The organism is Herbaspirillum lusitanum, assembly GCF_026127345.1.
Lineage (GTDB): Bacteria > Pseudomonadota > Gammaproteobacteria > Burkholderiales > Burkholderiaceae_D > Herbaspirillum > Herbaspirillum lusitanum.
In genome coordinates this window covers 282,607-513,292 of the sequence record NZ_QXFG01000010.1, presented here as the reverse complement: position 1 = coordinate 513,292, position 230,686 = coordinate 282,607, and the positions used below count along the sequence as shown (strand labels likewise).

The window sequence follows — 230,686 nt, the reverse complement described above, 5'->3', positions numbered from 1 at the left end:
AGCACCTTGTCCTGGAAAATCAGTTTCTTGAAGACGTTGATGGCTTCTTCTTTCTTGCCTTGTTCGTCTTCTGCGATCAGAACCAGTTTGTTGCCGTTGACACCGCCCTTGGCGTTGACTTCGTCAGCGGCCAGCGTGAAGCCGTTCTTGATGGCGACGCCGTATTTGGCGGCAGGGCCGGTCAGCGCAGCGGCGAGGCCGAGCTTGACGTCGGCGGCCAATGCGGCATTTGCCATGGTCACGCCGATCATCAGCGCAGGCAAGGTCTTTAAAGCGGTTTTAAGCATGTTGAATCGCATCGAGTTCTCTCCTTAGATTTAGATATTCTTATAGAGGATGACGCGAAATATGAACCGGAGGTAACCGGTGCAGGAAATCTTGGGTGGGATTTCCCTATTTTGCTCCATCCTCTTTAGACCGTCGTGCGGTCTTTGGGATACAACCGGTCAAGAATACCGTAAACCGGTTAAAACACACTGCTGCACTGCAACCTGGTAAGCCGCCGTGCAACCGTCTGCTGACTCCGCCGAAAGCGGAGGTGACACAGATGACAGATTTGATGCGGCTCCATCCGAAGACGGAGCGGTCCTGCTGATTACCTCGCACTGCTACTTTTGGTACAGACTCAGTACAGCGGCATCCGGGTCGCGTTGGCAGTTCGGATGCCGCTGGTATTTCTTTGTTTCTTTGTTTCTTTGTTCTTTATTTCCTGCCTTGCAGCTGCATTGCTACAGCGACTTGCGCACTTCCGCGATCGCCAGGCGCACCTGGTTCGGCGCCGTGCCGCCGATGTGGTCGCGGGCGGCGACGGATCCTTCCAGCGTCAGCACGCCGAAGATGTCGTTGTCGATCAATGGCGAATACACGCGCAGTTCATCCAGCGTCAGGTCGGACAGGTCGCAGTTGCGGTCGACGCAGGTGCGCACGGCGTGGGCGACGGCTTCGTGGGCGTCGCGGAACGGCAGGCCCTTCTTGACCAGATAATCGGCCAGGTCGGTGGCGGTGGCATAGCCCTGCAGCGCAGCGGCGCGCATGGCGTCCGGCTTGACGGTGATGCCGCTCGCCATGTCGGCGAAAATGCGCAGCGTGTCGGTCAGCGTGTCGACGGTATCGAACAGCGGTTCCTTGTCTTCCTGGTTGTCCTTGTTGTAGGCCAGCGGCTGGCCTTTCATCAGGGTCAGCAGGGCGATCAGGTGGCCGTTGACGCGGCCGGTCTTGCCACGCGCCAGTTCAGGCACGTCCGGGTTTTTCTTTTGCGGCATGATCGACGAACCGGTGCAGAAGCGGTCGGCGATGTCGATGAAGCCGACGCGCGGACTCATCCAGATCACCAGTTCTTCGGACATGCGCGAGATGTGGGTCATGACCAGCGCAGCGGCGGCGCAGAATTCGATGGCGAAGTCGCGATCGGAAACGGCGTCCAGCGAGTTGCGGCAGACATCGTCGAAGCCCAGCGTTTTGGCCACGCGCAGGCGGTCGATCGGGAAGGTCGTGCCGGCCAGCGCGGCGGCGCCCAGCGGCAGACGATTGACGCGCTTGCGGGCGTCGGCCATGCGTTCGGCGTCGCGGCCGAACATTTCAACGTAAGCCAGCACGTGGTGGCCGAAGGTGATCGGCTGCGCCACTTGCATGTGGGTGAAGCCGGGCAGGATGGTGTCGGCGTGCTGTTCGGCCAGATCCACCAGGGCGGAGCGCAGGTCGCGCAGCAGGCCGCTGATGTCGTCGATGGCGGCACGCATGTACAGGCGGATGTCGGTAGCGACCTGGTCATTGCGCGAGCGGCCGGTATGCAGGCGCTTGCCGGCGTCGCCGACCAGTTCGGTCAGGCGCTTTTCGATGTTCAGGTGGACGTCTTCGAGGTCGAGCAGCCATTCGAACTTGCCGCCATCGATTTCACCCTTGATCTGCGTCATGCCGCGCTGGATGTCGGCGTAGTCTTGCGCGCTGATGATCTGCTGGTGCGCCAGCATTTCGGCGTGGGCAAGCGAGCCCTGGATGTCGAATTGCGCCAGGCGATTGTCGAAAAACACAGAGGCGGTGTAACGTTTCACCAGATCGGAAACGGGTTCGGAAAAGCGAGCCGACCAGGCTTCGCCTTTTTTCGATAATTGTGCAGTCATAGTGGGGTTCCCGGAGAATACGCGATTATAGCAAGTCGATGACATTTGAGCCACGCCGCACCTGTTTGCGGACGGAGTCAATAGGGAATTTTCTGCGTGGTATGGATGTCGTTTGCGGCGATTCATGGCACAAAAACCATTGCACTATTGGCAAATCTTTAAGATACTCAAAACGCTGTTTTGTAAATCCAAACTATTCGAATTTGTTGTATCTGGACTCATCCGGGGAGAGCTCTCATGAATTTTGAAGCACTGTTTCAGCAGCAAGCGGCATTACCCAGTATTCCCAAAGTGGTGCAGGAAGTCATCGAGAGCTTCAATAACGACAATGTCTCGATCGAAGACATCGCCAAGAAGTTGAGCGCCGACCAGGTGTTGAGCGCCAAGCTGCTGCGCCTCGCGAATTCGTCCTACTATCACGTCTCGCGCAGCATCGGCACCGTCGATGATGCCGTGCTGATGCTGGGTTTCATGACCGTGCGCACGCTGGTCGTCAGCACCGGCCTCACGGGCAGCTTCAAATCCATGTCCGGAGTGGATCTCAAGTTGTTCTGGCGCTATAGCCTGCATACCGCCATCGTCGCCAAGTGGCTGGCGAAGAAGCAGGGACTCAATTCCGATCTGGCGTTCACGGTGGGCCTGATGCACGCCATCGGCCAACTCGTCATGCACGCTGCCATGCCCGAGCAGACCCGCCAGATCGACAAGATCGCCAGCACCATCGACGCGCGTCGCCTGGACGTCGAGCATACTTCGTTCGGTTACGACTTCTCCGACGTTGGCGCGGAGCTGGCCAAGCGCTGGCGCTTCCCGGAGGAGTTCTCGGAAGCCATCGCCGCGTTCTCAAGCCCGCTGGAAGCCGATCCGTTCAACAAGATCGCCGCCGTGATTCATATCGCGGCCTGGCGTGCACGTGCGGAAGAAAATAACTATTCCCGCGAGGAAATGGAATCGACCTTCCCGGACGACGTTGCCGCCAAGCTGGGTGTCAAGCAGGCAGTGCTGTTCGACGATCTGCCGCCGCTGGCTGAACTGGGCGCGGGGATGGAAGAGCTGATTTCCTGAAATTTCCTGAGGAAATGCATGCGAATTACGGCCGACATTGTCGGCCGTAATTTTTTGTACCCGGCATGCCGCGCCTAAAGCGTCCGCACCATCGTGATTTCGCCGGGAATGAAGGCGGCATCGCGATACAACGCCTGCGCCTTGTCCGCTTCGTCACGAGCCGGCCGTATTCAGTCCAGCTTGTCCTTCAGGAACTTCAGCATTTCGCGATAGGCCTCGGCGCGCGCATCGGCGTTGCCGCCGCTGGTGACGCCGGCGCCGGGTTTTCCCACGCCCGGAATGTCCATGCGCACGTGCATCGGCATGCCCGGCGCATCGAAGTCATGATAGGTGTCGGGATAGAGGCGCAAGGTGATCGGCGTGTCGCTGTCCTGCATTTTCTTTTCCAGCGATTCGCAGGCTTCAGGCGGCGTCCAGTCGTCGTTTTCACCCATCAGGATCAGCATCGGCGCGGCCGGCTTGTAAGGCGTGCGGTTTTTTGAAAAAGCCGTGCAGGTCGGATAAAACGCCACAGCCGCTTTCGGCTGCACCTTGCGTACGGCGACATCGGTCTGCGCCAGGTTCAACGCCGACAGGATGGTGGTGGCGCCATGCGACCAGCCGACCATGCCGATGCGGGCGTAGTCGACGTCGTCCTGCGTAGCCAGCCAGCGCAAGGCAACCTGCACGTCGAGGCGGCGGTTGGCGCTGCTGGCTTCGCGCTGCTGCAGGCTTTCCTGGCAGATCGAGCGGCGGCCGCGCGGTGTGAAGCTATCGGGGAACAGGACGTTGTAACCGGCGTCGGTCAACGCGCGCGCCATGGCGATATGGCGCGGCGTGAATTCGATCTTTTCCTTGTTGACGCTGCTGTAGAGACCGCCGCAACCGTGCATGGCGATGATGGTCGGCCGCTTGTCGGATTTGCTTTTGCCCTTGAACCAGTAACCGAACAAGGCAGTGGCCTTGCCGCCCGGAGAATCCACGCTGGTCAGCGCGACGCGCTCGGTGCGCAACGGCGGCAATGCCTTGACCTTCTCCGTCGGCGCGGCAGCGGCAACATGTCCGCACACGCCTGCGAAACAGAGCGATGCGATGGTTTTACCCCAGGTACCCATGAACTTCCCCTTGTTGTGTTGGCAACCCTGGCGCCGACCTGCATGAGGTCAGCTTGCCGAGGGTTTGCCGTCAATCTTTTGTTTATTCCCGCCTGCACCGGCTCGCGCGGGCATCAACACCAGCAGCAGCGCCATTCCGATCAGGGCGCCGCCGGCGGCATACGCCCACGACAATTGTTCCTGCAAGAACAGCCATCCCCACAAGACCCCGAACAATGGAATCAGGAAGGTGACGGTCAATGACTTAACAGGACCTATATCGGCAATTAATCGGAAAAATAAAATGTAAGCCAGCGCCGAACATACAAATCCCAACGCCAATAAAGCAAACCACGTACCAATGCCGGCATGTAGCGGGGCGGCGGGGCCGTCCTCCAGCACTGCCATGACGGCAAAGAACGGCAACAACAGCGCGACCGCGCCCAGTTGACTGCCGCATGCCACCAGCTTGCTGTCCAGGCCGCCACGATCAGTGATCCAGCGCTTGGTCAGGAAACTGGCGAGGCCGTAGCAACTGGTCGCCAGCAGGCAGGCCAGCGCACCCAAAACGGTCGCCGTATCGAAATCCACCGGTCCGGTTCTTGTCAGAACTGCAACGCCGGCCAGGCCCAGGATGACGCCGCCCACCTTGCGCGACGTCAGGGTATCGCCAAAAAATAACGCCCCGATGACCACGCCCATCAAAGGAGCAGTCCCATTGAGGATGGCGGAGTAACCGGCCGGCAATACTTTGGCGGCGAGGCTGAACAGCACGAACGGCAAGCCTGAATTGATGGCGCCCAGCAACATTGTGGCGTGCAGCTTGCCCTGAAAACGCCATTTTACGCGCAAGATCGCCAGCAACAGCAGCAAACCGGCTGCGCCGAACAGCACGCGGAAGAACGCGGTATTGAGCGCGCCCATTTCCGGCACGGCGAGGCGCATGAACAGAAAGCTGGCGCCCCAGATGGCTGACAGTGCGAGCAGGCGCAACAGATCGGCTGGTTTCATGATGCTTCCGACAATAGTGAGAGGCGCTTATCTTGACCAGCCGATGATGCCGCCGCACTCCAAAACTTGCTATCGTGATTTTCCTGATGCTGCTCGGAGCGGGATGGCGCAGGATCGCTCCCTGAAGCCGGCGATGGCGTCAGGGAGCGGGCAGCGCTGAGCCTGGCTTTAGCCCGTATTGCGCAGGCCTGCGGCGATGCCGTTGATGGTCAGGTGGATGCCGCGTTGCACGCGTTCCTCGACCTTCTTGCCGGCCGCCGCGGTGGAGCGGTGGCGCTTGATGAGCTCGACCTGCAAGTGATTCAGCGGATCGAGGTAGGCGAAGCGGTTCTTGATCGAACGCGCCAGCAGGGGATTGCCCGCCAGGCGGTCCTTGTTGCCGGTGATCGAACCGAGCAGCTGGCTGGTGCGTTCATGCTCGCCCACGATGCGACCGAAGATCGCGTTGCGCAGCTTGCGGTCGGCGACCAGTCCGGCGTAGCGCGACGCCACTGCCATATCTGTCTTGGATAGCACCATGTCCATGTTCGACAGCAGCGCAGCGAAGAACGGCCACTCCTTGTACATCGCACGCAGCGTGGCGAGACGCTTGGATTGCTCCTTGCTGCCGCCTTCCTGCAGCCATTCCGACACCGCGCTGCCGAAGCCGTACCAGCCCGGGAACAGCAAGCGGCATTGGCCCCACGAGAAACCCCAAGGTATCGCGCGCAGGTCTTCGATGCGGCGCGTCGATTTGCGTGATGCAGGACGCGAGCCGATGTTGAGCTCGGCGATTTCGGCGATCGGCGTGGCGGCGAAGAAGTAGTCGGTGAAACCCGGGGTCTCGTAGACCAGGTTGCGATACGCCTGATAGGCGCGATCCGACAGGTCGCCCATGACGCGTTCGAACTCGGCCAGCTTGCGAGTCTCTTTGGCGTCGGTGGTTTCCGGCATCAGGCTGGCTTCCAGCGTCGCCGCCACCAGCAGCTCCAGATTGCGGCGGCCGATCTCCGGATTGGAGAACTTGGAGGCGATGATTTCGCCTTGCTCGGTCAGGCGGATCTGGCCGTTGACCGTGCCCGGCGGCTGCGCCAGGATGGCCTGGTAGCTCGGGCCGCCACCGCGACCGACGGTGCCGCCGCGGCCGTGGAACAGGCGCAGCTTGACGCCGGCGCGGTTGAACAATTCCACCAGGCGGTTTTCCGACTTGTACAACTCCCAGTTCGACGTCAGGAAACCGCCGTCCTTGTTGGAGTCGGAATAGCCCAGCATCACTTCCTGCAGCTTGCCCTGTTTGACGATCAGCGGCGCCACCAGCGGGAATGACAACCATTGCTCCATGATGTCGGCGGCGCAGCGCAAGTCGGGAATGGTTTCGAACAGCGGAATCACCATCAGCTCGAGTTCGGAGAGCTTCGACGGGTCCTTGGCATCGGCGTGCAGCAGGCCGGTTTCCTTTTGCAGCAACAGCACTTCCAGCAAATCGGACGCGGTTTCGGTGTGCGAGATGATGTAGTTGCGGATCGCGCGCGCGCCGTAGCGCTGGCGGATTTCGCGGGCGGTGCGCAGGATGGTCAGCTCGGAATTGGTTTCGTCCGAATACGTCAGGTAGGGCGAATACAGCAGGCGCGGCTTGGCCAGTTCGGCCAGCAGCAGGGCGATTTTCTTTTCTTCGCTGAGACCGGCGTAGGACGGCTCGACCTGCGCGCTGGCGAACAGTTCGCCGAGCACGCGCTCGTGCACGTCGGAGCTTTGGCGCATGTCCAGCGTGGCGAGGTGGAAGCCGAAGATTTCAATCGAACGCTTCAGCACCGCCAGGCGCGGCTTGACCAGCGCGCTGCCGTGGTTGGCGTTGAGCGAGTCGGCCAGCACCTGCAGTTCGGCGATGCATTCTTCCGGGCCGGCGTAATGTGCGGCGGCGCCGACTTCCTGGCGCAGGATGTTGACCACGCCGAGATGACGCGCGGTTGCGGCCAGACGCGCGTACACGCCGATCAGCGCGCGGCGGTAAGGCTCGTCGGCGCGATGGTTGGAGTTGTCCGGCGAGGCGTCGGCCAGCGCCAGCAGTTCGGCGCTGGCGTCGACCATCAGGGTCGAGATCGACAGTTCGGCGCCGAGTGCATGGACTTCATCGAGGTAGAAATCGAAAATCGTGGTCGACTGGCGTTGCAGCGCGCGCTGCATGGTGCCGGCGTTGACGTTGGGGTTGCCGTCGCGGTCGCCGCCGATCCAGCTGCCCATCTGCACGAAGGGCGGCAGTTCCGCCGGCGCGGTGCGCGAACTGGTTTTGGCACGTAAGCGCGACGGGAACTGGGCGTTGATTTCCTCTTCGATGTCGTCGTACAGCGCCGGCAGCTCACGCAGGAAGGTGATGCGGTAATAGGACAGCGCGTTTTCGATTTCGTCGGCGACCGTCAGCTTGGTGTAGCGCAGCATGCGGGTCTGCCACAGCGTGGCGATGCGCGCGCGCAGCAGTTCGGTGTTGTCGCGCAATTCCTTCGGCGTCAGCGGCTGGTCGCGCAGCGCCAGCAGGCGGGCGATTTCGCGCTCGGCGTCGAGGATGCTCTTGCGCTGCACTTCGGTCGGGTGCGCGGTCAGCACCGGCGAGATCAGCGACTCGGACAGGAAGTTGCGCACGGTGTTGCCCGACACGCCGGCATTGTCCAGGCGCGACAACGCGTAGGCCACGCTGCTCGGTTGCGGCGCCGAGCCGGCCAGCAAGTGGGCGCGGCGGCGGCGGTTGTGGTGCTGGTCTTCGGCAATGTTGGCCAGGTGCGAGAAATACGAGAACGCGCGCACCACCGAGTTGGTCTGGTCGCGCGTCAGCTTCTTGAGCAGCTTGTCGAGTTCGGCGCCGGCCTTGGCGTCTGATTCGCGGCGAAAGCGCACGGCGGTCTGGCGGATGGTTTCGACCACTTCGAAGACGGCGTCGCCTTCCTGGTGACGCAGCACTTCGCCGAGCAGACGGCCGAGCAGGCGGATGTCTTCCTTGAGCGGCGCGTCTTTGTCGGCGCTGGGCTTTTCGGTGCGTTTCGCGGCGCGTTTTTCAGCAGGCTTGACGGCAGGTTTATCGGAACGGACAGGGGCAGAACGAGCAGGGGTTTGGGTTTTTGGTTTAGTTGCCATGATCAACAATTGCTACGGTTTTCAGAGGAGAAAGTCGGGCGTGCTGGTCGAACTGTCAGTGATGCTGCGTGCTAGAATCTGCTCACTTGATTGCCTCACTTTTTTATATTTTTTATGCGCCGGGCATCTTCACAGATGACTCGGCGACTACCGGAAGAACCGTCTTGAAAGAATTTCCTCCCTCCAGTCTGGTCATTGCTTCGCGCGAAAGCCGTCTCGCCATGTGGCAAGCCGAACATGTGCGCGACCGGTTGGCTGCATTATATCCGCAGTGCAGCATAACCATCCTCGGAATGACCACGCGCGGCGACCAGATCCTCGACCGCACTCTGTCCAAGGTCGGCGGCAAAGGGCTGTTCGTGAAGGAGTTGGAGGTCGCCATGGCCGAGGGGCGCGCCGACTTTGCGGTGCATTCGCTCAAGGACGTGCCTATGGAACTGCCGGGAGGTTTCGTGCTGGGCGCCATTCTGGAGCGCGAAGATCCGCGCGATGCCTTCGTCTCCAACGACTACGCCGGCCTGGATGAATTGCCCGCCGGCGCCGTGGTCGGCACCAGCAGCCTGCGTCGCCAGGCGCTGATCGCCGCCCGCTATCCGCATCTGGTCATCAAGCCGTTGCGCGGCAATCTCGATACGCGCCTGGGCAAACTGGACCGCGGCGACTATGCCGCCATCATTCTTGCCGTCGCCGGCCTGAAACGCCTTGGCCTGGAGTCGCGCATCCGCTCCGCCATCGCGCCCGAGCAAAGCCTGCCGGCGCCGGGACAGGGCGCAATGGCGATCGAAATACTGGCCGAGCGCACCGACTTGCAGCGCGTGCTGGCGCCGATCAACCATCTCGCGACGGACCGCGCAGTGACGGCGGAGCGTACGCTGTCGCGCACGTTCGGCGGCAGTTGCCAGATCCCGCTGGCGGCTTTTGCCACCATAGCCGGCGATCGCATGCACATGCGCGCCCTGGTGGCGACGCCGGACGGCAAGCAGGTCGCGGCTGCCGAAGCCGAAGGTCCGGCCGATGCGCCGGCAGCGCTGGGCAAGCAGATTGCCGACTTGCTCCAGACGCAGGGCGCCGCAGCAATCCTGGCGGCATGCAGGGCAGAGGCCGACGCGGCTGAATGATCCACAGCCGCGTATCAGCCTTCCTCTCATCCATCTTTACTCTCTGAACCGAAGGGAACGCCGTGAAGGAGCTCGCTTCCAGGCCGGTAGTCATCACGCGTCCCTTGGCGCAGGCTGGCGCGTTCGCCACGCAAGTGACGGCAATCGGCCGCATGCCGGTGATTTTCCCCTTGCTGGAAATCGCACCGGTGGCCGACAGCACCGAGCTGCGGCGCGTGCTGTCTGTATTGGAACGATATGCGCTGGTGGTGTTCGTCAGCCCCAACGCCATCGACGCTGCGTTCCAGTTCATTGCGTCATGGCCGCAGGCCGTCGCCATCGGCATTGTCGGCGAAGGCAGCCGGCTGGCCCTGCGGCGTCACGGCGTTGACGACGCCCACGCCACCATTCACGCGCCGCGCAACAGCGCGCGCATGGATTCCGAAGAATTGTTCAAGGCGCTCGATCCCGAAGCGCTGCATGGAAAGCGTGTGCTGATCGTGCGCGGCCAGGCCGGGAGGGATTTCCTGACCGACATGCTGCGCGACAGGCAAGTCGAGGTCGAACACGTGACCGCGTATCAACGCCTGTTGCCGCAAATCGACGCCGAAAAGGCGGCGCACCTGCGCAGCCTGATCGAGGCCGGCAGCGAGTGGGTAGTCACCAGTTCCGAGGCCTTGCGCAACTTGCGGCAAATCACGGCCGATGCGCTGGGACAGGACTGTGTGGTAAAACTACAACGCAATGAAATCATCGTTTCGCACCAGCGGATCGCTGAAACAGCGCACTCGCTGGGTTTCTCCCATGTGACCGTGACCGGATCAGGGGACGAACGCCTGATTGCCGCGTTACAATCCCCTGCATGAACGAACTGCAATCCTCCCCCGACCAGAACCAGCCGGACGCGAAAGCGGATCCCGGACTGCAGGCGAGCATGGTGCTCCCTTCCTTTACACCTTCGGACAATGGCGTGCTGAAAAAGCGCCTGCGGCTGCTGACCTTGCTGGTGGTGATCCTCGCCATCGTGCTCGTGGCGCAGTGGTGGGTGTCGCATAGCGAAATCCGCAGCCTGCGCGAAGAAGTCGCGCGCCGCCTGCAGACCGGCGACGTCGCCAACACCGAGGTCAAGGGCGTACTCAAGACCGTCCAGGAAAGCACCAAGGAATTGCAAGCCAAGGTCAGCGTGCTCGACAGCAAGCAGGCCGAGTCGCAAAGCCAGCAACTGGCGCTCGAGCAGCTCTATCAGGATCTCTCCAAGAACCGTGACGACTGGGCCCTGTCGGAAATCGAAGAAGTCCTGTCGACCGCCAGCCAGCAGCTGGAACTGGCCGGCAACGTGCAGGGCGCGCTGATCGCTTTGCAGAACGCCGACAAGAGCCTGTCGCGCTCCGACAAGCCGCAGTTCATCGCCATCCGTCGCGCCATCGCGCGTGACCTGGACCGCCTGAAAGCCTTGCCGACCGTCGACGTGCCCGGTATCGCCGTGCGCCTCGACAGCATCATCGGCCAGATCGACAGCATGCCTTTGCTGTCCGACGAAAAACCGGTGGTGTCGGTGACCGAACCCAAGAAACAACCGATGCGCGCCGCGCCGAAGGCCGCCGCCAAGCCGAACGGCAAGGGGCAACCGGCTGACGCATCGTCGAGCGACTGGCTGGCCGATACGCAGGAAAAGTGGCAAAGCTTCAGCGCCGAGATGTGGACCGAGTTGAAGCAACTGGTGCGCATCCGCAGCGTCGATACGCCGGACGCCTTGCTGCTGTCGCCCACCCAGGCTTACTACGCCCGTGAAAACCTCAAGCTGCGCCTGCTCAATGCACGCCTGGCGCTGCTTTCGCGTAACGAATTCGCGTTCCGCAACGACCTGGCCGCGGCGCAAGACACCATCGCCAAGTACTTCGACACCCGCGCCAAGCAAGTGCAGACCACGCAGGCAATGTTGAAGCAAGTCCAGGGCAGCAACCTGTCGATCCAGATGCCGACGCTCAGCGAAAGCATCAACGCGGTGCGCAATTACAAAGGCCGGCGTTAATTAAGACGACAGAAATATGCGAATTCTCCTCTGGCTCCTGACCCTGTTTGCTTCCGCCATCGGCCTGGCGGTACTGGCGCGTTTCAATCCCGGCAACGTCGTGCTGTTCTATCCGCCGTACCGCGTCGATTTGTCGCTCAACTTCTTCCTGGCCGCGGTGGTGGTGCTGTTCATCGCGCTATATGTGCTGATCCGCGCCGTGCGCCTGACGCAAAAGCTGCCTGGCCGCGTGATCGCCTATCGCCGCCAGAAGCGCGAAAACGACGGCAACAAGGCCTTGCGCGATTCGTTGAAAGCTTTCTTCGAAGGCCGCTTCGGCCATGCTGAAAAAGCCGCCACGCGCGCCGCCGAACTGCCCGACAATGCCGGCATCGCCGCGCTGATCGGTGCCCGTGCGGCGCACCGCATGCGCCAGACCGAGCGCCGCGACATCTGGCTGGCCAGCACCGACGGCGACAACGGCCTGAAGGCTGCGCGCCTGATGACGACGCTGGAATTGCTGGTCGACGATCACCAGTTCAAGGCCGCGCTCGACACCGTCGATGAGCTCAACGCCAACGGCACGCGCCACATCCAGGCGCTGCAATGGGCGCTCAAGGCCAACCAGCAAGCCAAGAACTGGCCCGAAGTGCTGCGTCTGGTGCAAACGCTGGACAAGCGCAATGCGCTGCATCCGGCCTTGTCCAATCGCCTGCGCGAAATGGCTTACGATGCCTTGCTGTCGGATCGGTCTCACGATGCGGAATCGATCCGTCGCCTGTGGGCAGAAATACCCAACGCCGATCGCCTGAAGCCTTACATCGCCACCCGGGCCGCCCAAGCCTTCAGCAGCCGCGGCCTGCACGATGAAGCGCGCACGCTGCTGGAACGCGCATTGGCCGCCGAGTGGGATGATCGCCTGATCCGCGCCTACCGTGATTCGACCGCGGAAGCCGGTTCGCCCGCGCTGCTGGCGCAGATCGAGCGCTGTGAAACCTGGCTGGCGAAGCGTCCGACCGACGCCGAACTGGCGCTGACGCTGGGCATGTTCTGCCTGCGCCAGAAGCTGTGGGGCAAGGCCCAGCGGCATTTGGAGCAAGCCTTGTCCGATGCTCTCGAGCCGCGCACCGTGCGCGAATCGCACCTGAGCCTGGGGCAACTGCATGATGCGCTCGACCAGCACGAACAGGCTGCGGCGCATTACAAGCAATGCGCGCTGGCGACGGCGATCCGCTAGTTTTTGCACGATCAAAAGAGCCGCCGGGTCGCCGCAAGGCCCCGGCGGCTTTTTATTGCCTGCTTTCAAGAGCGCCCGGATTCGGCGCAGATTGAGGTTGGCGGCCTGAATGCCGTTATAATCTTGGGTTTTTCCATCCCTTCATTTCTTTACGAGAAAGCACCATGAGCCTGAATAACGTCCCGTCCGGCCGCGACCTGCCCAACGACTTCAATGTGATCATCGAGATCCCGATGAACGCCGATCCGATCAAGTATGAAGTGGACAAGGATACCGGCGCCATTTTCGTCGACCGTTTCATGGGTACCGCGATGCACTATCCGTGCAACTACGGCTACATTCCGCAAACCCTGTCCGAAGACGGCGACCCGGTCGACGTGCTGGTGATCACGCCGTTCCCGCTGTTCCCGGGCGTGGTGGTGCGTTGCCGTCCTATCGGCGTGCTCAAGATGACCGACGAAGCCGGTGTTGACGCCAAGTTGCTGGCCGTGCCGGTCGACAAGGTGCTGTCGATTTACACGCACTGGCAAAAGCCGGAAGACATGAACGAACTGCGCCTGAAGCAGATCCAGCATTTCTTCGAGCACTACAAGGACCTGGAAAAGGGCAAATGGGTCAAGATCGACGGCTGGGAAGGCCCGGAATCGGCCAAGGCGGAAATCCTGTCGGGCGTCGAAGCCTACAAGAAGCAGCAAGCCAAGTAATCTGCAGTCCAGGCATTGCCGATAAAAAAGCGCACTCAAGGGTGCGCTTTTTTGTGCCGATCGAAGTCGCGTTGGATCGCAAGGCGGATATCAAGCCGTATCTCGAAACGGGTTGCGTTCGTTCAGTTCGCTCAGGTAATCGTCGATGCCGCCGCCTTCGCGTTCGAGGAAGCGTTCCACCGCGTCGGCAAACGAGGGATGCGCCAGCCAGTGCGCCGACCAGGTTTTCTGCGGCAGGAAACCGCGCGCCATCTTGTGCTCGCCCTGGGCGCCGCCTTCGAACCACGCGATCTTGTTGTCGATGCAGAATTCCAGCGGCTGGTAGTAGGCGGTTTCGAAATGCAGGCAGGGGATTTCTTCCAGCGCACCCCAGTAGCGGCCGTACAAGGCGTCGTCATCATAGACTACCAGCGACGAGGCGACAGGCTTGCCGTCGCGATAGGCCACGGTCAGCAGCAGGTGCTGCGGCATCTGGGCGGCGATGCGCAGGAAAAAATCGAGGTTCAGGTAAGGCGTCGAATGGTGTGCCGCGTAAGTGTGGCGATAGCAGCGGTGGAAAAAGCGCCAGTCGCCTTCGCCGGCTTCGTCGCCGCGCAGATGGCGGAACGTGACGCCGGCTTCGCCCACCTTGCGCCGTTCGGCCAGGATGTTCTTGCGTTTCTTGCGTTCCAGCGTCGCCAGGAACTCGGCGAAGTCGCGGTAGCCTTCGTTATGCCAGTGGAATTGCACGCCGCTGCGCAGCATGAAACCGGCTTCGGCCAGCGTCTGCGCCTCTGCTGCCGGAGGGTAGAGCACGTGGGTGGAGGACGTCTGCGCCGCTTCCTGAAGTTGCTGCAGCGCCTGCACCAGCGCCTGGCGCGCGATGTCGTCAACCGCGAGAAGCCGGCCGCCGCTGACCGGCGTGAACGGAATCGCCGACAGCAACTTTGGGTAGTAGGGCAGGCCATGACGCTCATAGGCTTCGGCCCAGGCCCAGTCGAACACGTACTCGCCGTAGGAGTGGTATTTCAGGTAAAGCGGCAAGGCAGCCTGCAAGGCATCACCTTGCCATAGCGTCAGGTATTGCGGCTCCCAGCCGGTGTCCTTGGCGGCAGAGCCGCTTTCATGCAGCGCATGCAGGAAAGCGTAGGACAAAAACGGGGTGGCGTCGACCTGGGCGGCAAGCAGCGCATCCCATGCCGGCTGGCCAACTTCTGCCAGAGAAGAAATGATTCGCGTGCGATAATGAGACTCTGCGTTCACTGCGTGCAGCTCCCCGGCACAGGTGTGGCGTCCTTACTCTTCGTCATTTTCTTACCGTCATTTTTACTCGTTGCCATCATGTCAGTCAAAGTCGCCATCGCCCAGATCAACAGCACCGTTGGAGATATCTCGGGTAATCGCAACAAAATCGTCGAATTCGCACGGCGCGCTGCAGCGCAGGGAGCGGACATCGTCCTCACGCCGGAATTGTCGCTGGTCGGTTACCCGCCGGAAGACTTGCTGCTGCGTCAGGCATTCTACGCAAAAACCGAAGAAGCGTTGCAAGCGCTGACGGCCGAGCTGGCCGGGTTGAAAGACGTGCACGTCGTCGTCGGCCACCCGGCGCTCAAAGATGGTGCGCGCTTCAATGCGGCGTCGGTCCTGCTCAACGGCAAAATCACCGGCAGCTATCACAAGCTGGAACTGCCCAACGACAGCGTGTTCGACGAAAAGCGCTATTTCACCCCGGACGGAACGCCGCTGGTGTTCGACGTCAAGGGCACCAAATTCGGCATCAACATCTGCGAGGACACCTGGTTCCCGCGCGCGCCTGCCCGCGCCAAGGAAGCCGGCGCACAAGTCCTGCTGATCCTGAACGGTTCGCCGTACCACATGAACAAGCAGTTGCTGCGCCTCGATGTGATGCGCGACAACGTCACCAAACAAGGCATGCCGCTGGTGTTCGCCAACCTGGTCGGTGGCCAGGATGAATTGATTTTCGACGGTAATTCCTTCGCCATGGATATCGCCGGCGAGCTGGTCGCCAGCCTGGCGCATGCGGAGGAAGATTTGCAGGTCATCGAATTCGACGGTGTGCAGATCCGCAATCCGCAGATGGCGCCGGCGCTGTCGATCGAGGCGCAGGTGTACCAGGCGCTGGTGCTGGGTGTGCGTGACTATGTCGGCAAGAATGGATTCCCGAGCGTGCTGATCGGCCTGTCCGGCGGCGTCGATTCGGCGCTGACGCTGGCCGTCGCGGTCGATGCGCTGGGCGCCGACAAGGTGCGCGCGATCATGATGCCGTCGCCTTACACCGCCGATATTTCCTGGATCGACTCGCGCGACATGGTCGAACGGATCAAGGTCCGCTACGACGAGATTTCGATCAACGATTGTTTTTCGGCCTTCCGCAGCACCTTGTCCGAAGAGTTCAAGGGACTCAAGGAAGACACCACCGAAGAAAACATCCAGGCGCGCATTCGCGGCACGCTGCTCATGGCGCTGTCCAACAAATACGGTTCCATCGTCCTCACCACCGGCAACAAGAGCGAGATGGCGGTCGGCTACTGCACGCTGTACGGCGACATGGCCGGCGGCTTCGCGGTGATCAAGGATATCGCCAAGACACTGGTCTATCGTTTGTGCGCTTACCGCAACAGCATTTCCGAAGTCATTCCGGAACGCATCCTCACGCGTGCGCCGTCGGCCGAGCTGCGGCCCGACCAAAAGGACCAGGATTCGCTGCCGCCGTATGAAGTGCTCGACGCCATCATGCAGATGTACATGGAAGAGAATCTCAGCATCGGCGAGATCGAGCGAGCCGGCTACCAGAAGGGCGATATCGAGCGCATCACGCGCCTGATCAAGATCAACGAATACAAGCGGCGCCAGGCGCCGGTCGGTATCCGGGTCACCCACAGAGCGTTCGGCCGCGACTGGCGATATCCGATTACGTCAAGATTCCACGAATAACATTACGTTGCTCTTTGCGCATAAATAAGAGTGTTTAGTAAAAACTTTCATTGATTTAATTCGATTTTCTGCGACATTTTATAAGGAGGGAATAGCCATGAAGCAAGTCACTGCTATCATCAAACCGTTCAAGTTGGACGAAGTTCGCGAGTCGCTGGCCGAAGTCGGCGTCACCGGACTGACGGTCACCGAAGTCAAGGGTTTCGGCCGTCAGAAGGGCCATACCGAACTGTATCGCGGCGCCGAATACGTCGTCGATTTTCTGCCCAAGGTGAAGATCGAAGTGGTGGTCGACAACAGCGTGGTGGAACCGGTGGTCGACGCCATCATCAAGGCGGCGCGCACGGGCAAGATCGGCGACGGCAAGATTTTCGTACAGGAAGTCGAACAGGTCATTCGCATCCGCACCGGCGAGACAGGAGCGGAAGCGGTATAACACCGTGAAGGGGAGATCGCATGTCGGGGCAGCTTCGATGGTTGTTTCGAATTCTTCCGATCTTGTTGTCAACGTGTTTGTTCTCCCCCGCACATGCCGACGCCGGCGTTTCCGCTACCAGGATTCTCCTTGGGCAATCCGCCGGCATGTCCGGCACCATGGCGCACTACGCGCGCCAGGCGCTGATCGGCGCCAAAGTCTATTTCGACCAGATCAATCAGCAAGGCGGCGTCCACGGCAGGCGTATTGAGCTGCTCACGCGCGACGACCAGTACACGGCATCCCTCGCCGCCTACAACACACGGCAACTGATAGAGCAGGACCGGGTATTCGCCCTGTTCGGGTTTGTCGGCTGGCCGACCAGCCAGGCGGGATTGCAAATCGCCTCACGGGCACGTGTTCCTTTCTTTGCCCCCTTCACCGGCGGCGCGCTCCATACCTCTTTTGACCGTTATCTGTTCTCGATCCGCGCCAGTTATGTGGATGAGCATGCCTACTTCCTGCGCAACATGAACGGGCTCGGCATACGCAAGCTGGCGCTGGTGTATCAGCAGGATCAATACGGCGTGTCGATCAAGCAGGACATCGAGAATCGCGCGCGGCGCGAGGCGATCGAGCTGACCAGCATCAGCATCAATCATGCCGGCGTCAATCTGACTCCGTTGATCGACAAGACGCTGGCCGCACAAGTCGACGTCGTGATGCTGGTCAACGCCGACTACCAGATCAACGCGCGCATCGTACACGGCTTGCGCAGTCGGGGATTCCTCGGGCAGTTCTTTGCCGTGTCTTTCGTCGGCACCAAGCAATTGGCCAGCGAACTGGGCGATCTGGCGCACGGTATCCTGGTCACGCAGGTGGTGCCGCTGCCATGGCGCATTTCGATGCCGCTGGTCGCCGAATATCGCAAGAGCATGGCCGAAGCGGGTTACGAGGAATTCACCGTTACCAGCCTGGAGGGCTACATCGCCGCCCGCGTGCTGGTCGAAGGCTTCAGGCGAGCGGGCCGCAATCTGACCCGGGAGCGCCTGATTCGCGCACTGGAAGGCATCAATGCACGCAACTATGACGGCGGCGGCTACGTCGTCAATTTTTCCCCGACCAATCATCTGGGGTCGATGTACGTGGACATTGCCACTATGACCAAAGATGCGCGCTTCATGAACTGAAGCAATGCTTCCGTGATGAGTGACGGCAATCGCGGTATTGGTTAAAATACTGTATATAAACACAGTATTAAATGCCAAGGCAATGATCCCATGAGCAAGTCCGGTTACCGCAAAGTGCCGTTGCAGATTACGCAAGTCCGCGAGAGCGAAGGCGAGACGTTCACGCGCGTGTTCGACGCGCGCAAGGGACGTGGCGCGGTCAGCAACATACAGGGACGCTATGAGGTGGAGCAGCGCGTCGGCTTCGACGACGGATGGGGCGTGCCCGACTCCGAAAATGGCGAAGAAGAACCGGCAACCGTGCGCACCATCGTCACGGAAGAGACCGCCAAAACCATCATCAGCCGCAACAAGTCGCCCGATCTGCCGTTCAATGCCTCGCTCAACCCATATCGCGGTTGCGAGCACGGCTGCGTGTATTGCTTCGCACGGCCCACGCATGCTTATCTCGGTCTGTCGCCGGGACTGGATTTCGAGAGCAGGATTTTTGCCAAGACCAACGCCCCCGAATTGCTGCTGCGCGAACTGGCGAAGCCGTCCTATATACCCGAGACGATTACCGTCGGCATCAACACTGACGCCTACCAGCCATGTGAGCGCGAGCTGCAGATCACGCGACGCGTGTTGCAGATACTGAGCGACTGCCGTCATCCGGCCGCGCTGATCACCAAGTCCTCGCTGATCGAACGCGACATCGATATCCTGGCGCCGATGGCCGGGCGGCGCCAGATGATCGCCGCCGTCACCATCGCCACGCTCGACCCGGCGCTGGCGCGCAAGCTGGAGCCGCGCGCGGCCACGCCGACGCGTCGCCTGCGCGTGATCCGCACGCTGGCCGAGGCGGGCATTCCGGTCAGCGTCAGCGTCGCGCCGGTGATCCCTTTCATCAACGAACCGGAACTGGAGGCGATCGTCGCGGCTGCCGCGGAGGCCGGCGCACGCCGTGCCGGCTACACCGTGCTGCGCTTGCCGTGGGAAGTCAATCCGCTGTTCCAGCAGTGGCTGCAGACCTACTTTCCGGAGCGCGCCAACCGCGTCATGAACCGCATCCGCGAGATGCGCGGCGGCAAGGACAACGACGCCGATTTCGCCACGCGCATGCGCGGCGAAGGAGTGTGGGCCGAGCTGATACGCCAGCGTTTTGAAAAAGCCGTGCAGCGCAGCGGCATGCATGAGCGCGGCTGGTTCGACATGCTCGATGCCTCCCAGTTCTTGGCGCCCGCACGGCCCGCACGGGCGTCGCCGTCCGGCCAGTTCAATTTGTTTTAAGCGGCCGGGTGAGGCGTAGAGCGATGGCCTACTTCTCGCTGTCCAGATGCGCCATCGCATGCGCGGCATAACGATCGCCCGCCGCAGCATCGGCCGGAATGGCTTCTTCGATGCGCGCCAGGTCCTGAGCGGTCAAGGTGAGCTTGAGGGCGCCCAGCGACTCGGCCAGGCGTTCCGGGCGACGCGCGCCGACCAGCGGCACGATGTCGCTGCCTTGCGCCAGCACCCACGCAATTGCGACCTGCGCGGGTGTCGCTTGCTTGTCGGCGGCGACGCTGCGCAGCACGTCGATCAGCGACAGGTTATGCGCCAGGTTGTCGCCCGAGAAGCGCGGACTGTGGCTGCGGAAGTCGTTCGCCGCCAGCTGGCGCGACGGATCCCAGTGGCCGCTGATCAGGCCGCGCGACAGCACGCCGTAGGCCGTGATGCCGATGCCCAGTTCGCGGCAGGTCGGCAGGATGTCCTTTTCGATGCCGCGCGAGATCAGCGAATATTCGATCTGCAAATCGGTGATCGGATGCACGGCATGAGCACGGCGCAAGGTGTCTGCGCCGACTTCCGACAAGCCGATATGACGCACGCGGCCGGCCTTGATTTCTTCGGCAATAGCGCCGACGGTGTCTTCGATCGGTACGGACGGATCGAGGCGCGCCGGACGATAGATGTCGATATGGTCGGTGCCGAGACGACGCAGCGTATAGGCCAGGAAGTTCTTGACTGCCGCCGGGCGGTTGTCCATGCCGACCCAGTTGCCGCCGGCGTCGCGCATGGCGCCGAATTTCACGCTCAGTTGGACCTTGTCGCGACTGTTTCCGCCCTTGCTGCCTGCTCCGCGCAATGCCTCGCGGATCAGCATTTCGTTGTGTCCCATGCCGTAGAAGTCGCCGGTGTCGAGCAGTGTGACGCCGGCGTCCAGCGCGGCGTGGATGGTGGCGATGCCGGCTTGTTCATCTGCCGGGCCGTACAGATCGGACATGCCCATGCAGCCGAGGCCGAGAGCCGACGAAGACAGGCCGTTGCGGCCGAGTATGCGGTGTTCCATGATGATTCCTTCCAATCGAAAATGAGGGGGCGTATCGGTGCCTCTCGGAGTTAGGCGACAGCAGCCGTTCTTTGGCGCATGGACGGTATTATTGGACTTATTGAATTTCGAATAAACGGCGTTAAAATGATTTCTTTATTCGAATATTAATAATTATTATGGATCGCTTGCAGGCAATGGAAGTATTCGTGCGCGTCGCCGAGCTGGGCAGCTTCAGCAAGACTGCCGAGCAGATGGGTTTGCCGGCGGCGACGGTGACCAACGCCATCCAGGCGGTGGAAAAACGCGTCGGCGTGCGCCTGCTGCAACGGACTACGCGCAAGGTCACGCTGACCGACGACGGCGCGGCTTACCTTGAGCGCTGCCAGCGTTTGCTGGCGGAATTCCAGGATGTCGAAAATCTGTTCGACAACGAGCAGCCGCAAGGCGTGGTGCGCGTCGATTTGCCCGAGCGGCTGGCGCACAGGAACGTGATTCCGCGCCTGCCGGAATTTTTCGCGCGCTACCCCGACATTCGCGTCAAGCTCAACGCCAGCGACCGCTTCGTCGACCTGATCGGCGAAGGCGTCGACTGTGTGGTGCGCGTCGGCATCCTCAGCGATTCGACGCTGATTGCGCGCGGCATCGGCGCGATGGAACAGATCACTTGCGCCTCGAAGGCCTATCTCGATCGCCATGGCCGCCCGCGTACGCTGGCCGAGCTGGAGCAGCACACAATGATCAATTATTTTTCCAGCCGCACCGGCCGCGAGCTGCCTTGGGAATACATGCAGAACGGCGAGCTGAAGACACTGAAGCTGCGCGGCCAGGTATCGGTCGCGAGCTCGGAAGCTTACATGGCGTGTTGCCTGGCGGGGCTGGGATTGGTGCAGGCGCCTTTGCTGGGCGCCGAGGACTTGCTGGCGCAGGGCGTGATCGAAGAAGTGTTGCCGGAGTTCAAGCCGCCGCCGTTGCCGGTGGCGATCGTGTACTCGCACAACCGCCATCTGTCGCCGCGCGTGCGCGTGTTTGTCGACTGGCTGGCTGAGATACTGAAAATTCGCTAGCGGCTCTGGCGAATCTAGCGGCCGGCCGGCGCGCTCGATTGCAACAGCACGATCAGCGCACCCGAGCCGCCGTCGGCCGGCTGCGCCTGGCAAAAGGCGACGACTTCTTCCTTCTGCGCCAGCCAGTTGCGCACTTTCTGTTTCAGCACCGGCTCCTTGTTGACCGAGCCCAGTCCTTTGCCGTGGATGATGCGCACGCAGCGCTGGCCGCGCCGGCGCGCCTGGCGCAGGAATTCGCCGAGCGCTTCGCGGGCTTCGTCGCGGCGCAAGCCGTGCAGGTCGAGCTGGTTCTGGATTGTCCAATGGCCGCGCCGCAATTTGCTGAGCACGTCGCTGCCCACGCCGGGACGCGCGAAGCTGAGGTTTTCGTCGGTGTCGAGCAGGGTGTCGAAGGTGAATTCGTCGGACAGCGATTCCATCAGCGCGGCTTGTTCGTCGGCGATGTGGTGGCGCGCGATCGGCAAGGGTTGCGGCGGGAACAGGGCGGCTTTTTCGTTGCTGCGCAGCGGCGCTATCTTGCCGACGCTGCTGCGGAAGATATCGGCTTCGGTGCGCAGGCGCTTTTCATCTTCCAGGCGCTGGCGTTCGGCGGCGAGGCGTGCTTCTTCCTGCGCCTTGAGATCCTTGCGCAGTGACTTGAGCGCCGAAAAATCCTTGATAGTCGCCATGATCGCGCACCGGTGAAAATTGAAAAAGCCCTCCCGCGATGAAGAGGGAGGGCTGAGGATGACAATCTGAGCTAATTACTCCAGGCCTTCCAGATAGCGCTGGGAATCCAGCGCAGCCATGCAGCCGGTGCCGGCGCTGGTGATGGCCTGGCGATAGACGTGATCCTGCACGTCGCCGGCGGCGAACACGCCGTCGATGCTGGTGGCGGTGGCGAAGCCTTCCAGGCCGGTGCGGGTCTTGATGTAGCCGTTGTGCATGTCCAGCTGGCCCTCGAAGATGCCGGTGTTCGGCTTGTGGCCGATGGCGATGAACAGGCCGTGCAGGGTGATCGGCGTGACGCTGCCGTCCTGGGTCGACTTGATTCTGATACCGGTGACACCGCTTTCGTCGCCGACAACTTCGTCGAGTGTGTGGTGCCACTTGATCTCGATCTTGCCTTCGGTAACCTTGTGCAGCAGGCGATCGATCAGGATAGGTTCGGCGCGGAACTTGTCGCGGCGATGGATGATGGTGACCTTGCTGGCGATGTTGGACAGGTACAGCGCTTCTTCGACCGCGGTGTTGCCGCCGCCGACCACGGCGACTTCCTTGCCGCGATAGAAAAAGCCGTCGCAGGTGGCGCAGGCCGACACGCCCTTGCCCATGAAGGCTTCTTCCGAAGGCAGGCCGAGGTATTGCGCCGAAGCGCCGGTGGCGATGATCAGCGCGTCGCAGGTGTATTCGCCGGAGTCGCCGATCAGGCGGAATGGCCGTTCCGACAACCTGGTCGTGTGGATATGATCAAAAATGATTTCCGTGTTGAAACGCTCGGCATGCTGCAGCAGGCGCTGCATCAGTTCCGGGCCTTGCACGCCCATCGGATCGCCGGGCCAGTTTTCGACGTCGGTGGTGGTCATCAGCTGGCCGCCTTGCTCGACGCCGGTGATCAGCACCGGATTGAGGTTGGCGCGGGCCGCGTAGACGGCAGCGCTGTAGCCGGCGGGGCCGGAACCGAGAATCAAAACCTTGGCGTGTTTGGGCGTGGTCATAAAATACTCTTAATGAACTGAACAGAAGCGGGGCGCAGCGGCATAGAAGGAAAATGATGCCGGACTGCCGGATTTCAATGCAGGCGAAAGGATTGTCGACGGCGTTGCCTGCGACGGCGGCTTATGTTGCCGTTTATCCTATATTGCGCTGCAAAACGGTTAAGATTATAGACGAAGCGCCACACCGGCCGATGGAATTACGCTATCCGATCAATAGGGCCGTCTGCGCTGCGATCTGCCTTGCGATCGGCCTGGATTCACCGCCGATTTCCGCGTGTCGGTTTTTCTGCCCGGCAATCGCCGTTACAATGTCGCCTGAGTTAAATGCGCCCCCACAGGCGCGCCAGATAAAGAGTTATGACCAAGACCAGCCAAGCCTATACCCGCAATACCAAAGCCGCCGAAACTCCTCAGCTGCCGAGCCGGCTGGTGCGCCTCCTGTACGAAGCGCGCTGGCTGGCCATGGCGACCTTGCTGGTGTATCTGACGTTGATCCTGCTGACCTATTCGCGCAGCGATCCGGGCTGGTCGGTGGCCAATTCCGTGCCGCACCTGCATAACTGGGGCGGCCGCGTGGGCGCCTGGATGGCTGACCTGATGCTGTACATCTTCGGCATGTCGACCTGGTGGTGGTGCGTGCTGCTGGGGCATTCGATCTGGCGCAGCTATCGCCGCCTCGCCAATCGTTTCCTGATGCAGAAAGAGACCGAACCCGAACATCACCAGGAAGGCCTGATCCGCGCCATCGGTTTCGTGTTCCTGCTGGCCGGCAGCCTCGGCATCGAATACATGCGCATGTACACCATGAAAGCGCCGATGCCGCGGGCGCCGGGCGGCGTGCTGGGTGAAATGATCGGCAGCGCGGCACAGACCTCGCTGGGTTTCACCGGTGCTACGTTATTGCTGTTGCTGTTGTTCGGGCTGGGCTTCAGCCTGTTCTTTCACGTCTCGTGGCTGGCTGCGGTTGAACGCATCGGCGGTGCGATTGAAGACGGCATTTTCTGGATCCGCAATTTCTACTCGGCGCGCGAAGACCGCAAGGTCGGCCATGTTGCCGCCGTCAAGCGTGAAGAAGTCGTGGTGCAGGAGCGCGCCAAGATCGACGAAGCGCCGCCAATCCGCATCGAACCGCAAGTGGTTGCTGTGCCCAGGTCGGAACGCATCGAGAAGGAGCGCCAGACCAGCCTGTTCCAGGATATCGACTCGAGCCTGCCGCCGCTGTCCTTGCTCGACGAAGCGCCGCCGGCGCAGCAGACGGTGTCCGTGGAAACGCTGGAATTCACCAGTCGCCTGATCGAGAAGAAACTGTCCGACTTCGGCGTCGAAGTCAAAGTGGTGGCTGCTTATCCCGGCCCGGTGATTACGCGTTACGAAATCGAACCGGCCACCGGCGTCAAGGGCAGCCAGATCGTCGGCCTCGCGCGCGACCTCGCGCGTTCGCTGTCGCTGACCTCGATTCGCGTGGTGGAAGTCATCCAGGGCAAGAATTACATGGGCCTGGAGCTGCCCAATCCCAAGCGCCAGATCGTGCGCCTGACCGAGATCCTCAGCTCCAAGGTTTACAACGACAGCCATTCCAGCCTGACCATCGCGCTCGGCAAGGACATTGCCGGCAACCCGGTGGTGGCCGATCTCGCCAAGATGCCGCACTTGCTGGTCGCGGGTACGACGGGCTCGGGTAAATCGGTCGGCATCAACGCCACCATCCTGTCGCTGCTGTACAAGTCGACGCCGAAACAGGTGCGCCTGATCCTGATCGATCCGAAGATGCTGGAATTATCTATTTATGAAGGCATCCCGCACCTGCTGGCGCCGGTCGTGACCGACATGCGCCAGGCAGGCCATGCGCTGAACTGGGCCGTGGCCGAGATGGAACGCCGCTACAAGCGCATGTCCAAACTGGGCGTGCGCAACCTGGCCGGCTACAACCAGAAGATCATCGATGCCGACAAGCGCGGCGAGAAAATCCCGAATCCGTTCAGCCTGACCCCGGACGCGCCGGAGCCGCTGGAACAGCTCGAAACCATCGTCATCATCATCGACGAGCTGGCCGACCTGATGATGGTGGTCGGCAAGAAGGTGGAAGAATTGATCGCGCGTATCGCACAAAAGGCGCGCGCCGCGGGCATCCATCTGATCCTGGCGACGCAGCGGCCTTCGGTCGATGTCATCACCGGCCTGATCAAGGCCAACGTGCCGACGCGGATTGCCTTCCAGGTCAGCAGCAAGATCGACTCGCGCACGATTCTCGACCAGATGGGGGCGGAAGCGCTGCTCGGCATGGGCGACATGCTGTACATGCCGCCGGGCACCGGCCTGCCGATCCGTGTGCACGGCGCCTTCGTCTCCGATGAAGAAGTCCATCGCGTGGTGGATCACCTGAAAGAGCAGGGGGAACCGAATTACATTGAGGGCATCCTAGAAGGAGGCGTTGCCGAAGATGCCGATGGTGCAGTCGGCGGCGCTGCGGGCGGCGGCGAAGGCGATGAACTCTATGATCAGGCCGTCGCGGTCGTGCTGAAAAACCGCCGGGCCTCGATTTCCCTGGTGCAGCGTCACTTGCGCATAGGCTACAACCGCGCTGCGCGTCTGCTGGAGCAGATGGAACAAAGCGGTCTGGTGTCGACCATGCAATCGAACGGCAACCGGGAAATCCTCGTGCCGGCAGGAAATACTACGGAGTAAAGATGCACACCATGCAAATAAAAATACAGGCATCACCTCTTCTGAAGAAATGGCATGTTGCTGGAGTTACAGTGGCAATCGGCCTGAGCGCGGCGCTGTTCTCGGCGCAGGCCGCGGCGAGCGCGCTGGAGCAGTTCAAGCAGTTCGTGGCGTCCACGCAATCGGCCAAGGGCGAGTTCGTGCAGCGCCTGGTCAAGACCGACAGCGGCACTGTCAAGGTGTCGAATACGTCGAGCGGCAGCTTCGTGTTTTCACGTCCGGGCAAGTTCATCTGGACTTACCAGAAGCCGTATGAGCAAGTCTTGCAGGCCGATGGCGACAAGCTGTTCATTTACGACAAGGACCTGAACCAGGTCACCACCAAGAAACTGGGCAATGCGCTCGGTTCATCGCCGGCCGCCATCCTGTTCGGCAGCAACGACCTGGAAAAGAATTTCACGCTGAAAGAAGGCGGCACCAAGGATGGCATGGAATGGCTGGAAGCCACGCCCAAGACCAAGGACACGACCTTTGACCGGATCGGCATCGCCTTGAAGGACGGCGTGCCGCATGCGATGGAGTTGCGCGATTCGTTCGGGCAGACTTCGCTGCTGTCGTTCACCAACTTCGAGAAGAATCCGCCCTTGAAGGCGACCAGCTTCACCTTCGTCGTGCCCAAGGGCGCCGACGTTTTCAATCAATAAACAAGCGACGTAACGACGAGTAACGAATAACGACGAGGGTCAGATCGAGGTCTTGAGCATGTCGATCTTGCCTTCGACCTCGCGCCATTGGGCGTGGTCGGGCATTGGCGCCTGGGCCTGGGTGATCGGCTTCCAGCCCGGGTGCTTGGCCAGTTTTGCGTTCAGTTCGGTGAAATGGCGCAGGCCTTCGGGCAGGTCGGTTTCGTTGTAGATGGCGCCGACCGGGCATTCCGGTACGCACATCGAGCAATCGATGCAGCCATCCGGATCGATGGCCAGGAAGTTCGGGCCTTCGACAAAACAATCCATCGGGCAGACGCTGACGCAGTCGGTGTATTTGCAGGCGATGCAGGAATCGGTGACGACAAAGGGCATGAGCAGAACGCGCCGGTCGCGCGCCGAATGATGAGTAACGTAAGCAAAATGGCAAGCTGCGGATAGACAGCTTGCCCGGCAACCAGTCCTGTTTCCATCCTGTTTCCGTTCTATCTCCGCAAGCCCGGCAGGATTCTAGCATTCGGACCGATAGCCCGCTGCCGGATCGGTTAGACTGGCAATCCATTTTAATTCCCCAATTTGACCGCTCCATGAATTCCGCGCCGTTAGCCGAACGCCTCCGACCGCACTCCTTTGACGATGTCATCGGCCAGCAGCACCTGCTCGGCGCGGGCAAGCCGCTGCGCGTGGCGTTCGAATCGGGCGAGCCGCATTCGATGATCCTGTGGGGACCGCCGGGTGTCGGCAAGACCACGCTGGCGCGCATCATGGCGGACAGTTTCAATGCCGAATTCATCGCGCTGTCGGCGGTGCTGTCGGGCGTCAAGGACATCCGCGAAGCGGTCGAGCGCGCGGAAGTGATCCGCGCCAATTCCGGCCGCCGCACCATCCTGTTCGTCGATGAAGTGCATCGCTTCAACAAGAGCCAGCAGGACGCTTTCCTGCCGCACGTGGAAAGCGGCCTGTTCACCTTCATCGGCGCGACGACTGAGAATCCCTCGTTTGAAGTCAACGGCGCGCTGCTGTCGCGCGCGGCCGTGTATGTGCTCAAGTCGCTGACGGAAGAAGATCTCGGCGCGCTGATCGATCGTGCTTGCCGCGACGAACTCGACGGCCTCCAATTCGCACCCGAAGCCAGGGAAATGCTGATCGCCAGTGCCGACGGCGACGGCCGCAAGCTGCTCAACAATCTGGAAATCGTGGCGCGCGCCGCTCAGGCGAAGAGCGTCGCCATCGTCGGCACGGAACTGCTGGCGGAATGCCTGGGCGATGCGCTGCGTCGTTTCGACAAGGGAGGCGACGCCTTCTACGACCAGATTTCAGCGCTGCATAAATCGGTGCGCGGCTCCAGTCCCGACGGCGCCTTGTACTGGCTCACGCGCATGCTCGACGGCGGCACCGATCCGCGTTACCTGGCGCGCCGCATCGTGCGCATGGCGTGGGAAGACATCGGCCTGGCCGATCCGCGCGCCATGACGATCGCCAACGACGCCGCCGCGACGTATGAGCGCCTCGGTTCGCCGGAAGGCGAACTGGCGTTAGCGCAGGCGGTGATTTATCTGGCGATTGCGGCCAAGAGCAACGCCGGCTACATGGCCTACAACCAGGCCCGCGCCTTCGTCGCCAAGGACAAGTCGCGCGGCGTGCCGGAGCACTTGCGCAATGCGCCGACCAAGCTCATGAAGCAACTGGGTTACGGCAAGCTGTATCGTTACGCCCATGACGAGCCGGAAGGCTATGCCGCCGGCGAGACCTATCTGCCGGACGGCATCCCCGATCCGCACTGGTACCAGCCGGTGCCGCGCGGGCTCGAGGCCAAGATCGGCGACAAGATGGCGCATCTGCGCGAGCTTGATCGCGAGTACAAGAAGAACAACAAGGATTGACCCGGGCGGCAATGCATAGACCGCATTGCGCCGGCAGATTCAAACGGTTTTTTTCCACACCTCGAACACGCCCTCCATTGCCCCCATCGCCGCAATCACTGCAGCATAGGTGGCGTCGTTGTCGTAGCCCGGCAATTTCACCTTGAACTCTTCCATCAGGCTTTCCAGCCCCGGCGTGTCGTTGGGCAGGCGGATGCCGCCTTTGGCGGTGGCGAGCATCCAGTAGGGCATCGGCAGGAAATCGTCGCCGATAGTGATGACGATACGCTCGACGTCTTGCCAGGCGATGTTTTCCAGTTCGGCGCCGGCGCGGGCGGTCTTGATGAATTCATCGTCGAACGCCACCGTCACCGGTTTGGCGCGCGCTGCGGCGCGCTTGGCCGGACGCAGGTCGGCGGCGCTGGGACCTGCGTTGATCTTCCATTTGGTTGATTCAGGCGTCGGGAACAGGCGGTTCTTGACGCGTTGCCCGAAGGCGAACATGGCGCCGAAGGCGAGCCCGGTCAGCACGCCGTAGCCGATGCTCGAACCGGTCAGGGCGAATTGCGAACCGGCCCAGATGGCGCAGCAGGCGGACAGGGCGAAGCCGATCAGGTAGGCGATCAAGGGCGGCTGGGAGGGTTTGTCGGACATGGCGGGTTCCTGTGGTGGTCCTGAACATTGGCGGCAATGGTAACGCAAGCACGTGTGCCGTTGGCCGCAGGCCACGCTATTTTTCGCGCATTTTTTGTTCGTTGAGCCGGCAGCCGGCGAGGATGGTCAATGTCCTTGGTACAATCTCGTTGTTACTACATTCATCGCATTTACTTCGTATTTACTTATCTGGCACTCCATGATCGACATCCAACTTCTTCGTAAAGACATCGACAATGTCGCCGCCCGTCTGGCCGCGCGCAAATTCCAGCTCGATGTCGCCGCTTTCAATGCACTCGAAGGCGAGCGCAAGCAGATCCAGACCCGCACTGAAGAATTGCAGGGCAAGCGCAACAGCCTGTCCAAGCAGGTCGGCATGCTCAAGGGCAAGGGCGAAGACGCCTCGGCGGTGATGGCGGAAGTGTCCGGCATCGGCGATGAACTCAAGGCATCCGCCGCACGCCTGGAAGAAGTGCAGGTGCAACTGAGCGACTTCCTGCTGACCCTGCCGAACTTGCCGCACGAATCCGTGCCGGCCGGCGCCGATGAAAGCGGCAACGTCGAACTGCGCAAGGTCGGCACGCCGCGCACCTTCGATTTTGAGGTCAAGGACCACGTCGACGTCGGCGCCGCGCTCGGCCTCGACTTCGATGTCGCCACCAAGCTCACCGGTTCGCGCTTCGCCGTCATGAAGGGCGGCATCGCCCGCCTGCATCGTGCGCTCGCGCAATTCATGCTCGACACGCACACGCTGGAGCACGGCTACACCGAGTGCTACACGCCTTACATCGTCAACGCCGATTCGCTGCGCGGCACCGGCCAGTTGCCGAAGTTCGAAGCCGATCTGTTTGCGGCCAAGAAGGGCGGACAAGAGGGCGACTCCAGCGACAACGCTGCGCTCTACCTGATCCCGACCGCCGAGGTGCCGTTGACCAACCTGGTGCGCGACGAGATCGTGGCCGGCGACACGCTGCCGCTGAAGATGACTGCGCATTCGCCGTGCTTCCGTTCGGAAGCCGGCAGCTACGGCCGCGACACGCGCGGCATGATTCGTCAGCATCAGTTCGACAAGGTAGAAATGGTCCAGATCGTGCATCCGGAAAAATCCTACGAAGCGCTGGACGAGATGCTCGGCCACGCCGAAAACATCCTCAAGAAGCTCGGCCTGCCATACCGCGTGATCACGCTGTGCACCGGCGACATGGGCTTCGGCGCAGCCAAGACCTTCGACATCGAAGTCTGGCTGCCGGCGCAGAACACTTACCGTGAAATCTCGTCGGTGTCGAACTGTGAAGCCTTCCAGGCGCGTCGCATGCAGGCGCGTTTCCGCAATCCCCAGGGCAAGCCGGAACTGGTGCACACGCTCAACGGCTCCGGCCTGGCGGTCGGCCGCACCTTGGTGGCGGTGCTGGAAAACGGCCAGCAGGCCGACGGCAGCGTGACGATTCCGGAGGTATTGCGTCCTTACATGGGCGGACTGGAAAAGCTGGCGCCGTAAGCCGCGCAATCCAGGAAATCCACGCCGCACCATGAAAAATGGCTGATGTCCGCAGGGGCATCAGCCATTTTTTATGTGCCGTCGTGGCTATTTGAGATCGTTTACATTGCCCATGAGAAAGTCGCCGGCACGCGCCGCTCGATGAAGAGGCTGTTGCCCGGCGTCTTCTTGGCCTGCTTCTTGGCCTTGGTCGCCGCCGAGGCGATCTGGTGTGGCGATGAGTATTGCGAGGGTTCGATTTTTACCGCGCCCAGCGAGAGGCTCACCAGCGGATGCAGCACGCGGTTGCCCTGGCGATCTTCGCTGTAGTAGCCGCCGCGTTCCTTGTCTTCGACATAGTAAAAGCTTTGCGAGGCGACCGCGAACGCCTCCAGCATCGCCTTGCAGCGATGTTCCCAGTCTTCGCTCTGGAACATGATCAGGAAATCGTCGCCGCCGATGTGGCCGATGAAGTCCAGCTGCGTGTCGCAGAACTGGCTCAGGGTGCGGCCGGTCAGCTGGATCATGTCGTCGCCCTTGCGATAACCGTAGACGTCGTTGAAGGGCTTGAAGTTGTCGAGGTCGCAGTAGCAGATGCAAAACTCGACGCCGCTTTGCAGCAGGAATTCGATGTGTTCGTTGATCGGCACGTTGCCCGGCAATTGCGTCAGCGGATTGGCATAGCGCGCCGCTTCGATCTGCATTTGCGTGATTTCGCGCAGCAGGTCGTGGCCGGTGCCCATGCCGACGTACTGGCCCTGGTCGACGATGATGAAGCCGTTCGACAAGTGATGCGATTCGGCCTGGACCAGGATATGGCTGAGGTCTTGCAGGCTGGTGTCCTGTTCGGTCAGCAGCGGATTGGGATCCATGAAGAAGGTGCAGGACTTCTTGCCGTACAGCTCGCGGCCGTACAGGCGGGCGAAGCGCTCGACCATGCTGTAGCGGTTGATCAGGCCGACCGGGATACCGTTGCTCACCACCGGCAGCGCCTGCAATTGCGGATCGTTGACGAACAGGTTGTAGACCTCGTCGTTGGATACATCGGGCGCGACGTACAGGCTTTCGCGCAGCAGCTTGAAAACGGTGGTGCTCTTCTTGCCGGGACCATATTTTTGCGTCGCCAGCGGCACCTTGTCGCGGCGCAGGACCTTGCTGATGTCGTCGCCGACCACGGTCTTCGGATTGGCGTGCGGGCGGGCGATGTGATAACCCTGGCCGCAGGCGATGCCGAGGTCGCGGATGGTCAGCAGTTCGGCCTGGGTTTCGATGCCTTCGGCGATGACGATGGAGCCGGACTTTTCGGCGATCTCCTGGATCGAGCGCACGAACTGCAATTTCATCGGGTCGTTGTTGATGCCTTGGATGAAGTGCATGTCGACCTTGACGTATTCCGGCTGCAGCTCGGACCACAGGCGCAGGCTGGAGAAGCCTTCGCCGAGATCGTCGATGGCGATCTGGAAACCCATGTTGCGGTAATGCATGGCGGCGTTGCGCAGCAGCGTGTAATCGTAGGTCGGTTCGTTCTCGGTCAGTTCGATGATGATGCGCTGAGGATTGATGCCAAGTTTTTCGAGATGGCGCAGGGTCTCGCCCTGGATCGCTTCGGGCTGCACCAGCGCACCCGGGCTGACATTGAGGAACAGGTTGCCCGGCAGGCCGGATTGGGCGAACTGCGCCATGACGATATGGCGGCACAGGTGTTCCACCTGCACCGACAGCTTGTTGGCGCGCGCCACCTTGAACAGGTTCAGCGGCGAATGCAGCGGGCTGTTGGAGGGGCCGCGAATCAGGCCTTCGTAGCCGACGATCTCGCCGCTACGCATGCGGATGATGGGCTGGAACAGCGCCGTCAGGCTGCGCTGGGCAATGATTTCGTGCAAATGCGACAGCAGTTGTGACTCTTGCTGTTCGGACGCCAGCTGGGCATTGTCCGGCTCGCCCAAGATGACAGGCAAGGGCGGAACATGGTGGTCGAAGTCATGTGAGGCGAATGGGGCCATGTCAGGTCCAGTGGGTCCAGCAGTAGAGATGAGAAAGAGTGCCGATGGCATGTCGGAAGCTTGCCAAACTGCTTGCCCAATGCGCACGAGCGCCGGGCAACACCTGATCGTAGAGAAGATTTATGACAAGATGATGATGCGTAAATTATTTTCGATGGCGCGCGAGGAAAATATTTGAAGATTTATAAGGAAGGCTCTTTCCATCTTCAAATTGGTTCTGCTATAATCTTTTGCTTTGCTGCCCCAGGGTAAGCAATTCGACTAAGTTAACCGGAGAGGTGGCAGAGTGGTCGAATGTACCTGACTCGAAATCAGGCGTACGTTAAATCGTACCGTGGGTTCGAATCCCACCCTCTCCGCCAGAATCAAGCACAAACGCCCGCTCCATGCGGGCGTTTTGCTATCCGCCTGCATTATCGTTTCCTGTCATCAATCTGCCTGATTATCACGGTATCACGGCGGGTTTCATTGCATTCTTGATAATAATTAATGTGCCCGGCTGAATCGTCATGGGCATCCGGGGTTCTCAATGTCGCTGAATCGCCTGTTCTGGCTTGTCTCCGTCGCGCTGATGCTGCTGTTTTCCGTGCTCGCCGCGCGCATCGTGCTGATCGAGTGGGAAGCCTACCGGCGCGGTGCGCGCAGTGTCGACGCCGTGCGCGTGGTGCAACTGACGATGCTGGCGATGGAAAAGGTCTCGATCGAACGCGGACCATCGAATGCCCTCATGGGCGGTGAGGGCGATGCCTTGCCGGCGTTGCGCAAGCGGCTCGACGAGGCGCGGCGGAATAGCGATGAGGCGCTGTTCCGCGTGCTCGACAGCCTGCGCCAGGAGGCGGACGTCCGCTATGCGCCGGCGATCCGCAAGATCGAGGCGGTGCGCCAGGCGCTGGGGCCGGCGCGCGATCGCGTCGATCAGCAGGTCGGACTGGTCAAGTGGCAGCGCTCGTCGCGCGAAATCACCGAGGCGGTCGACGGCATGGTCGCGCTGATTCCCATGCTGGTGTCGTCGGTAGCCGATTTGTCGAGCATCGCCATCCAGGCCGATCCGGAGGTGCTGGACGGCCTGACCGGCATGCGGGTGGCGGCCAGCTTGCGCGAATACGCCGGCCAGGTCGGTTCCAAATTCACCGCGCCGGTCATCATGCGGCGTCCGCTGACCAAAAACGAAGTGATCGAAATCGGCAAGCTCTACGGTCGCATCGAGCAGTTGCGCACCTTGCTCGACATCCAGATGCGCGCCTACAAGGACAACCCGGCGTTCCGCACGGCGCTGTCCGATCTCGACACCCAGTATTTCGGACAGGGTTTTCCCTTCCTCGACGGCTTGCTGCAGACCGGCCTGCTGTCCGGTTCATACGAAGTCAACACGGCCGAACTGGCAGCGCGCTATGTTCCGCCCATGGGATCGATTCTGCGGCTGCGCGATGCGATCCTGGTTGACCTGATCCGCGAGGCGGAAATCCGCCACCGCCAGGCGTTCAATCTGTTGATCGGTGCGATCACGATGACATTGTTCGCCTTCATTTTCTTTTTCCTGTTGCTGTACCTGGTGCGTCAGCGCGTGCTGCGGCCGGTCTTGAAGGCGACGCAACTGGTGGTCGGTCTGGCCGAAGGAAATCACGACGCGCCGATCCCGCAAGCGCGCCACAAAGATGAAATCGGCGACATGCTGCGCGCATTGCATGTGCTCAAGGCGCGCAGCCTGGAGCGCATCAGCCTGGCCGGTGAGCGGGAAACGCTGATCGAGCAGTTGCAACTGTCGTCCAATACCGATTTCCTGACTGGCGTGCTGAACCGCCGCGCCTTCTTTGCGCACAGCGAGCAGCAACTCGCGATTGCGCAGCGCTACGGGCGCAACCTGGCGCTGGTGCTGCTCGACATCGACCACTTCAAGCGCTTCAACGACAATTACGGCCACCTTGTCGGCGACGATATCCTGCGCAATGCCGTGCAGAAGATCGCCCAGTTGTTGCGCAAGATGGATGTGTTCGCACGCTACGGCGGCGAGGAGTTCATCATCTTGCTGCCCGAGGCGGATCTGGAACAGGGCATTGCAGTCGCGGAGAAATTGCGCGTGATGCTGGCGACGCAGGCATTTGCGCTCGATGACGGTCGCGAGATTGGCATCACTGCCAGTTTTGGCGTCACCGCGCTGGGTGCAGGGGAAAGTCTCGATCAGTTGATCCGGCAGGCCGACGAAGCGCTCTACGCCGCCAAGCACAAGGGGCGCAACCGCGTCGAACGGGCCGGCTGATTTTGTTGCAGGGACTTCAATCGCGGTCGTTGAAGGCCGAGATGTGCGAAACCTGAAATACGCTCGATAGCGAATGCAATTCGTTGCGATGCAATTGCGCCAGGCGATGCAGGTATTGTTCGCCGGTTTCCGTCAGCCGCACCTGGACCAGGCGCTTGTCTTTATCGTCCTGGGTACGCGTCACCAATCCCGCTTTTTCGCAGCGCGTCACCAGCGCCACCGCGCCATGATGCTGAGACTGCAAGCGCTCGGCGAGTTCGCTGATGCTGGCCCAGTCGCGTCCGGGAAACCCCTTGATATGCAGCATCAACAGGTATTGCAGCGGCGTCAGCCCTTCGCTTTGCGCGGCGTCCTCGCTGAAGCGGATGAAGCGGCGCAACTGATAGCGGAATTCCGAAAGCGCTTCGAAGTCGTCTTTTTGCAGGCGTGCGGGTGTTTTCATTGGCGAAGGTCAGGTGCTGCGAATAAACGAATAAATAAATCGGAAAATGGCAAGATATATCATCTTGTGATGTAATTGCGGATTGACGTTATTCTGAAATAGGTTGGCATGCGCGATTCTATCCTGCAATGGTTGAGAAGTTTCATTCCGCAAAAAACCGCGGTGGATCGCTTCGAGCGCATGCGCGCCAGCGCCGGAGCGCTGTTCGGGATCCTGCTGACGGGTTTGCTGAGCTATCTGATTCTGCCGCACAACGCGGCCGCGATTTGGTTGATCGCCCCCATGGGTGCCTCCGCCGTGTTGCTGTTCGCGGTCCCGTCCAGCCCCCTGGCGCAGCCGTGGTCGATCATCGGCGGCAATCTGGTGGCGGCGCTGGTCGGCGTGACGTGCGCCAAACTGATCGGCGAGCCGGCGCTGGCGGCGGCGCTGGCCATTGCGCTGGCGATAGCCTGCATGTTTGCGTTGCGCTGCATTCATCCGCCCAGCGGTGCGGTGGCGTTGACGGCGGTGCTGGGCGGGCCGGCGGTACATGGGATGGGTTATGGCTTCGTGTTGTCGCCGGTGCTGCTCAATTCCTTTTTGTTGCTGGTGATGGCGCTGTTTTTCAACAATGCGACGCGCCGCCGCTATCCGCACGCGCAGCAGAGCGAGCATCGCAACAACGTGCACCAGACTCATGACGTCGCGCCGAGCGCGCGACTGGGTTTCACGCATGAAGACCTGGATGCGGTACTGCGCCGCTACAACCAGGTGCTCGACATCAGCCGCGACGACCTTGAGGAAATCCTTCAGCAAACCGAGATGGAAGCCTACCGGCGTCGTTTCGGCGAGACCGTGTGCGCTGACATCATGTCCAGCGATGTTGTCTCGGTTGAGTTTTCGACCGAGCTGGCCGAGGCTTGGCGGCAGATGCGCGCGCATCGCCTGCAGGCCTTGCCGGTGGTGGATCGTGCGCGTCGCGTGATCGGCATCGTGACCAAGACGGATTTCCTCCAGCATGCCGGCACCCACGATTATGAAAAACTGGGCGACAAGTTGCGTTCCTTCCTGCAACGCACCCCGCATACGCATTCGGCCAAGGCGGAAGTGGTCGGGCAGATCATGAGCAAGTCGGTGAAGACGGCCTCGGTGCATCTGCCCATCGTCCAGCTGGTGCCGCTGATGGCGGACGAGGGTGTGCACCAGATCCCGGTGATTGACGACGAGCGTCGGCTGGCAGGCATGGTGACGCAATCGGACATGGTGGCGGCGTTGTACGTGAACAATCTGGCGCGTGCGCGCGGCGGTTTGCGTGTGGTGGCTTCGTAGCGAGGTTTTAAGCTCCCGAACCATTTGGACGAGAGGCGTCTAAAATCTAGGAATGGAGAGGGTTCGCACCAACACCCAAACAGGAGATCGCCATGCGCCATGCCGTTCTGATTGCCGTCGTCGCCATTGCCGTGCTGGCCGCCGCCTGCCAGCGCAAGGACAAGCCGCCTACGCCCACGGTGTCGCTGGCGCCGGTGGTGCAAGTGCCGGCTTGAGGGGGTGAGTTATTTCATTTGTGAATATCTGCTATTGGAACAATAAAGCAGACGAGGAGAGGGCGTGTCGCTATAGTTGCACCTGTCTCCTCCAATTCTCCTCCTTAAGAAGATTGGATTCAGCCCGCAACCTCAGGTTCGCGGGCTTTTTTTTGTCCTGAAATTTGTACGCCGGGAATGCTTTCGTGCTTCTTGGTAAGATGTCGGCAAGCCCCACGCAGTCCTTGTAAAGATATCCATGTCCCACAGTCCTCCCGAACGTCCCGATACCCCTTGTGTCGCCGTCTGCTCCACCACTTTTGACGATGTATGCCGCGGTTGCGGCCGCACCGTGTCGGAAGTCGCGCATTGGGTGTTCATGACCGAGGAGGAAAAAGATGCGGTCTGGATACGCATCACCGCCGAGGGATATCCGCGCCGCAAGTCTTGAGCGGCTTGGGCGCGCTTGCGGCTCGTACTAATCTGGAAGAGCTGTTGAAGCAGAAGAAGGCGGAAACCCTGGTGATCGTCGGCAAATAACGCCGGAGGCGGCAACGCCAAAAAACGGCATGCCCGCCTTGCGCAGCATGCCTGTCAACGCAATCATCGGCAATCCGGTGAGGGCGGTCGGGTCGGTGCTGTCGATCCTTTCCAGGATGGCGATTCCCAGGCCTTCGTTCTTGGCGCTGCCGGCACAGTCATAGGGTTGTTCGATGCGCAGGTAGGCGTCCAGCTCGGCGTCCGGCAGATCGCGGAAGGTGACGAAGGTCTGGATATTTTCGATCTGAATGACCGGAGCCTCGGGATTGCGGTGATCCGACAGGCATAGCGCCGTATGGAAAATTACGCGGCGGCCGCGCATTTTGATAAGTTGCTTCATGGCATTGGCGTGATTGCCGGGTTTGCCGATTTGTTCGCCGTCGAGCGTGGCGACCTGGTCCGAGCTGATGATCAGCGCGTCTGGATGGCGCTGCGCGACGGCATCGCCTTTCCAGCGCGCCAGGCGTAATGCGGTGGCCTCCGGGCTTTCGCCTGCCGCCGGGGTTTCATCGATGTCGGGCGCAATCACCTCGAAGGGAAGTTGCAGCCGGGACAGGAGTTCGCGCCGGTAGATCGAGCTGGAGGCCAGGATGAGGCGGGGCAGGGCGGGAGTTTTGGGCATTATGCGACAGCAAGGTGGCAGTGTTCGCGAAAAATACGCTAACACTTTGACGAATAAGGGAAAACGCTGTTATTATCGCAGGTTTTCCGGATTCAGCTTTCGCCATGAGTGCTTTTGTGATCGACGCATTTGAATTTAGTCGGCTCAAGGAGCAGGCCGAGGGCGAGCTCGCGGTGGCCGATATGGCGCGCCTGGCGGGCGAAACGGCCGATCGCGCCGGCGTTCTCAAATGGTCGCTGAGCGGCGGCGCCGACAAGGTCGGTCATCCGCAATTGAAGCTTTCCGTCTCCGGCCAGGTCAATCTGGTGTGCCAGCGGTGCCTGACTGCGATGCCTTTCACGGTGTCGTCCGAGTCGGTGCTGGTATTGGCCAAGGATGAAGAATCTGCCGACGCCATTGAAGAATTGCTCAACGATGAGTCGATTGACGTGATCGTCGGCGAGGCCGAATTCAATGTCGGTTATCTCGTAGAGGACGAGGCATTGCTTGCCTTGCCGGTGGCGCCCAAGCATGACGTCTGCCCTGCGCAGGCGGAGTCGGGGGCTGCAGCTGCAGCGGTTGAGAAGGTGTCGCCGTTTTCGGTATTGAAGAATTTGAAGCAGTAAAAGCAGGCGGCGGGTTTTTTCTGCCGGATGGATGTAAGGATTCTCGGTTGGGCAGTGAGTTTGCTGGCCGGATATGTTAAAATTTTAGAACTTAAGATTCAGGAGTTATCATGGCTGTTCAGCAAAACAAAAAGACCCCATCGAAGCGCGGTATGCATCGTGCACACGATTTCCTGACAGCGCCACCGCTGGCAGTCGAGCCGACAACTGGTGAAACGCACCTGCGTCACCACATCAGCCCGAACGGTTTCTACCGTGGTCGCAAGGTCCTGAAGACCAAGAACGACGAGTAATCGGAAATTGCTGTTAAGGCGGAATGCGGCGCAATGAATTTTTCAATTGGCGCCGCTTTTTATATGCTGCTTCAGCTTAGCGCGTCATTTTGAATCGCGCCAAATCTGCCCCATAATGCGGGTTGGCAAGGCTCTGAATCAAAACAATGACCATCAAAATTTCCATTGACTGCATGGGCGGCGATCACGGCCCTTCAGTCACTATCCCAGCCGCCATTTCGTTTTTGCAGCGCGAGCCTGACGCCGAGTTGATACTGGTCGGTCAGGAGGAAGCGCTGCGTGCCGCCTTGCGCAAGCACAAGCAAGGCAACATTTCACGTCTGCACGTTCAGCACGCCGCCGAAGTCGTCACCATGGACGATTCGATCGAGGTCGCCCTGCGCCGCAAAAAGGATTCGTCCATGCGCGTCGCGATCAACCTGGTCAAGGAAGGGCGGGCCAGCGCTGCCGTCTCCGCCGGCAATACCGGCGCACTGATGGCGGTCTCGCGCTATGTGCTGAAAACCATCCCGGGCGTCGATCGTCCCGCGATATGCACGATTCTTCCCAATCAAAAAGACGGTCCGACCTACATGCTCGACCTCGGCGCCAACGTCGATTGCGAGCCGCAGCATTTGCATCAGTTCGCGCTGATGGGTTCTGCGCTGGTGTCGGCCATGGAAGGCAAGCCACGTCCTACGGTCGGTCTGCTCAACGTCGGTGAAGAAGAAATCAAGGGCAATGAGGTGGTCAAGCAGACCGCCGAACTGCTCCACGCGGATCACGAAAAAGGCCTGATCAATTTCTACGGCAACGTCGAAGGCAACGACATCTTCGAAGGCACCACCGACATCGTGGTGTGCGACGGTTTTGTCGGCAACGTCACGCTGAAGGCCTCCGAGGGCCTGGGTCGTTTCGTCAAGATCGTGCTCACGACCGAATTCAAAAAAGGCTTCTTCAACAAGCTCGGCGCCCTGATCGCCTATGGCGCCATCAAGGCCCTGTCGCGCCGCCTCAATCCATCCCGCTACAATGGCGCCAGCCTGCTCGGTTTGCGCGGCCTGGTGTTCAAGAGTCATGGCGGCGCCGATGCGTATGCTTTCGAGTGGGCCATTCAGCGCGCTTACGATGCGGCCAAATATGACGTGCTGTCGCGCATCACGACCACTATCGCCGAACTGATTCCACAGGCGGAAGGCGCAGTCGAGCGCGTGAATGCAATCACATCATCAACCGATCTAACAGAACAGAAAACGGTATGACTCTTTATAGCAAAATTGTCGGCACCGGCAGTTACCTGCCACCCAAGCGTGTGACCAACGACGAGTTGGCGCAGCAGCTTGCAAAGAAGGGCATCGAGACTTCCGACGAATGGATTTTTTCGCGCAGCGGCATTTCCGCGCGCCATTACGCCGAAGCCGACGTGCTGTCGAGCGACCTCGCCGTGGCAGCCTCGCAGCGCGCGCTGGAAGCAGCCGGTTTGCAGGCCAATGACATCGATCTGATCATCCTGGCGACATCGACGCCGGATCATCTGGGCGGCTTCCCGAGCACGGCCTGTGTCGTGCAGCGCAAGCTCGGCATCAACAACGGCGGCGCCGCGATGGACGTGCAGGCGGTGTGCAGCGGCTTCGTCTATGCGATGTCGGTGGCGGACAGTTTCATCAAGACCGGCATGCACAAGAACGTGCTGGTGATCGGCGCGGAAGTGTTTTCGCGCATCCTGAATTTCGAAGACCGCACCACCTGCGTCCTGTTCGGCGACGGCGCCGGCGCGATCGTCATGACGGCGTCAAAAGAGCCCGGTATCCTTGCCGCAAAATTGCATGCCGACGGCAGCCACGGCCATATCCTGTGCGTGCCCGGCAACGTCAATGATGGCGCAGTCGCGGGCAATGCCTATTTGTACATGGATGGCCCGGCAGTATTCAAACTGGCGGTGTCGGTGCTCGACAAGGTGGCGCGCGAAGTGCTGGAAATCGCCAAGGTGGATGCGAAAGAAGTCGACTGGCTGATTCCGCATCAGGCCAACATTCGCATCATGCAGGGCACTGCCAGGAAGCTCGGCCTGCCGCTGGAAAAAATGGTGGTGACCGTCGACGAGCACGGCAATACATCGGCCGCTTCGATTCCGCTGGCGTTGGACCAGGCGGTGCGCGACGGTCGCGTCAAGCCGGGCCAGAACGTCATGATGGAAGGCGTCGGCGGCGGCTTCACCTGGGGCGCCGTGCTGGCGCGCATGTAAGCCGGCGCGGCCGGCTTTGAACTGATTTTTCAACGACAAAATAGAGCATGACAACATTTGCTTTTGTTTTTCCGGGCCAGGGTTCGCAGGCCATCGGGATGCTGAATGGCTTTGCCGACAATGAAGTGGTCAAGGCCACTGTTGCGGAAGCCTCCGACGCGCTGCAGTTCGATCTCGGCAAGCTGATCGCCGAAGGTCCGAAAGAGGACCTCGACCTGACCACCAATACCCAGCCGGTCATGCTGACTGCGGCCGTGGCGTTTTACCGCGCCTGGATCGCTGCCGGGGGCAAGGCGCCGGCGCTGGTCGCCGGTCACAGCCTCGGTGAATATTCCGCACTCGTGGCGGCCGGCGTGATCGCGTTCAAGGATGCCGTACCGCTGGTGCGTTTCCGGGCGCAAGCCATGCAGGAAGCCGTGCCGGTCGGGCAGGGCGGCATGGCGGCGATTCTCGGCTTGTCGGATGACGACGTGCGCGCTGCCTGCGCCGAAGCTGCGCAGGGCGACGTGGTCGAAGCCGTCAATTACAATTCTCCCGCGCAAGTGGTGATCGCCGGCAGCAAGGCCGCTGTCGAGCGCGCTTGCGAAATCGCCAAGGCCAAGGGCGCCAAGCGCGCACTGGTGCTGCCGGTTTCGGCGCCGTTCCATTCGTCGCTGCTCAAGCCGGCTTCGGACCGTTTGCAGCAATATCTGGCCGGCGTGCCGTTTTCCGCGCCGCAGATTCCGCTGATCAATAATGTCGACGTCGCCATCGTCAACGATCCCGCCGCCATCAAGGACGCGCTGGTGCGTCAGGCGGCCAGCGCCGTGCGTTGGGTCGAGACCGTACAGAAGATGTCGACGGAAGGCATCACCCACGTGGTTGAATGCGGTCCCGGCAAAGTGCTGGCCGGTTTGACCAAGCGTATCAACGGCGAACTGGTCGGCGAGGCAATCGTTGACCAGGCATCCCTGGACAAAGTATTGGAGCTGCTGAAGTGAGTGATCAAAATCCGCAATACCTGCAAAATCTGCAGAATCAGACTGCATTGGTGACCGGCGCTTCCCGCGGCATCGGACGCGCCATCGCGCTGGAGCTGGTGCGCCAGGGCGCGAAAGTCGTCGGTACGGCAACGTCGGCAGCCGGCGCTGCGGCCATCAGCGAATACCTTGAGCAGGCGCAGCCCGGTTGCGGCAAGGGAGTCGTCCTCAACGTCAATGACGCCGCCGCCTGCAGCGCCGTCATCGACGACGTGCAAAAAGAATTCGGCGGCCTGTCCATCCTCGTCAACAATGCCGGCATCACGCAAGACCAGTTGGCCATGCGCATGAAAGACGAAGAGTGGGATAATGTCATCGCGACCAACCTGACTGCGGTCGGGCGTCTGTCGCGTGCAGTCTTGCGCGGCATGATGAAGGCGCGCAACGGCCGTATCATCAACATCACGTCGGTGGTCGGTTCGGCCGGCAACTCGGGGCAAATGAACTACGCCGCCGCCAAGGCCGGCGTGGCAGGCATGAGTCGTGCGCTGGCGCGTGAAATCGGCAGCCGCAACATTACCGTCAATTGCATCGCGCCGGGTTTCATCGATACCGACATGACCAAGGTGCTGGGCGAGCAGCAGACCGCCGCCTTGCTGCAGCAGATTCCGCTGGGTCGTCTGGGCGCTCCGGAGGACATCGCAGCGGCTGTGGCTTTCCTGGCGTCGCCGCAAGCAGCTTACATCACCGGCACGACCTTGCACGTCAATGGCGGCATGTACATGAATTAAGCGTCTTTGGACGCAGATCGCAGCAACTTACTTATTCTTGTCGAGAATACTTAAAAGTAAATTTTTGGCGTGCAAACCTGATAAAATGCGCGCACTTTTGTAACCTATCCACTGGAGGCACTTATGTCCGATATCGAACAACGCGTTAAAAAGATCGTCGCTGAACAACTGGGCGTCGCTGAAGCAGACATCAAGACAGAATCGTCGTTCGTGGACGATCTGGGCGCAGACTCGCTCGACACCGTCGAACTGGTCATGGCACTGGAAGATGAGTTCGAAATGGAAATCCCTGACGAACAAGCTGAAAAGATTACAACCGTGCAACAGGCGATCGATTACGCCAAGGCACACGTCAAGGCCTAAGCTGGTTTTGAACGACTCTAGGAGAATTGCTTGAGCCGCTCACGTGAACGTCGTGTAGTCATTACCGGTCTTGGATGCATTTCACCCGTCGGCAACAATATTGCCGATGCGTGGGGCGCAGTCAAGGAAGGTAAGTCGGGCATTGCCACCATCACCAAGTTTGACGCCACTCCTTTTTCTACGCATTTTGCGGGAGAAGTGAAGGGCTTCAACATCGAAGATTACATCCCCGCCAAAGAAGCGCGCCACATGGATACCTTTATCCATTTCGGCATGGCGGCGGGCATGCAGGCCTTTCAGGACAGCGGCCTGGTAGTCACCGATGAAAACGCCGAGCGTATCGGCGTCATCATCGGTTCCGGTATCGGTGGCTTGCCGCTGATCGAGCAGACCCATGAAGAGCTGACCAATCGCGGCCCCCGCCGCATCAGCCCGTTCTTCATCCCGGCTTCGATCATCAATATGATTTCCGGCAACTTGTCCATCAAGTACGGTCTGAAGGGGCCTAATCTGGCCATCGTGACCGCTTGTACGACAGGTTTGCATTGCATCGGCTCCGCCAGTCGCATGATTCAGTACGGCGATGCCGACGTGATGATTGCCGGCGGTGCCGAATCCAGCGTTTCCCCGCTGGGCATCGGAGGTTTCGCCTCAGCGCGTGCGCTGTCCACCCGCAATGACGATCCGGCGACCGCCTCCCGTCCATGGGACAAGGACCGCGACGGTTTTGTGCTGGGCGAAGGCGCCGGCGTGATGGTGCTGGAAGAGTACGAGCACGCCAAGGCGCGCGGCGCCAAGATCTATGCAGAAGTGCTGGGTTTCGGCATGAGCGGCGACGCATACCACATGACCGCTCCGAGCCTGGACGGCCCGCGCCGTTGCGTGGTGTCGGCCTTGCGCGATGCAGGCGTGAATGCGGACGAAGTCCATTATCTGAACGCACACGGTACCTCGACGCCTCTGGGCGACAAGAATGAAACCGATGCAATCAAGGCCGCCTTCGGCGATCATGCTTACAAGATGGTCGTTAATTCCACCAAGTCCATGACCGGCCATCTGCTGGGCGGCGCGGGCGGACTGGAATCGGTGTTCACCGTGCTGGCGCTGCACAATCAGATCTCTCCTCCGACGATCAACATCTTCAATCAGGATCCGGAGTGCGATCTTGACTACTGCGCCAACCAGGCGCGCGACATGAAGATCGACATCGCCGTCAAGAATTCATTCGGATTCGGCGGCACCAACGGCACTTTGGTGTTCGGCAAGGTATAAACCTGGCCCGGCTTTCGACAGAAAGCCGGGTTTTGCTTTTCCACTCTCCCATTCCTATGTCGATAGCAGTCTCCGCGGATATCAAGCCTTCCCGTCTGCTTTTGATCATGATGGCGGCAGCAGCTGTCGCCGTTGCCTTCATCGGTGTCATTTTTGCCTTCGCTCTGGTCGGGCAATTGTCTTTTGTATTCAGGATGTCGCTGGCGGGGGCTTGTATCATCGCGGCCGCTCTGGCGTTCTGGCTGATGCTGAGAAACCGTACCACGGTCTGGCTGCATATTTCCGGGACCGGGCAGATCCGGCTGGTCGAGCATCACGCGGTGGTGCGCGCCAAGCCGGGGTCGCAAGTGATGAGCGGCGGTCTGGCGCAATTGCTGGCCGGGTCGACCGTCTGGCCGAATCTGCTGTTGTTGCGCCTGAGGCTGGAAAATGGTCGGATACGGACTATTCCGGTATTGCCCGACTCTGTCCCCAAGGAAACTTTTCGAGCGCTGCAAGTGGCTTGTCGATGGGTTGCGAGTCATAATAACGATGCCTGATGGCATGCACTCCACAAAAAAATCGAAAAGATAGTACGCTTATTGAATTAATTGCTTCGAAATGGATCAATGATTCGGTTTGCGCAGAAATGATAAAAAAACAAGGAAACTGGATTTGACGACGGAACGCGAAATTGATCAACTGCTTGTCGAGCGTGTGCAGCGTGGCGATAAGAAGGCGTTCGAGCTATTAGTTGCCAAATATCAACGGAAACTGATGCGGCTCGTTTCGCGCCTGGTGCGCGATCAGGCGGAAGCGGAAGATGTCGTGCAAGAAGCCTTCATCAAGGCTTACCGCGCGCTGCCGCAGTTTCGTGGCGATTCGGCGTTCTATACCTGGTTGTACCGCATCGGTATCAACACGGCCAAGAACTACCTTGTGACCATGGGCCGAAGGGCACCGACGTCGACGGAAGCAGATGCAGAAGAGGCTGAAACTTTTGACGACGGAGAGCACCTAAGAGACATCAATACTCCCGAGTCGATGTTGGCGACCAAGCAGATTGCCCAGACGGTCAACGTTGCGATGGAAGCCTTGCCGGAAGAATTGCGGACCGCGATTACCCTGCGCGAAATCGAGGGGTTGAGCTATGACGAGATCGCCGACGCCATGGGTTGTCCCATCGGTACGGTGCGCAGCCGGATCTTCCGGGCGCGCGAGGCGATTGCGGAAAAGCTGCGACCGCTGCTTGGAACGGCGCTCGACAAGCGCTGGTAAGCCGGCAGGCTGATTTTAAGTTGTACTTGAAGCACGGGAATTATGCGTTATATGACGTCGTAGGCGTCAATAAAAGACATAAAAATAAGAGCGGGTGATGGAACTGAAATTTTGTGGCCGGGTGACTACTTATGGATACCAAAGAAATTAGCAGAGAACAGATTTCGGCATTGGCCGACGGCGAGCTGGTTGACGCACATGTCAGCGTGGCTCTTGCCGTTTTACGCCAGCCGGACGAGCAGGCGACGTGGGATCTGTACCATCAGATCGGTGATGTCATGCGTTCGGAAGAAATGGCGTTTTCGCTCAGCGACGGCTTTGCCGCCAAGATGAGCGCGCGCCTTGACGCCGAGCCGACGATCATCGCCCCACAGTTGACGACGACCGCTGCCGAACAGATTATCGTTCCGGTGGCGGTGCATGATGCGACGGCTTCCAATGTCGTGTCGCTGGCGTCGACACGCAAGCGTTTTGTGCGCCGCTTCGTGATGCCGGGCGCTGCTGCAGCGGCAGCGATTGTCGCGGTTGTCCTGGTAACGGGGCAGCAGCAGTCGACTACAGTGGCCAGCGCTCCGGCGCCGGTTGTGTCGACGACAGCGACGGCAGTTGTGCCGTCGGCGATTACTACCGTGGCGTCCTCGTCCGCACCGCAAGGCACGGCAACGATCAGCAGTCTGGCGCAACAGGGCGAAGTCGCGCGCGATCCGCGTATCGACGACTACCTGCTGGCGCATCAGCGTTTCTCGCCTTCGATGTACAGCTCGACCCAGTACGCCCGTTCAGCGGCTTTCGCAATTGACTCAGACAAATAATATGCGGCAGACACAAGGTTTGCTCCGGGTCGTTCTTTTTCTTTCGGCAGTGGTAGCATTCTCCGCCAAGGCGGAGAATGCATTGCCGACAAAAGTAAACAACAATCAGGATGCGCAGGTCTTACTAAAAAAAATTCAATCCGCAGCGCAGCGGCTCAATTATTCAGGCACTTTCGTCTACCAGCAGTCCAACCAGATGCGCACTTCGCGCATCACGCACATTCTGTCCGGCAAAAACGAAATCGAGAAGCTGGAAGTTCTCGATGGCAAGCCGCGTGAATATATCCGCAACAACGACGACGTCGCCTGTTACGTTCCCGAGGCGAAAACCGTCCTGATCGAAAAGCGCGTCACGCGCGACGTGTTCCCGGCCATTCTTGCAGCCAATCCCACCGACCTGGTGGATTACTACAGCGTCAAGATGGGCGAGACCGGCCGTGTGGCGGGGCACGATTGCCAGGCGGTGATCCTCGAGCCCAAGGATAAATTGCGCTACGGCTACAAGCTATGGGCCGACAAGGCGACCGGCTTGCTGTTGCGTGCACAGACCTTCGATGCCAAGAACGAAGTGGTGGAGCAGATTTCCTTCACTCAGATCGAGATCGGCAACATCGACCACAATCGCGTCAAGCCGAGCATCACCAACACCAACGGCTGGCATATCGAAAATTCGGTCATGAGCCAGGTCAACCTGGCCGGCTGGTCGGTAACTCCGCCGCCGGGCTTCAAAAAAATCCAGGAAGTCAAACGCCTGATTTCCGACACGCAGAACACCGGCGCGTCCGCGACGCAGCATGGCGTGACGACACAGCGGGAAGTGTCGCAAATCGTGTTTTCCGATGGACTGGCGGCGATTTCCGTATTCATCGAGCCGGGTTCGCAGAGCCGTACCGAAGGCTCCATGCAGCAGGGCGCAATGAATATCGTGGGCCGTCGTCAAGGCGATTACTGGCTCACCGTAGTCGGTGAGGTGCCGGGCTCGGCCATTCGGCAAGTGTCGAATTCCATAGAATTCAAATCCAAATAATACGAAAAATACCAATGATGATTCCCGCCAAGAAAATCTTGTTGTCGTCGTTACTGAGCGCTTCCATTTTTGCCTTGTCTCCTGCGTTGACCGGCTTGAGTGCGGCGGTTGCAGCGCCTGCCGTCGCCGGCCTGCCTGACTTCGCGGATATCGTCGACCGCACCGGTCCGGGCGTGGTCAATATCCGCACCACTGAACGCGTCAAGACCGGCCAGCCGCAAGCCGGTGCGGACGATGAGGAAATGCAGGAATTTTTCCGCCGCTTCTTCGGCGTGCCGATGCCGCGCCAGCAGCAACCCAATACGCCGAACACACCGCGTCCTAATCCCAATCGCAAGGGCGGCAGCGCCCAGCAGGAAGAAGTGCCGCGCGGCGTCGGCTCCGGTTTCATCATTTCGGCAGACGGTTACATCATGACCAACGCCCACGTGGTTGAGGGCGCCAGCGACGTCTACGTGACGCTGACCGACAAGCGCGAGTTCAAGGCCAAGATCATCGGTTCCGACACCCGCACTGACGTGGCGTTGCTCAAGATTGACGGCAGCAGCCTGCCGCGTTTGGTGATCGGCGACTCGGACAAGATCCGCGCCGGCGAATGGGTGCTGGCGATCGGTTCGCCGTTCGGCTTGGAAAACACCGTGACCGCCGGCATCATTTCCGCCAAGGCGCGCGACACCGGCGATTACCTGCCGCTGATTCAGACTGACGTCGCGGTCAATCCCGGTAACTCCGGCGGCCCGCTGATCAATCTGAAGGGCGAAGTGATCGGCATCAATTCGCAGATTTACAGTCGTTCAGGCGGCTTCATGGGCATCTCTTTTGCGGTGCCCATCGATGAAGCGCTGCGCGTATCCGATCAACTGAAGGCTTCCGGTCGCGTCACGCGCGGCCGTATCGGTGTCCAAATCGGCGAAGTGACCAAGGACGTGGCCGAATCGCTGGGTCTGGCCAAGGCGCAGGGGGCGCTGGTGCAGCGCATTGAGCCGGGTGGCCCTGCAGAAAAGGGCGGGCTGGAAGCCGGCGACATCATTCTGAAATTCAATGGTGTCGCCATCGAGAAGCCGAGCGATCTGCCGCGCATGGTCGGCGGCACCAAGCCGGGTTCACGCGCGACTGTCAATATCTGGCGCAAGGGCAGTGCCCGCGATATCGCCGTGACCGTCGTGGAGATCGAAGCCGACAAGCCGGCCAAGGTGGAAGAGAAGAAGCCGAAGCAGGAAGCGGCGCCGAATTCCCTGGGTCTGGTGGTCAGCGATCTCACCGACGCGCAGAAGAAAGAACTCAAGGTCGACAGCGGCGTGCTGGTGGAGTCTGCAGTCGGCGTGGCGGCGGCAGCCGGTTTGCGTGCAGGCGATGTGGTCCAGCGACTCAACGACATCGATATCAAGGGCTCCAGGCAATTCAATGGCCTGGTGGCCAAGCTGGATCCGAAGAAGCGCGCGGCAGTGCTGGTGCGTCGCGGCGACTCGTCGCAGTTCGTGCCTCTGCGTCCAAGCGCCAGCGGCAACTGAGAATGCGGGGCGCAAGCCCGCGTCCACGTCATTCTTTCAGCATGAAGGCTGCACCCCACGGGTTGCAGCCTTTATTTTGTGAACTTCGCGCCTGAACCGGAACGTCCGATGTCCTCTGTCCATTTCATCCTGTATTCCCGTTCCTACTGTCACTTATGCGAGGACATGCTGCACGCGCTGGAAAAATTCCGCCCGGCGTACGACTTCACTGTGGAGATTATCGACGTTGATGCCGACGAAGCGCTGGTGCGGCGCTATGACGAACTGGTGCCGGTACTCGTCGGACAACGGCAAGGGCAGCCTGCAGTACAGCTATGCCATTATTTTCTGGATGTCGCGGCTGTTGAAAAATTCTTGCTTTAAAGCAATTGATTCGATATTTCGGTTGCCGGGCAATCCCAAGGCCACAGAATCACTCCGGACCGCAAGCCGTCAATGGCTTATTCGGGTTTTACCCTCTGAAATCCGGTAGAATGACGGGTTGAACAAAAGCTGTTGTAAAGGCGCTCAATTGGGAGACGCTCCCATTCTGGAGCGCCTTTTTTCATCGTTTTCTGCAATTTAATGAACAATATCCGTAATTTCTCGATCATTGCCCATATTGACCACGGCAAATCCACGCTCGCCGATCGCATTATCCAGTTGTGCGGCGGCCTCTCCAACCGCGAGATGGAAGCTCAAGTGCTCGACTCGATGGACATCGAGCGCGAGCGCGGCATCACCATCAAGGCGCAAACCGCAGCCTTGCATTACAAGGCGCTGGACGGCCAGATCTACAACCTCAACCTGATCGATACGCCGGGCCACGTCGACTTCAGTTATGAAGTCAGCCGCTCGCTGTCGGCATGCGAAGGTGCGCTGCTGGTCGTCGACGCATCGCAAGGCGTGGAAGCGCAGACTGTGGCCAACTGCTACACGGCGCTGGAGCTGGGTGTTGAAGTGGTCCCCGTGCTCAACAAGATCGACTTGCCGTCGGCCGACCCCGACAACGCCAAGAGCGAGATCGAAGAAGTCATCGGTATCGATGCCTCCGACGCCACGTCATGCTCGGCCAAAACCGGCCTGGGCGTACAAGACGTCATCGAAGCGATGATCGCCAAAGTGCCGGCGCCGAAGGGCGATCCGGACGCGCCGTTGCAGGCGCTGATCATCGATTCCTGGTTCGACAATTACGTCGGCGTGGTCATGCTGGTGCGCATCGTCAACGGTACCTTGCGTCCGAAGGAAAAAATCTTCCTGATGGCGACCGAGTCGACGCACCTGACCGAAAGCATCGGCGTCTTCACGCCCAAGTCGCAATCGCGCGAAACGCTGTCGGCAGGGCAGGTCGGCTTCATCATCGCCGGCATCAAGGAATTGAAGGCGGCCAAGGTCGGCGACACCGTCACGCTGGCTGCGAACAAGGCCAGCGAGCCGCTGCCGGGCTTCAAGGAAGTGCAGCCGCAAGTGTTCGCCGGCCTGTTCCCGGTCGAAGCGAATCAATACGACGCGCTGCGCGACTCGCTCGAAAAACTCAAGCTCAACGACGCCGCCCTGCAATACGAACCGGAAGTCTCGCAAGCGCTGGGCTTCGGCTTCCGCTGCGGCTTCCTCGGGTTGCTGCACATGGAAATCGTGCAGGAACGTCTCGAGCGCGAGTTCGACATGGACCTCATTACGACCGCACCGACAGTGGTGTACGAAGTCGTGATGCGCGATGGCGCAGGCACCATCCTGATGGTCGACAATCCGTCGAAGATGCCGGAGCCGTCCAGGATCGAAGAGGTGCGCGAGCCTATCGTCACGGTCAATCTGTACATGCCGCAGGAATATGTCGGCTCGGTCATCACGCTGTGTACGCAAAAGCGCGGCGTGCAGATCAACATGAGCTACCACGGCAAGCAGGTGCAACTGACCTACGAAATGCCGATGGCCGAAATCGTGCTCGACTTCTTCGATCGCCTGAAGTCGACCTCGCGCGGCTATGCGTCCATGGACTACGAGTTCAAGGAATACCGTTCGGCCGACGTGGTCAAGGTCGACATGCTGATCAACAGTGAAAAGGTCGATGCCCTGGCCATCATCGTGCACCGAGCCAACAGCCAGTTCCGCGGCCGCGCCGTGGCTGCCAAGATGCGTGAGCTGATTCCGCGCCAGATGTTCGACGTGGCGATCCAGGCCGCCATCGGCGCCACCATCATTTCGCGTGAAAACGTCAAGGCGTTGCGCAAGAACGTGCTGGCCAAATGCTACGGCGGCGACATCAGCCGCAAACGCAAGCTGCTCGAAAAGCAGAAGGCCGGCAAGAAGCGCATGAAACAGGTCGGCTCGGTGGAAATTCCGCAGGAAGCATTCCTGGCAATCTTACAAGTGGACGACAAATGAACCTGCAGGCTCTCTTAGGCAATTTCGCACTGATTCTGTTCGTGTTGATGGTGCTGACCGGCGTCATCTGGTTCATGGATACTTATTTCTGGTCCAGGCAACGACGCGCGAAGGCCGATGCCGCACTGGCCGAGTTCGATGCCCGCATCGCCAAAAACGCCAGCGACGGCGTCAAGAGCGACACCTCCAGCCGCGCCAGGATCGAAGCCGATCTGTTGCGTCAGCCGACCTGGATCGAATATTCGGGCAGCTTCTTCCCGGTCATCGCGCTGGTGTTTTTCCTGCGCTCGTTCCTGTATGAGCCGTTCAAGATTCCATCGAGCTCAATGGTGCCGACCCTCCTGGTGGGCGACCTGATCCTGGTGAACAAATACACCTACGGCATTCGCTTGCCGATCGTGAACAAGAAGATCATCAGCATCAACGATCCGCAGCGCGGCGACGTGATGGTGTTCAAATACCCGAAGGATACGACGGTTGACTACATCAAGCGCGTTGTCGGCGTGCCAGGTGATAAAATTGTCTATAAAAACAAGCACCTAACAGTAAATGGTAAAGAAGTTTCTTACAAGCCATTGCCAGATTATCTGGATGATGAGAATCTGACGTACTATAAGCAATGGCAGGAAAACCTGACCGGCGTCGATCACAAGATACTGACGGATGAGCGCGCTCCCAATTTTGTACCGAATCCGGACGCTTTCCCTCAGCATGAACTATGCAGCTACAACACGGAAGGCTTTGCCTGCACCGTGCCTGCCGGGCAGTACTTCATGATGGGCGACAACCGCGACAACAGCCTGGACAGCCGCTATTGGGGCTTCGTGCCGGATCAGAACATTGTCGGAAAAGCATTTTTTGTCTGGATGAATCTGGGTAATCTGAAGCGTATCGGCAGTTTCCATTAAGTTTCTGTCAGGCATTGATTCTTCGGAAGCGGAACACGGCATTTTCCCGGTGTTTTTCTCTGCTCCAGGAAAATCCAACAGCCAGCCGTCCGGCGTATTCTGTAACGACGACGGCGGGCTGCAGGTAACGGCCGGATGGCCTGGGAGGTCGGCGAAAGGCGGCAAGACAGCGCAGCCGGGTTCGCATCTCTAAGCGACGGATGAATAAATGGATCCATTAGTATTGCAAAATCGGCTGGGGCACAACTTCAAGGACGCTACGTTACTGCAGCAGGCCTTGACGCATCGTAGCCATAGCAGCTTGCATAACGAACGCCTCGAATTTCTCGGCGACTCTATCCTCAACTGTGTCGTCGCTTCGCTCCTGTTCGACCGTTACAACAAGATCGACGAGGGCGACTTGTCGCGCCTGCGCGCCAACCTCGTCAAGCAGCAATCGCTGTACGAAATCGCCCAACGCCTCGATCTGTCGCAGTTTTTGCGGCTCGGCGAAGGCGAGCTGAAGTCGGGTGGCTTCCGCCGTCCGTCGATTCTGGCCGACACGCTGGAAGCGCTGTTCGGCGCGATTTTCCTCGACGCCGGTTTCAACGCCGCGCGCGACGTGATTCGCTCCCTGTACATCCCGATTCTCGACACCGTCGACCCGAAGACGCTCGGCAAGGACGCCAAGACGCTGCTGCAGGAATATCTGCAGGGCAAGAAAATCCCGCTGCCGCAATACAACGTGGTCGCCACGCACGGCGCGGCGCACAACCAGGAATTTGAAATCGAATGCCTGGTGCCCAAGCTGGAAATCCAGGTCTTCGGCACCGGCGGCAGCCGCCGCGCAGGCGAACAGGCTGCCGCCAAACTGGCGCTGGAAGCGGTCCAGGCCGCGTTGGTCAAGACGCCTGCAGCGACACGCAAACCGCGCGCGCGCACCACGCAGCTCAAGCTGGCGGGCATCGCCACGATCCAGCCTGACGCACCGAACGAGGAGTTGCCGCCGGCTGCCGAGGCGTCCTCCGCCAAGCCTGAAAAACTGGAGAAGCCGGTTGCAGTCAAAGCTTCCAAAAGCGAAGCCAAACCTGAATTGAAAGCGGAAGCCAAGGCCGAAACAAAAGCTGAGGCAAAAGTCGACAGCAAAGCCGAACCAAAAACGACCGACGGAAAAAGCGACGCCAAGGCCCCGGCTGCCGCCGATCTGAACGATTCCCGCACCGAGGCGCCGGCCCCGACGCTCTCAGCAACACAAAGCAAAACCGCATGACAGACCTTAACGCCCCTTCCGACGCATCAACCGACGCATTGTCTGATTATCGATGCGGTTACATCGCCATTGTCGGTCGCCCGAACGTCGGCAAATCGACATTGATGAATGCACTGATCGGCGCCAAAGTCAGCATCACGTCGCGCAAGGCGCAAACTACGCGTCACCGCATCACCGGTATCCAGACAATCAACAACACGCAATTCGTCTACGTCGATACGCCGGGCTTCCAGACGCGTCACAGCAACGCCCTGAACAAGACGCTGAACCGCACCGTCACCTCCACGCTGACTGCTGCCGACGTGATTTTGTACGTGATCGAAGCGGGCACGTTCGGACCGGCCGACAAGCAGGTCATGGCGCTGTTGCCGGCCAACGTACCGTGCATCCTGGTGATGAACAAGTCCGACCGCAGCAAGGACAAATCGGTGCTGATGCCGTTCGCACAGGAAGTCGCGTCGCAGCACAATTTCGCCTCCGTGGTGCCGGTTTCCGCCAAGCAGCGCTTCCAGCTGGATTCCCTGCAGGAAGAGATTCGCAAGCTGCTGCCGGTCAATCCGCCGATGTTCGACGAAGACGACATCACCGATCGCAGCGAGAAATTCCTGGCGTCGGAAATCGTGCGCGAAAAGGTATTCCGTTTCGTCGGTGAAGAGCTGCCATACACCAGCACCGTCCTGATCGAGAAATTTGAACAGGAAGGCGACCTGCGCCGCGTGTTCGCCGCCATCCTGGTCGAACGCGACGGCCACAAGTCCATGGTGATTGGCAACAAGGGCGCGCGCCTGAAAGAAATATCGACACAGGCGCGCCTGGACATGGAGCGCCTGTTCGGCGGCCCGGTCTATCTGGAAATCTGGGTCAAGGTCAAATCCGGCTGGGCTGATAACGAAGCCGGATTGCGCGCCTACGGCTACGAATAGCAAACACATACTCTATGGCTGCGATCACCGCTGATTCCGCTGTTGGTCAACCTCAAGCACTGGACGCCGAAGCCCTGAGCGCTGCGGCCGCCGAGTCTGCGTTGGCCAACGCCAAAAATTCCGCTGCACCCAAGCGCTCGCCGCGCGCAACTGGCGCGACCGGCGCCACCGGAACCGCGCGCCGTCCCAAAGTCCCTGAAAAAGACACCCGCGTCCAGGCCCAGCCCGGTTTCGTGCTGCACAGCTATCCCTACAAGGAAACCAGCCTGATCGTCGACGTCTTCTCGCGCGATCACGGTCGCGTGGCCCTGGTCGCGAAGGGCGCAAAACGTCCTCACTCCAAACTGCGCGGCGTGCTGCAGACTTTCCAGCCGTTGTCGGTAAGCTGGAGCGGCAAATCCGAAGTGCGCACGCTGACCGCGGCCGAATGGGTCGGCGGGCTGCTGCCGCTGGAAAAATCGGCCTTGCTGTGCGGCTTTTATCTCAATGAATTGCTGGTCAAACTGCTGGCGCGCGAGGATGCGCATCCGGCCCTGTTCGACCACTACGTCTCGACGCTGAACCAGTTGGCGCATGGTGAATCGACGCCCATCGTGCTGCGCAAGTTCGAGCGCGCCCTGCTAAAGGAAACCGGCGTGGCCGGCGACTGGACCGTCTGCGTCACCAATGGCAAGCCGGTTGCGCCGGACGACACCTACGTCGTGGATCCGGAGCAGGGTGTGCGTTTCCCGCGGCTGTCCGATGCCGGGCCCAAAGTGTCCGGCAAGACCTTGCTCGACATGGAAAAGGAAGACTACAGCGACGCCACCACGCAGAGTCAGAGCAAATTGCTGATGCGCTCGCTGCTGTCGCACCATCTCGGCGGCGCCCAACTGAACACGCGTCAGATTCTGATCGATCTGTCGCAACTCTGAGTTCGGGAATCCACGTGTTCAAAGACTTTTCCTGGTCTGGCGCGGCGGCGGGTTTTGTCGCCGTGCTGATCGGTTTCACCAGTTCCGCCGCCATCATCTTCCAGGCCGCCGCCGCCGCCGGCGCCACACCCGGCCAGATCAGTTCGTGGATCTTCGCGCTCGGCGTGGGCATGGGCGTGACCTGCATCGGCCTGTCGCTGTATTACCGCACCCCGGTCGTCACCGCCTGGTCGACGCCCGGCGCCGCGTTGCTGATCACCGGGCTGGCCGGCCTGAGCATGCCGCAGGCCATCGGAGTGTTCATGTTTTCCGCTGCGCTGGTGACGATCTGCGGCGTGACCGGATTGTTTGCGCGGGCGATGAACCGCATTCCCATTTCCATCGCCGCCGCCATGCTGGCCGGCATCCTCGCGCGTTTCGGCATGGACGTGTTCGTGGCCATGAAACTCGAGTTCGGCCTGGTGCTGCTGATGTTCGCCGCCTACCTGTTCGGCAAGCGTTGGTTGCCGCGCTATGCCATCATCCTGGTGCTGGCGCTCGGCACCGCCTTCGCCGGTGCGCAAGGCTTGTTGAAATTCGACAGCTTCCACCTGGCGCTCGCCACACCCGAATTCGTCATGCCGGAGTTCACGCTGACCAGCCTGCTGGGTGTCGGCATTCCCTTGTTCGTGGTGACCATGGCATCGCAAAATGCGCCCGGCGTGGCCATCATGCGCGCCTCCGGCTACAACACGCCGGTGTCGCCGCTGATGACGTGGACCGGCCTGACCACGTTGGTGTTGGCGCCGTTCGGCTGTTTCTCGATCTGCCTGGCTGCGATTACCGCCGCCATTTGCATGGGCAAGGAAGCGCATGAGGACCCTTCCCGGCGTTACATGGCAAGCGTTGCCGCCGGCGTGTTCTACCTGATTGCCGGTGTGTCCGGCGCCACGGTGGTGGCCTTGTTTGCCGCCTTTCCCAAGGCGCTGATCATGGCGATCGCCGGGCTGGCCCTGTTCGGCACCATCGCCAACGGCCTGACCGTGGCCATGGCCAATGAAAAGCAGCGCGAAGCGGCGCTCATCACATTCCTCGTGACCGCCTCCGGCGTGTCGCTGTTCGGCATCGGCACCGCCTTCTGGGGCCTGATCGCCGGCGGCCTGGCGCTGCTGGTGTTCAACGGGCGCTGGCAGCGGGGCGCCGCCATCGATACCCGCGTCAGCAACGACGCCAAAGCGACGCACGCGCCATCTACCACCCCATCCACCCCCAGCACATCGCGATAATTCCATGAGCTTCCTGAATCCCGTCGGCCCCGCCATCGAGCTGGGCATCAATATCGACCACGTCGCCACCTTGCGCAATGCGCGCGGCACCACTTATCCGGATCCGATCCAGGCTGCTTTGCAGGCCGAAGAAGCCGGCGCCGACGCGATCACGCTGCATCTGCGCGAAGACCGCCGCCACATCCGTGACGCCGATGTCGAGGCGATCCGTCCGCTGCTGCGCACGCGCATGAATCTGGAGGCGGCGGTGACCAGCGAGATGATCGATTTTTCCTGCCGCATCAAGCCGCAGGATTCCTGCCTGGTGCCGGAGAAGCGCACCGAAATCACCACCGAAGGCGGGCTCGACGTGGTCACCCATTTCGCCCAGGTGCAAGCCGCAGTGAAACAGCTGCAGGCCGAAGGCATCCGCGTCAGCCTGTTCATCGATCCCGACGACGAGCAGATCAAGGCCGCCGCCGAAACCGGCGCCCCGGTGATCGAATTGCATACCGGCCGCTACGCCGAGGCGCATGACCAGGCTGAAATGGCGAAGGAGCTGGAACGCGTACGCGCCGGCGTGCTTGAAGGCATCCGTCGCGGCCTCAAGGTCAACGCCGGTCACGGGCTGCATTACACCAACGTGCAAGCCATCGCCGCAATTCCCGATATCGCCGAACTCAATATCGGCCACGCCATCGTCGCGCAAGCCGTGTTCGTCGGCTGGCACAAGGCGGTCAGCGACATGAAGGCGATCATGCTCAGAGCACGTCTTGATGCAACCGGAAAAGCCTGATCATGATCTACGGCATCGGTACCGACATCCTGCAGATTTCGCGCCTCAAGGCGACGCTTGCGCGGCGCGGCGACCGCTTCGCTGAAAAGATCCTCGGCCCGGAAGAAATGATCAAGTACCTGAGCCGCAAGGCCAAGGTCGAAGCGCGCGGCATCAGTTTCCTCGCCACGCGCTTCGCCGCCAAGGAGGCGTTTTCCAAGGCCATCGGCCTGGGCATGCGCATGCCGATGACCTGGCGATCGATGCAGACGCTCAACGCACCGAGCGGCAAGCCGGTCGTGGTGTGCAGCGGCCAGCTCAAGGCCTGGATGGAAGAAAAGGGACTGACCGCGCAAGTCTCGATCACCGACGAGGTGGACTATGCGGTCGCATTCGTCATCGCGGAGAAAACATGAAGGCAGCAGGTCAAGTGCAACAATCACTTCAATCACCTCAATCACGCCAACCGCCCGGTCCCGTCATGCTCGACGTGGTCGGCACCACGCTCACGGCGGAAGACATACGCCGCATTCAACATCCGCTGACGGGCGGTGTGATCCTGTTCGCGCGCAACTATGAAAACCGCCAACAACTGGTGACGCTGACGCAAGGCATCCATGCCGCGCGTCCCGGCGTGCTGATTGCCGTCGACCACGAAGGCGGCCGCGTGCAGCGGTTCAGGACCGATGGCTTCACCCATCTGCCGGCCATGCGCACGCTGGGCGAACTGTGGGACCGCGACGTGCTGCAGGCGACCAAGGTAACGACCGCGGCCGGCTACGTGCTGGCGTCGGAATTGCGCGCCTGCGGCGTCGACCTGTCGTTCACGCCGGTGCTCGATCTCGACTTCGGCGGCTCGTCCGTGATCGGCACGCGCTCCTTCCATCGCGATCCGCGCGTGGTGACGTTGTTGGCCAAGAGCCTCAACCACGGCCTGGCGCTGGCCGGCATGGCCAATTGCGGCAAGCATTTCCCCGGCCACGGTTATGTCACGGCCGATTCGCATGTCGACTTGCCGGTTGACGAGCGCCCGCTCAAGGACATCCTCGGCGACGACGCCGCGCCTTACGACTGGCTCGGCATGAGCCTGACCGCCGTGATGCCGGCGCACGTGATCTATCCGAAGGTGGACAAGCACCCGGCCGGTTTTTCGAAGAAGTGGCTGGGCATCCTGCGCAAGGATCTCGGTTTCCAGGGAGTGATCTTCAGCGACGACCTCAGCATGCACGGCGCCAGCGTCGCCGGCGGTGCGCTCGACGGTGCAAATGCCGCGCTGCGGGCGGGCTGCGACATGGTGCTGATGTGCAATTCGCCGGACAAGGCGGATCAGCTGCTGAGCGGCTTGCGGACCAAGGTATCGCCGGCTTCGGCTGCGCGTATCGCTGCGCTGGTGCCGCAAGGCGCGGCGCCGGAATGGGATGAGCTGCAACAGGATGGGCGCTTCCTCGCGGCGAAAAAGCTGCTGCAGTCGCTCGCGTGATTTTTTCCTGATTTCGCCAGCATGTCTGACATCCCGTCTCCTTCGCCAGTTGATCCGCGCGAGATCGTCCTCGAGACGGTCGCCAAACTGCCGCACCTGCCCGGCGTATATCGCTATTTCGATGCGGAAGACAACGTGCTGTACGTCGGCAAGGCGCGCGACCTCAAGAAGCGCGTGTCGAGCTATTTCCAGAAGACGCTGAGCAGCCCGCGCATCGCCATGATGGTGGAGCGCATCGCGCGGCTCGAGACCACGGTCACCCGCAGCGAAGCCGAAGCGCTGCTGCTGGAAAACAACCTGATCAAGACGTTGCGGCCGCGCTTCAACATCCTGTTCCGCGACGACAAGTCTTATCCGTACCTGAAGATCACCGGCCACGCCTATCCGCGCATGGCCTATTACCGCGGCGCGGTGGACAAGAAGAATCAGTACTTCGGTCCGTTCCCGAATGCCTGGGCGGTCAAGGAATCTATCCAGATCCTGCAGAAGGTGTTCCTGCTGCGCACCTGTGAAGACACGGTCTACGCCAACCGCACGCGTCCTTGCCTGCTGCACCAGATCCATCGCTGCAGCGGCCCGTGCGTGAAGCTGATCAGCACCGAAGATTACGCGCTCGACGTCGAGAACGCCTCCAAATTCTTGCGCGGACGCCAGAGCGAAGTACTCGACGCGCTGGAGAAAAAAATGCACGCCTACGCCGGCGAACTCAAGTTCGAGCAGGCCGCGGCGGTGCGCAACCAGATCACCTCGCTCTCCAGCGTCCTGCATCAGCAGACCATGGAAACCGGCGGCGACGCCGACATCGACATCATCGCCGTGATCGTGCAGGGCGGTCGCGCCTGCGTGAACCTGGCCATGGTGCGCGGCGGCCGCCATCTGGGCGACCGGGCCTATTTCCCGACGCATGTCGACGGCGCGATTCCCGACGGCGAAGAGTCGATCGAAGCCGAAGTGCTGAAGGCCTTCATCGCCCAGCATTACATCGAGAAATTCATCCCCGGCAACCTGATCGTCAATACCGAGTTCGACGATCCGGCCCTGATGCTGGCGCTGATGGAGCAATGCGGCCATCGCATCACGCTCACGCTGCAGCCGCAGGGCCAGCGTCGCCAGTGGCTGGAGATGGCGCACAAGGGCGGCGAAATCGCGCTGGCGCGCTTGTTGTCCGAACAGGGTTCGCAACAGGCGCGCACGCGCGCGCTGGTCGAGGCGCTCGGCACCGAGGTGGAAGACATTGAAGCCCTGCGCGTGGAGTGTTTCGACATCAGCCACACGCAAGGCGAAGCGACCCAGGCCTCGTGCGTGGTGTTCCATCATCACGCGATGCAGAACGGCGAATATCGCCGCTACAACATCAACGACATCACCCCCGGCGACGACTACGCCGCGATGCGCCAGGTGCTCACGCGCCGCTATGAAAAAGTCGCCAACGGCGACGGCGCCATGCCCGACATCGTGCTGATCGACGGCGGCAAGGGCCAGGTCGAAATCGCGCGCCAGGTCTTCACCGAACTTGGTCTCGACATCAGCCTCATCGTCGGCGTGGCCAAAGGGGAAGGGCGCAAGGTCGGCCTCGAGACGCTGGTCTTTGTCGACGGCCGCGCGCCGCAAGAGCTCGGCAAGGAATCAGCGGCGCTGATGCTGATCGCCCAGATCCGCGACGAAGCACACCGCTTCGCCATCACCGGCATGCGCGCCAAACGCGCCAAGGCGCGGCAGACTTCACGGCTCGAAGAGATCGAAGGGATCGGCGCCAAGCGCCGGCAAAAGCTGCTGGCGCGCTTCGGCGGCTTGCGCGGCGTTGCCGACGCCAGCATCGATGAACTGGCCTCGGTGGAGGGGATTTCACACACGCTGGCCGAAGAAATCTATCGCCAGCTGCATTGAGCTATTGATTTCTTTTGCTTCGCCTGCAAGTGCGAGGCGGGAGCAGCTTTTCCACCCATAACAAGTTTTAAGAGGCGGCTCTGATACTATCTCGGTAAATTTCAATCCGCGTACCCGTCGACGACAACAAATAAACGTATGCCATTCAACTTCCCCATTTTGCTCACCTGGTTGCGTGTCGCCCTGATTCCGCTGGTGGTCGGCGTGTTTTATGTGCCGGAGCTCGGCCTCTCGCGCTTCGAACAGGGCGTGGCGTCGACGGCGATATTCGTCGTGGCCGCCGCCACCGATTGGTTCGACGGTTTCCTGGCCCGGCGCTGGAACCAGACCTCGGCGTTCGGCGCCTTCCTCGATCCGGTTGCCGACAAGCTCATGGTCACCGGCGCGCTGCTGGTGCTGGTGCATCTGGACCGTGTACATCCGATCACGGCCTTCATCATCATCGGCCGCGAGATCGCCATCTCGGCGTTGCGTGAATGGATGGCGCAGCTCGGGGCCTCCAAATCGGTGGCCGTCAGTTCGCTCGGAAAAATCAAGACCACGGCGCAGATGATCGCCATTCCGATGCTGCTGTTCTACTCCGATCTGTTCGGCATAATCGACACGCGCGCTTGGGGCCATTGGCTATTGCTGATCGCCGCAGTGTTGACGGTATGGTCGATGCTGTACTACCTGCGCAAGGCCTGGCCGCTCATTAAAAAAGTGCAGGAAAGTAAAAGTGGCGCTTGACTTCTCCTATGGAAGCTCTATAATAGCGTTCTGTTGTTGATGCGGGAGTAGCTCAGTTGGTAGAGCGATACCTTGCCAAGGTATAGGTCGAGAGTTCGAGCCTCTTCTCCCGCTCCAGAATTACTAAAGGAAGCGCAAAACGCTTCCTTTTTTCATTGTGAGAGTTTGTCGTCAGCTGGAAAACTTCTTCGGAAGCCGGTTGAAAATACATCGCAATTGACAGCAGTTTCAGTGTCCCCTGGCGGGGTAGCAAAGTGGTTATGCAGCGGCCTGCAAAGCCGTTTACGCCGGTTCGATCCCGACCCCCGCCTCCAAACACTCCATGCGGGAGTAGCTCAGTTGGTAGAGCGATACCTTGCCAAGGTATAGGTCGAGAGTTCGAGCCTCTTCTCCCGCTCCACATTATGTCTGCAGGCGTCCCCTGGGCGCCTGCCAGTCCCTGAAAAAAGGAGCTTCGGCTCCTTTTTTCATTTCCCCAAGCTACCGGAATCCTTTCGTGGCCAGCGTTTTCGAGGTCCCATCAAGACCCGGGGGACGGAGGCGGCTCCCACCCCATTCCGGGGTGTTGCCCGGCTGCTGATCCGCCAGGAAAAACATGTATTTCCGGCAATTTTCCTTGTTGTCCTGCCCAGGCAGTGTCCCCGCACGATGAAGCTCATGCGCTTGCGAAGGGCATCGCCTGCCGAGCGCCAGCTAGCCACGGTGGATGACATCCTCGTCCATCCATTGCGCTCGCACCTCCAATATCTGAGGCAGGCACTCCATAAAAATCTCCACTAGTTCAGGGTCGAAATGCTTGCCGCTTTCGCTACGGATATGGGCAGCGGCGTCCTCAGGAGACCAGGCATTCTTGTAGGGGCGCACGCTGGTCAGGGCGTCGAATACATCGGCGATCGCGACGATGCGCGCTGCATGGGGTATGTCGTCTCTTGCCAGTCTGTTGGGGTAGCCGCTGCCATCCCATTTTTCGTGATGACTCAACGCGATGGATGCAGCCATCCGCAGCATTCTGGAGGTGTGATTGCCGATAATCTTTGCGCCGATCTCGGAATGCTGTTGCATCACTCGCCATTCGTCGGCCGTCAGCGCTCCCGGTTTGCACAGGATGGCGTCGGGGATGCCAATTTTCCCTACGTCGTGCATGGGCGCTGCATGCAAGAGATCATTCGCTTCGCGGCTGCTGTAACCGGCGGCAATCGCGATAATCTTTGCGTAGTTGCTCATGCGAATCACGTGCAGCCCGGTTTCGTTGTCCTTGTATTCGGCGGCCGCGCCAAGACACTGGACGATTTTCAGGCGCGTCTCCTGCAACTCCTGAGCGCGGACCAGGGACAAATGCGTGCGCACGCGGGCCTGGACGATGTGCGGGCTAAAAGGTTTGGTGATGTAGTCAACCGCTCCCAGTTCCAATCCTTGCTGCTCATTTTCTGCGTCGGCCAGGGCCGTCACGAAGATGACGGGAATTTCCGCCATCGACGACTCTTGTTTCAGTGTCGCGCAGACTTCATAGCCCGACATGGCGGGCATCATGACGTCGAGCAAAATCAGGTCGGGAGGATCCGAACGGGCCAGATCGAGCGCCGCCTGCCCGCTTTTTGCAAAGAGGAGGCGGTAGTCGCTTTGCAGCGTATGGCGCAGCACGTGCAGGTTGGTGGGTTCATCGTCGACCAGCAGGAGGGTCTGACGAGAATCGTTCAAGTCGTCTTTGTTTCTTTGCATTTTTCTGCTCACTTTTTTTCATTCGGATTGCCGTGCTCGGCGATGAGTTTTTCCACCAGCGCGTGGGCCTGCCGGAACTCAAAAGATTCCGTAGCGGAGCGCAAGGATTGCGCCTGTGCGCGCTGTTGTCTGTTTTCCAGTCCGCTGCATGCGCGGTCCAGCATGTCGTCAGCCAATTCATTGCGGGCAAGCGCCTTGCGCAGAGCATGCAGCGACACGAGCAGGTCCTCGGGCGAAGATGCCGGCGTCGGGACCTCGGCAGCGTAGCGCTTGGACACCTCGTGTCGTACCGCCTCGATACTGTCGCGCAATTGCGGCAGCAGCGCCCGGGCCTCCGCATGCTGCGCGGATTTCATTTTTGCTTCCATGTCGCCGGCGAGCTTGCTGACGACGGGCAATGCCAGGTTGCCGGCTACGCCCCGCAAGCTGTGAAGGCTGAGCAGGGACGCTTCCCAGTCGATATCCTCGGCCTCGGCCGCCAGCAAGGGATATCTTTCGGCTGCCGTCTCCAGCAGCTGCTGCAGCGAGAGCATCAGGCGTCCTTCATTTCCCCACAGGGTTGCCCCGCGATTCCAGTCGACGACAGGCGAGGCAAGAGGAGTGGCGGGGAACTCTCTCGCCGGCGCTTCGGCCTGCTCCGGTATGTCTAGCACGATGGCGATTTCCTCGAACAAGCGCGGCACGTCCAGGGGCTTGATGGCAAAGCCGTCCATCCCGGCCTGCAGGGCGGCACGGCGGTCTTCCGTCATGACGCTGGCGGTCAAGGCAATCACCGGCATGCGGCGAAGTCCCAGCGTGCGTTCATGCTGGCGTATTAGTTGCGTGGCTTGGAGTCCGTCGATAACGGGCATGTGGACGTCCATCAGGGCGACGTCGAAAGACCCTTCCTTGAATTTTTGCACCGCTTCGGCGCCGTCCCGGGCCAATGTGACGGAGTGCCCTTGGCTTTCCAGCACCAATGACAGCAGTTCCAGGTTCTGGGCAACGTCGTCGGCGGCCAGGATACGAAGTGCCGGCAGAGCGCGGCAGTTGGCCTTTGCCGGATGGGTGTTTTCGGGTGCATTGGCCTGCGGTAGCGAAAGCCATACATGAAAGGTGCTGCCGCGTCCGGGTTCGCTGACGACCTCAATGCGGCCGCCCATGAGTTCAGCGAGCTGTCGCGCGATCGTCGTACCCAGGCCCGTACCTCCGAACCGGCGGCTGATGGAGGCATCGGCTTGCGTAAAAGGAGAAAAGATGGACTCGGCCTGTTGTTGCGTCATCCCGATGCCAGTGTCCCGAACCTGCACGTGAATCATCTCGTTCTCGAGCCCGAATAAGACATCGACGCCTCCCTGTTCGGTGAATTTGATCGCGTTACCGATAAGGTTGGTCAGGATCTGCAGCAGCCGCAATGGATCGCCCCGGAAATAGTCGGGCGTATCGGCGCCGTAGTGCGTGGTCAGGGTCAGGTTCTTGGCATGTGCGCTCAATCGCAAGGAGGACTCGACTTGCATGGACATGGCCCGGAGGGAAAACACGGTCTCCTCCAGGTCCAGATGCCCTTTCTCCATTTTGGTCGTATCCAGGATGTCGTTGATCAAGCGGAGCAACGAGCGCGACGATTGCCGGACCGTGTTCAGATGATCGCGTTGTGCAGGCGTCAGGTCGGACTGCAGCAGCAGTTCGGTGAAGCCGATGATGGAATTCATCGGCGTGCGGATTTCATGGCTCATGTTCGCCAGGAAACTGCTCTTCGCCGCAGCCGCATGGTTGGCGCGCTCGGCCGTCTCGCGCAGCGACGCTTCCAGCGCATGGCGCTCGCTGATATCGGTGACGAAGCCGACAAACAGCATTTCGTCCGAGAGCAGCACCTGTCCGACTGCCAGGCGCAGCGGTATGTGCTCGCCGCTTCGGCGCAGTCCCATGACTTCGCGGCTGGTGCCGGCAATATCAGGCTGGCCCGATGTGACGTGTTTCTTCAGGTAGCCGTCATGGCCGGATCGGTCAGGCTCCGGCATCAGCACAGTGATGTTGCGTCCTATGACTTCGTCGGCGCGCCAGCCGAAGAGTCGCTCGGCCGCTGGGTTGAAGGCCTGGATCAGCCCCTTGCTGTCGATGGTGATGATGCCGTCGACCGTCGTCTCGAGGGTGGCCTTCAAGCGCGACCGGTGTTCGTCGACCTCCTGGTACAGTTCGCGCGAACGGATCAGTCCATTGAGCGCCGCGACCATCACCGTCACGGTAATGGTGAAGGAAGACAGTCCCAGCGATGCGAACGCGGTGCTGAGCAGCAGGCCATTGCCGGCGATGCCGGGTTCGCCGATGAAGCGCACGGCCGCCATGCCCGTGTAGTGCATGCCCGCGATCGCCAGGCCCATCACGATGCCGCTCACGTAAAACCGTTGTATGCGGTTCAGGCTGGTTTGCTGCACGCCGTAGCGTATCCACAGGGCCAGCGTCGCCAACGTCACGGCGACGACGATGGATACGGCAAACGTCACGGGCTCGTAGCGCATTTGCAGCGGTGTTTGCATGGCGGCCATGCCGGTGTAGTGCATGGCGCCTATGCCGGCGCCAACGATGGTGCCGCTGGTGACGAGCTGCAGCTTGCTGATGTTGTGCTGGACCAGCCGATGCAGCGCGAACCACGAGGCGGCACAGGCCGGTATCAGCGAGAACAGCGTCACGCGTGTTTCATAATGGACGTGCGTGGGCAATTCGAACGCCAGCATGCCGATGAAATGCATGGTCCAGATACCGCCGCCCAGAGCGACCGCGCCGGTGGCGATCGCCGTGTGCCGATACAGGCGATTCTTGGTTCGGCGCGCGATCTGTGCGGACTGCAGCGCCATCGTCGACGAGAAAATCGACACGAACAACGACAGCAGGACCAGGGCGCCGTCATAGGATCCGTGCACCAGCGATCCATGATGAGAAGACGCCATGAAAAAGGAACTCATATCGTGCATTGTTCGTCCGTTCTTGCCTTGTCAGCGTTGTGATTGATCGTTATCTGTCTCAATTCGTCTATGCTCCCGGCAGTGGTGTGGGCATGGCCCCAGCCGCTGGCAGGGAAGGGGGCAGGCACGGGCTCGGGGCTTCGGCGAGGTGCGTGAGGTGCCTGAAAACGCCAATGGATTGCGGCGGGCCCAACAGGTAGCCCTGGGCCTCCTGGCAGGATTCCGCGCGCAGGAATGCAAGCTCTTCTTCGGTTTCGACGCCTTCCGCGATGACCGGCAGTTCCAGGCCGCGCCCCAGGCCGAGTACCGCGCGCACGATGGCGGCGGCTTGCTTGTTGACGTTGACGGACTTGATGAACGATTGATCGATCTTGATCTTGTCAAACGGGAAGGCGCGCAAATTGGACAGCGAGGAATAACCGGTTCCGAAATCATCCATGGCGATGCGGACGCCCAGCTCCTTGAGCTGGCGTAACATGGTCAGAGCCCTGCCGGGGTCGCGGATCAAGGCCGTTTCCGTGATTTCCAGCTCAAGGCGGTTTGCATGCAAGCCGGTCTGGGCCAGGATATCCCCAACGGATTGCACAAATCCCGGGCTATGCAGTTGCGCCGCGGAGACGTTGACCGACAGGCTCAACGGGTTGTTCCAGGTCGCTGCTTGCTGGCATGCTTCGCGCAAAACCCATTCGCCGATGTGCAAAATGAGATTGCATTCCTCGGCGATGGGGATAAAAACGCCGGGCGGGACGTTGCCCCGCTCGGGATGCTGCCAGCGCAGCAGCGCCTCGAAACCGAGCACTTCACGACCGATGATTTGCGCCAGTGGCTGATAGACAAGGGAGAGTTCATTCCGGGTGATGGCAAACCGCAAGTCGTGCTCAATCTTGCGGCGATCCCGGACCTGTTCGCCCATCGCCTCTTCAAAGAATCGATAGACGCCGCGTCCGTCCGATTTAGCGCGATAAAGCGCCGTGTCGGCGCAGCTCATCAACGACGTGTCGTCTCCCGCATCATTTGGAAACACGGCAATACCGATGCTGGCCGATATCATCGCGCTCGACGTCGAAACGCGTTGATTCTCGGCCTTGAATGCATTGATGAGCTCCTGCGCGATCCGACCCGCTTGCTTCGGGTCGCCAAGGCCCGGCGCGATGATGGCGAATTCATCGCCGCCGAGGCGGGCCATCATTTGCCCCTGGCGCAGCACCAGCTTGGCCGTATATGCCACGGTCTGGAGCAGTTTGTCGCCGGCGGCGTGGCCAAACAGGTCATTGACCTCCTTGAACCTGTCCAGGTCCAGGCACAACACCGCCATGCACTTATCCTCGTGCTGCCCGCCGGGAGCATGCTCTTCGAGCAATTGCTGCAATCTCTGGTTGAAAGCATTGCGGTTGGAAAGACCCGTCAATGTGTCATGGTGAGCCAGGAAATAAATATCCTTTTCCGCCTTTTTGCGATCCCTCAGATCGCGAATAGCCACGACTATTTTCTGCCTGTTTCCATAGATGACAGGCCGGGAGAACGCCTCCACTGCGAAGGGCGCGCCGACAACAGGCTGCAGCATGGTTTCGAAAGCAATGCTGGAATTACTGCCCAGGCAGTTCCGCGCCGCCCCGGGGTCGGGAAGAATCGACATCAGATTGGCGCCAACCAGTTGATCCACGCTGCAGCCGGCCAAATTGGCAAGGCTGATATTGGCCGTCGTGATCACGTTGTCTTCGCATACCAGCAGACCTTCGAAAGCGGCGTTTGCGAGACTGTTGAGACGATCGATTGCCAATTGGGCCTGGCGCCGCTCCCGGATGTCGAGTGCGAAGCCGGCGAAGGTCAGCAAAAAAATGGTGAAGCTGGCGATCGTCACCATGATCGCCAGCCAAGAGGTCGGAATGGCGTTGGGCGATACCGAGACGCCGGGATCGAGCACCAGCACCGCGGCAGCCATGGCCGTGAAGTGATGACTGCAGATGGCGAGCGTCAACAACAGCGCTCCCATCGAGATCGACGTATAGGTTTTCGCGCGTAGTCCGACGGGCAGCGATATTGCGCCGAAGCTTGCGCCCAGGATGACGGAGGCCGCCACCAGCGGCATATTCCAGAGAATCCGGCCGGCGATTTCAAATGCCGCCATGCCCGTGTAATGCATCACGGCAATGCCCCCGCCTGCCAGAGCGCCGCCAAGCCAGCGTCCGTACTTCAGGTTGGGGGAGGAGGCCGCTGCAAAACTCGCTATCGTCAACACGATGGCTGCGATCAACGAGAGCAGAGTCAGGGCGATGTTGTAGCCGCTTTGGATGCCAGGCGAGTAGGCCAGCATGGCGATGAAATGCGTCGCCCAGATGCCAAAGCCGGTGGCGATGCCCGCCACACAGAGCCAGACTCTGCGCACGAATCCGCTTGATCGGCTGACATGGTGCAGGAGATTGATTGCCGTGAAGGAAGCGATGGTGCAAATGACGGCGGCAAGGACGACGAGCCGCAGATCGTGCTTGAACACGATGCAGTCATAAATCGTAAACATGGGCTAGAAACCTTTCGCATTTTTGATATTTTTTATTAACACTCGCAGCCCATATGCGAATCCGTCCCTTATCCTCAATGGCTATTCCTCTCATTACTGGTCGTAAAAATTGACACGGATTCTGCATTGCAATTCACCTCGCTTCCAGTTGCGTCAGGGGTGAAAGGCAGATCTGAAGCAGATTAACGACGTGCTTACGGTAAGTTTGCTATTGGATTGTTGAGCTTCCGGGGTTTTCGATCGCCTGTAGGGAAACGGAAAATCCATCCTTGGCTTGAGTCTGGATGGACATCACGGCGAGATGGCCTTCGCGAGGAAGCTATGATGCCGAACGATGAAAATTTTTAGTATTCGCGAAGCAGAAAAACGAACAAGACATTCATTCCCTTCCTCTAACTAGCGTTTGATTATTTTCTGCCGCCAATAGAGTTCCCAACCTGTATGCAATTGTGTTCGTTGTCGTTATTATGAAAGATTGTCTCTAACTGTATGAAAATAGAAAAGTCTGGTTGATGCCAAAATTCGCCAAGTTCGTGCCGGAGCAGTTGAGTCTCCCCAAGCTCGCCAATCCCCTGGTGGTCGTTGTTGCCTACAATGGTTTATGTACATTCGAGTTTGCCATCGCGGTAGAGGTCTTTGGCCTTGATCGCCCGGAGATGGGCGCCAACTGGTATCGGTTTGCAGTCGCGGCAGTAGACGAGGGGCCGCTGCGGGGGACGGCAGGCATCCGCTTTCTGGCTGATGGGGACTGCGAACTCATCAAGCAGGCAGGAACCATCGTCATACCTGGCTGGAGAGGTCTGGATGCGCCTGTGCCACAACATCTTAGCGAGGCGTTGCAAGTCGCGCACAAAAAGGGCGCCCGCATCATGTCGATCTGCTCCGGCGTGGCGGTGATGGCGGCGGCAGGCTTGCTCCACGGGCGTAAAGTGACTTTGCATTGGAAGCAGGCACTTCACCTGGCACAACACTATCCCGATGTCATCGTTCAACCGGATGTACTGTATGTCGACGACGGCGACATATTGAGTTCCACAGGTGGGGCGGGAGGCATCGATCTTTGCCTGCACCTTATCCGCAGAGACTTTGGAACAAAGGCTGCCAACGTCGTCGCGCGGCGAATGATCGTGACCCCTCATCGCGACGGCGGGCAAGCGCAGTTCATTGAGCACGCCGTGCCGGAGTTGCACGAGGCAGGCAAGCTGGGGAGCTTGCTCGATGAAATGCGGGCGCATCTTGCCAAGACCTACTCGATCGAAGAGATGGCAAGGTTCGTGAACATGAGCAGGCGCACATTCCTGCGACGGTTCACGTCGGCGATGGGAACGACGCCTGTCAGATGGCTGGTGCTTGAGCGCTTGGCCAAAGCCGTCGACTACCTGGAAAACACGGTGATTTCCATTGAAGAGATCGCGCGCTTGATCGGTTTTTCCTCAACATCGACCTTTCGCCAGCAGTTCCAGAAGCGCTATTCGTTGTCCCCGATGGCCTACAGGAAGATGTTCAGTGATCGGTAAACGAATTCACAATTTTCCGAACGATGTTCCAGCTGTACTGCATGCCCGGCGTCAATAAATCGGGCAGCTTGCCCGCGACTGGCCTTTGGTTCGCTTTTGTCCCGGTTGCACATGTCATCCGCTTGCGGCCCCGCGCACGCGGCGTTGCACCTCCGTTGCGCAGGTAGTCTCCCCCCGTATTGTCAGATTTATGTCGTATTTCTTTGGATGTAATTGTCTTTTATGCAATTACACTCTACATTGACGTATCGATCGGCGAGGGCGGTTCATAACAAACGGGGGGACAGGCAATGGATGCATTTCAAAAAGAGATCGACGAGAGGACTAACCTCACCAGCTCCAACAAATTCGAACTGCTGCTGTTCCGTCTGGGCACGGACCCATACGGCGTGCGTTCCGAGCTGTTCGGCATCAATGTATTCAAGATTCGCGAAATCGTCCCGATGCAGGAGATCACCAAGGCCGCCGGCACGCGTTCGCCGCTGCTCGGCATGGTCAACATCCGCGGCCAGATCATCTCCGTGATCGATTTGCCGGCCGTGATCGGCTGTGTGCCCAATAGTGGCCTTAACATCCTGCTGGTCACCGAATACGCGCGCAGTACGCAAGCGTTTGCGGTGGAATCGGTCGATGAAATTGTGCGGCTGGAATGGAGCCAGGTCCTGTCGGCCGAATCCAAGGCCGGCGGCAACTTCGTCACCAGCATCGCCCGTCTCGACGACGACCTCAGCAGCAGCCGTCTGGCGCAGGTGCTCGACGTTGAACAGATCCTGCACGAAATCATGCCGACCGAGCGCGACATGGAAATGACGGGCCTGGAACATATCCAGCTCAAGCCCGGTTCGATCATCCTCGCGGCAGACGATTCCAAAGTCGCCCGTTCGTTGGTCGAAAGCGGTCTGAAGGCGCTCGGCCTGCCGTTCGTGATGTGCAAGACCGGCAAGGAAGCCTGGGAAAAGCTGCAGGACATCTACAAGGAAACCAAGTCTCAGGGCGTGCCCATTACCGATCGCGTGGCAATGGTGTTGACCGATCTCGAGATGCCGGAGATGGATGGCTTCACACTCACCCGCAACATCAAGCGCGACGACGGTCTGAAAGCAATTCCTGTAGTGATTCACTCATCGCTGTCGGGCTCGGCCAATGAAGAACACGTCAAGAACATCGGCGCTGACGGCTATGTGGCGAAGTTCGTCATCGAAGACCTGACTGCCGCCCTCATCAAAGCACTGGGTAAATAACTTGTTGATAGCGGCGCCTTGAACGAGGCAGCCGCAAGCGGAAAGCAAAAAGCGAAATGCCGTTTTTCCCGCATGCCGGCGAGAAACGGCATTTTTTCCGTTCCTCCCGCAATCCGTTTGCAATGAATGTTGACACATTGATATCTTCCGTCGTTCCACGGTGATATCGGATACGCGCATCGAATGTAAAGATCGGGAGTTCATGGCGGCACATTTGTTCGCAAGACGCCGCTATCTCTTATACTGACGTCCTTTCAAACCAGTTCCCATTTTCCGGTCACGGCATCGTGATCCTGCTATGCGCATTCCACAATTAGCTTCCACGCACGACGCTGCGCTGGCTTCGGCCTTGCAAGCCGCGATCGACAACAAGACCAAACCGCGGGGCAGCCTTGGCGTGCTGGAATTTGTTGCGCACCGGATTGGCCTGATCCAGCAATCGCCCATGCCGCGCATCGACCGCACCGCGGTCATGGTGTTCGCGGCCGACCACGGCGTGGTGGCGGAAAACATCTCGGCCTATCCGCAAAGCGTGACCTGGCAGATGGTGGAGAATTTCCTGCAGCAGGGGGCGGCGATCAATGTATTCGCGCGCCAGAACGATTGCGCGCTGCATATCGTCGACGCCGGCGTGAATCATGAGTTTGGCGAGCGCGAAGGACTGGTTTCGCGCAAGCTCGGACCTGGCACGCGCAACTTCGCGCAAGAGCCTGCCATGAGCGCGGCGCAATGCGAGCAAGCGTTGCAGCACGGCATGGACTTGGTGGCGGCAATGCCGGTCGACGTCATCGGCTTCGGTGAAATGGGTATCGGCAACACTACTGCGGCCGCAGCCATCATGCACAAGATCACCGGCATAGCCGCTGCGGAATGTGTCGGCGCCGGCACCGGCCTGGGCAACGACGGCATCCTTCACAAGCAGCAGGTCATCGAGCAAGCGGTTGCGCTGCACGCCGATGCGGACGCGCCGTTGGAAATACTGCGCACCTTCGGCGGCTTTGAAATCGCCATGATCGCCGGCGCCATGCTCAAGGCCGCAGAGCGCCGCATGGTGCTGTTGATCGATGGCTTCATCGTGACCTCGGCCTTGCTGGTAGCGGCAAAATTGCAGCCGAATATCCTCGACTATTGCCTGTTCTCGCATTGCTCGGATGAGCACGGCCACCGCCGCATGCTGCAGCATCTCGACGCGCGCCCCTTGATGCAGCTTGATCTGCGTCTGGGCGAAGGCACCGGCAGCGCGCTGGCCTTGCCATTGCTGCATGCAGCGGTCAATTTCCTGGCGCAGATGGCGACGTTTTCATCGGCGCAAGTCAGTGAGAAGAGCGCCTGACATGGCCGTCGCGCCCACGCCTACGCCATCAGGCGGCCTGCGCTATCAGCTGCAGCTGTTCTTCACCGCGCTGCAATTTTTCACGCGCCTGCCGGCGCCGGGCTGGATCGGTTTCGACGCCGCCTGGCTACAACACGCGGCACGTTATTTTCCCGCGGTCGGGATCATTGTTTCACTGGCATGCGCCGTCGTGTACTGGCTGGCGGCGCTGTGGTTGCCGCAAGTGGTGGCAGTGTTGCTGTCGACCGCCGCCGGGATCTATCTGACCGGCGCTTTCCATGAAGACGGCTTTGCCGACGTCTGCGATGGTTTCGGCGGCGGCATGCAGCCTTCGCGCGTGCTTGAGATCATGCGCGACTCGCGCGTCGGCGCGTACGGCGTGATCGGCATCGTGCTGCTGTTGGCGACCAAGCTCGCCGGCCTCACGTCGTTGCCGGCGCTGCAGGTGATACCGGCCTTGCTGATTGCCCATCCCTTGTCGCGTTGTTTTGCCGCGGCGCTGATCTGGCGCATGCCGTATGTACGTGAAGAGGGTAAGGTCAAGCCGCTGGCGCAAAGCATGAGCAATGGCGAATTTGCCGTCGCCGTCGTTACCGCAGCATTGCCGCTCGTCGTGTGCGTCGCGGCGGGATGGTTGGCGCTGCAGGCGCTCCTGTTGGCCATGTTGCTCGGCGGCGCCGCAACCTGGTTCCTTGCGCGAAAATTTCAGCGCCGCATCGGCGGCTATACCGGCGACTGTCTCGGCGCCGTCCAACAATTCAGCGAAGTCGCGATCTACCTGGGCCTGCTGGCCGCAGCGTCAGTGTCAATGTCAGTGTCGCCGGCTTCCCATTCATAAACAGAAAGGTCGACCATGTTGCTGCATCTCATTCGCCACCCCCAGCCGGTTATCGACAAAGGCCTTTGCTACGGCAGCAGCGATCTGGCCGTGACCGAAGAAGAATGCGCCAAGGTGCTCGGGCAGGTCAAACCTGCGCTGCCGCCGCATGTGCCGGTGTACTCAAGTCCATTGCAACGCTGCGTATTCCTGGCCGAGCCGCTGGCGCTCGCACTCAATGCCGGTCCGGTGCGCTACGATCCGCGCCTGATGGAAATGCATTTCGGCATTTGGGAACAGCGCGCCTGGGATGATTTGCCGCGTGCGGAAATCGATGCCTGGGCCAGCGACGTGGTCGGCTATCGACCCGGCGGCGGCGAGAATGTCCTCAACGTGGCGCAGCGCGTTGACGCCTTCTGCAGCGACTTGCAACAGCGCGGCCAGAGCCAGGCCATCGTGGTCTGCCATGCCGGCACGATCCGTCTGTTGCAGGCGCGTGCACTTGGTCTGGCGGTCACCAAGATGGCCGAGCATGCCGCAGTCAATGCACATGCGATTGCGTTCGGCGAAGTGCTGACGCTGAAACTGTAAAAAAACAAAGCACGCGTTTCAGACGCGCGTTTTTGTTTTACGCTACCGTTATCGGGCCAGGAACAGAGCCCAAACTGCGCCCGCAGGGCTTCCTGAGCAAGTTTCACTCAATCGTCGAAAGCTTGAACCCATGCGGCTTGCGCGTGGTCATAAACAAGTTATTAACAGGGTTGGCCACATTTTCTGTGGGTAACTTGGCCGGCAGCTTTTGCGTATAATGCGGCCCTTGTCCTCCCGATTTTTTCAGCGGTTTTAACGTTATCCCTGCGGTCCCTATTGCCTTGCTCATGCGCCGATTCTGCTTTTTGTTGCTGGCATTCCTGTTTCCCCTGCAATTGTTTGCGGGGACGCTTGAGCCTTTGACGACCGCAGACGAAGCAATCGTGAGCGTCTTTGATGCGGCAAGCCATGGTTCGGATTCCGCGGTGGAACGCGCCGACGCTGATGCTGATGCCGACGCGGATTCGTTGGCGACCGTGCAGACAACCGGAGACCAGGCCGATGCCAGCCTTGATCCCTGGAAGGTGCAAGCCGACCTGGAAGACCAGACCCTGCCGGTCCCCCTCGCCACCTTGCCGCTGGACTGGCAACCCTTTCCCCATCTGTATCCCTGTGTGAGTGGCGGCACGTCCGCATTCATCGACTTACTGCGGCCGCCCCCGGCCGCCTGATCTCCTGTCCGCGTCCACTGCTTGACGCCTTGACGCGGCGACATCCGTTATCCGAATCCTTTTTTCCGCGACGATCGTCCAGAGACGGTCGCGCTCTCTTTGCATAGGAAGCATCATGAAACGCGTCATTCTTTTCCTCGTCACCAACCTGGCTGTGATGCTGGTGCTGAGCGTTACCGCCAGCATCCTCGGCATCAATCGCTACATGACCGCCAACGGCCTCAACTTCGGCATGCTGCTGATGTTCTGCGCGCTGATGGGTTTCGGCGGCTCGTTCATTTCGCTGCTGCTGTCCAAGACCATCGCCAAATGGTCGACCGGCGCGCGCGTCATTGAACATCCCCAGAACTCCACCGAAGTGTGGCTGGTCGACACCGTCAATCGTCTCGCCACGCGCGCCGGCCTGACGATGCCCGAAGTCGCCGTCTACGACGGTCCGCCCAATGCATTCGCCACCGGCGCCAGCAAAAGCAATTCGTTGGTGGCAGTGTCGACCGGCCTGCTGCAAGGCATGACCAGGGAAGAAGTGGAAGCCGTGCTGGCCCATGAAGTCGCGCACATCGCCAACGGCGACATGGTTACGCTGACGCTGATCCAGGGCGTGGTGAACACCTTCGTCATGTTCTTCGCCCGCATCGTCGGCTACTTCGTCGATTCGGCCCTGCGGCGCAACAACGAACAGTCATCGGGTCCCGGCATCGGCTACATGGTCACGGTGGTGGTGTGTGAAATCGTGTTCGGCATCCTCGCCAGCATTATCGTCATGTACTTCTCGCGCCAGCGCGAATACCGCGCCGACGCCGGCGCCGCAAAACTGATGGGCTCGCCGACGCCGATGATCGGCGCCTTGCGTCGCCTCGGCGGCATGGAAGCGGACGGCTTGCCGCAAAACCTGCAGGCTTCCGGCATCGCCGGTCGTGGTTCGTGGATGGGTTTGTTCTCCAGCCATCCGACTATCGAATCGCGCATCGCTTCGTTGCAACGCAATCCTCGCGCATAAGCGATATGGAACAGGTATGAAGAGCGCCCTGTCGGCTGTTGCGGACAGGGCGTTTTGCCGGGAACGTCTATTTTTCGCGCGGACGTGTGGCTTCTTCCAGCGTCAGAATGGACTGCGCAATTGTTTCTGTCGTGGCCAGGGTATTGATGACGCCTGTGCGCAGCGCCCCGAGGACTGCCGTGGTTTTTGAGTTTTCACTGGCAACTGCGATGACGTTGGGGATGCGCCGCAAGTCGTCCAGAGTCAGACCGATTACGCGTGCTTGCAGGGATGTCTGGGCCGGCTCTCCATTCATGTTGATGAAATCGTAACCCATCATGTCGCCAACGGCGCCCATGTGTTTGACCTCAAGAATCTCCTGCGGTGAAAACCAGCCCATACGCACCATGTTGCTGTCTTCGTTGATATCGCCGATGCCGATCAGTGCAATGTGCGCCCGCTGCGCTTTATCCAAGGTTTGCTTGACGGTGTCATTGGCGAGCAGACTGCCGCGCACCTGGGGATCGCTGACCAGGGCAGGTGCATAAAGGGTTTCGCTTTCGCCACCAAACCGTGCGGCAAGGCGACGGCAAATATGATCGGAATTCATCGTTTCGCCGCCGCGATAGGAGCCTCCGATGGCGCAGACAAAGGTCAAATTGCGTTGCATCGACGAAACCGCATGCTTGGAGACCGCGCTGATGTTGCGACCCATGCCGACCGCCACGATCATGTCGTTGGCGAGAATACGGTCCAGATGGCTGGCGACCAGGCCAGCCAGGAGTTCACGCTGGCTTTCCTGATCCTTGTGATTGATCGAGATGATGGCGCGCTCAATTCCGAAGCGTGCCATCAGCGCATGCTCGAGCTGGCTGGTGTCGCCGGGGTGATGGCGCACGCGAATTTCTACGATGCCTTCCCTCTGCGCACGTTTGAGCATGCGGCCGATAGTCGGGCGTGAAATCGAAAATCGTTTGGACAATTCGTCCTGCGTCAGTCCGTCTACGTAGTAGAGCGTCGCGAGCCGCGTCAGCTCATCGGTCGACATCTGCTGGTCCTTTCATTTCTTCTCTCCCTGAAATCCGGATCTTCGTGTCCGGATTGTCGTTCATTTTTGTTTTTGCAGGCTGCTTTCGTATTCGCGGATGCGATTGAGCTTCGACTCGGAACGCCCGCCGGAAAATTCGGATGACAGCCACGTATCCACAATCGACTTTGCCAGTTCGGGGCCCACCACGCGCGCGCCCAGCGTAATGATTTGGGCGTTGTTGCTTTTGCTGGCTCGTTCAGCCGAATAAGTGTCGTGACATTGGGCGGCGCGCATCCCGGGCACTTTGTTGGCTGAGATCGCCATACCGATGCCGGTGCCGCAGAGCAATATGGCGCGGGAAAAACGGTGCTCCATGACGGCCTCGGCCACCGCGAATGCGATATCCGGATAAATGACCGGCTGTGTGTCATAGGTGCCGAAGTCGATGACCGCCAGACCTTTGCCGGTCAGATGCTGCTTAATGATTTCCTTCAGTTCGAACGCTGCTTCGTCACAGCCGATGGCGATTTCCACGATATTTTCCTTTCTCGTCGCGTCGGTGGATGTGGTGAAAAAATGATCGCGACAAGTCAAATTTTCATTTTTGATCGTGACGAAGTCAAGCAATATAAACAGCTATTTTCTTCTTATTGTCCTCATATTGTTTTTATTTGTCGTTATGTTCGTTTTTATTCGAAATTCTTCAGAGTTTTTAAAACGCAATTGACAGCTAAAAATCGCGCTTGCTACCATGGATTTCAATGAAAAAAAGATCTGTAAAGATCAAATGTTAATTGCTGGAGACAAATCATGGCACCACTGCTTCTTGAGGCGAACGGGGTAAAAAAATCCTTTCAGGGGATTCCTGCATTGACGGACGGTCGTCTGGCGTTGCGGCCGGGAAGCGTGCATGCCCTATGTGGCGGCAACGGTGCCGGCAAGTCTACATTCCTGAATATCCTGATGGGCGTGCTCCGTCGCGATGACGGCGAGATTTTTCTTCATGGTCGCCAAGTGGATTTTGCGACGCCGGCAGAGGCCTTGGAAAGCAGGATCGCCATGATTACGCAAGAGCTGTCGCCGATCCCGGGTATGACGGTTGCGGAAAATATCTATCTCGGACGGGAGCCGCGCACTGCCGGAATCTGCGTCGATTTCAAGACCATGCTGCGGCAAGCGCAGGCTTTGCTCGAACGTTTGCAATTTCCCGTCAATCCACGTCTGCGCATGTCCTCATTAAGTCTGGCGCAAGTGCAACTGGTCGAAATCGCCAAGGCATTCAGCCGCGATTGCGACGTCATGATCATGGACGAGCCGACGTCGGCGATCGGCGAGCGCGAGACGGAAGTGTTGTTTAACGCGATCCGCAGTCTCACGGCCCAGGGTACGGGGATCGTCTATGTCTCCCATCGCTTGTCCGAGATATTCCAGATCGCCGATGACTATACGGTGTTTCGCGACGGCCGCTTTGTTGAAAATGGACGCATCGCAGACATCGACCGCGCGGCACTGGTTACCGCGATCGTTGGCCGCAAGTTGCAAACCGCAACACGATCTCGCCGGGACGCAGGCAAGGCGGTACTGGAGACCGAAGGCCTGAGCCGAAACGGTGAGTTCAACGAAATTTCATTGCGTGTACACGCCGGAGAGGTGTTGGGTATCTACGGTCTGATGGGGGCCGGGCGCAGCGAATATCTCAATTGCATCTACGGGCTTACCAGGCCGGACAACGGGGGTATTTTCTTGCGGGGCGTGCCGCTGCCCGTTGGCAATCCCGGCAGGAGCATCGCCTCGGGCATTTCACTTGTCACCGAAGATCGTAAGGAAACCGGCCTGGTGCTCACGGCCTCGATCCGCGACAACATCGCATTGTCGGCCTACCGGCGCCTGTCTCGTCTGGCCATGATCGACCGGCAGCGCGTGAACCGCCTGGCCGGCGACATGGTGAAGCGCATTCGCATGAAGACCAGTTCCGTGAATCTGCCCGTGTCTTCAATGAGCGGCGGCAATCAGCAGAAAGTCGTACTGGCGCGCTGCCTGTCGACCGAGCCCGTGTGTCTGATGTGCGATGAACCGACGCGCGGCATAGACGAGGGTGCCAAACGGGAGGTCTATCAGCTCATCAATGAGTTTGCGGAGAACGGCGGCGCGGTGCTTCTGGTTTCTTCGGAGGCGCAGGAAGTGCTGGACGTCAGCGACAGGATCGCCGTTTTCAAGGCCGGCAGCGTGGTCGCGATGTTGGACGGACATACCTCAACCCAAGAAGAACTCTTACATTTGGCCTCGTGATGAATATCAAGATCACTCCTATCGCTCTGCCTTCCCCCACACCTGGCTTCAGTTTGCAGCAGTTCTATGCGCGCTACGGCATTTTGGCGGCGTTGATTGCACTATGCATTTTTTTATCGTTCAGTAATCAGTACTTCATGAGCTGGGGCAACTGGGCCGACATTCTTCGGCAGACCTCCATCAACGGTATCCTCGCCATCGGCATGACCTTTGTGGTCCTTACCGCCGGCATCGATTTATCGGTAGGCGCCATACTCGCCTTCGCGGGGATGGTAAGCGCCTGGCTGGTTGCCGGCGACAGCACCTACGGCCTGACGATGAGCTTGTTGGTGGGGCTCGGCGTCGGTGCGTTGCTCGGTGCTGTCAATGGATTGTTGGTGGCGCGCTTGTCAGTGCCGCCATTTGTCGCCAGCCTGGGCATGCTTAGCGCCGCGCGTGGTTTGACCTACATCTACAACGATGGCATGCCGGTATCGGATTTGCCCGACGATTTTCTGGCAATCGGCGCCGGCCACGTATGGCAAGTTCCGGTACCCATCCTGATTTTTGTTGCAGTGATCGCGATCAGTTGGTTTGTCCTGCGCTATACCATCTACGGACGCTATATCTACGCCGTCGGCGGCAACTCCAAGAGCGCCAAGACCAGCGGGATTAGCACGCGCAAAGTACTTTTCGCAGTGTATGTGGTCAGCGGTTTTCTGGCAGCCCTTGCCGGAATCTTACTGGCGGCCCGCACCACGGCCGCCTTGCCCCAGGCAGGGGTGTCCTATGAATTGGACGCCATTGCCGCAGTGGTGATTGGCGGCACCAGCCTGTCGGGCGGTACTGGGTCGTTAGGCGGCACGGTGGTGGGCGCTTTGCTCATTGGTGTGATCAACAACGGCCTTAATTTACTTGGCGTTTCTTCCTACTACCAGCAAGTTATCAAGGGCGTGATTATTGTGGGCGCCGTATTGCTGGACGTCTCTCGCAAAAAGCAGTAATCCGCCCAACATCCTTGGAGACCATCATGATTTCGTTGAAAAAACTTGCCGTCCTGTGTGGATTGGGCCTGACTCTTTCCTTGTCCGTTCATGCGCAGGACAGGCCCTTGCGCATTGGCGCTGCCGTGTACGGCCTGAAAGGCGAGTTCATGCAAATGTGGAGCAATCACCTCAAGGCGCATCCCGCAGTCAAGGACGGTTCGGTGCAGATCACCATCTTCGACGGTAATTACGATGCGCTCACGCAAAGCAATCAGTTCGATACCATGATCACGCAGAAGTACGACGCCATCATTTTTGTGCCGATCGACCTCAAAGCCGGTGCCGCGCCTGTGCAAAAGGCGATCAAGGCCGGCATTCCGGTGATCGGATCCAATGCCAGAGTGCTGGGAGACGTATTGACGTCGTACGTCGGCAATGACGACGTGGTCGCCGGTCGCATGGAAGCCGAGGCCCTGATGAAGGCGATCGGCGGCAAGGGAAATATCGTGATGATCGAAGGGCCTATCGGCCAGTCCGCACAGATTGAGCGGGGCAAGGGCAATGACGAGATTCTCTCTAAATACAAAGATGTCAAAGTACTCGCCCGAAAGACCGGAAACTGGTCACGCGCCGAGTCCATGAGCTTGATGGAAAATTGGTTGACGGCCTATCCGGGCAAGATCAACGGCGTCATTGCCCAAAATGACGATGAAGCGCTGGGCGCGGTCCAGGCGATTAAATCCAAGGGTATCGATATCAAGACCATTCCCGTCGTTGGGGTTGACGGCATTGCCGCCGCGATTCAGGCTGTCAAACGCGGCGAGATGACGACTAATTTTCAGGATGCGCAAGCACAGGCGCAGGGCGCGCTGGATGTCGCGTTGCGGACGCTCAAGGGAGCGTCCTACCAACCGCGCTCGCCGATCTGGCGCGAATACATCGGCACCATGCCTTGGGGCGACGGCACGGCTAAGTCGTACAGCGTGCCTTGGACTGCAATCGTGCCGGCGAACGCCGACGCGTTCCTGAAAAAAGTAAAGAAGTGACTACCGGGAGATGTCGGCAATGAATGCATCACCCAAACAGGGATACGATTTTTCCGGTCGCGTCGCCATTGTGACCGGCGCTGCCAGCGGTATTGGATTGGCGGTGAGCGAGTTGTTCGCGTCTTGCGGCGCGCAAGTGGTATTGCTGGATCGTCAGACGGAGGTGATACAGGTCGCCACACGCCTGACGGGCGGTATCGACCGCCATCTTGGCTGTGTGCTTGACGTGACGGACCCCGAAGGCATCGCCCAGGTCATGAAACAAGTCATGGCGCGCTACGGCCGTATCGACGTACTGGTCAATAACGCCGGCGTCGCCTTGCTGGAGGCGGCTGACAGTTTGTCGGAGGCAGCCTGGGATGCCACCATGGCAATCAATCTCAAGGCGCCATTCCTGCTGGCGCAAGCGGTGGCTCCCGCGATGCGGCGGCAGGCGTATGGCCGTATCGTCAATCTTGCTTCCCAGGCCAGCGTGATCGGCCTCGAACGTCACGCGGCTTATTGCGCCAGCAAGGCCGGCTTGGTCGGTATGAGCAAGGTGCTGGCGCTGGAATGGGCGAGGGACGGTGTCACTGTCAACGCCGTCTCGCCGACAGTGGTCGAAACGGAACTCGGGAAACAAGCCTGGGCAGGTGCCGCGGGGCAAGAAATGCGCAGAAGAATACCTGCGGGCCGTTTCGCGCAGCCGCAGGAAGTCGCCTGCCTGATTGCCTATCTGGCCAGCGAACAGGCAGCCATGATCACTGGCGAAAATATCCTCATTGACGGCGGTTATTCGGTGCAATAGCCGAACCCCTTGGTCGGAGCAATTGCCCAGCGCCGTCGCCATAACAATCACGATCGTCGCCAGCCTCGCTGGATGACGGCAAGTATAAGGAATCCCAATGAATCGAGTCATCAATCATCCCGACATGGTGGTCGAAGATATGTTGCGCGGCATCGTCGCCGCGCGTCCGGAATTATCGCTCTGGCCGCAAAACCCGCGTGTGGTGCGCCACGCGGCGGCGGCGCTCAAGGGACGCGTAGCAATCGTTACCGGCGGCGGCTCCGGCCATGAGCCAGCCTTCATCGGCTATGTCGGTCGCAATCTCGTGGATGCAGTGGCTGTGGGGGAAGTATTTTCCTCGCCTACGGCAAAGTCGTTCTTCGATGCGTTTCAGGCAGCTGATGGCGGTGCCGGTATCGCTTGCCTGTACGGGAACTACGCTGGCGACAATATGAACGTGAAAATGGCGATGAAGATGGCGGAACGAGCCGGCATCGAAGTCCGGACGGTTGTTGCGAATGACGATGCCGCATCGGCGCACGCTGATGAGATGAGCAAACGGCGCGGCGTCGCGGGCGAGATCTTGATGTGGAAGGTAGGCGCTGCCAGAGCGGCGCAGACGGCCAGTCTCGAGCAGGTCGTCGCGGCTGCGCAAAAGGCCATTGATAACACGCGCTCCATCGGCATCGGTTTGTCTGCTTGCACGATTCCGGCCGTGGGCAAAGCCAATTTTGTCATCAAGCAAGGCGAAATGGAGGTCGGCATCGGGCATCACGGCGAACCCGGTGTGCTGGTGCAAAGCGTGGTGCCGGCAAAGGACATGGCCAGGCTCATGCTGGACAAGCTCCTGCAGGACTTGCCTTTCGTTCGCGGCGACAAGGTCGCGGTGCTGATTTCCGGTCTGGGGGCAACGCCATTGATGGAGCAATACATTCTCTACGCAGATGTCGTCGATTATTTGCATGAGGCCGGCATTGAAGTGCGCCATTCGCTGGTCGGAAATCTGTTTACCTCGTTGGAAATGATGGGCGTCACTTTGACACTGATGCGCCTGGATGATGAGCTCGATCAATGCATGTCCTATCCCTGTGAGTCCATGGGGTTGACAATCGGAGAACGGGAATGAAGGACGATTTCGATATGACGCAGGCGGATTGGGTGGTCGAAGATCTGATCGTCGCGATCAACCGCAACCGCGAATATCTGAGCGAAATCGATGGTGCTATTGGCGATGGCGACCATGGCATCAACATGAGCAAAGGTTTTACGCAGTGCGGGGAAAGGCTGGCCTTGCAGCGCGGCAGATCGCTGGCGGGCGCTTTCAACGAGTTGTATCTGGTCTTGATGGAGGGCATCGGCGGCTCCATGGGGCCCTTGTACGGTAGTTTCTTCATGGTCTTCGGCGAGGTGCTGGCAACGCGAAACATCCTGGACAAGGAACTCTTCTTCAATGCCTTATCGGCCGCAATCGACGCCGTGCAAACCATCGGTGACGCCAAGGTCGGCGACAAGACTCTGGTTGACACCTTAATTCCTGCGCGCGATGCCTATCATCAGGCGTTGTCGCAAGGTCGCTCGTTTTCATTGTGCTTAACGGCGATGACGACAGCGGCGGAGGCCGGCATGCAATCCACCAAAGCCTTGCAGGCGCGCATCGGTCGTGCCAGCCGATTGGGTGAGCGTTCGATCGGCGCGCTCGATGCCGGATCCTGCTCTTGCTTTCTGATCCTGCAAAGCATCGCCGGATCATTGCAAACGAGACTGCTTGAAGAACACAAGCACTGAAAGACTTTGCTCATCAGGCCGGGACTGTCAAAGCGGGCCCGACGGCGCCGATCTTCACTGGCAAACCTGAAGCACAATTGTCAAAGGAAAAATCATGAACTCCCATGAACCAGACATGTTGGCGGTGGTATGCCACGCGCCAAAAGATTACCGACTGCAACGCGTCAAGCGGCCGGCTGCCGGCATTAACGAAGTGATCATCAAAATCGCTTCTTGTGGTATTTGCGCCGGCGACTGCAAATGCTACGCCGGAGCGGCGCGGTTCTGGGGCGACAAGGAAAAAAACAAGCCGTCCTATGTCAAGCCGCCGGTAATCCCCGGACATGAGTTCTGGGGGCATGTCGTGGAGCTTGGCCCCGGCGCTGAAACGTATCATGGCGTCACGCTGGGCGACCGGGTGATCGCCGAGCAAATCGTGCCTTGCCAGAAATGCCGCTATTGCAAAACCGGCTATCGATGGATGTGCGAAGTGCATGACGTCTATGGCTTCCAGCGCCAGGTCGCGGAAGGCGGCATGGCTGACTATATGCGATTGTCGGCACGTGCCGTGATCCATAAGATACCCACGCATATCGCATTTGAAGATGCTGCTGTCACCGAGCCATTGTCCTGCGCTATTCATGCCGTCAATCGGGGCGATATCCAGCTTGATGACGTGGTGGTCATTGCCGGCGCGGGCACGCTCGGTTTATTGATGGTGCAAGTGGCGCGGTTGAAAACGCCGAAGAAACTCGTTGTTATCGACATGATCGATGAGCGTCTCGAACTGGCCAAGACATTCGGCGCCGATATCGTGATTAATCCGACGCGGGAAAATACGGAGAAAGTTGTGCGAAGTCTGACGGACAACTACGGCTGCGACGTCTACATCGAAACCACGGGAGCACCGATCGGTGTCACACAGGGTTTGGATATGATTCGCAAGCTCGGACGTTTCGTCGAATTCAGTGTATTCGGCCGGGAAACCACGGTGGATTGGTCCATCATCGGCGAAGAAAAAGAGCTGGACGTGCGGGGCGCTCACCTGAGTGCCGATTGCTACCCGATTGCCCTTGATTTGCTGGCACGCGGGCTGGTCACATCCAAAGGAATTGTGACGCATAGTTTTGCCTTGTCGGAGTGGGATAAGGCCGTCAAGGTGGCCGATTCGATGGCATCGATCAAGGTATTGTTGAGACCGGAGGCATGACGTTTCCATGGTTCGATTAACAGGTTGACGACGCGCTGCTCCTGGTAAGAGGAATGAGGAAAAATCCTTGTGTGCTCTGCAGCATTTTTGCAGTTGTGATAAATTTCCGTGTGGCGAAAATTTCGACAAATTCAAAATTTTCTGCACACGATGTTCTCGGGGCGGGGTGGAAATCCCCACCGGCGGTAATGCTGTAGCGGCGTTGTTTCCGACGTCATTGCAGCGAGCCCGCGAGCGCTTGGCGGACGCCTGTCCGTTGAGGTCAGCAGAGCCGGTGCGATCCCGGGGCCGACGGTCATAGTCCGGATGAAAGAGAACGAAAACTTGCCGCGCGCATGCTGTCTGCATGCGCTCGCCGGTTTTCATGCGCCCTGTTTTTTATTCGACAAACAGGAGTCCTGAACAAATGCAACACCCATCCAGCAATACCTCGTCCGCCAGGAATCGCATCGCCTTCATCCAGGCCAGCTGGCATAAAGAGATTGTCGACCAATGCCGTATCTCCTTCACCGCGGAAATTGTCAAACTCGGCTTCGCAGAATCCAGCATCGACTTCTTTGAATTGCCGGGCGCGTTTGAAATCCCGCTGCACGCCAAGCTGTTGGCCAAGACCGGTAAATACGCCGGCATCGTCGCCGCCGGTCTGGTGGTTGACGGCGGCATCTATCGTCACGATTTCGTCGCGCAAGCGGTGATCACTTCACTGATGAACGTGCAGCTCGAGACCGAAGTACCGGTCTTCTCGGCCGTGCTGACGCCGCATCATTTCCATTCGCACGGCGAGCATCAGCAGTTCTTCCAGGAGCATTTCGTGGTCAAGGGCCAGGAAGTGGCGCGCGCCTGCGCCGATACCGTGCTCAAGGTCGCGCGTATCGAAGCGGGGCAGGGCAATGTGGCCGTGCTCAATGCGGCCTGAAGCAAGCGGCAGGAGTTGAAAGGGCTCGCGTCCAAATGCGAGCCCTTTTTTATCAGGAAGTGGTTGAGCACATCTCGAACTGTCAAACGGCGTCAGCAACTTGTAGCATCTTGTTACAAGGCTTACCGTGAACTGACTGGTCTTGGACCTCGAATTGGATTTAAATACAGCTAAGGATTCAGCGTTCTGTTCAACGTCTTATTTTCAGCAAAGTATTGAGTACTTTCAAGTACACCCAAGGAGCCATCGTGAAAAAATCTCTTCTCTCCGTGACAATCGTTTCTATCGGCGTGCTTGCCGCGAGCCTGTTCGCGACGCCGGCGATGGCCGCTCACGTAGGCGTGGGCATCAATATCGGCGTGCCGTTGTATGCACCGCCGCCACCGCCGGTCTACTACGCGCCGGCACCCGTCTACGCGCCGCCGCCACCGGTGTATGTGCGTCCCGCCCCGGTCTACTATGCTCCTGCGCCGGTTTATGTCGAGCGTGGCTATTATCATCGCGGTCCGGGTTATTACCGCCATGGTCCGCGTTATCACGGTTACGGCCACTATGATCGCCACGACCATCGCCGCTAAGCCGGTTCGCCATCGCCGGGTTGTCCACAGTTACCCACAGAAACTGTGGGTAACCATGTGAGCAAGTCTGTGTAAAGTCGACAAGTCGTTGATTTTATTGAAATACCTTGGCGCGCCTTAAAATCAGGCAGATGCTCAAAACAATGCAGGGAGTCCTATTTGGACTCCCTTTTTTGTGGCTGAGGCAAAGGGCCGTCAAGTTCGGTCTTGCCGGCTTTGGCGGCGTCATCCTCTCCCGGCGCCAGGTAACGCTCCACCGCGCCAAAGAAGCGGTCGTAGAAATGCGCCGAGCGGATGGTCTCGCTGGCCACCCGCACCAGTGAATCGTCGCTCGAGCCGAACGGCATCGAGACCGAACCCAGCACGCCGACGCCCAGGCTGGCCGAGTTGTTGGTTTTCTTGAGCGCATAGCGATCCTGGGTGGCGCTGACGAAGAGCGAGGCATTCTGGTCGGCCTTGCCGTTGCCGGCGCAGACGATATGGAAGGCAATTTCGACGTGCTGGTCGGCTTCCGGCTGGAAGCTCTTGGTGCCGTCAACGATATTGGCCTGTGCTTTGCTGATGATGTAACCCTGGCCCAGCAAGGCGCGACGCGCGGCTTCGCAGACCGCGGCGTCGCTGCTGCCGAAGCTGCGCGAATAGGTGTCGGTTTCGCTGAAATCTTCCTGATGATAGAACGACTGCTTGGACGTGGAGCAGCCGGCCAGCAAAACCAGCGCCACGAGCGGCAGCACAGCAAAAGCGGACGGCAAAGGAAGCGAGCGGCGCATGCCTGGAATCTCCTGATGATTTGATACCCTCGATTGTAAATTATCGGCAAGCCCGCAAGTCGAAGCAGAAGGTAAGGAGTAGTAACAGCGGCGATAACAGTTGTGACAACCGCGGACCCCATCGCCGACGCGAAATGACGTGGCCCGTTATACTGGAGTGGAACCCGCATATTTCTGTTTCACTGCGAGTTTTCGTTGATTTTTTGTTGAATATTTCTCGCCATTCATGACGTAAAAATTTCATTCGCTGCATGATCAGCCCCGCAGCGATTTAACGGCATCATGAAGCGCGGAAAAGAAGCGGGGACAGGAACACTCATGGAAACACTGCAAACATTGCTCGGCATCGAGTTGCCGTTGATTCAGGCGCCGCTGGCCGGGATTCAGGGCCACGCCATGGCCATCGCGGTCTCGAACGCCGGCGGGCTGGGCTCGCTGCCCTGTGCGATGCTGACACCCGAAACCCTGCGCAAGGAGCTTGAACTGATTCGCGCCGGCACCTCGAAACCCTATAACGTCAATTTCTTCGCCCACACGCCGCCGACGCCGGACGCCGCGCGCGAAGCCGCCTGGCGCGCCGCGCTGGCGCCGTACTATCGCGAGTTCGGGATCGATCCCGACACCATCCCGCAAGGCGCCGGCCGCGCACCATTTTCCACCGAGGCAGCCGAGTTGCTCAGCGAGTTCAAGCCGGCCGTCGTCAGCTTCCATTTCGGATTGCCGGATCAGGCTTTGCTGGATCGGGTGCGCAGCTGGGGCGCCAAAGTGCTGTGCTCTGCGACCACCGTCCCTGAAGCGCGCTGGCTGGAAGAGCAGGGTGTCGACGCCATCATCGCGCAAGGCATCGAAGCCGGCGGCCATCGCGGCTTTTTCCTCACGCACGACTTGTCGACGCAAATCGGCACTTTTGCCTTGCTGCCGCAAATCGTCCGCGCCGTAAACGTGCCGGTGATTGCCGCAGGCGGCATTGCCGACGCGGCCGGTGTCGCTGCCGCCAAGTCGCTGGGCGCGGCCGGCGTGCAGATCGGCACGTCCTACATGCTGACCCCGGAAGCCTCCACCAGTGCGCCGCATCGCGCTGCGCTCAAAGGCCCCGCCGCCGAACACACCGCGTTGACCACCTTGTTCACCGGCGGCCCGGCGCGCGGCATCGTCAACCGCGTAATGCGCGAGCTGGGACCGTTGAGCAGCGCAGCACAAGTGTTTCCGCTCGCCACCGCCGCGATTGCACCGTTGCGCAGCAAGGCTGAGGCCCAGGGCAGCGGTGATTTTTCACCGCTGTGGTCGGGGCAGAATGCGCGGGGCTGCAAGGAAATTCCTTCGGCCGACCTCACCCGCGAGCTGGCCGCCGGTTGGAAGTAAAAGCGTGTTTTGCGAGCTCGCATGGATCATTTGACCGGGATCATGTTTACGTAAAAATTGCATAAAAAGTCAGAAGATTTATTGTTTCTACATAGAAATCCGGTGTAATGTCTATTGCGCAATGCCAAGTTGCAATCAAGATACCGAAGTGAATGCGAGTCACGGGCTTGAAAGAATTGATGCATAGTATGGTGATGGACTTGATAAATTATTTCTGTTTGGAAATGGTTTGATCGCTGCATCAACCGTCAGATTCGACTAACCGACGAGCTAAAAACATCGATGGATAAAACAAAGAAAACGGAACTGGAGCGGATCCGTAGAGAATTGATCAACGCGCATAATCGCGCCGCATGGCATATGGCGGCGACGATCGTCAAGGCGTCGCTGGTCAAGGGCGGGATGGACGAACCGCCTACGGCAAGGGAGCTTGCCGATCTCAATGCGACGATCACCAATTTGCGCAGCGTCGCCGAAGACGCCATTGAACTGCTCAAAAAATAGGATTGCAAGGCGGCATCACCACCGGCGGCATCAATCCTGGCCTGTTTCCTGCTCTGGAAAGAGGCGGCGTATTTCCTGCAAGTTTGCTTTATCAATCTTCTGATCGGCGCACGGATAAATCACGTTTTTGCCGATATTGAACATGGCTTCGCCGGGAATGTCTTTACAATACAGTCCCGTAAAAATATTGTTTATTTATAAATATATAACTTAATTTTTTGGTGATTATTGCAATATCGATACCGCAGAGTATTGAAGTTTCCGGAAATGTTTTAAACTGGCAACAGATAAAAAATCTAGATAAAAATCTAGCTAAATCAAGATAGTCCCCTCGCTCTCACTAACTCGCAAGAATCAATTATCCAAAATGGCAGATGATCAATATTTCCTGGTGGTAGACGACTTTTCCACCATGAGGCGCATCGTAACCGGTTTGCTCAAAGAGCTTGAATTCACCAAGATGGCCGAGGCCGAAGACGGCGCCGCCGCGATGAAAGTGCTGGAAGGCGGCGCGGCCCCTATCACTTTCGTGCTGACCGACTGGAACATGCCCGTGATGGATGGCTTGGCCTTGCTGAAAAAAATTCGCGCGACACCGTCCCTGGCGCATTTGCCTGTGTTGATGATTACCGCTGAAGCGAAGAAGGAAAATATCGTCGAAGCAGCGCAAGCCGGTGCTGACGGTTATATCGTCAAGCCGTTCAATGCCGCTACGCTGAAAGATAAAATCGAAAAGATCATTCATCGTCGTGCCAATATGGCGACGTAACGACCGGTAAGACAGGCGGACCGGGCGGTCCGCATTGGACAGCGGGGCCGGGCTGCTTCGCCGTCAGCCGATGGCGAAGTAAGCGAGGATGTCGCCTTCAGTCCACGATTTGATCTCTGCACCTTTCAACAGCACCCGATATTCGGGTCGCTGTGTTCCATCCGCAGCCGCGATCGTGCGGCTTTGCAAAACATACTCAACATTGTTGATGATGGTCGGCAGTTCGACACATTCGTGACCGTCAGGCATTCTTCGTTCTCCTTGAATGACAAAATCGTAGCATGAACCCCTCACTTTTCGCGGGGCGTTTTATGCAAAACAGGTGAAATGTTTTTTCATTCTTGTCGATTTTTCAAAGAGCTGCGCAGAAAATATGCAATTCTGTAAATGAAACTGCATATTTATTGTCACCCCGACCATTGCCGTTTTCTTCATCTTCCTCCAGCGAGCAATACGATGCTTGCTTCCGTCTTTGCACAACTTTGCGACGTTTTACCGCGCGCCAACGAATTTCGCATGCACCGTTTTCTATACTTGGCGCATGCCTTGCGATAGCGCCGGGAAAAATTGAACGCGAGAGGAAACGGAATGACCTTCGACTGGCTCTTGCACGTATTGGCGGTGGTGGCGATCAGCGTATGCGCAGGTGCGATCTGGGTGGTGGCAAGGCAGGAATTGAGCGCTTGAAATGAGCGCTTGAGAAAATCCGGCTTGCGGCTACGACAGAGCGTCGCAGGGCAAGCCGGATGAGGGGGCGAGTGGGTTAGCCGCCGCTGCCGGCTCCGCCTGTACCCGCGCCACCGGAACCGCCGCCACTATTACCGCTGCCGCTGTTACCGCCGCCTGGCGGCTTGGGGGCGGCGCTGCTGTCCTTCGGTTGACGGCTCTTCTTGGTCGATTTGGTTTTCGACTTGGACATGTCCTTGTCGTTGGCGACGGTCTGAGCTGAATCATTGGTAGTACTGGTGCCGGCAGCACCGGTGCCCGCTTGGGCAAATGCGCCGCCGCTGAAAGTCGCGGCGACGAGAACTGCGATGAGCTTGGAATTCATAACGGTCTCCTTGATTGTGGACGCCAGGCAGACACCAAGCGTACCTGACCATCGTAAAGAAGAACCCTTGCCGCGACAGTCGGCTATCGCCGCAATTGCATGTCAGAAGAACGCTACCTGTGTCTGCAACATGATTTGCACCGGCGACCCCGGTTGTATGGTCCAGGTCGTGGATATCGAAAGCATCGTGCGCAACGTGTGCGGCGGCAACCTCGGGGGATGTCTCTTGCGAAGCCGCAAGCAGCGCACCTGCGCGCGTTACCGGTCTGCCGCAGGCGTAGGCGGGGTCGCGGTCATCCTGGAATCGCCGCCGTTACCGCCAATGTGCAGGCCGTGCTGCAGCAAGTAGCTCGTGAAAACTTGCTCGCCGCCTGCTGGATCCGCACACGCGACATAGGCATCGGGCCGCAGCAGATAGGCAGCGTCGCGTGCCAGTCCGGCGTGGTCGTGCTGCGCCGCCCAGTCAAACACATGCAAGGGGATACCGCGTGTGGCGGCCCATTCGGATAGTTCACCACGCGCCTGGCCATACACATGGACTTGCCATGCCGGCGTCGCCAGGCTGGCGAAATTGTCGCCGCCATGCGTCGGCGCCCACGGCAGTCGATCGCCGCCGTGCACACTGCCGGCCCGGCCTGCGCCGAGCGGGCCATGGCGATAGCTGATGGTCGTCTGCGACACCGTGCGGAACAGGAACTCGCGCGCCATCGGCAGGCGCACCGCGCGCGGCAGCAACGCCGGCGCAATGCGCGTACGCAGGACCTTTGCCAGATTCCCCGGCGACGTCGCCAGCGTGAAGGCGCGGTCGGTGGTCTGCACCAGGCGCCGCGCGAAAGTCAGGCGTTCCGCTTCATAACTATCCAGCAGACTGTCGCCGGCTTCACCGCGCAGGACCGCCGCCAGCTTCCACGCCAGGTTGATGGCGTCGCCGATGCCGGTGTTCATGCCCTGGCCGCCGACCGGACTATGCACATGGCCGGCATCGCCGGCGATGAAAGCGCGGCCGGCGCGGAAACGATCGGCCACGCGGTGATGCACGTGATAGCTGGAGAACCAGTTGACCTTGTCGACCTTGATTTTCATCTCGCGCAGGGCGCGTTCGGAGACGTCTTCAAAATTCAGCGCATCTGCTTGTCCATTGCGGTTCACTCTGTCTTCGCGGATGGTGCCGACCAGGCGCGCACTGCCGCCGTCATTCATGCCGAATACTGCGACGAAGTCTGCTTCGCTCAGGTCGACATGTACTTCGCCGTTCAGCGCCGGGCCGCTGCCTTCGATATCGGCAACGTAAAACAACTGGCGATACGTGCCGCCGGAAAAATCCGCTCCCAGGCTTTTGCGCACCATGGAATGCGCGCCGTCGCAGCCGACGATGTAGAGCGCATCACAAGTTTGTGCGCGACCGCCCGCATCGAGGTAGCGCGCGCTGACATGCGAACCGGCGTCGCTGTAATCGATGAAGTCGATGCCGCGTTCGATCACGATGCCGGCCACCTGCAGCCGCTCGGCCAGCAATTTTTCATGACGGTCTTGCGGCAAGATCTGCAGGAAAGGATAGGGCGTCAGGTCCTCGCCGATTGCGCCAAGTTGCACGTGCGCCTTGTGTTCACCTTCTGCCCACAGATTGAACGCCTGCGCCCGATGTCCTTCCGCCAATACGGCGTCGGCCAGGTCGAGCTGGCGGTACAACTCCAAGGTACGCGCCTGCATCACCAGCGCGCGCGAAGCAGTTCCGGGCGCAGCAGCCTTGTCGAGGATGCGCACACGCACGCCGAACTTGTTGAGCCACAACGCCAGCACCATGCCGGTGGGACCGGCGCCGACGATCAAGACTTCATGCTGTGCCATGGCAAACTCCTTCAATCTCAATGACGGCCGGGCTGCTAGGCATCGATATGCGCCACCAGCGGTAAATGGTCGGACGCGACACGCGCCAACGGGCTGGCGTGCACCTGCACTTTCAGCAAGCGGCGGCGCGGACTGATCCAGATGCGGTCGAGCGAAAACAGCGGCCAGCGCGCCGGAAAAGTGCGCGGCGCCGGCGCCGCCTCAAAGTGCGACACCAGCCAGCGCAGCGGCCGCCCCCAGACAAACCATTCGTTGACGTCGCCCATCAGGATCACCGGCATGCGATCGGTATCGAAGGCTTGCAGCAGGCGCTTGATCTGGTCGCGCCGTTCGGCAGGGCGCAGACCCAGATGCGTGGCCACCACGCGCAACGGCTGACCGTGGCAGGCGAGGTCGGCGTCGAGCGCACCGCGCGCTTCGCGGCTGCCGAACGACAAGTCGATGGCGCGCGTCGCCTGTACCGGATAGCGGCTCAGCACCGCATTGCCGTAGCGGCGCTGCGGCGTATCTTCGGTCGGGCCTTCGACGGCATGGAAGCCTGTAGCTTCCTGCAATACCTTCAGCACGTCGGCGCTTTCCGATCCGCCCAGCGGCACTTCCTGCAACGCGATGACGTCGGCGCCGATGTCGAGCAGAACCCGTGCGATGCGTTCAGGATCGAAGCGGCCGTCGGTGCCGATCGCGCTGTGGATATTGTAGGTGGCGACAGTGAGCGGCCAGGGGCTGGCCGGCGTCGTCTGTGCAGGTGGCGCCAGCACCGCGGCGACCTGATTCATCGGATGCTCCGCGGTTGTTGAGAAAATAACTTTTGCAAGCCCAACGCCATGCCGATCAGCAGCGCTGCCATGCCCGCCAGCAAGGCCACCGTCGTCAGGCTGGGATGGCGGATCGCCTCCGCCAGATTGTGCGCGAATGCGACCGTGACAATGATGCCGGGCGCCATGCCTAGGAACGTGCCGATCAGATAATCGCGCAAGCGCAGGTGCGACACGCCTGCCACCACATTGGCGATGGTGAACGGCGCCACCGGCAGCAGGCGGATCACCACCATGGCAGGAATGCCGCGTTGCGCGAAGCGCCGGCTCAGGCTGTTGACACGGCGGCCGAGCAATTGCTGCAGTGTCTCGCGGCCCAGCCAGACACCCAGGCCGAAGCCCGCCAGCGCGCTCAACAAGGATCCCGCCAGCGCATACAGCGCACCGTAGAACGGCCCGAACACGATGCCTGTGACTGCAATCAGCAAGGTCACCGGGAACATCAGCATGCCCGCCACCACATATACCGCCATCACCGCCAACGGCGTGAACGGCAGCGTTTCCAGACTGCGCGCCATGACGATCAGCGCGTTCAGGTTGAGCCACTCGCGCAGCGGCGTGAAGCGCCACGCCAGAGCCAGGGCCAGCAGCAGGATGCCGAATACGCCGAGGCCGATGAGCCGGCGCGGCACCGGCTTGCGGGCATGACCCGGCACGAACTGCGCAATCAGTTCATCGGGATTGATCGGCGTTTCCGGATCGAACATCACCTTGTCCGGCATGAGCGCTTCGATCTGCGGCAGCACGACAGGATCAAGCGCGATCAGGGTGCGACCGTTGCTCTGCAGCGCAGCGATGGTCGCGTGAAGGCTGGAGGTCTTGTCAATTTCTTGCCGGACCGTTTCCACGCCGACATCGAGATGCTCTGCCAGCAAGCGGTTGCGCATGCCGGCAATCGCGGTGCCGATACGCGCCTGCTGCGCTGCGTCGCCATGGGCTTCGATCACGAGATTGCATTCAGTGTCGTACGTCATTGAACGGTTGCTCATGTTGGCCGAGCCGACGCAGAACAAATGATCGTCGACCGCGAATACCTTGCTGTGGACATTGAGGCAGCCGTCCTGCTCGCCTGCCAGTTGCGGGCAATACATGCGATAGCGGCCGTGTTGATCTGCAGCTTTCAGGCGCTGATGAATGCGTGCGCGCAGATGGCCCATGGTGGCCTGCTCCAGCCAGCCGCTCTGGTTTTGCGGCGATACCACCACAACTTCCGGGGCATCGTCTTCAGCCAGGCGTGCCGCCAGCGCATCGTGCAGCACGTTGGAGGTGAAGTACTGGTTTTCGAAGAACAGCGAATGCCTGGCGGCGGCGATGGCATCCAGGTAAAGCTGGCGGATTTCATGGATGCCGCCGCCACCGTCGCGTTCAGGTTCGGTGCGGGCGATACCGATTTCAACGTCGCCCAAGTCAGGCTCCACACCGGTCGGCCACAGATCGTCGCCATCCTTCGCCTTGTTCGGCGGTAGCGCAGGTTTACAGCCGGCGCGGGTCCAGCGCTCACGCGCCAGTTCGCCGAGCGCGGCGGCGGCTTCGGCATCGACCATTGCCTGCACGTCGTGGAAGGGACCATATGGTTTATCGTCAATGTCGCGGCGCAAGGGTTGGTCAGGCGCATGCTCCGAAGTGTCCCAGCGGTTGCGTGTCAGGTCGATGCCGCCCGCAAATGCCAGTTTGTCGTCGATCACCACCACCTTCTGATGATGCGAAGCACCGACCGGGTGGCTGGCATCCATGTGGAAATAGAATCGGCGCCGCTTGCGCCAGCCGTGCTTGTAAGCCGGCGGCCATTCGCGTTCCAGCGCATACAGCATCGCAAAATCCCAGTTGAGGATATAGACGTGCAGCTGTGGACGTTCTTCAACCAGCGCGTTGAGGAAATCGCCCAGCGCCTCCGGATAGCCGTCGCCGGCGCCGCCCGGCGCCAGCCGCATGCGACTGTCGATGTCCCAACCCAGGATGAATACGCTGTGCCGCGCCTGCCGGACGGCTGCGCGCACCGCGCTGAAATAGGCGTCGGCGTCGATCAGCAGCTTGAAGCGGCGTGCCGGGGCGATGCGCCAGCAATTCTTGCCGGGCTCCAGCAGGCGAGGTCGGGATGGCGCTGGCCCGGTGTGCTCGGTGTGCTCGGTATACATCGATCCGCTGACCTTTCGGTAATGCCTGCGGCGCAGGCGCAATAAGGGATCTCAGCGTAGACCGGGCAGTCCGGCACGGGTATCGGCAAATGTCTTTTTCCAAAGTCAGACAAAAAGGAAACGGGCCGCTGCTTAAACGCCAACGAACGCAAACGAACGCAAACGCAAATATGAAATGTTGTGCGTTTGAAATCATCCCGCCCGGCTCAGGCATTCCGCACGTGTGCACCAAAGCCGGTCACACCAGGCGCAATCTCATCGCGCAGCGTCAGCGCCGGGATGGCGTAGTCGCCGGCGTTCTGCGGACGGAATGCAATTGGCGTAGCGCTTTCGAGCGTGTCGAGACGCTCGCCCAGGGCCTCGCAAATGCCCGCATAGCGCGCTGCATCGGTCTTGCCGGTGCGATACACGACGAAAGGAGGCAGCACGTCGAAGCCCGGGTAATACAGGATGCCGTGATGGATCGGAAACAGCAGGTCGTCGATCGGACCGTTGATGCCGCGCGCCGCATAGTGCGACTCCCAGCCGCCGGTAGTGACGATCACCATCGCGCGTTTTCCCGATAGCGTACCTTCGCCGAAACGATCGCCCCAGTGCGTGTCGGAATGTTCGCCGACGCCATAGGCGAAGCCATAAGCGTAGACGCGTTCCACCCAGCCTTTCATGATGGCCGGCATCGCATACCACCACAGCGGAAACTGCAGGATGACAGTGTCCGCCCAGCGCAGCTTGTCCTGCTCGCGCGCGATGTCCGCACTTTGCAAGCCGTTTTCAAAGGCGTGCTTCGACGCCAGCGAAGCATCGAAGCGTTCGCCGTTACGCGGCGCCAGGCTGTCGTCGACATCGAGCGGAGTTTTCCAGTTCATGGCATACAGGTCTGATACCTGGACGGCATGGCCGGACGCTTCCAGGCGGGCGACGGCGAAGTTCTTGAGGGAACCGTTGAGCGATCGGGGTTCGGGATGGGCGTAGACGATCAAGACATTCATGGCTGGCTTTCAAAAAGAGGAGCACCCAGCTTAGGTTTGCGTGAGGTATATTGGAAATGAATTTCTCATATTGCAGGTATTAAGAAGGCTGATCATGAACAAACTTCGCCAACTCGATCTGAATCTGCTGGTGACGCTGGATGTGCTGCTATCCGAGCACAACGTCACGCGCGCTGCGCAGCGGCTGAATTTTTCCCAACCATCGGTCAGCGTGCATCTGGCCAAGCTGCGCGAGATCTTCAGCGATCCTTTGTTGCTGCCGGGGCCGCGCGGCATGCAGCCGACCGCACGCGCCGAAGAATTGCGCGAACCCTTGCGTCTAGCCCTGCAGGCGCTCGAACGCGCGGTGGCGCCGGGAGGAGGATTCGATCCCGCCAGTGCAGACAATACCTGGCGCATCGCCGCCACCGATGCCAGCGAGACGGCAGTGTTGCTGCCGGCCTTGCCCGGATTGCGCGCTGCCGCGCCCGGTACGCGCCTGGCGGTGGTCGAGCTGGCGCCGGCGCGCATCGCGCGGCAGGCGGAGCAGGGCGAGATCGACCTGGCGTTCCATACCAGCGACGACGCGCCGCCGGGCATGCGCCAGCGCGTGTTGTTCCGCGAGCGCTATGTCCTGGTGGGACGCAGCGGCCATCCCAAACTCCGCCGCAAGCCGACGCCGGCGCAGTTTTGCGCGCTGGAACATGTGATCGTGTCGCCGGACGGCGGCGGTTTTCGCGGCGTCACCGACGATGCACTGGCGGCGGCAGGACTGACGCGCCGCGTGGTGTTGTCGGTGCCGCATTTCCTGTTCATGATGTCGGTGCTGGCCAATACCGACATGGTGGCGATGGTGCCGTCGCGCCTGATGCGCGGATCGGCGGCGCTGCAGGTGGTCGAGCCTCCCTTCGATGTCGCCGGTTACGACATGGCGATGCTGTGGCATGAACGTTCGCATCGCGATCCGGCGCATCAGTGGTTGCGCGATCATCTGGCGGCTTCCGTGTAGGCCTGCGGCGCAATTTGCCAGGACCTGCTGCCGCTCGTTTTCGGCATCAAATTCCGGCACTGCAACATGGATAGTTCTTGCATCGCAAATTAATTGGAACTATAAAAGTAATCGATTACATTTGTAGTTAAAGAACATTTCCATGCTCAGTCCCCATCTATCGACCGTAACCGGTCCGGTTTCGATCAGCGCCGTCGCCGACCATGCAGGCGTTTCGGTGGCGACTGTGTCGCGCGTCATGAACGATCAGCAAGGTGTGCGACCGAAAACACGCGACAAAGTACTGCTCTCCGTGGCCGCGCTGGGTTACCGCATGAACCATCTGGCGCGTAATTTACGCACGGCCGAAAGCCGCATGCTGTTGACGATGGTGCCGGACGTCGGCAACCCGTTTTATGCGCAGATCCTGCGTGGGATCGATACCGTGGCGCGTGAACACGGTTATTTTGTGCTGCTGTGCGACACGGGTGCGGATGAAGGGCGCGAGCGTTCTTATTTCGATCTGTTGCGCATGCACCGCGCTGATGGCGCCATCTGCCTCGACCCCGACACGATCCAGCACGCGCTGGCCAACGAAGCCGCGACCTTGCCATGGGTGGCCTGCTGCGAATTCGACCCGGCGATGCCGGTGCCGTATGTCGGCATCGACAACCGTCGCGCCGCAGCCGACGCGGTTGGTCACTTGTTGTCGCGCGGCCATCGGCGCATCGGCCTGATCAATTCGGATGAGCGTTATTCCTATGCCCGCCAGCGCCAGCTCGGGTATATGGACGCGCTCGCCGGCGCAGACCTGGACGCGCGCCCGCAATGGCGGCGCACGGTACAAAGCCTGGACTACGAAGCCGGCGCCGCGGCCGCGCTGGAAATGATGGCGCAGCCGGATGCACCGACGGCGATCTTCGCCGTCTCCGACACGCTCGCCATCGGCGTGCTGAGCGGCTTGCGCCAGCTCGGCAAGCGCGTGCCCGAGGACGTCGCGGTGATCGGCTTCGACGATATCGCCGTGGCGGCGCAAATTGATCCAGGCCTGAGCACCGTGGCACAGCCGATGCGCGCGCTCGGCGAAACCGCCGCGCGCTTGCTGTTGCAACGCCTGGCCGATCCGCAGATCGCGGTGCCGGGCGTCCTGCTCGACCATCAGCTGGTTTTGCGAGGGAGCACCTGAGCCATGAGCGTTGCCGTCAGTTTTCAACATGTTTGCAAGGACTTCGGCCCGGTGCGGGTGTTGCACGACATCAGCTTCGATCTCGTGCCGGGACGGGTGGTCGGCCTGCTGGGCGAGAACGGCGCCGGTAAATCGACACTGATGAAAATCCTTGCAGGCTATGAAGCCATCAGCGACGGACTTCTGCTGATCGATGGTCAGCCGCATCAGTTCAGCGACTCACGCGCGGCGGAGGCCTGCGGCATCGTGCTGATCCATCAGGAATTCAACCTGGCGGAGCACCTGACGATCGCCCAGAACATGTTCCTCGGCCACGAGAAGCGGTGTGACTGGCCGCGCGGCTGGCTGCTCGATGACGATGCCATGCGACGCGACGCCGCTCACTATTTGCAGCAGGTCGGCCTTGATCTTGATCCAGACACCAAAGTCAGCCAACTCATCGTGGCCGAAAAACAGCTGGTCGAAATCGCCCGTGCGCTGTCGCGCCAGGCTCGGCTGCTGATCATGGACGAGCCGACCGCGCCGCTGACGTCCAGCGAAACCGAGCGCCTGTTCGCCGTCATGGCGCAACTGAAGGCAGCAGGCACGACCATCCTGTACATCTCGCACAAGCTCGATGAAGTCGAACACAATACCGATGAAGTCATCGTCATGCGCGATGGCCGTTTCATCACGCGCGAACCGACCGAAGGCCTCACGCGCCAGCAGATGGCCAACCTCATGGTGGGACGCGATCTGTCCGACATGTTCCCCGCCAGGCAAGCGCCTGCAGCGGAGGCGCCGGTGCTGCTCAAGGTCGACAATCTGTGCGTGCCGGGCTGGGCGGACGGACTCAGTTTTGAAGTGCGCGCCGGCGAGATTCTCGGTTTTGCCGGCCTGGTCGGCGCAGGCCGCACCGAATCTTTCGAAGCGCTGTTCGGCCTGCGGGCGCGTAGCGCGGGCGCCATCTTCGTGCACGGCAAACCGGTAGCGCTGCGCAATCCGCGCGACGCCATGCGCCACGGCATGGCCTACCTGAGCGAAGATCGCAAGGGCAAGGGCCTGCATGTCAATCTCGGGTTACGCGAAAATCTCACCATGTCGACCATCGACCGCTATGCGCGGCCGTGGCTTGACGTCAATGCGGAGAAGCAGGCCCTGGTCGATGCGGCAAGCGCCTTCAATATCCGCACGCGCGATCTCGACAGCAAGGCGCGCATGCTGTCCGGCGGCAATCAGCAAAAGCTGGCGCTGGCCAAGTATCTGCATTCCGATCCGCAAGTCGTGGTGCTGGACGAGCCGACGCGCGGCGTCGACGTCGGCGCCAAACGCGACATCTATTTCCTGATTCATCGCCTGGCGGCGGAAGGCCGCGCCGTGATCGTGATCTCGTCCGAACTGATGGAACTGATCGGCCTGTGCCACCGCGTTGCGGTGATGCGCAACGGTCGCCTGCAAACCACGCTCGGCATCGAGCATCTGACCGAAGAGGAGCTGATCGCTCATGCAACCGGCACGCACTGAAGGTACTGACCGCACTGAAACTGAAACTGAAATTGAAACTGCAGCGGAACCCGCCAAGCCATCCCTCACTCGGACCGGCATGGCATCTGGCGCACGCGCATGGCGCGAACGCATCAAGGGCTTCGGTCCGGTGTTCGGCCTGGCGGCGCTCTGCATTGCCGGCACATTGCTCAACGGCGATTTCGCCACCGTCGACAACATGATGAACGTGCTTACGCGCACCGCCTTCATCGGCATCATCGCGGTCGGCATGAGCTTTGTGATCATCTCCGGCGGCATCGATCTGTCGGTGGGTTCGATGGCGGCGCTGATCGCCGGCTGCATGATTTTCCTGATGAACCGGCTGATGACGGGAGTGGAGGGCGTGACGCTGGCGCCGATCACGATCGTGGTGCTGGGTATCGCGATGGCGCTGGTGCTGGGTGCAGTCTTTGGGCTGATCCACGGTTTGCTGATCACCAAGGGCAACATCGAACCCTTTATCGTCACGCTCGGTACGCTGGGCATCTTCCGCGCCTTCCTGACCTATCTCGCCGACGGCGGCGCGCTGACGCTGGACGGCACCTTGTCTGATCTCTACGGGCCGGTGTATTACACCAGCCTGCTGGGCGTGCCGGTGCCGATCTGGGTCTTCCTGCTGGTGGCGGCGGCCGGTGCACTGATCCTCAACCGCACCGCGTTCGGTCGCCACGTCCAGGCGATCGGCTCCAACGAACAGGTTGCGCGTTATGCAGCGATTCAGGTCGTGCGGGTCAAGATCATTACCTACATGCTGGTGGGCATCTGCGTCGGGATTGCCACCGTGCTGTACGTGCCGCGCCTCGGCTCGGCGACCCCGTCCACCGGTTTGCTGTGGGAGCTCGAAGCGATCGCAGCAGTGGTGGTCGGCGGTACGGCGCTCAAGGGCGGCGAGGGACGCATCATCGGCACCGTGATCGGCGCCATCCTGCTCTCGGTCATCAGCAATATTCTGAACCTGACCAGCATCATCAGCGTGTACCTGAATGCAGCAGTACAGGGCATGGTGATCATCGCGGTGGCTTTCCTGCAGCGCGGCCGTAAGTAATTCAAGAACCCGCCGGCAGCAGGATGAGAGATAAGAATGAGAGATAAGCACGAGAGATAAGAGATCGACGGCTTTTTTGCCGTTTCAAAGGGCAACCGTACGGTGCCCCATCACCTGGAGGAGAGCAACATGAAAAGCATCATCCTTGCAATCGGCGCCGGTGTTCTGGCGCTCGGCGCAACTGCGACAACGGCGGTGCAAGCCGCCGAAAAAGTGGTCCTCGGCGTCGCCATCCCAACCGCCACGCACAGCTTCACGGCAGGTATTGTCTGGTGGGCCAACCAAGCCAAGGCAGAACTGGAAAAGGCGCATCCCGACATGAAAGTCATCGTCAAAACTGCCGCCACCGCGCCGGAGCAGGCGAATCAGCTGCAAGACATGCTAACCGTCAACAAGATCAATGCGCTGGTGATCTTCCCTATCGAATCCGCATCGCTGACGCAACCGGTCGCCCAGGTCAAGAATAAAGGCGTGTACGTCACCGTGGTCGATCGCGGGCTCACCACCACCGAAGCGCAAAACGCCTACATCGCAGGCGACAACACCGCCTTCGGCAAACTGCCGGCGGAATACCTCGTCAAATACCTCAACGGAAAAGGCGATATCGTCGTCCTGCGCGGCATGCCGACCACGCTCGACAATGAGCGCTTCGACGCCTTCAGCGCCGTCATCAAGAGTAACCCGGGCGTCAAGGTGCTCGATGCCAAATACGGCAACTGGAACCGCGACGATGCGTTCAAGGTGATGCAGGATTATCTGACCCGCTTCAAGCACATCGACGCCGTCTGGGCGGCGGACGACGACATGGCGATTGGCGTGCAGAAGGCCATCGAACAAGCCAAACGCACCGACATCAAACAAGTCTTCGGCGGCGCCGGCGCCAAAGGCGCAGTCAAGAAAATCATGGACGGCAGCGACAAGCTGATCACGGCCGACGTATCGTATTCGCCGAAGTTCATGTACGACGCCATCAAGCTGACCGCCGAAGCGCGTCTGAAGGGCGCCGCCTTGCCGCCCAAGACCATCATCCCGTCGGTACTCATCACCAAAGAGAACGCCAAGCAGTTTTACTTCCCTGATTCGCCGTTCTGAATTGTCGTCATGAACCATGGCGCGAAGCGGCCGACCGGCGAGCCGGTTAGTCCTTCGCGTTTTTAGTCCTAAAGGAAACGCCATGCAGACCATCCGCGGCCCGGCCATTTTTCTGGCGCAGTTCATGGGCGAAGAGCAACCGTTTGACTCGCTGGAGCACCTTGCCGTCTGGGCGTCGGGATTGGGATACAAGGCAGTGCAGCTGCCGACCGATCCGCGTTTGTTCGACCTGGCGCTGGCCGCCGGCAGCCAGCAATATTGCGACGATATTGCCGGCATGCTGGCCGGACACGGCTTGCAGATCAGTGAGCTGTCGACCCATTTGCAAGGCCAGCTGATCGCGGTCCATCCGGCCTATGATGCTTTGTTCGACGGCTTCGCGCCGGTACACGTGCGCGGCAATCCGGCGGCGCGCAGGGTGTGGGCGACCGAGCAGCTGATGTTCGCCGCCGAGGCTTCGCGGCGGCTTGACCTGCGCGCGCATGTCACGTTTTCCGGCGCGCTGGCCTGGCCTTATCTGTATCCGTGGCCGCAGCGTCCGGCCGGCCTGGTGGAAACCGCTTTCGCCGAACTCGGTCGACGCTGGCGTCCCATCCTGGACGCCTTCGACGCCGCCGGCGTTGACGTGTGCTACGAGCTGCATCCCGGCGAAGACTTGCACGACGGCGTCACCTTCGACCGTTTTCTGCAGGAGGTCGACGGTCATGCGCGCGCCAATATTCTGTACGACCCCAGTCACTTCGTCTTGCAGCAACTCGACTACCTGGCATTCATCGACATCTATCACGCGCGCATCAAGGCCTTCCACGTCAAGGATGCAGAATTTCGTCCCACTGGGCGGCAAGGCGTGTATGGCGGTTTTTCCGACTGGCGGGATCGCGCCGGCCGTTTCCGTTCGCTCGGCGATGGCCAGATCGATTTCAAGGCGATTTTTTCCAAACTGACGCAATACGATTATCCCGGTTGGGCGGTGCTGGAATGGGAATGCTGTCTCAAGCATCCGCAAGACGGTGCGGCCGAGGGCGCGGAATTTATCCGCAAGCACATCATCCGGGTGGCGCAACACGCCTTCGACGATTTTGCCGGCAGCACGGTGCGGCAGGAACAGATCAATCAATTGCTGGGCCTGGCGCGCTGAGCGCCGCCGGGCAACCCATGCAAGCCATCACGGAGCAGGAAATGCACAGACGTTTGAGATTAGGCATGGTCGGCGGCGGCAACGGCGCCTTTATCGGCGCGGTGCATCGCATCGCCGCCCGTCTCGATGATGGCTACGAACTGGTGGCCGGCGCCTTGTCGTCCGATCCGCAGCGCGCCAGCGAGAGCGCCGCGCTGGCGCGTATCGCGCCCGAACGCAGCTACGACGACTACCGTGTTATGGCGCAGGCCGAGGCAGCGCGCGCCGATGGCATCGACGTGGTCGCCATCGTCACGCCCAACCATTTGCATGCACCGGTCGCCACCGCGTTTCTGGAAGCTGGTATCCATGTCATCTGCGACAAGCCGCTCGGCATTTCATTGGCCGAGGGCCGCGTCCTGGCCGAGCTGGCGCGCAGTCGCAACAAGTTGTTCGCCCTGACGCATACCTACACCGGCTATCCCATGGCGAGGCATGCCAAGGCGATGGTGGAAGCCGGCGCCATCGGCGAACTGCGCCTGGTGCAGGTCGAGTATTCACAAGACTGGCTGGCGGCTCGCATCGGCAGCGCGGATGGCGCCGGCAATGGTCCGCAGGACAACTGGCATAACGATCCGCTACGCGCCGGCCCGGGCGGCACCTTGTCCGACGTCGGCACCCATGCCTATCATCTCGCCCACTTCATCAGCGGTCAGAAACCCGACCGCCTGCTCGCGGAACTCAGCACATTCGTGCCGGGCCGTCCGCTGGACGATCATGTGCAGGTGATGTTGCGCTACCCCGGCGGCGCGCGCGGCACGCTATGGGCCAGCCAGGTCGCAACCGGCTGTGAAAACACGGTGCGTCTGCGCCTGTTCGGCAGCAAGGCGCAGCTGGATTTCAATCAGGAAAAGCCCGCCGAACTCTGGTACACCCCACAGGGCGGCAATCCGCAAAAGCTTACGCCCGGCCGTGTAGACAGTGCAGCTGCAGCCCATGCCACGCGGGTACCGGCCGGTCATCCCGAAGGCTACCTGGAGGCCTTTGCCCAACTCTATACCGATGCCGCCCTGCAGATCGCCGCGCTCGACGCCGGCCTGCCGTTGCCGCAGGAAGCCCGCTGGCTACCCACCGTGGCAGACGGCGTCGACGGCATGGCTTTTGTGGAAGCAGTGTTGCGCAGTCATCGCAATGATGCGGAATGGACCAGCATCGGCTAAGAGAGCCAAATCACACTTGCGGTGAACTGTTTCTTGGTGCCTGAGACCGGAATCGAACCGGTACGCCCCTTTCCAGGTAAGCGGCGGATTTTAAGTCCGCTGTGTCTACCAATTTCACCACTCAGGCTTTGAGTGTTTCCGGCGCAGGCGGCCGGAAAAGGAACGCATTATAGCAGCGACTTTGGCCGGATTTGCGCGAATGTTTCCGCTGCATCATGCATTTCGCCATTTCTATCGATGCAGGGCACATCCGCGCGCATCGGCTTGCACCGGCGCGGATTGCCGCTGTCCGCCATTTCCAGTCTGTAACATCCACGCAGGTAGTAAAATGTGGACTATTCCAATTCAAATCGGTTGAGACCATGACGCAAGCTGTATTGAAGACAGTTCAATGTATTTCGCCTGCCGGTTTGCATTCCATGGCTTACAAAGAGTGGGGCGATCCGCATAATCCGAATGTGCTGGTCTGCGTCCACGGCGTCACGCGCGTGAGCGACGATTTTGACGTGATGGCGCGCGACTTGTGCGACACCTATCGGGTGGTGTGTCCCGACGTGGTCGGGCGCGGTCGTTCCGGACGCCTGGGCAATCCGCAGCATTACGCGATTCCGCAGTACGTCAGCGACATGGTCACGCTGCTGGCGCGGCTCGACGCCGACAGCGTCGACTGGTTCGGCACCTCGATGGGCGGCCTGATCGGCATGGGGCTGGCTTCCTTGCCGGACAATCCGGTGCGGCGCCTGGTGCTCAACGATATCGGCCCGTCCATCAACGGCTCGGCGCTGGCGCGCATCGGTGAATACATCGGCCAGGATGTGCGCTTCGCCACGTTCGAGGAAGCCGCGTTATATATCCGCACGATTTCAGCGAGCTTCGGTCCGCATACGGATGAAGAGTGGCACAAGCTGGCAAGCGACGTCCTGCGCCAGGACGAAGAGGGTAAATGGAAGCGTCATTACGACTTGCGCCTGGCCGAACCGTTCAAGAGCATGACGCCGGAAGCGGCCAGCATCGGCGAAGCCATGCTGTGGGCCGCCTACGATGCGATTCGCTGTCCGACGCTGCTGGTGCGCGGCGCGCAATCCGACCTGTTGCTGCCCGAGGTGGCGCAGGCCATGACACAACGCGGTCCCAAGGCCAAACTGGTGGAGCTGGAGGGCGTCGGCCATGCGCCGACGTTCATGCACGCCCAGCAAATCCAGGTCGCCAAGGACTTTTTGCTCGGTTGATTGCATCCCCGACCGGGCTCTTATTGATTGAAAGGAAACATCATGACAGTTCAACGTCTGCACGTCGGCAAGCGTCTTTCCGAAGCCGCCATTCATAACGGCACCGTCTACCTGGCGGGCCAGATCGCCGAAGACACCACCCAGAACATCGAAGGCCAGACGCGCGAAGTGCTGGGCCACATCGATCGCCTGCTGGCCGAAGCCGGCAGCAGCAAGGAACATATCCTGTCGTGCCAGATCTATATCGCCGACGTCAAGGATTTCGAAGGCATGAACGCCGTGTGGGACGCCTGGGTGGCAAGCGGCAACACGCCGCCGCGCGCGACCGTCGAAGCCAAGCTGGCGCGTCCGGAATTGCTGGTCGAGATCATCATCGTCGCCGCACAGAAGTAATCTTTCAACGCAACCTCAACGCAACCCCGCGTTCTCGAATCAGGCAAAGGTTTCATGGTTTCTGTCGTCGCAGTTCAGCAGGAGGGAAACGCCTCCATCGTCGCCGGCCTGAGTCCGGAAGACAGCGCACGCGTGCTGGAGGCGCTGGCTTTCGTCGAGCCGATCTATCGCGGCAAGCCGATCACCTCGGGGCAGGATGCGCTGGCCTTCGTGCAGGGCGTGGCCGGCGTGCTGACGGCGCTCAATGTCGATGCCGAGACGCGCATCGCCGGCCTGCTGTTCGAGTTGCATCTGCTCGACCTCGATGTTGCGGCGACGATTGAAGAGCGTTACGGCAAGGATATCGGCGACCTCGTCGCCGGCGTGCGCCAGCTGATGCGTTTCCATGGCCTGACCTTCCAGCAGCCGCAGGAAGTCTTGCGCGGCAAGAACGCGGCGCAACAGGCTGCGGCGCAGATCGAAACGCTGCGCAAGATGCTGCTGGCAATGGCCTCCGACATGCGCGTGGTGCTGGTGCGCCTGGCCTCGCGCGTGACGACCTTGCGCTACTTCGCCGAGAACAAGATGGAGAACGAGACCACCGCGCAATATGCGCGCGAGACGTTCGATCTCTATGCGCCGCTGGCCAATCGCCTCGGCATCTGGCAGCTCAAATGGGAGCTGGAGGATTTGTCCTTCCGCTTCATCGAGCCGGTCACCTACAAGCGCATCGCCAAGATGCTGGAAGAGAAGCGCATCGAGCGCGCCGAGTTCGTCGCCACCGCCATCGAGCGCCTGCGCACCGAGCTGACCGCCGCCGAGATCAAGGCGGAAGTCTCGGGTCGCCCCAAGCACATCTACAGCATCTGGAACAAGATGCGCGGCAAGTCCATCGATTTTTCCGAGCTGTACGACGTGCGCGCCTTCCGCGTCATCGTCGACGACATCAAGGATTGCTACACCGTGCTCGGCATCATCCACAATATCTGGGTGCCGATTCCCAAGGAGTTCGACGATTACATTTCGCGGCCCAAGCAAAACGGCTATCAGTCCCTGCACACGGTGGTGGTGGCTGAAGACGGCCGTCCGCTGGAAGTGCAGATCCGCACGCGCGAGATGCACCACTTCGCCGAATACGGCGTGGCGGCGCACTGGCGCTACAAGGAAAGCGGCGGCTCCAATTTTGCTGCGCAGAAGTATGACGAAAAGATCGCCTGGCTGCGCCAGCTGCTGGCATGGAAGAGCGAAGTATCAGACGCCGTCGTGGAGCAGGAAGAAGTGCGCCGCGACTGGGTCGAAAAGCTCAAGTCCACCACGCTCGACGAGCGCATCTACGTATTGACGCCGCAAGCGCGCGTGATCGAATTGCCGAGCGGCGCCACGCCGATCGATTTCGCCTACCACCTGCACAGCGACGTCGGCCATCGCTGCCGCGGCGCGCGCGTCGACGGCGTCATGGTGCCGCTGAATACGCCGCTGAAGAACGGTCAGACCGTCGAGATCATCACCGTCAAGAGCGGCCCCGGCGTCGGTCCGTCGCGCGACTGGCTGAGCACCGGTTATGCCGCCAGTTCGCGCACGCGCTCCAAGGTGCGCGCCTGGTTCAATGCCATCGAACAGGAAGAGACGCTGGCGCACGGCCGCACCGTGCTGGAAAAAACACTGCAGCGCGAAGGCAAGACTGCCGTCAACCTGGAAGAACTGGCGCACAAGCTCGGCTTCGGCAAGGTCGACGATCTGTGCCTGTCGCTGGGCAAGGACGAGTTCAGCCCGCGCCAGATCGAGCAGATGCTGCATGAAGGCGAAGAGGGTAAGGAGAATCGGCAGACCGAACCCGACGAAGCCTCCATCACGCGCAAGAGCCGCGCCTCCAGCGTGGTGCAGGGCGCCAAGTCCGGCGTGCTGGTGGTCGGCACCGAAGGCCTGATGACGCAGCTGGCGCGTTGCTGCAAACCGGCGCCGCCGGATACCATCGTCGGCTTCGTCACGCGCGGCAAGGGCGTGTCGATTCATCGGCTGACCTGCAAGAATTTCACCGAGATGAGCAGCAAGGCGCCCGAACGCGTCATCCAGACCGAATGGGGCGCCTCCGGCAAGGATACGGTCTATCCGGTGGACATCTTTGTGCTGGCCGGCGACCGCCAGGGTTTGCTGCGCGATATTTCGGAAATCTTCCTGCGCGAAAAAATCAACGTCATCGGCGTCAGCACGCAAAGCATGAAGGGGCAGGCGCGCATGGGCTTCACCGCCGAGATCGGTTCAACCGCGCAATTGCAGAAGGCGCTGACCGTGATTCGCGAAGTGAAGGGCGTGCTGGAAGCCAGGCGGCAGTAGGGATTGCGGGCGGTTGCGTGATTTTCGGAAAGCTGCCGAAGAAGGTTTTCTAAAAAACTTTTCGCCAGGGCTAGCCAAAAATAAAAAATGCCCCTATAATCTCGCTTCTTCACTAGGCGCGTAGCTCAGCTGGTTAGAGCACTACCTTGACATGGTAGGGGTCGTTGGTTCGAGTCCAATCGTGCCTACCAATATTCTTGATGTTGTCGAATATTGGTATCGAAGCAGGCAGTTATCGTAACTGAGGCTTCGTAAAAACAGCATCAAAAGCAAAATCATCAATGGAAGCGCAGTCCCGGCTTCCATTTTTGCTTTTTGTCTTCCGGATTTCTCCTCTTTTTCCGCGTTCGTTTTTTCTCCGCCAAAAAAAAGCCACCGCAAGCGATGGCCCTCAGCGACAACTTTCCAACTGTTTTTATTGATTATTCGTATTCCCCGCAGGCGCTTCGTTCGCGACCGGCGGCGCCGGCACGTTCAGCACCGCGTCGCGCTTGTCCAGCAGATGCTGGCGCAGGATCGCGGCCAGGCGTTTGCCGTCGCGCGCTTCCAGCGCCTTGACCATTTCGTCGTGATCGTGGGCGGCGCTGTCCCATTTCTCCGGGCGGAAGTTCGACTTGAAGCGTAGCGCTTGCAGGCGGCGGTTCAGGCCGAGGTAAGTCTGGTGCAGCACCGAGTTGCGCGCGGCTTCGTTGATCTTGTTGTGGATCGTCTGGTTGCGGCTGTAATAGCCGGGCAAGTCGTTCTGCGCCTTGCAGGCCAGCATGGCGTAGTGCAGCGCCTTGATCTCGGCGACTTCCACCGGCGTGATGCGTTCGCACGCCAGCTCGCCGGACATCGCTTCCAGGCCGCTCATCAGTTCAAAGGTCTCCCGGATCTCGGTCTCGGTCATCTTCGACACCGAGGCGCCGCGATTGGGCGAGATGTCGATCAGGCCTTCCGCAGCCAATACCTTCAATGCTTCGCGCAGCGGCGTGCGTGAAATGCCCAGCGTTTCACACAGTTCGCGTTCGTTCAGTTTGGTGCCGGGCATCAGCACCGCTTCCACGATCAGGTTGCGCAAATGCTCCACGACAGTGTCGTGCAGGCGCTGGCGCTCCAGTTTCGGAAGGGCCGCAGGGATGATTTGTTTCTCGCTCTGGTCGAGCTTATTGGTCAATTCAATGGCTGAATTTTGCATTCAAAATCCTTAATTTGCTGCTTCCCGCTATTTTAGCATCCAACGCTTCATTGCAAAAATACCAGCTTTCCTGTGTTGTATGAATGAAAAATATTGCCTTCAAATGTGCTTATGTGATTCCAAGTCTCTCTATATACAGGATTTTATCAAAATCGCCGTCTGACTCTGTACCAGGAGTAAGGACTGCAACGATCAAAAAATCCTTTACCTCTCTGAATCTCGCTGATAAAGTATTTTGCATTCAAAATACAAAATTCGATAAAAGATCAATTTCTAGAGACGAATTTCAAAGGAGAAGTAAATGTTAAAACTCGACTTTCATCCAGCCGGCCGTCATTTCCTGCAAATCCCTGGTCCGAGCCCTGTGCCTGATCGCATCCTGCGCGCCATGAGCTTGCCGACCATCGACCATCGCGGCCCGGAATTCGGTGCGCTGGGCTTGCAGGTGCTGGCCGGCATCAAGAAGATTTTCAAGACCGAGCAGCCGGTCATCATCTATCCGGCGTCCGGTACCGGCGCCTGGGAAGCGGCGCTGACCAACACCCTGAGCGCGGGCGACACCGTGCTGATGTACGAGACCGGCCACTTCGCCACGCTATGGAAGAAGATGGCCGAAGCGCTCGGCCTGAAGCCGGAGTTCCTCGGCTTGCCCGGTATCGAAGGCTGGCGCCGCGGCGTGCAGGCGGATCTGATCGAAGAACGCCTGCGCAAGGACAGCGGACATCAGATCAAGGCGGTGTGCGTGGTGCATAACGAAACCTCGACCGGCGTGACTTCCGACATCGCGTCGGTGCGCAAGGCCATCGACGCCGCCGGCCATCCGGCGCTGCTGCTGGTGGACACGATCTCCGGCCTGGCGTCGGCGGATTATCGTCATGACGAGTGGGGCGTGGACGTGACCGTGTCCGGTTCGCAAAAGGGCCTGATGCTGCCGCCGGGCATCAGCTTCAATGCCGTCTCGAAGAAGGCCGTTGAAGCAAGTAAATCCTCCAGGTTGCCGAAAGCCTTCTGGGGCTGGAGCGAAATCATCGAGATGAACGCCACCGGCTATTGGCCGTACACACCCAACACCAATCTGCTGTACGGCTTGCATGAAGCGTTGGAGATGATTCTGGGCGAAGGCCTGGACAACGTCTTCGCGCGTCATGAACGTCTGGCTGAAGCCTGCCGCCAGGCTGTCACGGCCTGGGGTCTGGAGATCCAGTGCGCCGATCCGGCCGTGTATTCGCCGGTGCTGACGGGCGTGATGACGCCGGCAGGTTTCGACGCCGACGCGATCCGCAAAGTGATCTACGAGAACTTCAACATGTCCCTCGGCACCGGCCTCGGCAAGATGAAGGGCGGCATGTTCCGCATCGGCCACCTCGGTGAAGCCAACGACCTGACGCTGATGGCGACGCTGGCCGGCTGCGAAATGGGGCTGAAGCTGGCGGGCGTCAAGCTGGCCGGCAGCGGCGTACAGGCGGCGATGGACAACCTGACCGCGAAGAAGAACAAGCCGGCGCTGAAAGTCGCCTGATCAGTTGAGCCGTCAGGCATGGCAAAAGAAAAAGCAATAACGGAGGAAAGAACGCCGGTGCAGACCTTCTGCAAGGACTGCACCGGCAACGTGGATCAATAACGAAAGACCGGTGCAGCAACACCCCGCAGAGGAATCGAAACCACAGGTTTCACGGCGCGCCGGCGCACCAATAATGGAGACAAAGCAATGAGACACCTGCGCTTGCGCGCGACTACGGTCGTGCTATTGATGTTATGCATGATGTATTTCATCACCTACCTTGATCGCGTCAATGTCAGTACCGCCGCGGCCGGTTTTGCCAAGGAATTCAACCTCTCGAAAACGGAAATCGGTCTGGTCTTTTCCGCCTTCGCCTATCCGTATTTAGTATTTCAGATCATCGGCGGCTGGGTCAGCGACAAGTTCGGCGCGCGCCGCACGCTGATCTATTGCGGCTTGCTGTGGGCGCTGGCGACGGTGCTGACCGGTTTCGCCGGCGGCCTGGTGTCGCTGCTGCTGGCGCGTTTGCTGCTCGGTCTCGGCGAGGGCGCGACCTTCCCGGCGGCGACCACGGCGATGTCGCGCTGGGTGGCAAAAGACAAGCGCGGCTTCGCCCAGGGCATCACCCATGCCTTCGCACGGATCGGCAATGCGGTGGCGCCGGCGGCGGTGGTGTGGATCATGGCCGAACATGGCTGGCGCGAATCGTTCTACATCTTCGGCGCATTCAGCCTGGTGTGGGTGATCGTGTGGGCCTTCGTGTTCACGGAAGATCCGGCCAAGCATCCGCGCATCACCGCGGAAGAACTGGAGGTCCTGCCGCCCGGCAAAAAGACGAGCCCGAAGATTCCATGGGGCCCGCTGTTCAAGCGCATGATGCCGGTGACCATCGTCTACTTCTGCTACGGCTGGACCTTGTGGCTGTTCCTGAGCTGGATCCCGCAATACTTCCTGCACAGCTATGACCTCGACATCAAGAAATCGGCGCTGTTCGCTTCCAGCGTGTTCTTCGCCGGCGTGGTGGGCGATACCCTGGGCGGCATCGTCAGCGACAAGATCCTGAGAAACACCGGCAACCTCAAGCGCGCCCGCAGCTACATGGTGTCGGTGTGCATGCTGCTGACCTTGCTGTCGCTGTTGCCGCTGATGTTCACGCACAATCTCTACGTCTCGATCATCAGCCTGAGCGCAGGTTTCTTCTTCGCGGAAATGACGATCGGTCCGATGTGGGCGATTCCGATGGATATCGCGCCGGAATATTCAGGCACCGCCAGCGGCATGATGAACACCGGTTCGGCATTGGCCGCGATCATTTCGCCGGTGCTGTCGGGCTACCTGATCGACAAGACCGGCAACTGGGAACTGCCTTTCCTCGGCAGCATGGTGCTGATGGGCTTCGGTGTGTTGCTGGCGTTCCGCATGCAGCCGGACAGCAAGTTTGAAAACACTGCGCCGGACGCCGGCGGCCAGGCGATCAAGGCGCGCGCCTGATTGAATCAATCCTGGAATGCCGCCGGTGATTTGGGGGCATTCCTGCGCATCATTTTTCGTTTTCGACAGGACTACTCATGCTGGTCAAGCCCATCCATCTGGTTCCGCCGAGTGCGCGGAGCACTGCCGCCGCTACGCCGTTCGCCATGCAATTGCAGCGCGAGATGTGCGGCGAAGTCATGTTCGGCAATGCCGATCGCGGCCGTTACGCCACCGACGCCTCCATCTATCAGATCATGCCGCTGGGCGTGGTCGTGCCGCGCGACCAGGCCGACCTGAAACTGGCGCTGGACATCGCGCGCGAGCATCGCATGCCGGTGCTGGCGCGGGGCGCGGGCACCAGCCAGTGCGGCCAGACCGTTGGCGAAGCGCTGGTCATCGACAACAGCAAATATCTCAACCAGGTCATTGATTTCGATCCGGTCGCGCGCACCATCACGGTCGAACCCGGCATGGTGCTCGACCATCTCAACGCCTGGCTCAAGCCACACGGGCTGTGGTTCCCGGTGGATGTGTCGACGGCGGCGCAATGCACCATCGGCGGCATGTCCGGCAACAATTCCTGCGGCTCGCGCTCGATCGAATACGGCAACATGGTGCATAACGTGATCGCCATTGATGCCGTGCTGGCCGACGGTACCGAAGGCCGGTTCGGTCGCCTGCCCGACATGACGGAGATGCCGGAGATGCCGGGCCGAGGCCGCATCGGCGAGATCGTGCGCGGGTTGCAAGCCATCGCACAGCGCGAGCGCGGCGAAATCGTCGAGCGTGTGCCCAAGGTCCTGCGCCGCGTGGCCGGCTACAACATCGACATCTTCGATTGCCAGAATCCGCGCGCCTACACCGACGACGGCGTCGCCAACCTGGCGCATATCCTGATCGGCTCGGAAGGCACCCTGGCCTATAGCCGCCAGATCACGCTGGCGCTGATGCCGTTGCCGGCGCACAAGGTGCTGGGCGTGGTCAACTTCCCGACCTTCTATCAATCGATGGACATGACCCAGCACATCGTCAAGCTGGGACCGACTGCGGTCGAGCTGGTCGATCGCACCATGATCGATCTGGCGATCAGCAATCCGGCCTTCAGGCCGGTGATCGAGAAAGCGCTGGTCGGTCATCCGGAAGCGATCCTGCTGGTGGAGTTCGCCGGCGAGAATCTCGATCAACAACTCGATAAACTGAAGCTGTTGAGCGAGTTGATGGGCGACCTCGGCTTGCCCGGCTCGGTGGTCGACATGCCCGTCGCCAACGAGCAAAAAGCGCTGTGGGAAGTGCGCAAGGCCGGTCTCAACATCATGATGAGCATGAAGGGCGACGGCAAGCCGGTGTCCTTCATCGAGGACTGCGCCGTGCCGCTGGAACATCTGGCCGAGTACACGCGCCAGCTGACCGAAGTGTTCCACAAATACGGCACCGAAGGCACCTGGTACGCCCACGCCAGTGTTGGCACCTTGCACGTGCGGCCCATCCTCGACATGCGCCGCGGCGGCGCCAAGGACATGCGCGAAATCGCCGAAGCTGCCGCCGGGCTGGTGCGCAAATACAAGGGCGCGTATTCCGGCGAACACGGCGACGGCCTGTGCCGGGGCGAATGGGTCGCGTGGCAGTACGGGCCGAAACTCAACGCTGCCTTCAGCGAGATCAAGGACTTGTTCGATCCGGACAATCGTTTCAATCCGGACAAGATCGTGCGTCCGCCAAAGATGGACGACGCCAGCAACTTCCGCTTCGCTCCCGGTTATCGGGAACTGCCGTACAGTCCGGCGCTGGACTGGTCGCAGTGGAACGTCAAGCGCGATCCATTGACCGGAAAGGAAAGCGCGCCCGGCAGCGGCGGCGATCGTAGCGACGGCCTCGCCAAGCTGGTCGAGATGTGCAACAACAACGGCCATTGCCGCAAGTTCGACGCCGGCACCATGTGCCCCAGCTATCGCGTCACGCACGATGAAAAACATGTCACGCGCGGCCGCGCCAACACCGTGCGGCTGGCGCTGTCCGGCCAGCTCGGCAGCGAAGGGCTGGCCAGTCCCGAGGTCAAGGAAGTGCTGGACCTGTGCGTCTCCTGCAAGGGCTGCAAGCGCGATTGTCCTACCGGCGTCGACATGGCCAAGGTCAAGATCGAAGCACGCGCCGCCTGGGCCGGCAAGAACGGCATCAGCCTGCGCGACAGGCTGATCGCCTACATGCCGGCGTATGCCTCCCATGCCGGCAGCGTCGGCGGAGCGCTGGCGCTGGCCGAAAAGATTCCGGTGATCTCCGGCTGGGTGAAGGGTTTGCTGGGGCTGGCGCCGCAGCGGTCGCTGCCGCGCTTCCGCAAATCGTTTTTGAGCAATGCGCAGCGTGCACCGGCGACAAACGCCGACAAGGAAGTCCTGCTGTTCGTCGACACCTTCAACAACAGCATGGAACCTGAAAATGCCCGCGCCGCGCAGCAAGTGCTGGAGGCTGCCGGTTACAGAGTGCATTTCAACACGCTGCCCGGGCAACGGCCTCTGTGCTGCGGCCGCACTTATCTGGCGGCGGGACTGGTCGATCAGGCCAAGGCGGAGGCGCGCCGCACGCTGGATGCGCTGATGCCGTACGTGCGCCGCGGCATCGCGGTGGTCGGGCTGGAGCCATCCTGCCTGTTGTCTTTGCGTGACGAGTTCTTGAACTATGGCTATGGCGAAGAGGCGCAGCAACTGGCGAAATCGGCTTTCCTGTTTGAAGAATTCCTGGTGCAGGAACACAAGGCCGGCAAGCTCAAGCTCGACCTGAAACCGCTCTCGTCCAACAAGATCGTGCTGCACGGCCACTGCCATCAAAAGGCCTTCGACGCCTTCCGTCCGGTGCCGACCGTGCTGCAATGGATTCCGCAGGCGGAAGTCGCCGTGGTCGAATCATCCTGCTGCGGCATGGCGGGAAGTTTCGGCTATGAAGAGGAGCACTACGAGGCATCGATGGCGATGGCGGAGTTGTCCTTGCTGCCGGCGATACGCCAGGCTGCAGCGGAGGCGATCGTGGTCGCCGACGGCACCAGCTGCCGTCACCAGATTCATGACGGCGCGGGGCGCGAAGCCGTTCACGTGGCCCGCGTGTTGGCGGCGGCCCTGGCAAACTAGGTGATTGCGAGGTGGTTGCCTTGCCCGCCGGCATGTTGTTTCTTTGCGCCGGCGGGGTTGACAGGATTAAATTCTGTGCTATATTGCTAGCTGTTGTCCGGTTTCGTACCGGGGAGCAGGCCGAAAATCAATAAAAAGTGTTCGGTCAGCTTGTGAAGGTTACTCCGCATTACTTCTTCATTTTTGACCTCTTCGGTCATGTCTGTAGCAGCAATTCATCTGTAAATCTTCCCCGATAAGTTTTAAGCGCGTTCGCATGCGGTCGTCATTGTCCGTATGTTCAGTTTTTGGCATGCGTGCCGATATCAGAGCAGATTCACCTTTCGTCGTCGCCACTTTCCAGATAGGACTGGGCGACGGGAATCTTCTCTATTATCCGCATGATGTGGTCAATAGCGGCGGTCTTGCCATTCGTAGTGGCGAGATCATGTGCCGGTGCCGATAACAGAGCGGATTCATAATGCGATGCCACGTTTCAGATAGGATCGGGCGTCGAGAATCTTCTCTCTTATCCGCACACCGGAAGCCCGCTGCAAGCCATTGCCAGTATCTGTGTGCGCTGATAGCAGAGTAGATTCAACTACGGCACCACTTTCCAGATAGGTTGGGGTGCTGGAATCCTCTCAGTTGTCGGCGCGTCATGCGTGCGGATACCAGAGCCGGTTCACCTTTCGCCGGCGCCACTTTCCAGATAGGACTGGGCGCTGGGAGTCAGCTCTGTTATCCGCATGTGATGCGCTTGCCGGTCAGTGTTCATGCTGCGCAGTTTGCGACGGGAGGATGAGCGTCCTTCAGCTCGTTCTGCTTTCAAGCAAGGCTGTACGTTACTCCAGCGACATCTCCACCGGTAGCACCGCCATATCATTTGAAAAAGGCAGCACTGCATCCGGCTTGGCTGCCAGGATTACTCGTCCGAACTCTTCCTGGATATGCGCCAGCGTCCGCGCCGACTCCGCTTCAAATCGCATCACTACCACCGGCGTGGTATTGGAAGCGCGTGCCAAACCAAAGCCACCGGGATACTCAACACGCAAACCGTCGATTTTGATGATTTGCTCCGCTCCCGGGAAATGTGCATCGCGTTGCAGCTTGGCGATCAAGGCGAAATTCTCTCCATCGTTCAACGGCAGCTGTAATTCCGGCGTGCTGACCGACTGCGGCAAGGCATTGAGCAGTGCCGACGGATCGTCTTCGCGGCTGAGTAGCTCCAACAGGCGAGCGCCTGCATAGAGGCCGTCATCGAAACCGTACCAGCGATCCTTAAAGAAGATATGTCCGCTCATTTCACCACCCAGCGGCGCGCCGGTTTCGCGCATCTTGGCCTTGACCAGCGAATGGCCGGTCTTCCACATCAGGGGGTGGCCGCCGTGATGCGCAATCCAGGGGGCCAGATGACTGGTGCATTTAACGTCATAGATAATTTTTCCGCCAGGATGGCGTGTCAGTACGTCGGCAGCAAACAGCATCAGTTGGCGATCCGGGTAAATGATCTGGCCATCTTTGGTGACCACGCCCAGGCGATCACCATCGCCGTCGAAAGCCAATCCCAGTTCTGCATTGGAATGCTGCAAAGTCCGGATCACGTCTTGCAGGTTTTCCGGATGGGCCGGATCGGGATGATGATTGGGAAACCTGCCATCCACTTCGCAGAACAGTTCCCGTACGTCGCAACCAAGTGCGCGATATAACTCGCCGGCAAACGCACCGGCAACGCCGTTGCCGCAATCCACCACAATCTTCATCGGCCGCGCCAGCCTGGCGTCGCCGATGATGCGTTGCAGGTAAGCGTGCCTGATGTCGTGCTGGCGGTAGCTGCCGGACGGCGACGCCGGTGCATCTTGCACACGGCCGCTGCTGATCGCCTGGTACAGCTGTTGAATGGCATCGCCGTAAATCGCCTCGCCGGCAAGCACCATCTTGAAGCCATTGTAGTCCGGCGGATTATGGCTCCCGGTGACCATGATGCCGGATTGCGCACCAAGCACGTGGGTCGCAAAATAGACCATCGGCGTCACTACCACGCCCAGATCAATCACATCAATGCCGGCATCCTGCAAGCCGGCCATCAAGGCGTTACTCAGTTCGGGGCCGGACAAGCGCCCGTCACGGCCGACCACCACTTGCGACTCGCCTTGGTCGCGCACCGCCTGGCCAAACGCCTGGCCTATCTGCCTGGCGACGTCTGCATCCAGCGTGACGCCAACTACACCGCGAATGTCATAGGCTTTGAAGATCGATTGTTGGATAGGAAGCATGATTTCACCATAGGTTATTTGCGTTGATAAATGTCGTCGAGACGCACGATGTCGTCTTCGCCGAGATAACTTCCGGATTGCACTTCAATCAGGTGTAACGGTAATTTCCCCGGGTTTTCCAGCCTGTGCGTGACGCCGACGGGAATATAGGTCGACTCGTTCTCGGTGAGCAATTTCTCCTCGTCACCGCACACGATGCGTGCTGTCCCGCTCACCACCACCCAATGTTCGGCACGATGATGATGCATCTGCAGAGACAGCTTGCCGCCGGGGCTGACGGTAATCCGCTTGACCTGAAAGCGGTTCCCCATGTCGATCGCCTCGTAGCTGCCCCAAGGACGATAGACGAGGCGATGGGTAAGGTGTTCGGTGCGCTGCTGCCTGCCGAGCTCGCCAACGATTTTCTTGACGTGTTGCACTTGATCCTTGTGTGCCACCAGCACCGCATCCTTGGTTTCCACCACCACCACATCCTGCAGTCCCAGCACCGCCACCAGACGGCTTTCCGCCCGTATCAGCGAATCCCGCACCGCGTCCGTGTAGACGTCACCGCGCAGCACGTTACCGTTTTCATCGCCTGCCATGACGGACCACAGCGCCGACCAGGAGCCGACATCATTCCAACCGATGTCGACGGACACCACCGCTGCATTGCGGGTGTGTTCCATCACGGCGTAGTCGATCGATTCGCTGGGGCAGGCAGCGAAAGAAGCCTCGTCCAGGCGGTAAAAATCGAGATCCCGATAGGCAGCGTTGAAAGCCCGTTGGCAGTGCTCTGCGATCAGCGGTCGAAACTCGCGCAACTCCTCCAGATAGCGTTTCGGCTGGAACAAGAACATGCCGCTGTTCCAGCTATAGGCGTTATCCTTGACGAAGGTTTCTGCCGTTGCACGATCAGGTTTTTCGACGAAGCGCTCGACGGCATAGCAGCCAGCCGCGCCGGGTAATTCTCGCCGGCCCCGGAGGATATAGCCGTAGCCAGTTTCCGCCGCAGAGGGAACAATGCCGAAGGTCGCCAATGCACCTTGACGGGCCGCGTGCGTGGCGCATTCGATGGCGGCGCGGAAGGCTTCCGGCTGGCTGATCACGTGATCGGCCGGCAGCACCAGCATCAAGCTGTCGGGGCTCGATTCTTGCGGTGCCGTCGCCGTGGACTGCTCGCGCTCATGCTGCAATAGGTACTGCGCCGCCACGGCCACCGTCGGCGCGGTATTCCTGCCCTCCGGTTCCAGCAAGATCGCCAGCGGTGCAATGCCGATTGCGCGTAGTTGTTCCGCCACCAGGAAGCGATGTTCGTTGCCGCACACCAGCAGCGGCGGCATCAGTTCCGGCCACTTGACCAGACGCAGCAAGGTCTCCTGCAGCATGGAATGCGAGGAGCAAAGCGGCAGCAGCTGTTTGGGATAAGCCTCGCGCGACAGTGGCCACAGGCGTGTGCCGGCTCCTCCAGCAAGAATGACGGGGTATATTCTCATGGTTGAAATCACCTCATGCGAGTCGGCAGAAAAAGCGAGCGTGCGTTAAGTCCGTGTCTGGGGCGGTGCATTTTCTGCGCTGTACCTATGGCACAACAGCAAAAATTTCATGATGTCAACGGTATAGCGTTGCGCCAAGCGCCGTGGTTCGAGAGACAGGCGAAATAGCCACTCAAGACGAATCCGCCGCACCAGTTGCGGCGCGCGCGGTTTTTCTCCGCTCCAGAAGTCGAACAGGGCGCCGACGCTGATCACCACATTGGCATTGAGCGCATCACGGCATGCCAGAATCCATTCTTCTTGTATCGGATTGCCCAATGCCACCAGCACCACATCTGGCCGCGCGCGGTTGATCGAATCAATCAGGACGGCACGGTCCTGGGCCATGCCTGCATAGCCATCGCAGGTGCCGACCACTTCTTGCTTCAACGTAGTGCGGACATGCACGGCGGCCTTGGCCAGCATCTCGGGCCTGCCGCCCAGCATGAACACACGCAACGGCGTCGGGGCATTGGCAAAAAAGCGCGGGACGAAATCTGTGCCGTTCAGATTTTCCTTGAACGTCTGGCGACGGAACAAATAAGCTGCGATATCCATGCCAACGCCGTCATTGACGATGACCACGGGCGTGCTTTTTATCTTTTCCCGCAGGGGATGGCATTGCACGATGAAATTGGTATTTGCAAAAAACAAGCTGGCCTTTTTGTTGAGGCACTTGGTTCGCAGCAGATATCTGGACAACACGGACGAGGTGGTCTTGACTACCGGAAATCCAGCGATGTGGATAAATTTGTTTTCAGACATGATGTACTCCTTCATTGGCAATATCAGCATTGATTCAACAGAGAAAACTCATTTCTAAGACCTGAATGCGCTAGCGTGTACCTGTGCGGAGCGGCCGCAAGACTGACTGCAGCAGGGCATGCCAGGAAGCGTTGCGGCCCCTGATACGCCATCCGGTCACGGCGACCGTCAGCGGATATACCAGGCAAACCAGCACGATGCCGCCTGCCAGCGTCAGGCTGGTGAAGTGTCGCGGTATCAGCGCCAGATAAGCTTCCAGTCCCAACAACAACACCACGCCCGCCACCAGAGGCGGCGCCAGTGCGAACCACACCATGCGTGAATTCAGGCCAAGCGCCCGATGCAATAGCCATTGGGAAATCGGGAATATCACCAGATAGGCGCCGCAAAACGACATACTCATGCCGACCAGGCCGAAGCGGCTGACGCTGGCGGCAGAGGTAATTGCCAGCATCAATTGCGCGATGCTGAGCCACACTGGCAGCCGATTTTTTCCAAGTGAAAAAAACAGGTAATCATTCAACTGAACAATCGAGGAGAGCATGTAAAGGAGCGCCAGGACACCGATGACTGGCGCTGCCGGTAACCATTTCGCACCGAATACGATCTGCACCAGCGGTGTGGCCAGCGCTCCCTGGAAACAGAACAAGGGCAGAATGAAAAACAGAGTGATGCCGATGATTTTCAGATAGCGATTCTGCAATTCAATACGATCTTCCAATGCATCGGAAAACATCGGCAGGGCGACTCTTTGCATCGAACTGGTAATGACCAGATAGACTGCTGAGGTCACGCGCTTGGCCAGGTTGTACAAGCCGGTCGCGTAAGGTCCGAGCAAAAAACCGACCAAGAGAGAATCGCCGTTTGCGTTGGCAAAATTGAGCAAGCCGCTCATGCCGACCTGGCGGATATCGTCCCAGTATTTTTTATACAGTGCGCGATCAAACACCAGCGTCGGCAACCATCTGCTTTGCGCCACCACCAGCACCAGACCCAGGCCGGACGCCACGACCTGCTGCACCACCAGCGATATCGCGCCCGCCCCACTGGCCGCCATTGCGATGCCAATAACGCCGCCTATCATCACCGAAGCGATCGAGCGGATTGCCAGTTGCCGGAACATCATATTGCGCACCAGTCTGGCTTCATAAGCGCGCACCAGACCGAAGAAAAAAATTGAAATGCTCATTCCCTGCAGCACGACTTGCAGATCCTGCGTGCGAAACAGGGAAGAGATCAGCCCCGCCGAAAAAAACATCGCCATGGTCAACAGCAGGCCGGCAATCGAGCAGCAGGTAAACACCCAGGAATACAGCCTGTCGTTCGGCGCCAGGGCGCGCACGATGGGCATGGCGATGGCGTCGAACACGACCAGCCGGGTAAACAAAATGAACAGATGCGCCACCGTCAACAAACCGAAGGCATCCGGCGCCAGAAAGCGCGCCAGCACGGCAAATGCCAGGAACGACAGCACTTGCTGGGCGAGGTTATCGACGATCGACCAGATTGAGCCGGATGCCAGGTTGCCGTTCACGTCTGTTTGAGCTTGTTTGCTCATTTTCGCCATCCTTGCACGCGCGCCAGCAGGCTGACGTATTTGAAGTGCGCTTTGAGAAAATTGCCGCCCGCCATGGCCAACAATGCACCACAGCAGGTGCGCAGGCAGGTGCCGGGGAAATACCAGAACGGATAGGCGTTGATGCGCATCACGCGGCCAATGCCTGCCTCATATTTTTTTTGCCGGTGGCAGGCGTTGTCGTCGAAGTTGGCGGTTTTCACTGGATGGTGCAGCGTTATTTCTTGCAGATATTTCAACTTGAAGCCGTGCTGCAGGCTGCGCAGAAGATAGTCGGTTCCCTCTGCCGCACCCCATTCGGTGCCGGCGCCGACACCCAGCGACTCATCGAACTGGCCGACGGTATCCACGACCTGCCGGCGCAGAAAAATGCTGAATTCGATCGCGCCGCGCCAGACGTTATAGCGGTTCAGCAGCGTGCTGCTGCTCAGCCAGCGACCCTCGGTACGGCCGCTGCCGTCGGTGAAGCGGCCGGTAATGCCATCGAGCTCCTGATGCTGTTGCAGGACGGCGGCCACCTGTGTCAGTAAGCCGTCCGGATACCAGCAATCGTCATCGGGAAAGGCAATCACGTCACCTTTCGCCAGCGACAGGCCGGTATTGCGAGCGCGCGAGGCGCCGCGTGCAGCCGAGCGGAGATGCCGGATCTGCATTTTTTCGCCATACATGGCCATCAGTGGAACCAGACGATCATCGTCATTCTGATCGACGACGATCAGCTCGAAATTTCGATAGTCCTGGGCGTGCAGCGACACTAAAAATCGTGCAACCTCGTCAGTGCGCCCCAGCGTGGCCAACACCAGTGAAAATTTCATCGTGTTCCCTTCGTGCATGTTGTGCATCAGTGTCATATCGCTTGTTACATCCCATACATGGAAATGGACACGGCCTACAGGCCGGTTTTCAAAATGGCCATCTGCGGCTTGTCGCCATTACTGTCGGGTCCCAGGTTGAACGGATAGTCGCCCAGCCATTTGCTGCTGGTCCAATAGGTCCAGCCGCCCCAGGCTGCGCGGTCCTGCATGCCTCCCACGATGGCGCTCAACGCCTGCAGGCAGGGTGGCGTGGGGGCGACGCCGAACTCGCCCAGGAACAAACGCTGCTTGGTCGCCTTGGCCCATGTGGTGATCGCGTTCATGACCGCATTCAGGCGGCCAGGATCGATACAACTTTTTTGGGTGCCGGAGAAATCGGCATCCGCGTATTGATGCACTTCGATCAGGTAATTGTTGGCGGGGTCGTGAAACTGGCTGAAGGCATCCGCATTCGATACACCTTGCTCTTTCGCGAACCAGGCATGGGCGCCGCTCCAGCTGCCACCGGCGACCAGGATCAGATGACGCGATCCGTTTTTGCGCAAGATATCAAGCGTTTCCTGAGCCACTCCTGCCCATGCTGCAATCGGCAATTTGCTGGGCTCGTTCATCAAGCCGAAAGCAGTGTTTTCGGGGGCCTTGAAACGGGCCAGAAGCCGGCTCCACAAGTCGAAAAATGCCTTGCGCGGTACCGCCGGGGAGTCGAGCGGCTTGCCGCGATATTCGCCAAAGTTATGCACATCAAGGATGATGCAGGCGCCTAGCGAACGGGCGGTAGCGACGGTTTGTTCTATTCGTTGCACTTCCGCTTCATCCAGTGGACCGAATAATTGCGGCTGTATCCTTTCCCACAGGAACGGCAAGCGGAATGTGTTCATGCCCGCGGATTGAAAGTAACGCATGTCGTCGGGATCAGGATAGCCGTAGTCCTTGAAGACCGTTCCGGGCAATTTTTCGGCGGCGAACTCCGGCCCGCTCAGGTTGACGCCTGCCAGCCGCTTGCCGTCCAGGCAGCCGGCCACGGCCGCATGGCCGGACAGGAAGCCGGCAGCCAATAGCGCCAGACCGAGCATGCGTCGTACATGGCTGGCCAGGGCGGACCATTGCCAAGGGCACTTACGTGCCGTGATCGATAGGCGCTTTATCATCTGATCTCACTTTCGGTTGGCACAGCAGGGGGATCGTCCGCCAGCGCAAAAAATGGCAGGACTTTGTGCTGCAAGGTCTTCCCCGCGGATTTGATGAGCCGTGCTCCGGGGCGCTCGACGAAGCGATAGCTGAGCCAGGAAAACAGCAGGACCAGCGCGATAAACGGCGCCAGTAACAAGAGCTGCAGGGGGGATTGCAAGGATTCCGGATGCCACTGGCGAAACAGATAAATCACGGGCATGTGCAGCAGATAAATGGAAAAACTGCATTCCCCGCACAAGAGGATGAATTTGTTTTCAAAAACGATCGCCCCGAGTGCGGATGGAAACGACAGGCAAAACACGATCAAGGCACCGAAAACGGCGCCCAGAACGCTGTCATAGAAGGTGTTGTTGCTGGAAAAAGCCAGTGGCAGCCAGCCGCAGAGAATCAATATGGTCGAGACGGCCAGCACGGCATGCAGCAAGCTCAGTGAGGTGCGGTCTCGCTGCCGATCGGATCTGACGACCGAGCGGAGCATGCCGGCGCCGGCGCCGAACAGAAAATAATGCAGTTTCGAGCCGAGGAAGGTGCCTGGAAAAGAAGCCCGATACGACAACAAAATCAGACTGCACAGCACCAGCAGCAGTAGCGGGAGCAGCTCCCTCCGGCTCCGGTAGCGGCTGACAGCAGCCCAGAACAACACAAACAGGAAATAGAATTCAACCTCGGGCGTGATGCTCCAGAATACCGATACGTTGCCCGAGAAGAGCAGATGGCGCAGGATGTTTTGTTCAGATATGTTGTAGACAAAATGCGGATCAAGCTGTGTATAGATGAAAAAGGACGCCAGCAAAATGACCAGATAAGCCGGCGCAATTCTGGAAAATCTGTGGATGGCATATTCAGTGACTGTCTTGATCGAGAATTGCTTGTCCAGATAAAGATAGGCCATCAAAAAACCACTGAGCGAGAAGAAAATCATCACGCCGAGTTCTCCGGATAAATGGTTTTTCCATGGCAGTGCAAACCATTCCACGCTATGGCCATACACCACCAGCAGCGCGGCCATGCCGCGCAATCCCGTGATGGCGTCGATTCTGTCGTGATTTCCTGGCTGATCCATCGCTGCCACCATCAATTCAGCAAGGTTTGATAGACGTCGACATACTTGGTCGCGATACGCCGCCAGCTATAGCGTTCGACGAACGACTGCACTTGCGCGCGCCGGCGTGCGTAATCAGAGCTTGTTTCTTCGTGCAGTCTGGCTATTTGCGCGACCTTGGCCGCCACATTTTCTTGCGTCAGTACCAAACCGGCGGGAGCGTGTTCGAGCAGATGGCGAAACGGTGGAATATCGCTCAATATCGGAATCAGTCCGGCACTCATTGCTTCAATCGGCGCGATGCCGAAACCTTCGTGCCGGGACAGGCAGATGAAATAGCTGGATTGGCGGATCAAGGCCGCCAATTCATGATCAGAAGGGTTCGCAACAATCTGCACCGCCGCCGTCAAATGCTGTTGCACCACCAGGTCCCGCAATTGCTCCGCGCCGAGATCGTATTCGCGGCCGGCGATGATCAGTTTCCAGCCGGATTCGCGCGTGGCCAGTTGTTTGAACAGGTCCAGCATTTCCAGCAAGCCTTTGTTGGCCGACCAGCGGCCGAAATAGATCAGCGTCCGGGTCGATTCAACTGAGGAATGATCCCGGTATTTCTCGACATCGACGCCGTTCTCGATCACGCTCAGTTTCGGCGATTTGACAATGTCGCGGAAAATATCGCCGTCGTTGTCGCTGGTGGCGATGATCTTGTCGTAAGCCATGCAGGAAGCGCGCGTGATGGTATTGAAATAGAGTCGCTTGAGCCCGGATGCAAACTTGGTGTGAAAAAAGCCGCCATGCGTGGATGCCACCAGCGGCCGCTTGTGCAGTTTTTTAGTCGCGGCCAGGTAGTCAAAGAAGAAATCGATGCCATGCACATGTATTACATCGGCGTCTTCCAGATGCCCCAGAACTTGCGGGCAAAAGGGGTAGCGGCTGGTGCCGTGATACGGCAGGCGTACGACGCCGACGCCGTTGATCAAGGCTTCCGGTTCGAGCAGTTCGGCAGAGTTCCTGAACAGGCGATTGAGCGTAACTATCCTGGGAAGCTGTCCGTGCTGCTCGCGCTGCAGGCGGGCAATATTCTGAACCACATTTTCCATGCCACCGATGGACGGGGCATATTGGCGCACGATATGCGTGACTTTAATAGGCATGTCGATTTTCCTTTTCATCACTCTGGCGGCTTGCCATGCAGCCGATCAGAAACCATAAGATCCCGGCAGTTTTCAATGCAAAAAGAGACGTTCCGCTGACACATAGAATGAGTGAGATGTACACCGTGGCGGATGCGCGCAGACGTGCGCCGCGCGGGTCTTGCATGTTGATCATCCAGAACGCGGCCCACAGAAACAGGCAGAGCAGCAAGCCCAGTCGGGTGAGCAGGGAGGGATAGCCCATGTCGCCGTAATTGGTGTTGAAGCCATCCAGGCCGAAGATCATGGGCAGGTCCAGGCTCTGCAAGGTTCGGCCGCTGACATACAGGCGGCCGACGATGTTGTCGCCATACTGGGTGCCGAAATAAGTTGCCAGAAAAATCAGCAGGGCAACGCAGATCGCCGGCAAGAGCATCATCCATCCATGGTGTTTCCCCAGCGGCAGGCAACGCAGCAGCACCAGAAGCGCCACGGTAATCATGCCGTAGCGCGAATCACTCAAGGCGATCATGACGGCGGCCGCCAGCACGAAAAAAACTGCCTCCTTGATCTGCTCGCGGTTCTTGACCAGCCCCCAGGCGGCGACGATGACGGCAAAATTTCCCAACGATACCGGCTCCAGAAAAATGGACGAGATGCGATGGTTGCCGAGCAGGGATGGCAAGATGGTGCGGCCGATTCCTTCCGGCCGGATGCCGTTCAATCCCAATACGCTACCCGTGGCCCAGTTGGAACCTGCCGCCAGACCGCCCTGGCTCACGTAGTAGGAAAAGATATTGAAGATGCGGGAAAACCAGTCCAGTAAAAACAATTCGAAAAAACCGAACACCAGCACCAGTGCAATCAACCACTTCAGCACACGGTCGGCGTATGGCACGCTGCCCAGCTGCCGCCCCAGGCCATAAAACAGGATGGGAATCATCACATCCCGGAATCCCTTGGGGTCGAGCTGATTGCGCAAGATTGCCCACAGCAACAGATAGGCCGCGGTGAGACTGCCGATGACCAGCAGTTCGAGCTGGACGCGCCGCGCCAGTACGACGATGCAGGCGAGATAGATGACCGCTTCGGCCAGCGCGACATCGGTCATGGAGATGTTGTGCAGATTGGTGTGAATCGCGCACAGCAAGGCCTGATAAGTCAGCGCGCTCAGCAGTATCCAGAAAGCCGGCGTGGCCAGACGGAGCTGGGCCTGAGCCGGACTGCCGGCCATCTGCCCCGGCTGCCCCGGCTGCCCCGGCTGCATGATCTGGCTCCCATTCATCAGAAACTCACCATGACAGAACCGACGATTTCGGCGCCGCTGTGCCGCAACTGATCGCTGACGTTGGCAAGATCGCTGATCCGCGTATGATCTTTGCGGATCACCAGCAATACGCCACCGGCACGCGCGGCGACAGCCAAGGCATCGCCCGTGCTGAGCAACGCAGGGGTGTCGTACAAGACGACGTCGAAGCGTTCGCACAGGGTTTGATTGACCGCATTGAAGCTGGCGCGGTTGAGCAATTCCTGTGGATTGGGGGCGGGAGATCCGGCTGGCAACAGCGACAGATCGACAAATGAATCAATCATCTCGATCATGTTCAGGTCGCTGCGCCCAGCCAAGACATCGGCTAACCCGCTCTCGGTCGGCAGATTGAAGATATGATGCTGACGCGGCGCACGCAAATTCGCATCGACCACCAGCGTCTGCACTCCCAGTTGCGCAAAGACCACGGCCAGGTTGGCTGTCAGCAAGCTGGTGCCGTCACCGGAGTTGACACTGGTAACGGCGAGTTTCTTGCGGCTGGCGCTGAACCAGCGCGACATCAGCTGGCTGCGTATTGAACGCAACTCTTCGACCTCCACGCTGAACGGACGGTAAGCGGCGATCAGCGTCGAGGGAAAATTGCCGCTGCCATCTTGCAGGTAGGGATAGTCGAACTGACGCGACAACACTTGCTGGATATCATCTTCACAGATCAAGCCGAGACGTTTTGCCGCCTCGCCGAAACGCAGGCCCTCGCGTTTTTGCATCAGACGCACCGTTTCGACCTGCTGCAGTGTGAGCTTGCCTTGCTCAACCAGCATGTGGCCGATGTGAGAGTCCTTATATGATGATGCTGTGTTGGCGGCGCTCAGTATGGAATGCATAGGTTTGTTCATGTGGGCTCCCTGTCAAGCTGGTCTGGATGTCTGGCGATCAATGCGATAAAAAAAGATTTGAAAATCCAGACTTGCGTAGCGGTTTTCTCCAGGCGACGGCTCCCAGCACTGGCGCTTGCAATACCGTCAGCAAGTCATCGCTGGATCGCACGCGCCGGTTGGTCAGTTCAGCCAGGATCGCCAGCGCCAGGCCCAACGTGGCGCCAAGCAATACTGCCAGCACGGCATTGAGCGCGATATTCGGGCTGGCCGGTCGTCCCGGGATCACGGCTGGATTCAGCAGCACCACGTCGGATTGGTTGGCATTACCTTCCAGGTCGGTCTGGGCCAGCCGCTGCGCGGCAGCGTCATAGGCGTGCTGGGCGTTTTCCACATCCTTGCTGAGCACCGACAATTCATCGCGCGCCCGATTCATCTGCAGCAGCTTGGCAGTCTGTGCCTCCAAGGCTGCGCGTATTTCTGCTTCGCGCTGGCGCAAGATACGGCCGTTATTGGCCACGCTGTTATTGGTTGAACTGATGCTGTTGTTCAGTGCCGCCTGCAATCTGTCGACCTCGGCTTTGGCGGCCTGGTACTGAGGATGGTTGTGGTCCAGGTTTTGCGACAGCATCGCGAACTTCGCTTGCGCTTGCGCCAAAGACGCTTTCAGATTTTGGATCAGCATGTTGCTCGCCACATCCGGCGAGTCCCTGCCATCGCGGCCCATGGCCTGGCTGCCGCGCGAGGATGCTTCGATGGCCTGGCTCTGGGCCTGGACCAGTTGGGTCGACAATTCGTTCAGGCGTGCAGTGGCGACGTCGACACTGCTGTCCGTGCTGACGATACCGTGATCTTGCTGATATTTTGAGAGTTTGTTTTGCGCCTGTTCCAAAGCGCTGCGCAAGGTCTTGACTTGCGTCGAGAAATACTGCGAAGCCTGCTGCAAAGGGGCCAGCTTGATTTGCAAGTTGATCTGCTGATAGGCTGCGGCGAAGGCGTTGGCAACGCTGGCAACGAATTTCGGATCGCTGCCTTTGGCGCTGATTTCGATCACGCTGCTTTCCCTCGAAGGCGCCAGCTCTACCATCTTCAACAAGGAATCGGCTAACCAGTCGCGCATTGAGACGTTGCCATTGGCGACCTTCTGGTAGCGTTGTTGGGCATTGGGGTCGTCGGCCAGCCTCAGATTGTCAACCACTTTCAGCGCTACGCTCCTGCTGGTGACGATGTCCATTTGAGTCGCCATGTAGCCGGATACCTGTTGCGCCGCCAGAACGTGACCGGAGACGGGGTCGGTGCCCTTGTAGTTGAGCAGCAATGAGGTCGTTGCCCGATAGGTTTTTGGCAAGGCGAGACTCACCGCGACGGTCGCCGCTATCACGATCAGCAAGGTCGTCAGAATGAGTTTGTAGCGCGTGCGGACGATGGTCCGTATCTGAAAAAAAGTCATGGCAACTCCGTCCTGTTGCAGGCCGAAAAATGGCGGCGAAAGAATCGTTCGATAGCGGTGTGCATCAGAACAAACTCTCTTTCACATACACGATGTCATCTGCCTTCAGCACCGTATTGTTCTTTGCGTCGATCATTTGCAGATTGCCGCTGGCATCGCGTCGTTTGATCCGCAGGCCGCGTTCGGTGCCGCGTGGGGTCAATCCGCCGCCCACGGACAAGGCTTGCAGCACAGTCATGTCGGCTTCCAGCCGGTAGCCGCCGGGATGCTGCACTTCACCGTAGATATAGAATTTCGGCGCGCGATCGACATACACCGTGTCGCCGTTGCGCAATTCCAGATCCGGTGTCATCTCGGGTGAATGAACTATCTGAGCCAGATTGATCACTTGTTTGCTGGACTGGCCATTGCGCATGCCAATGACGGTGACGGTATCGCCGCCGTCGGGGCCGACGCCGCCGGCCATCGCCAGCATGTCCGTTACCTTGCGCTGGCCGCTGATGACATAGCGTCCGGGATGCAAGACCTGCCCGAGCACCGACACCATCTGGCTTTGCACCTTGGTGACGAGAATGTTGACTTGTGCCTTACGCAGGAAGCCTCCTTGCGTCAGCAGCGCGGAGATTTTCTTTTCGGCGTCGGCGACAGGCAAGCCGCCGACGCCGACATTGCCGATCAGCGGAAAGGTGATGTCGCCGGCATCGCTGACTTGCGTTTCCAGGTTCAGATCGGGATTGCCGAAGACCGAGATTTTCACGGTATCGCCGGCCCCTAATGGCGTATCCGCTGCGAACGCGGAAGTGCAGCAAAGAAGCAGCAACCAGATTGCCAGTATGGCTTGAGGGAATCGTGGTTTCATCATATTCATCCTGTACCTTATTTGGTGATTGCAACGATGGATTTGTCTTGGACAAAATGGCGGTCTGCATGCACGGCGGGGGCATTGGCGGCGGCAGTCTTTGGTTGGCCGGGCAAGGTCATGACTAAAGTCGATGTGTTCTCAACTATCAATGCAGCGGGTTTCTCGACGTATTCGATCTTCGCCGCAGACCGCAGCCGTGCAATTTCTGCCGCGGAGACTTCCTGCATTTTTTTGTTGAGCAGATAGCGCTCGATCTGCGGGTACGCGATTTCCTCTGTGACGGGGCTATCTTTCCACTCGGTCAACATGCACAACCGGTCTCGCTGCCCGTCTTTCAAGATAAAGAAACGGTTGTGCCTGAGCTTCTGAAGCCGTTCGGCAACGTCGGGCGGCAATTCGCCGCTGGTATAGGAAAGCTTGCCTTTGTCATAGGCAATGGCATGCTTTTTCAACCAGCTTTCGATCTGATCCAGGGAGCGGGCAGAATCCATCATCGTCTTGAGCGGCAAGCTCAGGTCGCGGTCAACAATACTCAACTGCTGGATATTAAAAATCTTCCGATTCGCAAACAGTTCCGGGTGCGCTTTGAAATAGGCATCGACTTCCGCCCTGGACGGTTTTACCCGGTTTGCCTCTATCGATTCCAGGTAGGCCTGGACAATCGCCTGGGTCTTGAAACGATTGACGACCTGTATCAATTTCGGATTGCGGTCGAGCTTGTTGCGCATGGCTTCGTCGAGCAGGATCTGGCGATCAATCAAGGCCTCCAGTGCCTGCCCGCGTACTGGCGGATGTTGCTCCATGCCTTTGGCGCCGCCGGCATACTTCAATTCGGTTTCCAGCTGAAACGCGGTGATCGGTTTGCCATCGACACGGGCCAGCACTTTGCCGGTATTTTTTTCCTTATCGCCGCAAGCCGACAAACTCACGACAGTCAGCAAGAGTGCAATGCCGACTGCCTTTCGTTGTGAAAAAGCAGTCGACATTTTCTCCATTGGATAAAGAGCCATGGTTAGCATGGAATCACGCAATCCTTGGCGCAGCCGATATCGATGTGGACGGGAAGCCGATCGAAGCCCGCATCGAGCGCGGCCGGATCTGATACAGCAAGAAGCCAATCCCTAGCAGAAACAGGCTCCAGCGTGCAGGTTTTTGTAGCGGCTGCGCCTGAAAATCCCGCAGGAAATAAAACAGGGAATCATCCGTAATATTCAGTGTGGAGGTCGTTGATGCCACTTCCATCGGACTGTTGAGGGCAGGTGAATAGCCCACCGCAAGCAACTGGCCGCCCAGGGACGCAGTATCGCGAGCGGCATCCGTTTCGCCAAAGACCACAGAAGCAGCGGAGACCAGCCCGGCGGAAGGCGTTGCACGGCTGCCTGGCAACGCCGGCAGTGGATTGATCACGCTGGCTGGATAAGCATCGACGGCCTGCACATACGTTCCCCTGTGCTGGTTTGTATCAATTTCAAAAAGCGGCGTGGCGGCGCTGGCAGCGTCGCAAGAAGTGGTAAATAAAACGGTCATCAACAACTTGGTTCTTTGCATGATGCTTCTCCAGATAAAAATTCATCACATCGGGATCGATCTCCAGCGCTGCATGCGATCGTGGCTATGTCTCCTGCCATCCTTTTTTGCTATGGATCAATCAGTAAGCGTTATCTTTTTTCAAGACTTCTTTGACGGTGCGAACGATGATCCATAAATCCAGCGTCAAGGACCAATTGCGCAGGTATTCAAGGTCGTATGCAATGCGCGAACGCATTTTGTCCAGGGTATCGGTCTCGCCGCGATAGCCGTTTACCTGGGCCCAGCCGGTAATGCCGGGCTTCACCTTGTGCCGCAACATATAGCCGCTGATGAGTTTTCGATAAAGCTCGTTATGTGCGACTGCGTGGGGGCGTGGACCGACGATACTCATACGCCCCTGCAGCACGTTAAAAAATTGCGGCAATTCGTCGAGCGAGGTGCGCCGTAAAAATCCGCCAAAACGGGTAACGCGAACGTCGTTCTTTTTGGCCTGATCGACTTTGTCGCCGTCTTCTGCGACCGTCATTGAACGAAATTTATAGACCACGATTTCTTCGCCATTCAGGCCATAACGGCGCTGAGCAAAGATGATTTTTCCGGGGGATGAAAGTTTGACGCCGCAGGCAATCACCAGCATGACGGGCAACAACATGAGCTGAATCATCAAGGCCAAAACAATGTCGCTGCCGCGCTTGACGACACCGCGCAGGCCGGTGAAGGGTGTTTCCCAGATGCCGATCACCGGCACACCGCCGACATGATCAAGGCGAGCTTGTATGAAACCATGGGTATAGATATCCGGCACCAGATAGACCGAGGCCGTGGTGTCGCGCAATTCTTCCATCAGCGCCAGAACTTTGTGTTGCTCCGTCATGGGCAGGCAGATAAAGATCGTTCTGATCTTGTGTTCCTGGACATACGCGCTGACATCGGCAATGGCGCCAAGGTGAGGGCTGGAAAAAGGCGCGTGCAGGTTCGCCAATTCATCCGGATTGGCAAAGAATCCGCGGATGTCGAGACTCTGACTTGCCTTGCCCTGCGATGCCAGACGGCTAAGCATGCCGCCCTCAGGGTCGTTGGTGCCGACGATCACCGCAGAGCGCACTTCCGGATGCTTGCCGAAGTGGAAGGCCAGCATGTACGCAGTCAACCGGCTCAGCAGCAATGCAACCGGCGCGCTGACAAACCAGATGGCGATGACCTTGTCGGAAAACTCATAGCGCAAGCCGGTACCTTGTCCAATGAGCGCCAGAAGGGTGATGATGATCGCCCATCCCAGAAAAATATCAACGGCATACGCATGTTGTTTGCCGACGTGCAAAGTGCGATACAGGTCGATCTGTTCGTAGATATAGGAGGATACGAAGAAGGCGATGATCATCAACACCAGATAGCTGCCCGTGAATACTTCGTCCTGTATCAAGATGCTCATGTACAAGGAGCCAAGAATAATCAGCGGGTCGAGCAGGCGTTTGAAGAATGAAACCAGGGGGATGTCATTTTCGGTCATGATCGGTCACCTCAAAACGTATAGCGTGTGGTGAGCATCACGCCGTTGCTTACGTAGCCACCCGCAGCATTCTGGAGGGTCTGGGTGCTACGCGTGCCAGACAGCTGGATGCGCCATTGCCGGGTCGGGTTATAGACCAGGCTCAGTGCCATGTCGCGCAACGTGTCGTTGGGATAGGCGGCGCCCAGCTCGGATGATTGGTTGAAATTTCTTTCTATATATCTGTATTGCGCCACCAGCCGGATCTGTTCAGAATATTGCCAACTCGATCCAATGCTGGCGCCGTGATTCAGCGAATACACGACGGAGACGTCATCGATCGCACCGATTTCCCGCCAGCCGGCGACGGACACTGCAATTTTTCCCGTGGCCAGCCAATCGGCGGAGACGCGCGTATTGATGCCGCTGAAATTGCGCGAAGAAAATTCATCCTGTTTGCGGCTCACCCAGCCGCCCAGAAAATGCAGCGTGGTCTTGCCGGTTAACAGCCAATCGACCTTGGCCTTGAGTTCGTCCTGGCTATAGCCGTTCAAGACCGCGATGGCGCCGTTCAATTCCGGATTGGGATAGTCGGCTTTGATATGACGCAGCTGCAGGCCGATGGTACTGCCGCTGGGAGCCAGATAATCCAATCCCAGTTCCTCTTGATTCTGGGTGTTGTTGCCTGGTTGTTGCGATGCGAGGTCGTACCATAACTTGCTGTGCACCAGTCCGCCCCGCAGACGCCAGCTGGGCCCTAGCAGCCAGCTGCCGTCTGCGTAAAACTTCTCGGTGGTGCGTAAATTACGTTCCAGTAAATGGAAGTCGATGAAAGGTGTCAGGCCTTGCGTATAGCTGGTGCCGACATTGCCCTGAAACTGTTGACCGGCATGCCAGTTCCAATTCAGCGCTGCATTTTTGTCGATATGATCGAGTTGGCTGAATCTGTCGTAATTGACTTTGGCGGCATTCAGATTGGCCGTGAGGTGTTGCTGACTGAAAGTCTTGTCCACCGTCAGGCCGAATAGTGCGCTGCGTGTGAAATCGGATAAATTGCTGCCGATCCCCATGGTTTGCGCAGACGCCGCACTTGGCAATCTCAGCAGATTACTGTCGTAGCTGATGCCGTAACCCACATACGGCGTGACGGCATCCGGTGTAGGAATGACGATGTCGGGCGGCGGAATATAGTCGGTCTGCACAGCATCCCCGGCAAAGGCCGGTGCTGCTGCGCAAGAGCACATCGGTATCAGGAGAACGCTTTTCCACGGTAAACCGCAAAACAGGACACGTCTTCCGACGAGGCTTTTTATTGGTCTGCTCATCAATGATCTTTCTGGCATAAAGAATGACGTACAAACGCGTAACTGCGCACCACAGACCGTTTTTACGACTGCTCATTACATGGCGAGCAGGCCGAAAAATAGTAAGGATGTACGCCGATAAGCCGCTTTGTGTTTTTCTAAGCGCGACGAGAGACCATTGCTCTGAATCGTTGGAGTGATTCAGGCAGGTGGCAATTGCATAAAAAAATCTGGTGTCGGCTGTGCACGTGCGTGCCGCCGCCTCGCAGTTATCGCTTTGCGTCAAGATGCACTAGCGGCAATCAGAACGCTTGTCACCGATAACCATAACCACGCGAGGAATTCTAAAGACTTGAATCGAAAAATAATGAACGGAATTGCACGGAGGTTTCGCAATGAACGCAATGGTTGGCATGGGCGTTTATCGCGACGGAACTATTCTTTAAGGCGGGGGCCAGGAGCTGCGAGGGAACGTTTGTTTGCATGGTCCTTCCTTTAACAAATTACTGAGCAAGCATGGCTGTGCCCATAAAGAAAATAAGTAGAGTCAGCTTGGTCATTTATTGACTGCCGTTCTAAAGCAATTCAAAGTCAACGGTCCTTTTGAAGTGCCTCGGGTGCGTTTTTCATGGCATGTTGCAGGACAACATTAAGACCGGGGAGGAACTGTGTAGGTTCAGATTAAAAACGAATTGTTACATCTTGCTTTTTAATAATTCACAAGATGCCAACTGTGATGTTGGGGTGCACCAAATTGGATTTCTGAAGAGCCCCAGATCTGGGAATTGGACGGGAATAACAAGCAAGGGAACTGTTCCGCTGAGACAGGTGAGCCGCTCGTGCGCATGGTGTGCAAGCTCATGGGCAGACTTTACCTAGACGGGCGTGCAGTGGAGTCCATTTGATCGCTGGCGCGTAGGCGGGCTTTCTTGTCCGTGCGTTGCAAAGCAGCGTAACAACGCTACTAATTTGCTATAATTATGCGATGTTGCATCGTCGCACGCTTAAAGTGCATGGTGTAATCATGTTTTTGCAGTATTCCCTATTCAGCATGTAAGAGCGAGAAAGGCAAACCGGTTATGACACCGCGAACTACCACCAAGGTCTCTACGCGACGCTAGTCGGGTTCTTTTTCGTCTCTGAAAAAGCGCGGCTGGTCCGCGTTTTTTTTCGTCCTTATTTTCCGCATTTATAAATCAAGCTTCGGCAAAATTTGCCGGGATGGAGTTCAAAATGGTTTCAGTTCGTCTCCCCGATGGTTCGCAGCGTCAATTCGATGCGCCCGTCACCGTGGCGCAGGTCGCCGCCAACATCGGCGCGGGTTTGGCCAAGGCGGCGCTGGCCGGCAAGGTCGACGGCAAGCTGGTCGATACTTCTTTCCTGATCGAAAAAGATTCCGATCTGGCGATCGTCACCGACAAGGATGCGGACGGTCTGGAAGTGATCCGCCACTCGACCGCCCACTTGCTGGCGTATGCCGTGAAAGAACTGTTCCCCGATGCGCAGGTGACGATCGGGCCGGTGATCGACAACGGCTTCTATTACGACTTCGCGTACAAGCGTCCATTCACGCCGGAAGACCTGGCCGCGATCGAAAAGAAAATGGCCGAGCTGGCCAAGAAGGACGAGCCCGTCACGCGCAAGGTGTTGCCGCGCGACGAAGCCGTGGCTTACTTCAAATCCATCGGCGAAGCCTACAAGGCCGAGATCATCGAATCCATCCCGCAAGACCAGGATGTGTCGCTCTATACCGAAGGCAGCTTCACCGACTTGTGCCGCGGTCCGCACGTGCCGTCGACCGGCAAGCTGAAGGTGTTCAAGCTGATGAAGCTGGCCGGCGCCTACTGGCGCGGCGACTCCAACAACGAGATGTTGCAGCGTGTCTACGGCACCGCCTGGGCCAAGAAGGAAGACCAGGAAAGCTACCTGCACATGCTGGAAGAGGCCGAAAAGCGCGATCACCGCAAGCTGGGCCGCGCGCTGGACTTTTTCCATTTTCAGGATGAAGCGCCAGGCCTGATTTTCTGGCATCCGAAGGGCTGGTCGATCTGGCAGCAGGTCGAGCAATACATGCGTCGCGTGTACCAGGACAGCGGCTATCAGGAAGTCAAGGCACCGCAAATCCTGGACCGCTCGCTGTGGGAAAAAACCGGCCACTGGGAAAACTATCGTGAAAACATGTTCACGACCGAGTCGGAAAACCGCGCTTATGCGTTGAAGCCGATGAACTGCCCGGGCCATATCCAGATCTACAACTCCGGCCTGCACAGCTACCGCGATCTGCCGCTGCGTTACGGCGAGTTCGGCCAATGCCACCGCAACGAGCCGTCCGGCGCGTTGCATGGCATGATGCGCGTGCGCGGCTTTACTCAGGATGACGGCCATATTTTCTGTACCGAAGACCAGATCCAGGACGAAGTCGCCGCCTTCAACAAGGTGGTGCGTGAAGTCTATGACAACTTCGGCTTTACCGACGTCGCCGTGAAGCTGGCGCTGCGTCCGGAAAAGCGTATCGGCGAAGAAGCCGTCTGGGACAAGGCCGAAAACGCCTTGCGTGAAGCCATCCGTGCTTCCGGCACAGAATGGGAAGAACTGCCGGGCGAGGGCGCATTCTACGGTCCGAAGATCGAATACCACCTGAAGGATTCGATCGGTCGTTCCTGGCAATGCGGCACGATGCAGGTCGATTTCTCCATGCCGGCGCGCCTGGGTGCGGAATATGTCACGGAAGACAATGATCGCAAGGTCCCGGTCATGCTGCACCGGGCGATTGTCGGCTCGCTGGAGCGTTTCATCGCGATTCTGATCGAAAATCACGCCGGTGCCATGCCGCTGTGGCTTGCTCCTGAGCAAGTTGTGATCCTGAATATTTCCGATGCGCAAGCCGATTATGTCAAAAACGTTGCTCAAACGCTGAAAAAACAAGGGTTTAGAGTGGTGACCGATTTGCGTAACGAGAAGATTACCTATAAAATACGGCAGCATTCTTTACAGAAGCCGCCCTATATTCTGGTGGTCGGCGATAAAGAGCGCGATACAAACACAGTGGCCGTGCGTGCGCGGGGCAATGTCGATCTGGGTGTCATGCCTATCGACGTCTTGGTGGAGCGCCTCAGAACCGAGGTGGAAACCAAAGCCTAAAGGAGCAAAGCTCCTTCCAGCGCAAGAGCACGGCTTAATTTATTGGACGTTAAAAGGAAACTGCAATAGCTACTGACAAGTCGCATCGCATCAACGGTGAAATTACTGCACCGGAATTGCGTTTATCCGGGGTCAATAACGAGCCGCTTGGCATCGTCAATTTGGCTGAAGCTTTCCGTCTGGCGGAAGAGGCTAATGTGGATCTGGTGGAAATCGCACCGACCGCACAACCTCCTGTTGCGCGCCTGATGGATTATGGCAAATTCAAATATCAGGAGCAGAAGAAAGCTCATGAAGCCAAGCTGAAGCAGAAAGTCATTCAGGTCAAGGAAGTCAAATTCCGCCCTGGCACGGATGACGGCGATTACAACATCAAGGTGCGTAACCTGACCAAGTTCCTGGAAGAAGGTGACAAGACCAAGATCACGCTGCGTTTCCGCGGCCGTGAGATGGCTCACCAGGAAATCGGCATGCGCGTGTTGGAGCGCTTGAAGGTTGACCTGGAGCCGTTTGGCCAGGTCGAGCAGTTTCCAAAGATGGAAGGACGCCAGATGATCATGGTCCTGGCGCCTAAAAAGAAGAAGTAATTGTAAGCAAGCAGAATTAAAGAAGAAGCAGCCATGCTTCTTCGCGCATCGCAGGATAAGTCTTTGCGATGCGTATTCCGGTCCAGCAAGCGATAGCTGTAGCGAAGCCGAGGATTTTGTCGGGAAGCAGTTGTTTTGTTTCTCGCAAAAGCAGCAATGAAAATTGCTGCCAATAAGTGAGAGCAGGCATCAAAGAGCAGCGTATTGCTGCCACCTGCAATCATCAAAAAATGGAGCTGTCCAATAAAGGACAGATAGTGTCATGCCAAAAATGAAGACGAAAAGCAGCGCCAAAAAGCGCTTTCGTGTACGTCCAGGTGGAACGATCAAATGTGGTCACGCTTTCAAGCGTCACATCTTGACCAAGAAAACCACAAAAGTTAAACGCCAGTTGCGCGGTATTACCAATGTCAATGCTGCAGACGTCGTATCAGTCATGCGCATGATGCCGAACGCTTAACCTCACTCATTACTAAGGAGCTACTATGCCTAGAGTTAAACGTGGGGTAACAGCACGTGCCCGTCATAAAAAAGTCCTGGCGCAAGCCAAGGGTTACCGTGGTCGCCGCAGCACCGTCTATCGTATCGCCAAGCAAGCAGTCATGCGTGCTGGTCAATACGCATACCGTGACCGCCGCAACAAGAAGCGTGTTTTCCGCGCATTGTGGATCGCCCGTATCAACGCTGCTGCTCGTGAGCATGGCGTGACATACAGCGTGTTCATGAACGGCCTGAAGCGTGCTTCGATCGAACTGGACCGTAAGGTTCTGGCCGATATGGCCGTGACTGACAAGCCAGCGTTCGCTGCGATTGTCAATCAGGTGAAGGCCAACATCGCTAAGTAATTGGCCGTGTTGATGCAGCCGTCGTCCGGTGCCGGACGGCGCTGCAAAAATCCTGCGGGGCAGAGGTGAAATACCTGTGCCCCGTAGTCGTTTCAGACGGCCGCTTTATCTTGCGTTCAATCTGTAATTTGCGGCAGTTTTGAAGCAGCTGTTTTCATTTCGATTTCACTTTCGATTTCATTTTTTCGACTTCGTCGTCAAAGCCGAACGGCTTTTGGATTACTCAGACTTCCATCTGAATGGAGCGAGACTTACCGCATGAATTCCCTAGAACAACTCGTTGCACAGGCCCAGGCCGATTTCGCCGGCGCACCTGACGCCGCCGCCCTGGAAAACGCCAAAGCCAAGTATCTCGGCAAGACCGGCCAGATCACCGAGCAGATGAAGGGCCTGGGCAAGCTGGCGCCGGAAGAGCGCAAAGTGCAGGGCGCCGTCATCAATGCCGCCAAGGAGCAGATCGAGAATGCGCTGACCGCGCGCCGTGACGCTCTCGCCAACGCGCAGATGCAAGAACGCCTGAACGCCGAAGCGATCGACGTTACCTTGCCAGGCCGCGGCCGCGCCAAGGGCGGCATCCATCCGGTGATGCGCTCGTGGGAACGGGTTGAAGAAATCTTCCGTTCGATCGGCTTCGACGTTGCCGACGGTCCGGAAATCGAAACCGACTGGACCAATTTCTCCGCACTGAACAGCCCGGAAAACCATCCCGCGCGTTCGATGCAGGACACCTTCTACATCGAAGGCAACGACACCCAGGGCAAGCCGCTGCTGCTGCGCACGCACACCAGCCCGATGCAGGTGCGTTACGCGCGCATGAACAAGCCGCCGATCAAGGTCATCGCCCCGGGCCGCACCTATCGCGTCGACAGCGATGCGACCCACTCGCCGATGTTCCACCAGGTCGAAGGCCTGTGGATCGCCGAAGACATCAGCTTCGCCGACCTCAAGGGCGTCTACCTCAACTTCGTCAAGGCCTTCTTCGAGACCGACGACCTGCAGGTGCGCTTCCGTCCTTCGTATTTCCCGTTCACCGAACCGTCGGCGGAAATCGACATCGCCTTCGGCAGCGGTCCGCTGAAAGGCCGCTGGCTGGAAGTTTCAGGCGCCGGCCAGGTGCATCCGAGCGTGGTGCGCAACATGGGTCTCGATCCCGAGCAATACATCGGCTTCGCGTTCGGCTCCGGCCTCGAGCGCCTGACGATGCTGCGCTACGGCATCAGCGACCTGCGCCTGTTCTACGAAGGCGATCTGCGTTTCCTGAAACAATTTAACTGACGCAATTCAATTGAACAATGTGATGCAGGGCCGGCGCGAACACCATCCGCGCTGCGCTGCAAACTGTGGACTGTCCGGACTTCCGGACCATAGCTGAAGGTTTGAATCATGCAATTCTCTGAAAACTGGTTGCGCACCATGGTCAATCCGAAGATGACTTCGGATGAGTTGTCGCACATGCTGACGATGTCGGGCCTGGAAGTGGAAGAAGTCGAAGCGGTCGCGCCGCCGTTCTCCAACGTGGTGGTCGGCGAAGTGCTGGAAGTCGCCAAGCATCCCAACGCCGATCGCCTGAACGTCTGCCAGGTCGACGTCAAGACCGGCACCATCCTCAACATCGTCTGCGGCGCGCCGAACGTGCGCGTCGGCATGAAGGTGCCTTGCGCGATGGCCGGCGCCGTGCTGCCTCCGGGCGCCGACGGCAAGCCGTTCGAGATCAAGGTCGGCCAGCTGCGCGGCGTCGAATCGCAAGGCATGCTGTGCTCCGCGCGCGAACTGAAGCTGTCGGAAGATCATGGCGGCCTGCTCGAGTTGCCTGACGATGCGCCGGTCGGCCAGAATTTCCGCGATTACTTCCTGCTCAACGACCTCAAGTTCACCATCAAGCTGACCCCGAACAAGGCCGATTGCCTGTCCGTGCTCGGCGTGGCGCGCGAAGTGTCGGCCTTGACCGATACCCCGCTGAAGCAACCGACGTTCCAGACGGTCGCCGTCAATCTCGACGAAAAACTGCCGGTCAGGATTTCCGCGCCGGATCTGTGCGGCCGTTTTGCCGGTCGCGTGATCCGCGGCCTGAACGCCAAGGCGGCAACGCCGCAATGGATGAAGCAGCGCCTTGAGCGCAGCGGTCAGCGTCCGATCTCGGCGCTGGTCGATATCTCCAACTACGTCATGCTGGAACTCGGTCGTCCGTCGCACGTGTTCGACCTCGACAAGATCCATGGCAGTCTCGATGTGCGCTGGGGCAAGAAGGGCGAACAGATCAAGCTCCTCAACGGCAACACCGTTGAAGTCGACGAATGGGTCGGTGTGATCGCCGACGACAAGGAACTCGAATCGCTGGCCGGCATCATGGGCGGCGACGCCACGTCAGTTTCGCTCGAGACCACGAATATTTATCTGGAAGCCGCATTCTGGTTCCCGCAAGCGATCCAGGGCCGTGCACGCCGCTACAACTTCTCGACCGATGCGGCGCATCGCTTCGAGCGCGGTGTTGATTTCGCCACCGTGGTTGAACACATCGAGCGCATCACCGCCTTGCTGATCGAAATCTGCGGCACGCCCGACACCAGGGTCGGCCCGGTCGACGACCAGATCGTCAACCTGCCCAAGCGCGAGCCGGTCAAGGTGCGTACTGCGCGCGCCACCAAGGTGATCGGCGTGGCCATCACCGACGATATGATCGCCGACATCTTCACCCGCCTCGGCCTGCAGTTCACGCAAGAGCCCGGCCTGTTCGCGGTGACGCCGCCGTCGTTCCGCTTCGACATCGAAATCGAAGAAGACCTGATCGAAGAAATCGCGCGCGTCTACGGCTTTGAAAACATCCCGGCCTTGCCACCGGTGGCCGCCAGCGAGATGAAGATCGCGCCGGAAAATATTCGTTCGCTGTTCGCCATCCGTCACCTGCTGGCCGACCTCGACTACCAGGAAGTGGTCAATTTCAGCTTCGTCGAGAGCGCGTGGGAAGCCGACTTTGCCGGCAACCAGGCGCCGATCAAGCTGCTTAATCCGATCGCCAGCCAGATGAACGTGATGCGCTCCTCGCTGATCGCCAGCCTGGTCGCCAATGTGCGCTACAACATCAACCGCAAGGCCAACCGCGTACGCGTGTTTGAAATCGGCGCGGTGTTCCATCGCGATGCGCAAGTGCAGGACGGCCCGCTGGAAGTGGCCGGTTATCATCAACCCAAGCGCGTCGCCGGCCTGGCCTATGGCCCGGTGGCTGACGAGCAATGGGGGCAGGACGCGCGCAATGTCGACTTCTTCGACGTCAAGGCGGATCTGGAAGTCTTGTTCGCTCCGCGCGTCCTGCGTTTCGCACGCATCGAGCATCCTTCGCTGCATCCGGGACGTTCGGCCCAGGTTGAGCTGGACGGCAAGAGCATCGGCCTGATCGGCGAACTGCATCCGCGTCTGCAACAGAAATACGACCTGCCGCTGGCGCCGGTCGTGTTCGAGATTGATGCGGCTGCGCTGCAGCAACGCGACGTGCCGGCCTACGTCGAAATCTCCAAATTCCCAGCCGTCACGCGCGACCTCGCACTGGTCGTCAAACAGGCGGTTCAGGTCCAGGAATTGCGTGATATTTTCGCTGCGGAACAGCAAGGCAACCCTGCTTGCGGAATCATCCAAGCCATTGTTTTATTTGATGAATATCAAGGAAAGGGCTTGGAAAACGACGAAAAAAGTCTTGCTTTCCGATTCACCTTGCAAGATACTCAAAACACACTCCAGGACGACACAGTTGATGCTGCAATGGCCGCTATCGTAGCCGCTGCGACAGGGAAACTTGCCGCCAAGTTGCGTGCTTGATAGTACATAAAGCAATAGATAGAACAAATAAATAAACAAAGAACCGGTAGAGAACAGGCCAATCACCCGTCATGAATAACGTGAATTCAAGCGAATTTCAATCTGTGCTCGATGCCGACTTGCAACGCGCCGTACTCGAATCCGAGGTGCGTTCGCAGGCAGAAAAAAATCTCCCGACGCTGACCAAGGCCGAACTTGCCGAACTTTTATTCGAGCAGGTCGGTCTCAACAAGCGCGAAGCGAAGGACATGGTTGAAACTTTCTTCGACGAAATTCGCAATGCGCTCGAACGCGGCGAAGCGGTGAAGCTTTCTGGATTCGGTAATTTCCAGTTGCGCGACAAGCCGCAGCGCCCCGGTCGCAATCCCAAGACGGGCGAAGAGATTCCGATTACTGCGCGCCGCGTCGTCACTTTCCACGCCAGCCAGAAGCTCAAGGAAATGGTCGAGGTGTCGAGCGGCCAGCCTCTCGCCCTTGCTGTGTAACGTAATTTCATTCCATGAACGAACGCGTCAATAAACCTGCGGTGATCGTATTGCCGCCGATTCCCGCCAAGCGCTATTTCACCATCGGTGAAGTCAGCGAGTTGTGCGGCGTCAAGCCGCACGTGCTGCGCTACTGGGAGCAGGAATTCACCCAGCTGAAGCCGGTCAAGCGGCGCGGCAACCGCCGCTATTACCAGCATCACGAAGTGCTGCTGATCCGCCGCATCCGCGAACTGCTGTACGAGCAAGGCTTTACCATCAGCGGCGCCCGCAACAAGCTGGACGGCCATATGGGCGAAGAGCGGCAGGAAGGGTTGCCGGAAGAGGTCGAAGTGTCAGTGTCGATGGATGCAGCCCAGATTGATGCGGTGCGTGTCGAATTGCTCGATATTCTCGAATTACTGCGACCGACGGCGCGTGCCTGATGGCTGTATGAACAAGAAAGCTGCCGCTGGCAGCTTTTTTCTTATCGAGACAAGCACCACGTAGCAGCGCGCACTTCGGTTGCTGCTTGAGGCATACTGAGCGCTCACAGTACGTTTCGTACGCCTGTTTCCCTTTTCCGAAATCACATAAATTATTGAGGCTATAGTGATCAAAGCCATTAAAGCTGCCTTGTCCAGATTGAAACACGATGTCGTTGATTCGCAACGGCTGTATGCTCAATGGGAACAGATCCAGCTGAAAAAACTGCTGCAATATCTGGATGTCGATGCTGTCTTCGATATCGGCGCGAACCAGGGGCAATATGCGGAGATGCTGCGTCGCGGCGGGTATCAAGGTCATATCTTTTCGTTCGAGCCGAATCCGCATGACGCCGCGGTCCTGCGCCAGCGTTCCGCGCGCGACGATAAATGGATCATCAGCGAACTGGCGATTTCGAATCAGGATGGCGTCGCCCAATTCAACGTCATGAAATCGAGCCAGTTCAGTTCGCTGAGCACTCCCAGCCATGAAGATGTGAATTTGTTTGTCAAATTGAATGCGGTCAGCGAAACGATCGAGGTCGAGACCGAACGCCTGGAGAAAACCTTGCGCCGGCTGCAGTCGGAATATGGTTTTGTCCGGCCCTTCCTAAAAATGGATACCCAGGGTTACGACGTCAACATCTTCAAGGGCTCGGCCAATATCGTGCAGGAGTTTGTCGGTCTGCAGAGCGAACTGGCGATTGCCAAACTGTATGCGGATTCGGTGGATTTCCGCGAGGCCCTTACCGTGTACGAAAGCCATGGCTTCACGCTGAGCGCTCTGGTGCCGAACAATGCCGGGCATTTCCCGCGCCTGGTAGAAGTCGATTGCATCATGATCCGCTCGGATCTGGTACCTGCGAAATAAGCTAGCCCCTGCTGCACGAGGAGCAGTTTGCCGCTTGCCATTGTGCACGGCAGACCGACGGGCTGCACATGGATGGCAGCCGGTCTTCAGACTTCACGGTGGTCGATCGTCGCTCTTGGTGCAGACGGACAGGGCTTATTTCTTGCCCAGCAGGGTCTTTTTCAGACGCGTCATTTGCCATTGCCGCAAGTAACGCCGGAATTCCATATTGTCATAGCTGGGCTGACGGCGTACCCAACACCAGAAGAACCCGACGATCATCAACAGGCCGCCAATGAACACGGGTTTTTCGCGCATGCGGTTGATGCCGGCGGCGATCGCATAAAGCGGATGGTAACCCATGTACCACATGGCCCGGCCCCAGCGCAGGCGGCCTTCATAGATATGCTTGTCGGATGAGCCCATGATCCGATGGTGCCATAGCCAGGCTTGCGGATCGTAAAAGCTGAAGGTTTTCCAGCCCTTCATCCAGGCGCTATGGACGTCAATGCCATCCCACGACAAGTGCTGCACAAAACCGCCGATGTCTTCAAATGCTTTGCGCTTGTAGAGCTTGAACTGGCCGGCGACCTGTTCGTCGATATGGGTTTCTTCGATATAGTGGCCATCTTCGTCGCGATACACTTTGCCGGATACGGCGGCCAGTTTGGGGTCGATCTCCAGGCGCTGAAACATGCGCTCCAGGTAGAGCGGGCCGAAGGACATATCGCCATCGAGTTTGGCGATGTATTGGTATTCGCTGTGCTGAATGTGTTCCTTGCCAAAATTGAAGGCGGCGATCACGCCACCGCCCAGTTTGCGGAACCCGCGGTCCTGGCGCGGCAGCAGGCGGATGAACGGATATTTTTCGGCATATTCGCGCACGATGTCAGGGGTGGCATCTACCGAACCGTCATCCACCAAAATCCACTCGATTGGGCGATAAGTCTGTGCCACCACCGAATCCAAGGTGCGGCGCAAGTACTTAGCTTCGTCGCGCACCGGAGAAATGATCACTAAAGGAACAACGTGAGGATTGACCGCCGGTGCGGCGGCTACCGGTTGCAGGGGAAGTTGTTCGGTATCGGGCATGGCTGTCCTGGAAGTTGGTTCATTGCAATTTTGACAAGTGTAAATGCGCTTGGCGTGTGCCGTAGTGTTGTTTATCCTGTGTCATCAGCGTGCAAAAAGCAAAAAATTATCAGGCAATGACCATCAAAAATTTGGGCGCCAGTAGAAAATTGTTAAAATAATATCAAATTGGCTTCGATCAAGCTAATGCATTGAGGTAAGTTGCTGGCATCCGGGTGAGGAAGAAATGAAAACAGGGGATTTTCCGACTTGTCGGATGTTTGGTATCGATATCTGTGTTGCCAGTTTTGATCAGGCCACACAACGTCTGATGCAACTGGCCGCCAGCCCTGCCGGGACACCGGCGATCGTCGTCACGCCGAATGTGGATCATGTGGTGCGGCTGGATGCAGATCCGCAGTTCCGCCAGCTGTATGTGCAGGCCGATTTCATTTTTGCCGACGGCATGCCTTTGGTGTGGGCCAGCCGTCTTACCGGGCAGCCCTTGCCTGAGCGGGTCACGGGGGCGGATTTGTTTGTCGCGCTGGCACGGGCTTGTGCCGCGCAACAGGTGCCGGTTTATGTGATCGGCGGCATGCCGGGGCAGGAGCAGGCCTTGCATGCGGCGTTTGCGCGTACCTATCCGGGCTTGCAAGTGGATCTGTTCTGCCCGTCGATGCAGTTCGATCCGCTCGGTGCGGAAGGATTGGAAGCGTTGCAGCGGGTCAATCAGGCCCGACCGGGAGTGGTATTCGTCTGTCTGGGCATGCCCAAGCAGGAGCGTTGGGCAATCGGGCTGCGTGATCAATTGCAGGCCGGGGTGGTAATGTGTGTGGGCGCGGCAATGGAGTTTGCGCTCGGTTTCAAGGTACGCGCGCCGCGCTGGATGCAGAAGTGCGGCCTGGAATGGACTTGGCGGCTGGCGTCCGAACCGCGCCGCCTGTGGCGTCGTTATATCGTGCAGGGCGCGCGCTTCGCTGGTCTGCTGCGGCGGAAGTGGTAGCTGCAATGCAGCGTAGACAAAAGGCAAAAAGCGAAGAAGGAGTGGGCATTGAGTTTTTATTCGGATAAGCGCAATCACCATGCGACTTTACTGGGACTCGTAGTGGGCGTGGCCTACGCCTTTACCATCATACTTACGCTGGAAGTCTGTGTCGCTTTCTACCAGTGGGCGAATTTCTTCACCTTCAACTTTGTCGCCGCAGTAGCCGGTGTCACCGGCTTTATCGTGTTCAGTGACCTGCGCAGCCATGCGGTCGAGAACACTTCCATGATGGTGCATCATTTCACCACGATAGTACGGCTGTGGGTCGGCACCTTCTTCGTGGTGGTGCTGGCGCTGTACCTGACCAAAAGCACTGCCGATTTTTCGCGGGTGGTGATGACGGCCTGGCTGATCATCACGCCGTTCACGCTGACTGCCACCTCTTTGCTGTGCCGCTGGTGGGCACTGCGTCTGTACACCGCCAAGGGGCAACGGCGCACCGCCGTGTTCGTCGGTTTCAGTGAAGATGCACAGCGTCTGTCGGAATCGTTCAAGACCTCCAAAATGCTGGGCATCAGTCCGCTCGGCTTCTTTGACAATCGCCAGGGAACCCAGCGGGTCGGTGCTGAACTGCCGCGTCTGGGTGGTCTGATGGATGCCATCAGCTGGATCGAGAAAAACCCGGTGGATGTGGTGTTCGTGGCGCTGGTGCATGCGCGTTCCAGCGATATCGCCCCGGTCGTGGATGCCTTGCATGATTCGGTGGCATCGGTGTATTTCGTACCGGATTCCAAGATGTTCGGGCTGGGTCACATGCAATATGCGGAAATGGCCGGCACGCCGGTGCTGGTGGCGTATGAAACGCCGTTTATCGGTGTCGCGCGCCTGTTGAAGCGCTTTGTCGATGTGGTGCTGTCGTTGATCATCCTGATCTTGCTGAGTCCGTTGCTGGTGTTCATCGCGCTGGGCGTGAAACTGTCGTCACCGGGACCGGTGATGTTTCGTCAGTTCCGTTATGGGGTCGGCGGACAACAGATCGTGGTGTCCAAATTCCGTTCGATGCGCAACGACCCCTTGCCCAGGGGGGAAGAGGTCAGGCAGGCCACCGTCGGCGACGTGCGCGTGACGCCGTTCGGACGTTTCCTGCGCAAGACCTCGCTGGACGAGTTGCCGCAGTTCTTTAACGTGCTCGAAGGATCGATGAGCATCGTCGGTCCGCGTCCGCATGCGGTCCAGCATAACGAGTTGTATCGCAAACAGGTCAAGGGCTACATGCTGCGCCACAAGGTCAAGCCGGGCATCACCGGCTGGGCGCAGATCAACGGCCTGCGCGGCGAAACCGATACGCTCGACAAGATGCAGCGCCGCGTCGAATACGATCTCTACTACATCCGCAACTGGTCGCTGACGCTGGATTTCAAGATCATCCTGCGCACCGTGCTGGTGGTGCTCAAAGACCGCAATGCCTATTGAATCTACTGAAGTCGCTGCGCCGCATGGTGAATATGTCGAATGAAGTTGCCCGACACCTGCTGAGCGAACTGGCGCCGGATATTGCCGGTCGCTTTGCCGCAGGGACGGCGGTGCGCATTCATTCCTCATTCGCACACGCCGAAATGCGCTGGCGCGCTGCGCAGGGTTCATGCGCGGCATACGGTTTTCAGGCTTATGACTGGCTGGCAACGTGGCAGCGCGAACTGGGCGAGCGACAAGGCTGGGAAGTGCATATCGTCGAACTCACCGATAGCGACGATCGCACACTGATGCTGTTGCCGCTCGGCCGTCAGCGCAAGCATGGGATACGTTTTGCGGGTTTCCTCGGTGGCGAGATCACCGACTATCATGCGCCGCTGTTGCATCCCGATTTCGACGCCTCGTCCTTTGCCGTGTTGTGGCCGGTCATCATCCGTCTGCTGGGCGGCGTCGACGTTTTCCGTGTACGGCGCATGCCGCAGCATGTCGAAGGCGTCGTCAATCCCTTGGTTGCGCTGGCGGGCATGCGCCACACTGAGCAGGCGCATGCGGCGACGCTGACGCCGACCTTTGCCGAATTCCAGAAAGTGCGCAGCGCCAAGATGTTTGCCGACACGCGCCGTCAGTTGCGGCGCCTCGGCGAACTCGGCACGGTGAAACTGCTGATCGATGTGCCGCCGGCTCAACGCGCCGCGGTGACCGCAGGCATGGCGCAGCAGAAAGCGCGACGCTGGCACGAAACCGGCAGCCGCGATCTGTTCGCCGAACCGGGCTATCTGGATTTCTATCAATGTCTTGCTGCGCAAGGCCTGTCAGGCGGCGAGATCGTCGTATCGGCCTTGTATGTCGATGACGATCTGGTTGCAACGCATTGGGGCATGCGCTACGGCAGCCGCTTTTACTGGCTCATGCCGGGTTATCAGGACGGCGAGTGGGCGCGCTATTCGGTGGGCCGGATCCTGCTCGATGCCGTGGTACGGCATTGCATCGCAGAAGCAGTGGCGGTGTTCGACCTGACCGTGGGCGACGAGGGCTACAAGATGCAATGGGCCGATCACATGTTGCCTCTGTATGCCGGCCAGCAGGGCCATAGCTTGCGTGGAAAAATCGTGGTGGCGTGCAGTGAGGCTTATCAGCAACTGCGTGCGCGGGCGCGCAACGATAAGCACCTGCGCAGCCTGGTCAGACGTCTGCGCGGGCTGCGTTCTTCTCGAAATAATCAATAGCCGAATTCACAGGCAACACCTTGCAGCCTGCGGCCAGCGCCGCAGCGACGGCATGTTCCAGCCGCTCCGGCGTATAGCCGAAGCGGCTCGGCGGACTTTCCACGTCATGCGTGTTGACGATCAGCCAGCCTTTGCTGCGCGCGGTGCGTTCCAGCAGCGTTTCATAGTTTTCCGTATCCACCGGCAGGTCGTACAGGCGATGGGTCTTGAGCGCGTTCAGGTCCGCGACGTGTTCATGCGTGCCGCCGCTGGTGACGCGGCTGGAGCGGAAGCGCCTGCTGCAGATGCGTTTGGCGTTATAAGCATAGGCGCCGAAAGGGTAGGCGAAATTCAGCGCGGCAATATCCACACCCAGTTCGGCGAGAAAGGCGGCGTTGCGGTCCAGTTCTTTTTCCAGCGCATCGGCGCTGAGGTTATCGCAGCGGATGTGTGAGTAGCTATGGCAGCCCAGTTCGTGGCCATTGGTCAGCAGGGTCTGCAGATGTTCGCGGGTGTGGCAGGGTATTCCTTCTTCCATGCCATCGGTCAGGCCGCCGGCGACGTAGAAGGTGCCGCGCACGCCGTGGTGTTCCAGCGCATGCGCACCTGCTTCGCATGCCGATGCCGGCGCGTCGTCGAAGGTGAAGCTGACCACGCCGGTCTCTGCCTGCAATGGCAAGAGGTTACGGAAGGCATGCTGCGACAGTCGGCGACTGATGCGCAGGGCAAGTTTGGAGGCGGAATCGGACATGAATTTTTCCGGCTGCGTTGGCGGTGATGTCAGCTCGTCAATCAAGTGTCGGTCACGTGCGCGCCGAAACGGCGGCGCCAACGCAGGAACGGCTTCTCCACAAAATTGTAGGACGACACGGCAAGTGCAAATGATAGCAGCACCGCAGTCAGTGCGAAGGCCGGGTAGGTCTGCCAGCCGATGCGCTGCGGCCCGATGCTGCCGGGACCCCACCAGATCTCCGCCAGAACGATGGCGACAGGGTGATACAGGTAGAGCGAATACGACCAGTTGCCGATGCGGCGCATGGGACTGGTTTCCAGCAGCTGGGTCAACGACGTCGTCGAAGTGGTGAAGCAAATTGCAGTTATCAGCGGCATCAGCGCCAACCCTTGCAGCGAGTAAGAAAGCGTGTCGCCAAAGCCGGGATGATGCACCACGAAGCTGGCCAGCAGCAGCAACAGGCACACCGCCTGCACCACACGGCTGGCCGAAAAGCGTCGCCAGTGCTTTTGCGTATCGTTGGCCAGGATCAGCGCCAGCCAGGCGCCGTACAGGATCGAATCGATGCGCGTGTCGGTCGCCATGTAGATGTAATCGCTGGTGCCGCCGCCGCTGTTGCCATAGTGATGCACGATCACGCGCCACGCCAGCACCAGCACGACGCTGCCCGCCAGCCCCCGGGAAAAACGGCGCAGGTCGGCGGTTCCCGCCAGCACAGCGACGCAAATAAAAGGGAAGACCAGATAGTATTGCTCCTCCACCGCCAGCGACCACAGGATACTGAAGGGATCGAAGCCGTCGCGTCCCTGGCCGAAGTGGGCATAGATGCCATAGTAATTTGCGTAGTAGAACAGGGCGGAAAACACCTTGCCCCAACTCATGATGCCGCCGGCGGCGCTGAACGTCAGCGCAGCCAGCGCGACCGCCACCAGCAGCGCCGGATACAGCCGGAACAAGCGCCGCACATAAAACCGTCCCACCGCGATGCGGCCGTTTTGCGCATGTTCCGCCAGTAGCAAGCGGGTAATCAGCAAGCCGCTGATGAAGAAAAACACCGTCACGCCGAAGCCGCCCGGGATCGCCGTGCTGAAACCCATATGTGCAACCAGCACCAGCAATACCGCGCAGGCACGCAAGCCATCGAGGCCGGATAGGTAATCGAATGATGGTCGGGCGCTTGCTGCCGTGCCGACAGTCGTGCTGAAGCTCATCGCAGGTCCTCAATTTGCTGACGCGCGCGGTTGTAGCCTTGCTGGTTGTCGAAGTTGAACGGCCCGGTGATGTTGTCGAAGGTGTAATTCAGACTGACTTGTACCGTGCTGCGCCGGTAGTCGATATTGCCTCCCGATTTGGAGGTGGTCTGTTCGCGTATGGCGTCTACACGCAGCGCCAGGCGACGCGTGATGTCGTAATCGTAGCGAAAGCCCAGGCGTAACTGCTGATCGTCGCCGCTGGTCGGCGTGCTGATCCGGGCGGTAGCGAAGTTCTGCGACTTTTGCGACTCCAGCGAGGCCAGCAGCGACACGCGCGTCTTCGGGGTGGCCTGCCATACCACGCGTCCCTGCACGCCTTTGGTAATCACATAGAGACGGCTGTCGGCTTCCTCGTTGGCTTGCGGGCGATCCCAGATGCGGCCGTAGAAGGTGGTCTTGGGCGAATAGTGCCAGTCGATCCCCAGCTCGCCCGACACCAGCCGGCTGTCGCGGTTGGGCAGCGTCTTGAAATGGCGCGCGATGGAGCCGAGATGGGCGATGAATATCGTGTTCTCGGTATAGCGCCAGGCGGTATCGGTGAAGAACTCGGTGTCGGTATAGCCGGAGTCGAAGTCGGCAATGTCCTGGGCCGTACGATTGGAAAAGCCTACCCGATTGCGGCGCACGCCCGCCGACAGCGTTGACTTGATGCCGGAGGTGTAGCGGATCGCTGCCTGGACCGCGTTGCTGTTCATGTTGTACATCTCGACCCGGCCCGGTACCGTGTAGCTCAGCGTTTGCTGGGTCCAGGTGAGCGGCACGTCGAAGCGGTTGGTGACGCGGTAGGCGACTTCGATCTCGTCTTCGCGGATATGCGGAAACTCCGGTTCGATGTTGGAGATGCCGCGTGGCGGTGTGGTGGTGCTGGGCGCGATTTCGCCGCCGAAGTAGTTGTACAGGCGATCATCGGTGCGATGGCGCACGCGGCCGCGCAGCAGGTCGCTGTATTCCCAGGTGTACATGCCCTGGAACTGCTTCTTGGCCTGATTCAGGTTGTAGGGACCATTGCCGTTGAGGTCGGTGTAGTTGCCGAATGAGCTGCCGTAGTGCATCTGCGACACCGACGCTGTCAACTGCAGGTTGGTGCGTTCGGTCGGCAGCGGCAGGAAGAGCGCGCCGCGGATGTCCGTTGACCAGGCCGAGTCGGAAGTCTTGAGCTTGTTGTCGCTGTTGCTGGGGAACATGAAGGGATTGTCGATGCGATACCAGCTCACGCCGCTTTGCAGGGCGTACTCGGCGGTGGCGCGTGCCGGAGCGGAGACGAGCGACAGGCCGAGCGCAGCGGATGCCAGCACGCTCAATGTACCGAACTGCACCGGCAGAAAGAGAGGACGTAGCGTTTGCTGGCGGTTATTCATCGGCGACTACCTCGTACCAGGGGCTGGCCTGCCCAATCTCGGCCTGGATATGGATGGTTGCCATGCCGTTGTTCAGACTGGCGCGGTTGCCGTCGAGCGCGGTCATGTGCTTGCCGCTGCCGTCCAGGGGATAGACGCTGATGCGCTTGGCCTGGGTGCGCAAGCTGATGCGCGCTTCATTGCGTTCCATCCAGACCGGCCCTTCGACGTCGCGCGGACCGGAGGGCTTGCTGTTCATGCCCGCGTCCTGTTCCAGCGTCCACCATTTGGCATCGCTTTTGTAACGGATCAATTCCTTCGGACGCGGCGGCATCGAACCGGACTGATTGCCCGTGACGGCGCTCGATGCGGAGATCAGGATGCGTCGCGACGAGACCAGCGGGCGGTTGTCCAGCGCGGTCAGCAGCACGCCGGTAAAACCGCGGCTCTTGCCGAGTAGTTCGATGGCGACGTTGTCATCGCCCACGCGGCGTTTCATCAAGAAGCCGAAGAAACCGCGCGCCTGCGGCGTGCGCAACTGGATGGTGCGTTGTTGCGCTTCAAATTCGAATTCGCCATTGGCCGCGCGCAGCGGCGTTGTTGCCGGCGGCGTTTGCTTGTCCAGCTTGCCGGCGCCGCTCAGGTCCATGCCCAGTCGCGCTTGCGTGGCCAGTTCCGGCGTGACGCCGTAGCGCACCGATAAATGCGTTTCAAAGGCGCTTGGATCGCGCACGGCGGCGACTGCCGCACGTGTTTCGGCGCCGAAAGGAATCGCCGTTTGCTTTTGCAGCGTGCCGACCAGTCCGTTGCGAAAGAGCATGGCGCTTTGGCCGGTGGCAGCATATTTGCTCCAGTCGCCGGCGAGTGTGAAGGCCGACGGTGTGGCGGCCCAGTTGTCGCCGTCCATGTAATCGAAGAAAAACAGGCCGTCCCAGTCCTGCGCCGCGCCGATGGCCGCCATCAGCGGCTGGATCTCGCTGCCTTGCTTGTTGGGGAAGGGCTGGTTGTATTCGCTGACGACGAAGGGCTTGCGGATGTCGCGGCGCAAGGACAGCGCCAGCAGCCGGTTCAGCTCGCCGTCGCTGGCGGCGCTGTTGCGGATGCGCCAGTCGTTGCGGTCCCAGGCCGGGCCGGGGAAGTCGGGATGGTCGATGTAGAAGTGCTCGTCGATGTAATCCATCTGCGCCTGCGAGTCGAAGTTGAGCACGCCGCCGTAGCCCATCTGGGTGCCGGTCACCGGCACCAGCGCGTCGGTCTCGCTCTGCACGACCTGGCGCAGGCGGTTGAAGTAGGCGCGGTCGGTATCCGCCAGGAACAACAGGAAGTCGCGCACGCGCAAGGCTTCGCCGGACGTATTGGGCGTGCCGGGATCGGTCGGACCCAGCACCTTTTCGGTCAATGATTTGAACTTGCCGTCGAGACGGTCGCGCCACTGGCCGATTTGCGAGGCATCGGTCGGCGTCAGCAACGGCACCACGGAACTGGATGACACGCAGGTATTCCATGTCGTGCAGGCTTTGGTAGTGGAGCCGTAGCGCCGGACCAGCCATTCCTGCCATTGCTTGCGTAGTTCCGCCTCATAGGCGCGGGGCACGGCTTCGGTCCATTCGCGCCGTTGCCAGGCCGCCAGCAGTGAAGATTCGTTGTTGATCTCCACCATTGCCAGCGCCGGGTTGTTGCGCAAGCCGAGCGCACGGATCAACTGGCGCGCGTAGTCTTCCTGCAGCGCCACCATACGCGGGTAATAGACGTGTATCGGTGCGCCCAGCGGCGTGGCTTCGGTTTTGCCATCCAGCGGCGGCAACTGGTCGACGGCGGGACGGAAGCGATAGCCCACGTGCAGGTTGAGATCGACGTAGATGCCTTGCTGCTTCAATGCATCGATGAAGTTGCGCAGACGGCTGACTGCAACAGGATTGAAGGTCGGATAGGGGCCGGGCGTGAGCAGGCTGCGCGGCGGATTGTCCTGGGTGCCGGGGCTGGTATCCATGTGATGCAGGCGCACGGCGTTGATGCCAAGCTTGCGCAGGCGTTGCGCCAGCCGCACGGCATCGGCGTCGGATGGGAAATTGGCGGAAAAGCTCAGGTTGATGCCGTACAGGCGCACGCGCGCATCGTCGGCCGTATTAGGTCGATTGTCGGGACCGACGCGATAAAAGTGGCCGTTGCGCACGAAGATGCGCGAGCCGGCATCGAGCGCTTGGTTCATGGCCGAGCGGTCAGGTGCGCCGCCCAGCTTGTCTTCGTCGATGGCGAAGTTGAAATACGCGATGCCGTTATCGCCGATGGTAAAGGCGGCGGGTGCCGTCTGTGCGATTGCCGACAGGGGAGTCACGGAGAGCGTCAGGTAGCCGACGGTCAGCGTCAGCGCGCACAGGCGCATGGTCTTGCTCAGAAGTTTGCTCATGATGCGGCTCCACGCAGGGCGTTTTCGGTTTGCTTTGCCAGTTCAGCCTGTTCCATGCGGTGCAAGGTCAGGCGCGCGGAAATCGCGGTCGACGAATAGATGAAGAAAATATTCTGGAACAGCACGCCGCGGAACACCTCGCTTTCCGACAGATTGCTGATAAGGATCAGGATCAGCATGGCCCAGTGGATGGCGGCTTCTTCGCGGTCGATGCGCGTGAGCTTGATCAGGTTGCGGATGTGGAAGACGAACACGCCGGCCATGATGGCCAGTCCGATGATGCCGAGCTCGTTGAGGATGTCGAGGTAGCCGTTGTGCGCCTGCAGCGGAATCCAGTGCAGGGCGTTGATGATCGTCTGCGACGGACTGCCTTCGCCGAGCCAGAAGGCGCCGTAACCGATGCCGAACACGGGATGGCGATCCACTTCCAGCAGGACCAGACGCCAGATGTCGGTGCGGCCGGTGAGGTCGGTGCTCTTGTTGAACACTGCGCCGAAGGGGGCGAACAGCTCGCTCCATTCAGGCAGGCGACCGTTGATCACGTAAAAGATATGGAACCCGAGCAGGATGACGACTGCCAGGCTGATCGTCAGTTTGCGGCCGTCGAATTCACCGTTCAGGTAGCGTCGCCGTACCAGCAGATAGATCCCGGTGCCCAGCGCCGCTACCAGGATGGCCGTGCTGCTCTTGGCCATCACCAGTATGAACAGGCTGAACAGGATGCCGAAATAACAGATCGAACGCGGAAACGTGGTGCCCAGGCTTTCCTTGATCCACAACACTACGCACAGGCCGGAGATGGCGCCCAGCGCATTTTTTTGCATCAGGATGCCACGCCAGGCGCCGCCCAATTCGTAATCGACGCCGATGCGCGGCAGCACCAGCGCCACGACGAACGAGCACGCCATCAGCGCCATCAGCGTGCCCAGCATGGTGCGGATCAGTTGCTGCTTGCCGCCGACCGGCGGCGAGATCGCGATGCCGACCAGCGTCAGGCCGATCAGCTGGATGCTGCGTTTGAGCGTGACGACAGGGTAGGGCGACCAGAGGATCGTGATCAGGCAATACAGAACGATGGCGATCAGCAGCGGATTCAGGTGTTGCACATGGCGCAGGCTCCAGCCGCGATTGCGCCAGGCCAGCCAGGCGCCGATCAGGAACACCGAGCCGAATTCCATTTGAAAGATGAGCGAGCCTTCCACATAGCTGCCTTGCGGAGCGGTGTTGCCCCAGTTGAAGCCGGGCGGCAGCAGCGAGAACGTGATGCTCATGACGATCAGCAGGCGCACGACAAACGGATCAATGTTGTCGAAGATGTTGGCCGGGCGCGAGGCGCCCAATTGGTCAGTTGCCGTATTCATGATAGCGATGGCCCGCAAGGGCGCTTAATTTGCCGCACTGTGCCAGCGTGGTGCGCAGCCAGCGAATGGACATGATGCGGGAAAAGGGCAGGGTCGCCAGCGCGACGCCGGCGGCAATCAGCAGCTGCAGCAGTGCGCGCAGGCCCAATTGGGTCGCACGCAGGAACCGCTGCACGCCGTGCAGGCGGGCGATTTCCGACAAGACGTAAGTTTGCCCGAGGCGGTAAGAGCGGCGCAGCAGCCAGTTCAGGTTGGCGCGCTGGGCCGGGACTTCTTCACTGACGGTGGCTTCGTCGCACCAGACGAACCTGGCGCCGTGCGCCAGCATGTCGCGAAACAGCATGGTGTCTTCTGCGCCGGTGCGGCCGAAGGCGGCGTCGAAAGGCCCGCCATCGGGAGCAGAGACGGCCATCAGTTTGCCGCGCCGGATCAATACGTTGCCGGTGCGGGCATCCTTGGTGGTAATGACGGTGCCGGTGGCGAAGCGGCGACGATTGAAGAAATCACCACTGCGTATCCACGCCGGCGTGTCGTCCCGGTAGCGCGGCAGCACGGGCGCAAACACGGCGTCGGCGTCGTAGCGGCGCTGGGCGGCGATCAGGTGGCGGATCCAGTCGGGATCGGGTGCTTCGTCATCATCGATGAACAGCACCCATTCCCCCTGCGCGGTATGCACCGCGGCGTTGCGCGCATTGGCGATGTTGGGCGTGTTTTCATGCACGGCATGCAGGGGCATGGGGAAGTGCGCTTGCCAGTCGCGCAGGACAGGCGCGGCCGAGCCGGCCGGGTCGTTGTCCACCACCACCACTTCCATGCGCAGGGCATCGATGGATTGTTCCGTCAGCGCAGCCAGCAACCGGTCCAGCAGTTCGGGACGGCGGAAGGTGCAGATGCAGATGCTGATGTCGATGGGCGCGCTCATCTTTGTCTGCGCCTCAGCATGGGCAGGAAGACGACCCAGATCAGCAGCAGGTCGAACACTTCCACGATGATCAGCGCCAGGATCGCGCCCCAGGTGCCGTACAGCGGGATGAATACTGCGGCCGAAATCAGCATGATGATCAGGCAGGCGACGCCGCTCAGCAGCAGCAGCTTGTACTGGTCGTTGCTGGTCAGCCAGGACGAGCCGATCCAGCGCGCCGCGTTGATGGCGAAATAGCCGCCCCAGGCCAGGACCATCGGTTCCAGTCCGTGGTATTTGGCGCCCAGCACGTGCGCCTGCAGCCACGGCAAGGCCAGCCACAGGGCGATGACGTAGACGATGGTGACGATTTCGACGCCGGCGATCGAGGCCCAGGCCAGGCGGTCGAGATGTTTCCAGTCGCGTGCCGCGAACAGGCGACTGACCATTGGCCGCGCCACGCGCGACCAGGCCAGCACCGACAACGAGATCGGCATGAGCAGCAGGCGCGAGGCATTCAGGTCGGCGGATGCGGCAACGCCGAGCACGGCCGCCGCCAGATACAGATAGCTGTAATTGGTGGCCCAGGCCACCAGCGCGCCCGGCAAGGCCCAGCGGCCGCGTTGCATGACTTCGCCGACGGCGGCGCGGTATTCCGTTTTATCGCGGGCCTGCATCGACGTTGGCGATGCCAGTCCGTGGTCGGTGCTGCGCCACATGCCGGCGATGTTGGCCAGTCCCAGCACCAGCAAGATCGCCGGTACGGTCAGGTAACCGACCAGCAGCAGGATGCCGACGCCCACCATCACGCCCAGCGCATAGGCTGCATCGGTGTGCAGCACGCGGCGAGGGCGGGCTTCGATGAAGCTGATGCTGCGATGGTATTCGCGCTGGGCGTTGGCCAGGATATAGATGGCGAAGGCAATGCCCAGCCAGACCGGATGCGCGTCGATCTTCGCGAGGGCCGCGATCACGCCGCTGCCGATGCCGAACAATACCGCCAGGACTATGCTGAGCTGCCACTGGAAACGCAGCAACAGCGTGGTCAGGCGCGCGCGTTCGGCGATCGTCTTGCCGGGCGCGATGGTAGTCAGCGGGCCGGTGATCAGCGCTTCGATGACAGTGGAGGCAAAGATGCCCGCGACATACATCTGCGAATAGACGCCGTAGGACTCTTTGGTCGCGAGGCGGATCAGCACCAGGCCCAGCGCAAAATTCAGCCCGCTCAACAGGGCCTGGTCGAGCAGCGACGCCAGTGAGTGCGTGAGCAGCTTCCTGCTACTGACGCCGCCTACCTGTTGAGTGGGCTGATCAGCCATTTGCGCAGACGGTGCCATAGTTTCTTGCCCTTGCCTTCGAGCTGATCGAACGCGTCGTTCTCGGCGAACTGGTTGTAGACCGTGCCGATGATTTGCGCGCCTGCGGTCTTCATTTGCGCTTGTGTCTGACGCAGGTCGTCCAAGCGGGAATGATGCTGCCGCACCACCAGCAGGCACATGCCGACTTGCTGCGAAATGGTCTGCGCGTCGGAGGAGGTCTGTGCGGCCGGCGTGTCGACGATGAAGACGTCGAAGTCATTGGCCAGTTGCCGCATCAGGTTGCTCAGCGCCGGCTGCAGCAGGATTTCCAGCGGATTCGGCGGTTGGGGGCCGGCGCTGAGGACACGCAGATGCGGGAAACCTTCGGCCAGGCCGCCGGCGGAAATCTCGGTGCGCCCGGCCAGCATGGTCGACAGGCCGGTTTTGTTTTCAAGTCCGAACAGGAGATGCTGCTTGGGCGCGCGCATGTCGGCGTCGATCAGCAGGGTGCGCTTGCCCATCTGCGAGAACGCCAGGGCCAGGCTGGCGGCGAGATAGGATTTGCCTTCGCCTTCGGCCGTGCTGACAATGGCGAGCGAGATTTTTTCCTGATCGCTCAGGCGGATCGACAACTCGGCGCGGATCTGGCGAATCGCTTCGGCTTCCATGCCGAACGGCGCCAGCGCGATGTCCAGCGACTTGTCCAGGCCTTCGGTCGAGGTCAGGGCGGTGGCGTAGTTGAACTGTTTGGACAGCACCGCCTGGACATCCTGTTCGGTCAGCAGTCCGAGGCGGACGGCAGCTTCGCCAAAGCGGATATGGGCGGAATTTTGCAACTCGACAACGCGTGCGACCTGTTCTTCGGTCAGCAGGCCCGCTTCCACGAAGCGAGCGCCCATCTTGTCGGCGGTCCCCATAGTGATGATCGGTGTGGTCGATGTGTTTTCTGTTGCCATGGTCATTGCAGCCTTAGCGGATACCGATGTTGCCGATGAGCGGGAGGTGGATGCCGCGCACCAGATCGTCTTCGCAGCGCACGCGACGTTGGCCGAGTTCGTACAGCAGGGCCAGGCAGAAGCCCAGCGCCAGGCCGACCACGATGCTGGCGGCGATGTTTTGCAGCAGCAGCGGCTTGGAATGCGTACTCGGCACTTCGGCCACGCGCAGGACGGTCAGGTCGAAGGTATTGATGTTGCTGGCCATGAGGATTTCATCGTACTTCGCCAGCGCGGTGTTGTAGACGCGCTCGACGCTGTCGAGCTGGCGCTGGTAAGAGGTGATGGTGTCGCGATGCTGTTTCTGCTCAAGCAGCTTGGCGCGCTGGGTGTCGACTTCCTTTTGCAGCGCCTGTTCCTGCATGGCCAGGCGGCGCGCGTCGATTTGCTGCGCGTCCAGCGAACTGCGCGCTTCGCGGGAGATGCGCGCAGCGATATCGTCGCGCTCGCTGATCAGCGCTACTGTCTTCGGATGGCGCGCGCCGAGTACCTCTTGTATATCAGCCAGGCGCTTGTTGACGTCGCTGAGTTTGGATTTCAGATCGTTGATGTTGGGACGCTGCGCGACGTCCGGCAATTCGTCGATGCGCAGGCCGTTGCGCACCAGGCTGTCGGTGGCGCTCTTGCGGGCCTGCGCTTCCTGTTGCTGGTTCTGAACGGCGATCAGCGAAGTCATCAGGTCGCCCAGCTGGCGCGATTGCAGGTCGTTGCGTTCGTTGGGATCGAGGATGCCGACTTCCTGCTGGTACTTGGTCAGTTTCTCTTGAATCGAATCGGCTTCCTTGCGCAGATGTTCCAGCTGCGCGTTGTACTGCTCGCGGCGGGAACGCGCCGAAGCGGAGGATATCTGCTGGTTCAGGTCGATGTAGGCGCGCACGACGGCATTGGTCAGGTCGCGCGATTGCTCGGCGGTGTCCGCGGCATATTCGACTTCGATCACGCGGCTGGAGCGGCGCGTCACCACCATGGTATGGTCGTTGATGCGCTTGACCAGCTGCGAGTGCGCGCGGGCTTCGCCGCTGCGTTCGACCGCTTCATGATAGGCGGCGGTACGTTCCAGGTCGAGCGCATCGATGACTTTTTCCGCCACGGCCTGGCTCTTGATCATGTCGAACTGGGTTTGCATGTAGCTCTCGTCCATCATCGGCGAGAACAGGCGTCCGTTGATGGGATCGTTGCCCTTGTAGTCGAGGTAGATGTCGGACGAGGCGGTATAGGTTTTCGGCAGCAACAGGGTCACGACGATCGTCGCCGCCACCGTCGCCAGCAGGGTCTTGAATATCGTGCTGCGCCGCGCCGAGATCATCGACGCCAGCTGTTTGGAGGATAAGCCGGTTTCGGGAGCCTGCAGGTTCACGTTATAGCCTTGATGTTTGTTCAGAATAGACTTTCATTGACGTACACGACGTCGCCCGGCAAGATCGGGTCCGTCAATTTTGCCTTGATTTCCTGTACACCCTTTTCAGGCATTTCCCTATTGATATAGATCCGGCGTTGCGATGCGCGCTGCGTCATGCCGCCCCCCAGCGAAATCGCACGCATGACGTTCATGTCTTGTTCCATGGGGTAGGAGCCCGGGCGATTGACTTCGCCGTGGATATAGAAAAGCTTCTTCTTGTTCACGTTGACGACGTCGCCGGCGTTGAGCTCGACATCGAGAGGAGTACGTCCGGTAGCGCTGGTTTCGCTCAGCAGGATAGGGATGCGGACATCGATTTCGGCGCTACTGCCGTTGTTATCGTTTTTCCTGCGCAGCAGCGTCACGGTCTGGTCGGCCTGCGCGGTGAGGCCGCCGGCGGTCGCCAGCAGTTCCAGCACGCTCATGTGGCCGGGAATCGGATAGCGGCCCGGACGGCTGACTTCACCCAGTACCGACACCATCTGGCTGCGCAGCTGGACGACTTCCACCGATACTTCGGGATTCTTGAGGTACTGCCCCTTGCGCAGGCCATCCGCGACTTTGGCGGAGATTTCGCTGGTGGTCAGGCCGTTGACGTCGATACCACCGATCAGCGGCAACGTCAGGAAGCCTTTGTCGTTGACGCCGACTTCTGCGGACAGGTCGGGTTGACCAAACACAGTCACGCGCAATACGTCGCCGGAGCCCACGCGGGTATTCGTCACAGTGGAGGAGGGCAGCGCCAGCGTGGACAGAGTGCCGGGTGGCGCGGACATCAGTTCACCGGTCCTGGTCGGATCGGTAGGCACCTGCGCCAGAGCGGAAAAGCTCGTCAGGAGGGAGATGATGGTGGCAATGAATAAAGCGAATCGGCGCAAACTTAACTCCCGTGACTGATGACAAAACGATTGCTTGTGCGGCACGCGGCACGTCGTTGTGTGGGCAATGAAACGTGAATCAGGAGGCAAAGTTTTGTAAATATGACAACTTAAGTCGTGCATATTAATCGAAAACAGACGTATTTCAAAAAAATTTCAATGATGCCTACAAATCTTTGCAATTTTGAGTCGCCTTGCGACGATGTTTCTGCAAGGTAATTTTACCTGTTTTTATTCTTGCCGATGGATCGTTCCGATGCACGGAAGTTCTTTCAATTGCATCGATATGGCGTTGCAACTTCGGCTGTGCGACCAGTTAAGCATAGATATTGTGCGATATCAATTCAATATTGCAGCTTTAAAACGCATCGCACGCGCTGCGCCGGGACTCGTCGGACGTCACGCCGAAATCTGTCCGCAGAAAACTGTTTTCGCGATTTCGTCTATCCTTGGCGGATTGTTTTCAGCTCCTTGCGCCATGTCAGTTGCAACCGCTATTTCTTCTACTTCGCCCCTGCGCATCAGCGTGCTCGACCAAGCCCCGGTTTCCGAGGGAATGAGCAGCGCGCAGGCGCTTCGGAATTCACTCGATCTGGCCGTGCTGGCCGATCGCCTGGGTTATTACCGCTATTGGGTGGCCGAACATCACGGCACCCAATCGCTGGCTTGCGCCAGCCCGGAGGTGCTGATCGGGCCGATTGCCGCTGCCACTTCGCGTCTGCGCGTGGGCAGCGGCGGCGTGATGTTGCCGCATTACAGTCCGCTCAAGGTGGCAGAGTCTTTCAGCATGCTGAGCGGCTTGTATCCGGGGCGCATCGACCTTGGGCTGGGGCGTGCGCCGGGCAGTGATTCGCTGACGGCGTCGGCATTGCAGCGTGACCGGCGTCAGCGTCCACAGGACGATTTCCCCGATCAATTGAATGAGCTGCTGGCTTACCTGTGGGACGAGCTGCCCGGAGATCATCCGTTCGCGCGTTTGCCGCCCATGCCCGGCAGCCCCGAGCTGCTGCAGCCGTGGATGCTGGGCTCCTCGGCGCAAAGCGGCATCTGGGCAGCCGAACTGGGCATGCCTTACATGTTTGCAGATTTCATCCAGGCGGCGGGCGAAACCGTGGCGGCGCGTTACCGGCGCGATTTCGTGCCGTCGCCGCATTGGCCCGAAGCATGCCAGGGCGTTGCGCTGCAGGTGATTTGCGCCGAGACGGATGAGGAGGCGAAGTTGCTGGCGACCAGCTACGGCATGCGCCTGATCCACATGCATAGCGGGCGCCGTCTGGACAAGATTCCGTCGGTGGAGACGGCATTGCGCTTCTTTGAGGAACATGACTTGCCTTCGTCCACCTTGCCGTCGGGCCGGCGCGCCGTAATCGGTTCACCGGCGCGGGTGCGCGAGCAGATCGAGACGCTGGCGCAGGCCTACGGCGCGGACGAAGTCATGATCGTCAGCATCATTTACGATCATGAAGCACGCAAGCGTTCGTATGAGTTGATTGCGCGGGAGTTTGCGCTGGTTTGATCGTCAGAGGCGGAATGCGCGAAAATGCATCCACTTTTAGCAATCCAATAAATTCTTTTAAAATCAATCGGATAGCAAGAACTCCTCAAGGTTATCCACAAAATTATCCCCAGTTTTTGTGAGTAGCCATCCTGTTTCAATCAACGTCCGGACAGCCACAGGCGCGTCATCTGTTCGGCACTGTCCCTGAGTAATCCGGCGGCATCTGCGATGGCCTTGTCCAGCGTGGTCGGTCCGAACGTGATCGAGAAGCAGCCCGAGAAGCTGGTCTGCAGCCGGCCCAGCGCGGAGCGATCGATGCCGCCGGACAACAATGAAGTCTGCACGCCGGCCTGGCGCGCGCGCTGGGCGGCGATGAAAGGCGCCTTGCCGTGCAGCGTCTGGGCGTCGCTGCGGCCTTCGCCGGTGATCAGCCAGTCGGCGTCCTTGAGCGCCGCATCGAGTCCGATGTAGTCCGCCACCGTCTGCGCCCCGGATTGGAATTCGGCGCCGAGCATCAGCAATGCATATCCCAATCCACCTGCCGCGCCGGCTCCCGGCAAGTTGGCCGCACTGCGGCCGCTGGCCTGTTCGAACAGACTGGCGAAGTGACCGAGCAGGGCGTCAAGCGGCTTGATCTGTTCGGCAGTCACGCCTTTTTGCGGGCCGAAGACTGCCGTCGCGCCCTTGTCGCCGCACAGCGGATTGTCGACGTCGGACATGGCAACGATGTGAATATCCTTCAGACGCGGATCGAGGCCGCCGACATCGACACGCGCCAACCTGGCGAGTTGCGACGGCAGCGGTTCCAGTTCCTTGCCGGCGGCGTCATACAGCTTCAGACCCAGCGCAACCAGCATGCCGATGCCGCCGTCATTGGTGCTGCTGCCGCCCAGCGCAATCAGGAAGCGTCGCGCGCCGCTGTCGAGCAGCCCCAGCAGGGCGTCGCCGATGCCGAGTGTAGAGCGGTTTTCAACGGCGACTGCGGTGCCTGCGCTGTCGGTCAGTCCGACGATTTCGGCGGATTCAATAACGGCGCTGCCGTCGCTGAGGATGCCGGCGGCGGCGTCGCGCAAGGCACCTGCCGCGCCGCGCACTTGCAGTCGCTGAACTTCGCCGCCTGCGTGCAGCAGGGCGTCGAGCGTGCCTTCACCGCCGTCAGCGATCGGGCACAGGCGGACAATTGCGTTCGGCGCGGCGGAGTGGACGCCGGCGCCGATGGCTTCGGCGACTTCTTGCGCGCTGAGCGAGCCTTTGAAGGAGTCGGGGGCAATGACGACAACGGGGGCGGAAGCGGTGGTCATGAAGGCTTTTCGGTAATTGAAGTTCGGCAAGGCGGCGGACGTGCAGGGTATTGCGGCGCGGGCTTGCTTGTCTCCTGGAATGATCGGTTATTTTTTTATGTTCAGTGAGTCATCGTGACGGATGAACTCGGAGATTATATAAGCAAGCATCCATGTTTCCCGCAGGTACGCGAGGTAACAAAAGGTAATGGCACTGGTACGCTGGTCGCCGCCGGGGCATGATGACTGTGGAATATTCCCGGCAGGAGGGCATCATGAGACGTTTGCTATGGATCATCCCGGCGCTGATGCTGGGCGGTTGCGTGGCGGTTCCCTACGACCCCTATCCCTATTACGGTCAGCCTGCGCCGGTCTACGTCGTGCCGTCCGCATCGGTGTACTACGGTTATGGCTGGGGCGGCGGTTATCGCGGCGGTTGGGGTGGTCGCGGACACTGGCGCCATTGAGGATGGTTTCCAGGTTTAGGCGGTTTGCATTCTGCGATTCAAGGCAGTAGCATTGCGAATCAATGGTCCGGACTGATGCGTGGCATCAGGTATGATGAGCGCTGAAAAACTGGACGCTATTGGTTGTTGCTGCATGGTATGGCGATTTTTACGACACTTTCCCGAACCTCCCCCAAAACACGCACTCGCAACAGAACCATCGTCGGCGTCAGCCTGTCGGTTCTGATTCACGTGCTGCTGTTTTTTGTTTTGCGGCCGAGCCTGCTGCAAAAAATCGAACCCCAGGCACGTTCTTCCAATGAACCGCTTGAGGTGACGTTCGTCCCGAGTCCGCCGAAGCCCGCTGTCAGGCAACCGACGCCGCCCGAAAAAGCCAAGCCCGTCAAAAAGCCGACGCCGCAGCCCAGACAGATTGCGCGCGCCAAACCCAGCTCGTCCGCGCCGACGCGGCCGGCGCTGCCCCTTTCCAATTCACCGACCGCCATCACCCAGGCGCCGCCGGAAATGGACATGTCCACCATGCTCAACGCCGCACGCGAACGGCGGCGCTCCAGCGAGGATTCAGCCGCACGCGAAAACGCCGCCGCACGTGCGGCCGAGCAGGGGCCTTCTGCCAATGAAATCGCCCAGGCGAATATCGACTTTCAGGCGCGCAAGGCCCGCGGACCGAGCAACGGCATGTTCGAGATCATCAGCAAGGGACCGCGTATCTCCCAATACCTGTTCTACGGATGGACCAAGGACGCGCGCAACAAATCGCGACGCACCATTACCGTGGATGCCGGCTTGAATGGCGATATGGACAAGGCGATCGTGGACAGCATGATCGCCATCATCCGGCAGAATGTGACGGGCGACTTTACGTTTGACTCCCAAAAGCTGGGCAGGGTCGTCACTTTGTCTGCCAGGGTGGAGGACAACGCTGGCTTGCAGGCTTTCCTGCTGCGCGAATTCTTCGGCTGATTCAGCCTTCCTTTAAGGGCAAAACCTTTGCCCGCATGCCTTCCCGCCTTTCAATCCAGGCTGCTTTTCCATAGCGGGAAAGAGCGTTTTGCAGTACCTGACAAGATTACTCAAGTTTGCTATACTTGACGTAAATATTCGGGAATTCAGGGAGTGGGACTGAAAACTGTTCTGGAGTCGAGAGTTCATGCGATTAACTACTAAAGGCCGTTTTGCGGTGACAGCAATGATTGACTTGGCGTTGCGCCACGGCAATGGCCCCGTCACGTTGTCCGCCATCAGCGAGAGACAGGAAATTTCTTTATCATATCTTGAGCAGTTGTTCGGCAAATTGCGGCGCCATCAGATCGTCGAGTCCGTGCGCGGACCCGGCGGCGGCTATAACCTGGCGCGCAAGGCGGCGGACGTATCGGTCGCCGACATCATCATCGCGGTCGACGAACCCCTGGATGCAACCCAATGCGGCGGCAAGGAAAATTGCCACAGCGTGACCCATCCCGGCGGCACTCGCTGCATGACGCATGACCTCTGGTCGACGCTCAATGAAAAGATGGTCGAATATCTCGACTCGGTCTCCTTGCAAGACCTGGTCAACCAGCAGCACACCAAAGAACAGAAGCATCCGGAACACAGAACCCTCGGTACCGAACAAAGCGTGGTTGTCATGCACCGCCCTCACGCAGCGGTTTGATTGGAGCTAGAACAAATGAACGCACCCCTGGAAAAAAGCCTGTTGGACACCCTCAAGGCGCCGCATTTTCCAATTTACCTGGATTATTCGGCAACCACGCCGGTCGACCCGCGCGTGGCCGACAAGATGATTCCCTACCTGCGCGAGCAGTTCGGTAATCCTGCGTCGCGCAGCCACATGTACGGCTGGACCGCAGAGAAGGCCGTGGAAGATGCACGTGAAGAAGTCGCCAAGCTGGTCAACGCGGATTCACGCGAAATCATCTGGACTTCCGGCGCGACCGAGAGCAACAACCTGGCCATCAAGGGCGCCGCGCAGTTCTACAAGACCAAGGGCAAGCACATCATCACGGTCAAGACCGAGCACAAGGCCGTGCTGGATACTTTCCGTGAACTCGAGCGTCAAGGTTTCGAAGCGACTTACCTGCAGCCGCAGGACAATGGCCTGGTGACCGTCGAGCAGATCGCCGCCGCCGTGCGTCCCGACACCATCCTGATCTCTGTCATGCTGGTCAACAATGAAATCGGCGTGATCCAGCCGGTTCCCGAGATCGGCGAATTCTGCCGCTCCAAGGGCATCATTTTCCATTGCGATGCAGCGCAGGCGACCGGCAAGGTTGCCATCGATCTGGAAAGCTGGAAAGTCGATCTGATGAGTTTCTCGGCCCACAAGACTTATGGTCCAAAGGGCATCGGCGCGCTGTACGTTCGCCGCAAACCACGCGTGCGTATTGAAGCGCAGATCCACGGCGGCGGTCACGAGCGCGGCCTGCGCTCCGGCACGCTGGCGACGCACCAGATCGTCGGCATGGGCGAAGCCTTCCGCATCGCCCGCGAAGAGATGGAATCCGAACTGGCCCACATCCGCGCCATGCGCGATCGCCTGGCGAAGGGCTTGCAAGAGATCGAAGAAACTTACATCAACGGCGACATGGACCATCGGGTGCCGCACAACCTGAACGTCAGTTTCAACTACGTCGAAGGCGAATCCCTGATCATGGCGATCAAGGACATTGCGGTGTCGTCCGGTTCGGCGTGCACCTCGGCCAGCCTGGAACCGTCCTACGTGCTGCGCGCGCTGGGCCGCAGCGACGAACTGGCGCACAGCTCGATTCGCTTCACGATCGGTCGCTTCACGACCGAAGAAGACATCGACTTCACCATTGATCTGATCAAGAGCAAGGTCGGCAAGCTGCGTGAACTGTCGCCGCTGTGGGATATGTACAAGGACGGGATCGACATCAGCACGATCCAATGGGCAGCACACTAAACATCGCAAAAATGAAAACCGCCCCCATATGAATGGCGTGGCGATCTCATCAAGGAGCATCAAATGTCTTACTCGGAAAAAGTACTCGATCACTACGAAAACCCACGTAACGTCGGCGCCTTCGAAAAGGGCGACGAGACCGTAGGCACTGGTATGGTCGGCGCGCCCGCTTGCGGCGACGTCATGAAGTTGCAGATCAAGGTCGGCGCCGACGGCGTGATCCTGGATGCCAAGTTCAAAACTTACGGCTGCGGTTCGGCCATTGCCTCATCATCGCTGGTGACCGAATGGGTCAAGGGCAAGACGCTGGATCAGGCCCTGTCGATCAAGAACACCCAGATCGCTGAAGAACTGGCGTTGCCGCCGGTGAAGATCCACTGCTCGATCCTGGCGGAAGACGCCATCAAGGCTGCAGTGCAAGACTACAAGGCCAAGCACGGCAGCGTTGAACAAAAGGTTGCGGCCTAATTCAAGAAGTAAGCAAGAAGCACGCGAAGGGCAAGCATCATGGCAATCACACTGACTGAAAAAGCGGCAAAGCACATCAGCCGCTATATGGAACGCCGCGGCAAAGGCCTGGGCCTGCGCCTTGGCGTGCGCACGACCGGCTGCTCCGGCCTGGCCTACAAGCTGGAGTATGTGGACGAGGAAACGCCTGAAGATCAGGTGTTCGAATCGCGCGGCATTCGCGTTTTTGTCGATCCCAAGAGCTTGCCTTACATTGACGGCACCGAACTCGACTTCGCTCGCGAAGGCCTCAACGAAGGCTTCAAGTTCCAGAATCCGAACATGAAGGATGAGTGCGGCTGCGGTGAAAGCTTCCGTATCTGATCGGGATTGAGTTTGCATGTCGAGGCGCCGGGATCGGCATCCTCGGCGAAAACATCTGAACAGGTCTGCGAACCAATTGATGTGCAAATGTAGTGCCGTGCTTAGCCAGAATAGTCGTAGCGATAGCCTCTGAAGCGTTGTTCTGCCAAGCCTGTTGAAGTCCGAACAGGCTTTTTATTTTTACCCATCCGCTCCCCGGTTGCACAACGTATGCAAAATCATTTCGCACTTTTCCAATTGCCGCAACGCTTTGCCGTCGATCTGACTGCGCTGGAAAAGGCGTACCACGGAGTGCAGAACCAGGCCCATCCAGACAAGTTCGCCCATGCGACTGGCGCAGAAAAGCGCGTCGCCATGCAATGGGCCACGCGCGCCAACGAAGCCTACCAGACCCTCAGGAATCCCCTCAAGCGCGCCACCTACTTGTGTGAGCTCAACGGCGTCGATCTCGAAACCGAATCCAACACCGCCATGCCGCCCGCATTCCTGATGCAGCAAATGGAGTGGCGCGAAGAACTTGATGATGCACGCGCAGGCAAGAATATCGACGCCCTTGAGCAGCTCGACGGCGCCTTGCGCGGTGCAAAAAAAGATACCATCGCCCGCATCGAAACACTACTCGACGCCGACGACTTTGCCGGCGCCGCGCAGCTGGTGCGCCAGTTGATGTTCCTTGAAAAATTCGGCGAAGAGATCGGCAACGCTTTCGCCCTGATCGAAGGTTGATGCGCCATGCCTGACGTATTCCTGTTTCTTGCCGCCGCGATGATGCTGACCCTGGCGCCGGGGCCTGACAATATTTACGTGCTCACGCGCGGCATCGCGCAGGGCAGGAAGGCCGGGTTGGTGGCCGCACTCGGTTTCTCTTCCGGATTGTTCTTCCATACCTTGCTGGCGGTGCTGGGTTTCGCTGCCATCATCAAGGCATACCCGGCCGCCTATCACGCCTTGCAATATGCCGGCGCCGCCTATCTGGTGTATCTCGGCATCCGCACCTTGCGCTCGGCTGCCTCGATGTCGATGGACGCGACCATGACGCCGGTCAGCCTTGGCCTGTCGCGCATTTACTGGCAAAGCGTGATCGCCAACATCCTCAATCCCAAGGTGACGCTGTTTTTCATCGCCTTCCTGCCGCAATTCGTCAACGTGCAAGCCGGTCATGTGGCCTGGCAGATGCTGTTGCTGGCGGTGGTGTTCATTCTCCAGGCGCTGGCGATCTTCAGCGCGATTGCATTTTTCTCCGGCATCGTCGGCGCCTATTTCAAGCGTCAGGCGCGTGCCGCTCTCTATTTGAACAGGCTTGCCGGCTGTGCGTTTGTGGGACTCGGTATCCGCATCGCCTTGCCGGAATAAATCGACTATGGCTCTTCTCCAAATCTCCGAACCGGGCATGTCCACCGCGCCGCACCAGCATCGGCTGGCGGTCGGCATCGATCTCGGCACTACCAATTCGCTGGTCGCCACCGTGCGCAACAGCATCCCCGAAGTCCTCAGCGATGAAGAAGGCCGCAGCCTGTTGCCGTCGGTGGTGCGTTACCTGCCCAACGGTCACGCCAACATCGGCTACAAGGCGCAAGCCGCGCAGACCATCGACCCGAAGAACACCATCGTATCGGTGAAGCGCTTCATGGGCCGCGGCCTGAAAGACATCGCTTACGTCGAAAACCTGCCTTACGATTTCCAGGATGCGCCGGGCATGGTGCAACTGAAAACCGTGGCCGGCGTGAAGAGCCCGGTCGAGATTTCTGCGCAGATCCTCGCGACCTTGCGCCAGACCGCGGAAGACGCGCTGGGCGACGATCTGGTCGGCGCCGTGATCACCGTGCCGGCATACTTCGACGATGCGCAACGCCAGGCCACCAAGGATGCCGCCCAACTGGCCGGCCTCAACGTGCTGCGCCTGCTCAACGAGCCCACGGCTGCAGCGATTGCCTACGGCCTCGACAACGGGTCCGAAGGCATCTTCGCGGTCTACGATCTTGGCGGCGGCACCTTCGACATCTCGATCCTGAAACTCACCAAGGGCGTGTTTGAAGTCCTGTCGACCGGCGGCGATTCAGCGCTGGGCGGCGATGATTTCGACCAGCGCCTGTTCTGCTGGATCTGTGAGCAATCGCAACTGGCCCCATTGTCGGACGAAGACACGCGCATCCTGCTGGTCAAGGCCCGCGAGGTAAAGGAGTTGCTCTCGTCCAAGGCTTACACGCAAATCGACGCCGTGCTCAATTCCGGCGAAGAAGTGCATCTGTCGATTACCGCCGAAGAGTTCGTGGCGCTGACCCAGCATCTGGTCGCCAAGACCATCACGCCTAGCCGCAAGGCCTTGCGCGATGCCGGTTTGTCCGTCGACGACGTCGATGGCGTCGTGCTGGTCGGCGGCGCTACGCGCATGCCGCACGTGCGCAAGGCGGTCGGTGAATTCTTCCAGACCACGCCATTGGCGAACATCGATCCGGACAAAGTGGTGGCGCTGGGCGCCGCCGTGCAAGCCAACCTGCTGGCCGGCAACCGCGCCGCCGGCGACGACTGGTTGCTGCTCGACGTGATTCCTTTGTCGCTCGGCATCGAAACCATGGGTGGGCTGGCGGAAAAAGTCATCCCGCGCAATTCCACGATTCCGTGTGCGCGCGCGCAAGAGTTCACGACGTTCAAGGACGGCCAGACTGCGCTGGCAGTGCATGTGGTGCAGGGCGAGCGCGAGCTGGTGACCGACTGCCGTTCGCTGGCGCGCTTCGAGCTGCGCGGTATTCCACCGATGGCCGCCGGCGCTGCGCGTATCCGCGTAACGTATCAGGTCGACGCCGACGGCTTGCTGTCGGTGTCGGCGCGTGAAATGACCTCAGGAGTGGAAGCGGCGATCACGGTCAAACCTTCCTACGGCCTGGCCGACGACGACGTCGCACGCATGCTGCAGGATTCCTTCCAGTCAGCCGATGAAGACATGAAACGCCGCGCCCTGCGCGAAGAGCAGGTCGAGGCCGAGCGCATCATCCTGGCGACGCAATCGGCGCTGGATGCCGACAGCGCATTGCTCACCGAACAAGAGCGTATCGACATTGCCGCGCTGATCGAGATCGTGCGCGAGAAGGCGCAAAGTGACGATCACCTGGCAATCAAGGCGTCGGTGGAAGCGCTTGCGCATGGCACCGAAGAATTCGCCGCCCGCCGCATGGATCGTAGCGTCCATGCCGCGCTGGCAGGCAAGAAATTGGATGAAGTTTCGTAAAAGACAAAGTCATTAAAGGTAAATACCGTGCCACAAATCGTCATACTTCCACACCCCACGTTTTGCCCTGACGGCGCCGTCATCGACGCACCGGCCGGCAAGAGTCTGTGCGACGCCATGCTCGACAGCAATGTCGATATCGAACACGCCTGCGAAAAATCGTGCGCCTGTACCACTTGCCACGTGGTGATCCGCGAAGGTTTCGATACCCTGGATGACCCGACCGACAAGGAAGAGGATTTGCTCGACATGGCCTGGGGCCTGGAAGCGAATTCACGCCTGTCTTGCCAGGTGGTGCTGGGCGACGACGATCTGGTCGTTGAAATTCCGAAATACACCATCAACCACGCCAGCGAGAATCACTGATTCTGTCTGGTAGTGTGCGACCTACGTTAGCGAGGCAGCCATGAAATGGACCGACATTCAGCATATCGCTGAAGAACTCAACGATAAATTTCCCGACATCGATCCCAAGACCATTCGTTTCACCGACCTGCATCGCTGGGTGATGGAACTGGATGGTTTTGACGACGATGCCAATCGCTCGGGCGAGAAAATTCTCGAAGCGATCCAAACGGCATGGATCGAGGAAGCGGAATAATTCAGCGACGGCATGACAACAAAAAAGGAGCGTAATCGCTCCTTTTTTGTTGTCCGATGCCCGCTCCACGCCTGCCTTTTACACCAGGATGTTCGACACATGCTGCATGCCCATCGCGTATTGCGGAAAAATCTCTTGCAAGGCGTTGTCCGGAATGCGCATGTGCTTCTCTGCCAGCGTCGACATCACCGCGCGGAAGTCGGTGGTGATCGCAAGGTCGCGTCCCTCATTGAGCTCGTTCTTGTTCAACCCCGGCCACTGGCCGTAAATCGTCCTGCCGCGCACGTTGCCGCCCAGCAGCCACATGACGTTGCCGTGGCCGTGGTCGGTGCCGCCGTTGCCGTTTTCACGGAAGGTGCGGCCGAACTCGGATATCGCCACGATCACCGTATCGTTGAATGCCGGGCCCAGTTCCTGCGCCAGCGTCGCCAATCCGGTCGCCAGCGGGGCCAGGCGTCCGGCCAGTTGCCCCGCGCCGTTGCCCTGGTTGGCATGCGTATCCCAACCGCCTACCGCCAGGAAGCCCAGGCGTATCTTCGGATCGCCGCGCATCAGGCGACCCAGCCGCGCCGCATCGATGGCCATGCCGTTCGGCAGCGGCGCGCCATTGTTGGCCATGCGCTGCTCATTGCTGCTCAGTTCCGCCATCAATTCCCTGCGCGCGGCGATGCCGTCGCGATAGGCCTTGCCGAGCGCATCGTTGCCTGCATACATGGCACCGTAGGCCTGGCTGATTTTCGGTTGGTCGATCAAGGTAGGGCGTGCCGCATCGCGCCCGGTCGGCATGTTGGCGACCACTTGCCGGCCGCTCAGGATGCGCGGAATCGATTCGCCCAGCGTGAGCGCCTGCACCGGCGATTCGGAGGGCGGCAAGCGGCCTTGCAGTCGATTCATCCAGCCGTCGCGCGTGTTGTGCTGACCGGGCGTGCCGGTCTCCATATAGTCCTGCGCTTCGAAATGGGAGCGGGAGCCGTCGGGGGAGCCGGAGGCATGCACAAAGGCCAGTTGGCCGCTGTCCCAATACGGCATCAGCGGACGCAGGGACGGATGCAGGCCGAAGTAGCCGGTCAGGTCGATGACGCCGTTGTTCTGACCGGGATGCGCGACGGCAATGCCCGGACGCGCCTGATAGTACTCGCGGTCGCCGTGCGGTACGACGACGTTGAGACCATCGACGGCGCCGCGCAGGAACACCACCACCATGCGCGGCGTGCCGTCGCCGTCAGCATGCGCGCGCTGGCGTGGAGTACCGTAGGCCAATGGCGCGTTGCCATTGGTATTTGCATGGGCGGCAATCTGTTTGCCGGCGGGCGCCACCGCGCAGCCGGACAGTCCGACCGGCAGCAGGATCGCGCCGCTGCCGGCCAGGCCCATATAGCGAATGAAGTCCCGACGTTTCATTGCGGCTCCGATGCTCTTAACGTTTCATGAAGGCAGGTCCGCCCAGGATCAGGCCGACCTGCAAGTTGGGCGGCGCCCCCGCGATTGCGGTCACGGCGTTCTGGTCCAGCAGCGGCGACAGCGTCTGGATCAGTCGCACCGGATCGACGGCTTCCGCATTGGCTGCCGGTTGCGTATTTTCGGCGCGGGCAATCGGAGATTTGCCATTGCTCAGACCGTTGGCGAAATTGATCCGGCGCAGCAGCGCGTCGGGATTGAGCCAGGCCTCTTCGGAGAACTTGTAACCTTCCGGCGTCAGCCAACCGTACAGGGGCATGCCGAACTGGCTGAGCACGCCGCTCACGGGCTTGGCGTTGACGACCGGCGTAGCGGTGGCGCGCAGGCTGGAGACGACGTATTGATAGGGCGTCTTGAACTGGCTTTGGTAGTTCCGGCGCGACCAGAATTGCGGACTGTCGAACAAGGTGCGCAGCACGGTTTTGATGTCGCCGTCGCTGGCGAGGAAGCGCTGCGCCAGTTTCTCGACCAGCGCCGGATCGGCCTGGTCGGAAACGAAGTATTGCACCAGTTTGGTCGAGATGAAGCGCGCCGTCGCCGGATTGCGCGCCAGCATGTCGAGCGCCTGTTCGCCTTCCTGCTGGCCGCCTGGCGCAATCGTGCGACCGAGGAATTGCTTGGCCGCGCCGTCATGGCGTTGTGGATTGAAAGCGAAGCCGGCGCTGTTGACGCTGTCGGCTCCTTGTTTCATGTTCGCTTCATCTATGGTCCAGCCGCTCAGGATGCGCGCCAGCGAAATGACATCGGCCTGCGTGTAGCCGCCGTCGACGCCAAGTGTGTGCAACTCCATCAGCTCGCGCGCATAGTTTTCGTTGAGGCCTTTGAAACGTCCTTTGGCTTGCGGTGTACCGGCGCCGCTGCTGAGCCAGTTGTCGAGGTAATAGAGCATCGCCGGATGATGGGCGACCGCGCCCAGCAACTGGCGAAAATTGCCGAGTGCCTTGGGCCGGATGGCGTTCTTTTCGTAATCGGCGCTCCAATAGCGCACCCATTCCTTGCCTTCGAAGACATTGAAATGATTGAACCAGAATTCGGTCATCACTTCCTGCAACTGGCGCGGACTTTCGGTGGCAAGCCACAATCGCGCGGCATGGCTTTGCGGGGTGATTTCCTTCGCGGCGCGCTGGCGTGCAGCGTTCTTGTCGTCGGTGCTGGCGCTGTTGGGCGGGAAGGATGGCGGACCGTAGGCGATGTAGAGTTGCGAGGTGGTGAGCTGGTATGTCGCCAGGCCGTCGAGACGGCTTTGCAGATCGGGCGGAAGAGGTATGCGTTCCGGATTGAGTTGCTCGTCGATGTAGCGTTTTACGCCGATTTTTTCAACGGCGGCGACATCGCCCGGACGCGGCCCGTAGGCCAGGCGATTGAGCACATGCAACGCCTGCTCCTGCGAATTCAGCGCTTGCGCGAACGCCTGACCGCAAGCACTGGCCAAGCCTAGTGCAAGCAATCCGATCACACCATATCTACGAGGGATTTGCATGACGCCGCGTGTAGGAAAGAGAATGCTTAAAGTATCGCATCCTCACCGAACGTCGCTGTAATAAAGTGTAAAAGCTTTGTTCTTGCTGAAACGTCGTCAGCAGTCCTTCAGCTATTCGTCAGTTTTCCACGAGCTCGAAGCTGCCGCTGCTGCGCCATGTGGTGCGGTCGGCAACCCGGCTGGCCGTGCCGGAGACGCTGGTGTTGATTTCCACCTGTACCGAGAAACTGGCGCCCTTGAGCGTGCGTTCATCCTGCACCGGCACAACGCCCACGCCGGGCGACAGCAGGGCGGTTTCCATCATGTTGTCGGGTTGCTGGCCGGTGACTTTGACGTTGCCGAGCTTGACGCGTTTGCCGTCCAGTTGCGCGAGCGACAGATTCAGCACGAAGTTGCCGGCGTTGCCGAAACGGTAGCCGTTACCGTCACCGGCGGCGCCGCGAAAGTAGATGGTCATCAGCGACGGCTGACGGCAGTTCACAGAGAGCGTCATGGTCTGCTTGCCCAATGCGAAAGCGGTCGGCGACACCTGGCGGCCGAGCAGTTCGGCGCGCGTGACCTCGCCGTAGTCGATCACCGTATTGCTGATCTGCATCTGGCAATTGTCGTTGGGAGCAGCTTGTGTCGACGACGGCGACGACAGCGACGACAATGCGATCACCGCAGCAACGACGGCATGGCGGTTCATGGAGCTGCCTGCGAGGGATTTACGATTGAGCATGGGATGCTTTCCGTATCTGTAGTTGTACTTGCAGAGCCGGACCGCAGCGCGCCTCGGCAGTTTCAAAGAACATATTGGGATCCGCCCTGGACGGCAATTCAAATTGCAATGAACATTGCCTGCCGTCCGGAAGCGAGACCTCCAGTTTGGAATTGGGTACGCCGTTGATCAGGAAAATCTGGCCGTCGTCGACTACCGTCGTGACGAACTGGCCTTCGGCGTCCAGCACGAACGCGCCCTTGGGCAGAGGATTGCCGTCGGCACCTTTGGTGTTGAGCAGGATGCGCCGCACCTTGATGGTGTCGAAGGTGACGAAGTTGACTGAACCGCGTCCCGGCTCGACGAGCTTGTAACCGTTCTTGATGTCGACATTGCGCGGCAGGCTCTTGGTGGCGATTTCCAGCCGGCTGCTGGCGTACGGCGCCATCTGTGAAATCACCGCCTGTCCCCATGGGTCCGTCCACACCGGGCCATAGGGAGTGCTGACGCGGATGCCGGACTCGTCGCCCACCGACAGGATGCCGAAGGTGTCCTGGATCGGATAGGGCGACAGCGTCAGGCCGTTCTGATGCAACACCATGCCGCCGCGCAGACCGCCATTCATGGAAGTCGCTCCCGATCCTGCACGCGAATAACCGAGGTTGACCTGGGTATAGCGCGGCAGTATCGACGCCTGCGTCGAGAGATCGGTTTCCTGGTTCTGGGTGTTGCGCTCTGCGGAAACAGTGTAGTTGGCGTATTCGTTGATCGTCTCGTTGTATGAGGCGCCGTAGCGTTTGTAGCCGCTGCTGTTGTTGACGTAGGTGCGCACGTTGCGCTGCCCGAGCGGAATGCTCAGCGTGAGATAGAAAGTATTGATGGGCACGGTGTTGCTGCTGTTGGCGTCGGTGTTGCCGCTGGTGCCGAGATTGTGTTCGAGGTTGAACGATATCGTGCCGAATGAGAAGGTCTGACCCCATGAGCCGGTCACGCGCTGGGTCGAGACGCCGCTGAACAGCGAGGAGCGCGAATAGGCGACATTGAACGAGCCCAGTGTTGCATTGCTCCAGCTCAGCGATGCGGTGTACTGGCCGCGATAGCGATTGTGCTGCAAGTCGCCGGCGTTGGCGGGCGTGTCGACGATGGTGTCGGCGAGGTCGCGATAACCGAGCGTTTGCTGTGTCGCCGAAAAACTGCCCGAGAATGAGGTCGATAGCAGGCTGCTGCTGGACAGGCTGACCTGGGTTCCGCGCACGCCTTCGCCGGTCGCGTTGGACAGGCGCTGTTGCAGGCTGATGCTGGTGCTGTTGAACACGCGTGTGTCCATTCCCCAAGCCCCGGCCTGATACGAGGTCGCCGCCATGAGACCGGCGTTGGCGTTGCTGTCCTTGCCGATTTTCCAGCCGCCCGAACCGGTCACGATCCACGGCTGGCGCGCGGTGCTGCCGCCGAGACTGCGCTGACGACCGACGGCAAATGAATAGCCGCGCTGGCTGCCAAGCGAGCCGCTGTGCAACGACGCGGCCGGCACGATGAAGCGACGTTGCGCACCGGTGGCTTCCACCACGGTGACTTCCAGATCACTGCCCGAGTTCAGCAGCGGCAGGTCGGATAACGCGAACGGCCCGGCAGGAACAACGGTGGTGTAGATCAGCGCGCCGGCCTGGCGCACTTCCACGCGCGCTTGCCACTGCGCGATGCCTTCCACCATGACGTTGTTGCGATTGAGGCTCATCAGCGCACCTTCCGGAATCATTTGCGCCCCGGTAATGGCGCCGCCTGAGACCGCCGAATTGGCAATGTTGATCTGACCGGCCTGCAAGATGGATTTGAAATCCATCAGCGTTTTTTGGGCGTAGGCGTAGACATGCTGGCGCTGCGATTTTCCATCCTGGGCGGTATAGACCTCGCGGCTGCGCACGATCCAATCCTTGACGTTGAATCCCAGTTCGGCGTTACCCGACATGAAACGGCTGCCGCCACCGGAGAATTTGCTGTTCACGCCGAGTATTTCGTAGTTCAGCATCGCAGCAGTCCCGCCGCTGCTATAGCCGGCGAAGTCGTCCTCGGTGGGCCGCAAAGCATCGGTGGGCACCACCAGCGCCACCTCTTCCTTGCCGGGGCGCAGTTCGACCCGGGTTTGCGGGAAGGCTTCCTTGTAGTCGAAGCAGTCCGGCGACGCAGCCGTCGTAGCCTGTGCCGCAGGCGTCCCTGGCGTCGATGTGGGCTTGTCGGCCTTTTTCAACTGCGGCGGCACGATCAATCCGCCTTTGTCGAGCAGGCCGATGTCAAAACACAGATCGCCTTTGGTATTGAAGCGTGCATCGGCGCGTCCACGCTTGCTGCCGTTGACGAACAGCGTCACAACCTGCATACCGGGACGAAAGCGCGCAGCCTCGCGAAAATAATCCGCGAGCTGAGGATCGATGCCGCGCTCTTTCAGCATGTTCAGATCGAATCCGCTGGCATCGGCAGCATGCAACGGCACAGCCGCCATTCCCCCCGCTACGGCAGACAAGGCAATGAGGCAATGCTTCAGGCGAACGTCGGGCGGCGGGCGCGGGTCGAGGAAAGCCCCATGTTTCCTGCGGATTTTGTTATTCATTTTCCCTGGTTGCGAGGGAGAAAAAAGCGGGACTTACCTGGTAAGCGCAGCGTCGTAACTGTCCACCGAGAAGCCATATACCGTCGCGGGCGCCAGGCGTACCGTGGTCGATGCCGCGCCAGTTGCCGGGACCGCTACGCTGATGGTTTCACCCGGCAGGAAATAGGTCTTGCCGAGATCAAGCTCGGCGTTGCCCGGCAACAGCGTCACTGTCTGCGCCAGCCGCACGACATAGGCGCTGTCGTTCTTGGCGACAAGGTTGCCGTTGCGTACCGACCAGGTCAGCAATTTCCAGGGTTCCCGGTTGGGCGCGAGACCTTTGGGATGGATGATGACCGGCAGATTCTGGCGCACGTTCATCGTCACCTTGACGCCGCCGTCTTTGGATTGCTGCGGGATGCCTTCGAAAATGACGCGCTTGAATCGTTGCGTCTTGAGCGGTTCCTTGCTTTGCAGGATGAAGCGCACCAACTGGGTTTCATCCGGCTCGACGCGCGCGACGGGCGGGGTGACGATCAGGAGGTTTTCCTTGTCTTCCGGGAGGTTTTGAATCGAGGTGTACAGCAAGGTGGCATTAGCGTCGGTGTTCTTGACGTTCATGCTGGCTTCGCCGTCGGCTTCGTTGATGATGACCACCGAGGTCTCCGGAAGCATGCCGCTGGCGTATGCGGTGACAGGCATGACGGCGTTGGAGAGAAAACAGGCAACAGCAAGAAAAAGCAATTTCTTAAAATTGGTGCACATTTCATTTACCCCCCGGTTGTTATAGATAACGATTGCAACAGCTCCGATGCCAGATTTAAGAGTATTTGAGAATATTCTCAAAATTCAGAACGATTTAAAGCGTTGAACAGGGATGCCAAATGACGTCGCGACAACTCTTAAAGATAGGAAAGCTCCAGCGTCGCCGAACCGTCCAGCAAAATTTCTTGCGATAGGGAAAGGCTTTCAGGCTTGTTGATATACGGTTGCACGGTCACCGTGCCGGAGATCGTGCGTAAAGACGAGACATGGCTACTGCCCTGCGCGCCCCAGCCAAAGCTGCGGTTCTTGGCGACATAGCCTGTCGTTGACGGTTGCCAGGTCGTACCGCTGTCGGTGGAGTACAACAATTGGGTTTGCTGGTAGTCACCGGTATAGGACGCCGGCTGGAACACGATGGCGTAACCGCCGATGCTTTTACCGGCGGCAGTGCCGAGGCCGAAGTTGAAACTGTCGTTGAGATTACCGTCGCCGGAGCCGGCCGCGATGATGCCGACGATGACCGAGTTGGTGCGGTTGTCGATGGCCCTGATGCTCACTTTGGCGGCGGCATCGCAATTGATGCTGAACGACAGCGACTTCGACGGCAGCGGCGTCACCGTGCCGGGCTTCAACGAGCGCGCCGGAATGATGCCGTAATCGGCAACGCCGCCGCCCGACAGCATCGGTGTACAGGCAGCGGGCGTGATGACGCTCACTACCTGCATTTCCACCATGTTGGCAGCGCACGAGAGCGTGGTTGCGGCGAGGCAGAAAATGCCCAGGGCCATCCTCGCCATCCCGGATCCGGTGGCGATTGTAATGTGCTTCACAGGTGCGCTTCTTTCAGGTCGGAAGATCGTCGGCATTGCTTATAAATACAAGAGTTCAAAAGTGGCCGAGCCATTCAACGGAGCATCTTCTTTTTCCCGTGTATTGTCGGCGCTGTCGATGACGGCCTGGATGCTGAGTTTTGCCTCGAAGTTCAGGGTGCCGCCGGGATGGATCTTGTGTTCGGCGTCCCAGGCGTAAAGCACGTTCTTGCGGATGGTGTTGTCGCTGCTCAGTATCCACTGCGTGGCATTGATGCCGGTGGCGGACTCCAGCATGGCGGGAGGCGTCGCCTTCGGATGTGCAGGTTCGAACGACACGATATAGGCGCCGGCGTTTTGTCCGCTTCCCGCACCCAATCCGAACAGATGTTTGTTGCTGCGGTTGCGCATCGCCACCGCCTGCATTTGTGGTATCGGCGCGCTGTCACGATTGTCTATCAGGCGTAATGCAAGACGTGAGGGAAGGGCACAGGAAACGGAGAGCGTGAAAATTTTTTTGGCGAGGATTTTTGCTGCACCGCGTTCGGATGAAATCGGTCCGTAATCCACCACCCCCGCATCCGAAAAGACTGGCAGACAGGCGTCGGGAACGATCTTCCCGGTGACGCGCAATTCCGTCGCGCCGGCGGCGGATGCACCCGCCAGCAGAGAGAGGCCGACGCCATGCAACAGCATCGCCGATACGACGTTTTTCATGGATCTTCCCCAGATTGCAGAATATTGTGATTTGATCAGGCAAGGATAACGTTGCCAAGATGGTCATCCAACCAAAATCTGGGAAACAGATGAAAAAACACTTCCACTGTGGCGAACTCGTCGTTTTTCGACTAATTGCCAGCAAATAAGCGGGGCTGAATTGAGATCATTCTCATATACGGATGTGTGCAAGATGATCAGAATTGCAGCTGGTCAATCAAAGTCTATGCCGCAGTTGCGGTGCACATCTCGCTTGGGGTAAAGATGAAAACAGTCGCGAATCTTTCTGTTCTGGTAGTTGAAGACGAGCCATTGCAAAAAATATTTGCAGTCGAAAAGTTGCGAGAGCTCGGTTGCGTCAACGTGGTCGAGGCCGCCGACGGCATGGAGGCGATGGAGCGCTTGTCCGAGCGCCGCATCGATTTGATCTTTTGCGATATCGGCATGCCCAACATGGACGGCTCGCAGTTCGTGCTGGCGCAAGACCGGTCGGTGCAATCCGCGGGCAAGGAATTGCCGATGCTGGTGTGGATGAGCGTGCACGCCGAAGATGTGCGTGAATCGCACCTGCAACTGGCGTATTCCGCGGGCTTTCCCTTTGTCGATGCGATTGCCAAGCCACTGACGTTGCCGACGCTGCAAAGCATTCTCGCCACGGCGCTGACAATGATGAATGCGATCAAACCTGCGCCTGCCAAGGGCGGAAAAACAATATCGGCGACCGCGGACGGCGCCATTGGCGATGACGATATCTTGCGCGCCATCTGCGACACCAGTGAATTCGAAGTGTGGTATCAGCCGCAGATATCTTTGAAAACCAAGGCTATTATCGGCGCCGACGCCATGGTGCGTTGGAGCCACCCCAAATTCAGCTATCTGGCGCCGGAACAATTCATGACGCTGATTGAACGGCAGGGGCTGGGTCTCATGCTGTTTTATCGAACCGTCAACCATGTTCTGAAAACGCAACAGAAACTGGAGCACATCGGTTGCAGCCTTCCCATTTGCATCAAGGCTTCCGCATCGACGCTGGAAACCCCGGAAATTGCCGACTATCTTCATGAGCGTTCGCAGCGCTACGGCATATCTTCGCACCTGGTCACCGTCGGCATTTCGGAGGAGGAGCCGTCGCAACATGCGCTGAAGCTGGCCGCGTCCCTCAATCGTTTGCGCCTGCGCGGGTTCGGTTTGTCGATTGATGATTTCGGTTCCGGCATTTCGACCATGAAGCTGTTGTCGCAAATGCCCTTCACCGAAATCCGCATCGATCGCCACTTCGTGCGTCAGTTCCTGCGCCAGCCGCAATGCCGCGTCATCGTCGAATCGATCATCGGCATCGCCAAGCGCCTGCAGCTTGCCGTCATTGCGGAAGGGATCGAAAACGCCCGCCAGATGGAAGTCCTCGCCGCCATGGGATGCGGACGCGGGCAGGGTTTTATTGCAGCGCCCATGCGTCAGGACGACTTTCTGAGCAAGGTCGGCGCCAATCAATTGTTTAATAATGGCCTCATAAATGCCTGAGTTTTCTATTGTATTTTTACTATTTTTGATACACTCGACCATAATTCGACTGGTCGGCAGCCCTGCCTTTTTCGATCGCATCCAGGCGAAACGAGCATCGATTCCGATGCCTAGCGGTTTTCTGCGTGAATGACCGTCTGCGAAAGGACGCGATGATGACCTGGACTGCGACAAAGGCAATTCGTATTGCATTGCTGGACGATCATGCCGTGGTCCGGCATGGACTCGCGGCACGACTCACTGAAGAATCGGATTTCGAGGTGGTCGGCGCCTATGCCGCCAGCAAGGACATGATGTCCGCCTTGCGCGCTTTGCCGGCCGATATTCTGCTGATCGACTATTCTCTCGGGGCCAACGATATCGATGGCCTCAACCTGATCCGGGCACTCAAGGTGCGTTTCCCCGACAGTAAAATCCTCGTCTCGTCTTCACACTACAATCCTGCTACGGTCGCGCTGGCGATGCGCGCGGGCGCACGCGGTTTCGTGGGGAAGGAGCAGGAATTGTCCGAGCTTATTGCCGCAGTGCGTTCGGTGGCTGTGGGGCGTGTGCACCTGAACCCGTTCATGGCGGCGGAAATCTCCTCCATGCTGTCCAGTAACGGATCGGACGAAGAGTCGCCAAACGGCGATTCACTCACCGACAACGTTGAATTGTCGCCGCGCGAACGTGAAGTGCTGCGCTGTTGCCTGGAAGGGCTGAGCGTCACGCAGATCGCAGAAAAATTCGCGCGCAGCGTCAAGACCATCAGCGGACAAAAGCAGGCGGCCTTCCGCAAGTTGGGGGTGCGCAACGACAATGAACTGTTCAAGATCCAGCATCAACTCCAAGATATATAGGACGTACCATGAATACGATTGCTACGGCTCCTTCGCTCCAGATTCTTGTCGTCGACGATTCTGCAACCAGCCGCGTCGTCATTGAGAAACAACTGAAGAAACTGGGTTGCGACGTAGCGACGGCGCAGGATGGCAACTCCGGTCTTGCTGCAATGCAGGACGGCGAGTTTGACCTGGTGCTGCTGGATTGCCAGATGCCTGACATGAGCGGTTACGACGTGGCGAAAATATTCCGCCGGCGCGAACGCGAGGAAGAGTTGGCGCACACGCCCATCATCGCGATCTCGGCCGAGACCGATACCGCGCACATGCAGCTTTGCCTCGACAGCGGCATGGACGGCGTACTCGGCAAGCCCTTGCCGGTCGATGATCTGAAAAAAATGCTGTCGCTGTGGTGCGATGTCGACGTCTCTGCGGTAGCGCCGATGAACATCGACGACATGCGCAGCGTGGATCTGACGACGCTGTTTCGCACCACGTCGCTTGAGGATTTTGCAGTCCTGCAGACGGCCATGGCTGAGGCGGATATGGCCTCGGTCGGAAGGCTGGCGCATCGGATGAAGGGTGCCGCACTCACGATAGCTGCAGTCGACATCGTCGCGACGCTGGAACGCATCGAAGCGATCGCGGTGAGTCGCATGCCGTCGGCCGATCTGGCGGCTGAGGTTGCGGCGCTGGGACGGCAATTGCAGTCCCTCTGAATCCGGGTTTGTCACAGCAATCGGCTCGCATCAGCGGCCCGATTCACTTCAACTCAAGCCCCCATCCACGGCAGTCCCGCTTTGCACCATCCTTCGATGGTCTTGCGATGACCTGCGCTGTCCTTGTTTCCTTCGAAACCTTCGAGAATGTCATAGCAGCGCGTATAGCCGTTTTCAGTCGCCAGTTTTGCGGCATGGCGGGAGCGTACGCCCGAACGGCACAGAAACAGCAAGATTGTCTGCTTGTCCGCGAGGGCATCGAGCTGTTCGAGAAATTGTGGATTCGGCACGCTCTCCGGGTAGAGATTCCATTGCACCGCCAGATGCTGGTCCGCCGGAATCACAACCTGGCCGACCCAATCGCGTTCCGCCTTGGTGCGCACGTCAACCAGTTTGACGGCCGGATCGCCCTGCAGCAGGGCAAACGCCTCTTGCGGCGTGACCGCCCCCGCATACGGAAACTGACCAGTTTGCGCACGTTGGCCGGCAATCGAAAGAATGTCGTTGGAAGTTGTCATCAAGGTCCCTTTGATAATTGCTGAAAAGATACATAAATCATTATCCCAACGCCAAGGCAGGCAAATATCTGCACCAAAATAAAGCGAAGAGGAAAATATGCTTTTTAATGGTGCGAAAAATACATTTCGCACCATAATTGATCATTATTCGTGTTGCCGTGCACTGCTCGGAAACGCCCGCCAGCCAATAACTCCCTAAAATATGCCATAAGCATCAACGCAAGGCAGTTGGTGGCATGGAATCTGCTATCATTCCCGCCTGAGTTCTGGCGCACTATCTGTTGTATTTGCTGCACACATCAAGTCGCACGTAGTCGGCTCATCACCCAAATTGTACAAATTTATACTACTTCCTCGTTTTAGGAGATTCGCATGGCAAGGACGGCCGCAGAGGTTTTGAAGTTGGTGAAAGACAATGAAGTCAAGTTTGTTGATTTCCGTTTTGCCGACACCCGGGGTAAAGAGCAACACGTAACTGTTCCCGTTTCCCACTTCGACATCGACAAGTTCGAATCGGGTCACGCATTCGACGGTTCCTCGATCGCCGGCTGGAAGGGTATCGAAGCTTCGGACATGTTGCTGATTCCTGATCCAAACACCGCCAACATCGACCCGTTCATGGAAGAAACCACATTGTTCATGCAATGTGACGTGATCGAGCCATCCGATGGCAAGGGTTACGACCGTGACCCGCGTTCCATCGCCAAGCGCGCTGAAGCGTACCTGAAGTCCTCGGGCCTGGGCGATACCGCCTACTTCGGTCCTGAGCCAGAATTCTTCATCTTCGACGGCGTGCGTTGGGGTGCGGACATGTCCGGTTCCTTCGTCAAGATCGAATCCGAAGAAGCATCGTGGAGCTCCGGCGCCAAGCTCGAAGGCGGCAACACCGGCCATCGTCCGGTCGTCAAGGGCGGCTACTTCCCAGTGCCTCCAGTCGACAGCTTCCAGGACATGCGTTCGGAAATGTCCCTGATCCTCGAATCCCTGGGCATTCCAGTTGAAGTGCACCACCACGAAGTGGCCGGCGCAGGTCAAAACGAACTGGGCACCAGGTTCTCGACACTGGTTGAGCGCGCTGACTGGACACAAACACTGAAGTATGTGATCTGGAACGTTGCTCACACCTACGGCAAGACAGCGACCTTCATGCCCAAGCCACTGGTCGGCGACAACGGCTCCGGCATGCACGTTCACCAATCGGTCTGGAAAGACGGCAAGAATCTGTTCGCAGGCGACGGCTATGCCGGTCTGTCCGAATTCGCGTTGTTCTACATCGGCGGTATCATCAAGCACGCCAAGGCACTGAACGCGATCACCAACCCAGGCACCAACTCGTACAAGCGTCTGGTTCCAGGTTTCGAAGCACCGGTCAAGCTGGCTTACTCGGCACGCAACCGTTCCGCATCGATCCGTATTCCACACGTTGCGAACCCGAAGGGTCGTCGTATCGAAACACGTTTCCCGGATCCGCTGGCGAACCCATACCTGTGCTTCTCGGCTCTGCTGATGGCCGGTCTGGACGGCGTGCAAAACAAGATCCATCCAGGCGAAGCTGCTTCGAAGGATCTGTACCATCTGCCACCGGAAGAAGACAAGCTGATCCCGACAGTGTGCGCATCGCTGGAAGAAGCGCTGGATGCACTGAACGCCGATCGCGAGTTCCTGACACGCGGCGGCGTCTTCACCGACAGCATGATCGACGCCTACCTGGACCTGAAGGGCCAGGAAGTGCAACGCTATCGCATGACGACACACCCAATCGAATTCGACATGTACTACTCGCTGTAATCGTCGATTTTGCATTGATAAAAAAGGGAAGCTTGCTTCCCTTTTTTTATGCGCGAGGCTTATTGCGTTGGTGTCCGACGGGCTGCGTTTGTTCCTCGCCGGGTCTTGTCATACACTTGGTTTCATCGCATTTTTCAGGCCTGGACCAATGAAATTTTCCGTACTTGCCGCATTGTCAGGCCTGGCCTGCGCGGCCATCGTGCAAGCGGCCCCGACGTCAGATGACGTCTATGTCTGCATCGGTCAGAACGGCGTCGCGGAATATCGCAATACCGGCATCGGCAAAGGATGCCGCAAACTGGATATCCCGGCTGCGAGCGCCCCGGCGCCGACCAAACGTGCTGCACCGGGCAAGCCGGCAGCGACGACGGGGCCGGCTGTGACCGCAAGCGCTTTTCCCAAGGCCGACGGCCAGGTGCAGAAAGCGCGCGACAGCGACCGCAAACTGATATTGCAGGACGAACTCAGGCAGGAAGAGGGCAAACTGGCGAGCCTGAAGGCGGACTACAACAACGGCGAGCCCGAGCGGCGCGGCGATGAGCGCAACTATGCAAAATACCAGGAACGCGCTGCCGCCATGAAGGACGACATTGCCCGTTCGGAGCGCAATGTGGACGCGCTCAGGCGCGAAGTGGGCAAGCTGCGTTAATCCGTAAAAGCGGCGCGCAAGCCGGGAAGTCAGTGGCGCTGCAGCCTTGCCCAAATCTTGCTTTGCTGAGAGGAAGCTGACAAATCTGTGCGCACGGCCACAAGCCGCGACGACCTACTTGATGCGGCATTACTACAGGTACTTACGGAACGCATGAAAACAACTTTACCTTCACTCGACGGTCTTGACCTGCTGGCATCAGCAGTCATCATTCTCGACGCCAACGGCGGCATCGTATACGCCAACGCCGCTGCTGAAAACCTGCTGGAGAGCTCCTTCAAGGTCCTGTCCCAGCAAAAGCTCAGCGAACTGTTCCTCAACGGCAAAGAGCTGGCCACCTTGTTCTACCAGGCGGTTGAACATCAATTCGCCGACAAGCGCCTCGATCTCGTGCTGGAGCGCATCGGCCGCGAGCCGCTGCAGGTCCATACCATCGTCACCGCGCTCGACAACGCCGACACGCCGGTGCTGCTGGAGCTGCGGGAAAACGTCCAGCAACTCAAGCTCGATCGCGAAGAGCGCCTGCTCGACCAGAGCCAGGCCAACAAGGAACTGATCCGCAATCTCGCGCATGAAATCAAGAATCCGCTCGGCGGCATTCGCGGCGCGGCGCAACTGCTGGAACTGGAGCTGCCCGAGCGCCATCTGAAAGAGCTGCGCGAATATACCCAGGTCATCATCAAGGAAGCCGATCGCCTGCAAACGCTGGTCGATCGCCTGCTGGCGCCGCACCGGCGGCCGCACATCGTCGGCGACGTCAACATCCATGAAGTCTGCGAACGCGTGCGCAGTCTGATCCTGGCCGAGTTTCCCAACGGCCTGACCATCAAGCGCGATTACGACCTGTCGATTCCTGAATTCCGCGGCGACAAGGAGCAGTTGATCCAGGCCTTGCTGAACATCGTCCACAACGCTGCACAAGCACTCGCCGAACGCATCCGCACCGGCGACGGCGAACTGATTTTGCAGACGCGCGTGATGCGGCAAGTGACGCTGGCCAAGGTCCGATATCGGCTGGCACTAGACTTGCATATCATCGACAACGGCCCCGGTATTTCACCGGATATCCAGGACCGTATTTTTTACCCGCTGGTATCCGGTCGTGAGGGAGGCAGCGGTTTGGGATTGACGTTGGCGCAAACATTCGTTCAGCAGCACATGGGGGTGATCGAATGCGAAAGCCGGCCGGGATGTACGGATTTCAGGATATTGATTCCGCTTCCCTGATGGTAGTTCATCGGGTGAGCAGGGATCGGGCAGGGCAACATTGGCGCGAGCCTTTTACGCGACTTACACACGCTACTACACGCTATTACACGCAACGATAAGCAAGAAAAGATAACACTATGAAACCGATCTGGATTGTTGACGACGACGAATCGATACGCTGGGTATTGGAAAAAGCCCTCGCGCGAGAAAATCTCGCCACGCAAAGCTTTTCCAGCGCACGCGACGCCATGCAGGCACTGGAGAGCGGCACGCCGCAAGTACTGGTTTCCGATATCCGCATGCCCGGCGCTTCCGGCCTGGAGCTGTTGCAGACCATCAAGGCCAAGCATCCCGGCATTCCGGTCATCATCATCACCGCATTCTCCGATCTCGATTCGGCGGTCTCGGCATTCCAGGGCGGCGCCTTCGAATACCTGGCCAAGCCCTTCGACGTCGACAAGGCCGTCGAGCTGATCCGCCGTGCATTGGAAGAGAGCCTGCGCGAAACCGATGTCGAGCAATCGTCGGCCAACGCGCCGGAGATTCTCGGCCAGGCGCCGGCCATGCAGGATGTGTTCCGCGCCATCGGCCGCTTGTCGCAATCCAACGTGACCGTGCTGATCACCGGCGAATCCGGCTCCGGCAAGGAACTGGTCGCACGCGCCTTGCACAAGCACAGCCCGCGCGCCGCGCAGCCCTTCGTCGCATTGAACACCGCAGCGATCCCCAAGGACCTGCTCGAGTCCGAACTGTTCGGCCATGAGCGCGGCGCCTTCACCGGCGCGCAGGCGATGCGTCGCGGTCGCTTTGAACAAGCCGAAGGCGGCACGCTGTTCCTCGATGAAATCGGCGACATGCCGCTCGACCTGCAAACGCGTTTGTTGCGCGTGCTGTCGGACGGCCACTTCTATCGCGTCGGCGGCCATCAGTCGCTCAAGGCCAACGTGCGCGTCATTGCCGCTACTCACCAAAACCTCGAACACCGCGTGCGCGAGGGCCTGTTCCGTGAAGACTTGTACCACCGCCTCAACGTCATCCGCCTGCGTCTGCCAAGCCTGCGCGAGCGCAGCGAAGACATCCCGATCCTGGCGCGCCATTTCCTGACGCAAAGCGCGCGTCAGCTTGGTGTCGAAGCCAAGCGCCTGTCGCCGCAGGCGATGCAGTTCCTGTCGCAACTGGAACTGCCCGGCAACGTACGCCAGCTGGAAAACCTGTGCAACTGGATCACCGTCATGGCGCCCGGCCAGACCGTGGAAGTGAAGGATTTGCCGCAGGATCTGATCGAAGAGCGCAGCAGCAATTTCCAGCCGACGCACACACACACGCACACAACCTCATCGGCCGCGCCTGCCGAAGCACATGGCGGCGCCGGCGGGGGAGCGAGCTACGACGGCGATGGCGGCGCCGAGCGCAGCTGGATCAGCCTGCTGGAAACCGAAGCGGCGCAAATGCTCGCCGAAGAGCGTCCGGAAGTCATGGATATCCTCGGTCGCCAGTTCGAAGCGACGCTGATCAAGATCGCGCTCAAGCATACTCATGGCCGCAAGAACGATGCAGCCGTGCGCCTGGGCATCGGCCGCAACACGATCACGCGCAAGATCCAGGAACTCGGCATCGGCGGCGCCGAAGACGACTGAACGGAAGAATGCAAGAAGGGGTTTGAGGAAAAGAGGGAACAGAACAAGCTGCAGTGCAGGGACAACATCTGCATATGCGATGCGGATTAATAACACCAAAAACATCAGGGCCGGTTTCAGCGATGAAACCGGCCCTTTTTTTCGATCCGCTTTTCCTTCACGCCGACCGGCTGGACCGGTCATGCGCGAAGTCGATCATCAACGCACGCGCAGGACGTAGCGCGCCGCCGTCGACGCGATCAAGCTCAAGGCCGCGCCGAAGATCACGAAGAAGCTCACCGACAGCTTGTTGCCGGTGAACTGGATCAGCCAGGTGATGATCAGGCCGGCGAAACCGCCGAACAGCATCACGGCGATGTTATAGCTCAGCGACATGCCGGTGCCGCGCGTCTGCACCGGGAACACATCGGCCAGCAATGCCGGCATGGAAGCGAAGTACATCGTCATCAGCACGCCGATCACGATCTGCAGCAACAGCAGGTTGACGAAGCTCGGCGCACTCGTCAGGAACACGAACATCGGATACGTGAACACCACGAACGCCAGGCTGCTGCCGATCATGAATGGCGTGCGGCCGTACTTGTCGGACAGCTCGCCCACCAGCGGTGAGAACACCATCATGATCAGCCCGGAGACGATCGTCGCCGCGTACGACGACCATGCCGGCATGCCCAGTTGCTTGATCGCATACGTCGGCATGTACAGCGCGAGGTAGACCGAAACGGTCGCCATGATCACGCTGCCGGTGCCGATCAGCAGACGCATTTTCTGGCTGGAGAAGGTATCGCGCAGCGGTGTTTCAGTGCGCTCAGCGGCGGCGAATTCCGGCGACTCATCGAGATGGCGGCGGATGTAGTAACCGGCAGGGCCGATCAGCAGGCCGAACAGGAACGGCAGACGCCAGCCCCAGGAATACAGCTGCTCAGGCGTCAGCAAACCGTTCAGTCCGGCGCCGAAAACCGCCGCCATCAGCAGGCTTAGCCCCTGGCTGGCGACTTGCCAGCTCGAGAAGAAGCCGCGGCGATGCGGTGCGTGTTCCACCAGGAACGCGGTCGAACTGCCGAACTCGCCGCCGGCCGAAAAGCCCTGGATCAGGCGCGCCAGCACGATACCGGCAGGCGCCCACAAACCGATGCTGGCGTAGGTCGGCATGAAGGCAATCATCGCGGTGCCGATGGTCATCAGCACGATCGACAGCGACAGCGCCGCCTTGCGGCCGACGCGATCGGAATACGCGCCGAGCACGACCGCGCCGAGCGGGCGCATGAAGAACGACACGCCGAAGGTGGCGAAGGTCACCAGCAACGATACGGTCTCGTTCTCGGTAGGAAAAAACAGTTTGGCGATGATCACGGCGAAGGCGCCGTAGATCAGCACATCGAACCATTCCAGCGCGTTGCCGATCGATGATGAAATGACCGCGCGCCAGGTTTGTGGATGTAACTTGACCGACTTGGCGTCGCCCGTGTTGGATGAACTGATGGCGTTCATGTGGCTCCCGGAGTGAGTGATTGAGATGATTTTTTTATGGTGAGGCATCGCACCACAAGGTGTTCACCGTCATGTTGTTTACACATGAACAATGCGTAAACAGTATGCCGTTGAGAGGTGCGATCGGCTGAGAATACGTGCATGCGCGCGCGACTGTCAATCAGGTTTCGCGCTTGAAGAAAAGTGTTTGCAGAAGCGTGTCGGCAGCGATTCCCGAAGAGTGGGAATCGCTGCCGACACGCTTCACAGGTGAATCAACATCGGGGAGGTGTAAAGAGCGCCGTCACACCGCAGGAAGTGTATTGACGCTTCAGTTTTTCTCGCCAAGACGACGCCACAGCGTTGTGCGGCTGATGCCCAGATAACTTGCCGCAGCGGCACGGTTGCCGTCGAAGCGCGCCAGCACATCCTGCAATGATTCGTCGGCGTCGGCATGCGCTGCAGGCAAAACGGACGCCACGGGCGCCGTCGTTGTCGATGCGTCATCACGCAAGATTTCCGGCGCGATGCGGCCGATCAGATTCGGCGTCAACGCCTGCAACGGTTCGGCTGCCAGAAACAGCGCCAGCCGCTCCATCATGTTGCGCAGCTCGCGTACGTTGCCGGGCCAGCCATAGCGCGCCAGCAGGGGCGTGCAACGCAAGATCTCGGCATGCAGGTTGGCGTGCGGGCGGATATCCATCGCCGCCAGCGCATTCTTCAGGCACCACTCCGCCAGCGGTGCAAGGTCGTCCGGCCGCTCGCGCAGCGGCGGCAGCGTCATGCGCAAGACGCTCAGGCGGTAAAACAGATCGGCGCGGAAGCGGCCGTCGCGTACGCGCGCATCGAGGTCGCAATGCGTGGCGCTGATGATGCGCACGTTGACCGGTATCGGCCGGGTGCCGCCCACGCGCACCACTTCGCGTTCTTCCAGCACACGCAGCAAGCGCGTTTGCAATGGCAGCGGCATCTCGCCGATTTCATCGAGCAAGAGGGTGCCGCGATGCGCGGCTTCAAACAGCCCGGCGCGACCGCCGCGGCGCGAGCCGGTGAAGGCGCCTTCTTCATAGCCGAACAATTCGGATTCCAGCAACGACTCCGCCAGTGCGCCGCAGTTGACGGCAACGAAGGGATGATGCGCCTGCACCTTGCCTTGCATTTGCGGATGCGCGCGATGGATCGCTTGCGCGGCGAGTTCCTTGCCGGTGCCGGTTTCACCCTGGATCAATACCGTCGCCGGCGACTTGGCGAACAGGGTGATCGATTGCCGCACGCTTTCCATCGCCGCCGAATCGCCGCGCAGGTCGTTAAGATGATGCCGCGCGCGCAAGGTGTCGGCCACGGGAAGGATGCGTCCGCGCGTTGATTCCAGTTGCGTCAGGCGCGCCAGTTCCAGCGCGTCGTCGAACGCCTGGCGGATGCTGGCGGCGGAGTAGACGAAGATGCCGGCCAATCCCGCTTCCTGGGCCAGCCCCGTGATCAGGCCGGCGCCGACGACGGCCTTGATGCCGGCCGCTTTCAGTTCGTTGATTTGCGAGCGAGCGTCTTCTTCGGTGGCGTAAGTGCGCTGCACGATGTTGAGGCCGAAGGTGTTCTGGAATTCGACCAGCGACGGCATGGTTTCCTGATAGGTGATCATGCCGATGTCGGGAGAAATCTTGCGCGCTTTCGCCAGCGCCTGCATGACATCGAAGCCGCTGGCCTTGGCAATGATCACGGGGACTGACAGGCGACTCTTGAGATAGGCGCCATTGGATCCTGCCGCGATCACGGCGTCGCAGTGTTCTGTCGCGAGGCGCTCACGGATATGCCGTACCGCATCTTCAAAGCCCAGCGGGATCGGCTCGATGTCCGCGCGATCATCGAACTCCAGCGTGATGTCGCGAAACAGTTCGACCAGGCGCGACACCGAAACTGTCCAGATGACCGGCTTGTCCGGGTTATCCCGAGAAGAGAAGGGAGGGCGTTTCATGTTTCATTTTGAATGTTTCAAACGTTTCAAATGTAACACATTCCCGGCGGGAGTGTCGTCGAAGCAGGGATGCGCTCCCGAGGAGGAAAAGACATAAGTCGTTGATTTCACACGGGCTTGCGATGAAACATCGATTTCTTCCGCGATGCAACATCCGGTGGCGGCCAGCATGGCACGCGCATTGCAACAAGCACCGGCATTCACCTCGCTGAAACACGCAACGACAGACGCAACGACAGACGCAACTTCAAGGACTCCGTATGACCAACCTTTCTCAAACCACCAAACAAATTCTGCGCGACAAGGTCAATGCACGCAAAGGGCTGCTGGTCCCCGGCGCCTTCAATGCGCTGTCGGCGCGTGTGATTGCCGATCTCGGTTTCGAGGCTCTTTACATTACCGGCGCCGGCGTGACCAACATGTATTTCGGCATGCCGGATCAGGGCTTCATCGGCCTCAATGAATTGGCCGACCACACCGCGCGCATTCGCGATGCGGTGGAGATTCCGCTGATCGTCGATGCCGACACCGGCTTTGGCAACGCCCTCAACGTGCGCCACACCATCCGTACGCTGGAACGCGCCGGCGCCGATGCGGTGCAGTTGGAAGACCAGGTTTCGCCCAAGCGCTGCGGTCACTTCAGCGGCAAGGAAGTCATCTCCTGCGCAGAAATGGTCGGCAAGATCCACGCCGCCGTCGATGCACGCAGCAATGACGGCATGCTGATCATGGCGCGCACCGATGCGTGCAGCGTCCACGGTTTCGAAGATGCGTTGGAACGCGCGGCCCGCTACAGCGAAGCCGGCGCCGACATCCTGTTCGTGGAAGCGATCGAGACCGCGGACGAAATCCGTCGTCTGCCACAAGCACTGGACAAGCCGCAACTGGTGAATCTGGTGATCGGCGGCAAGACGCCGATCTTCAACGCCGACGAGCTGGGCGAGCTGGGCTACGGCATCGTGCTGTACGCCAACGCCGCGTTGCAAGGCGCCGTGGCCGGCATGCAAAAGGCATTGACCGTGTTGCGCGACAACCATCGCCTCGACGAAGACCCGAATTTCGTGACGCCGTTTGCCGAACGCCAGCGCCTGGTCAACAAGCCGATGTTCGATCTGCTGGAAAAGAAATACGCGGAAAAATAATCCGGATTTACTACAAGAATTCATACCTCAATACATCATTCAGGAGATACGCATGAGCGAACCACAAGCACCGGCAACCGGCTTCAAACCGAAAAAATCCGTGGCGCTGTCCGGCGTCACTGCCGGCAACACCGCGCTGTGCACCGTCGGCAAGACCGGCAACGATTTGCACTATCGCGGTTACGACATCCTCGACGTCGCCGACAGCTGCGAGTTTGAAGAGATCGCCCACTTGCTGGTGCACGGCAAGCTGCCGACCGCGGCCGAGCTGAAGGCCTACAAGGCCAAGCTGAAAGCGCTGCGCGGTCTGCCGGCCAACGTCAAGGCGGCGCTGGAATGGCTGCCTGCAGCATCGCACCCGATGGACGTGATGCGCACCGGCGTGTCGGCATTGGGCTGCGTGCTGCCGGAAAAAGATGACCACAACACGCCGGGCGCGCGCGACATCGCGGATCGCCTGATGGCCTCGCTGGGTTCGATGCTGCTGTACTGGTATCACTACAGCCAGAACGGCAAGCGCATCGAAGTCGAAACCGACGACGAATCCATCGGCGGCCACTTCCTGCACCTTCTGCACGGCGAAAAGCCATCCGAGCTGTGGGAAAAGGCGATGCACACTTCGCTGATCCTGTACGCCGAACACGAATTCAACGCCTCCACCTTCGCCAGCCGCGTCATCGCCGGCACCGGCTCCGACATGTACTCGGCCATCACCGGCGGCATCGGCGCATTGCGCGGTCCGAAGCACGGCGGCGCCAATGAAGTCGCGTTTGAAATCCAGAAGCGCTACGACAACCCTGACGAAGCGGAAGCCGACATCAAGCGCCGCGTCGAGAACAAGGAAGTCGTGATCGGCTTCGGCCATCCGGTCTACACCATCTCGGACCCACGCAACAAGGTCATCAAGGAAGTCGCGCGCAAGCTGTCCAAGGACGCCGGTTCGGTCAAGATGTTCGACATCGCCGAGCGCCTCGAAACCGTCATGTGGGACATCAAGAAGATGTTCCCCAATCTCGACTGGTTCTCGGCCGTGTCGTACCACATGATGGGCGTGCCGACGGCGATGTTCACGCCGCTGTTCGTGATCGCACGCACCTCCGGCTGGGCTGCGCACATCATCGAGCAACGCATCGACAACAAGATCATTCGTCCATCGGCGAACTATGTCGGTCCGGAAGATCTGAAGTTCGTGCCGATCGGCAAGCGCAAGTAAGTCGTACCCTTGGCAGTACATCAGCAACATCTGCAGCCTGTTGCGCCGACATAGACCGGCGCGCAGGCTGCCACTCTTACCTAAAGTTTTTCTCGGGATCGAGCCATGAATACCGCACACCGCAAACCTCTGCCCGGCACCAAGCTGGATTACTTCGACGCGCGCGGCGCAGTGGAGGCAATCAAGCCGGGCGCCTGGAACACGCTGCCTTACACCTCCCGCGTGCACGCCGAAAACCTGGTTCGCCGCTGCGACCCGGCCATCCTCAATGACTACCTGAAGCAGATCATCGAATGCAAGCGGGACCTGGATTTTCCCTGGTTCCCGGCGCGCGTGGTCTGCCACGACATCCTCGGCCAGACCGCGCTGGTCGACCTCGCGGGCCTGCGCGACGCCATCGCCGATCAGGGCGGCGATCCGGCCAAGGTCAATCCGGTGGTGCCGGTGCAACTGATCGTCGACCATTCGCTGGCGGTGGAATGCGGCGGCTTCGATCCGCAGGCGTTTGAAAAGAATCGCGCCATCGAAGATCGACGCAACGAAGACCGCTTCCACTTCATCAACTGGACCAAGCGCGCATTCAAGAACATCAACGTGATCCAGCCCGGCAACGGCATCATGCACCAGATCAATCTGGAAAAAATGTCGCCGGTCATTCATAACGACAACGGCCTGGCGTATCCGGACACCTGCGTCGGCACCGACAGCCACACGCCGCACGTCGACGCGCTGGGCGTGATCGCCGTCGGCGTCGGCGGCCTCGAAGCCGAGAACGTCATGCTGGGCCGCGCCTCATGGATGCGCCTGCCTGAAATCATCGGCGTCGAACTTTCCGGCAAGCCGCTGCCGGGCATCACCGCGACCGACGTCGTGCTGTCGCTGACCGAATTCCTGCGCAAGGAAAAAGTGGTCGGGGCTTACCTGGAATTCCGCGGCGAGGGCGCCTCTGCATTGACGCTGGGCGACCGCGCCACGATCTCCAACATGGCGCCGGAATACGGCGCGACCGCGGCGATGTTCTTCATCGACCAGCAGACCATCGATTACCTCAAGCTCACCGGCCGTGAAGACGAACAGGTCAAGCTGGTCGAGACCTACGCCAAGGAAGCCGGCCTGTGGGCCGACAGCCTGGCCACGGCGCAGTATGAACGCACGCTCGGATTCGATCTGTCGACCGTGGTGCGCACGCTGGCCGGCCCGTCCAATCCGCATCGCCGCCTGCCGGTGTCGGCGCTGGCCGAACGCGGCATCGCCGTCGATCTCGACAAGGCGCAGGCGCAGGAAGCCGAAGGCCTGATGCCGGACGGCGCCGTGATCATCGCCGCCATCACCAGTTGCACCAACACCAGCAATCCGCGCAACGTCATCGCCGCCGGCCTGCTGGCGCGCAATGCCAACAAGCTCGGCCTGACCCGCAAGCCGTGGGTGAAGTCGTCGCTGGCGCCGGGCTCCAAGACCGTGGAGCTGTATCTCGACGAAGCGGGCCTGAGCACCGAACTGCAAAAGCTCGGCTTCGGCATCGTCGCCTTCGCCTGCACCACCTGCAACGGCATGTCGGGGGCGCTCGATCCGGTGATCCAGAAAGAGATCATCGAGCGCGACCTGTACGCCACCGCAGTCCTGTCCGGCAACCGCAACTTCGACGGCCGCATCCATCCCTACGCCAAGCAAGCCTTCCTGGCGTCGCCGCCGCTGGTGGTGGCGTACGCGATTGCCGGCACCATCCGCTTCGACATCGAGAAGGATGTGCTGGCCATTGTCGACGGCAAGGAAATTCGCCTGAAGGACATCTGGCCGAGCGACGAAGAGATCGACGCCGTGGTCAAGTCCTCGGTCAAGCCCGAGCAGTTCCGCAACGTCTACACGCCGATGTTCGCCGTACAGGTGGACAAGGGCGAAGCAGCCGCACCGCTGTACGACTGGCGCCCGATGAGCACCTACATCCGCCGTCCGCCGTACTGGGAGGGCGCGCTCGCCGGCGAACGCACGATGACCGGCATGCGCGCGCTGGCGGTGCTGCCCGACAACATCACCACCGATCACCTGTCGCCGTCCAACGCCATCATGGCCGATTCGGCTGCCGGTGAATACCTGGCCAAGATGGGCTTGCCGGAAGAAGACTTCAACTCCTACGCCACGCATCGCGGCGACCACCTGACGGCATTGCGCGCCACCTTTGCGAATCCGCAGCTGGTCAATGAAATGGCGGTGGTCGACGGCGAGGTCAGGAAGGGCTCGCTGGCGCGCGTGGAACCAGACGGCAAGGTCATGCGCATGTGGGAAGCGATCGAAACCTACCTCAACCGCAAGCAGCCGCTGATCATCGTCGCCGGCGCCGATTACGGCCAGGGCTCGTCGCGCGACTGGGCGGCCAAGGGCGTACGTCTGGCGGGCGTGGAAGTGATCGCGGCCGAAGGCTTTGAACGCATCCACCGCACCAACCTGATCGGCATGGGCGTGCTGCCGCTGGAATTCAAACCTGGGACCACCCGCAAGACGCTGGGCATCGACGGCACCGAGACCTTCGACGTGATCGGCAAGCGCACTCCGCGCGCCGACCTGACGCTGGTGATCATCCGCAAGAACGGCGAACGCGTTGAAGTGCCGATGACCTGCCGCCTCGACACCGGAGAAGAAGTCTCGATCTACGAAGCCGGCGGCGTGCTGCAGCGTTTTGCGCAGGACTTCCTGGCATCGACTGTCAAGGCCGCCTGAGCGGCAGGATCGTCCAGATAATTACGAAAGCATGCATATGACCCACGTACCCCAAATCAAGATTCCGGCCACCTACATGCGCGGCGGCACCAGCAAGGGCGTGTTCTTCCGCCTGCAGGATTTGCCGGCCACGGCGCAAGCGCCGGGACCCGCGCGCGACGCCTTGCTGATGCGCGTGATCGGCAGCCCCGACCCGTACGGCAAGCAGATCGACGGCATGGGCGGCGCCACCTCGAGCACCAGCAAGACGGTGATCCTGTCCAAGTCCACCCGGGCCGGGCATGACGTCGACTATCTGTTCGGCCAGGTTTCCATCGACACGGCGTTCGTCGACTGGAGCGGCAATTGCGGCAACCTGTCGGCGGCGGTCGGTCCGTTCGCCATCAGCAACGGCCTGGTCAATCCCGATCGGATTCCGGTCAACGGCGTTTGCATCGTACGCATCTGGCAGGCCAACATCGGCAAGACCATCATTGCGCACGTGCCGATCACCGACGGCCAGGTGCAGGAGACCGGCGATTTCGAACTCGACGGCGTGACTTTCCCAGCCGCCGAAGTGCAGCTCGAATTCATGGATCCTGCAGCGGAAGAAGAGGGCGCCGGCGGCGCCATGTTCCCGACCGGCAATCTGGTGGACGACCTGGAAGTGCCGGGTATCGGCACCTTCAAGGCGACCATGATCAACGCCGGCATCCCGGCGATTTTCCTCAACGCGGAAGACATCGGTTACACCGGCGTCGAATTGCAGGACGCCATCAACGGCGATCCCAAGGCCTTGGCGCGCTTCGAGACCATCCGCGCACACGGCGCCGTACGCATGGGCCTGATCAAGCACATCGACGAAGCCGTCAAGCGCCAGCACACGCCCAAGGTTGCCTTCGTCGCCAAGCCGCGCGACTACACCGCATCCAGCGGCAAGAAGGTTGCCGCCGCCGACGTCGACCTGCTGGTGCGCGCCATGTCCATGGGCAAGCTGCACCACGCCATGATGGGCACGGCGGCGGTCGCCATCGGCGTGGCTGCGGCGATTCCCGGCACGCTGGTGAATCTTGCCGCCGGCGGCGGTGAACGTACGGCGGTGCGCTTCGGTCATCCGTCCGGCACCTTGCGCGTCGGTGCGCAGGCGCAACAGGCCAATGGCGAATGGAGCGTGACCAAGGCCATCATGAGCCGCAGCGCACGGGTGCTGATGGAAGGTACGGTGCGCGTGCCGGGCGACGCATTCTGATCGGATCGATCAGGGCGCAACTTCGGATGCTGCGCCGCGGCGCGACAAAACCGGAGTTGCGGAACGAAAGTTGGTAAGATGCCGTCCACATTCTTTTTTCATCCCGGCATTGGACCAAAACATGACTTTCTTGCAACGTGCTTCCGTACTGACCCTGACCATCCTGCTGGCTGCCTGCGCTGAAACGGTGCCGCTGACCGAAACCAAGCCGGTGCCGGCGCCGTTGCAACCGGTGGCCGCCGCCGTCAATCCGGCCTGGGCCGGCCGCCTGGCGACCGGCAGCTTCTCCTGCGAGATGGGCAACAAGGTCGAAGTCAAGCTCGACGGCAACAGCAACGTGAGCCTGGTGTGGAAGGGCAGCACCTACAAGATGACGCCGGTATCGACCTCCACCGGCGCGCTGCGTTTCGAAGACAAGGGCGACGGCCTGGTCTGGATCCAGATCCCGTCGAAGTCGATGCTGCTGAATTCGAAGATCGGTCAGCAACTCGCGAACGATTGCAAGAATCGATAACACCTTTTTGTTTTTTGAACGGCAAAAAAGGATGCGTCGATGCATCCTTTTTTTTCGCGTTCCGCAGATTTTTCGTCACGGTTTTTTTCAAAAAAACTGAAGCAGATTAAGCTGCACGTAAGCATGTTCTGCGACAGTAAAGCGCAACACACAACAAGCAGATGAATGCCGCGCAAAGACGCAGCACACCGCTCGCAGCGATACCCTGACAAGGTCGGTGCGCATCCGATTGCCATGAGGAGACATCATGAGTTACGCATCGTTTTACCAGCAGTCCATCGACGACCCGGATACCTTCTGGGCCAATGAAGCCAGGCGCATCGACTGGCATGCACCGTTCACCAAAACACGCGATTACACACGCCCGCCGTTCGCGCGCTGGTTCATCGGCGGCGAGACCAATCTGTGCCACAACGCCGTTGATCGTCATCTGGCGCAACGCGCCGATCAGGCCGCGCTGATTGCAGTGTCGACCGAAACCAATACCGAAAAGACCTACACCTTCCGCGAGCTGCATCGCGAAGTCAGCGCAATGGCGGCGATCATGCTGTCGCTTGGCGTCAAGCGCGGCGACCGCGTGCTGATCTACATGCCGATGATTGCCGAGGCGGTGTTCGCAATGCTGGCGTGTGCACGCATCGGCGCGGTGCATTCGGTGGTATTCGGCGGTTTTGCGTCAACCAGTCTGGCGACGCGCATCGACGATGCGCAGCCGACGCTGATCGTGTCGGCCGATGCCGGCTCGCGCGGCGGCAGGGTGGTGGCGTACAAGGGTTTGCTCGACGAGGCGATACGGCTGGCGCAACACAAGCCGGCCCATGTGTTGCTGACCGATCGCGGACTGGCCGAGATGCCGCGCACCACCGGACGCGACGTCGATTACACCAGCCTGCGCGCGCAATACCTCGATGCCGATGTGCCGGTCGCCTGGCTGGAATCGAACGAGCCGTCCTACATCCTCTACACCTCCGGCACCACCGGCAAGCCGAAGGGAGTGCAACGCGACGTCGGCGGTTATGCAGTGGCGCTGGCGGCGTCGATGTCCTACATATTCTGCGGTAATCCCGGCGAGACTTATTTCTGCACCTCCGACATCGGCTGGGTGGTCGGCCATTCCTACATCGTCTACGGTCCGCTGATGGCCGGCATGGCAACCATCCTGTACGAAGGCCTGCCGGTGCTGGCGGGCGACAAGCCGGACGGCGGCATCTGGTGGAGCCTGGTGGAGAAGTACAAGGTCACGCGCATGTTCTCGTCGCCGACCGCCATCCGCGTGCTAAAGAAGCAGCCGGCCGAATGCATGACGCGGTATGACTTGTCATCGCTCAAGAGTCTCTATCTGGCCGGCGAGCCGCTGGACGAGACCACCTCGAACTGGATTTCGGGTGCGCTCGGCGTGCCGGTGATCGACAACTACTGGCAGACCGAAAGCGGCTGGCCCATCCTGTCCATCGCCAAGGGCGTGGACGACAAACCGACCCGGCTGGGCAGTCCGGGCGTGCCCCTGTACGGCTACAAGATGCACATCATGAACGAGTCCACCGGCGAACTGTGCGGCGTCAACGAGAAGGGCGTGGTGGTGATCGAAGGGCCGTTGCCGCCGGGCTGCATGCAGACCGTGTATCGCGACGACGAGCGCTTCGTCAATACCTACTGGTCCAACTTCAGGACGCAGGTGTATTCGACCTTCGACTGGGGCATCCGCGATGAAGACGGGTACTACTTCATCCTCGGCCGCACCGACGACGTCATCAACGTCGCCGGTCATCGCCTCGGCACGCGCGAGATCGAAGAAAGTATTTCCAGCCATGCCAACGTGTCCGAGGTGGCCGTGGTCGGCGTCGACGACAAGCTCAAGGGCCAGGTCGCCATCGCCTTCGTGATCCCCAGGCAGGCCGACGCCGTCGCCACGGCGGAAGGTCGCCAGGCGCTTGAGGCAGAAATCATGCGCGTGGTCGACAAGCAGATCGGCGCCGTCGGCCGGCCGTCGCGCGTGCATTTCGTCAGCCTGCTGCCGAAGACGCGTTCGGGCAAGCTGCTGCGCCGTTCCATCCAGGCCATCTGCGAGGGACGCGATCCGGGCGACCTGACCACCATCGAAGATCCGACCTCGCTGCAGCAGATCAAAGCGGCCTTGCAAGCCTAGAAATAGGCTGGAGCGGCAGCGACGACGTCCGGCCCCTGCGCCGGACGTCGTCATTTTGGGTACACTACGTGTTACCGCACTTTCTTCCCAGCTTTCATGACTACCTCGATACGCCCGGCCACGACGGCCGATGCCGCCGCCATTTGCGAGATCTACAACCACTACGTTCTGACGACGACCATCAGTTTTGAACTGGAAGCCGTTTCCACCGAGGAAATGGCGCAGCGCATCGTCGAGGTGTCTGCCATGTTTCCATGGCTGGTGTATGAAGAAGACGGCCGTATCCTCGGCTATGCATACGCCACCAAATGGAAAGCGCGCAAGGCCTATCAGCAGTCCGTCGAGAGTTCTGTCTACATGGCCAGGGACAGCGGCGGCAAGGGCGTCGGCACGAAGTTGTACCGCGCCTTGTTTGTCGAACTGAAGGCGCGCGGCGTCCATGCCGTCATGGGCGGCATTGCCCAGCCGAATCCCGGCAGCATCGCCCTGCACGAAAAAATGGGCTTCGTGAAAGTCGCCCATTTCGCACAGGTCGGCAGGAAATTCGATCAATGGATTGACGTCGCCTATTGGCAGCTGATCCTCTAAGGAGTACACATGGCCAGATCGACCAGAGCAACCGGCGCCATCGAGCGCCTCAACACGCGTGCAGGTACCAGGCAGTATTCCATGGGCCGCACCTCGGCCGAGCTGTTTTACCTGCTCCAGCGCACACCCGACAATCCGGCTGAAAAACTCTGCGAACCATTGCCGCTGGATGAGTTCGTCGCCTTCGTCAATGCCTACGGACCGCAAAAGCCGAAGCGCATCAGCAAGCTTGACGTCGCGTTTGAAAAACAGCTCGCCAAGAAACGCGAAGAGTAAATCACTGTGGCCCCGCTCCGCCCCCGCCCGCAAAAGCGCAAGGACTGGATACTGCGGTCGCAGTCGTCCGGCATGGAGCGCATCGAGGCATTTTTCCACGGACGCGGCTACGCCATGCATCGCCACGACACCTACGCCATCGGCATCACGCTGGGTGGGGTGCAGTCATTCCAGTACAAGAAGTCGATGCGCCACAGCCTGCCCGGCAACACCATGGCGCTGTACCCCGACGAGCCGCATGACGGCCAGGCCGGCAGCGAAGCGGGTTTCCGCTATCGCATGCTGTACATCGAACCGTCCTTGCTGCAGGACGCACTCGGCGGTGTCGCATTGCCGTTCATCGAAGGCGGCATCTCGACCGATCCATGCCTGTTCGGCGCCGTGCGCAATTTGTTGCTGCACATGGACGACGAGGTGGAGCCCCTGCAGCAGGACGACGGCATCTTCGAGCTGGCGCGTGCGCTGGATGCGGTATCCGGCAAACGGCCGCGGCGCCATGCCGCCGACTTCGGGGCAGCCCGGCTGGCGCGCGAATACATTCACGGCGCGCTCGACCGTACACTCACGCTCGACGAGCTGGCGCAAGCCAGCGGCCGCGATCGCTGGAGCCTGACGCGCGACTTTCGCAGCTTCTTCGGCACCAGTCCCTATCGCTACCTCAGCATGCGCCGGCTCGACATGGCGCGTCGCCTGATGGCGCAGGGCCTGCCGCTGGCGGACGCCGCCGCCATGTCCGGCTTTGCCGACCAGAGCCACATGACGCGCTTGTTCACCAAGACCTACGGTATTGCACCGGCGCACTGGCTGCGCATCATGCGGCACGGAACCTGATCCCCCGGTTGCCGCGCAAGTTGCACGATCGTTCAAGACCGCGGCGTTTCGCTCGCGTAGGCTTGCCTCCGTTACTTACCTACGGAGCCAGCATGTCAGCCGCCATCAACCTGCGCGAATACCGCGCCATCAATTTCACCGACAAGCTTTCGCTGTTCAGCGAGCACTGGTCGCAACGCGTCATCGCCGAAATGAACGACTACCAGTTCAAGCTGGCGAAAGTGAAGGGCGACTTCATCTGGCACGACCACGCCGATACCGATGAAGTCTTTATCGTGATCGATGGCAGATTGCGTATCGACTTCCGCGACGGCGCGGTGCATCTGAAAGCGGGCGAGATGTTCGTGATCCCCAAGGGTGTCGAGCACAAGCCGTATTCCGAAGAAGAGGCCAGCATCCTGCTGGTCGAGCCGCGCGGCGTGGTCAATACCGGTGCCGAAGAAAGCGAGCGTACGCGCGCCAACGACGTGTGGATTTGAGCAAGCATTCGGATTCTGTCGCTGGTAGCTTTGACCAAAGTCCGGCTGATTTCAGCATCCCGAGTGCACGGTGCGGCTGACATGAAGTTGTCACATTGACATGTTAATCTCAGGCAGCACTTAAAAAATGGGCGCCTGCGAAAAACGCAGCGGGGAGGGAATTGTGCTTGCACGTTCCACTAACCCGTCCGTACTTTTGTACGATTTATTGAGGCGTTTCCATGTCAATGCTGAACCGTTTTTTTCGATTTGTTCGACTTGCCTTGCTCTTGCTGGTCACAGGCCTGACTCAGGCCACACCGCTTGTTTCCCGGCTCACGCCGCCGTCCGAGCTTTTCAGCACCGGTCGCGATTACCCGATGATTGCTCGTTTTTTGTCTGACCAGCGTTTCGATTTGCAGGCGACAGTTCAACCTGATCCAGGTCAGACGATTACGCGTTTTGAATTTGCCGTCGACGGCGTGCCGATCCTGGTGCCGGCCGCACGGACTAGCCTCGTCACACAGGGCCTGGTCAAAGGAATGCCCCGGGACACCGCCGTTGTTTCGCTGCGCGCTTACAGCAATAATCAACCCGGCAAACATATCCTCAGCGTGACCGCAACCCAGTCCGACGGTAAACAGGCGCGCGCAAAAGGGAGTTTTGAAGTGGTGCCGCTGTTGACCGGCGACGGCAGACCGGCCCGCAATGTCATTCTGCTGCTGGGCGATGGCATGGGAATCACGCATCGCACGGCGGCGCGCATTGTGGCGAAAGGCTATAGCCAGGGCAAGGCGAACCAGCCGCTGGCGATGGACACCTTTCCCTATACCGGTCTTTTGATGACCTCGTCCCTCAATTCCATCGTGACCGATTCCGCGCCCGGCATGTCGAACTACGTGACGGGCAACAAAGCCGCAAATGCCCAGGAGGGCGTATGGCCGGATGAGACGCTGGATGCATTCGACAATCCGCGTGTTGAATATCTGTCGGAATATCTGCATCGCAAGTTCGGCAAGGCGTTGGGCATCGTGACAACTGCCGATGTTTCCGATGCCACCCCGGCGGCCAATGCGGTTCATACGGCCAACCGCAGTGCGGGCACCGGTATCGTGGATCAGTTTCTGGATGATCGCGAGCTGACGGGCTTGACTGTGTTAATGGGCGGAGGGCGAAAATGGTTTCTGCCGAACAGGGATGACAGTATCAATCCGCAGCCGGTAAATGGATCGCAACGGCTCTCCGGAAGCGATGCGATCTTGCCTGACGACGTCGTCGCCGGCTGGGGCGTGGCTAAGGGCGACAGAGATGCGGGGCGCGATTTGATTGCCGATTTTCAGCGGGCGGGATTTGGCTACGCGCCGGACGCGGCGAGCATGACCGCAGTTGCCGCCCGATCAGGCAAGTTGCTTGGTCTTTTTTCGTACGGCAATATGAACGTTGCGTATGACAAAATTGCAGGCCGACGCGGCGCCGGCCAGGTCGTCAATGATTTCGGTTTTCCCGATCAGCCCATGCTCGACGAAATGGCAAGAGCCGCGCTGACGGTGCTGGCCAAACAACCCAACGGCTTTTACATGATGATCGAGGGCGCTTCGATCGACAAGCAGGCCCATGCAATGGATTCTGATCGCTGGATTCTGGAGACGCTCGAATTCGACCGCGCCGTGGAAGTTGCTCAGAACTTCGCCCGCCAGCATACCGATACCTTGGTGCTGGTTACTGCGGATCATGAAACGGCAGGCGCTTCCATCATTGGTAGCGCCAATTCAAGCGATCATGCCTACGACGGGACTGCGACCAGCAAAGATCGCGATCAGATCGTCCATGTGTACGATTCAGCGGGCTTTCCGCAATACCAGATCATGCCTGACGGTTACCCCCAAACGACCGACATTGCCAACAAAATCCTGATCGGCTACGGTTCGAATGCAGATCGACGCGAGACGTGGCGGTCAAACGAAAAACCTGTGATGGATGACCAGCCGTTTGCCGCTCATGTGCCGCTCAATACTTATCCTGCCAACGCCGGCGCGCGCAATCAAGGTCAAGGATTTTCCATTACCGGCCAGATCGGTGGCCACTCGGCATCGCATACCGCGACGGATATTCCGCTGTCTGCCTTTGGTCGCGGCTCACGGCTGTTTACGGGGGTGTTTGACAACACCGAGGTGTTTTTCAAAATTGGCCAGGCGGTCACCGGAGGCGCGAGTCCCCTCCAGAACGACTAGCAGCATCGAGCTGCGCGGTTCTCGAAAACGTACCCGCCAACTGGTCGGGTACGTCGTCAGCGGTCAGGAAAAATCGAGCGTCGCCACCACCGGCGCGTGATCCGACGGCTGCTCCCACTTGCGCGGCACCTTGTCGATTACGCACGCCGTGCATTGCGCCGCCAGCGGCGCGGTCAGCAGGATATGGTCGATGCGCAATCCCCTGTTGAGACGGAAGCCCATCTGGCGGTAGTCCCACCAGCTGAAGAGTTTTTCCGGCTGCTCGAATTTGCGGAAGGCGTCGGTGAAACCCATTTTTTCCAGATGGAAGAAGGCGGCGCGTTCCGGTTCCGACACCAGGTTCTGGCCGACCCAGGCGGCCGGATCATGCACGTCGCGGTCTTCCGGCGCGATGTTGTAATCGCCCAGCAGCGCCAGTTTTTCGTGTTGCTGCTGCTCTTGCGCGAGCCATGTATGCAGGGCTGCCAACCACTTCAGCTTGTATTGATACTTCTCCGAATCCGGCGCCTGGCCGTTGGGAATGTAGGCGCAGACATAACGCACGCCTTCGATGGTGGCGGCGATGATGCGTTGCTGTTCATCCTCGAACAGCGGATTGTTCTTGACCACGTCGGCGATCGGATGGCGCGACAGGATCGCCACGCCGTTGTAGGTTTTTTGCCCGCTGAAGACGACCTCGTAACCAGCGGCGTTGATTTCAGCCTGCGGGAATTTGTCGTCGGTGAGCTTGGTTTCCTGCAGGCACAGCACATCGACCGGATTGTCGCCCAGCCATTGCAGTACCTGGGGCAGGCGGACCTTGAGGGAGTTGACGTTCCAGGTGGCGATTTTTTTCATTGGAGCAGTGGCCTTTGCGTGGTGCGCCCGGCAAGTCCGGCACGCGAGAAATAAGAAGTCGCATATTACAGGAACTCATTTCATGCGGCCTCGCGCGCTCGGTTCTGGCCGCACAGCCGGCGTTGTCCATGTTGGCGAATAAGTTCTGTTTTGCCGGCGTAAATATTTCGTTCTTTGCGTTGTCGATTTCGAAAAACTCCATCGATTTGCGCTGTCCCTTGGGAAGTGTTGTCGTCACACAAAAATGTAACGAGTCTGACATGTTGCTTCAATAGCATACGCCTGGTTGTGCCCGCTGCTGTCTGAGGCCGGGTGGCATCCGATGCAATTCCTGTCCACTTGTTATCTCTTGGTGTCCCATGACAAAAAAATGTGCCGTTGCGGCGCTCTTGGCGAGCGTCCTGATGTTTTCCGGAGTGACGTCCGCGCAGGGCGCTTCGTCAGGCGGTTCGGCGACGATATATGGCGTGATCGACGTCGGCATGGAGTATTTCAATAACGCCGGCCGTCGCGGCGGCAGCCTGCTGCGACTGCAATCGGGCGGCGCCAGCACCTCGCGTATCGGCTTCAAGGGCATCGAGGACCTGGGCGGGGGCATGCAGAGCTTCTTTCAGCTGGAAGGCGGTTTCCTGGCCGACAGCGGCGACCGCTCGGATCCCCACAGCTTCTTTAACCGGCAGGCCAATGTCGGCTTGGCGGGGTCTTACGGCAAGGTGCTGATCGGAAGAAGCGAAAGCACGACCGGCGACTTTTCGATCAACGATCCTCTCAGCAACCACTATTCGTGGTCCGGGGCCAGTACGCACATGCGCGGAGATCGCAAGGACGGCATCCTGGGCCGCATCTCCAACGTGGTGAAATATGAAGGCAAGTTCGGCGCTTACCGTCTCGGCGGGAGCTACGGCCTGGGCGAGTCGGCCGGCAGCCATGCCAGCAATGCCAGGTATTCGGCGGGGGTGCAGTATCTCGGCGGCAGCGTGACCGGCGTGCTGACATTCGATCGGCAGAACAGCAAGTTGGCCTTCCCCGGCTACGACCAGGCCTCGAACATCCAAGTGTCCGGCTCCTATGCGCAAGCGCTCGCCAAATTCTTTGCCGGTTATCGTCGATATGCCAGGCACGCTCTCACCGCAAGCAAGGACGTGCGCAGCGACTTTGTGTGGATTGGCGCAAGTTACCTGATGTGGCCGGCGACCACGGTGAGCGGCGCGGTCTATCACGTCGACCTGCGCAATGATCCCAAGGGCAACAACGGCACTCCGACCATGTATGCCATGCGCCTCAGCTACGCCATGTCGGCGCACACCACGTTTTACGCCACGGGCGCTTATGCCGCTGCCAGCAACAGCCAGCCGGTCGGCGTGTCGAACGCTGTCAATTCCTACTCGGAAAGCGGCGCGCAGGCAGGGATCAACATCGGTGCAACGCATCGCTTCTGAAGTCATCGGCCGGGGCGCAATGGCGGATTCAGAGGCGACGAGCAAGCTCGTCCGACGCGTGCCGGATTATTTGAAGTGATAGTTGATCGCCACCAGCCCCATGTTCTCGGTGCTGTGGTTGACGATCGGGCTGTTGGCGATGCCGTTGCCCAGCCATTTGCGGCGGAAGGTGACGTTGGCGACCCAGTTCTCGGCCACCGGCATTTCGATGGTCAGGCCCAGCATCGGTGTGGTCGAGGCGCCGGCATGGTATTCGCGGAAACCGCTGGCAGTCGATTCCTGGCCGGTAACGCCGTAAAAGTAATTGTTGTAGCTGCTGCTGCGACGCTCAATGCCGACTTGCGGGTAGAAGCTGGCGCGGCCGAGGTCGAATTGCGCCGCGTAGACGGCTTCCAGCAGCGTGCCGTGCGACTTGTTGACGTCGTAGAAGGCGTTCAGGAAGAACGCGCCGAAACGGGTTTCCTGCAAGGTGCCGATGCCGAGCGGCACGGAGTTGGAGCGACGGTTCAGGCCGCGCTCGGCGTCCATGTGATCAAAGTTGACGCGCGCCGCCAGTTCCAGATAGCCCGCGCCAAACTTCACGGTCTTGACGCCGAAGGTATCCAGGCGCGCGAAGAAGCGGCCGTAGTCGAAATAAGCGTACGGCAGGACCTGGGTAACGTCGCTCTTGCCGAGAATGTTGCGTTCAAGGCGGAACACGCCCGGGCCGATGTCGCCGCGCAGGTGGTCGGGGAAGTCGGCTTCCGCAGCTTGCTGGGCCGCGGCGTGGCCGGCGAACGACAGGAGCAGGGCGCACAGCAGGGTTTTGTTCATGTTGGCTTTCGATGGGTGGAATGTAGGTGAAATGTAGGTGAACGGTGGAAGAGGCGGAGTGCAGCGGCAAGGCCGCCAGTGTCATTGGGTGGCATCTTGCACGAATAATGGTCCCGGCATCAAGCCCGGGCTTTTCTTTTGACGAAGGCATTTTCCGGTTTGAGCGGTTTGCCCTCGCAGGTGTGCAATGTGATTTTCGGGATCGGCTTGCCGCTGTCGCGGTCGACCATCGGAGCGATGGATTCGCCCTTCTTGAACAGATGGCCTTCACCCCACTGGCGCAGGCCCAGCACCACCGTGAACAGTCCCTTGCCCTTGGCGGTGAGGAGGTATTCCTGATACGCGCTGCCGTCGGAGGCCGGGGCGACGTCGAGGATGCCGGCATCGACCAGGTCGCGCAGCCGTGCCGACAGGATGTTCTTGGCCACGCCCAGGCTCTTCTGGAACTCGCCGAAGCGGCGCATGCCGTCGAAGGCGTCGCGAATGATCAGCAGCGCCCAGCGGTCGCCGACCACGTCAATCGACCGCGCTACCGGGCAGGGATCGCTCATGAGACTTTTCCGCTTGGCCATCGTATTGCCGCTTCCTCGTGCATGTCTGATGGTTGCATTTTAAAACTCGCTCGCCTACACTTCAACTGGTTTTAATTTGAAACCACTTGCAGCGGTAAATGACGACAGTGAAAAGGAGCGGGGCAATGGCGCAAAACGAGGGCGGAGCGGGTGCGTGCCGATTCGAAGAGGCTGGCCCGGAGCGTGCATCCGCCGTGATGCCGCGCGCCATGGTGTTGTTGTTTGCGATGGCCTGCGGCGTCAGCGTCGCCAACGTCTACTATGCCCAGCCGCTGCTGGATGCATTGGCGGCGGAGTTTGGTTTCAGCCAGGCGGCGGTCGGCGTGGTGGTGACGGCAACCCAGCTCGGTTCCGCGCTGGCCCTGGTGCTGGTGGTGCCGCTCGGCGATTTGCTGGACCGGCGTCGTCTGACGCTGGCGCAGTTGCTGCTGTTGTTTGCCGCGCTGGTCGCGGTCGGGCTGGCATCGTCGCCGGCCTGGCTGCTGATCGGCATGCTGGCCGTAGGCATGCTCGGCACTGCCATGACGCAGGGATTGATTTCCTACGCGGCGGCGTTGGCGGCGCCGCACGAGCGCGGCCGCGTGGTCGGCACGGCGCAGGCAGGCGTGGTGATCGGACTGCTGTTGGCGCGCACCTTGGCCGGGATGATCGCCGACGTTGCCGGCTGGCGCATGGTGTACGCGGTGTCGGCGGTACTGGCCCTGCTGATGCTGGCGCTGTTGCATGGCCGCCTGCCGCACCGTCCTGCGGATGGCGGCGCCGCTCGCTTGTCGTATGGGCAACTGCTGGCGTCAATGGCCACGCTGATGCTGCATGACCGCGTTCTGCAAATTCGCGGCGTCATCGCGATGCTGATGTTTGCCGTGCTGAACATTTTCTGGAGCGCGCTGGTGTTGCCTCTGCGCGCGCCGCCGTATTCCTTGTCGCATGCGGCGATCGGCGCCTTCGGCCTGATTGGCGTGGTCGGCACGCTGGGCGCGGCCAAGGCTGGCAGTTGGGCCGACCGCGGGCGCGGTCAGTGGACCAGCGGCGTGGCGCTGGCGTTGCTGGCGACTGCCTGGCTGCCTTTGTCGCTGCTGTCGTGGAGCCTGTGGGCGCTGGCGGCGGGCGTGCTGCTGCTGGACCTGGCGGCGCAGGCGATCCATGTCACGAATCAGAGCATGATTTTTCGCGCGAGTGCTACCGCGCATAGCCGATTGGTGGCTTGCTACATGATTTTCTATGCGGTGGGCAGTGGCGCTGGGGCGGTGTCGTCGACTGCGGCGTTCGCTGCGTGGGGATGGGCCGGCGTGTGTATGCTGGGGGCCGGCGTCAGTGTGCTCGGCTTGCTGTTCTGGGGCTGGAGCCTGAGGCACATGCCGCGCGCCTGAGTGCAGCCGGGATTCAGAACCGCGCGCTGGCGAGCACGATGACGCGTCCCAGCAAAATGCAGTCGGGCTGATCGAATTCAAGGCGAGGGTAGCGCTTGCCGGCGCTGTTGTCGGAGGTCATGAACCAGCGCCCGAGGTCCAGCGCCAGGCGTTTGATGATGGCTTCGCCGCGGTAGTTGATCAGGTAGACCGCGCCATCCTGCAAAGCGGTGTCGCCGCCGTTGACCACGACGACGTCGCCTTCATGCAGACGCGGCGCCATGCCGGCGCCGGTTACGGCGACAGCGAACAATTCATCGGCACGCAGGCCGTGCGCCTTGAGCCAGCTTTTTGGAAATTTCCACTGGCACAGCGTCGGCGCGATCTCCTGCCTGCCTGTGCTGGAGGAGCCTGCGGTCAGCTTCAGTACCACCTGCCGGATGGTGACGGCGTCGTCGGCTTCCGTTTTGGACGTCTGGCGCACGAGATAGGGCGGCGCCATCTCGCCGACGGCAAACTGGTCGAAATACAGGGTGCCGAGGTGCAGGCGCTCTTCCAGCGCGCGGGCGGCTTTCTCGCCGAAGCCCCGGCCGTGCCGGTAACGCGACGAGAGCAATTGCGCCAGGCGCGACTCGCTCATGCCGCTGTCGTCGCAAATCCGTCGGCGGTCGCTGCCATAGCGATCCGCGATCAACGCAAGCAAACGTTTCCGTCGATGTTCATGCATGTCCATGCCTGCATTTGAACGCAAATTTAGCATTTGGTAAATTAGCTTTTGCTTGACTTGTCTGTAGCAGATGCTAAATTGTCGTTATGACATTGATTGAATATCTCAATTCCGTTCCGATGGACAGGCGCGCCGCACTTGCCGCGTATTGTGAGACCTCGTTCGACTACCTGCGCCAGATCGGCTATGGCAATCGCTCGTGTTCACCGCGGATTGCGGTTTGTCTGGAAAGCGCGTCGCAGGGATTGATCACCCCTAAAGACCTTTTCCCCGACGACTGGGCCAGGCTGTGGCCGGAGTTGGACGAAAAAAACGACTGAATCCCCGCCTACCAGGATATCCATGCCACCGTTCAAAACATCGTTGTGCCGGACGCCCGGCGGATTTTTCACGCTGCCGAATTTCTTCGGGATGGAGACGGCCGTGAGCGCCTACACCACCGGCGTCGCGCAGTTTTTGTTGATGGGAGTGCTGTGTGCGGTGCTGCCTGCAATGCTGTATTGGCAGTATCGCCGTCGTCGCTGGTGGACGGGGGCGGCCGGGTTGGTTGCGTTCATTCTGGCGCTCGACCATCTCATGCTTAAAGACCGCGGCAGCCTGTGGCACACGCTGGCGGCGACGACGATCCTGTGCGGCCCGCCGTATCTTGCTTCGGTGGGATTCCGGGCTGCGATGCGCAGGCTCGGAAGTGCGGTGAGTGGCGATGCCCCGGCGGCATTGTCGTGGTCCAGTCGCGCTGCGCTGGCGACGCTGACGGTCGTTGCGCACCTGCTGTTCTTCATTGTCGCCACGATTGCCGATATCGCAAGCCCGGCGTTGTTAGGCGTGGTCGGCGATGCGGTCAACTGTCTGTACCATCTGGCGCGACCGGTTGATTTCCGATCCTATGGCGAACAATTGAACATGCTGTTGGCGGCGTTGCCAACGCTGGTGCTGGCGACGTTGCTGCAAGGCTGGCTGCGCCGACGCCCAACGATCGGCTTGCGAGCACCGTTGCTGCTCTCACGCTAGCGATGCGCCGATAAAAAAGCCGTCATCTTGCGGATGACGGCTTGATTGCGGAGCGTGAAAAATTACGCGCGCGCTTTTTGCGACTTCTTCGCTTCATTCAGCAGGAAGGTCGTCAGCAGCGGTACGGGACGGCCGCTGGCGCCCTTGGTCGCGCCGCCGCGCCATGCGGTGCCGGCGATGTCCAGATGCGCCCAGGTGTATTTCTTGGTGAAGCGCTCAAGGAAGCACGCCGCCGTCACGCTGCCCGCCGGCTGACCGCCGATGTTGGCGATGTCGGCGAAGTTCGACTTCAGCTGTTCCTGATAGACGTCCTGCACCGGCATGCGCCATGCGGTGTCGCCGCTGGCCTTGCCGGCTGCCAGCAGGTCGTTGGCAAGCTGATCGTGGGCATCGTCTTCACGCGTGAACAGGCCGGTGTTGTGATGACCCAAAGCCACCACGCAAGCGCCGGTCAGCGTCGCGATGTCGACCACGGCCGCAGGCTTGAAGCGTTCAACGTAAGTCAGCGCGTCGCACAGGATCAGGCGGCCTTCGGCGTCGGTGTTGAGTACTTCGATGGTCTGGCCCGACATCGAGGTGACGATGTCGCCCGGCTTGGTGGCGCGGCCCGACGGCATGTTTTCGCAGGTCGGGATGACGCCGATGACGTTGAGCTTCAGTTGCAGCTCGGCGATGGCGCGGAAGGTGCCGAGCACCGAGGCGGCGCCGCACATGTCGTATTTCATTTCATCCATGCCGGCGCCCGGCTTGAGCGATATGCCGCCGGTGTCGAAGGTGATGCCCTTGCCGACCAAGACGATCGGTGCATCCTTGGATTTGCCGCCGAGATGCTTGAGGACGATGAATTTCGGCGGCTCGTCGCTGCCGTTGGTGACGGACAGGAAGCTGCCCATCTTGAGCGCTTCGAGTTGTTTGCGGTCCAGCACTTCGACGCCGAGCTTGTATTCCTTGGCCAGTTTCCTGGCGCTGTTGGCGAGGTAGGTCGGGGTGCAGACATTGCCCGGCAGGTTGGCCAGGTCCTTGCTCAGTTCCATGCCGTTGGCCAGCGCCACGGCTTCGGCCAGGCCGGTCTTGGCGGCGACAGCGGCGGCGGTGGAGACCGCGACGGCAATCTTCTTCACACCGGTCGGGGCGGGATCTTTTTTGCTCTTCAGGACGTCAGAGCGGTAATTGTTGTCGCGTGCGGCCAGCACCAGCGCGCGGATGGCCCAGGCAATATCTTTCCCCTCGCGGCCCTTGATCTTGCCCAGCGGCAGCGCCACCAGCGCATCGGCGGCGCCGACGGTGCTCAGTGCGCGTACGGCGCCTTGTGTTGCGGAGGAGAAACTCTTGTCGGTGATTTCTTCATCGGCGCCCAAGCCAACCAGCAGCACGCGTTCGGCGGCGACGCCGGCCAGACCGCGCAGCAGCAGCGTGGAACCGGGCTTGCCGGTGATGTCGCCGGATTTCAGCGCATCGCTGATCGCGCCCGATTTGTCCAGGGCTTGCGCAGCTTGCGTCAGTTTGCGGTTTTCAAAAACGCCAACGACGAGCACGCCGGTCTTGGCGGCGTTGACAGAGGTTTTTGCGTCCAATGTTTTTATGCTAAAGTCCATCGCTTGTCCTTAGTTTGCTAGTTTTTGTTTGCATCAATCTACCTCTGCGATTATAAGCCCCGAATGATTTTTGAGCGCGCTCTTCGACGCGAATTGATGAGCACCGCCGGCGCAGTGTTCACAACGCTATTTACAATCACCCTCACCGTGATGCTGATCAAGATTCTCGGTCAGGCAGCCGGTGGGCAGGTGAGCTCGCAGGACGTGCTCGCGCTGATCGGTTTCCAGGCGCTGAACTACATGCCGGTGATCCTGATCCTGACCGGTTTCATCTCTGTACTGCTGGTGGTCACGCGCAGCTATCAGGATTCCGAAATGGTGGTGTGGTTCGCATCGGGCCTGAGCCTGACGCGTTGGATCAGGCCGGTGCTGCGCTTCGGCTGGCCGATCATCCTCCTGACCGCGGTGTTGAGTTTCGTCGCCACCCCTTGGGCCAACCAGCAAAGCGCGCAATTCCGCGAGCGCTTTGAAAAGCGCGAAGACATCGCGCGTGTCTCTCCCGGCAAGTTCCAGGAGTCCGCCACCGCCAACCGCATCTTCTTCGTCGAAGGCATTTCCGGTGACGCCAACAAGGTCAAGAACGTCTTCGTCAACACTTTTCGCGACGGCAAGAACAGTATCGTGGTCGCCAAGGAAGGCGAAATGGAAGTCGACAAGGACGGCGAAAAATTCGTCGTCATGAACAAGGGCCGCCGTTACGACGGCATGCCCACCCAACCCGATTTCCAGATGGTCGAATTCGAACGCTACGGCTTGCTGGTGGGCGGACAGTCGCAAGCCGCCGCCGGCGACAAGTCGGCGCGCGCGCTGCAGACCTGGGACTTGCTAGCGCAGGACACCCAGTTCACCCGCGGTGAGCTGCTGTGGCGCATGGCCTTGCCGCTGATGGCCTCGACCCTGATGCTGCTGGCGATTCCGCTGTCCTTCGTCAATCCGCGTGTCGGCCGTTCGATGGGCTTGCTGGTCGCGTTGCTGCTGTTCGTCGTGTACAGCAACACGGTCAGCGTGATGCAATCATCCGTGATCCAGAACCGCACCTCGTTCCTGCTGGCCTGGTGGCCGGTACATCTGGTGGTGGCCTTGCTGGTGATCGGCCTGTTCTTCCTGCGGCTGAAGGTCAACAGCCACTATCATCCCGCAGTCATGTGGTCTCGCGTACGGCGTGCGCTTTTCTTGAAACGGCAAGCCTGATGAGAGTCCTGCAACGTTACATCACCACCGAGATCGTTCGTTCGGTTGCCTTCGCGCTGGCGGCCTTCCTCGCGCTGTTCGCCTTTTTTGAAATGATGGGGCAGCTGGAAGCAGTCGGCCGCAACGGCTATCAATTGCAGAACGCCGTGCTCTACGTGATCATGGGTTTGCCCGGCAACGTGTATGAGCTGATGCCGATCGCCGTGCTGATCGGCACCATTTACGCGCTGGCGCAGTTCGCCGCGAGTTCTGAATTCACCATCATGCGCGTGTCCAGCATGTCGACGCGCATGACCGCCAAGGCGCTGGCCAAGATCGGCCTCGGCTTTGCCATCGTCACCATCCTGTTCGGCGAACTGGTGGCGCCCAAAGCCACCGAGCTGGGCGAGAAGATCAAGCTGCAGGCGCAGGGCTCCTCGCTGTCGCAGCAGTTCCGTTCCGGCTTGTGGGCCAAGGACGTCATCAAGAGCAATGGGCTGGAAGGCGACGTGATCGGTACGCGCTTCCTCAACATCCAGCGCATCCAGACCGACGGCGGCCTGGAAGGCGTGAAGATTTACGAGCTGGACAAGGACTTCCATCTCTCCGACCTGATCGTGGCTGCGCACGGCGATTACCAGGGCAACCACACCTGGCAACTGTCCGACGTACAGAAGACCACGTTCATCGTCGATAAGAAGGTCAGCGCGATCACTGCGCCGATCAGCACCGAGAAGATCAAGACCGTCAATTTCGTTTCCGAAGTCACGCCGGAAATCCTGTCGGTGCTGTTCGCCGATCCGGATCGCATGTCGGCCTACGATCTGCGTGCCTACACCAAGCATCTGGAAGCCAACAACCAGCGCACCGAGCGCTATGAGATTGCGTTCTGGAAGAAGATCGTCTACCCATTGTCGATCTTCGTGATGATGGGGCTGGCGCTGCCGTTCGCCTATCTGCATTTCCGTACCGGCGGCGTCAGCCTGAAGATATTTACCGGCATCATGATCGGCGTCAGCTTCCAGCTGATCAACAACCTGTTCTCGCATCTGGGCTTGCTCAACACCTGGCCGGCGCTGGTCACCGCGGCATTGCCGAGCACGCTGTTCATGCTCATGGCGCTGGTCGCCCTGCGCTGGGTCGAGCGGCGCTAGGTCATCACATCATGAAGAAATCGCTGATCCTCTTCGCGCATGGCGCGCGTGATCCCAACTGGGCCGAACCGTTCAAACGCTTGCGTGCAATGACGCAGGCGAACCTGCCGGACGTGGCGGTGGAGTTGGCTTTCCTGGAATTGATGACGCCGGACCTGCCGCAACTGGCGGCGCAACAGATCGCCGACGGCGCGCAGCAGGTCACGATCGTGCCGGTATTTTTGGGGCAGGGCGGACATGTCCGGCGCGATTTGCCGGTATTGATTGACCAGTTGCGCCGGGATCATCCCGGCGTGAATTTTCAGGTGGCCGCAGCGGCCGGTGAAGACGACGGCGTGCTGCAGGCGCTGTCGCAATACTGCATCAGCAGCTCTGGTAAATAACGCCGCTTCAGAATAAGCGTCCGCCGTTCGGCGTAGCCCGATCCGGCGCGAACAACACCACTTCCCCCTGTGCATCGGGGAATCCCAGCGTCAGCACTTCCGACATGAATTTGCCGATCTGACGCGGTGGAAAATTGACCACCGCCGCTACCTGTTTCCCCACCAGCTCATCCAGCCGGTAGAGCGCCGTGATCTGCGCACTGCTCTGCTTGATGCCGATGGTCGGGCCAAGGTCGATTTTCAGCTTGTAGGCCGGTTTGCGGGCTTCAGGGAAGGCCTCGGCGGAGATGATGGTGCCGATGCGGATATCCACCTTGAGAAAATCGTCGAAAGTGATCGGCGCCGCTGCCGGTGCGCCGGGGTCGTGTAGCAGGTGCATGGAGTGTGCTCAGAAATAGACAGACATAGACAGACGATGATCAGTCACGGCTTGCCAGCGCTTCGCCGATCATGACGAGCACCGGGCCGCTGCACTGGGCCAGGCCTTGTTCCAGCGTGCCGAGTTCGAGATCGAGGATGCGCTCGTTGTCGCGGCTGCAATTTTCCACCACCACCACCGGCGTCGTGCGCGCATAGCCGAGCGACAGCAGACGTTGCGCCGTCGCGGCGGCTTCGCGGCCACCCATGTATTGCACCAGCGTGTCGCCGTTGGGCATGATGAATTCGCTGGGTTCGTCGGGCGCGGTGCTGGAAGTGAACAGCGAGACGCTGCGGGCGATGCCGCGCTTGGTCAGGGGCCGCTGCGCCGATGACGCCGCCGCCAGCGCAGCGGTGATGCCGGGAACGATTTCGTAGGGAATGTTCTGGCTGTCGAGCGCGCGCAATTCTTCATCGGCGCGGCCGAACAGCATCGGGTCGCCGCCTTTCAGACGCACGACAAGACGATATTGGTGCGCGCATTCGATCAGGCGTTCATTGATGACTTGCTGGGCGGTGGAACGTTGGCCGCTGCGTTTGCCGACCGAGATCTTGACGGCTTGCGGGCACAGTTCCAGCATTTCTTCGGTGACCAGCGCATCGTGCAAGACGACGTCGGCCCGGGCAAGAAGACGCGCGCCGCGTACGGTAATGAGGTCGGCTGCGCCGGGACCGGCACCGATAAGATAGACCTTGCCCGCGGTGGGCGCGGCATCCGTGGCGGAAGCAGAGGAAGCAGAGGACGGCGGCAGATTGGCTGGGCTCATACGAAGAAATGAAAAAGATCGCAACCCGGCTGATGCCGGCTGCCGTGCGTTTCAGCCCGCTTGGATTATTTCATGCGGGCGAAACGGCACAGCAGCGATTATCAGGCATCCAGGCGGATCATGCCAGCGGCAACGGTCTGGTGCGTGACTTCGTCGATCAGGATGAAAGCGCCGGTAGCACGGATCGCATCGTAGCCATCCACTGCAATGGCTTGCTGGACATTGATCGACACGCGGGCGATGTCGTTCAACTTGAGCGACTCGGCCGGATGGCGTTGCTGCGTGTTGATGTCGAGCAAGGTGTCGATCTTCGTCACGCGCGCCGCCACCTGTTTGGTGGTGTGCTTGAGCCAGTATTTGCGGCGCGGGTCGAGCGCATCTTCGGACAGCCAGCACAGGTCGGCGTCGATGGTCTTGAGCTGCGTCGGCGCCTGCTCGGCGGATGCCAGCATGTCGCCGCGCGAAATGTCCAGGTATTCGTCCAGCAGGATCGTCACCGACTGGCCGGCCGCGGCAGAATGCAGCGAACCGTCCAGCGTCAGGATGTCCTTGACGGTGGCGCTTTGGCCGCTTGGCTGCACCAGCAGCTTGTCGCCCTTGCTCACCTTGCCGGCTTCGATGCGGCCCATGTAGCCGCGGAAGTCGTTGGCTTCGTGGCCGTTGTGGCGCGCCACCAATTGCACCGGGAAACGGAACGGTTCTTCGTGAGCATCTTCGTATACCGACAGCGACTCCAGCAGCGCGATCAGCGTCGGGCCCTTGTACCACGACAGCTTCTCGCTGGCGGTCACGACGTTGTCGCCGGCCAGCGCCGACAACGGGATCGGACGCACGTCCTTCAGGCCCAGCTGCGCCGCGAATTCCTGATACGCGCCGACGATGCGGTCGTACACGGTCTGGTCGTAATCGACCAGATCCATCTTGTTGACCGCGACCACGATGTGCTGGATTTGCAGCAGGTGGGCGATGGTCGAGTGGCGCTTGGTCTGCGTCAGCAATTCCACGCTGCCGTCGTCGCCAAGCTTGACTTTGGACACGTCGATCAGGATGATCACCGCGTCGGCAGTCGAGGCGCCGGTCACCATGTTGCGAGTGTATTGCTCGTGGCCCGGCGTGTCGGCGATGATGAACTTGCGCTTCGGCGTGGCGAAGTAGCGATACGCCACGTCGATGGTGATGCCTTGCTCGCGCTCGGCTTCGAGGCCGTCGGTGAGCAAGGACAAATCGATGGTGTCGCCCACGGTGCGCTTGTGCTTGGCGCGCGACATGGCGTCGAGCTGGTCGGCGAAGATGCCCTTGCTATCGAACAGCAGGCGGCCGATCAGCGTGCTCTTGCCATCATCCACCGAACCGGCGGTGATGAAGCGCAGCAGGCCGCGTTCGTGCGAAGTTACGTTGAGGTCTTTTTCGGCAACAGCGGCATTCATCAGAAATATCCTTCTTTTTTACGTTTTTCCATCGACGCTTCGGAGGTCTGGTCATCCATGCGCGTCGCGCCGCGTTCGGTAATTTGCGTGACGGCGGTTTCGGCGATGATGGCGTCCACGGTAGTCGCATCGGAGGCCACCGGGCAGGTGCATGAAATGTCGCCCACGGTGCGGAAGCGCACCACGCGGTTCTCGACGGTTTCGCCGTCCTTGGCCGGCGTCAGGTCGGTCAGCGGCACCAGCAGGCCGTTGCGCGGAATCACCTGGCGTTCATGCGCAAAATAGATCGGCGGCAGCGCCAGCTTTTCGCGGGCGATGTATTGCCAGACGTCGAGTTCGGTCCAGTTGGAGATCGGGAACACGCGCATGTTTTCGCCCGGATGCACGCGGGTGTTGTACAGGTCCCAGAGTTCGGGGCGTTGCGCTTTCGGATTCCATTGGCCGAACTCGTCGCGGAAGGAAAAGATGCGTTCCTTGGCGCGCGCCTTTTCTTCATCGCGACGGGCGCCGCCGATGCAGGCGTCGAACTTGAATTCGGCGATCGTTTCCAGCAGCGTCACGGCTTGCGCCGCATTGCGCGAATCGGTCAGTGGGTTGCGCAGGCGCACGGTGCCGCGCTTGATCGAGTCTTCCACCGAACGCACCACCAGCTTTTCGCCGAGTTCGGCGGCGCGCTGATCGCGGAAGGAAATCACTTCCGGGAAGTTGTGGCCGGTATCGATGTGCACCAGCGGGAACGGGAACTTGCCCGGACGGAACGCCTTCTCGGCGATGCGCAGCAGCACCACGGAATCCTTGCCGCCCGAGAACAGCAGGGCCGGGTTGCTGCACTCGGCCGCGACTTCGCGCATGATATGGATGGCTTCGGATTCCAGCCAGTCGAGGTGACGGCTGCTGGCGTTGTCCAGGAAGAGTTGTTCAACTGCTGTGTTCATGCGATGACCTTTGGTTCAAGTCGGATGTAAAACGGATATCGGAATATCGGAATATCGAGTACGGCGATGCCGGCAATGCCGTGCATCGGCATGGTGTTTGTTGCAGAGAAATCAGGCCGGCGCGGTCTGCGATTTGATGCGGATCAGCTTGCCGTCCACCACATGCAGGCCGCACTCCTTGGAGTCGGGGTTTTCCCACCACCAGCGGCCGGCGCGCACGTCTTCTCCCGGCTCGATGGGGCGGGTACAGGGCTCGCAACCGATCGAGGGATAGCCCTGGTCGTGCAGCGGGTTGTACGGCACTTGGTTGTCGCGGATGTATTGCCAGACGTCTTCTTCCGACCAGTCGGCCAGCGGATTGAACTTGGCCATGCCGTGCGCCGGATCGTCTTCCTGCACGTCGAGCGTGGCGCGCGTGACCGACTGTGCGCGGCGTTGGCCGGTGATCCAGGATTTGTTGCCGGCCAGCGCACGGTTGAGCGGCTCGATCTTGCGGATGCGGCAGCATTCCTTGCGCATGTCGACGCTGTCGTAGAAGGCGTTGAGGCCGTTCTGCGCAACGTATTGTTCGACGGCGGCAGGTTCCGGGCGATACGGCGTGACGTCGTAATCGTAGGTTTCCTTGATGCGATCGAGCATGCCCAGCGTCTCTTTGTGCAGACGGCCGGTTTCCAGCGTGAAGATGCCGATCTTGTCCTGCAGCTTGCCGCGCAGGATGAGGTCAGTCAGCACCATGTCCTCCGCCGCCATGCTGGAGGCGAACACGGCAGGCGTGTAGTCGGCGGCGATCTTTTCCAGCGTGGCGCGGGTAGCTTCGATGAGCGCTTGCAAAGCTTGTTCGGACATGGCGTTACTTCCTTTTCCCCTGATCGTGACGATGCTTAATCGCGGGTGACGACCGTCTCGCGTTTGGCGCGACGGAACAGCGGGTTCTTCTCATCCCACGAGGTCTGGTACTTTTCCGAAAAATCGGTCAGGCCCTTCAATGCATCGTGGATGTTCTTGTCGGCGCGCACGGCGAAGGCGTTGAAGCCGACGCGCTGCATGTAGAACAGCTGGTCGCGCAGCACGTCGCCGATGGCGCGCAGTTCGCCGGTGTAGCCGAGGCGGGCGCGCAGATTGTAGGCGATCGAATAGCCGCGGCCGTCGGCGAACTTGGGGAAGTCCACGGCGATGACCTTGAATGGTTGCAGATCGTCCTTCAACGCTTCCGGACGCTCGTCGCTGGCGAACCAGACGCCGAGTTCCGGGCGGCCTTGCAAGTTGCCGCGTTGCGCCTGCCATACCTTCAGCGGCACGATGATCTTGCCTTCCGGGACGGCGACGCCTTCCGGTGTTTCACCTTCGTTCAGGCGCAGTACGGTCCAGTCATCGCTGATGACGACTTTGTCCTTGATGATGTGGGCGGTATTAGGCACAGACGTCTTCTCCGGTTACATGACCTGCTTTGATCGGGCTTGCATAGACGAAGTCCTTGAACGGCGTGACGCCGATGCGGCGCACGGTGTCGATGAAGCGTTCGTCTTCGATGCGTTGTTTGACATACACCTGCAACAGGCGGTCGATCACGGTCGGCATCTGGTGCGCCGAGAACGACGGGCCGATGATCTTGCCGATGCTGGAGGTATTGCCTTGCGCGCCGCCCAGCGACACCTGATACCACTCGGCGCCGTCCTTGTCGACGCCCAGGATGCCGATGTTGCCGACATGGTGGTGGCCGCAGGCGTTGATGCAACCCGAGATATTCAGTTCGATGTCGCCGATGTCATGCTGGAAGTCGATGTTGTCGAAGCGTTCCGCGATGGCTTGTGCGATCGGGATCGACTTGGCGTTGGCCAGCGAGCAGAAGTCGCCGCCGGGGCAGCAGATGATATCGGTCAGCAGGCCGATGTTCGGCGTCGCCAGGCCGTGCGCCCTGGCTTCTTTCCACAGCGCGTACAGTTCGCTTTTCTTGACGTCGGCCAGCACCAGGTTCTGCTCGTGCGTGACGCGCAATTCGGAGAAGCTGTAACGGTCGGCCAGGTCGGCGACGAAGTCGAGCTGGTCGGCGGTGATGTCGCCCGGCGGCACGCCGGTTTTCTTCAGCGACAGGATCGCGGCTGCATAGCCGGGCACTTTGTGTTCCTTGACGTTGCGCTTGATCCAGTTGGCGAAGCCCTTGTCTTCGGCCTTCAGGCGTTCGTATTCGGCGTCGGTAGCCGGCAGGGTTTCATACGCAGGCTCGGTGAAGTAGTTCGCCACGCGCTGCAGTTCTTCTTCGGTCAGCGTCGACGGGCCGTCCTTGATGTCCTGCCATTCGGCTTCAACCTGGCGCGCGAACTCTTCAGGGCCGATGGCCTTGACCAGGATCTTGATGCGCGCCTTGTAGATGTTGTCGCGGCGGCCGTACTGGTTGTACACGCGCAGGATCGCTTCCAGGTAAGACATCGCGTGCTTCCATGGCAGGAAGTCGCGGATCTGGCTGCCGAGGATGGGCGTACGGCCCATGCCGCCGCCGACCAGCACGCGGAAACCGACTTCGCCGGCGTCGTTCTTGATCACATGCAGGCCGATGTCATGCACGGCGGTCGCAGCGCGGTCCTGCTCGGAACCGCTGATGGCGATCTTGAACTTGCGCGGCAGGTAAGCGAACTCGGGGTGGAAGGTGCTCCACTCGCGGATCAGTTCTGCGTAGGGACGCGGATCCACGATCTCGTCGGCGGCAACGCCGGCCAGTTCGTCCGAGGTGGTGTTGCGGATGCAGTTGCCGGAAGTCTGGATGGCGTGCATTTCGACCGTGGCCAGTTCAGCCAGGATGTCCGGCGATTCTTCCAGCTTGATCCAGTTGAACTGGATGTTCTGGCGCGTGGTGAAGTGACCGTAGCCACGATCGTATTTGCGCGCGATGTGGGCAAACATGCGGACCTGGCGCGATGCCAGCAGACCGTAGGGAACCGCGATGCGCAGCATGTAGGCATGGCGCTGCAGGTACAGGCCGTTCTGCAGGCGCAGGATGCGGAATTCGTCCTCGATCAGTTCATCGGAAAGGCGGCGGCGGACCTGGTCGCGGTACTGGGCAACGCGCTCTTTGACGATCAGGTGATCGTATTGGTCATAACGGTACATCTTGTCATCCCTGTTAACGTCTTGCAGAAGTCTTTCATGGAGACTTCATGTGATAAAAAAACAGCCTACCAAATCAGCTTCAAGGCAACGCTCGTCAGCGTAATCGCCAGCAGGCCACGCAGAAATTTCTCCGGCACCGCACGCGCGGCGAGGGAGCCGATGGTGATGCCCGGCACCGAACCCAGCAGCAACGCGCCGAGCAGGCTCCAGTCGATTGAACCCAGCCACCAGTGACCGAACGCCGCAATCGCCGTCAACGGCACCGCATAAGCGATGTCGGTGCCGGCGACTTCCGCGGGCGACAGACGCGGGTACAACAGCACCAGCAGCGTGGCCCCGACCGCACCGGCGCCGATCGAAGAGATCGTCACCAGCGCACCCAGCACGGCGCCTGCCAGAATGGTCGCCCGCGTCAGCTTGAGGCCTTGCAGCTGGCGCTCGGGATGGGCATTCAACCAATCCTGAAGTTTACTCTTAAACAGCAAAGCGATCACCGTGAGGAAAACGGAGATAGCGATGGAATAACGGATGACGAGGCTGATGCCGTCGCTGACTGCGCCGAAATGCTTGAGCAGCAGCGTCGTGACAATCGCCGCGGGCAGGGCGCCGTAGCACAGACGGCGCACGATATCCCAGCGTACGGTACCCTTGAAGCGATGCGCGAACGTGCCGGCCGTCTTCGTCGCCGAAGCAAAGGCCAGGTCGGTGCCGACCGCCACGCTGGGGTGGATGCCGAACAGCAGCGTCAGTAAGGGAGTCATCAGCGAGCCGCCGCCGACACCGGTCAATCCGACCAGCACACCGACAGCAAATCCGCTGACTACATAAGAAACAGTCATAACACCTCGTCTATAACAGGTCGAATCGTAATAAACTTAGGCCTCAAACCAAACTACATACTATTTATTTGCTTATATGCACATTCGGCATATACAAATTCATTTGCTGAGCATATCGAAGGACAGTCCATGAATCTGCATCAGTTCCGCTTCGTCAGGGAAGCGGTCAGGCAAAACTACAATCTGACTGAAGCCGCCAAAGCGTTGTTCACCTCGCAACCCGGCGTCTCGAAAGCGATCATCGAGCTGGAAGAAGAACTCGGCGTCGACATCTTTACCCGTCATGGCAAACGCATCCGCGGACTGACCGAGCCGGGCCGCGCGGTGTTGCGCTCGGTCGAGCTGATCATGCAGGAAGTCGACGGCCTCAAGCGCATCGGCAAGGAGTTCGCCGCCCACGACAGCGGCAGCTTCACCATCGCCACCACGCACACCCAGGCGCGCTATTCGCTGCCGAAGGTGGTGCAGGCCTTCACGCAAAAGTATCCCAAGGTCAGGTTGTCATTGCTGCAAGGCAATCCCAAGCAGATTACCGAAATGGTGCGCAACGACCAGGCCGACATTGCCATCGCCACCGAAGCGCTGGCTTCGGGCGAAGGACTTGTCTCTTTGCCATGTTATCAATGGGAACATGTGATGGTGGTGCCGCCCGAGCACCCCTTGCTGAAATCCAAAAACCTGTCGCTGGAAGAAATCGCCGGCTATCCGCTGATCACTTACGACGCCGCCTTCAGCGGCCGCAGCAAGATCGACCACGCGTTCTCGCTGCGCGACCTGAAACCGGATATCGTGCTTGAAGCCATCGACGCCGACGTCATCAAGACCTACGTCGAGCTGGGCATGGGCGTGGGCATCATCGCAGGCATGGCCTTCGATGCCGACCGCGACCGCGGCCTGCGTTCGCTCCCGGCCGGCCATCTGTTCGGCACCAACGTCTCCCGCGTGGCGCTCAAGCAGGGCGCCTACTTGCGCAGCTATGTCTATACCTTCATCGAATTGCTGGCGCCGACGCTCAACCGCAAGTTGATCGGGCAGGTCATGGAAGGCGAGAAGGACATGTACGAACTCTGACTTGCCCGCGGGCAGCTGGATCCAACTATCTGAATAATCGGAACTGAAGCAATGATGTCGATGCTTGCCGGCCTGCATGGCCATACTCTCCGCCGGGCGCGCCGGCTGTGGCTGCAATACGGGATTCTGTGGCTGGGCGCCGTGCTGGTGGGCCTGGTGGCGGTGATGTACGCCTGGCTGATCGATTTCGGTTTTGAGATGTTCAGCGCCATGCAGCGCGATCACGTTTGGCTGCCGCTGATCCTTACGCCGGCCATGAGCGCCCTGTGCGTGTGGTTGACGCGCCGTTTTTTTCCGGGGGCGGAGGGTAGCGGGATTCCCCAGGTGATTGCCTCTCTGGCAGAGGAGAACGATCGCGGAACTCCGCGTCCCTCTCGTGCGCCCGCGTTGCTGACGCTGAAAATCCTCGGCGGCAAGATCGGCATCTCCTTCCTCGGCATTCTGGGCGGCTTCACCATCGGCCGCGAAGGACCGACGGTGCATGTCGGCGCCGCGCTGATGTACAACATGCGGCGTTTCTATCCGCGTCCCAGCGCCATCCTCGAACGACGCCTTATCCTGGCCGGCGCCGCAGCCGGTTTGTCGGCCGCCTTCAACACACCGCTGGCCGGCATCGTCTTCGCGATCGAAGAACTGTCGCGCAGCTTCGAGCAGCGCGCCAGCGGTATCGTCATCACCACCATCATCTTCGCCGGCATCGTCGCACTCGGCCTGAACGGCAACTACACCTATTTCGGCACCATCAATGCCGGCAATGACAGCGCGCGTGAATTGATCGTTGCGGTCGTCGTCAGTGGCATCCTGATGGGCGTGGCCGGTGGTATCTTTTGCTGGCTGCTGCTCAATACCCACAAGTGGATTCCGGCGCCGTTGCGCACCTTGCGTGCCGAGCGTCCAGTGGTGTTCGGCGCATTGTGCGGCCTGGTCGTGGCGATCGTCGGCGTATGCGCGGGCGGCGTGACTTTCGGCAGCGGCTATGCCGAAGCCAAGGGTTTACTGAGCGGTCAGACGCAGTTGTCGGCGTGGTATCCCGTGGCCAAGATGGCCTCGATGGTGGGCTCTTACCTGCCGGGGATTCCGGGCGGCATCTTCGCACCGTCGCTGTCGATCGGCGCCGGCTTTGGCAATTTGCTGCACATGGTGTTCGAACACACCTCGCTGTCGATGCTGATCGCCCTGGCGATGGTGGGTTACCTGGCGGCGGTGACGCAATCGCCGATCACCGCCTTCGTGATCGTGATGGAGATGATCAACGGGCATGCGCTGGTGATTTCATTGATGGCGACGGCCTTGCTGGCCAGTCGCGTCTCCCGTTTCTTTGCGCCGCCGCTGTATGAGGCGCTGTCGGAACGTTATGCACCGGCGCCGCAGCATCATTGAGTCGTGTCCGATAGCGTTACCGCATGGCGTAAAAAAAGCTGAGACCGCGAACGGCCTCAGCTTTTTTCATTTTTTCTTTCCGGTTTTCTGCTCAGACTTGTGCGACGGCCTTGGCAGCGGAACGGCAGCCTTCCAGCAGGAAGGAGAGGCCGACCACCAGCACCAGTTCACCTTCAGCAGAGCGTGCAGTACCGGTAATGCCATTGGTCTGGATCGCGGTCAACGGTTTGATCACCAGATCGGCAGTGCCTTCTACGGCGCCGACGCTGAGGATGTAGGGGTGCGGTACCGCCATGACGATACCGACACGTTCGTTGCCCGGTTCATAGCCAAGTACGCCGGCCAGCGAGTGCACCGGCAATGGACGACCTTGATCGCGCAACACCGGCGCGCCGCCGACTTCGTCGAACTCGGCCGGCAATTCCACCACGCGTTCCACCACCGCCATCGGCAAGGCCAGCGCTGCACCGGCGGTGCGCACCAGCATGGTCGGGATGATCGACAATTCGATCGGCAGACGGATCGAGAAACGCGTACCGACGCCCAGCGTCGAATCGATGCGGATGGTGCCGCGGTGTTTTTCCACCGCCGTCTTCACCACGTCCATGCCGACGCCGCGGCCGGACACGCTTGACGCCACTTCCTTGGTCGAGAAGCCCGGCAGGAACACCAGTTGCAGCGCTTCGTCGTGGCTTTGCGCTTCGTGTTCGCCGATGAGTCCCTTGCCGATTGCCTTCTTGCGCAGGAAATCGGGATCCATGCCCTTGCCGTCGTCGAAGATTTCAATCATGACGCTGCTGGCTTCTTGCCATGCCTTGAGCGAAATGGTTGCCTTGTTCGGTTTGCCGGCGGCGCCGCGATCGGTTTCGATGCCGTGGTCGAGCGAGTTGCGCAGCATGTGGACCAGCGGATCGTAGAGGCTGTCCACGACCACACGGTCGACTTCGGTTTCGGCGCCGGAAATCGCCAGGTCGACGTCCTTGCCCAGGTCCTTGGCAAGTTCGCGTACCAGACGCGGGAATTTCTGGAACAGGCGGCCGACCGGTTGCATGCGTGTCGACAGCGTGGCGCGTTGCAGTTCGCTGGAATAGCGCGACGCGCGCCCGAGGGTTTCGGCCAGCGTCGACATCAGCGAAGCGGCGGTGCCTTCGAACTTGAACTGTTGCAATTTTTCCAGCAGTACGGCGGCCTGGTTGGCGGCCTGCACCGATTCGCCGGCAACTTCCAGCAGCGCATCGAGCTTGCCGGCATCGATACGGATGCTTTCTTCCTTGGCGTTGCCGGGCTGATTGTCAGTGGCGCGACGTGCTTGCACGGGGGCCGCAGCCGGCTTCGGCGTCGGCGTCGCGGACGGCAGCGACTTCGGATGGCCGGAGCTGCTTTCCGCTTCCGCAGGCGCAGCTTGAACAGGTGCGGCAGCAATTGGCGCTACCTCGCCGGTACCGCCGGAAACAGCCTGATACAAGGCGTTCCAGTCGAGCGAGCCATCAGCGCCGAGCACGCTGGCGCCGACGTTGGCGGAAGGCGCCGCGCCGGCAGCCGGCGCACCCGCAGCACCCGCAGCACCCGCAGCAGGCGTGGCAGCAATGGCCGCAGATGCAGCCGCTGCCGGCGCCGCTGCATTGCCTTCAATCGCTTGCGTCAGAATGTCTTCAAGGTCCTGCGGCATCGACGCCAGGCTGGCCGGATCGGCGCCGTTGGCCAGCTCATTGAGCTGGTCGGCGACGAAGCCGCTGGCTTGCAGCGCCGCTTCGATCGCCAGCGGCGTGACGGATGCCTTACCGGTGCGCAGCGCGTCGAACAGGTTTTCCGTCAAGTGACAGGCCGATACCATGGCCGGCAAATTGACGAAACCCGCACCGCCCTTGATGGTGTGGAAGGCGCGGAAAACCGCGTTCAGAATTTCCAGATCGTCAGGATGCCGTTCAAGAGTCAGTAGATGCTCTTCAACGCTAGTCGCGAGGTCCAAGGCCTCAACGACAAAATCCTTGAGCATTTCATCATCCATTAGAACCCCAGGTTAGCGAGTAAGTCATCCACATCATTCTGCGCCATGGCCGAGCCGGGAGCAGAAGGTCCGTTCAACAACTCTACCGGTTTGTCGGCCCCGATCGCCGCCTTGACTTCCGGCGGTGCGTTGTCGCGCAGCAGCTGCGCGAGCTCACGTTCCGCGATGGCGGTGATGCCGACGATCTTCTTGATCAACTGGCCGGTGATGTCCTGGAAGTCCTGCGCCATCATGATTTCGAGCATGCGGGCCTTTTCGACCTCGGTGGCTTCGATGACGGCGGAAGAGAATTTCTTGGAATCGTTGGCCAGGTTCTTGAATTCGTCGATGTT

The 230,686-nt window shown here is 59.8% G+C and carries 209 protein-coding genes, 6 tRNA genes and 1 riboswitch (2 of these 216 running past the window's edge); of the genes, 133 read left to right on the top strand and 82 right to left on the bottom strand.

The annotated features are described in order from the left end of the window. Both DXT88_RS17175 and argH read right to left on the bottom strand, forming a co-directional pair. Positions 1-299, bottom strand: the 5' end (the start) of a protein-coding gene (locus DXT88_RS17175; RefSeq protein ID WP_029363281.1) for an ABC transporter substrate-binding protein. Its footprint begins 868 nt before the window's first position; only the first 299 of its 1,167 coding nucleotides appear in the window; it begins with the start codon at positions 297-299; the stop codon falls past the left edge of the window. A gap of 429 nt (positions 300-728) precedes the next feature. After that, on the bottom strand, positions 729-2,120 hold the full coding sequence (gene argH, locus DXT88_RS17170; protein WP_016833501.1) for an argininosuccinate lyase: 1,392 nt from the start codon (positions 2,118-2,120) through the stop codon (positions 729-731). 237 nt (positions 2,121-2,357) lie between these two features. Between argH and DXT88_RS17165 the strand changes: the two genes are divergently transcribed. Beyond that, entirely contained in the window at positions 2,358-3,185 is an 828-nt protein-coding gene (locus tag DXT88_RS17165; protein ID WP_016833502.1) for an HDOD domain-containing protein, read from the top strand. Positions 3,186-3,355: 170 nt separating this feature from the next. On the opposite strand, the gene DXT88_RS17160 is transcribed toward DXT88_RS17165, so the two are convergent. From DXT88_RS17160 to ppc, 3 genes are all read right to left on the bottom strand, one after another. Continuing rightward, a complete protein-coding gene (locus DXT88_RS17160; protein ID WP_265215210.1) occupies positions 3,356-4,279 on the bottom strand; it encodes a dienelactone hydrolase family protein in 924 nt (307 codons plus the stop codon). 48 nt (positions 4,280-4,327) lie between these two features. Then, positions 4,328-5,269, bottom strand: a complete 942-nt coding sequence (locus DXT88_RS17155; RefSeq protein ID WP_016833504.1) for a DMT family transporter — start codon at positions 5,267-5,269, stop codon at positions 4,328-4,330. 168 nt (positions 5,270-5,437) lie between these two features. Continuing rightward, entirely contained in the window at positions 5,438-8,374 is a 2,937-nt protein-coding gene (gene ppc / locus DXT88_RS17150; protein ID WP_265215208.1) for a phosphoenolpyruvate carboxylase, read from the bottom strand. A gap of 164 nt (positions 8,375-8,538) precedes the next feature. Here ppc and hemC point away from each other — a divergent pair, with 164 nt between their 5' ends. The 5 genes from hemC (at position 8,539) to ppa (ending at position 13,423) form a co-directional block, all read left to right on the top strand. Then, positions 8,539-9,492 carry a hydroxymethylbilane synthase gene (hemC, locus tag DXT88_RS17145; RefSeq protein ID WP_265215206.1) on the top strand — a complete coding sequence of 318 codons (954 nt, stop codon included), beginning with the start codon at positions 8,539-8,541 and terminating at the stop codon, positions 9,490-9,492. Between the two features lie 62 nt (positions 9,493-9,554). Continuing rightward, positions 9,555-10,337 (top strand): uroporphyrinogen-III synthase, encoded by a 783-nt coding sequence (locus DXT88_RS17140; RefSeq protein ID WP_029363283.1) that lies wholly within the window; start codon positions 9,555-9,557, stop codon positions 10,335-10,337. Next, positions 10,334-11,503, top strand: a complete 1,170-nt coding sequence (locus DXT88_RS17135) for a uroporphyrinogen-III C-methyltransferase (protein ID WP_265215204.1) — start codon at positions 10,334-10,336, stop codon at positions 11,501-11,503. Before DXT88_RS17140 ends, DXT88_RS17135 begins: the two co-directional genes overlap by 4 nt. Before the next feature lie 16 nt (positions 11,504-11,519). Next, positions 11,520-12,719: a heme biosynthesis protein HemY gene (locus DXT88_RS17130; RefSeq protein ID WP_265215202.1), complete on the top strand. Its 1,200-nt coding sequence runs from the start codon at positions 11,520-11,522 to the stop codon at positions 12,717-12,719. A gap of 164 nt (positions 12,720-12,883) precedes the next feature. Then, a complete protein-coding gene (gene ppa / locus DXT88_RS17125) occupies positions 12,884-13,423 on the top strand; it encodes an inorganic diphosphatase (protein WP_016833510.1) in 540 nt (179 codons plus the stop codon). Positions 13,424-13,513: 90 nt separating this feature from the next. On the opposite strand, the gene DXT88_RS17120 is transcribed toward ppa, so the two are convergent. Continuing rightward, on the bottom strand, positions 13,514-14,665 hold the full coding sequence (locus DXT88_RS17120) for a GNAT family N-acetyltransferase (protein ID WP_265215200.1): 1,152 nt from the start codon (positions 14,663-14,665) through the stop codon (positions 13,514-13,516). Between the two features lie 78 nt (positions 14,666-14,743). Here DXT88_RS17120 and DXT88_RS17115 point away from each other — a divergent pair, with 78 nt between their 5' ends. From DXT88_RS17115 to DXT88_RS17100, 4 genes are all read left to right on the top strand, one after another. Next, positions 14,744-16,357, top strand: a complete 1,614-nt coding sequence (locus tag DXT88_RS17115) for an NAD+ synthase (protein WP_265215199.1) — start codon at positions 14,744-14,746, stop codon at positions 16,355-16,357. 97 nt (positions 16,358-16,454) lie between these two features. Then, complete coding sequence (locus tag DXT88_RS17110; protein WP_007881397.1) at positions 16,455-16,793, top strand: P-II family nitrogen regulator; 339 nt, start codon at positions 16,455-16,457, stop codon at positions 16,791-16,793. 77 nt (positions 16,794-16,870) lie between these two features. Next, positions 16,871-17,962, top strand: a complete 1,092-nt coding sequence (locus tag DXT88_RS17105) for an ABC transporter substrate-binding protein (RefSeq protein ID WP_265215197.1) — start codon at positions 16,871-16,873, stop codon at positions 17,960-17,962. 90 nt (positions 17,963-18,052) lie between these two features. Continuing rightward, positions 18,053-19,231, top strand: a complete 1,179-nt coding sequence (locus DXT88_RS17100) for a PA0069 family radical SAM protein (RefSeq protein ID WP_265215195.1) — start codon at positions 18,053-18,055, stop codon at positions 19,229-19,231. A gap of 28 nt (positions 19,232-19,259) precedes the next feature. Here DXT88_RS17100 and DXT88_RS17095 read toward each other — a convergent pair whose 3' ends face one another. After that, positions 19,260-20,273 carry an aldo/keto reductase gene (locus tag DXT88_RS17095; protein ID WP_016833515.1) on the bottom strand — a complete coding sequence of 338 codons (1,014 nt, stop codon included), beginning with the start codon at positions 20,271-20,273 and terminating at the stop codon, positions 19,260-19,262. 158 nt (positions 20,274-20,431) lie between these two features. On the opposite strand from DXT88_RS17095, the gene DXT88_RS17090 reads away from it, so the two are divergent. Beyond that, entirely contained in the window at positions 20,432-21,319 is an 888-nt protein-coding gene (locus DXT88_RS17090) for a LysR family transcriptional regulator (RefSeq protein ID WP_016833516.1), read from the top strand. A 14-nt stretch (positions 21,320-21,333) separates the two neighbouring features. Here the strand turns inward: DXT88_RS17090 and DXT88_RS17085 are convergent, their stop codons facing one another. After that, positions 21,334-21,987, bottom strand: a complete 654-nt coding sequence (locus DXT88_RS17085; RefSeq protein ID WP_265215191.1) for a Smr/MutS family protein — start codon at positions 21,985-21,987, stop codon at positions 21,334-21,336. A 75-nt stretch (positions 21,988-22,062) separates the two neighbouring features. Further along, the gene (gene trxB / locus DXT88_RS17080) at positions 22,063-23,016 is read right to left on the bottom strand and encodes a thioredoxin-disulfide reductase (RefSeq protein ID WP_265215189.1); all 954 of its coding nucleotides are present in this window, start codon (positions 23,014-23,016) and stop codon (positions 22,063-22,065) included. A gap of 357 nt (positions 23,017-23,373) precedes the next feature. Here trxB and DXT88_RS17075 point away from each other — a divergent pair, with 357 nt between their 5' ends. After that, a complete protein-coding gene (locus DXT88_RS17075; RefSeq protein ID WP_265215187.1) occupies positions 23,374-25,701 on the top strand; it encodes a DNA translocase FtsK in 2,328 nt (775 codons plus the stop codon). A gap of 11 nt (positions 25,702-25,712) precedes the next feature. Then, positions 25,713-26,384, top strand: coding sequence for an outer membrane lipoprotein chaperone LolA (lolA, locus tag DXT88_RS17070; RefSeq protein ID WP_265215257.1), 672 nt, complete (start codon positions 25,713-25,715; stop codon positions 26,382-26,384). A 39-nt stretch (positions 26,385-26,423) separates the two neighbouring features. Here the strand turns inward: lolA and fdxA are convergent, their stop codons facing one another. Then, the gene (gene fdxA / locus DXT88_RS17065) at positions 26,424-26,759 is read right to left on the bottom strand and encodes a ferredoxin FdxA (RefSeq protein ID WP_016833521.1); all 336 of its coding nucleotides are present in this window, start codon (positions 26,757-26,759) and stop codon (positions 26,424-26,426) included. Positions 26,760-26,971: 212 nt separating this feature from the next. Here fdxA and DXT88_RS17060 point away from each other — a divergent pair, with 212 nt between their 5' ends. Beyond that, positions 26,972-28,267 carry a replication-associated recombination protein A gene (locus DXT88_RS17060; RefSeq protein ID WP_265215185.1) on the top strand — a complete coding sequence of 432 codons (1,296 nt, stop codon included), beginning with the start codon at positions 26,972-26,974 and terminating at the stop codon, positions 28,265-28,267. 39 nt (positions 28,268-28,306) lie between these two features. On the opposite strand, the gene DXT88_RS17055 is transcribed toward DXT88_RS17060, so the two are convergent. After that, on the bottom strand, positions 28,307-28,900 hold the full coding sequence (locus tag DXT88_RS17055) for a hypothetical protein (protein ID WP_265215184.1): 594 nt from the start codon (positions 28,898-28,900) through the stop codon (positions 28,307-28,309). Positions 28,901-29,099: 199 nt separating this feature from the next. On the opposite strand from DXT88_RS17055, the gene serS reads away from it, so the two are divergent. Next, entirely contained in the window at positions 29,100-30,398 is a 1,299-nt protein-coding gene (serS, locus tag DXT88_RS17050) for a serine--tRNA ligase (RefSeq protein WP_116433551.1), read from the top strand. 101 nt (positions 30,399-30,499) lie between these two features. On the opposite strand, the gene DXT88_RS17045 is transcribed toward serS, so the two are convergent. Continuing rightward, on the bottom strand, positions 30,500-32,380 hold the full coding sequence (locus DXT88_RS17045; RefSeq protein ID WP_265215181.1) for a GGDEF domain-containing protein: 1,881 nt from the start codon (positions 32,378-32,380) through the stop codon (positions 30,500-30,502). 28 nt (positions 32,381-32,408) lie between these two features. Between DXT88_RS17045 and DXT88_RS17040 the strand changes: the two genes are divergently transcribed. From DXT88_RS17040 to DXT88_RS17030, 3 genes are all read left to right on the top strand, one after another. Continuing rightward, positions 32,409-32,558, top strand: a complete 150-nt coding sequence (locus DXT88_RS17040; protein ID WP_265215179.1) for a hypothetical protein — start codon at positions 32,409-32,411, stop codon at positions 32,556-32,558. Between the two features lie 94 nt (positions 32,559-32,652). Beyond that, positions 32,653-32,742: transfer RNA gene (locus tag DXT88_RS17035), tRNA-Ser, on the top strand. Positions 32,743-32,909: 167 nt separating this feature from the next. Beyond that, the gene (locus tag DXT88_RS17030) at positions 32,910-34,637 is read left to right on the top strand and encodes a GGDEF domain-containing protein (RefSeq protein WP_265215177.1); all 1,728 of its coding nucleotides are present in this window, start codon (positions 32,910-32,912) and stop codon (positions 34,635-34,637) included. 16 nt (positions 34,638-34,653) lie between these two features. On the opposite strand, the gene DXT88_RS17025 is transcribed toward DXT88_RS17030, so the two are convergent. Further along, positions 34,654-35,079, bottom strand: coding sequence for a MarR family winged helix-turn-helix transcriptional regulator (locus DXT88_RS17025; RefSeq protein WP_265215175.1), 426 nt, complete (start codon positions 35,077-35,079; stop codon positions 34,654-34,656). A 108-nt stretch (positions 35,080-35,187) separates the two neighbouring features. Between DXT88_RS17025 and DXT88_RS17020 the strand changes: the two genes are divergently transcribed. From DXT88_RS17020 to DXT88_RS17010, 3 genes are all read left to right on the top strand, one after another. Continuing rightward, complete coding sequence (locus DXT88_RS17020) at positions 35,188-36,387, top strand: HPP family protein (RefSeq protein WP_265215174.1); 1,200 nt, start codon at positions 35,188-35,190, stop codon at positions 36,385-36,387. A gap of 92 nt (positions 36,388-36,479) precedes the next feature. Then, the gene (locus DXT88_RS17015) at positions 36,480-36,602 is read left to right on the top strand and encodes a hypothetical protein (RefSeq protein WP_016833533.1); all 123 of its coding nucleotides are present in this window, start codon (positions 36,480-36,482) and stop codon (positions 36,600-36,602) included. A gap of 238 nt (positions 36,603-36,840) precedes the next feature. Next, positions 36,841-37,032 (top strand): DUF1289 domain-containing protein, encoded by a 192-nt coding sequence (locus DXT88_RS17010; RefSeq protein ID WP_029363286.1) that lies wholly within the window; start codon positions 36,841-36,843, stop codon positions 37,030-37,032. Between the two features lie 27 nt (positions 37,033-37,059). Here DXT88_RS17010 and DXT88_RS17005 read toward each other — a convergent pair whose 3' ends face one another. After that, entirely contained in the window at positions 37,060-37,743 is a 684-nt protein-coding gene (locus tag DXT88_RS17005; RefSeq protein ID WP_016833535.1) for a Maf-like protein, read from the bottom strand. A gap of 104 nt (positions 37,744-37,847) precedes the next feature. On the opposite strand from DXT88_RS17005, the gene DXT88_RS17000 reads away from it, so the two are divergent. From DXT88_RS17000 to DXT88_RS16865, 28 genes are all read left to right on the top strand, one after another. Next, positions 37,848-38,348 (top strand): YceD family protein, encoded by a 501-nt coding sequence (locus DXT88_RS17000; RefSeq protein WP_265215173.1) that lies wholly within the window; start codon positions 37,848-37,850, stop codon positions 38,346-38,348. Positions 38,349-38,458: 110 nt separating this feature from the next. Further along, positions 38,459-38,641, top strand: coding sequence for a 50S ribosomal protein L32 (rpmF, locus tag DXT88_RS16995; RefSeq protein WP_006463510.1), 183 nt, complete (start codon positions 38,459-38,461; stop codon positions 38,639-38,641). 146 nt (positions 38,642-38,787) lie between these two features. After that, positions 38,788-39,882, top strand: a complete 1,095-nt coding sequence (gene plsX, locus DXT88_RS16990) for a phosphate acyltransferase PlsX (protein WP_016833537.1) — start codon at positions 38,788-38,790, stop codon at positions 39,880-39,882. Further along, the gene (locus DXT88_RS16985) at positions 39,879-40,865 is read left to right on the top strand and encodes a beta-ketoacyl-ACP synthase III (RefSeq protein WP_016833538.1); all 987 of its coding nucleotides are present in this window, start codon (positions 39,879-39,881) and stop codon (positions 40,863-40,865) included. The genes plsX and DXT88_RS16985 overlap by 4 nt, the downstream gene beginning before the upstream one ends. A 47-nt stretch (positions 40,866-40,912) precedes the next feature. Next, positions 40,913-41,845, top strand: a complete 933-nt coding sequence (gene fabD / locus DXT88_RS16980; RefSeq protein WP_016833539.1) for an ACP S-malonyltransferase — start codon at positions 40,913-40,915, stop codon at positions 41,843-41,845. Next, the gene (gene fabG, locus DXT88_RS16975; RefSeq protein ID WP_016833541.1) at positions 41,842-42,615 is read left to right on the top strand and encodes a 3-oxoacyl-ACP reductase FabG; all 774 of its coding nucleotides are present in this window, start codon (positions 41,842-41,844) and stop codon (positions 42,613-42,615) included. Before fabD ends, fabG begins: the two co-directional genes overlap by 4 nt. A 123-nt stretch (positions 42,616-42,738) precedes the next feature. Next, positions 42,739-42,978 (top strand): acyl carrier protein, encoded by a 240-nt coding sequence (acpP, locus tag DXT88_RS16970; RefSeq protein WP_007881445.1) that lies wholly within the window; start codon positions 42,739-42,741, stop codon positions 42,976-42,978. A 30-nt stretch (positions 42,979-43,008) separates the two neighbouring features. Beyond that, complete coding sequence (gene fabF / locus DXT88_RS16965) at positions 43,009-44,250, top strand: beta-ketoacyl-ACP synthase II (protein ID WP_029363287.1); 1,242 nt, start codon at positions 43,009-43,011, stop codon at positions 44,248-44,250. A 56-nt stretch (positions 44,251-44,306) separates the two neighbouring features. Continuing rightward, positions 44,307-44,789 carry a protein YgfX gene (locus tag DXT88_RS16960; protein WP_016833543.1) on the top strand — a complete coding sequence of 161 codons (483 nt, stop codon included), beginning with the start codon at positions 44,307-44,309 and terminating at the stop codon, positions 44,787-44,789. A 115-nt stretch (positions 44,790-44,904) separates the two neighbouring features. Then, entirely contained in the window at positions 44,905-45,507 is a 603-nt protein-coding gene (gene rpoE / locus DXT88_RS16955) for an RNA polymerase sigma factor RpoE (protein ID WP_016833544.1), read from the top strand. Positions 45,508-45,638: 131 nt separating this feature from the next. Continuing rightward, the gene (locus tag DXT88_RS16950) at positions 45,639-46,319 is read left to right on the top strand and encodes a sigma-E factor negative regulatory protein (protein WP_265215172.1); all 681 of its coding nucleotides are present in this window, start codon (positions 45,639-45,641) and stop codon (positions 46,317-46,319) included. 1 nt (position 46,320) lies between these two features. Further along, positions 46,321-47,346, top strand: coding sequence for a MucB/RseB C-terminal domain-containing protein (locus DXT88_RS16945; RefSeq protein WP_265215171.1), 1,026 nt, complete (start codon positions 46,321-46,323; stop codon positions 47,344-47,346). Positions 47,347-47,363: 17 nt separating this feature from the next. Beyond that, the gene (locus tag DXT88_RS16940; RefSeq protein WP_265215255.1) at positions 47,364-48,857 is read left to right on the top strand and encodes a DegQ family serine endoprotease; all 1,494 of its coding nucleotides are present in this window, start codon (positions 47,364-47,366) and stop codon (positions 48,855-48,857) included. 108 nt (positions 48,858-48,965) lie between these two features. After that, positions 48,966-49,220: a glutaredoxin family protein gene (locus DXT88_RS16935; protein WP_016833549.1), complete on the top strand. Its 255-nt coding sequence runs from the start codon at positions 48,966-48,968 to the stop codon at positions 49,218-49,220. A 201-nt stretch (positions 49,221-49,421) separates the two neighbouring features. After that, entirely contained in the window at positions 49,422-51,221 is a 1,800-nt protein-coding gene (gene lepA, locus DXT88_RS16930; protein WP_265215170.1) for a translation elongation factor 4, read from the top strand. Beyond that, the gene (gene lepB, locus DXT88_RS16925) at positions 51,218-52,129 is read left to right on the top strand and encodes a signal peptidase I (RefSeq protein WP_265215168.1); all 912 of its coding nucleotides are present in this window, start codon (positions 51,218-51,220) and stop codon (positions 52,127-52,129) included. Before lepA ends, lepB begins: the two co-directional genes overlap by 4 nt. Before the next feature lie 208 nt (positions 52,130-52,337). Beyond that, positions 52,338-53,378: a ribonuclease III gene (rnc, locus tag DXT88_RS16920; protein ID WP_265215166.1), complete on the top strand. Its 1,041-nt coding sequence runs from the start codon at positions 52,338-52,340 to the stop codon at positions 53,376-53,378. Beyond that, positions 53,375-54,301 (top strand): GTPase Era, encoded by a 927-nt coding sequence (era, locus tag DXT88_RS16915; RefSeq protein WP_265215164.1) that lies wholly within the window; start codon positions 53,375-53,377, stop codon positions 54,299-54,301. The genes rnc and era overlap by 4 nt, the downstream gene beginning before the upstream one ends. Before the next feature lie 14 nt (positions 54,302-54,315). Then, positions 54,316-55,215 carry a DNA repair protein RecO gene (gene recO / locus DXT88_RS16910; protein ID WP_265215162.1) on the top strand — a complete coding sequence of 300 codons (900 nt, stop codon included), beginning with the start codon at positions 54,316-54,318 and terminating at the stop codon, positions 55,213-55,215. 14 nt (positions 55,216-55,229) lie between these two features. After that, entirely contained in the window at positions 55,230-56,480 is a 1,251-nt protein-coding gene (locus tag DXT88_RS16905; protein WP_265215160.1) for a benzoate/H(+) symporter BenE family transporter, read from the top strand. A 4-nt stretch (positions 56,481-56,484) separates the two neighbouring features. Next, complete coding sequence (gene pdxJ, locus DXT88_RS16900) at positions 56,485-57,255, top strand: pyridoxine 5'-phosphate synthase (RefSeq protein WP_016833556.1); 771 nt, start codon at positions 56,485-56,487, stop codon at positions 57,253-57,255. 2 nt (positions 57,256-57,257) lie between these two features. Continuing rightward, positions 57,258-57,650 carry a holo-ACP synthase gene (acpS, locus tag DXT88_RS16895; protein WP_265215158.1) on the top strand — a complete coding sequence of 131 codons (393 nt, stop codon included), beginning with the start codon at positions 57,258-57,260 and terminating at the stop codon, positions 57,648-57,650. Further along, positions 57,647-58,714 carry a beta-N-acetylhexosaminidase gene (gene nagZ / locus DXT88_RS16890; protein ID WP_265215156.1) on the top strand — a complete coding sequence of 356 codons (1,068 nt, stop codon included), beginning with the start codon at positions 57,647-57,649 and terminating at the stop codon, positions 58,712-58,714. Before acpS ends, nagZ begins: the two co-directional genes overlap by 4 nt. Positions 58,715-58,735: 21 nt before the next feature. Next, entirely contained in the window at positions 58,736-60,601 is a 1,866-nt protein-coding gene (gene uvrC / locus DXT88_RS16885) for an excinuclease ABC subunit UvrC (RefSeq protein WP_016833559.1), read from the top strand. Between the two features lie 138 nt (positions 60,602-60,739). Continuing rightward, positions 60,740-61,330 (top strand): CDP-diacylglycerol--glycerol-3-phosphate 3-phosphatidyltransferase, encoded by a 591-nt coding sequence (gene pgsA, locus DXT88_RS16880; protein WP_016833560.1) that lies wholly within the window; start codon positions 60,740-60,742, stop codon positions 61,328-61,330. Positions 61,331-61,371: 41 nt separating this feature from the next. Next, a tRNA-Gly gene (locus tag DXT88_RS16875) sits at positions 61,372-61,447 on the top strand. Positions 61,448-61,570: 123 nt separating this feature from the next. Then, a tRNA-Cys gene (locus tag DXT88_RS16870) sits at positions 61,571-61,644 on the top strand. Between the two features lie 10 nt (positions 61,645-61,654). Continuing rightward, a tRNA-Gly gene (locus DXT88_RS16865) sits at positions 61,655-61,730 on the top strand. Positions 61,731-62,023: 293 nt separating this feature from the next. Here the strand turns inward: DXT88_RS16865 and DXT88_RS16860 are convergent. From DXT88_RS16860 to DXT88_RS16850, 3 genes are read right to left on the bottom strand one after another with little or no spacing between them, the layout of a single operon-like run. Further along, positions 62,024-63,049 carry a response regulator gene (locus DXT88_RS16860; RefSeq protein WP_265215152.1) on the bottom strand — a complete coding sequence of 342 codons (1,026 nt, stop codon included), beginning with the start codon at positions 63,047-63,049 and terminating at the stop codon, positions 62,024-62,026. Between the two features lie 8 nt (positions 63,050-63,057). After that, a complete protein-coding gene (locus DXT88_RS16855; protein ID WP_265215150.1) occupies positions 63,058-66,000 on the bottom strand; it encodes an MHYT domain-containing protein in 2,943 nt (980 codons plus the stop codon). A 58-nt stretch (positions 66,001-66,058) separates the two neighbouring features. Beyond that, entirely contained in the window at positions 66,059-68,509 is a 2,451-nt protein-coding gene (locus DXT88_RS16850) for a bifunctional diguanylate cyclase/phosphodiesterase (protein ID WP_265215148.1), read from the bottom strand. Positions 68,510-69,021: 512 nt separating this feature from the next. On the opposite strand from DXT88_RS16850, the gene ftrA reads away from it, so the two are divergent. The 5 genes from ftrA (at position 69,022) to DXT88_RS16825 (ending at position 74,008) form a co-directional block, all read left to right on the top strand. Further along, positions 69,022-70,026, top strand: a complete 1,005-nt coding sequence (gene ftrA, locus DXT88_RS16845) for a transcriptional regulator FtrA (protein ID WP_016833563.1) — start codon at positions 69,022-69,024, stop codon at positions 70,024-70,026. Positions 70,027-70,316: 290 nt separating this feature from the next. Further along, positions 70,317-71,267, top strand: coding sequence for a chemotaxis protein (locus tag DXT88_RS16840; RefSeq protein WP_016833564.1), 951 nt, complete (start codon positions 70,317-70,319; stop codon positions 71,265-71,267). A 298-nt stretch (positions 71,268-71,565) separates the two neighbouring features. After that, positions 71,566-72,600: a nicotinate-nucleotide--dimethylbenzimidazole phosphoribosyltransferase gene (cobT, locus tag DXT88_RS16835; RefSeq protein WP_265215145.1), complete on the top strand. Its 1,035-nt coding sequence runs from the start codon at positions 71,566-71,568 to the stop codon at positions 72,598-72,600. A 1-nt stretch (position 72,601) separates the two neighbouring features. Continuing rightward, entirely contained in the window at positions 72,602-73,438 is an 837-nt protein-coding gene (locus DXT88_RS16830) for an adenosylcobinamide-GDP ribazoletransferase (protein ID WP_265215144.1), read from the top strand. A gap of 15 nt (positions 73,439-73,453) precedes the next feature. Next, positions 73,454-74,008, top strand: coding sequence for a histidine phosphatase family protein (locus DXT88_RS16825; RefSeq protein WP_265215143.1), 555 nt, complete (start codon positions 73,454-73,456; stop codon positions 74,006-74,008). Between the two features lie 103 nt (positions 74,009-74,111). On the opposite strand, the gene DXT88_RS16820 is transcribed toward DXT88_RS16825, so the two are convergent. Continuing rightward, complete coding sequence (locus DXT88_RS16820; protein WP_265215142.1) at positions 74,112-74,297, bottom strand: hypothetical protein; 186 nt, start codon at positions 74,295-74,297, stop codon at positions 74,112-74,114. Here DXT88_RS16820 and DXT88_RS16815 point away from each other — a divergent pair. Then, positions 74,296-74,679 carry a hypothetical protein gene (locus DXT88_RS16815; RefSeq protein ID WP_265215141.1) on the top strand — a complete coding sequence of 128 codons (384 nt, stop codon included), beginning with the start codon at positions 74,296-74,298 and terminating at the stop codon, positions 74,677-74,679. The two genes, DXT88_RS16820 and DXT88_RS16815, sit on opposite strands and share 2 nt — an antisense overlap. A 115-nt stretch (positions 74,680-74,794) precedes the next feature. Further along, the gene (gene htpX, locus DXT88_RS16810) at positions 74,795-75,679 is read left to right on the top strand and encodes a protease HtpX (protein WP_265215140.1); all 885 of its coding nucleotides are present in this window, start codon (positions 74,795-74,797) and stop codon (positions 75,677-75,679) included. A 67-nt stretch (positions 75,680-75,746) separates the two neighbouring features. On the opposite strand, the gene DXT88_RS16805 is transcribed toward htpX, so the two are convergent. Continuing rightward, positions 75,747-76,706, bottom strand: a complete 960-nt coding sequence (locus tag DXT88_RS16805; protein WP_265215138.1) for a sugar-binding transcriptional regulator — start codon at positions 76,704-76,706, stop codon at positions 75,747-75,749. A 60-nt stretch (positions 76,707-76,766) separates the two neighbouring features. Beyond that, positions 76,767-77,222, bottom strand: coding sequence for a ribose 5-phosphate isomerase B (rpiB, locus tag DXT88_RS16800; RefSeq protein ID WP_029363291.1), 456 nt, complete (start codon positions 77,220-77,222; stop codon positions 76,767-76,769). Positions 77,223-77,498: 276 nt separating this feature from the next. On the opposite strand from rpiB, the gene DXT88_RS16795 reads away from it, so the two are divergent. The 9 genes from DXT88_RS16795 to DXT88_RS16755 all read left to right on the top strand — a co-directional run bounded on the left by DXT88_RS16795 (position 77,499) and on the right by DXT88_RS16755 (position 86,222). Further along, on the top strand, positions 77,499-78,977 hold the full coding sequence (locus tag DXT88_RS16795) for a sugar ABC transporter ATP-binding protein (RefSeq protein ID WP_265215134.1): 1,479 nt from the start codon (positions 77,499-77,501) through the stop codon (positions 78,975-78,977). Further along, positions 78,977-79,960 (top strand): ABC transporter permease, encoded by a 984-nt coding sequence (locus DXT88_RS16790; protein ID WP_016833573.1) that lies wholly within the window; start codon positions 78,977-78,979, stop codon positions 79,958-79,960. The genes DXT88_RS16795 and DXT88_RS16790 overlap by 1 nt, the downstream gene beginning before the upstream one ends. Positions 79,961-79,974: 14 nt before the next feature. Beyond that, positions 79,975-80,988, top strand: coding sequence for a substrate-binding domain-containing protein (locus DXT88_RS16785; RefSeq protein ID WP_407649357.1), 1,014 nt, complete (start codon positions 79,975-79,977; stop codon positions 80,986-80,988). A 10-nt stretch (positions 80,989-80,998) separates the two neighbouring features. Continuing rightward, entirely contained in the window at positions 80,999-81,775 is a 777-nt protein-coding gene (locus tag DXT88_RS16780) for a GolD/DthD family dehydrogenase (RefSeq protein ID WP_407649356.1), read from the top strand. A 97-nt stretch (positions 81,776-81,872) separates the two neighbouring features. Next, positions 81,873-82,880 carry a dihydroxyacetone kinase subunit DhaK gene (locus DXT88_RS16775; RefSeq protein WP_265215129.1) on the top strand — a complete coding sequence of 336 codons (1,008 nt, stop codon included), beginning with the start codon at positions 81,873-81,875 and terminating at the stop codon, positions 82,878-82,880. Continuing rightward, positions 82,877-83,539, top strand: coding sequence for a dihydroxyacetone kinase subunit DhaL (gene dhaL, locus DXT88_RS16770; protein ID WP_265215127.1), 663 nt, complete (start codon positions 82,877-82,879; stop codon positions 83,537-83,539). The genes DXT88_RS16775 and dhaL overlap by 4 nt, the downstream gene beginning before the upstream one ends. 94 nt (positions 83,540-83,633) lie before the next feature. Next, the gene (locus DXT88_RS16765; protein ID WP_265215125.1) at positions 83,634-84,728 is read left to right on the top strand and encodes an alcohol dehydrogenase catalytic domain-containing protein; all 1,095 of its coding nucleotides are present in this window, start codon (positions 83,634-83,636) and stop codon (positions 84,726-84,728) included. Between the two features lie 148 nt (positions 84,729-84,876). Continuing rightward, positions 84,877-85,050: riboswitch (FMN riboswitch) on the top strand. 84 nt (positions 85,051-85,134) lie between these two features. Then, positions 85,135-85,644: a 6,7-dimethyl-8-ribityllumazine synthase gene (locus tag DXT88_RS16760; RefSeq protein ID WP_265215123.1), complete on the top strand. Its 510-nt coding sequence runs from the start codon at positions 85,135-85,137 to the stop codon at positions 85,642-85,644. A 269-nt stretch (positions 85,645-85,913) separates the two neighbouring features. Beyond that, the gene (locus DXT88_RS16755; protein ID WP_016833578.1) at positions 85,914-86,222 is read left to right on the top strand and encodes a hypothetical protein; all 309 of its coding nucleotides are present in this window, start codon (positions 85,914-85,916) and stop codon (positions 86,220-86,222) included. Between the two features lie 155 nt (positions 86,223-86,377). Here DXT88_RS16755 and DXT88_RS16750 read toward each other — a convergent pair whose 3' ends face one another. Then, positions 86,378-86,992, bottom strand: coding sequence for a DUF2242 domain-containing protein (locus DXT88_RS16750; protein WP_265215121.1), 615 nt, complete (start codon positions 86,990-86,992; stop codon positions 86,378-86,380). 318 nt (positions 86,993-87,310) lie between these two features. On the opposite strand from DXT88_RS16750, the gene DXT88_RS16745 reads away from it, so the two are divergent. The 3 genes from DXT88_RS16745 to DXT88_RS16735 all read left to right on the top strand — a co-directional run bounded on the left by DXT88_RS16745 (position 87,311) and on the right by DXT88_RS16735 (position 89,627). Beyond that, entirely contained in the window at positions 87,311-88,354 is a 1,044-nt protein-coding gene (locus DXT88_RS16745; RefSeq protein ID WP_265215119.1) for an NAD(P)H-dependent flavin oxidoreductase, read from the top strand. Positions 88,355-88,636: 282 nt separating this feature from the next. After that, positions 88,637-88,858, top strand: coding sequence for a hypothetical protein (locus DXT88_RS16740; RefSeq protein WP_029363300.1), 222 nt, complete (start codon positions 88,637-88,639; stop codon positions 88,856-88,858). Between the two features lie 367 nt (positions 88,859-89,225). Continuing rightward, positions 89,226-89,627: a response regulator gene (locus DXT88_RS16735; protein ID WP_016833583.1), complete on the top strand. Its 402-nt coding sequence runs from the start codon at positions 89,226-89,228 to the stop codon at positions 89,625-89,627. 63 nt (positions 89,628-89,690) lie between these two features. On the opposite strand, the gene DXT88_RS16730 is transcribed toward DXT88_RS16735, so the two are convergent. The 6 genes from DXT88_RS16730 to DXT88_RS16705 form a co-directional block, all read right to left on the bottom strand. Next, a complete protein-coding gene (locus DXT88_RS16730; protein WP_016833584.1) occupies positions 89,691-89,876 on the bottom strand; it encodes a hypothetical protein in 186 nt (61 codons plus the stop codon). A gap of 514 nt (positions 89,877-90,390) precedes the next feature. Further along, positions 90,391-90,678 (bottom strand): hypothetical protein, encoded by a 288-nt coding sequence (locus DXT88_RS16725; protein WP_265215118.1) that lies wholly within the window; start codon positions 90,676-90,678, stop codon positions 90,391-90,393. 258 nt (positions 90,679-90,936) lie between these two features. After that, a complete protein-coding gene (locus tag DXT88_RS16720; protein WP_265215116.1) occupies positions 90,937-92,526 on the bottom strand; it encodes an FAD-dependent monooxygenase in 1,590 nt (529 codons plus the stop codon). Between the two features lie 35 nt (positions 92,527-92,561). Next, a complete protein-coding gene (locus DXT88_RS16715) occupies positions 92,562-93,302 on the bottom strand; it encodes an endonuclease/exonuclease/phosphatase family protein (RefSeq protein WP_265215115.1) in 741 nt (246 codons plus the stop codon). After that, complete coding sequence (locus DXT88_RS16710) at positions 93,299-95,476, bottom strand: VTT domain-containing protein (RefSeq protein ID WP_265215113.1); 2,178 nt, start codon at positions 95,474-95,476, stop codon at positions 93,299-93,301. Before DXT88_RS16710 ends, DXT88_RS16715 begins: the two co-directional genes overlap by 4 nt. 206 nt (positions 95,477-95,682) lie before the next feature. Then, positions 95,683-96,465 (bottom strand): NAD(P)H-dependent oxidoreductase, encoded by a 783-nt coding sequence (locus tag DXT88_RS16705; protein ID WP_265215112.1) that lies wholly within the window; start codon positions 96,463-96,465, stop codon positions 95,683-95,685. Between the two features lie 94 nt (positions 96,466-96,559). On the opposite strand from DXT88_RS16705, the gene DXT88_RS16700 reads away from it, so the two are divergent. The 7 genes from DXT88_RS16700 to DXT88_RS16670 all read left to right on the top strand — a co-directional run bounded on the left by DXT88_RS16700 (position 96,560) and on the right by DXT88_RS16670 (position 104,616). Beyond that, positions 96,560-97,453 (top strand): LysR family transcriptional regulator, encoded by an 894-nt coding sequence (locus DXT88_RS16700; RefSeq protein WP_265215111.1) that lies wholly within the window; start codon positions 96,560-96,562, stop codon positions 97,451-97,453. A gap of 142 nt (positions 97,454-97,595) precedes the next feature. Beyond that, complete coding sequence (locus tag DXT88_RS16695; RefSeq protein ID WP_265215109.1) at positions 97,596-98,618, top strand: LacI family DNA-binding transcriptional regulator; 1,023 nt, start codon at positions 97,596-97,598, stop codon at positions 98,616-98,618. Positions 98,619-98,621: 3 nt separating this feature from the next. Then, complete coding sequence (locus tag DXT88_RS16690) at positions 98,622-100,121, top strand: sugar ABC transporter ATP-binding protein (RefSeq protein WP_265215107.1); 1,500 nt, start codon at positions 98,622-98,624, stop codon at positions 100,119-100,121. Between the two features lie 79 nt (positions 100,122-100,200). Continuing rightward, a complete protein-coding gene (locus tag DXT88_RS16685; protein ID WP_016833595.1) occupies positions 100,201-101,187 on the top strand; it encodes an ABC transporter permease in 987 nt (328 codons plus the stop codon). 129 nt (positions 101,188-101,316) lie between these two features. Next, on the top strand, positions 101,317-102,279 hold the full coding sequence (locus tag DXT88_RS16680; protein WP_016833596.1) for a substrate-binding domain-containing protein: 963 nt from the start codon (positions 101,317-101,319) through the stop codon (positions 102,277-102,279). An 82-nt stretch (positions 102,280-102,361) separates the two neighbouring features. Beyond that, positions 102,362-103,417 (top strand): sugar phosphate isomerase/epimerase family protein, encoded by a 1,056-nt coding sequence (locus tag DXT88_RS16675; protein ID WP_265215103.1) that lies wholly within the window; start codon positions 102,362-102,364, stop codon positions 103,415-103,417. A gap of 41 nt (positions 103,418-103,458) precedes the next feature. Beyond that, entirely contained in the window at positions 103,459-104,616 is a 1,158-nt protein-coding gene (locus DXT88_RS16670) for a Gfo/Idh/MocA family protein (protein ID WP_265215101.1), read from the top strand. 34 nt (positions 104,617-104,650) lie between these two features. Here DXT88_RS16670 and DXT88_RS16665 read toward each other — a convergent pair. Next, positions 104,651-104,743, bottom strand: a tRNA-Leu gene (locus DXT88_RS16665). Between the two features lie 235 nt (positions 104,744-104,978). Here DXT88_RS16665 and DXT88_RS16660 point away from each other — a divergent pair. From DXT88_RS16660 to DXT88_RS16645, 4 genes are all read left to right on the top strand, one after another. Then, complete coding sequence (locus DXT88_RS16660) at positions 104,979-105,845, top strand: alpha/beta fold hydrolase (RefSeq protein WP_029363302.1); 867 nt, start codon at positions 104,979-104,981, stop codon at positions 105,843-105,845. A 42-nt stretch (positions 105,846-105,887) separates the two neighbouring features. Next, entirely contained in the window at positions 105,888-106,238 is a 351-nt protein-coding gene (locus DXT88_RS16655; protein WP_016833602.1) for a RidA family protein, read from the top strand. Positions 106,239-106,292: 54 nt separating this feature from the next. Further along, positions 106,293-108,551: a RelA/SpoT family protein gene (locus DXT88_RS16650; protein ID WP_265215095.1), complete on the top strand. Its 2,259-nt coding sequence runs from the start codon at positions 106,293-106,295 to the stop codon at positions 108,549-108,551. A gap of 114 nt (positions 108,552-108,665) precedes the next feature. Continuing rightward, positions 108,666-108,742 (top strand) — tRNA-Val (locus DXT88_RS16645). A 224-nt stretch (positions 108,743-108,966) separates the two neighbouring features. On the opposite strand, the gene DXT88_RS16640 is transcribed toward DXT88_RS16645, so the two are convergent. Continuing rightward, positions 108,967-109,728, bottom strand: a complete 762-nt coding sequence (locus DXT88_RS16640; RefSeq protein ID WP_265215093.1) for a GntR family transcriptional regulator — start codon at positions 109,726-109,728, stop codon at positions 108,967-108,969. 301 nt (positions 109,729-110,029) lie between these two features. Here DXT88_RS16640 and DXT88_RS16635 point away from each other — a divergent pair, with 301 nt between their 5' ends. The 3 genes from DXT88_RS16635 (at position 110,030) to DXT88_RS16625 (ending at position 115,821) form a co-directional block, all read left to right on the top strand. Continuing rightward, complete coding sequence (locus DXT88_RS16635) at positions 110,030-111,247, top strand: pyridoxal-phosphate-dependent aminotransferase family protein (protein ID WP_265215091.1); 1,218 nt, start codon at positions 110,030-110,032, stop codon at positions 111,245-111,247. Between the two features lie 189 nt (positions 111,248-111,436). Next, entirely contained in the window at positions 111,437-112,720 is a 1,284-nt protein-coding gene (locus DXT88_RS16630) for an MFS transporter (protein WP_265215090.1), read from the top strand. Between the two features lie 77 nt (positions 112,721-112,797). Further along, entirely contained in the window at positions 112,798-115,821 is a 3,024-nt protein-coding gene (locus tag DXT88_RS16625) for an FAD-binding and (Fe-S)-binding domain-containing protein (RefSeq protein WP_265215088.1), read from the top strand. Between the two features lie 824 nt (positions 115,822-116,645). On the opposite strand, the gene DXT88_RS16620 is transcribed toward DXT88_RS16625, so the two are convergent. From DXT88_RS16620 to epsL, 16 genes are all read right to left on the bottom strand, one after another. Beyond that, on the bottom strand, positions 116,646-118,076 hold the full coding sequence (locus tag DXT88_RS16620; RefSeq protein WP_265215086.1) for a phosphomannomutase/phosphoglucomutase: 1,431 nt from the start codon (positions 118,074-118,076) through the stop codon (positions 116,646-116,648). 14 nt (positions 118,077-118,090) lie between these two features. Continuing rightward, complete coding sequence (locus DXT88_RS16615; RefSeq protein WP_265215085.1) at positions 118,091-119,551, bottom strand: mannose-1-phosphate guanylyltransferase/mannose-6-phosphate isomerase; 1,461 nt, start codon at positions 119,549-119,551, stop codon at positions 118,091-118,093. Between the two features lie 45 nt (positions 119,552-119,596). Continuing rightward, on the bottom strand, positions 119,597-120,355 hold the full coding sequence (locus DXT88_RS16610; RefSeq protein WP_040503354.1) for a WecB/TagA/CpsF family glycosyltransferase: 759 nt from the start codon (positions 120,353-120,355) through the stop codon (positions 119,597-119,599). A gap of 70 nt (positions 120,356-120,425) precedes the next feature. Further along, the gene (locus DXT88_RS16605) at positions 120,426-121,913 is read right to left on the bottom strand and encodes a lipopolysaccharide biosynthesis protein (RefSeq protein WP_265215084.1); all 1,488 of its coding nucleotides are present in this window, start codon (positions 121,911-121,913) and stop codon (positions 120,426-120,428) included. Continuing rightward, positions 121,910-122,746, bottom strand: coding sequence for a glycosyltransferase family 2 protein (locus DXT88_RS16600; RefSeq protein WP_265215083.1), 837 nt, complete (start codon positions 122,744-122,746; stop codon positions 121,910-121,912). The genes DXT88_RS16605 and DXT88_RS16600 overlap by 4 nt, the downstream gene beginning before the upstream one ends. 74 nt (positions 122,747-122,820) lie before the next feature. Next, on the bottom strand, positions 122,821-123,894 hold the full coding sequence (locus tag DXT88_RS16595; protein ID WP_029363345.1) for a glycoside hydrolase family 5 protein: 1,074 nt from the start codon (positions 123,892-123,894) through the stop codon (positions 122,821-122,823). Beyond that, the gene (locus DXT88_RS16590; protein ID WP_265215081.1) at positions 123,891-125,000 is read right to left on the bottom strand and encodes an acyltransferase family protein; all 1,110 of its coding nucleotides are present in this window, start codon (positions 124,998-125,000) and stop codon (positions 123,891-123,893) included. The genes DXT88_RS16595 and DXT88_RS16590 overlap by 4 nt, the downstream gene beginning before the upstream one ends. Positions 125,001-125,011: 11 nt before the next feature. Then, positions 125,012-126,133, bottom strand: coding sequence for a glycosyltransferase family 4 protein (locus DXT88_RS16585; RefSeq protein ID WP_016833839.1), 1,122 nt, complete (start codon positions 126,131-126,133; stop codon positions 125,012-125,014). Next, a complete protein-coding gene (locus tag DXT88_RS16580; protein ID WP_265215077.1) occupies positions 126,123-127,397 on the bottom strand; it encodes a polysaccharide polymerase in 1,275 nt (424 codons plus the stop codon). Before DXT88_RS16580 ends, DXT88_RS16585 begins: the two co-directional genes overlap by 11 nt. Beyond that, positions 127,397-128,278, bottom strand: coding sequence for a chain length determinant protein tyrosine kinase EpsG (gene epsG, locus DXT88_RS16575; RefSeq protein ID WP_029363348.1), 882 nt, complete (start codon positions 128,276-128,278; stop codon positions 127,397-127,399). The genes DXT88_RS16580 and epsG overlap by 1 nt, the downstream gene beginning before the upstream one ends. A 37-nt stretch (positions 128,279-128,315) precedes the next feature. After that, entirely contained in the window at positions 128,316-129,707 is a 1,392-nt protein-coding gene (gene epsF, locus DXT88_RS16570; RefSeq protein ID WP_016833842.1) for a chain length determinant protein EpsF, read from the bottom strand. A gap of 64 nt (positions 129,708-129,771) precedes the next feature. Continuing rightward, the gene (epsE, locus tag DXT88_RS16565) at positions 129,772-130,464 is read right to left on the bottom strand and encodes a polysaccharide export protein EpsE (RefSeq protein ID WP_016833843.1); all 693 of its coding nucleotides are present in this window, start codon (positions 130,462-130,464) and stop codon (positions 129,772-129,774) included. 119 nt (positions 130,465-130,583) lie between these two features. Further along, positions 130,584-131,588 carry an EpsD family peptidyl-prolyl cis-trans isomerase gene (locus tag DXT88_RS16560; RefSeq protein ID WP_238533962.1) on the bottom strand — a complete coding sequence of 335 codons (1,005 nt, stop codon included), beginning with the start codon at positions 131,586-131,588 and terminating at the stop codon, positions 130,584-130,586. A gap of 4 nt (positions 131,589-131,592) precedes the next feature. Further along, on the bottom strand, positions 131,593-132,117 hold the full coding sequence (locus DXT88_RS16555; protein ID WP_265215072.1) for a hypothetical protein: 525 nt from the start codon (positions 132,115-132,117) through the stop codon (positions 131,593-131,595). Positions 132,118-132,217: 100 nt separating this feature from the next. Continuing rightward, on the bottom strand, positions 132,218-133,609 hold the full coding sequence (locus DXT88_RS16550) for an undecaprenyl-phosphate glucose phosphotransferase (protein WP_265215070.1): 1,392 nt from the start codon (positions 133,607-133,609) through the stop codon (positions 132,218-132,220). 11 nt (positions 133,610-133,620) lie between these two features. After that, entirely contained in the window at positions 133,621-134,913 is a 1,293-nt protein-coding gene (gene epsL, locus DXT88_RS16545) for an XrtB/PEP-CTERM-associated polysaccharide biosynthesis outer membrane protein EpsL (protein WP_265215068.1), read from the bottom strand. A 1,212-nt stretch (positions 134,914-136,125) separates the two neighbouring features. Between epsL and thrS the strand changes: the two genes are divergently transcribed. The 9 genes from thrS to DXT88_RS16500 all read left to right on the top strand — a co-directional run bounded on the left by thrS (position 136,126) and on the right by DXT88_RS16500 (position 145,095). Then, the gene (gene thrS, locus DXT88_RS16540; protein WP_029363350.1) at positions 136,126-138,033 is read left to right on the top strand and encodes a threonine--tRNA ligase; all 1,908 of its coding nucleotides are present in this window, start codon (positions 136,126-136,128) and stop codon (positions 138,031-138,033) included. A gap of 65 nt (positions 138,034-138,098) precedes the next feature. Continuing rightward, on the top strand, positions 138,099-138,620 hold the full coding sequence (gene infC, locus DXT88_RS16535; RefSeq protein ID WP_083457935.1) for a translation initiation factor IF-3: 522 nt from the start codon (positions 138,099-138,101) through the stop codon (positions 138,618-138,620). A gap of 262 nt (positions 138,621-138,882) precedes the next feature. After that, positions 138,883-139,080: a 50S ribosomal protein L35 gene (rpmI, locus tag DXT88_RS16530; protein ID WP_083830894.1), complete on the top strand. Its 198-nt coding sequence runs from the start codon at positions 138,883-138,885 to the stop codon at positions 139,078-139,080. A 25-nt stretch (positions 139,081-139,105) separates the two neighbouring features. Continuing rightward, positions 139,106-139,465: a 50S ribosomal protein L20 gene (gene rplT, locus DXT88_RS16525; RefSeq protein ID WP_007882754.1), complete on the top strand. Its 360-nt coding sequence runs from the start codon at positions 139,106-139,108 to the stop codon at positions 139,463-139,465. Between the two features lie 258 nt (positions 139,466-139,723). Then, the gene (gene pheS, locus DXT88_RS16520) at positions 139,724-140,740 is read left to right on the top strand and encodes a phenylalanine--tRNA ligase subunit alpha (protein WP_116433435.1); all 1,017 of its coding nucleotides are present in this window, start codon (positions 139,724-139,726) and stop codon (positions 140,738-140,740) included. A 108-nt stretch (positions 140,741-140,848) separates the two neighbouring features. Further along, the gene (gene pheT, locus DXT88_RS16515; protein WP_265215062.1) at positions 140,849-143,275 is read left to right on the top strand and encodes a phenylalanine--tRNA ligase subunit beta; all 2,427 of its coding nucleotides are present in this window, start codon (positions 140,849-140,851) and stop codon (positions 143,273-143,275) included. A gap of 71 nt (positions 143,276-143,346) precedes the next feature. Then, positions 143,347-143,760, top strand: coding sequence for an integration host factor subunit alpha (locus DXT88_RS16510; RefSeq protein WP_050977690.1), 414 nt, complete (start codon positions 143,347-143,349; stop codon positions 143,758-143,760). Positions 143,761-143,774: 14 nt separating this feature from the next. Next, the gene (locus DXT88_RS16505; RefSeq protein WP_016834059.1) at positions 143,775-144,185 is read left to right on the top strand and encodes a MerR family transcriptional regulator; all 411 of its coding nucleotides are present in this window, start codon (positions 143,775-143,777) and stop codon (positions 144,183-144,185) included. Between the two features lie 166 nt (positions 144,186-144,351). Next, positions 144,352-145,095, top strand: coding sequence for an FkbM family methyltransferase (locus DXT88_RS16500; protein ID WP_265215058.1), 744 nt, complete (start codon positions 144,352-144,354; stop codon positions 145,093-145,095). 135 nt (positions 145,096-145,230) lie between these two features. Here DXT88_RS16500 and DXT88_RS16495 read toward each other — a convergent pair whose 3' ends face one another. Beyond that, the gene (locus DXT88_RS16495) at positions 145,231-146,166 is read right to left on the bottom strand and encodes a glycosyltransferase (protein WP_265215056.1); all 936 of its coding nucleotides are present in this window, start codon (positions 146,164-146,166) and stop codon (positions 145,231-145,233) included. A gap of 226 nt (positions 146,167-146,392) precedes the next feature. Here DXT88_RS16495 and DXT88_RS16490 point away from each other — a divergent pair, with 226 nt between their 5' ends. From DXT88_RS16490 to DXT88_RS16480, 3 genes are read left to right on the top strand one after another with little or no spacing between them, the layout of a single operon-like run. Then, positions 146,393-147,148: a WecB/TagA/CpsF family glycosyltransferase gene (locus tag DXT88_RS16490; RefSeq protein ID WP_265215054.1), complete on the top strand. Its 756-nt coding sequence runs from the start codon at positions 146,393-146,395 to the stop codon at positions 147,146-147,148. Positions 147,149-147,196: 48 nt separating this feature from the next. Continuing rightward, on the top strand, positions 147,197-148,603 hold the full coding sequence (locus tag DXT88_RS16485) for an undecaprenyl-phosphate glucose phosphotransferase (protein ID WP_265215052.1): 1,407 nt from the start codon (positions 147,197-147,199) through the stop codon (positions 148,601-148,603). Beyond that, positions 148,600-149,829 carry a GNAT family N-acetyltransferase gene (locus DXT88_RS16480; RefSeq protein WP_265215050.1) on the top strand — a complete coding sequence of 410 codons (1,230 nt, stop codon included), beginning with the start codon at positions 148,600-148,602 and terminating at the stop codon, positions 149,827-149,829. The genes DXT88_RS16485 and DXT88_RS16480 overlap by 4 nt, the downstream gene beginning before the upstream one ends. On the opposite strand, the gene DXT88_RS16475 is transcribed toward DXT88_RS16480, so the two are convergent. From DXT88_RS16475 to DXT88_RS16430, 10 genes are read right to left on the bottom strand one after another with little or no spacing between them, the layout of a single operon-like run. Next, positions 149,786-150,559, bottom strand: coding sequence for a polysaccharide deacetylase family protein (locus DXT88_RS16475; RefSeq protein ID WP_265215049.1), 774 nt, complete (start codon positions 150,557-150,559; stop codon positions 149,786-149,788). The two genes, DXT88_RS16480 and DXT88_RS16475, sit on opposite strands and share 44 nt — an antisense overlap. Before the next feature lie 41 nt (positions 150,560-150,600). Continuing rightward, a complete protein-coding gene (locus DXT88_RS16470) occupies positions 150,601-151,752 on the bottom strand; it encodes an acyltransferase family protein (protein ID WP_265215047.1) in 1,152 nt (383 codons plus the stop codon). Continuing rightward, entirely contained in the window at positions 151,749-153,152 is a 1,404-nt protein-coding gene (locus tag DXT88_RS16465) for a hypothetical protein (protein ID WP_265215046.1), read from the bottom strand. Before DXT88_RS16465 ends, DXT88_RS16470 begins: the two co-directional genes overlap by 4 nt. Next, positions 153,145-155,538 (bottom strand): cellulase family glycosylhydrolase, encoded by a 2,394-nt coding sequence (locus DXT88_RS16460; protein ID WP_265215045.1) that lies wholly within the window; start codon positions 155,536-155,538, stop codon positions 153,145-153,147. Before DXT88_RS16460 ends, DXT88_RS16465 begins: the two co-directional genes overlap by 8 nt. Next, on the bottom strand, positions 155,535-156,899 hold the full coding sequence (locus tag DXT88_RS16455; protein WP_265215044.1) for an O-antigen ligase family protein: 1,365 nt from the start codon (positions 156,897-156,899) through the stop codon (positions 155,535-155,537). The genes DXT88_RS16460 and DXT88_RS16455 overlap by 4 nt, the downstream gene beginning before the upstream one ends. Next, positions 156,883-157,821 carry a glycosyltransferase gene (locus tag DXT88_RS16450; RefSeq protein ID WP_265215043.1) on the bottom strand — a complete coding sequence of 313 codons (939 nt, stop codon included), beginning with the start codon at positions 157,819-157,821 and terminating at the stop codon, positions 156,883-156,885. Before DXT88_RS16450 ends, DXT88_RS16455 begins: the two co-directional genes overlap by 17 nt. After that, positions 157,818-159,119 carry a lipopolysaccharide biosynthesis protein gene (locus DXT88_RS16445; protein ID WP_265215042.1) on the bottom strand — a complete coding sequence of 434 codons (1,302 nt, stop codon included), beginning with the start codon at positions 159,117-159,119 and terminating at the stop codon, positions 157,818-157,820. The genes DXT88_RS16450 and DXT88_RS16445 overlap by 4 nt, the downstream gene beginning before the upstream one ends. Continuing rightward, a complete protein-coding gene (locus tag DXT88_RS16440) occupies positions 159,092-160,054 on the bottom strand; it encodes a polysaccharide biosynthesis tyrosine autokinase (RefSeq protein ID WP_265215041.1) in 963 nt (320 codons plus the stop codon). The genes DXT88_RS16445 and DXT88_RS16440 overlap by 28 nt, the downstream gene beginning before the upstream one ends. Positions 160,055-160,067: 13 nt before the next feature. Next, complete coding sequence (locus tag DXT88_RS16435; protein ID WP_265215039.1) at positions 160,068-161,450, bottom strand: Wzz/FepE/Etk N-terminal domain-containing protein; 1,383 nt, start codon at positions 161,448-161,450, stop codon at positions 160,068-160,070. Positions 161,451-161,470: 20 nt separating this feature from the next. Then, complete coding sequence (locus DXT88_RS16430; RefSeq protein ID WP_265215037.1) at positions 161,471-162,370, bottom strand: SLBB domain-containing protein; 900 nt, start codon at positions 162,368-162,370, stop codon at positions 161,471-161,473. Positions 162,371-162,848: 478 nt separating this feature from the next. On the opposite strand from DXT88_RS16430, the gene DXT88_RS16425 reads away from it, so the two are divergent. Continuing rightward, positions 162,849-163,886 carry an LLM class flavin-dependent oxidoreductase gene (locus tag DXT88_RS16425; RefSeq protein WP_265215036.1) on the top strand — a complete coding sequence of 346 codons (1,038 nt, stop codon included), beginning with the start codon at positions 162,849-162,851 and terminating at the stop codon, positions 163,884-163,886. Positions 163,887-164,026: 140 nt separating this feature from the next. Here the strand turns inward: DXT88_RS16425 and DXT88_RS16420 are convergent, their stop codons facing one another. After that, positions 164,027-165,169, bottom strand: a complete 1,143-nt coding sequence (locus DXT88_RS16420; protein WP_265215035.1) for a glycerate kinase — start codon at positions 165,167-165,169, stop codon at positions 164,027-164,029. Between the two features lie 254 nt (positions 165,170-165,423). On the opposite strand from DXT88_RS16420, the gene DXT88_RS16415 reads away from it, so the two are divergent. From DXT88_RS16415 to iscX, 11 genes are all read left to right on the top strand, one after another. After that, positions 165,424-165,615, top strand: a complete 192-nt coding sequence (locus DXT88_RS16415; protein WP_029363394.1) for a hypothetical protein — start codon at positions 165,424-165,426, stop codon at positions 165,613-165,615. 138 nt (positions 165,616-165,753) lie between these two features. Then, positions 165,754-166,578, top strand: a complete 825-nt coding sequence (locus DXT88_RS16410) for a hypothetical protein (RefSeq protein ID WP_265215033.1) — start codon at positions 165,754-165,756, stop codon at positions 166,576-166,578. 187 nt (positions 166,579-166,765) lie between these two features. Beyond that, positions 166,766-167,269: a Fe-S cluster assembly transcriptional regulator IscR gene (gene iscR / locus DXT88_RS16405; protein ID WP_029363393.1), complete on the top strand. Its 504-nt coding sequence runs from the start codon at positions 166,766-166,768 to the stop codon at positions 167,267-167,269. 15 nt (positions 167,270-167,284) lie between these two features. Beyond that, entirely contained in the window at positions 167,285-168,538 is a 1,254-nt protein-coding gene (locus DXT88_RS16400) for an IscS subfamily cysteine desulfurase (protein ID WP_016834036.1), read from the top strand. A gap of 63 nt (positions 168,539-168,601) precedes the next feature. Continuing rightward, positions 168,602-169,006 (top strand): Fe-S cluster assembly scaffold IscU, encoded by a 405-nt coding sequence (gene iscU, locus DXT88_RS16395; RefSeq protein ID WP_016834035.1) that lies wholly within the window; start codon positions 168,602-168,604, stop codon positions 169,004-169,006. Positions 169,007-169,045: 39 nt separating this feature from the next. Beyond that, positions 169,046-169,369: an iron-sulfur cluster assembly protein IscA gene (iscA, locus tag DXT88_RS16390; RefSeq protein WP_016834034.1), complete on the top strand. Its 324-nt coding sequence runs from the start codon at positions 169,046-169,048 to the stop codon at positions 169,367-169,369. Between the two features lie 210 nt (positions 169,370-169,579). Further along, positions 169,580-170,095, top strand: a complete 516-nt coding sequence (gene hscB / locus DXT88_RS16385) for a Fe-S protein assembly co-chaperone HscB (protein ID WP_265215031.1) — start codon at positions 169,580-169,582, stop codon at positions 170,093-170,095. A gap of 6 nt (positions 170,096-170,101) precedes the next feature. Then, positions 170,102-170,722 carry a LysE family translocator gene (locus tag DXT88_RS16380; RefSeq protein WP_016834032.1) on the top strand — a complete coding sequence of 207 codons (621 nt, stop codon included), beginning with the start codon at positions 170,102-170,104 and terminating at the stop codon, positions 170,720-170,722. A 7-nt stretch (positions 170,723-170,729) separates the two neighbouring features. Further along, positions 170,730-172,595, top strand: coding sequence for a Fe-S protein assembly chaperone HscA (gene hscA / locus DXT88_RS16375; RefSeq protein ID WP_265215030.1), 1,866 nt, complete (start codon positions 170,730-170,732; stop codon positions 172,593-172,595). A gap of 27 nt (positions 172,596-172,622) precedes the next feature. Beyond that, on the top strand, positions 172,623-172,961 hold the full coding sequence (gene fdx / locus DXT88_RS16370; RefSeq protein ID WP_265215029.1) for an ISC system 2Fe-2S type ferredoxin: 339 nt from the start codon (positions 172,623-172,625) through the stop codon (positions 172,959-172,961). 40 nt (positions 172,962-173,001) lie between these two features. Beyond that, on the top strand, positions 173,002-173,196 hold the full coding sequence (iscX, locus tag DXT88_RS16365) for a Fe-S cluster assembly protein IscX (RefSeq protein ID WP_265215028.1): 195 nt from the start codon (positions 173,002-173,004) through the stop codon (positions 173,194-173,196). A 78-nt stretch (positions 173,197-173,274) separates the two neighbouring features. Here the strand turns inward: iscX and DXT88_RS16360 are convergent, their stop codons facing one another. The 7 genes from DXT88_RS16360 to DXT88_RS16330 all read right to left on the bottom strand — a co-directional run bounded on the left by DXT88_RS16360 (position 173,275) and on the right by DXT88_RS16330 (position 181,709). Next, positions 173,275-174,597 (bottom strand): DUF1501 domain-containing protein, encoded by a 1,323-nt coding sequence (locus DXT88_RS16360; protein ID WP_265215027.1) that lies wholly within the window; start codon positions 174,595-174,597, stop codon positions 173,275-173,277. 16 nt (positions 174,598-174,613) lie between these two features. Further along, complete coding sequence (locus DXT88_RS16355; RefSeq protein WP_265215025.1) at positions 174,614-176,134, bottom strand: DUF1800 domain-containing protein; 1,521 nt, start codon at positions 176,132-176,134, stop codon at positions 174,614-174,616. Positions 176,135-176,252: 118 nt separating this feature from the next. Continuing rightward, on the bottom strand, positions 176,253-176,855 hold the full coding sequence (locus DXT88_RS16350) for a DUF1120 domain-containing protein (protein WP_265215023.1): 603 nt from the start codon (positions 176,853-176,855) through the stop codon (positions 176,253-176,255). Further along, positions 176,842-179,439: a fimbria/pilus outer membrane usher protein gene (locus DXT88_RS16345; protein ID WP_265215021.1), complete on the bottom strand. Its 2,598-nt coding sequence runs from the start codon at positions 179,437-179,439 to the stop codon at positions 176,842-176,844. Before DXT88_RS16345 ends, DXT88_RS16350 begins: the two co-directional genes overlap by 14 nt. A 33-nt stretch (positions 179,440-179,472) precedes the next feature. Beyond that, positions 179,473-180,183: a fimbria/pilus chaperone family protein gene (locus tag DXT88_RS16340; protein WP_265215020.1), complete on the bottom strand. Its 711-nt coding sequence runs from the start codon at positions 180,181-180,183 to the stop codon at positions 179,473-179,475. Positions 180,184-180,320: 137 nt separating this feature from the next. Continuing rightward, positions 180,321-181,013, bottom strand: coding sequence for a DUF1120 domain-containing protein (locus DXT88_RS16335; protein ID WP_265215018.1), 693 nt, complete (start codon positions 181,011-181,013; stop codon positions 180,321-180,323). 39 nt (positions 181,014-181,052) lie between these two features. Next, complete coding sequence (locus tag DXT88_RS16330; RefSeq protein ID WP_016834013.1) at positions 181,053-181,709, bottom strand: DUF1120 domain-containing protein; 657 nt, start codon at positions 181,707-181,709, stop codon at positions 181,053-181,055. A 264-nt stretch (positions 181,710-181,973) separates the two neighbouring features. On the opposite strand from DXT88_RS16330, the gene DXT88_RS16325 reads away from it, so the two are divergent. From DXT88_RS16325 to DXT88_RS16315, 3 genes are all read left to right on the top strand, one after another. Continuing rightward, complete coding sequence (locus DXT88_RS16325; protein ID WP_265215015.1) at positions 181,974-183,230, top strand: EAL domain-containing response regulator; 1,257 nt, start codon at positions 181,974-181,976, stop codon at positions 183,228-183,230. A gap of 155 nt (positions 183,231-183,385) precedes the next feature. Then, positions 183,386-184,069, top strand: coding sequence for a response regulator transcription factor (locus DXT88_RS16320; protein WP_029363385.1), 684 nt, complete (start codon positions 183,386-183,388; stop codon positions 184,067-184,069). A gap of 8 nt (positions 184,070-184,077) precedes the next feature. After that, a complete protein-coding gene (locus tag DXT88_RS16315) occupies positions 184,078-184,770 on the top strand; it encodes a response regulator (RefSeq protein ID WP_265215012.1) in 693 nt (230 codons plus the stop codon). A 53-nt stretch (positions 184,771-184,823) separates the two neighbouring features. Here DXT88_RS16315 and DXT88_RS16310 read toward each other — a convergent pair whose 3' ends face one another. Continuing rightward, a complete protein-coding gene (locus DXT88_RS16310) occupies positions 184,824-185,288 on the bottom strand; it encodes a rhodanese-like domain-containing protein (protein WP_265215247.1) in 465 nt (154 codons plus the stop codon). Between the two features lie 372 nt (positions 185,289-185,660). On the opposite strand from DXT88_RS16310, the gene glnA reads away from it, so the two are divergent. The 4 genes from glnA to ntrC all read left to right on the top strand — a co-directional run bounded on the left by glnA (position 185,661) and on the right by ntrC (position 190,571). Further along, positions 185,661-187,076 carry a type I glutamate--ammonia ligase gene (gene glnA / locus DXT88_RS16305; protein WP_029363383.1) on the top strand — a complete coding sequence of 472 codons (1,416 nt, stop codon included), beginning with the start codon at positions 185,661-185,663 and terminating at the stop codon, positions 187,074-187,076. A 148-nt stretch (positions 187,077-187,224) separates the two neighbouring features. Further along, positions 187,225-187,725 carry a DUF4124 domain-containing protein gene (locus tag DXT88_RS16300; protein ID WP_265215010.1) on the top strand — a complete coding sequence of 167 codons (501 nt, stop codon included), beginning with the start codon at positions 187,225-187,227 and terminating at the stop codon, positions 187,723-187,725. 153 nt (positions 187,726-187,878) lie between these two features. Beyond that, on the top strand, positions 187,879-188,952 hold the full coding sequence (glnL, locus tag DXT88_RS16295) for a nitrogen regulation protein NR(II) (protein ID WP_016834006.1): 1,074 nt from the start codon (positions 187,879-187,881) through the stop codon (positions 188,950-188,952). Between the two features lie 119 nt (positions 188,953-189,071). Next, positions 189,072-190,571: a nitrogen regulation protein NR(I) gene (gene ntrC, locus DXT88_RS16290; protein ID WP_265215008.1), complete on the top strand. Its 1,500-nt coding sequence runs from the start codon at positions 189,072-189,074 to the stop codon at positions 190,569-190,571. A 198-nt stretch (positions 190,572-190,769) separates the two neighbouring features. On the opposite strand, the gene DXT88_RS16285 is transcribed toward ntrC, so the two are convergent. Beyond that, complete coding sequence (locus DXT88_RS16285; RefSeq protein ID WP_016834004.1) at positions 190,770-192,062, bottom strand: MFS transporter; 1,293 nt, start codon at positions 192,060-192,062, stop codon at positions 190,770-190,772. A 310-nt stretch (positions 192,063-192,372) separates the two neighbouring features. After that, the gene (gene prpR, locus DXT88_RS16280) at positions 192,373-194,013 is read right to left on the bottom strand and encodes a propionate catabolism operon regulatory protein PrpR (protein WP_265215007.1); all 1,641 of its coding nucleotides are present in this window, start codon (positions 194,011-194,013) and stop codon (positions 192,373-192,375) included. A gap of 260 nt (positions 194,014-194,273) precedes the next feature. Between prpR and DXT88_RS16275 the strand changes: the two genes are divergently transcribed. The 11 genes from DXT88_RS16275 to DXT88_RS16225 all read left to right on the top strand — a co-directional run bounded on the left by DXT88_RS16275 (position 194,274) and on the right by DXT88_RS16225 (position 207,355). Continuing rightward, a complete protein-coding gene (locus DXT88_RS16275; protein WP_265215006.1) occupies positions 194,274-195,155 on the top strand; it encodes an isocitrate lyase/PEP mutase family protein in 882 nt (293 codons plus the stop codon). Between the two features lie 52 nt (positions 195,156-195,207). Further along, positions 195,208-196,368 (top strand): bifunctional 2-methylcitrate synthase/citrate synthase, encoded by a 1,161-nt coding sequence (prpC, locus tag DXT88_RS16270; protein ID WP_016834002.1) that lies wholly within the window; start codon positions 195,208-195,210, stop codon positions 196,366-196,368. A 105-nt stretch (positions 196,369-196,473) separates the two neighbouring features. Continuing rightward, positions 196,474-199,083 carry a Fe/S-dependent 2-methylisocitrate dehydratase AcnD gene (acnD, locus tag DXT88_RS16265; RefSeq protein ID WP_265215004.1) on the top strand — a complete coding sequence of 870 codons (2,610 nt, stop codon included), beginning with the start codon at positions 196,474-196,476 and terminating at the stop codon, positions 199,081-199,083. Positions 199,084-199,120: 37 nt separating this feature from the next. Further along, positions 199,121-200,311 (top strand): 2-methylaconitate cis-trans isomerase PrpF, encoded by a 1,191-nt coding sequence (gene prpF / locus DXT88_RS16260; RefSeq protein ID WP_265215002.1) that lies wholly within the window; start codon positions 199,121-199,123, stop codon positions 200,309-200,311. 121 nt (positions 200,312-200,432) lie between these two features. Beyond that, positions 200,433-200,825: a hypothetical protein gene (locus DXT88_RS16255; protein WP_265215001.1), complete on the top strand. Its 393-nt coding sequence runs from the start codon at positions 200,433-200,435 to the stop codon at positions 200,823-200,825. A gap of 247 nt (positions 200,826-201,072) precedes the next feature. Next, on the top strand, positions 201,073-202,971 hold the full coding sequence (locus DXT88_RS16250; protein WP_265214999.1) for a propionate--CoA ligase: 1,899 nt from the start codon (positions 201,073-201,075) through the stop codon (positions 202,969-202,971). A gap of 96 nt (positions 202,972-203,067) precedes the next feature. Beyond that, on the top strand, positions 203,068-203,559 hold the full coding sequence (locus DXT88_RS16245) for an arsinothricin resistance N-acetyltransferase ArsN1 family B (RefSeq protein WP_016833997.1): 492 nt from the start codon (positions 203,068-203,070) through the stop codon (positions 203,557-203,559). 9 nt (positions 203,560-203,568) lie between these two features. Next, the gene (locus DXT88_RS16240; RefSeq protein WP_016833996.1) at positions 203,569-203,835 is read left to right on the top strand and encodes a hypothetical protein; all 267 of its coding nucleotides are present in this window, start codon (positions 203,569-203,571) and stop codon (positions 203,833-203,835) included. A 72-nt stretch (positions 203,836-203,907) separates the two neighbouring features. Further along, positions 203,908-204,666 carry a helix-turn-helix transcriptional regulator gene (locus DXT88_RS16235; protein ID WP_265214997.1) on the top strand — a complete coding sequence of 253 codons (759 nt, stop codon included), beginning with the start codon at positions 203,908-203,910 and terminating at the stop codon, positions 204,664-204,666. Positions 204,667-204,758: 92 nt separating this feature from the next. Then, positions 204,759-205,145 carry a cupin domain-containing protein gene (locus tag DXT88_RS16230; RefSeq protein WP_265214995.1) on the top strand — a complete coding sequence of 129 codons (387 nt, stop codon included), beginning with the start codon at positions 204,759-204,761 and terminating at the stop codon, positions 205,143-205,145. A 221-nt stretch (positions 205,146-205,366) separates the two neighbouring features. Next, the gene (locus tag DXT88_RS16225) at positions 205,367-207,355 is read left to right on the top strand and encodes an alkaline phosphatase (RefSeq protein WP_265214993.1); all 1,989 of its coding nucleotides are present in this window, start codon (positions 205,367-205,369) and stop codon (positions 207,353-207,355) included. Between the two features lie 63 nt (positions 207,356-207,418). On the opposite strand, the gene xth is transcribed toward DXT88_RS16225, so the two are convergent. Continuing rightward, positions 207,419-208,192 carry an exodeoxyribonuclease III gene (gene xth, locus DXT88_RS16220; protein ID WP_265214991.1) on the bottom strand — a complete coding sequence of 258 codons (774 nt, stop codon included), beginning with the start codon at positions 208,190-208,192 and terminating at the stop codon, positions 207,419-207,421. Positions 208,193-208,551: 359 nt separating this feature from the next. Here xth and DXT88_RS16215 point away from each other — a divergent pair, with 359 nt between their 5' ends. Beyond that, on the top strand, positions 208,552-209,631 hold the full coding sequence (locus tag DXT88_RS16215) for a porin (RefSeq protein ID WP_265214989.1): 1,080 nt from the start codon (positions 208,552-208,554) through the stop codon (positions 209,629-209,631). Positions 209,632-209,697: 66 nt separating this feature from the next. Here the strand turns inward: DXT88_RS16215 and DXT88_RS16210 are convergent, their stop codons facing one another. Beyond that, on the bottom strand, positions 209,698-210,444 hold the full coding sequence (locus tag DXT88_RS16210) for a MipA/OmpV family protein (RefSeq protein WP_016833990.1): 747 nt from the start codon (positions 210,442-210,444) through the stop codon (positions 209,698-209,700). A gap of 119 nt (positions 210,445-210,563) precedes the next feature. Further along, positions 210,564-211,016 (bottom strand): winged helix-turn-helix transcriptional regulator, encoded by a 453-nt coding sequence (locus DXT88_RS16205; protein WP_016833989.1) that lies wholly within the window; start codon positions 211,014-211,016, stop codon positions 210,564-210,566. 197 nt (positions 211,017-211,213) lie between these two features. On the opposite strand from DXT88_RS16205, the gene DXT88_RS16200 reads away from it, so the two are divergent. Then, positions 211,214-212,386: an MFS transporter gene (locus tag DXT88_RS16200; RefSeq protein ID WP_265215245.1), complete on the top strand. Its 1,173-nt coding sequence runs from the start codon at positions 211,214-211,216 to the stop codon at positions 212,384-212,386. Between the two features lie 13 nt (positions 212,387-212,399). Here DXT88_RS16200 and DXT88_RS16195 read toward each other — a convergent pair whose 3' ends face one another. Continuing rightward, positions 212,400-213,068 (bottom strand): S24 family peptidase, encoded by a 669-nt coding sequence (locus DXT88_RS16195; RefSeq protein ID WP_265214986.1) that lies wholly within the window; start codon positions 213,066-213,068, stop codon positions 212,400-212,402. Between the two features lie 110 nt (positions 213,069-213,178). Between DXT88_RS16195 and DXT88_RS16190 the strand changes: the two genes are divergently transcribed. Continuing rightward, a complete protein-coding gene (locus DXT88_RS16190) occupies positions 213,179-213,412 on the top strand; it encodes a transcriptional regulator (protein ID WP_265214984.1) in 234 nt (77 codons plus the stop codon). Positions 213,413-213,434: 22 nt separating this feature from the next. Next, positions 213,435-214,103 carry a hypothetical protein gene (locus DXT88_RS16185; protein ID WP_265214982.1) on the top strand — a complete coding sequence of 223 codons (669 nt, stop codon included), beginning with the start codon at positions 213,435-213,437 and terminating at the stop codon, positions 214,101-214,103. A 62-nt stretch (positions 214,104-214,165) separates the two neighbouring features. Here DXT88_RS16185 and DXT88_RS16180 read toward each other — a convergent pair whose 3' ends face one another. Further along, positions 214,166-215,698, bottom strand: coding sequence for a leucyl aminopeptidase (locus tag DXT88_RS16180; RefSeq protein WP_265214979.1), 1,533 nt, complete (start codon positions 215,696-215,698; stop codon positions 214,166-214,168). Between the two features lie 63 nt (positions 215,699-215,761). Here DXT88_RS16180 and lptF point away from each other — a divergent pair, with 63 nt between their 5' ends. Genes lptF through DXT88_RS16165 form a run of 3 tightly spaced genes read left to right on the top strand, consistent with a single transcriptional unit; the run spans position 215,762 to position 218,405 of the window. After that, positions 215,762-216,889 carry an LPS export ABC transporter permease LptF gene (gene lptF, locus DXT88_RS16175; protein WP_265214977.1) on the top strand — a complete coding sequence of 376 codons (1,128 nt, stop codon included), beginning with the start codon at positions 215,762-215,764 and terminating at the stop codon, positions 216,887-216,889. Then, positions 216,889-218,022: an LPS export ABC transporter permease LptG gene (lptG, locus tag DXT88_RS16170; protein ID WP_016836414.1), complete on the top strand. Its 1,134-nt coding sequence runs from the start codon at positions 216,889-216,891 to the stop codon at positions 218,020-218,022. The genes lptF and lptG overlap by 1 nt, the downstream gene beginning before the upstream one ends. An 11-nt stretch (positions 218,023-218,033) precedes the next feature. Then, a complete protein-coding gene (locus tag DXT88_RS16165; RefSeq protein ID WP_265214973.1) occupies positions 218,034-218,405 on the top strand; it encodes a sirohydrochlorin chelatase in 372 nt (123 codons plus the stop codon). A gap of 7 nt (positions 218,406-218,412) precedes the next feature. On the opposite strand, the gene DXT88_RS16160 is transcribed toward DXT88_RS16165, so the two are convergent. The 8 genes from DXT88_RS16160 to DXT88_RS16125 form a co-directional block, all read right to left on the bottom strand. Then, complete coding sequence (locus DXT88_RS16160) at positions 218,413-218,784, bottom strand: tRNA-binding protein (RefSeq protein ID WP_016836416.1); 372 nt, start codon at positions 218,782-218,784, stop codon at positions 218,413-218,415. Between the two features lie 40 nt (positions 218,785-218,824). Then, positions 218,825-219,589 (bottom strand): uroporphyrinogen-III C-methyltransferase, encoded by a 765-nt coding sequence (gene cobA / locus DXT88_RS16155; protein WP_265214971.1) that lies wholly within the window; start codon positions 219,587-219,589, stop codon positions 218,825-218,827. Between the two features lie 101 nt (positions 219,590-219,690). After that, a complete protein-coding gene (locus DXT88_RS16150) occupies positions 219,691-221,016 on the bottom strand; it encodes a sulfate adenylyltransferase subunit 1 (protein WP_265214969.1) in 1,326 nt (441 codons plus the stop codon). Continuing rightward, positions 221,016-221,951, bottom strand: a complete 936-nt coding sequence (gene cysD, locus DXT88_RS16145; RefSeq protein WP_265214967.1) for a sulfate adenylyltransferase subunit CysD — start codon at positions 221,949-221,951, stop codon at positions 221,016-221,018. The genes DXT88_RS16150 and cysD overlap by 1 nt, the downstream gene beginning before the upstream one ends. A gap of 111 nt (positions 221,952-222,062) precedes the next feature. Beyond that, positions 222,063-222,797 (bottom strand): phosphoadenylyl-sulfate reductase, encoded by a 735-nt coding sequence (locus tag DXT88_RS16140; RefSeq protein WP_265214965.1) that lies wholly within the window; start codon positions 222,795-222,797, stop codon positions 222,063-222,065. Between the two features lie 35 nt (positions 222,798-222,832). Further along, positions 222,833-223,369, bottom strand: coding sequence for a DUF934 domain-containing protein (locus DXT88_RS16135; RefSeq protein ID WP_265214963.1), 537 nt, complete (start codon positions 223,367-223,369; stop codon positions 222,833-222,835). Continuing rightward, entirely contained in the window at positions 223,362-225,056 is a 1,695-nt protein-coding gene (locus DXT88_RS16130; protein WP_016836422.1) for a nitrite/sulfite reductase, read from the bottom strand. The genes DXT88_RS16135 and DXT88_RS16130 overlap by 8 nt, the downstream gene beginning before the upstream one ends. A 65-nt stretch (positions 225,057-225,121) precedes the next feature. Then, positions 225,122-225,895: a sulfite exporter TauE/SafE family protein gene (locus DXT88_RS16125; protein ID WP_265214959.1), complete on the bottom strand. Its 774-nt coding sequence runs from the start codon at positions 225,893-225,895 to the stop codon at positions 225,122-225,124. Between the two features lie 129 nt (positions 225,896-226,024). On the opposite strand from DXT88_RS16125, the gene DXT88_RS16120 reads away from it, so the two are divergent. Both DXT88_RS16120 and DXT88_RS16115 read left to right on the top strand, forming a co-directional pair. Continuing rightward, positions 226,025-226,966 (top strand): CysB family HTH-type transcriptional regulator, encoded by a 942-nt coding sequence (locus DXT88_RS16120; protein WP_265214957.1) that lies wholly within the window; start codon positions 226,025-226,027, stop codon positions 226,964-226,966. 51 nt (positions 226,967-227,017) lie between these two features. After that, entirely contained in the window at positions 227,018-228,346 is a 1,329-nt protein-coding gene (locus tag DXT88_RS16115; protein ID WP_265214956.1) for a chloride channel protein, read from the top strand. Positions 228,347-228,437: 91 nt separating this feature from the next. Here DXT88_RS16115 and DXT88_RS16110 read toward each other — a convergent pair whose 3' ends face one another. Continuing rightward, on the bottom strand, positions 228,438-230,354 hold the full coding sequence (locus DXT88_RS16110; RefSeq protein ID WP_265214955.1) for a chemotaxis protein CheA: 1,917 nt from the start codon (positions 230,352-230,354) through the stop codon (positions 228,438-228,440). After that, a protein-coding gene (locus DXT88_RS16105) for a protein phosphatase CheZ (protein ID WP_265214953.1) crosses the window boundary here: on the bottom strand, positions 230,354-230,686 show its 3' end. Its footprint extends 402 nt past the window's final position; the window shows 333 of its 735 coding nt (coding positions 403-735); the start codon falls outside the window, past its right edge; its stop codon occupies positions 230,354-230,356. Before DXT88_RS16105 ends, DXT88_RS16110 begins: the two co-directional genes overlap by 1 nt.

Bases quoted from the DNA above. Each gene is read 5' to 3' on its own strand.
- argH (WP_016833501.1), bottom strand. From the start codon at position 2,120: ATGACTGCACAATTATCGAAAAAAGGCGAAGCCTGGTCGGCTCGCTTT.
- DXT88_RS17165 (WP_016833502.1), top strand. From the start codon at position 2,358: ATGAATTTTGAAGCACTGTTTCAGCAGCAAGCGGCATTACCCAGTATT.
- DXT88_RS17160 (WP_265215210.1), bottom strand. From the start codon at position 4,279: ATGGGTACCTGGGGTAAAACCATCGCATCGCTCTGTTTCGCAGGCGTG.
- DXT88_RS17155 (WP_016833504.1), bottom strand. From the start codon at position 5,269: ATGAAACCAGCCGATCTGTTGCGCCTGCTCGCACTGTCAGCCATCTGG.
- ppc (WP_265215208.1), bottom strand. From the start codon at position 8,374: ATGGCAACTAAACCAAAAACCCAAACCCCTGCTCGTTCTGCCCCTGTC.
- DXT88_RS17135 (WP_265215204.1), top strand. From the start codon at position 10,334: ATGAACGAACTGCAATCCTCCCCCGACCAGAACCAGCCGGACGCGAAA.
- DXT88_RS17130 (WP_265215202.1), top strand. From the start codon at position 11,520: ATGCGAATTCTCCTCTGGCTCCTGACCCTGTTTGCTTCCGCCATCGGC.
- ppa (WP_016833510.1), top strand. From the start codon at position 12,884: ATGAGCCTGAATAACGTCCCGTCCGGCCGCGACCTGCCCAACGACTTC.
- DXT88_RS17115 (WP_265215199.1), top strand. From the start codon at position 14,744: ATGTCAGTCAAAGTCGCCATCGCCCAGATCAACAGCACCGTTGGAGAT.
- DXT88_RS17110 (WP_007881397.1), top strand. From the start codon at position 16,455: ATGAAGCAAGTCACTGCTATCATCAAACCGTTCAAGTTGGACGAAGTT.
- DXT88_RS17100 (WP_265215195.1), top strand. From the start codon at position 18,053: ATGAGCAAGTCCGGTTACCGCAAAGTGCCGTTGCAGATTACGCAAGTC.
- DXT88_RS17095 (WP_016833515.1), bottom strand. From the start codon at position 20,273: ATGGAACACCGCATACTCGGCCGCAACGGCCTGTCTTCGTCGGCTCTC.
- DXT88_RS17090 (WP_016833516.1), top strand. From the start codon at position 20,432: ATGGATCGCTTGCAGGCAATGGAAGTATTCGTGCGCGTCGCCGAGCTG.
- DXT88_RS17085 (WP_265215191.1), bottom strand. From the start codon at position 21,987: ATGGCGACTATCAAGGATTTTTCGGCGCTCAAGTCACTGCGCAAGGAT.
- trxB (WP_265215189.1), bottom strand. From the start codon at position 23,016: ATGACCACGCCCAAACACGCCAAGGTTTTGATTCTCGGTTCCGGCCCC.
- DXT88_RS17075 (WP_265215187.1), top strand. From the start codon at position 23,374: ATGACCAAGACCAGCCAAGCCTATACCCGCAATACCAAAGCCGCCGAA.
- lolA (WP_265215257.1), top strand. From the start codon at position 25,713: ATGCAAATAAAAATACAGGCATCACCTCTTCTGAAGAAATGGCATGTT.
- fdxA (WP_016833521.1), bottom strand. From the start codon at position 26,759: ATGCCCTTTGTCGTCACCGATTCCTGCATCGCCTGCAAATACACCGAC.
- DXT88_RS17060 (WP_265215185.1), top strand. From the start codon at position 26,972: ATGAATTCCGCGCCGTTAGCCGAACGCCTCCGACCGCACTCCTTTGAC.
- DXT88_RS17055 (WP_265215184.1), bottom strand. From the start codon at position 28,900: ATGTCCGACAAACCCTCCCAGCCGCCCTTGATCGCCTACCTGATCGGC.
- serS (WP_116433551.1), top strand. From the start codon at position 29,100: ATGATCGACATCCAACTTCTTCGTAAAGACATCGACAATGTCGCCGCC.
- DXT88_RS17045 (WP_265215181.1), bottom strand. From the start codon at position 32,380: ATGGCCCCATTCGCCTCACATGACTTCGACCACCATGTTCCGCCCTTG.
- DXT88_RS17040 (WP_265215179.1), top strand. From the start codon at position 32,409: ATGAGAAAGAGTGCCGATGGCATGTCGGAAGCTTGCCAAACTGCTTGC.
- DXT88_RS17030 (WP_265215177.1), top strand. From the start codon at position 32,910: ATGTCGCTGAATCGCCTGTTCTGGCTTGTCTCCGTCGCGCTGATGCTG.
- DXT88_RS17025 (WP_265215175.1), bottom strand. From the start codon at position 35,079: ATGAAAACACCCGCACGCCTGCAAAAAGACGACTTCGAAGCGCTTTCG.
- DXT88_RS17020 (WP_265215174.1), top strand. From the start codon at position 35,188: ATGCGCGATTCTATCCTGCAATGGTTGAGAAGTTTCATTCCGCAAAAA.
- DXT88_RS17015 (WP_016833533.1), top strand. From the start codon at position 36,480: ATGCGCCATGCCGTTCTGATTGCCGTCGTCGCCATTGCCGTGCTGGCC.
- DXT88_RS17010 (WP_029363286.1), top strand. From the start codon at position 36,841: ATGTCCCACAGTCCTCCCGAACGTCCCGATACCCCTTGTGTCGCCGTC.
- DXT88_RS17005 (WP_016833535.1), bottom strand. From the start codon at position 37,743: ATGCCCAAAACTCCCGCCCTGCCCCGCCTCATCCTGGCCTCCAGCTCG.
- DXT88_RS17000 (WP_265215173.1), top strand. From the start codon at position 37,848: ATGAGTGCTTTTGTGATCGACGCATTTGAATTTAGTCGGCTCAAGGAG.
- rpmF (WP_006463510.1), top strand. From the start codon at position 38,459: ATGGCTGTTCAGCAAAACAAAAAGACCCCATCGAAGCGCGGTATGCAT.
- plsX (WP_016833537.1), top strand. From the start codon at position 38,788: ATGACCATCAAAATTTCCATTGACTGCATGGGCGGCGATCACGGCCCT.
- DXT88_RS16985 (WP_016833538.1), top strand. From the start codon at position 39,879: ATGACTCTTTATAGCAAAATTGTCGGCACCGGCAGTTACCTGCCACCC.
- fabD (WP_016833539.1), top strand. From the start codon at position 40,913: ATGACAACATTTGCTTTTGTTTTTCCGGGCCAGGGTTCGCAGGCCATC.
- acpP (WP_007881445.1), top strand. From the start codon at position 42,739: ATGTCCGATATCGAACAACGCGTTAAAAAGATCGTCGCTGAACAACTG.
- DXT88_RS16960 (WP_016833543.1), top strand. From the start codon at position 44,307: ATGTCGATAGCAGTCTCCGCGGATATCAAGCCTTCCCGTCTGCTTTTG.
- DXT88_RS16950 (WP_265215172.1), top strand. From the start codon at position 45,639: ATGGATACCAAAGAAATTAGCAGAGAACAGATTTCGGCATTGGCCGAC.
- DXT88_RS16945 (WP_265215171.1), top strand. From the start codon at position 46,321: ATGCGGCAGACACAAGGTTTGCTCCGGGTCGTTCTTTTTCTTTCGGCA.
- DXT88_RS16940 (WP_265215255.1), top strand. From the start codon at position 47,364: ATGATTCCCGCCAAGAAAATCTTGTTGTCGTCGTTACTGAGCGCTTCC.
- DXT88_RS16935 (WP_016833549.1), top strand. From the start codon at position 48,966: ATGTCCTCTGTCCATTTCATCCTGTATTCCCGTTCCTACTGTCACTTA.
- lepA (WP_265215170.1), top strand. From the start codon at position 49,422: ATGAACAATATCCGTAATTTCTCGATCATTGCCCATATTGACCACGGC.
- lepB (WP_265215168.1), top strand. From the start codon at position 51,218: ATGAACCTGCAGGCTCTCTTAGGCAATTTCGCACTGATTCTGTTCGTG.
- rnc (WP_265215166.1), top strand. From the start codon at position 52,338: ATGGATCCATTAGTATTGCAAAATCGGCTGGGGCACAACTTCAAGGAC.
- era (WP_265215164.1), top strand. From the start codon at position 53,375: ATGACAGACCTTAACGCCCCTTCCGACGCATCAACCGACGCATTGTCT.
- recO (WP_265215162.1), top strand. From the start codon at position 54,316: ATGGCTGCGATCACCGCTGATTCCGCTGTTGGTCAACCTCAAGCACTG.
- pdxJ (WP_016833556.1), top strand. From the start codon at position 56,485: ATGAGCTTCCTGAATCCCGTCGGCCCCGCCATCGAGCTGGGCATCAAT.
- acpS (WP_265215158.1), top strand. From the start codon at position 57,258: ATGATCTACGGCATCGGTACCGACATCCTGCAGATTTCGCGCCTCAAG.
- nagZ (WP_265215156.1), top strand. From the start codon at position 57,647: ATGAAGGCAGCAGGTCAAGTGCAACAATCACTTCAATCACCTCAATCA.
- uvrC (WP_016833559.1), top strand. From the start codon at position 58,736: ATGTCTGACATCCCGTCTCCTTCGCCAGTTGATCCGCGCGAGATCGTC.
- pgsA (WP_016833560.1), top strand. From the start codon at position 60,740: ATGCCATTCAACTTCCCCATTTTGCTCACCTGGTTGCGTGTCGCCCTG.
- DXT88_RS16860 (WP_265215152.1), bottom strand. From the start codon at position 63,049: ATGCAAAGAAACAAAGACGACTTGAACGATTCTCGTCAGACCCTCCTG.
- DXT88_RS16855 (WP_265215150.1), bottom strand. From the start codon at position 66,000: ATGCACGATATGAGTTCCTTTTTCATGGCGTCTTCTCATCATGGATCG.
- DXT88_RS16850 (WP_265215148.1), bottom strand. From the start codon at position 68,509: ATGTTTACGATTTATGACTGCATCGTGTTCAAGCACGATCTGCGGCTC.
- ftrA (WP_016833563.1), top strand. From the start codon at position 69,022: ATGCCAAAATTCGCCAAGTTCGTGCCGGAGCAGTTGAGTCTCCCCAAG.
- DXT88_RS16840 (WP_016833564.1), top strand. From the start codon at position 70,317: ATGGATGCATTTCAAAAAGAGATCGACGAGAGGACTAACCTCACCAGC.
- cobT (WP_265215145.1), top strand. From the start codon at position 71,566: ATGCGCATTCCACAATTAGCTTCCACGCACGACGCTGCGCTGGCTTCG.
- DXT88_RS16830 (WP_265215144.1), top strand. From the start codon at position 72,602: ATGGCCGTCGCGCCCACGCCTACGCCATCAGGCGGCCTGCGCTATCAG.
- DXT88_RS16825 (WP_265215143.1), top strand. From the start codon at position 73,454: ATGTTGCTGCATCTCATTCGCCACCCCCAGCCGGTTATCGACAAAGGC.
- DXT88_RS16815 (WP_265215141.1), top strand. From the start codon at position 74,296: ATGCGCCGATTCTGCTTTTTGTTGCTGGCATTCCTGTTTCCCCTGCAA.
- DXT88_RS16820 (WP_265215142.1), bottom strand. From the start codon at position 74,297: ATGAGCAAGGCAATAGGGACCGCAGGGATAACGTTAAAACCGCTGAAA.
- htpX (WP_265215140.1), top strand. From the start codon at position 74,795: ATGAAACGCGTCATTCTTTTCCTCGTCACCAACCTGGCTGTGATGCTG.
- DXT88_RS16805 (WP_265215138.1), bottom strand. From the start codon at position 76,706: ATGTCGACCGATGAGCTGACGCGGCTCGCGACGCTCTACTACGTAGAC.
- DXT88_RS16795 (WP_265215134.1), top strand. From the start codon at position 77,499: ATGGCACCACTGCTTCTTGAGGCGAACGGGGTAAAAAAATCCTTTCAG.
- DXT88_RS16790 (WP_016833573.1), top strand. From the start codon at position 78,977: ATGAATATCAAGATCACTCCTATCGCTCTGCCTTCCCCCACACCTGGC.
- DXT88_RS16780 (WP_407649356.1), top strand. From the start codon at position 80,999: ATGTCGGCAATGAATGCATCACCCAAACAGGGATACGATTTTTCCGGT.
- DXT88_RS16775 (WP_265215129.1), top strand. From the start codon at position 81,873: ATGAATCGAGTCATCAATCATCCCGACATGGTGGTCGAAGATATGTTG.
- dhaL (WP_265215127.1), top strand. From the start codon at position 82,877: ATGAAGGACGATTTCGATATGACGCAGGCGGATTGGGTGGTCGAAGAT.
- DXT88_RS16765 (WP_265215125.1), top strand. From the start codon at position 83,634: ATGAACTCCCATGAACCAGACATGTTGGCGGTGGTATGCCACGCGCCA.
- DXT88_RS16760 (WP_265215123.1), top strand. From the start codon at position 85,135: ATGCAACACCCATCCAGCAATACCTCGTCCGCCAGGAATCGCATCGCC.
- DXT88_RS16750 (WP_265215121.1), bottom strand. From the start codon at position 86,992: ATGCGCCGCTCGCTTCCTTTGCCGTCCGCTTTTGCTGTGCTGCCGCTC.
- DXT88_RS16745 (WP_265215119.1), top strand. From the start codon at position 87,311: ATGGAAACACTGCAAACATTGCTCGGCATCGAGTTGCCGTTGATTCAG.
- DXT88_RS16740 (WP_029363300.1), top strand. From the start codon at position 88,637: ATGGATAAAACAAAGAAAACGGAACTGGAGCGGATCCGTAGAGAATTG.
- DXT88_RS16735 (WP_016833583.1), top strand. From the start codon at position 89,226: ATGGCAGATGATCAATATTTCCTGGTGGTAGACGACTTTTCCACCATG.
- DXT88_RS16730 (WP_016833584.1), bottom strand. From the start codon at position 89,876: ATGCCTGACGGTCACGAATGTGTCGAACTGCCGACCATCATCAACAAT.
- DXT88_RS16725 (WP_265215118.1), bottom strand. From the start codon at position 90,678: ATGAATTCCAAGCTCATCGCAGTTCTCGTCGCCGCGACTTTCAGCGGC.
- DXT88_RS16720 (WP_265215116.1), bottom strand. From the start codon at position 92,526: ATGGCACAGCATGAAGTCTTGATCGTCGGCGCCGGTCCCACCGGCATG.
- DXT88_RS16715 (WP_265215115.1), bottom strand. From the start codon at position 93,302: ATGAATCAGGTCGCCGCGGTGCTGGCGCCACCTGCACAGACGACGCCG.
- DXT88_RS16710 (WP_265215113.1), bottom strand. From the start codon at position 95,476: ATGTATACCGAGCACACCGAGCACACCGGGCCAGCGCCATCCCGACCT.
- DXT88_RS16705 (WP_265215112.1), bottom strand. From the start codon at position 96,465: ATGAATGTCTTGATCGTCTACGCCCATCCCGAACCCCGATCGCTCAAC.
- DXT88_RS16700 (WP_265215111.1), top strand. From the start codon at position 96,560: ATGAACAAACTTCGCCAACTCGATCTGAATCTGCTGGTGACGCTGGAT.
- DXT88_RS16695 (WP_265215109.1), top strand. From the start codon at position 97,596: ATGCTCAGTCCCCATCTATCGACCGTAACCGGTCCGGTTTCGATCAGC.
- DXT88_RS16690 (WP_265215107.1), top strand. From the start codon at position 98,622: ATGAGCGTTGCCGTCAGTTTTCAACATGTTTGCAAGGACTTCGGCCCG.
- DXT88_RS16685 (WP_016833595.1), top strand. From the start codon at position 100,201: ATGGCATCTGGCGCACGCGCATGGCGCGAACGCATCAAGGGCTTCGGT.
- DXT88_RS16680 (WP_016833596.1), top strand. From the start codon at position 101,317: ATGAAAAGCATCATCCTTGCAATCGGCGCCGGTGTTCTGGCGCTCGGC.
- DXT88_RS16675 (WP_265215103.1), top strand. From the start codon at position 102,362: ATGCAGACCATCCGCGGCCCGGCCATTTTTCTGGCGCAGTTCATGGGC.
- DXT88_RS16670 (WP_265215101.1), top strand. From the start codon at position 103,459: ATGCACAGACGTTTGAGATTAGGCATGGTCGGCGGCGGCAACGGCGCC.
- DXT88_RS16660 (WP_029363302.1), top strand. From the start codon at position 104,979: ATGACGCAAGCTGTATTGAAGACAGTTCAATGTATTTCGCCTGCCGGT.
- DXT88_RS16655 (WP_016833602.1), top strand. From the start codon at position 105,888: ATGACAGTTCAACGTCTGCACGTCGGCAAGCGTCTTTCCGAAGCCGCC.
- DXT88_RS16650 (WP_265215095.1), top strand. From the start codon at position 106,293: ATGGTTTCTGTCGTCGCAGTTCAGCAGGAGGGAAACGCCTCCATCGTC.
- DXT88_RS16640 (WP_265215093.1), bottom strand. From the start codon at position 109,728: ATGCAAAATTCAGCCATTGAATTGACCAATAAGCTCGACCAGAGCGAG.
- DXT88_RS16635 (WP_265215091.1), top strand. From the start codon at position 110,030: ATGTTAAAACTCGACTTTCATCCAGCCGGCCGTCATTTCCTGCAAATC.
- DXT88_RS16630 (WP_265215090.1), top strand. From the start codon at position 111,437: ATGAGACACCTGCGCTTGCGCGCGACTACGGTCGTGCTATTGATGTTA.
- DXT88_RS16625 (WP_265215088.1), top strand. From the start codon at position 112,798: ATGCTGGTCAAGCCCATCCATCTGGTTCCGCCGAGTGCGCGGAGCACT.
- DXT88_RS16620 (WP_265215086.1), bottom strand. From the start codon at position 118,076: ATGCTTCCTATCCAACAATCGATCTTCAAAGCCTATGACATTCGCGGT.
- DXT88_RS16615 (WP_265215085.1), bottom strand. From the start codon at position 119,551: ATGAGAATATACCCCGTCATTCTTGCTGGAGGAGCCGGCACACGCCTG.
- DXT88_RS16610 (WP_040503354.1), bottom strand. From the start codon at position 120,355: ATGTCTGAAAACAAATTTATCCACATCGCTGGATTTCCGGTAGTCAAG.
- DXT88_RS16605 (WP_265215084.1), bottom strand. From the start codon at position 121,913: ATGAGCAAACAAGCTCAAACAGACGTGAACGGCAACCTGGCATCCGGC.
- DXT88_RS16600 (WP_265215083.1), bottom strand. From the start codon at position 122,746: ATGAAATTTTCACTGGTGTTGGCCACGCTGGGGCGCACTGACGAGGTT.
- DXT88_RS16595 (WP_029363345.1), bottom strand. From the start codon at position 123,894: ATGATAAAGCGCCTATCGATCACGGCACGTAAGTGCCCTTGGCAATGG.
- DXT88_RS16590 (WP_265215081.1), bottom strand. From the start codon at position 125,000: ATGGATCAGCCAGGAAATCACGACAGAATCGACGCCATCACGGGATTG.
- DXT88_RS16585 (WP_016833839.1), bottom strand. From the start codon at position 126,133: ATGCCTATTAAAGTCACGCATATCGTGCGCCAATATGCCCCGTCCATC.
- DXT88_RS16580 (WP_265215077.1), bottom strand. From the start codon at position 127,397: ATGAATGGGAGCCAGATCATGCAGCCGGGGCAGCCGGGGCAGCCGGGG.
- epsG (WP_029363348.1), bottom strand. From the start codon at position 128,278: ATGAACAAACCTATGCATTCCATACTGAGCGCCGCCAACACAGCATCA.
- epsF (WP_016833842.1), bottom strand. From the start codon at position 129,707: ATGACTTTTTTTCAGATACGGACCATCGTCCGCACGCGCTACAAACTC.
- DXT88_RS16560 (WP_238533962.1), bottom strand. From the start codon at position 131,588: ATGCTAACCATGGCTCTTTATCCAATGGAGAAAATGTCGACTGCTTTT.
- DXT88_RS16555 (WP_265215072.1), bottom strand. From the start codon at position 132,117: ATGCAAAGAACCAAGTTGTTGATGACCGTTTTATTTACCACTTCTTGC.
- DXT88_RS16550 (WP_265215070.1), bottom strand. From the start codon at position 133,609: ATGACCGAAAATGACATCCCCCTGGTTTCATTCTTCAAACGCCTGCTC.
- epsL (WP_265215068.1), bottom strand. From the start codon at position 134,913: ATGAGCAGACCAATAAAAAGCCTCGTCGGAAGACGTGTCCTGTTTTGC.
- thrS (WP_029363350.1), top strand. From the start codon at position 136,126: ATGGTTTCAGTTCGTCTCCCCGATGGTTCGCAGCGTCAATTCGATGCG.
- rpmI (WP_083830894.1), top strand. From the start codon at position 138,883: ATGCCAAAAATGAAGACGAAAAGCAGCGCCAAAAAGCGCTTTCGTGTA.
- rplT (WP_007882754.1), top strand. From the start codon at position 139,106: ATGCCTAGAGTTAAACGTGGGGTAACAGCACGTGCCCGTCATAAAAAA.
- pheS (WP_116433435.1), top strand. From the start codon at position 139,724: ATGAATTCCCTAGAACAACTCGTTGCACAGGCCCAGGCCGATTTCGCC.
- pheT (WP_265215062.1), top strand. From the start codon at position 140,849: ATGCAATTCTCTGAAAACTGGTTGCGCACCATGGTCAATCCGAAGATG.
- DXT88_RS16510 (WP_050977690.1), top strand. From the start codon at position 143,347: ATGAATAACGTGAATTCAAGCGAATTTCAATCTGTGCTCGATGCCGAC.
- DXT88_RS16505 (WP_016834059.1), top strand. From the start codon at position 143,775: ATGAACGAACGCGTCAATAAACCTGCGGTGATCGTATTGCCGCCGATT.
- DXT88_RS16495 (WP_265215056.1), bottom strand. From the start codon at position 146,166: ATGCCCGATACCGAACAACTTCCCCTGCAACCGGTAGCCGCCGCACCG.
- DXT88_RS16490 (WP_265215054.1), top strand. From the start codon at position 146,393: ATGAAAACAGGGGATTTTCCGACTTGTCGGATGTTTGGTATCGATATC.
- DXT88_RS16475 (WP_265215049.1), bottom strand. From the start codon at position 150,559: ATGTCCGATTCCGCCTCCAAACTTGCCCTGCGCATCAGTCGCCGACTG.
- DXT88_RS16470 (WP_265215047.1), bottom strand. From the start codon at position 151,752: ATGAGCTTCAGCACGACTGTCGGCACGGCAGCAAGCGCCCGACCATCA.
- DXT88_RS16465 (WP_265215046.1), bottom strand. From the start codon at position 153,152: ATGAATAACCGCCAGCAAACGCTACGTCCTCTCTTTCTGCCGGTGCAG.
- DXT88_RS16460 (WP_265215045.1), bottom strand. From the start codon at position 155,538: ATGAGCAAACTTCTGAGCAAGACCATGCGCCTGTGCGCGCTGACGCTG.
- DXT88_RS16455 (WP_265215044.1), bottom strand. From the start codon at position 156,899: ATGAATACGGCAACTGACCAATTGGGCGCCTCGCGCCCGGCCAACATC.
- DXT88_RS16450 (WP_265215043.1), bottom strand. From the start codon at position 157,821: ATGAGCGCGCCCATCGACATCAGCATCTGCATCTGCACCTTCCGCCGT.
- DXT88_RS16445 (WP_265215042.1), bottom strand. From the start codon at position 159,119: ATGGCTGATCAGCCCACTCAACAGGTAGGCGGCGTCAGTAGCAGGAAG.
- DXT88_RS16440 (WP_265215041.1), bottom strand. From the start codon at position 160,054: ATGGCAACAGAAAACACATCGACCACACCGATCATCACTATGGGGACC.
- DXT88_RS16425 (WP_265215036.1), top strand. From the start codon at position 162,849: ATGTCAGTTGCAACCGCTATTTCTTCTACTTCGCCCCTGCGCATCAGC.
- DXT88_RS16420 (WP_265215035.1), bottom strand. From the start codon at position 165,169: ATGACCACCGCTTCCGCCCCCGTTGTCGTCATTGCCCCCGACTCCTTC.
- DXT88_RS16415 (WP_029363394.1), top strand. From the start codon at position 165,424: ATGAGACGTTTGCTATGGATCATCCCGGCGCTGATGCTGGGCGGTTGC.
- DXT88_RS16410 (WP_265215033.1), top strand. From the start codon at position 165,754: ATGGCGATTTTTACGACACTTTCCCGAACCTCCCCCAAAACACGCACT.
- iscR (WP_029363393.1), top strand. From the start codon at position 166,766: ATGCGATTAACTACTAAAGGCCGTTTTGCGGTGACAGCAATGATTGAC.
- DXT88_RS16400 (WP_016834036.1), top strand. From the start codon at position 167,285: ATGAACGCACCCCTGGAAAAAAGCCTGTTGGACACCCTCAAGGCGCCG.
- iscU (WP_016834035.1), top strand. From the start codon at position 168,602: ATGTCTTACTCGGAAAAAGTACTCGATCACTACGAAAACCCACGTAAC.
- iscA (WP_016834034.1), top strand. From the start codon at position 169,046: ATGGCAATCACACTGACTGAAAAAGCGGCAAAGCACATCAGCCGCTAT.
- hscB (WP_265215031.1), top strand. From the start codon at position 169,580: ATGCAAAATCATTTCGCACTTTTCCAATTGCCGCAACGCTTTGCCGTC.
- DXT88_RS16380 (WP_016834032.1), top strand. From the start codon at position 170,102: ATGCCTGACGTATTCCTGTTTCTTGCCGCCGCGATGATGCTGACCCTG.
- hscA (WP_265215030.1), top strand. From the start codon at position 170,730: ATGGCTCTTCTCCAAATCTCCGAACCGGGCATGTCCACCGCGCCGCAC.
- iscX (WP_265215028.1), top strand. From the start codon at position 173,002: ATGAAATGGACCGACATTCAGCATATCGCTGAAGAACTCAACGATAAA.
- DXT88_RS16360 (WP_265215027.1), bottom strand. From the start codon at position 174,597: ATGAAACGTCGGGACTTCATTCGCTATATGGGCCTGGCCGGCAGCGGC.
- DXT88_RS16355 (WP_265215025.1), bottom strand. From the start codon at position 176,134: ATGCAAATCCCTCGTAGATATGGTGTGATCGGATTGCTTGCACTAGGC.
- DXT88_RS16350 (WP_265215023.1), bottom strand. From the start codon at position 176,855: ATGCTCAATCGTAAATCCCTCGCAGGCAGCTCCATGAACCGCCATGCC.
- DXT88_RS16345 (WP_265215021.1), bottom strand. From the start codon at position 179,439: ATGAATAACAAAATCCGCAGGAAACATGGGGCTTTCCTCGACCCGCGC.
- DXT88_RS16340 (WP_265215020.1), bottom strand. From the start codon at position 180,183: ATGTGCACCAATTTTAAGAAATTGCTTTTTCTTGCTGTTGCCTGTTTT.
- DXT88_RS16330 (WP_016834013.1), bottom strand. From the start codon at position 181,709: ATGAAAAACGTCGTATCGGCGATGCTGTTGCATGGCGTCGGCCTCTCT.
- DXT88_RS16325 (WP_265215015.1), top strand. From the start codon at position 181,974: ATGAAAACAGTCGCGAATCTTTCTGTTCTGGTAGTTGAAGACGAGCCA.
- DXT88_RS16320 (WP_029363385.1), top strand. From the start codon at position 183,386: ATGACCTGGACTGCGACAAAGGCAATTCGTATTGCATTGCTGGACGAT.
- DXT88_RS16315 (WP_265215012.1), top strand. From the start codon at position 184,078: ATGAATACGATTGCTACGGCTCCTTCGCTCCAGATTCTTGTCGTCGAC.
- DXT88_RS16310 (WP_265215247.1), bottom strand. From the start codon at position 185,288: ATGACAACTTCCAACGACATTCTTTCGATTGCCGGCCAACGTGCGCAA.
- glnA (WP_029363383.1), top strand. From the start codon at position 185,661: ATGGCAAGGACGGCCGCAGAGGTTTTGAAGTTGGTGAAAGACAATGAA.
- DXT88_RS16300 (WP_265215010.1), top strand. From the start codon at position 187,225: ATGAAATTTTCCGTACTTGCCGCATTGTCAGGCCTGGCCTGCGCGGCC.
- glnL (WP_016834006.1), top strand. From the start codon at position 187,879: ATGAAAACAACTTTACCTTCACTCGACGGTCTTGACCTGCTGGCATCA.
- ntrC (WP_265215008.1), top strand. From the start codon at position 189,072: ATGAAACCGATCTGGATTGTTGACGACGACGAATCGATACGCTGGGTA.
- DXT88_RS16285 (WP_016834004.1), bottom strand. From the start codon at position 192,062: ATGAACGCCATCAGTTCATCCAACACGGGCGACGCCAAGTCGGTCAAG.
- prpR (WP_265215007.1), bottom strand. From the start codon at position 194,013: ATGAAACGCCCTCCCTTCTCTTCTCGGGATAACCCGGACAAGCCGGTC.
- DXT88_RS16275 (WP_265215006.1), top strand. From the start codon at position 194,274: ATGACCAACCTTTCTCAAACCACCAAACAAATTCTGCGCGACAAGGTC.
- prpC (WP_016834002.1), top strand. From the start codon at position 195,208: ATGAGCGAACCACAAGCACCGGCAACCGGCTTCAAACCGAAAAAATCC.
- acnD (WP_265215004.1), top strand. From the start codon at position 196,474: ATGAATACCGCACACCGCAAACCTCTGCCCGGCACCAAGCTGGATTAC.
- prpF (WP_265215002.1), top strand. From the start codon at position 199,121: ATGACCCACGTACCCCAAATCAAGATTCCGGCCACCTACATGCGCGGC.
- DXT88_RS16255 (WP_265215001.1), top strand. From the start codon at position 200,433: ATGACTTTCTTGCAACGTGCTTCCGTACTGACCCTGACCATCCTGCTG.
- DXT88_RS16250 (WP_265214999.1), top strand. From the start codon at position 201,073: ATGAGTTACGCATCGTTTTACCAGCAGTCCATCGACGACCCGGATACC.
- DXT88_RS16245 (WP_016833997.1), top strand. From the start codon at position 203,068: ATGACTACCTCGATACGCCCGGCCACGACGGCCGATGCCGCCGCCATT.
- DXT88_RS16240 (WP_016833996.1), top strand. From the start codon at position 203,569: ATGGCCAGATCGACCAGAGCAACCGGCGCCATCGAGCGCCTCAACACG.
- DXT88_RS16235 (WP_265214997.1), top strand. From the start codon at position 203,908: ATGGAGCGCATCGAGGCATTTTTCCACGGACGCGGCTACGCCATGCAT.
- DXT88_RS16230 (WP_265214995.1), top strand. From the start codon at position 204,759: ATGTCAGCCGCCATCAACCTGCGCGAATACCGCGCCATCAATTTCACC.
- DXT88_RS16225 (WP_265214993.1), top strand. From the start codon at position 205,367: ATGTCAATGCTGAACCGTTTTTTTCGATTTGTTCGACTTGCCTTGCTC.
- xth (WP_265214991.1), bottom strand. From the start codon at position 208,192: ATGAAAAAAATCGCCACCTGGAACGTCAACTCCCTCAAGGTCCGCCTG.
- DXT88_RS16215 (WP_265214989.1), top strand. From the start codon at position 208,552: ATGACAAAAAAATGTGCCGTTGCGGCGCTCTTGGCGAGCGTCCTGATG.
- DXT88_RS16210 (WP_016833990.1), bottom strand. From the start codon at position 210,444: ATGAACAAAACCCTGCTGTGCGCCCTGCTCCTGTCGTTCGCCGGCCAC.
- DXT88_RS16205 (WP_016833989.1), bottom strand. From the start codon at position 211,016: ATGGCCAAGCGGAAAAGTCTCATGAGCGATCCCTGCCCGGTAGCGCGG.
- DXT88_RS16200 (WP_265215245.1), top strand. From the start codon at position 211,214: ATGCCGCGCGCCATGGTGTTGTTGTTTGCGATGGCCTGCGGCGTCAGC.
- DXT88_RS16190 (WP_265214984.1), top strand. From the start codon at position 213,179: ATGACATTGATTGAATATCTCAATTCCGTTCCGATGGACAGGCGCGCC.
- DXT88_RS16185 (WP_265214982.1), top strand. From the start codon at position 213,435: ATGCCACCGTTCAAAACATCGTTGTGCCGGACGCCCGGCGGATTTTTC.
- DXT88_RS16180 (WP_265214979.1), bottom strand. From the start codon at position 215,698: ATGGACTTTAGCATAAAAACATTGGACGCAAAAACCTCTGTCAACGCC.
- lptF (WP_265214977.1), top strand. From the start codon at position 215,762: ATGATTTTTGAGCGCGCTCTTCGACGCGAATTGATGAGCACCGCCGGC.
- lptG (WP_016836414.1), top strand. From the start codon at position 216,889: ATGAGAGTCCTGCAACGTTACATCACCACCGAGATCGTTCGTTCGGTT.
- DXT88_RS16165 (WP_265214973.1), top strand. From the start codon at position 218,034: ATGAAGAAATCGCTGATCCTCTTCGCGCATGGCGCGCGTGATCCCAAC.
- DXT88_RS16160 (WP_016836416.1), bottom strand. From the start codon at position 218,784: ATGCACCTGCTACACGACCCCGGCGCACCGGCAGCGGCGCCGATCACT.
- cobA (WP_265214971.1), bottom strand. From the start codon at position 219,589: ATGAGCCCAGCCAATCTGCCGCCGTCCTCTGCTTCCTCTGCTTCCGCC.
- DXT88_RS16150 (WP_265214969.1), bottom strand. From the start codon at position 221,016: ATGAATGCCGCTGTTGCCGAAAAAGACCTCAACGTAACTTCGCACGAA.
- cysD (WP_265214967.1), bottom strand. From the start codon at position 221,951: ATGAACACAGCAGTTGAACAACTCTTCCTGGACAACGCCAGCAGCCGT.
- DXT88_RS16140 (WP_265214965.1), bottom strand. From the start codon at position 222,797: ATGTCCGAACAAGCTTTGCAAGCGCTCATCGAAGCTACCCGCGCCACG.
- DXT88_RS16130 (WP_016836422.1), bottom strand. From the start codon at position 225,056: ATGTACCGTTATGACCAATACGATCACCTGATCGTCAAAGAGCGCGTT.
- DXT88_RS16125 (WP_265214959.1), bottom strand. From the start codon at position 225,895: ATGACTGTTTCTTATGTAGTCAGCGGATTTGCTGTCGGTGTGCTGGTC.
- DXT88_RS16120 (WP_265214957.1), top strand. From the start codon at position 226,025: ATGAATCTGCATCAGTTCCGCTTCGTCAGGGAAGCGGTCAGGCAAAAC.
- DXT88_RS16115 (WP_265214956.1), top strand. From the start codon at position 227,018: ATGATGTCGATGCTTGCCGGCCTGCATGGCCATACTCTCCGCCGGGCG.
- DXT88_RS16110 (WP_265214955.1), bottom strand. From the start codon at position 230,354: ATGGATGATGAAATGCTCAAGGATTTTGTCGTTGAGGCCTTGGACCTC.